The following is a 230,686-nucleotide window of genomic DNA, read 5'->3' on the forward strand; positions in this document are numbered from 1 at the left end:
TTTCTTTGTAACTAATAAGAAAATAGAAAAGCCAGAAGACCTCGAAGGATTAAAACTTAGAGTTTCTGAGACTTCGATATTACTAGATACTGTAAAAGCATTGGGAGCAAGCCCAACACCTCTATCATTTGGTGAACTTTATACTTCTCTTCAAACAGGAGTTGTAGATGGTGCAGAACAACCAGTAACAGGATATGTTTCAAACTCCTTCAATGAAGTTGCTCCTAATTTCATTTTGGATGCTCATACATATTCACCAGGAATGCTTGTAATAAGCGATAGAACATGGGAAAAATTATCTAAAGAAGATCAAGAATTATTGAAAGAATGCGGTAAAGAATTAGAATCATACAACAAATCTTTCACAGAAGAAGAAGAGCAAAGATTACTTCAAGAATTGAAAGATGGCGGAATAGATGTTGTTACTCCTGAAAATCCTGAAGAATGGAGACAAAGAGTTAAACCAGTTTATGAAAAGTATGGTGCTGATTACCAAGATATAATAGATAAGATTACTAAGATTAAGTAGGAGGAATTATGGATAATTTTAAGCAAAAATCAGAAAAGATACTCAGTCTAATTATTACAGTATTTTTAATATCTTTGGTTCTAGTAGTAAGCTACATTGCTCTTATGAGAAATCTATTCAGCAGTACACCAGCTTGGGGTGAAAGTTTGGCCTTACTAATAATGGTGTGGTTCTGCTTGCTATCAGGAGCCTTGGGTGTAAGTAATGATATACACATAAGAATGACAATATTAGAAAATTTTATAAGTGAAAAGAAAGTTAGATTACTTGATCGCTTTGCAAATATATTATGGATAATATTCGGATTTTGCGCTGTATTTAAAGGGATGAGTTTAGTAAGACTAGGCCACAACAACATAGTAACTGGTATTAATTTACCTTCTAGTGTTATATATATGGCAGTACCAATATTTGGAATTATTGTTCTAATATCAACAATTATAAGAGAGGTAAAACTATGCAAACAAATTTAGCTATTGCTATATTATTATTGACATTTTTCGTATTGATAATAATTAGGGTTCCAATTGCACTTGCCATTGGTGTATCATCAATTGTAACATGTATATATCTAGATATTCCTGTAGAAATGGTCTTCCAAAATATGATATCTGGAGTTAATTCATACTCATTGATGGCTATTCCGTTTTTCATACTTATGGGAGATATAATGAGCAGGGGTGGTATTGCGAGAAGACTTATCAACCTAGCTTATGCGACTGTAGGTTGGATGAGAGGAGGACTATCAATGGTAACAGTCCTAGCATCAATGCTTTTCGGAGCAGTATCTGGATCTTCTACAGCTTGTACTGCAACTCTCGGACCAATTATGATTCCAGAGATGGAGAAAAAAGGTTATGATAAAAAGTTTGCTACTGATATAACCATGGCAAGCTCTGTTACAGGACTTCTTATACCTCCTTCACATAATATGGTAATTTATTCAATGGTAGCAGGAGGGATTTCTGTTGGTGCCTTATTTATCGCAGGTATATTGCCAGGAGTAATACTTGGATTAGCATTAATGATCTACAGCTACATAGTTGCTAAGAAAAATAATTATGCTGTAGGAGAAAAATTTGATATCAAAGTATTCGGCAAGGCATTTGTAGATGCACTTTGGGGATTATTTTCAATAATTATAGTAGTTATAGGAGTAACAACAGGAATCATAACAGCTACTGAATCTGCGGCACTAGCTTGCGTTTGGTCATTTATTGTTTCTGTATTTATTTATAAAGAAATGACAATGAAGGACATATTTGAAGTAGCAACAAGCTCAGCTAGAACAGTAGCTATGATAATATTACTAATAGCTACATCAAATGCATTTGGTTGGCTCTTAGCTTACTTGAAGGTTCCTGCCTTAGTTTCATCTAGCATATATGGATTTTCAACTAATCCTTATGTAATATTAGTAATGATTAATATCTTGCTTTTAGTTCTAGGTACATTGATGGATATGTCACCTATAATATTAATAGCTACACCGATATTACTTCCAATTGCACAATCCATCGGAGTTGACCCTGTACAATTTGGTACTTTGCTTATACTAAACCTCGGTGTAGGTCTTCTAACACCTCCAGTAGGAGCTACCCTATTCTTGGGATCTGCTATATCAGATATTAAATTCGAGAAACTTGCCGTTAGTATGAAGTATATATATCTAATAATGTTTATAGTATTGATGTTAGTTACATTTGTACCACAAATATCTCTAGTTCTTCCTAGTTTGATTAGCTAGAATAGTAATAGACTGAATGAGTATAATAATGATGTAGGGTAAAGATAATTTATTCTGCATCATTATTTTATAATTAGAGATATATTATTTAAATTAATTTGGAAAGGAGCCAACATGCTTAAGAATTTTATAAAGAAAATACCAGCGGGAAATATGATGGTTCCTTTGATTCTTGCTGCTCTTATAAATACATTTGTTCCTAGTATCTTACACTTTGGTGTTTTTACTGAGGCGCTTTTTACAAGTCATGGGATGAAGACTTTGATGGGGATCAATTTGCTTGCGGCAGGTTCTCAGATCAGGATTTCCTCTGTGGGGGAGATTTTTAGGAGATTTTCTGTTATGGCTCTAGCTCGAATAGGAGCGGGTTTAATAATAATTTTTCTAGTTTCTACTATTTTTGGCAGGGAGGGAATATTTGGTATTTCTATCCTTGCCCTAGTTTGTGCTTGTCTTAATCACAATAACTCTGTCTTTATTACTTTAAACATCGACTACGGGGATGAGTTAGACCAGGCCTTAGCTGGATTTACTAGCCTTATTACGGGACCTATGCTTTCTATGCTGGTCCTTGGCATGTCTGGTATTGCAAATATTCCTATAAGAGCTATGATAGATGCTCTACTTCCTGTTTTTATTGGTATGGTTCTTGGTAATATCGATAGGAATATTTCAAGCTCTCTTAAGCTTGCTCAGAAGGCTATTATTCCCTTTTTAGGGTTTTCTATGGGTTCTGCTATTAATCTGACAGATATTTATAGGGCAGGATTTTCTGGAATAATTCTTGCTTTTATAGTGATTTTTGTAATAGGTTCTCTTACTGTTCTGGCGGATATTTATATTAACAAGAGACCAGGGCACGCGGCTCGGGCCCTTTCCTCTACTGGGGCCAATGCTGTTGCTTTGCCACAAATTATAGCAGAGATTGATCCTTCTTATCTTTCGCTTGTAGGAGTGGCTACAGCCCAGGTGGCATCATCTGCGGTTATAACTATAATCCTTACTCCTCTTATCACTTCCTGGTGGGCTAGGAGAAGAGTAAATAATAATTAACGAATATAGCTTTAATCGAGTATTCATATGTATTTTATAAATTATTTTAAATTTTTATTAGAAAAGATTTGACAAATTAAAGAGGTGGTCTTATAATATAGTCAACAGTAATTATTTAGAAAAATTATGAAAAAAAGAGTAGGCTTATGAAAGAGCACAGAGAGTTGGAGTTTGGTGAGATCCAATCTTGGAAGTAAGTTCGAAAATCATTTTTCTTTTGCACGTCTGAACTAAGTAAGATGTGTCGCCATGGTTGGCGTTATCAAAACCCGGCATTGTTTGATGCTTGAGCGCTTATATTTCTATATAAGAATAAAGGTGGTAACGCGGAATTTTCGTCCTTTGTCTAATGTTTAGGCAAGGGACTTTTTTAATGGATAAGTATTGTTAATATAATTTATGGAGGAAATAATGAAAAAATTATCAAGAAGTCAATTTTTACAAGTGAGCATAATGCTTTTCGGTCTGTTCTTTGGAGCAGGAAACTTAATCTTCCCACCTCTTTTGGGTAACATGGCAGGAAAGGCAACCTTTATTTCTCTATTAGCATTTAGCGTTACTGCTGTAGTATTTCCGGTTTTAGGATCCATAGTAGTAGGAAAGACTAATGGTCTATCTAACTTAGCTAATAGGGTAGGTCCGGTATTCGCCTTAGTTTTCACAACAGCAATATATCTATCAATAGGACCAGGACTCGGTATACCAAGAGCAGGATCTGTTCCTTTTGAGATGGCCATAGCACCATACATACCAGAATCTTTCAATATGAACCTAGCAAGATTAGTTTACACATTCGTCTTCTTCGCTCTAGCCCTAGCAATATGTCTAAGACCAAGCAAGCTTGTCGAAAGAGTAGGGAAATTCCTTACTCCAGCCCTTCTATTATTGATAACATTTATGTTCTTTAAGATAGTGACAATGGATAAAAGTGTTGCAGCTCCAACAGGAGAATATCTCACAGCTCCACTTACAAAAGGATTCTTGGCAGGTTATGATACAATGGATGCCGTAGCAGCCCTTAACTTCGGCTTCGTAATAGCCCAAGCTATAAGAAGATTTGGAATAGAAAATGAGAAAGAAGTTACAAGATATGAGGTAAAGGCAGGACTTCTAGCAGGAAGTGTATTGTTTGTAGTTTACCTAATGCTTGCTACAATAGGTATGATAGGAAGCGCTAAGTTTGTTGGTCTTGAAAATGGAGCCCAAGTTCTTACAGAATCTATAAAACTTGCCCTTGGAGATTTCGGTCTAGTTCTTCTAGCCTTCATATTCACCCTAGCTTGTCTTACAACTTGTGTTGGCCTAATAAGCTCTGGTGGAGAATATTTCGAGAAGCTATTTAACGATAGACTATCCTACAAGGCTTGGGTTTGTGTATGGACCCTATTCTCATTCATAATGGCAAACTTCGGCCTAAACAAACTCTTAGAGTTTTCTGTACCACTACTACAAATAATATATCCAGTTGCCCTAGTCCTAATAGTTATGGGAATAAGCCAAAGCTTCCTTAACTTTACTAGAGAATCCTACCTTGCAGCAGCAGCTGTATCAGTTGGACTTCCTTTAGTAGAAGTAATGGATAAGACCTTCCACCTAAGCCTTGGACCTGTAACAAGCCTAGTACAAGGCCTACCAATGTATGACACAGGACTATCTTGGCTCTTACCAACTGTAATAGTAGTTGCGTTGACTAGCCTTTTCGTTAAAGTATTTGTTAGAGATGTAGAAGTAGAAAAAGTTAGACAAAAATATTAAAGGAAAACTGGCTGTTGCAAAACTATGAATAAACATCGTACCATCGTTGAGAGGATTCTCTTAGGAAAATTTACCTTTCCTGGCCGGTAGGTCAATTGGCACATGCCGGCTGATGGAGGCTTGTAGCCTATCGGCTTATTGTGACTTTCCGTGAAAGTTCTTCTAACGATAATGGTACGATTTATTCATTCTGTAACAGACCCTTTTTTATACAATATAGAAAAATAAGGCTTTTATTTGAATGAACCTCGATATTTACCAGGTGTTATGTCATAATGTTTTTTGAAAAGTCTTTGAAAATGTTCTATATTATTGAATCCTGAAAGAATAGCAATTTCTTCAATGGAATGCGAGCTTTTTTTTAGCAAATTCTTTGCTTTATTAAATTTTATATCAAGAATGATATTTGTAAATGTTTTTCCTGTGTTTGATTTTATAATTCTTGAACAATGACTCTCTGAGTAATTAAATCTCTTTGCCAATTTAGATAATGTGATGGACTTAAATTGGTGTTCCATATAAGAAATCATTTCTGTAACTATTGGAGAGGGTGTTTTAGATTGGTCTGGAAAATATATATTATCATCGTATCGTTTTACAATTAGAGAGAATATTAATACAACTAATGAGTTAGTAACTAACTCAGAATTATTCTCGTTTTTTAGATTTTCATAATATAAATCAAGAATTAAATTTTTTATTTCAGTATCTTTTGTTGTATCTACAATCATGTAGTTGTTTTGATCATATAAAAATAAAGATTGGTTGAAAAAATCTGATATTTTATTTGACTTTCTTAGTAAATTGTAAAAAATATCTTCGAATGCGCCTCTCCAAATTATGATATTTATTATTAGTGAATCATCAAATACACCAATACTATGCGATGTATCGGGTGGAATTATGCAGAAATATCCTTCTTTTAAACTTATATCATAATTGTTAATGAACTGTTTGCATGAACCTTTTAGACAGTAAACTACCTCATAAAATGAGTGCTTGTGTGAAAACATAGGCGTATATCTATAGTGCTTGCTGAGAGTTATTTCTTTATTATTATTAAAATCATACATCATCTCATCAGTCATATTTATTGGATTCCAAGATCCCTTGATTTCTGGGACTATAAGTTTTCTTTCGTATAATTCATCCCTATCCAGGCTAGAAATAAATTCATTTAGAGATTTTCCATTTCCGCAAGCATTGAAATAGTTTTGGTAAAATATCTCATCTTCTTCCATTTTTTCAATTAATTTTAATATATTATCCCTATCCATATATTCCTCTCAAATATCATAAAAGATCAATTAAACTTGATTTATTACATCATACTATATTTTTGAGATTTATTCTATAATTAAATTAGTAAGAAAAGGATTTCAAAAATTCGAAATGATCTGCAGTATTGAAATTCTTGATTTAATAGTTTTGAAGGAGGATAATCAATGAATTTACCAAGAAGCTTTATTTGGAAGCAAAGAATAGGATATGGACTTGCTGATTATGCATGTAACTTAATATGGCAAATGATATCCTTATACTTGATGTTTTATTATACTGATGTAGTAAAAATGAATGGTTTACAGATAGCTAGTATGTTTTTAGTTACTAGGATTATTGATGGATTTACTGACTTATTGATAGGATATGCAATTGATAATACAAATACAAGGTGGGGGAAATCAAGACCATATTTTTTATGGGGAGCTATACCTTTTGCCATATTTGCTTATTTAACATTTTCGGTTCCTGAATCAATGAGTGTGAGTGGCAAGGTTATTTATATGTATGCAACCTATATAGGATTATCATTCATGTATACAGTAGTAAACATTCCTATGGCATCTATTTTGCCATCATTAACTACAGACCCACAAGAAAGAACTAATTTAGCAACTGTTAGACAATTTTTTGCATTTTTAGGATCAACAACTGTTTCCTATCTTGGATTGAAGCTTGTAGAGAGATTAGGTAATGGAAATGATGCTGTTGGATTTAAATATGTAATGTTAATATTTGGAATCATAAGTTCAATAATATTTTTCATAACTTTCTTTACAGTTAGAGAGGTAGGAAATCCTACTAAAGACAAAATAAGTTTAGGAGATTCAGTTAAATCTTTAAAAGAAAACGAACCTTGGAAGATATTTGCCCTAAATATTATATTTATGTGGACAGCTCTATTTATTCAAAGTGGATCATTGGTTTATTATTTCACATCTGTTCTAGGAAATAAGGACCTTTCTGTTACAGCTGCAACCTTAAATACATTATTACCAGTAGCATCTAACCTCATGGTTCCTTTTCTATCAAAGATGACAAGTAAGAAGAAACTATTTATATACTCATCAATAGTACAGCTAATGGGTATAGTAGTTGTTTTTCTAGCAGGTCTTAATGTCATGGGTTCATTAATTGGTGTAGGAATATCTGCAATTGGATTTGGAGTTAAGGTATCAATTTATTTCTCAATGCAAGCAGATCCAGTAGATTATGGAATCTGGAAGACAGGCGTGGATACATCAGGTAGTCTATCTGCGATAAATGGATTTATAGGAAAAATAGCTCAAGCAATAGCTGGAGGCCTATCAGGTTTATTAATAGCTTGGGGAGGATATCAAGGTTCTAGTACTGTACAAACTGCATCAGCTATTACATCCATAAAAGCTATGTACTTATTTATACCTATAATTTTAACCATAGGCTCAATAATAGTTATGATGAGATATAAGCTAGATGACCAGTTAGAGGCAATAAGAAATGATTTAGAAAAGAGGGAAGTAAGTAATGAATTATAAAGAAGAAATAAACTATAAACCATTAGTCTTAAGCTCTGGCTTAGGATCAGTATTAGGCTCAGGACTTATCGTAGGAATTGCATCAACAATTACAATTTGGCAAAATGTATTGAATTTAACAACTAGCCAAGTTGGGATTGTATCAAGTCTATTAACATTTTCTATAGCTATAGGATCATTCTTGGCTGGGAAAATTAGTAAAAAAATGGGACTAGTTAATGCCTTTAATAAAATTAATATTCTTTTTATCATAGGATCTATTTTAATCATATTAGCTAAAAATTTCCCTATGCTTTCAGTAGGAACAGTTTTAGCTGGATTTGCAACAGGAGTAGATCTTCCAGTTTCACTAACAGTGATTTCTCATGATGCACCTGATGAAAAAAAGAGTGCTGAAATGATATCCGAAACTCAAGTATACTGGACAATCGGTATTCTTGTTTCTGTGATAGTTGCTTTTATAACTTCAAAAATGAATGGAGCTTTGTCAGCACAAATCGTCATGGGGACAATGCTTTTAGTTTCAATTTTAACTATAGTATTTAGAAATACTAATTCCAATATTAAGAAAATTCACGATCTAGCTCCTAAAGAGGTAAAGAACGATAAAAAAGTATCGTTGATAGACTTGTTATTTAAAGGAGATAAAAAATATTTACAATTTTTTGTATGTATAATTGTATTTTATTGTGGATGGAATTTATTAGCAAATACATTTGGACAGTTTCAAACATTTATGCTAGTAAAGGCTAATGCAAGCCAAACTTTTGCTACAGGTGCAGGATTGGTTTTAACTGTTCTTATTTTGATTGTAGCTATGTTATTTTCAAAAATAGCTGGTGGGAAAAATAGGAATGTAGCATTTTCTATAGGAATAATAACAATTATTACAGCTTTAATTGGATTAGCAATGACAGCAAGTAATATTGTGTTAATAGTTGTTTGGTTAGCTCTACAAAATATTGGATCAACTCTAGCAGGGGAAGCAATGTATAAGGTGTGGACACAAGAGTCTTTTCCATCAGAATATAGATCAAGTGTACAAGGATTTATTAATGGATTTTCTAGGCTGCTTTGTGCAGGATTTGCAATAATTACACCTGTTTTAGTAATGCCTGAAAATATAAGAACAACTATGATTGCATTTGCAGGATTAATTGCTATAGCAGGTATATTCGGATTTTTACAAATAAGATTACAAAAAAAATATAATATAGGAAGAAATTAGGAGGAGATTTTGGCTTTTGAGTTTCAAATAAATAGAGATATAAAATTTAATAGGGATAAATATCTGCTTAATAAAGCAGAAGAATTTAAGCCTAATATATTACCCAGGACAGTATCTAGTTATAGGTTGGTTGAATTACTAGAGGATAAGTCTAAGTTTGAAGGTGTAGGTATAAATGAAATAGATGGAGATTTAAATGAGAAAGCACTTAACAAAGGTGATAGCTTAATTATTGATTTTAAAAATCACTATGTGGGTAAGTTTAGCATAAATATTGAATCTATTGGTTCACCGATGGATGCTCCCTTATGTATAAGGTTGAGATTTGCAGAGGTAGCTGCTGAACTTAGATATAAATCTGAAGATTATGATGGATGGTTATCAAGCTCTTGGATACAAGAAGAATTTATTCACTTGGATGAATTACCATGTTTGTTAGAATTGCCAAGAAGATATGCATTTAGGTTTGTTGAGATAAAAGTAATCGACACATCTCCTAAGTGGTCAGCAGTATTTAAGAATCCACAAGTAGTAACTGAAACTTCAGCAAACAGTGAATCAATCAAGATTCCTGAATTAAACGATCCTATTTTAGAGAAGATTTATGAAGTTTCCGTTAAAACCTTAGAAGATTGTATGACTGACGTTTTTGAGGATGGCCCTAAGAGAGATAGGAGGTTATGGTTGGGAGACCTTAGACTTCAAGCCTTAGCCAACTATAAAACTTTTAATAGATATGAACTTGTAAAAAGATGTCTATATTTATTTGCCGGTATGACTGTCGAAGATGGCAGAATTTCAGCTAATGTATTTACAAAGCCATTTCCTCAACCGGATGATACATTTTTGTTTGAATACTCTCTGTTCTTTGGCGTATGTCTGTATGACTATTTAAACGAAGACTATGATATAAAATTACTGGAAGACCTATATCCAATAGCGAAAAAACAAATGGATTATTCTATCAAGTATGTAAGTGAAGATGGTTTGCTATTAACTGATGATAAATACCCTATATTTGTGGATTGGTCTAATGAATTTGATAAAACAACTTCAGGTCAAGCTATAATGATATATTCATTGAAGAAATTTATCTCCCTTGCAAAACTAGCTGGGGATGATTATTCAAAATATCAAAACATTCTAGACAAGTTAATTAATTATTCAAAAGATAAACTCTTCAATTCAGACAAAAAATTGTTTGTAAGTGGAGAAAACGAATATAATATAGCTAGCCAAGTTTGGATGATATTAGCTGGAGTATTTGATAATGACAAGAATAAGGAAATAATGAAAGAAACAATCAATAGCCTATTTCCAGTCAAAAATATAGCTACTCCTTATATGTATCATCATATAGCTGAAGCTATGTTTGTTAGTGGCTTAGAAGAAGAAACAGTATCTTTTGTTAAGGGTTATTGGGGAAAAATGATTTATTTAGGTGCTGATACTTTTTGGGAAGCGTTTGATCCTAATAATCAAGATTATTCACCATACGGTAGTCCGATAATATCAAGTTTCTGCCACGCTTGGAGCTGTACACCGGTATATCTAATAGAAGAGTATTTGTTATAAGGAGAAACAATGACATTTAGAAAAGACTTTTTATGGGGTGGCGCAACAGCTGCCAACCAATGTGAAGGAGCTTATGATGTGGATGGAAGAGGGCTTGCTAATGTGGATCTTTGCCCAGTGGGGGAAGATAGACTTGCAGTTATAACTGGCAGACAAAAAATGCTTGAATTTGATGATGACCACTTCTACCCTGCCAAGCATTCTATTGACATGTATCATAACTACAAAGAAGATATCAAGCTTTTTGCAGAAATGGGCTTTGGAGTTTATAGATTTTCTATAGCCTGGACTAGAATCTTCCCTTTAGGTGATGAAGAGACTCCAAATGAAAAAGGCCTAAAATTTTATGAAGCTATCATAGATGAATGTTTGAAATACGATATTGAGCCACTAATTACATTAGTTCACTTTGACTTTCCAATGCATCTAGCAAATAAATACGGTGGATGGAGAAATAGAAAAACTATCGAATTCTATGCAAAATTTGTTAGAACTGTCATAGAAAGATTTAAAGGTAAGGTTAAATATTACCTAAACTTCAACGAAATGAATGTTTTAATGGCAGCTCCATTTATGGGCGCTGGTCTGTACTTTGAAGAAGACGAAAATATTAAGGAAATCCAATACCTAGCTGCTCACCATGAGCTGGTGGCATCAGCAAGAGCTAAACAAATCACTAAAGAAGTTGACCCAGAAATAATGATGGGATGTATGCTTGCTGCAGGTAAATACTATCCAGCAGCCTGCAAACCAGAAGACGTCCTAGCTGCCCAAGAAGCAGATAGAAACAACTACTTCTTTGTAGATGTTCAATCAAGAGGTTACTATCCATCTTACATGGTCAAAAAACTTGAAAGAGAAGGCATCATGCCAGAAATAACCGAGGAAGATGAAAAACTTCTAAGAGAAAATACCATTGACTTTATCTCCTTCTCTTACTATACAACAAGAACAATCAGCGGAGATAAAAATGCAGCACTTGATAAAGCTAACTTGCTTGATACTATAGAAAATCCATACCTAGATAAAACCGAATGGGGCTGGCAAATAGATCCGCTTGGATTTAGAATAACCATAAATGAAATTCATGACAGATACCAAAAACCACTTTTCGTTGTAGAAAATGGTCTTGGGGCAAAGGATATTCCTGATGAAAATGGATATGTTGAAGACGATTATAGGATAGATTATCTTAGAGCTCATATAAAAGCAATGAAAAATGCAGTTGAGCTTGATGGAGCAGATATTCTTGGCTATACAACTTGGGGTCCAATAGATCTTGTTTCTGCAGGAACGGGAGAGATGAGCAAGCGTTACGGATTTATCTATGTTGACCGTGATGATTATGGTGAAGGGACTCTTAAGAGAAGCAAGAAGAAGTCTTTTGATTGGTACAAGAAGGTAATCGCCTCTAATGGAGAAGATTTGGAGTAATTTATGTATCTTGTATTTGATGTAGGAGGAACTAACACAAAATATGCCTTGATGGATGATCATGCGAATATAAAGTTTAAGGATAGGTTTTCTACTATCAGGACAAGCAAGGAAGAGTTTATAAGATCACTTGAAAAAGTTGTGGAAATATATAGAAATGAGATTGATTCTATCGCTCTTTCAATGCCAGGATTTGTTAATTCCGATACAGGTTTTATGGTTAACGGAGGAAGTCTTGATTATATTAAAAATTGGAATATAGTCGATGACTTGTCTGAGAGATTTAACATGAAAGTATCTGTGGAAAATGACGCAAAATGTGCAGCGCTTGCAGAACATTGGAAGGGAAATATTAAAGATTATAAAAATTGTGTGGTTATAGTACTTGGCACTGGTGTAGGTGGGGCTATTATAATTAATGATGAAATCTACAAGGGCAGAGATTTGACTGCCGGGGAGTTTTCGTTTATCCTTTCTAATATGGATTCAAATAAAGAAATTTCCGATGCTATAGGTTGGAATATAAGCGTTCCTAATATGGTGAAGAATGTATCTGAAAAACTTAAACTTAATAAGGAAAATTCTAATGGAGAGTATATTTTTGAACTAGCTAATAATGGAAATGAAGTTGCTTTAGAAGAAATAAGGAAGTATATGTCAAAGCTTGCGTTTTTAATCTATAACCTCAATTTCATTATAAATCCTGATATTTTCGCCATTGGTGGAGGTATTAGTAGGCAAAGTTTAACATATAAAATATTACTAGAAGAAATAGATAAAATATATGATTCTATAGGCTTTGACCTTAAAAAGCCTGACGTGATAAATTGTAAGTTTTTTAATGATGCGAATTTGATTGGTGCATTGCACAATCACTTGAAAAAAATCTAGTATAGAAATAGACCTATCAATTGGTAGGTCCATTTCTATTTTAATTAAAATTATTTCCTAATAAATTTTCCATCACCTTTTCCGAGGTCTGACCTATCTTCAACGAATCTTTCTACGGTCATATGGAGATCGTATTTATCGCGGAGATTTTTTATTGTCTTCATCATGGGTGATGCATGGTGCTTGTCTAAGCTTTCTTGGTCTTTCCACCTATCTATCAGAAGAAGGCAGTTTGGATTTTCTAGGGAAATGTAATATTCATAGCTTATGTTACCTGACTCTTTTCTGATTTCATCAACTGTTCCACTTTCTATCATTTCTTTAGCAAATTTCTCTACCATCCTATTTTCGCCATTATATTTTATATTAATTATAAGAGACATGATTTATCCTCAGATTAAAGATCTATTTAGCAAAATCAGAAAGCTCAACAAAAACAGGCATGCCATTTTCGTATCTTTGCTCTACTTCTCCTTGGATAAGAGGGAGGGCGTAGGCTGTGATTTTTTCTCTTAGGATTTTTCTATCCTTAAGCCAGGCTTCTGGGATTTTCATTTCCTTGTTGGCTATTAGGTCTGGTTCTACCTCTGTGTAGAAGACTTCGTAGGATTTTCCTTCTTTTCTTCTAAGAACTGGGATTAGATTTGTCTTATCAAGACCTAGCTTTAAGGCCAAGTAGCCTAGCTTAAAGGCTTCGTCTGCATCTGTTTTTGAGATGTGATTGGAAGTTCTTTGGACTATGTTTAGCTCCACTGCCCTTGATTTAACGTCGAGTTTATCTCTCAGATAGTCTGCAAGTCTTTGGGCAACACCACTTACTATAGGGTGGTTGAAGCCATCGTCACTATTGGAAAACATAGGCTTATCAAGGTAGGAATCTGTGTCACGGAAGCCTTCTGCCATAGCTATGATGAGATTTTTTTCTGTCTTTAGCTTTTCCTTGACCTCTTCTTCAATTTCCTTTAGGGACTTGCTCTCTTCTGGGACGTAGACTAGATTGACAAGCTCTTTGTGATAGCCGTAGTCAGCTAGAAGGGATGAAGCAGCAAGCCAGCCTGCGTGGCGACCCATTATTTCTACTATAGTTACAGATTCGAGATCGTATATATCGACATCGGCCCTGATAGTCCTTAGGCTTTGGCATATGTATTTGGCAGCAGATCCAAAACCTGGGGAATGATCCATACCATTGAGGTCGTTGTCTATGGTCTTTGGACAGCCTATAACATTAATTCCTTCAATATTATTAGATAAAATATAGGTGTTTAGCTTCTTTACTGTATCCATTGAGTCATTTCCGCCTATGTAGACAAAAACATTTATTTCTTTTTCTAGTAAAATATCGAAAATCTTCTTGTAAATATCATCGTTGAGATCTTCGGCAAGCTTGAACCTGCAAGATCCTAGGATAGAAGAAGGACGAGCCATAAGCTTTTCCTTAACCCCCTCTCTAACAAACTTTTTCTTATCGACTTCTAGGATATCTTTTTTGATAATTCCCTCAATTCCATGAAGACTTAGGTAAATGTTGTCGAAATTATTATCAAGGGCTCCCTGGATGACTCCAGCAAGAGATGAGTTGATAACACTGGTAGGCCCACCTGATTGGGCTATGATACAATTCATAAATTACTCCTTTTACTTAAACTCACTACTAGTATACAGAATTTCTTCCTATTTTGAAAGTCTTCTTATAAAATAAACTCTTCTATATAGGAGGCTATCCCGTCTTCGTTGTTGGAAAGAGTTACATAATCGGCAATTTCCTTTATTCCCCCTACGGCATTTCCCATAGCAACACCGACTCCTGCAGCCTCAATCATAGAATAATCATTCATCTCATCTCCGAAGGCTATGGTGTTTGCTGGGTCGGTTTTGTAATAAGCGGCAATTTCTATAAGGCTCTTTCCCTTATTGATTCCCTTTGGCATAATCTCATAATACCAAGGAGTTGACTTAACTTGCGTACTTACATCGCCGAATTTCTCGTAGATTTTCTGTGATGGAGGATCAATCCTTGAAGGATCCTGGGAAAGAAGGATATTATTTGGCTCAAAGTCAATATCATCTATCAAATTCTCCCTTAGGACAATCTCCATATTATTCATACTAGCAGTCTCATGAAGCCAATATGTGTCCATACTATTGGTAAAAATCTTTCCCTCGTTGTAAATCATTATATCTATATCGAGATCCCTAATAAAATCGAGAAACTCCTTCATAAAATCAAGGCTTAGAGTGTGGTTAGTTATAATCTCTCCTGTATGATAATCGGTAATCCTTCCTCCATTAAAGTTTGACAGAAAGCCTCCATACCTATCAAAATCAAGTTCTTTGGCTATAAACTCAGTCCCAGAATAGTCCCTCCCAGAAGCGATAACAAGCTTATGGCCGGCCTCCCTAAGCCTAATCAGACTATCCTTAGTCCTTTGACTAATCTTCTTATCATCATTAAGAAGAGTCCCGTCAACATCGATTGCAATAATCTTTTCCATATCAATTCCTTTCTTTTCTATTATAATTATAAGATAAATAAAAAGAAAGTCCAAAGATGGCTATAAGAAAACTAATAGGGAGGAAAGGAGATCCCTCGACTGCGTTCCACTAGGCCCGAGATAAGAAGGTGAGAAACGAATCGAATAAAACTCATGAGAACCCTCACGAGAAATTGTAAAATTATAATTATTTTAAAATCCTAATAAAATAATATCGTACAATTACCGCCATCTCGAAGGAGGTACGACTGAGAGATCTACAGTCTATGATAACATGTAGATATAATAGTTCAAGTTATCTACGTAAATACATAACTAACAAAACCTCCAACCAAATGCGTCCCAAGGTTCTGTAGACCTCTCACGTAAAGTTCGAGGTGGCTTAATGGAGAATTTTAATAAAAAATACAGAATATTATTAGAGATATCTCGGCTACGCTCGATGGTAGGTATAATTAATAGATCTCTTGACAAGCTCGAGATGCCACCTTCGGTGTTAGTTTGCGGGCTCAGAGACAAGTCCTTCCGGCTCTTAGAGGATAGCAGAGCTTGCCCTTTATCTTATTAACTTTGAATAATATTCAAAGTTCTTTTATCCTTTGTTAATATGAACAAAGGATACTACACTATTTTGCTTTGCAAAACAGTGGTCCATGACGAGGGCTAGCTCGATTAAGTGCTGCCATCATCTCACTCGTTCGCTGTGGCCAGGCCCATTAGAGATAAGGGGGGTGTGATACGAATTAAGTAAAATCTAGAATCACCCCACCCTTGCTTCGACCGAAGTGGATAAACCTCTTGAGATCTTTCGACTTCACTCCACTAGGCCCGAGATAAGAAGGTGAGAGACGAATCGAATAAAACCCAGGATGACCCTACCCTTACTTCGACCGAAGTGGAGAAGTCTCTTAAGAGCTTTTGTAATTGCTTAAATATTAACTATCTTACATAATTGTAATTTGTAGCAAATAACAATATTAGAAATTTATTTTCTCTTTCTTTGCTATAAAATATAAGGGTGACAAACTCCTCACATAAGAAAACAAAAGTAGAGGGAAAATGTTTGTGTGGAGGTTTAAGCTGTAATTTCTTATAATAATGATGAAGGGTGATTAAATGATTGAAACAAGAACTAAAGATATATTCGATTATCTCACAAGTGATTATGGATTTCATAGTTCGGAGGAAATAGGAGAAGAATTGGAGTTAAGCTCCAAAACTGTTCAAAAAGAAATCGGAATACTAAACTCATTAATTAAAGATAAGGGGGCGATAGTAGAATCAGAATCTGGAAAAGGATATCAATTTAGAATTTTAGATGAAGATAAGTTCAAGAACTTCTTGAAGCATGATTGGTACAAATATGCATACTTCCATCAGGAAAATCCTAACAAGGATTTTAGGATAGAAAGCATAATGAAGCTCTTTCTTTTTTCAAACTCCTTCATCAAACAACAAGAGCTAGCTGATATGTTTTATGTATCCCTATCTCAGATTAACAAGGATATCAAAAAGGTAAGGAAGCTCCTTAAAGCTTATAATATCGAGCTAATAAGCAAGCCCTACTATGGGATGAAGATTAAGGGAAGTGAAAAAGACATAAGGCTTGCCATAAGAAATGAAATTGGAGAAGACCCTGCTATCTTTGCTAGGGATAGTGACAAGGAACTTTTCACGCGAATCCAAGCTATAATTGCAGATGTAGATTTCCCAGAATCTTTCTATATGCCTTATGCCAACTTCAAAAACTTAGTTGTTCATATCTATATATCTATTCTTCGCATCAAAGAAGGAAAATATATAGACTTATCTGATGAACTTTCCAAGAGAGTTATCTCCTATGATGAATTTAATATAGCAAATATGGTAGTCAAAGAATTAAGCAAAAAGCTAGACCTGACATTTCCTGAAGACGAAATTTTATATCTAACCATGCATCTCATAAGCAAGAATGCTGTTACAAATTATGAGAAGGTCTCTCCGGAGATATCAGAGCTTGCCCAGAAAATGATTGATGAAATCTATAAGGTTAGTAAATATGACTTTAGATCAAATATCGATCTCTTTTTTGCCTTAGCCCTCCACCTAGGACCTCTAATAGAACGACTTAGATATGGGCTAACCATGAAAAATCCTATACTAAATGATATCAAAGATAATCAAATAGCCTTTATGCTCGCGACCGTCGCTACAAAGCCAATAAACGAGACCTACAAGACAAGAGTCTGTGATGATGAAATAGGTTATCTTGCACTTCACATAGCAAGTGCTATGGAAAACAACACCTATCTTAAAAGAAATATACTAGTAGTATGCGGTTCAGGAAACTCATCAGCTCAAATAATGAAGACTCAAATAGAAAGAAAATATAAAGAGCAAATAGATAGCTTGACTCTTACAGACTTAAGCAAGGTCGACCTATACAATCTAGATAATTTCGACTTTATAGTATCATCAGTTCCAATCAAGCAAAAGACTGACACACCGATTGTCTATGTTGATGTAATATTTAAGCAGAAGGATTTTATGAAGATCAACGATGTCTTCAATGTAGATAATTTCACAGAAATTAATAGGATTTTCGATAATTCTATACTAATAAGAGATATGGACATAAAAGACATGGATGCTGCCTTGGACATCTTATCTGACATTGTATCAGCTAAGACTGGAATTGATAAAGCGAATATAAAAGAGCAGTATCTCAAAAGAGAAGAGATGGCCTTTACCTCATATGGAAATGTAGCTCTACCTCACATACTTGATCAAGTGGAAGGCGAAAGCTTCTCCATAGTTTTGATTCCAAAAAATAAAGTCAAATGGAGTGATGACCGTGTCAAAGTAATCTATTCTCTAATAATTGGAAATACAAGAGGAGATTTGAGCTTATATTATGACAAGCTAGGTGACTATCTTAACAGTGAAGATCTAATAGAAAAATCATCAGAAGCTAAAAATATAGGAGAATTTAAGAAAATATTTTGGGAAGGATAAGTAAATGGATAATGAAAAAATGTATGAAGTAGCCTTTCAAATAATAGTCCACGCAGGAGAATCCAGATCGCTATCAAGTGAAGCTATGGATGCCGCAGAAAACTATGATTTTGAAAAGGCTGAAGAATTGTTAGAGAAGGCAAATGAAGAATTTTTAGAATGCCATCAAATACAAACAGATCTTTTGACAGCAGAAGTAAACGGTGAGGAGAATGAAATAAATATAATATTCATCCACTCACAAGATCACCTAACAATGGCTACAATGGCTATGGAAAATGCTAGAAGAATGATAAAGATTTATAAAAAATTAGAAAAATTGGAGGAAAAGAAATGAAAAAAGTTATGTTATTATGTAATGCAGGAATGAGCTCTTCTATGATGGCTAAAAAGGCTAGTGAATATCTAGAAAAAAATGGATATGATATTCATGTTGATTCTACAACAACAGCTGATGCTGAGGATGTGTTTGCTAATCCTGAATATGACATGGTTTTAGTAAGTCCACAAGTTAGAATGTTCTTTAATGAATATAGCCAAAAAGCAGCTAAAAATGGAAAAGAGATCGCTCAAGTAGGATTTGACGCTTATTCTCCAACATCAACAGGTGTTTCAAAAATGGCTAAATTAATTACAGATAAATTGGCTTAGGTGATAAGATGAATAAGTTTTTGTGGGGCAATTCAACTTCTTCAATGCAAACCGAAGGAGCTTATGATGAAGGTGGCAAGGGTCCATCTGTTTATGATATAAGGGAAGCTACAGAAAATACAAGTGATTGGAAGGTAGCTATAGATGAATATCATAGATATGAAGAAGATATTAAACTTATGGCAGAAATGGGAATGAACTGCTATAGGTTTCAAGTATCTTGGTCGAGAATATTTCCAGAAGGTGAAGGAAAAGTAAATGAAGAGGGCTTAGAATTCTATGAAAAGTTGATAGATAAAATAATAGAATATAATATAGAGCCAATGATATGCCTATATCACTTTGATATGCCCCTAGCTTTATATGAGAAATATGATGGATTTTCTTCAAGGCATGTAAAGGATGAATTTGTAAAATATGGGAAAATTCTTGTTGATAGATTCCATGAAAAAGTAAAATATTGGATAACTTTCAATGAACATAATCTTTATGCCATGGATATGGGTTTTAAGATTGCTGGTAGTAAGAAAGAACATACATTAGAAAATATATATAATATACAACACTATACTCTTCTTGCTCATGCTGAAATTGCTAATTATATTCATGACAAATACGAAGACTTACAAATTGGAGGCATGCTTGCCTATAGCCCTTACTATCCAGCAAGTTCGAAGCCAGAAGATGTTCTTATTGCTAACCAATATGATAGATTTTTAAGTAAATTATATACTTCTGTATTTACAGGAAAAAACTATCCTAAGTTTTTCACCAATTATCTAGAAAAAAATATGATAAATATTGACTTTACTTCTGAAGATTCACAGATATTCAATAGATTAAAGTCTGACTTTATGTCATTTAGTTATTATCAATCAACAACTGTGAAGGCTAATGGCAGAGATTTCAATACTTTAGAGATGGATCAAGTAATAGATAATAAATTTGTTGATAGAAGCGAGTGGAATTGGGAAATTGATCCAATAGGATTAAGGATATCAATGGAAAATATATATGCAGATTCTAATATTCCAGTTTTCATTATAGAAAATGGTTTGGGAGTTAGAGAAAAGTTACCTGAAGATGAGTTTATTGAAGATGATTATAGGATAAAATATCATGATGATCATATAAGAGAGATGAAAAATGCCATGAAGAATGGTGTTGAATGTATAGGGTATCTTGGCTGGGGACTCATTGACATACCTTCCTCATCAGGTGATATGGAAAAAAGATATGGTGCTGTGTACGTGAATAGAGACAATCACGACTTGAAGGACTTGAGAAGAATAAAGAAAAAAAGTTTTGGATATTTTCAAAACATATTTAATCAAAAAATTTTAGAGGAGATAAAAAATGACTGAAACAAATAAAAGAAGCTTCATGGATAAGTTTACTGAAGCTGCTATGAAATTTGGTGCTCAAGTACACCTCCGTTCACTTAGGGATGCCTTCGCAATAATGATGCCCCTATTTATATTAGCAGGTCTTGCAGTATTAATAAACTCTGTAATATTTCCTAAAATATTAAGTGAAAGTACCTTGCAAACAGCAGGCTACTGGGCAACTTCTATAGCAAATGCAACCTTAAATGTTTCTGGATTAATCTTGTGTGGGATAATAGGTTATACTCTTTCTAAAAATAAGGGTTACAAAAGTCCATATACATGTGTAATGATTGCAATAGCAGCGCTAATAGTAATGATGCCACAAACATTAAAAATAGCAGCGACAGATGGAACAGAAGTTGAAGTTGGAGGTAGTCTAACTTATGGTAACTTAGGAACCTCTTCAATGTTTGCTGGTATTATTGTAGGTCTACTATCTACTGAAATATATTTGAGACTTTCTAAAATTGACAAGCTTAGGGTAAATATTGGTGGAGATGTACCACCACAAGTAAATGCATCATTTAACAATATGATTCCTGCTATGCTATCAGTTATTATCTTCTCTATAGTAAGTTTTATACTTTACTCAGTATTTAATACAGACTTAATAACTTTGATAACAACTATGATTCAAGAGCCATTGAGAAAAGTAAACACATCTCTAGTTGGTACAGTATTAATATATAGTTTCGGAAACTTATTATTCACATTCGGAATACATCAAACAGTAGTAAATGGAACAATACTTGAACCATTGCTTCTTGTTAATATGAATGAGAATATGGCGGCTGCAGCAGCAGGAAAAGAGATTCCTCACATAATTAACTCTACTTTTGTTCCAACTTTTGGAATGTTGGGAGGAACTGGTTCAACCATATGTCTACTAATTGCGGCATTCTTGTTCTTTAGGAAAAATCAACAATACAGTGAACTAGGGAAATTAGCGGTTGCTCCAGGATTATTCAATATAAACGAACCTGTTATATTTGGTTTTCCAATAGTATTCAACTTACCAATGATAATTCCTTTCGTATTGACTCCTGCTATAGGAATTATAATAGCTTATTTTGCAACAGCCATAGGTTTTATGAACAAATGTACAGTCCTTGTACCTTGGACAACACCTCCATTACTAAATGGATTCTTAGCGACTGGAGGAGACTTTAGAGCTATTATAGTTCAATTAGTGATAATCATAATTGGTGTATTATTATATCTACCATTCATGAAGATAAGTGAAAGAGTAAGTAGAAAACAAGCAGAAGCTTTAAATAACTAGATTTAACTGCCTAATAGATCCGTTAGAGATTTCTATTAGGCAGTTTTTATGAATAAGGAGAAACAATGACATTTAGAAAAGACTTGTAGTGGGTAAAATATATTAGCTATACAATAAAGATGTGGTTAAAGTCAATAGAACTTTGACTTTCCACATCTTTATGCATTAAATTATTGGGTGTTTTGTCCTAGCTTAGTTTTAGATATCGTTATAGGATAGAAATAGATAATCAAAAATAACAAAATAATTAGACTGGACTGGAAGTGTGTCTTTTTTTGTGATTGGTGCTGTATATATTGAAACGTCACTATTACGTTCTAGATAATTAAAGGATTTGTTTGTAAAAAGTATTACAGGAACCCTATTAATTTTAAGGATTTTGAAAATATGAGTCATATCCTTATTTTCTTCCTTATCGTAGTCGATAATAATTGCGCAGTCATTACTAGTAAGTTTTTTGCTATCTAGAATTTGTTGATTTATACTTGGTGTGTAGTTTCCTATAAGCTTTGTGTTTGATAAGTTTTGCGATAAGTAATTACAATAAATTGACGAAAGATCACTTCCGAAAATATTATATCTGTATGAATTATTTAAAATTGTACAAATCTTATCGATTTTTTCGCAGTCAAGAGTTCTAATTGTGCTATCCAAATAATTGATATTGGAATTAATTATTTTATCCAAAAGCGACTTACTTTCAGAGTTAGTTCTTGTAGTGCTGAAAATCATACTCTCTTCTGCGAAAGATAAATTCATGTCTGTCTTTAGTCTCTGGAAGTTTCTATAACCCATTTTTCTACTAAATCTCGATATTGTCGCTATTGATAGTTTTGTTTTTTCAGCTAATTCAGTTATATTATAGTTTATGACGTCATTTTTATTTTCTATAATATATTCAACAAGATCAGACTCGGATTTGGTTAAGTCATCACTTATTTCTTCTATTTTATCAAAAAAATTATTTTCCATATGTAAGTCTCCTATACTAATATGATATAAATTTTTCATCCTAGTGTCAATTAAATGTAAATAATTTTCTGAAAACGATTGACAAATGTAAAAAATTTACATATAATAGGATTATGAAAATCACGAGAGTATGTCTGGTGAAAAATATTTACAAGGATTTTTGTAACAAGAGGAGGAAAAGGTTATGATGGAAAAAATCCAAAAATTTGGTGGGGCTATGTATACACCAGTTATGCTATTTGCTGTAGCAGGTTTAATAATAGGTTTTGGTACCATATTTACTACACCTATTATTATTGGAGACATAGCTAAGGAAGGAACGAATTGGTACAACTTCTGGAATACTATTCTTGAAGGTGGATGGACAGTTTTTAGACAACTGCCTCTTTTATTTGTTGTGGGCTTACCTGCTGGTCTTGCTAAAAAACAACAAGGTAGAGCATGTATGGAAGCCTTAGCAATTTATTTAACTTTCAACTACTTCTTATCTGCTATTTTGGCTGGTTGGGGTCCTTTCTTCGGAATTGATTTTACTCAAGAAGTAGGGAGAGCAAGCGGACTTGCTAATATTGCTAATATAAAAACATTAGATATGGGTATGGTAGGAGCTTTATTAATTTCTGGAATATCAATATACATCCACAATAAATACTTCGATAAAAGTCTACCAGAAATCATTGGAATCTTCCAAGGAGCACCTTTAGTATATGCTATAGGATTTTTAGTTATGATACCAATGGCATTTCTTTCTGCGCTGATATGGCCTAAGGTTCAAAGTGCTATTCTCTTATTGCAAGGAGTAATGAGCTCATCTGGTATATTTGGTGTATTTACATTTATCTTTTTAGAAAGAATACTTATACCTTTTGGCTTACACCATCTGATTTATGCACCAGTTTATTATGACAATGTTTTAGTTAATGGTGGTATTAGACCTCTATGGAATCAAATGCTGCCAGAAATTGCAGGAAATCCTGCGCCAATTGTAGAACAAGCACCATGGGCGTCTTTTATGGCGACAGGTTGGTCAAAGATGTTTGGTACAATAGGAATTGCCTTGGCTATATATTATTGTGCTAAACCTGAAAATAGGAAAAAGGTAGCGGGACTAATGATACCTGTAGCTTTAACAGCATTTATTACTGGAGTTACAGAACCGATTGAATTTACTTTCCTATTTATCGCTCCAATGTTATTTTTAGTACATTCAATTTTAGCGGCTTGTTTATCAACAGCTATGGTTAAGTTCGGCATTGTAGGATCATTCGGTGGTGGTCTAATACAATCTGCTTCTGAAAACTGGATACCTTTAGCAAGCACTCATGGTAAAGAATATATCCCTATGATTATAATTGCAATTTGTGCTATACTGGTTTGGTTTTTAGTTTTTTCTTTCCTAATAAAGAAACTTAACGTTATGACACCTGGAAGAGCCGATGATAATTATAAGCTGTATAGCAAGAAAGAATACAAACAAAAAGATAAAAACAAGAAGATGGGTGCTGATAATAAGTACAGCGAATTATCAAAAGATATAATGTTTGGTCTAGGTGGAGCTGATAATATAAAAGACTTTACAAATTGTGTTACTAGATTGAGAGTTAATGTAAAAGATATCGACTTAGTAAAGGAAGATGGTTACTTCAGAGAAATAGGAACTTACGGCCTAGCTAAGAATGGAAATTCTGTTCATGTGATTGTAGGAACTAATGTTACTCATGTTGCAGATGTATTTTCTGAATTGTATAGGTCTGAAAAGGGAGAATTATATTCAGAATATAATAATACTAGCGAACAAGAACTTATTGATGAAAGCAACACATTCGCTAAAAATCTAGCAGATGAGATAGTAATAGGAGTTGGAGGAATAGACAATATTAATAAAATTGACTTAGATAATAATTTGGTATGCATAGAGACTTTAGATAAAACAAAAGGTCAAGATGAGAAATATTTTAAGGATTTAAAAATTTCTAATAAAATTGTCGATAAAAATTACACTTTTGATTTAAAGGAAGAATCAAAAGACGTATATGATGAGATTGTAAACAATATTTAAGACCAGCTATCAAATGTCAAGAGAAAATAAAAAATAATTAATCTTGTAATTTATGGCACGTCAAACAAGCCTAAAAATTAGGCTTAGAAAAACTAAATAACAATTGAGTAACAACTAAATATTAGGTATGTAAGCTTTGTTATCCCTTAAAACAGCAAAAATAATGTTAGTAAGTTTCCTAGCAACTGCACCAATAGCTGTACCATGAGCCTTACCCCTTTGTCTAAGTTTTTGATAATACACAGACAAAGCAGGATCTTTAAAGGCAGCAACACTAGCAGCAAGCCAAATAGCACGTCTAAGATAAGGAGAACCACGTTTAGAAATCTTAGTATCGGTAGCATTAAAATTGCCAGATTGCTTAACAGCAACATCTAAACCAGCATAAGCAACCAACTGATTAGCTCTCTCAAATCGTGAAATATCACCAATTTCTGAGAAAATAGCAGCACCTAAGACATCACCAATACCGGTGATAGAAGTAATAACAGGGCATAAAGAATTAATCATAGAAGAAATTTCATCTTCAATCTCAGCTATCTGATCTTCAAGAAAAGAAATTTGAGCAATAATCTGTTTGATTTGAAAAGAAAAAGACTTCAAAGCAAACTTAACACCAAAAGAATTAGAAGCCTTCTCTTGAATTTCTTTAGCCTTATCAATACCAAAGCGACCCTTACTACACTTAGACAAAAGCTTAGCAAGCTCATCAGCAGGAATAGAAATCATATCCTCAGGCAAAGGATACTTACTCAAAAGCTCCTTAGAAGNTAACACCATAAATATTAGAAAAAAGCGAAGAATACTCAGGGAAAACCTGATCTAAAATAGCAACAAGCTTTCTCTTCCAATCAGAAGCTTCATCAACAAGAGCAAACCTGAACCTAGAAAGATTTCTTAAAGCAAAAGTATCCTCATCAGAAAAATGAGAAACAGAAAACTCACCAAACCTAAGAATTTGAGCGATAACAAAAGAATCAACAGAATCATTCTTAGTCTGTCTAATATACATCTTTCTAAAAGCATCAGATTGAATAGGATTAATAACAACACAATAAAAACCTAAATCAATCAAGAAAGAATAAAGAGAAAGCCAATAATGACCTGTAGCTTCCATACCAATAATACAATTGTTAGAATCAATCGAAAAAGAGGAAATGCATTTCTGAAACTTCTCTAACCCCCTAATAGAATTAGAAAAAGAAAAAGACTCAGAAACAAGTTTCCCATCAGAATCAATTATTGAGGCTTCGTGGTTATTCTTTGCAATATCAACACCAATGTAAAACATAAAATCACCTAGCTTTAATATAAATTTAGATAGAGAAAGAACCCTCAAGAACTTTACGCCAATCAAACCTCGTTAGACATACAGCAACGAAATGTGCTATCCAGCTCATACTGATAAAGACGTAAAGAAGAGGCGTAACCCTTAATCGGGAAGACAAGCTTCAAGGAGGATCGCTACGACCTCTATCTATACAATTATTATCCCACAAGAAAGTGGGATTGAGAATAAAATGTAGTATCAATTACTACAACTATAATATACGAGGAGGATTATTGGTATGAAAAAACACAGTATTACTATAGCAGGTGGAGGATCAACTTATACACCAGGAATTCTATTGATGTTGTTGGATAATTTGGATAGATTTCCTATAAAAACAATCAAACTATATGATAATGATGAAAAAAGGCAGGAGAAGATAGGAAAAGCATACGAAATTTATGTTAAAGAACATCATCCTGAAATTGAGTTTATGTACTCTACAGACCCAGAAGAGTCTTTTAGCGATATAGATTTTGTTATGGCTCAAATTCGTGTTGGAAAATACGATATGAGGGAAAAAGATGAAAAAATACCCTTAAAATATGGTCTTGTAGGCCAAGAAACAACAGGTCCAGGGGGAATTGCCTATGGATTAAGATCTATTAGTGGTGTAATAGAGATTTTAGACTACATGGAAAAATATTCTCCAGATGCATGGATGCTTAATTATTCTAATCCTGCAGCTATTGTTGCGGAAGCTACAAATAGACTAAGACCTAATTCAAAGATTCTAAATATATGCGATATGCCTATAAGTTTGATGTATAAAATGGCTCATATGGCAGGTTTTGAAGACTGGAAAGATTTAGATGTAATGTATTATGGACTAAACCATTTTGGATGGTTTACAGATATTAGGGATAAAGAAGGTAACGACCTAATGCCCCTTATCAGAAAGAATGTTGGAGAAAGTGGTTTTGTTAAAGGTATAGATGGTCAACACTATGAACAATCATGGCTAGAGACCTTCAGAAAAGCAAAAGATGTTTATGAATTAGATCCTAACACTATTCCAAACACTTATCTAAAATACTATTTCTATCCAGATTATGTTGTAGAACATTCTGATATTAATCACACTAGAGTTGATGAAATAAGAGAAAATAGAGAAAAAAATGTGTTTGAGACATGTGATAGGATAATCGAAAGTGGTACTAGTAAAGGTGTAGAGTTAAAGCCTAATGCTCATTCATCATACATTGTAGATTTAGCAGTTGCGCTATCAAATAATACACAAGAACAATTCTTGTTGATAGTACCTAATGAAGGTTCTGTACCTAATTTTGACCCAACTGCAATGGTTGAGATACCTTGTATAGTAGGAAAATATGGTTATAAGAAAATATCTCAACAAGCTATTCCACAATTTCAAAAAGGTCTAATGGAACAACAAGTTTCAGTAGAGAAATTGGTTGTCTCAGCATGGGAAGAAGGATCATATAATAAATTATGGCAAGCTTTAACTTTATCAAGAATGGTTCCTTCTGCGAAAGTAGCTAAAGAAGTTCTTGATGACTTGATAGATGCTAATAGAGATTATTGGCCAGAATTAAAGTAATAAGTATATATTTTTAAGGGCAGCTTAGTCTGCTCTTAATTGCATTTATATAAAAAGGAGAAAAAATGGAATTAAATTCACAAAAATCTAGAGAAGTTGCACCTGAATTAGATCCCCTAAGATTAGGTATGGGATGGGAGATAGAGGATTTATCTAAGCCACAAATATATATAGGTTCGACATTTGGAGATTCTCATCCTGGATCAAAGCACCTGGATTCATTGGTTGAAATTGTCAGAAAAGAAATATTTGCTAATGGGGTCTTTGCTTCAAGATATTATTATACTGATATGTGTGATGGTCAAAGTCAAGGGACAGATGGAATAAACTACTCACTAGTCAGCAGAGAGATGATTGCAAATATGATTGAAATACAATCTAATGCTTTACAATTTGATTCTGCTGTATATATAGCTTCTTGTGACAAGGGAGCTCCAGGTTCTTTGATGGGGATGTTAAGATCAGACTTACCGTCAATATTCCTACCTGGAGGTGTTATGGCTGCAGGTCCTGAAATGCTAACCCTTGAACAAATTGGAATGTATAGCGCCCAATATGAAAGAGGAGAGATTACAAAAGATAAATTAACATGGGCTAAGCATAACGCTTGTCCTTCCTGTGGATCTTGCTCTTTTATTGGCACTGCTACAACAATGCAAATAATGGCAGAAGCCTTGGGGCTTGCTCTTCCTGGTAGCGCAGTTATGCCAGCTATAGGAAAAGAAATAAAAGAATATGCTAAAAAAGTAGCTAAGAGAGCTATCGAAATTGTAGGTGATGAGTCCATGAAACCATCCAGAATTCTAACTAAAAGAAGTTTCGAAAACGCAATATTGATCCACGCTGCTATATCAGGATCTACAAATGCCATGATGCATTTACCGGCTATTGCTCATGAGTTAAATATAGATATAGATGGAGATGACTTTGATAGAATTCATAGAAAAGCAAGATTCCTTCTAAATATAAGACCAGCTGGTAAATGGCCTGCTGAACTATTCTATTATGCGGGAGGCTTGCCAGCGATAATGGAAGAATATAAGGACTTATTATATCTTGATGAGATGACAATCACTGGTAAAACACTAAGAGAAAACTTAGAAGAATTGAAAGAAAACGGATATTATGACAAATGTCAAGCTCTTCTAGATAAATTTAATGAAAAATATAATAGTAAGGTACAGAAAGAAGATGTTATAAAACCATATGATAATCCTATAGGAGTTGAAGGATCAGTATCTGTACTAAAAGGGAATTTAGCACCTGAAGGAGCCGTTATAAAACATACCGCTTGTCCAAAAGAAATGTTTGTGGCTGAATTAATTGCCAGACCATTTGATAGTGAAGAAGAGTGCTTAAAAGCAGTCCTTAATCATGATATAAATAAGGGAGAAGCAGTATTTATAAGGTATGAAGGTCCAGTAGGCAGCGGAATGCCAGAAATGTTCTATACTTCTGAGGCAATTAGTTCTGACAAAGAATTAGGTGCATCCATAGCACTAATAACTGACGGAAGATTTTCGGGAGCATCAACTGGTCCTGTAATTGGTCATGTTAGCCCAGAAGCGGCAAAAGGTGGTCCTATCGCCCTAGTAGAAGAAGGGGATATTATAGAGATTAATATTCCTGAAAGAAAATTAAATATTATTGGTATAGACAGGAAAAAATGCGATAGGGAAGAGATTGATCAGATTCTGGAGCAAAGAAGAAAGAAATTAACTAAGAGAGAAAGTAAGTACAAGCGCGGTGCTATAAAGCTTTTGGCTGAGCATTCAGTAAGCCCAATGAAGGGTGCCTATCTCGAATTTGACGATTAAATCATTCATAATAGAAAAATTCATCTGACAGCAAGTGTTTTGCCAAGTACCCCATCTTAGAGTTTAATATCTATGATAATAATGATGAAAGTTTTATAGGATTTACAATCCTGATATTAGATTATGATTAAAGGAAGATGATGAGAAAAATTCAGACAAGGGACTGGGCGGTGCTTGGGCTTGCCCTCTTCCATACGACCCATATTGCTACAAATCAATTTGCCCCTAGTATTATAGAAGAGCTTGGTCTATCGATTAGTACGACCGAGATTATTCTAAGCCTTAATGCTATTAGTGCGACTATTTTCTTGCTTTTGGCGGGAGAGATTAATGAGAGAATTGGAATGAGGAAGTCTACTATCTTGGGGCTTTCTCTTGTAAGTCTGAGTGGACTTATCCCTCTTGTTTTTAGAAATGAACTTGCTATTATTCTAAATAGGTTGATCCTTGGAACTGGTGTGGGGATTTATGCGACCAATTCTTCGACTTATATAGGGATCTTCAATAAGGGAGCAAAGAAGGCTAAGCTTATGGGCTACAGAAACGCCTTCGAGATGATAGGCTTAATCATTGCTATTCTTCTTGCAGGTGTGATAGGCAAGGACGATTTGTATCTAAGCTTTGCAATTTATCCCTTCGCAATAATTCCACTCATATTTTTCTTAAGAAGTGTTCCAGACCTTCCCATATCCAAGAAGGAAGATTCGGGAAAGTTTAGGGCGAATAAGTTCGTGATTTTCTATATAGTCCTTTCCATGGTAGCTATAATGACCAATAATGCCATGAATTTGAGGTTTCCTACTGTCCTTGCAGCCAATGGTGTTTTGGGAGAATCGATTAGCCTATATACGATTTTCATAATGTTTGTGGGTATGGTTGGAGGATTCGCCTTTGGTAAGTTTTATGATGTATTTGAGAAGAAGTCATTAAATATTGCAATCCTCATGATGATTGGAGGAAGTCTTCTTATAGCTATAAGAGATGATTCTATTATTCTTCTAGTCCTAGGCCTTGCCCTTGCGACCTTCGCTCAGTCAATCTGCATATCCTATGCGGTAGGAGATTTGGGAAATCATATGGACCAAAGACATATAACTAAAGCCACAGGCATAATGTTTGCTGGAAACAACCTTGGGGCTATGGCTTCTCCCTTCGTTCTTGTTCTTTTCAAGAACTTGTTTAATACAGAAAATCTCACCAGGGTTTTTCTAGGCTTTGCAGTTCTTTTGGCCTTGTTTTTGATCTATGACTTAGCCTTCCTTAAGGAAAATAATTAATTGGACCCTGCGGGGTCTTTTTTGCTGTCGTATAATAATAGCAAGCGTTTTACTATAATATATAGAAGGAAGGTATAGGATGGATCTTAGAGAAATTCCAATTTTTAAGAATCTAACAGATGAAGAGCTAAGAGAAATAGATCTTTTGGGACAAACTTACGAGATGGTTTACCCAAAGGGCAGCCATATTTTCAATAAGGGTGAGGTCAAGGAGGACTTTTATTATCTAAAAAAGGGTAGCGTCAAGGTCTACAAGATCGATCCGGAAGGTAAGCGATATATCATTGCAAGCTTCAACAAACCGGCGATTTTTGGAGAGGTCTATGCTTATCTTAAAAAGCCCTTCGATTTTTGGGCCGAGGCCGATAAGGATAGCGAGATTTTCGTAATAAAGGACTTTAGAAAGCTTATTATGAGTACAAGTTCGAAGAATCTCCGCCTTAACTTCATAGATATCCTTGCTAAGAAAAGCCTCAAGTTATCCAAGAAAAACCAAATCAACTCCCAAGCCAATCTCAAACAGAAAATCGCAGCCTTCCTCCTTGATAATGAAGAAGAGGGAAAAGTTCATTTATCTATTTCTAGAGAAGAGCGGGCCGATTATCTTGCAACAACTCGCCCCTCACTTTCTAGGAGCTTATCTAAAATGGATAAAGATGGGCTAATTGAAGTTTCCGATAAGGAAATAAGCATCATAGATAGAAAATCATTGGAAGCCTTGATTTGACAAGTTAGAGGACTTACTTATTTATATATTGCTATGAATCCATAAGCTAGTGCCAGACTTATATCTATAAGAATCTGGCTTTTTTATTGAATAACTTCCTACTATATATAATATATAACTCTTAGTTCTTTTTGAATATCTTAGAATATAAAATTTTAAGAAAATGTGAAGATTAATCCTTGCAAAAAACTATGATATGTATTAAAATATAATTAGGATAATAGGCAATTTATGCTCTTGTGTATAAAGAGCTTACAATATATCGAAAATATATAACAAGGGGGATTTTATGAAAGATAGATTAAAAGAATTTGCTTTAAAGCTATTCGCATTGACTTTGGCTATAACAATTTCAGTTCCAAGCAATGTCTATGCTATTGGCTTGTCAAAAAACAAGAATAAGCAAATGCCGACATCCATCAGAATCGCTGATAATAGCGAATACGAAGATGAGTATGTTGAAGAAAGCGAAACGAATGATGACGCAAGTGACAGTATCGTTTTGTCTGAAACTGACAGGAGGGCTTATAAGATAAGCCATGAGGCAAGTCTAAACGATGATCAGGACGGAATAATCTATACTATAAAGCTAGAAAAGATCAAAGACACCGACCATGACCCAGAAAGAAAGATGACCCTTTCTCTTGCCACAAACAAGAACCAAAGCCTAAGGGACATTAATGTCAAGGAAGTAAAGGACCTATCAGAAGATGGGGCAAATATCGATTATAGTGAGGAGAAAAGCGACAAAGACGGTCTAAAGACTCTTGCTATCACAAGCCCAAGCGTTGAAAAGTCCATCGAATATGTCCTAGAAGCTCCAATCGACAAGAAGGCTATAGATACCAATAAGCTTTATTCATTTGACATGTCCATGGATATTGATGGCTATAATATCGACCTTCAAAGAATTTCTTATAAATTTATAGAATATGAAAATGAAGACGATCCTGATCTTAAGGAATTAAGACTAACTAGTGTCAAAGAAAAGGAAGACGACCTAAGACACATCGCCTACATCAAAGAAGATGAAGATGGAAAAGATGACAGGATTGTCTATACAGACTACATCTTATCCAAAGATAAGGCTGACGAAGAAAGCAAATCCTTAGAGAAAAACAAAATCGAATATAAAATATCCCTAGATAATATAAAGAAAGAAAATGCAGAAATCAAACTTGACTACTACAAGGCAGGTGAGAAAGGATTTGAGATTCAAAGAGAATTCTCAACTAATATTCCTTACCAAGAAAAGATTGACCTAGATGTCCCAGCAGGATATCTCCTAAAACTTAGCCTAGTAGGAAGGGTAGACAAGAAAAACACCAAGACCCAAAACTACGGGGTAAACGGAAGAGCTGTAAAGAGCCCACGATTCGTTAAGGAAGAAGAAAAGTCTAACGAAGAAGACGACGAAGACCGTGCGGAAAAGACTGAAAATAAATCTAAGGAAGAAACTGAGGAAAAAAAGGCTCAAGATAAGAAAGAGTCACAAGAAAAGCCTAAGGCAGAAGAAAATAAAAAGACTGAAGCCGAAAAGAAAGATGACTCAGATAAGAAGGCTGAGAAAGAAGAAAATAAATCAGCCAATAAAGAAGATAAAAACACTAAAGAAACTAAGGCAGAAGATAAATCTGAAGGAAAAGAAAAATCCTCAGAAGAAAATAAGACTCAAGAGTCAAAAGAAGAAAAATCAGAAGAAGCTAGCGAAGAAACAAGCGAAAATAAGTCGGAAGAAAAGCAAAAATCAGACTCTTCTATCAAAGAAGAAAATGCCGACAAACCAGCAGACAAAAACGAAGCTTCAAAGAAAGAAGAAAACAAAACTCCTGCCACAATAGAAGAAAAGAAAGAAAAGAAAAAAGAATTCGACCAACTAGTCGAAGACAGCAAAGAGGAAGCGAAGAAAGACTTTACAGCTAAGGACGAAAAGAAGGGCCTACTTGATGGAATAAAGAGCTTTTTCGGCCAAACTGACCTCCAAAAGGCAGATAAGGAACTAAAAAAGGCCCTAGCAGATGATAAAAACGGCCTAGAAGAAATCCAAAAGCTCCTAACAAGCTTTGGCGAAAAATACAATCTTTCTAGAGCAGACCAAGCCAAGCTTATGGATGACAATGCTCCTGCTATCAAAAAGCTAATAGAAAAGGACGCCGACAAGAACTTTAGACCACAAATGCTAGTGGCTGCTATGAGTGCGGGTAATCTTAATCTAGATGGTAAGAAATTTCATATAATGACTCGCTTTGATACATCAACAGTTCAAGGGCCAATCAAGAAGGGACAATATTTCAAGATCTACTTGGATAAAGCCCTTACTGTAAAAGAAGGAACAAGTATTGAACCAATAAAATACAATGGAGAAGTAATAGCAAATCCTAAATATAACCCAACAGACAATACCATTACTTACACTATAGCAAGAGATATCACAGAAAATATCCAAATTCCACTTGATATACCTGTAGACTACAATACAAATAATATAACTCTTGATGATAATGGAAACTTTACTGTTACAAACAAGGTATCAGGCCTTGGTGTAACAAATCCAAAAGACCTCTTGCCACAAAAAGTTGATATAAATGGAAATCCAGCAGGAACTATAATCGAACCTGGTAGAGACGATGTAACCCAAATCATCGAACCAGACGATTCGAACTACAAGGTAGACATGGATGCAGTAGCAAATCCTGTGATCAAAGATGGAAAACTTCAAGGTTACAATTGGACTGTAAGAATATCATCAGATACCGACCTAAGTAAATTAGGCTTTAAGGCAAACTTTACAACAGTCAAGGGTTCAGGTCTTGGAGAAATTAAAAGTAATGACCCAAGTGTAGAATTAACAGACCAATTAGAAAATGCCTTTGGTATCCACGACTCCAAACACCACGCACCAAAGGAAGGTGTAAGAGAAATTACCTACAATCTCTACACCCCAATCAAAGGTATGCAAGAAAATTACATGATGGATATTTCCGTTATTGCAAATGGAAAAGTTGGTGCGAAGAGAATCGTCATGGATGGTTGGCCACTTGAAAAGGTAAAAGAATCAACACCTATAAGAGCAGGCATCAACAATAGAACTACAATCCTAGGAGAATTCACTTCAGAATCTACTGCGAGGTGGACTGTTACAGATGCAGTATCAACTGGAGATGATAAGGCTGATGGTGAAAATGAAGCTGACACAAGTCTTCCATGGGAAAGTAGAAACCTTGGGGGAAACCAAACTCAGACAGGTGGACAAGTTGCTGTATACAAAGTAGATCCATCTACTGGAAAGATGGTTCAAGATGGTCCAAAGCAAACAAATGTTAAACCTATACCAACTAAAGGAAGTAATCCATCAGAAAATCAAGCTGTAGGAACAATAGCGGTTTATGAGTATACATCTGCTCTAAAAAGTCAAGAAGATAAAAAGCCTCTTACCCTTGGTGGAGTTGCTATTTCTAAATATGAAGATATAAATGTTGAACAAAACTGGAACCTAGACCAAGGCCTAAAAATGCCAGGTCAAACCTTAAAGGCTGTAGATTCAAATAATACTGATAAGGAATTAGGCTCTACAACAGTTGGTGAAGAAACACCAGGAGGACAAGCAACTAGAGATATAAGAATCCCAGATGTCAAAGTATGGAATATTGGAACAGATGGAAAGGCTACAAAAAACAATATTAAGATAGAGCAAACTTTCCCAACTGATGAAACATATAATGGAAAAGCTATATCCTATTACGAAAATCATAACTACTACGATCCAAACACAAAAGTATACAATATCCATAACAGGGGAACAGTTGAAGAAGTTCCAAAGATGGCAAGCTTTACTATAGTAAAAACGGACAAAAGTGACCCTAAGAAAAAACTTGCTGGAGCAAGATTCAAACTCTTAAATGGACCAGAAGTAGTTACAGATGCTAATGGTGAAGCTGTATTTAATAACATAGCACCAGGCACTTATACAATATTTGAAACAAAAGCACCAAATGGCTACAAGCTTAACCAAGAAAATCCAACAATCAATGTTGATAATAATGGTAATGTTAGCCTTACAGGTGGATCAGCTAGCATATCTGTAGGATCTAACCCAACTCAGACAGTTGAGCATGGTGGCTATCCTGATTACATGAATGCTATGCAATATGCTACTAAGGATGATAAAGGAAATGTTACAACCTATATCTTCCTTAAGGCCAACGAAGCACAAAGGGGTGGCTCTACAAACAAAGATACTAGGCTGAACCTTAGGATGGATAATGGCTCTATTTCAAATGTAGAAGTATTTGACGTAGACCCTAATAGCCAAAGGTCATCCCTTAAGACTGCCATGACCCAACAAAGTGCAGATAAAATGCTAAAAGACTTGGGAGGAAATGTTCTAAACTATCCACATACCTATCCGATTAATGGTAGTAAGGATGTATATGATCAATTCTTACAAAAAACTGGATATCAAGTAAGTCTACCAAAGGAAAGATTTGCAAGTGACTGGGGCTTCTTGGTAGAAGTGACTGGAACAGGTGACAGCCTATCCTATGACTGGTTGACAGATAATAATACAAAATATGAAGCAAGGCTTCAAGACCAAAAAATAGTTCCATCTACTTCAAATGATACAGATAAGGCGACAAGGATTACAATAACTAACGAAGCCTTTGAAACTCGTCCAGTTGAACTTACAAAACTAGACAAGGAAAACAATCCTGTAGCAGGTGCGACTTTTGAAATTAAAGATGCAAACGGTGATGTTATATCTACAGTGACATCAGATGATAAGGGTAAGGTATCTTTTGGCAATATGCCAGGAGGTAAATATATAATAGAAGAAACTGAAGCCCCAGAAGGATACGTAAAGTCAAATGTTATCTTTGAAGTAACAGTAGATGACTCTAAACAAGTAACTTATATACCTAAATTTAAAAATGGATCAGGTTATCCTGTAAATGGAGAAGACTACTTTATAAGAGATATAGAACAAAGCCAAGATAAGTTTAGGGCAGATGTTACAAGTGTAGAGCAAAAACTTTATGTAAATGATAAGGAAAGTGGAAGTATTGGTACAAGACCAGGTATCTGGGAAGCATATTTCCTTGAATCACTTTCATATACTGCAAAGATTCAGTTAAACAATTCAGCACCTGGATCTAGATTTTCAATACAATTTGATAAAAACCTAGATTTCACCCAATACTTTTCTGAATTTCCTAAGATAATGAAAGACGGAAAAGAAATAGCTGACCCTTACTTTGATTACACAACAAATAAACTAACCTATGTGTTTAATGAAAAATCAGAAGGTGGTCAAGCTACTGCAAATATTAAATTAGTTGGTATGATTCCATCAAAGTATTTTGCTCAAAACGATGGTACCTACGACTTCACAGTAACAGTAGCACCAGGACAAGATGGTTTAAATAACCAAACTATTACTCAGCCTATCACTGCTGACTACAACTTATACTATTATGACCCAGCTCGTGCTAAACCGTCTCAATCATACTACTTTAGAGATGTATATAAGGCGGATGATGGCGAATGGTATGTAACAGCTTTGGCATATTATAACCCTCACTACATTCAACCAGGAACAAATGATGTTCTTAACTTCAACTGGAAGTCTGTAAAACACTATACAGCAGGAAACTACGTCGAATGGTCAGGTGATGGAACAGAGGCTCCATATGACCTTACGGATGTCAAGATTTATAGAACAGCACCTAAGATGGGAACAATTAGGTTACCTGAACTTCAAACACAAAAGACGGTAAACTACAATATGCCCCTATCCTTTGGTGTAAGACCAGAACAAGATCCATCAACTTATCATTTAATTTATAGTAGGAATATAAATCCTAATCAAAAAATCACAAATGATAGGAATGGCGATGTCGTATTAAATTACGATCCTGGTAAATTAGATACATTTGGAAAACTTAAGGACAAGGGTCCTTTGGATATTAAGATGCCAAGTGTAAATAATAACAACAAAGATGGCTATATTATTGAACAGACTTTCAAGATTTCAGATATAGACAAGTTCAACAATACTTGGAGAGCCTTCAATATGGCAAACGGATCATTTAACTCAGCCTTTGTATCAAAGGCAAATGCCAATATAGCTATAGGAGACCAAACAGGTGGAGAAATTCCAAAATTCTACAGTCAAGAAGTTGGATTGTTCAATAAAAAATACACACCAGGTAATTTTAAGATTTTAAAATCAAACGAAACAAATAATGAAAAACTTTCTGGTGCGACCTTCTCCTTAACTGATGAAGATAATAATGTTATATATAGGTCATCAGGAGCAGATGGTATAGCAAGCTTTGAGAATTTAGAACCAGGTTCTTACACCCTAAAAGAAGAAAAATCTCCAACAGGCTTTATCAAGACTGATAGAAGATGGAATGTCGATGTAAGTATAGATGGCACTGTAACAATTACAGAAATTGGACTAAATGCTAGCGGTGGATCTTTTACTGGAAAGGATATAGAGATTCCAGTAACAAATAAGCCTACGGCAACTAAGTTTACAGTTTATAAGAAAGATGATCAAAATAAACCATTAGCTGGTGCAGAATTTAAGCTAACAAAACAAGGGGAGACAGCTGCCTTTGCTACAGGAACATCTAGAGATGATGGTGTTGTAACATTTAATAAAGAGCTAGCTCAAGGAACATATATCCTCGAAGAAACAAAATCACCAGCAGGCTACCAAAGGCTTGAGAAGAAGTGGGTAGTAGTAGTTGACGCTAATAACAATGTCAAAATCTATAACTATAATGAAAAGCAAGATTCTGACTCAAGTAACCAATATGAGAACTCAATATTATTCCAAGATAATGTTAATTGGGTTAATGTATCACAAAGACCTACTGATAAGTTTATACCAGGTGATAACAGACAAACAGGTTATCTAAACAATTCTTCTTACCCAAATAGGCTAGGTACTAGAATTGTCGGTATCAATAAAAATGATAACTACGCTATCCAAAGATATGTAATAAACCCAGAAGCAAATGACATAGATATCTACAATGCTTTAATTCATAGGGAAAAACTCTGGGATAATAATATGAGCTGGTATGCTGGAGATGAAGATGTCAAGATTTACACACTTGACAGACCAGTTACGACAAATGTAGAAGACATCAGACTATATTCTTATAATTCTACAGATATAACTGATAAGGTAGAAAAATCTTCCATAGCTTCTTCTTATAGCAAAAGGCTTCAATTAAACTTTAACTCAGAAAATTTACAAGACGAGAATGGAAATTCTTTAATCAAAGGCAAACCAATAATTGTCGATGTTAAGATTCCTTACAAATCTGAAGCTGGTGGAGTAGGTACAGGCATGGACCTAAACACATCACAAGGGCCATCATGGAAATCAGACTACTACGAACAAGTATCAGACATTGTAGTAGGAGATCCTATTAAGAAAGATAACATCACAGACGATATCAAAGGTTCTTATATAGCAGATGACTACCTAGATGTAACAAACGAAAAGAAAAGATATGAATTTTCTATTGACAAGGTAAATGAAAAACAAAATGCTACTGGTGGTTACGACGCAGTAACAGGAGCAACCTTCAAACTAGTAGGACCAAAGCCAAGCGAAGAAACAAAGTGGGCTTACTCAGATGATAAAGGAAAGGTAAGCTTTAAGGACCTAGTTCCAGGAGTCTATGATTTAATAGAAACAGGTCCAGCCCAAGGTTACGAAAAAGCCAATACTGATTGGACAGTGACAGTTCTTAAAGATGGTAGAATCTACATTAGGGAAAAAGATGCTTCTGCAGATACAGAAGAAAGAACTGCTAGCGAAGAAAAAAATTCCACATTAATTGTCGGAAATAAAGACATTAATAAAGTGGATTCAGTACTATTTAATAATAGGGCAACAAACAATAGACCTATAATAGAAGATGAAAACTCACTAGTAAATAGAAAGCTAAATTTCGGAAATGATAATTCAGCTATACCTCTATCAAATCCAATAAATCTATTTGCCTTAAGATCAGCGAATATATCTACCTTTGCTGATAATGGTTGGGAAGTTGTAGATAATACAAGCTCAACTCAACCTACAAAGAGAGAAGATGCTTCCGATTCAGCACTTGGACAATTAATAGATACTAAGATAATTGAGATAGACAAGTCTAATAATAGGTACAAACAGGTATTTATCTACAAAGAAGGTTATGCTAAGAAAAATCGTAACATCAAATTCCACAGAGCTTATGATAAATACAATATAAGTCCAAGTGATGTTACTACAAGAGTCTTCCAAGTGCCTGATGGTACTAGTCTAGCTAATATAAATCAAAGCTCGGATATAGATTCTATATCTGGTAAAAAAGATATTAGTTCAAATGTAAAATTTACAGCAGAAGGTACCAAGAAGATTCAAACTACAGATATTAACACTAGATACCCAGGCACTATCTTAATAGAAATTGAAACAAATTATAACGAAAACTATCCAATTGGTTTAGGTTCAAACTATAACTTTAACACTGCAGGAACATGGAAAAACAAATGTTGGTTAGAAAAATCATATGCTAATGAAGCTGGAGTACCAGTAGTAAAAGCCACTGTTAACCACACAATAACATTTGATGGAAATGGTGGACAATGGCAAATGAATCCAGTAACAGTTGAAGATGGTACTTTATACGAATTACCAGGATCTTCATTTATAGCACCAGATGGAAAAGAATTTGATGGATGGCTAGTGAATGGACAAAAGAAAAATCCTGGGGAAAGTATAACTGTAACAAGTGATTTAACAATTCAAGCTCAATGGAGAGATAAAGCTCCAGAACAAGCAACTGTTTCATTTAGCCCTGGAGAAGGTTCTGGCACAATGGCAGAGGAAAAAATAAATATTGGTTCTAACTATAAATTGCCAGCTAATGGATTTACTGCTCCAACTGGAAAAGAATTTAAAGCTTGGTTAGTAAATGGAGTTGAATATCAACCAGGAGATACAATTCCAGTTAATGCTGATACTACTATCACAGCTCTTTGGAAAGAAAAAGATTCAAAAACTTATAATGTAATAGTTCAAAACCCACAAGAAGGTGGAACAATTACTGCTGAAACAACTTCTGCAACAGCTGGTACACAAATCAACTTGACTGTTTCACCAGCTGAAGGTTATGAAATCGAAAGTGTAACGATGAATGGACAAGATTTAACAGCTGGTTCTGATGGTGAATACACATTCACAATGCCGGCGGGAGATGCTAATGTATCAGCAACATTCAATAAAAAAGATCCATTAGACAGCTTCAAGCCAGAGGAAGGCAAGGATATTTTAATAAGCGGTGGTGATAATACAGAAGAAGTAAAGATTACCAACAGAAAAGATGGTATTACTCCTAAGGTTATAAAGACTGATAGCTATGGAACAAAGCTTGAAGGTGCTACTTTTAACATCAAGAAAATGATTGATGATAAGTACGAAAAAGTAGACGATAAATTCCCAACCTTAAAAGGAACATCTGATAAGGATGGAAATGTAATATTCAAGGACGAAGATGGAAATGTAGTTAAGCTTGAAAAGGGCTATTATGTACTCACAGAAGAAAAGTCCCCAGATGGTTACAAGAGGATTGTAGCTCCATGGAAGATGGAAGTAAGAGATGATGGTGGACGTATGTATTCTGTTTACAAGGGTCCAACAGATACTCCATCAAGCTTTATAGATGATAATGAAAAGTCAAATGCAAAAGAATATAACAGCACTGGAGATATAAAAGTAAAATCTAGACTAACTTATATCAATCCAGAATCTAAGACTTACGTACAAAGAATTTATATTGATACTAGATCCTACACAGGTGGAGACTTCTTAAATGTTCAAATAACTCCAAAATACAAGAGAGAAGAAATTGATAGACCTGGACTACCTCCAGTAACTATTAAAGAAGGTGTAAAGACTGCCTATAGGACAACTTATCAATTAGTAAACCCAGAAGATAATGCAGATATTACTAATGGCGAATATGATAAGATTCTAAGAACTTACGACTTATCAGATCCAAACATGTCTATGGTTAATACTGCAAGGTGGAGACCTTTTGACTGGGGCTTTGATGAAGACCAATTAAATATTGGTAAGGGAGTCTATATAGTAGAAGTCGAAGGTTACTATGACGATGCTATTATAGATGGTACAGCTACTAACGAAGTGTATATAGACAAAAACTATAACTTCACTGACGCTCAAGGAAATCCAAGTAAGGATCCTATCAAGAAAGCTCCTTACAAGAAGGATGAGACAGAAATAAATCCTGATGATTATGGGAAAATTGACCTTCACGTTGACTTCTATCAAGGTAAGAGGGAATTTAAACAACTTTTATACCCTAGTGAAGATAATAAATTCTACTATGATACTGTCATCGGGGAAACTGGCAAAAACAGTGCTTCTTACCAAAAAGGTATGAAAGTATTGAGAGATGTCTATGAACAAGCTTTAATAAACGGCGGATGGACAAAAGAGGCTGCAAGTGATGAAGCAGAAAGATGGGCAAATGATAAGCCAGCTGGTCAAAAATACGCTAACTTTATCAGCAAAAAAGCTGAGTTAGACGAGATAATTTACGAATCAGGTAAGGTTGACCCATCTGTAAAAGTTGACCCTTACCTACACGCAGATACATCTGTAGACCTAAATCCTATTTATTCTTCAGATTCTGAAAATGAAGTTCCAAAAACAGGACTTGTAATCGAAAATGAAAAGGAAAAATACAACATCACCTTCTCAAAACACGGTCGTGACAATCCAGATGATAAACCTGACAGTCAAGTAGTAACTGAAAACAGACTCGAAGGAGCAGTATTTAAGGTTCAAAAACTTATTGGAGGAAATTACGAAGATGTCAAGGGTTCAACTGTAGCATCTGCCTTCAACGGTTACTTTGGTTTCAGAAACCTAGAGCCAGGTAGATATAGACTAATGGAAGTTCAAGCACCAAAGGGATATAGACCTATAAAAGAGCCCCTTCTAGAATTCACAATTGAAACAATAAGGACAGACTCTGGTAAGATTGTAGATCCTGGAACAGGAGACATTATAGATATTAAATCCATCAATGTTAAGTTCCCAGGAGATGATAAGGGTCAAGCTTTGACAAGCCTATATATGGCTGATCTAAAGGATGCTAACAAGAAAACTCTAATTGATAATGTTGATTCTAAAGAAATCAACATGGAAACAATCATCTATAAATCTGCTGAAGCAACTAGCGGTAAGCCGCTAAAAGAGTTAACTTTAGTTGTTTCAGATGGTAATGAATATGAGCTACTACAAACTAAGATAATTTCAGATTCATCTGGATTTGTTTCCCTAGAATATGAAGGAGCTACTGGAGTTTACCAATATGTTCCAGAAAAAACAACTTCTGTAAAAGATGGTAAGCTAGTTGATTTCGTAACAAGCGCTACTGCCAAAAACATGGGTAAGATAATAAACGAAAAACCTGGTAAGGGATCTATTACCATCAACAAAAAAGATGGTGAAGGAAATGCCCTTGCTGGTGCTCAATTTAAATTAAAAAGACTATCAAGAAAGAATACAGAAGGCGGAACTGGACAGGTTGAAGGAATTTATAACGCTAGTTCAGATTCTAATGGTAAGATAGAATTTAAAGACCTACCAATTGGTAACTATGAATTAGTAGAAACAAAACCAGCAGACGGTTACCAAAACAAGGGACAAATATGGAACTTCACAGTAGGTGGTAAAGACCTTGACCCATACAGTGGTCCAATCGCAAGGACAGGCTCTGATCTTACAGAAAAGATTAGCCTTAATAGTTCTGATATGGAAATCATTAGACCAGATAACGACCCTGACAAACAAACAGAAAATACAATCTGGCCTAACTCAGCTCAGTTATTCAGATTTAACAATGACTTTAGGCTAAATGATGGAATCACAATCAGACCTGGAGATTATTTCCAAGTTAAATTAAGTGACTACACTGACCTATACGGTATCTACAACAAAGATTTAATTTCTGGTCTGGATATATTCGCAGAAGGTGTGGGTACAATAGCCAAGGCAGAATATGATGATGCTAATGGCATAATAACCTACACATTTACAGAATATGCTAGAACCTATGAACTAACAGACTTTAACACAAGTATCGTAGGTCATATCAATAGGTTTAAATTTACAACATCAAAAGACAATGTTCCTGTAGGAATTAAGATGAATTCCACAAGTGCTAAAGATACCTTTAAGTATGTAAATGTAAGATTTGACCTAGGAACACACTACGCCGAAGCTTATGGAACTAGACCAAACCTATCTTCAAAGATAACCTACTTTGATAATAAGACAGGTGAATTTGAACACATCTTCTATCTAAATAGAGATCAAGAATTAATAAATGATGGTAGGTTCACTTATCTTCCAGCTAAGGGCGTTGAAAATCTAAATATGCAAGTATTTAGGGTAAATGATGCTTATTTGAGTGATACTAACCCAAATAAAGAAAACAATAAAAATGGTATATTACCACCATCTTATGCAGTAGATGTTAATAAACTTGTTAACAAGGGATATATTTACTTGCTCAACAACAACACTTATTATGGTGATGTATCTAAAAAGAATCCTGCGGTTTACTCCTTCCCACAAGGTTACCTGTTACCAGAAGACACTTATATAATAAGAGTTACAGGTAATATCAAAGATAAGACTGATACAGCAGACTATGAGGCACAAGGAAAGATCGACAGATACAATGCATACAATCAACCTTATATGGGTGCTGAAAGACACGATTATGTCTATGCCTTATTAAATAATAATAATGCTGAGGCTAAGCTTGAAGTAACAGCAACAAACCCTAAGAATGAAATTTCATTTAAAAAGACTGATGCAGAAGGCAAAGTCCTTGAAGGTGCAAAATTCGCCCTTGTAAAATACGACAAGACTTCAGCAAAATGGAATGAAGTTACTGGTACAGAAATGACTACAAAAGAAGATGGACTAGTTAAATACGAAAAACTTGCTCCAGGAAAATATGCCCTTATTGAAAAACAAGCCCCAACAGGCTACAACAAGATAGAAGGTCATATAGAAGAATTCACTGTAGATAAGGACGGTATAATAACTAGAGAAGTTGTTAAGCCATTAGAAGAAATATCAGCAGATAATCAAACTGTAAGGGAAAAAATCGCAAGCACAGTTCAAGGTCTAGCTGACAAGCTAACAGGAGATGAAACTCAAACTGTTACAGAACCTATAGGATCTGATCCAATAAAGGTAGTAAACTACAAGAATATTGAATTTGTAAAAGTTGACAGCGATGATAACACTAAGACGCTTCAAGGTGCAGAATTTGAAATTCACTACAAGGAAAATAAAGATGGCGACTATGCTGCCCTAACAGAAAAGAAAACTGTAAATGGAGAAGAAAAAGATGTAGCCATCACCGTAACATCTGGTAAATATGGTAAGTTCAAACTTCCAATCTTCAAAGATGGTTACTACGCCCTTGTAGAAACGAAGGCACCAGATGGATACTCTAAGATGCCAGGCTATATCAAAGAGTTCAAGCTTGAAAGTGGAAGCCTTTCAGTTCTTGAAAAGAACCCACTTAGGGCAAGCTTGACAAGAGGTAAGAAAGGACAAATTACTAGCCAAGTCCTATCAGTGGATAAGGATAAGAAGACATTCACACAGAGAATTGTAATAAATCCAAACCACGAAAGCTTGACTGGAATAAACTCTCAATCTTATCTAAGGATCTTAGAAAATGGCTGGAATATTACACCTAAATCTAATACACAAATAGGTGGTGGAGTAATTAAAGTTGCCCTTCTAAAGGCAGATCCAGGAGAAAATGAAAAGAAATCTCTTGGTGAATTAGAAGAATCTGACTTTAAGCCATACAATGCAGTTGAATACGGTATAACAGGCAATAACAATGGTTCAAGATATTCACTAAAAGAACTTCTTGGAAAAGGAGATGAAATTTCTGACGTATCAACAACTGACACTATAGTTGTAGAATACACTGGAACATTGGCTAAGGACACAACAAAAGTGGATCAAAAAGCAGAATTTATTATTAATAACACAATACTAGATACTGCTGACTACAGTCTTGATATAGATAGCTTATCAAGCACTGGTCCAATCTATGTTGATGTAGATAAGTCAAATATCACTCCAATACCAGTCGAAAACACCAAGGTAGAATACCCATTCACAGGTGGACCTGGTGTTTGGATTGGATTTGCGATAATTGGACTTATCGTAATGCTTGGAGGAGTTTTAATCTACACCAAGAAGAAAAAAGAGCCTTTAAGCTAATAGTCTAAAAAGACAAAGGAAAAACCCTAGATTTCCAAATATGGAAGCTAGGGCTTTCTTTTGCCTAAAATTAGGATTATTCTTTATGGTCTCTAGGAGCTAGGATTGAGATTAGAGCGAAGATGCCAAGGATAAATTGATACCAGAAGAAAGGAACAAGCTCGAAGGGAGCAAGGGCTCCTCCGGTAAAGCCTGCTGCTATGAGGACCTGGGCTGAATAGGGGATTATTCCCTGAAAGACACAGGAGAAGGTATCTAGGAGGGAGGCGCTACGCCTTGGATCAATTCCGAATTCTCTAGACATCTTCTTAGCTATAGGCCCTGAGATTATGATTGCTACGGTGTTGTTGGCAACGCAGATATCAGCTAGGGATACGAGGGTCCCTATGCCAAGCTCTCCAGTTTTAATATCTGTGGCGAAGATTTTAATCTTGGAGATTATCCAATTGATTCCTCCCTCATCTGCCACCATCTTGGACAGGCCTCCTATAAGCATAGAAAGAAGGAAAATCTCAAACATTCCTGTAAAGCCTTCCCAGATAATTTGGGATATATCTATAATGGAGGATCCTCTTAGGAGCAAAAGAGCTGAGGAAAGTCCAATTGCTCCAGTAAGCACGACAAATACATTGACTCCCATAAGGGAAACTATGAGGACAAATAGATAGGGAATAATTGATAAAAGATCGTAAGTAAGGTCTGTCGGACTTGTCGTAACTTCCGGCGCTCCGAATATTAGAAGAAGGATAATAGTTAGGATTGCAGAAGGTATGGCGATTTTGGCATTCATCTTAAACTTATCCTTCATATCACAGCCTTGACTCCTGGTAGCTGCTATGGTTGTATCGGAGATTATGGATAGATTGTCCCCAAACATTGCTCCGCCCACCAAGGCTCCCAGCATTAGGGCAAGGCTTATACCGCTAGTATTAGCAAGTCCTACTGCGATTGGGCCAAGGGCGGTGATAGTGCCTACAGATGATCCTGTAGCTATTGATATAAAGGAAGCTATTAGAAAGACTCCTGCTGTAAGAAAACCTGCTGGGATAAAGGAAAGCCCTAGGGCAACTACAGAGTCTACTCCACCAGAGGCCTTGGCAAGGGAAGAGAAGGCTCCAGCTAGTAGGTAGATCAAACACATAATTATAATATTAGAGTCCCCACAGCCAGTAACTAGGGTATCAAACTTTTCTTCTATACTTCCTTTAAAGATAAAAAAGGCTACGATAATTGCGATAAAGACTGCTATAGGGGCAGGTAATTGGTAAAAGGCCATCTCGACTCCACGAACTTGAAGGATAAGACCTGTGATTAGATAAAGGCCTATAAAGACTAAAAAGGGGATCAAAGCCTTGGCTGAAATTTTATTATTCTCTTTCATAATATTTCCTCTCAATTTATGGTTTTTAACTTTAAAGTGATTTATTCTCTAAACACTCTAACACAAGTAGGTGGGAATTTCAAAATTACTTGAGAAATAATTTTTGTAAGGCTGTGTTTTTTCTTAATTATATAAGTGTCGTTTAAGGCTTGAGATTTCTCGTGAGATATCTCGACTACGCTACGCTTCGCTCGACGGTAGTTTTCGGATTCAGGACAAGCTTAGCTTGACCTTTATCTTATTAACTTTGAACGATATTCATCGTTCTTTTATCCTTTGTTAGTACTAACAAAGGATACTACACTATTTTGCTTTGCAAAACAGTGGCCCATGACGAGGGCTTCCTCGATTAAGGTCTGCCATTAATTCACTTCGTTCGTTGTGACCAGAACTATTAGATATAAGGGGAAAGAAAACGAAGTTTTCTAGAAGTATTAGAACGACATTCGACGTTCTTTTGACTTTTGTTTCTAAGAAACAAAAGTCACTGCACTATTTGTCTTTCAGACAAACAGTGGCCCACCAGGAGGGCAACCTTGCTTCGACCTTGTGGAGAAGCCTCTTGAGATAAATGTAGTTTCTTAGATATACATTATCTTTAATTATACATGTCGTCTTAGACTGTAGACCTCTCGTCGCTTCGCTCTGTCGAGGTGGTAACTCAGTGAGATGTATCAACTACGCTCGACGGTAGGTAAAGTTAATAGATCTCTCGACAAGCTCGAGATGCCACCTTCGGTGTCAGTTTGCGGGCTCCGAAACAAGCCCGTCCAGCTAATAGAGGATCTGAGAAACCTCACGCCTCATATTAAAAGTGCAAGTGATTAAAAATTTTCAAAAATAGTAATTCACACAATTATCGCCATCTCTAATGGAATTGTCATAGTGAGTATAGCGAACTAATGAAATTCCTTAATCGAGGCTTTGCGTGGCGAAGTGCAACTAAGCCCGCAAACTACCGTCGAAGGAGGTACGACTGAGAGATCTACAGGCTATGATGACACGTAGTTATAAAAGTTCAAATTATCTACGCAAATAACTAAATAACAAAATCTTAAATCAAGCACGTCCCAATGTTCTGTAGACCTCTCACGTATCGTTCGAGGTGGCGGAATGAGGAATTATTAAAAAATATAGCATATGTCAAAAGATGTCTCGACTAAGCTCGACATAAGGGAAGCGTGGTCGATATAAATTTTGATTTGCTTAAGATAAGGGGAAGCTCTATATATTTATTTGCTAAGCAATATATTATCGTCCCAAAGCGGGTATAATTATCTATAATATAGGAATTTTCTTAGAAAGGGGTACATATGAATTTTGAATATTATTTAACCTATTTTTTCATCTATGCCTTTATAGGCTGGATACTTGAAGTTTCCTTCAAGGCTATGAGGAGGGGAGTTTTCGTCAATAGTGGTTTCCTTAATGGACCATATTGCCCTGTATATGGCTTTGGGGCTGTAGCAGTCTTGTACTTTTTAAGCTTGGTGGATTCTTCTAACAAGATAGTCTTGTTGATTGCCTCTATGTTTATAACAAGTTTGATCGAGCTTATCACAGGATTTGTTTTGGAGAAGCTATTTCATATGAAATGGTGGGATTATTCTGACAAGGTCCTAAATATAGGAGGCTACATATGCCTTGAGTTTTCTTTAATCTGGGCTGCACTTTGCTTTATCTTGTATGAAGCAATCCATCCTCTAATAGCTCAATTAGTAAGCCAGTTTTCTAGAAATTTTCTCTTAGGATTTGATTTAATCTTTGCCCTAGTCTTGTTTGTAGACCTACTTGCTACTGTCAATATGATTTTAGGTGTCAACAAAAAGTTCAGGGAGATCGAAAAGTCTTCTGCTAGGATCAAGCAAGTTTCAGATAAGATAGGAGAGAGGGTCGCAGAGAGAAGCCTAGAACTTAAGGAAAGAAAAGAAGAGTTTGAAAATAGCGAGCTGGGCGAAGACTTCGATAGAAGAAGTGAGAGGTTAAGGCTTGAGCTAAAGAGAATCTTTGATAAGAAATCTGAGAGAAGGATTATCAAGGCCTATCCAAATCTTAGGGCGAGAATTGAGGAGAAACTTAAAGACTTGTAATTAGTATTGGGTATGAATCAAGAAAGGGGGATGTTCATGAAATTAAACGAGAAAAGAGAAATGCACTTTACTGACTTTAAAAGAAAAGACCTTGCCAAAAGAGTGGGAAGACTTTCTAGGATTTGCCAGAATCTAGATATTCCAATTCTTATCATGGTTGATGGTTTCGAGTCATCTGGCAAGGGCTATGTGATAGCTGACATTAGTAGAGAGCTTAATCCTAAATATTTTGACGTAGAAGTCTTCGAGAAGGATGAGGCTTACGACGATAAGTTCCCAACCATGAAGAGGTTTTTTGAAAGCACACCCAGAAATGGTCATATCAAAATATTTGCCAAATCTTTCTATTATAAGCTCTTTGAGGATATAGATATAAAGGAAGATCTCCTAAATGAGAGAATCGAGTCTTTGAGAAAGCACGAGAAGATGCTCTACGATAGCAAGATGATAATTGTAAAATTTTTCCTAGATGTAGATCAAAAAGACCAGAAAGAGCGTATCGAAGAGCTTAAAAAGTCCAACAGGAAGAGCTTTTATATATCAAAAGAAGACAAGAAGGAAAATGAGAACTACGAAGCCTACAAGGCCCATTTCGAGAAGGTTCTAAATGCAACAAACTTCGAAACCAGTCCTTGGCATATCATAGATTCCAATGATAAGAAAAAAGCTAGCAAGGAGGCCTTGGGTATCCTTCTTGATGAGATTAGTATGGGGATTGAAAGGGTCGAAATTCAGAAAAAAGACGAGGAAAACCAAGAAAGAAGTTACAAAAAACATGTCAAAATCCTTGAAAAAATCGACCTAGAAAAGACTATAACAGATGAAGAATATGACAAGGAGAAGAAAGACCTCCAAAAACAAATAAGAGATATGGCCTTCGAATACTACCAAAGAGGCATATCGACTGTCCTAGTTTTTGAAGGAGTAGATGCCGCAGGAAAGGACGGGGCAATCGAAAGACTTGTCAAAAAGGTAGATCCAAGACTCTACAAGGTAAATGCAATTTCTGCTCCTACAAAAGATGAGCTAGCCCACCACTACTTGTGGAGGTTTTACAAAAATCTAGCAGAAGACGGATATATGGGAATATTTTCTAGGTCCTGGTACGGCAGAGTCATGGTAGAAAGAATAGAAGGCTTCGCCAATACGGTAGAATGGAACAGATCCTACGAGGAAATCCTCGATATGGAAAAGGAAATCTATGATCATGGAAGTCTTATCCTAAAATTCTTTGTAACCATAGACAAGGACGAACAGCTTAAGAGATTTATGGCAAGAGAAAATACTCCAGATAAGCTCTACAAGATAACGGATGAGGACTGGAGAAATAGAGAAAAATGGGACGGATATATCGAAGCAATGAATGAAATGCTAGATAGAACAAATGTAGACTACGCTCCTTGGATTATAGTAGAAGGTAAGCAAAAGAAATACGCTAGAATTAAGGTAATGAAAGAATACCTAAAGGCTGCTAAGGCCCACTTGGAGATGATCGATAAGAAAAATAAGAAATAAGCATTATATATATAGAAGACTATTTTCGGAGAGTTGAACTTGAAGTAAAAATTCATTTAATTAAAATTTAATATATACTAATGTTTACCCTTATCTCGACTAAATGAGTGAAACGAATGCACGGAGAGATCTCGTGAGATTTCTCCACTCACTGCGTTCGGTCGAAATAAGGGTGATCTTAGGTTTGTCGACAGTCTAAGGCCAATTTTGAAGTTTATAAGAGTTAATTCGATATGGAATCTAGGTAGTGTTTTCTATATAATATAATAGTATCTATGAGCATATTAAAAAAACTTAAGAAAAAATTTGTAATTTATAATAATCCTAGTATATTAAAAAACAGCTAGTTAGAAGCTATGAGATATGACTACCGATTTTTTGTAGGTCGTTATTTTTTTGGCTTAAAAAGTGAAGAAAATACTTGATTTATTAATGTTTTTGAGGTAGTATATATAAGTGCTGTGAAGTGAGATGTTGCTTATGTTTTAGGCCAAAGGCATGAGGAAACTTTCACCTAGCAAGTTTAGGAATGATCCTAAGCGATTTCCAAATAATAGTATCAAACGCCCGGACGGGCGTAAAGAAAGAGAGAGGAAAAATGGCTAATCAAAAGATAAGAATTAGACTAAGAGCATACGATCACGAAGTAATCGACAGCTCAGCAGAAAAAATCGTAGAAGCGGTTAAAAGATCAGGAGCCGAAGTAAGTGGACCAATTCCATTACCAACAGAGATAGAAAGAGTTACTATCCTAAGAGCGGTTCACAAATACAAGGACTCAAGAGAACAGTTTGAACAAAGAACACACAAGAGATTAATCGACATCATAGGACCTAATGCAAAGACCCTAGATGCACTTAAGAAACTAAACTTACCTGCAGGTGTCGACATCGAAATTAAATTATAACTGTAATTAGGATGATTGAAGATAATCGTATCAATAAGAATTGATAGGATCATCAATCCGCTGTAATTAAGGAGGTACTCAGTGAAGAGTATATTTACAACAAAAGTAGGCATGACTCAAGTCATCGACGAAGATGGAGTTATTACTCCTGTTACTGTCCTAAAAGCTGACGAAAACGTAGTTGTACAAGTTAAAACAGTAGAAACTGACGGTTACAACGCAATCCAAGTTGGTTATATGGACAAGAAAGAAAAGAATGTAACAAAACCAGTAAGAGAACACTTCAAAAAGGCTAACGCTAGTACAAAGAGATTCCTAAAGGAAATCAACTTTGGAGATGAAACTCCAGAATTAAATCTTGGAGATAAGGTAACAGTTGAACAATTTGAAGCTGGAGACATAGTTGATGTTGTTGCTACAAGCAAGGGTAAGGGAACTCAAGGTGCTATCAAAAGATGGAACTACGGAAGAGGTCCAGCAAGCCACGGTTCAAAATCACACAGAGTTGCAGGTGCAAGAGCTGCAGGTTCTGACCCAGCAAGAGTTTTCAAAGGTAGAAAAGGTTCAGGAAAGATGGGTAACGAAAGAGTTACTGTCCAAAACATTGAAGTTGTTAAAGTAAGTGTTGAAGATAACTACATCTTAGTTAAAGGTGGAGTTCCAGGACCTAAGGGCGGACTTGTTCAAATCAAACAAGCTATCAAAGCCTAATTAAGGAGGAATAAATGCCTAAAGTAGATATTTTAAACATTAAGGGAGAAAATGTTGGTTCTTTAGAGCTAAACGAAACTCTATTTAATACTGAAATAAGCGAACATTCAGTTTATGAAGTAGTTAAAAACCAACTAGCAAATAAAAGACAAGGTACACAATCTGCGAAAACTCGTTCAGAGGTTCGTGGTGGTGGACGTAAACCATTTAGACAAAAAGGAACAGGACGTGCTCGTCAAGGTTCAATCAGAGCTCCTCACTACACAGGCGGTGGAGTTGTATTTGCACCAAAGCCAAGAGATTATAGCTACAAAGTTCCTAAGAAGCTAAGAAGAAAAGCATTATATTCAGTTCTTACATCAAAAGTTGTTGATGGAGAGCTAATCGTACTAGATGATCTTAAGCTTGAAAACAACAAGACTAAAGAAGCAGCTAGCGTACTTAACGCAGTAAATGCTGGCAAGAAAGCTTACGTTGTTACAGCTGAAAATGACAATGACGTATATAGATCATTTAGAAATATCGAAGGCGTAGATGTATCATCAGCAAGCCTTATCAATGTTTACGACTTAGTAAGACACAACAAGTTAGTTATCACAAAAGATGCGATTGCTAAACTTGAGGAGGTATTTATCTAATGAGATCACCTTACGAAATAATCAAAAGACCAATAATCACAGAGAAAAGCATGGAAATGCTTGACGAGAACAAGTACACCTTTGAAGTAGACAAGGATGCAAACAAACCAGAAATTAAAGCAGCCGTAGAAGCTATTTTTGACGGAGTTAAAGTTAAAAATGTAAGAACTATGAACTATACTGGAAAATCTGTAAGAACAAGATACGGATATGGTAAAAGAGCTGACTGGAAAAAAGCTATCGTTACTCTAACAGAAGATAGTGCAGAAATTGAATACTTCGATGGACTATAAGGAGGGTTTAAATGGCTATTAGAAAATTAAAACCATCTTCAAACGGTCATAGAAATATGTCTGTTTCAACATTCGAAGAAATAACAACAAACAAATCAGAAAAAAGTCTTACAGTTGATCTTAAATCTAAAGGTGGTAGAAACAACACAGGTAGAACAACTGTAAGATTCCGTGGTGGCGGAGTTAAGAGAAGATATAGAATAATCGACTTCAAAAGAGATAAAGATAATATCCCAGCAAGAGTTAAAACTATAGAATACGATCCAAATAGATCTGCAAACATCGCCCTAGTTGCTTATGCTGATGGAGAAAAAAGATACATCCTTGCTCCAAAAGGACTTAAGGTTGGAGATGTAATCGAATCAGGATCTGAAGCAGATATCAAGGCAGGAAATGCTCTTGAACTTAAAGATATACCAGTAGGTACAACAATCCACAATATCGAGCTTAAAGCAGGTAGAGGCGGAATTCTTGTAAGAAGTGCAGGTGTTGGTGCTCAACTTATGGCTAAAGAAGGAAACTTCGCAACACTAAGACTTCCATCAGGTGAGATGAGAATGGTTCACCTAAACTGCAAGGCTACAATAGGAGTTGTAGGAAACTCAGAACACGAACTTATCAGAGTTGGTAAGGCTGGAAAGAGCAGATATATGGGAAGAAGACCTCACGTAAGAGGATCTGTAATGAACCCTGTTGACCATCCACACGGTGGTGGTGAAGGTAGAACACCAATAGGTAGACCAAGCCCAATGACACCATGGGGTAAGAAAGCTATGGGTGTTAAGACAAGAAACACTAAAAAACAATCTGAAGCTTACATCGTAAGAAGAAGAAACGAAAAATAGGGGGATATAATGGCAAGATCTATAAAAAAAGGACCATTTGTCGATGATCATTTAATGAAGAAAATTGACGAATTAAATGAAAAAAATGAGAAAAAAGTTATAAGAACATGGTCAAGACGTTCTACAATATTCCCTGAATTTGTAGAACACACTATCGCAGTTCACGACGGTAGAAAGCATGTTCCAATATATATTACAGAAGATATGGTAGGACACAAGCTAGGCGAGTTCGTACCAACAAGAACATTCAGAGGCCACGCTAAGAAGGCTACTGAAGCTAAAAGTAAAATGAGATAGGAGAGAGTAATGGAAGTTCAAGCAATAGCTAAATATCAAAGAATTTCTCCTCTTAAAGTACATTATATAGCTAGAGAAATTAGAGGCAAACAAGTTGATGAAGCACTTAATATCTTAAAATTTACTAACAAAAAAGGTGCTAAACTTCTTTCAGACGTACTAAAAAGTGCAATTGCCAATGCTGAAAACAATAACGGACTTGATAGAAGTAATCTTTATGTCAAAAAAGCTTACGCTAACGATGCACCAACTATGAAAAGATGGCATCCAAAGGCTAAAGGAGCTGCATATCCAATACTAAAAAGATCAAGTCATATCGGCGTAGTACTAGCAGATATAGAAGATACGGAGGAATAAGATGGGCCAAAAAGTAAACCCAAAAGGATTTAGAGTAGGTGTTATCAAGGACTGGGATTCAAAATGGTTCGCAGACAAGAAAGATTTCTCAGATCTATTAGTTGAAGATTATAACATCAGAAAAATAGTTAAAAAAGAAGTATATGATGCAGGCATTTCTGATATAGAAATAGAAAGAGCAGTAAACAACCTTAAGATTACAGTATTTGCTGGAAAACCAGGAATGGTAATCGGAAAAGGTGGAGCTGGAGTTGAAGAACTTAAGAAAAAACTTGAAAAAGTTGCTCCTGGTAAGAGAATCATCATCAATGTTGAAGAGATCAAATACCAAGACCTTTCTGCTCAACTTGTAGCTGAAAATATCGCAAGCCAACTTGAAAACAGAGTGGCATTTAGACGTGCTATGAAACAATCTATCCAAAGAACAATGAGAGCAGGAGCAAAGGGTATCAAGACAATGGTATCTGGTAGACTTGGTGGAGCTGATATGGCTAGAAGCGAAGGATATTCAGAAGGAACAATCCCACTTCAAACACTAAGAGCAAACATTGACTATGGATTTGCTGAAGCTGATACAGAATACGGTAAGATCGGTTGTAAAGTATGGATCTACAAGGGCGAAGTTCTTCCAGGAGAAAAAGCTCAAAGAGAACCAAAGATGAAACAACCAAGAAACAACAGAAGAAGAAATAATAGACGTCCAAATAATAAATAAGGATATCGCTATTTAAAGAATTAGGAGAGAATTATTATGTTAATGCCTAAAAGAGTTAAATATCGTAGACAACATAGAGGCAGAATGAAAGGTTACGCTCACAAGGGTAATGAACTTACTTATGGTGAATACGGTCTTCAAGCAGTAGAATCTACTTGGATGACAGCTAACCAAATCGAGGCTGCTCGTCGTGCGATGACAAGATATATAAAAAGAGGCGGAAATATTTGGATCAAAGTATTTCCAGACAAGCCAGTTTCTAAGAAACCAGCAGAAGTAAGAATGGGATCTGGTAAAGGTGCTCCAGAATATTGGGTTGCTGTAGTAAAACCAGGTAGAGTATTATTTGAGATGAGTGGTGTTAGTGAAGAAATTGCTAGAGAAGCTATGAGACTTGCTGCGCAAAAACTTCCAATCAAGACAAAATTCATCCAAAGACTTGAAGTTACAGGTACGGAGGAATAAGGATGAAAGTAGCAGAAATCAGAAATTTATCAGACCAAGATTTAGATAAACAATTATATGATTTACAAAGTGAGCTTTTCAATCTTCGTTTTAGACTTGCAACAGGACAACTTGAAAATCCATCAGCTATAGGTTCTGTTAAAAGAGATATAGCTAGAGTTAAGACAATCCAAACAGAAAGAAAGCTTAATTTAAATAGGGAGGCTTAAGTTTCATGGAAAGAAATAGAAGACACGTACTTAAAGGCGTTGTCGTATCTGATTCAATGGATAAAACTATATCAGTTTTAGTTGAAGAAAAGATCCAACACCCAGTGTACAAAAAAAGAATTAACAGAAGCAAGAAATACAAAGCTCATGATGAACTAAATGAGGCTAAAGTTGGCGATACAGTTGTAATAATGGAAACAAGACCACTATCTAAAACAAAAAGATGGAGACTCGTTCGCGTAAGCCAAGCAGCAGAAATTGTTTAATTAGATATAGGAGATTATTATGATACAACAAGAAACTCGCATGAGAGTTGCAGATAACTCCGGAGCAAGAGAACTTTCAGTAATCAAAGTTCTTGGAGGAACTGGAAGAAGATATTCTAATATCGGAGACGTTGTGGTTTGTTCAGTTAAAAGTGCAACACCCGGAGCAGCGGTAAAAAAAGGTGCTGTAGTTAAAGCCGTTATTGTTAGATCAAAAAGAGGTCTTAAGAGAAGAGACGGATCATCAATCAGATTTGATGAAAACGCAGCAGTAGTTATCAAAGACGACTTAAGCCCAGTTGGAACAAGAATTTTTGGACCAGTTACTAGAGAGCTAAGAAGTGAAGGATTCATGAGAATCATCTCACTTGCACCGGAAGTATTATAGGAGGATTATATGCACATTAAAAAAGGCGATAAAGTCCAAATAATATCAGGTGAATATAAAGGACATGTAGGCGAAGTAGTAAAGGCCCTACCAAAAGAAGGAAAAGTAATAGTCGAAGGTGCAAATATTAGAATTAAACACCAAAAGCCAACACAAATGGGGGCTGAAAGCGGAAGACTCGAGAAAGAATGTCCAATCGATGCTTCTAAAGTACTTCTATACTCAGAAGAACTTAAAAAAGGTGTTAGAACTAGAGTAGAGTTTGTAGATGGCAAAAAAGTTCGTGTATCTACTAAAACAGACGAAAAATTCGACTAGTTCAAAGGAGATATTATGACAAGTAGATTAAAAGAAAAATATCAAAACGAAGTTGTTGGCAAACTTACTGAACAATTCGGATATGAAAATGTTCACGAAGTACCAAAACTTACTAAGATTGTTATAAACGTAGGACTAGGTGAAGCAAAAGATAACCAAAATCTTCTAAATGCTGCAAAAGATGAAATTGCTCTAATCACAGGTCAAAGACCAATCGAACTTAAGGCAAAGAAATCTGTAGCTAACTTCAAACTTAGAGAAGGTCAAGCTATTGGTGCCAAGGTAACACTAAGAAGAGAAAAAATGTATGACTTCTTAGACAAACTTATCTCAATTTCTCTACCACGTGTAAGAGACTTTAGAGGAACCAATCCAAACAGCTTTGACGGACGTGGAAACTATTCATTAGGAATCAAGGAACAACTAATCTTCCCTGAAATCAAATATGATGATGTAGACTTCCTACACGGTATGGATATCAGCATAGTTACTACAGCTAAAACAGACGAAGAAGCAAAAGCATTCTTAGAATTAATGGGAATGCCATTTAGAAAATAATTAAGGAGCAAAAATGGCTAAAAAGTCACTAAGAGCTAAACAACAAAGAAAACAAAAATTCTCCACAAGAGAATATACAAGATGTAAACTTTGTGGAAGACCACACGGCTACTTAAGAAAGTATGGAATCTGCCGTATTTGCTTTAGAGAACTTGCAAATAATGGACAAATTCCAGGAGTAAGAAAAGCAAGCTGGTAATTAAGGGGGAATAATATTATGATGACAGATCCAATAGCGGATATGCTAACAAGAATCAGAAATGGTAACAAAGCAAACCATTCAAAAGTTTCATTACCATCTTCTAATGAGAAAAAAGCTATTGCCCAAATTCTGCTTGATGAAGGCTTTATTACAGGATTTAACGTAGAAGAAGACGGCAAACAAGGTATTCTTACAATTGATTTAAAATATACTGAAAATGGTGAGAAAGTAATCTCAGGTCTTAGAAGAATTTCAAAACCAGGACTTAGAGTTTATGTAAAAGCAAATGAAGTTCCAAAGGTACTTGACGGACTAGGAACAGCAATCATTTCAACATCAAAAGGACTATTAACTGATCGCGCTGCAAGAAGTGAAAATGTAGGTGGCGAAGTTATTTGTTACGTATGGTAAGGAGATATATATGTCAAGAATAGGAAAACTTCCAATTGAAATACCTTCTGGAGTAACAATAGAAATTAACGATCGCACAGTAAATGTTAAGGGACCTAAGGGCGAATCTAGCCTTGAAGTTTCAGAAAATGTAGGTCTAGAATTAAATGAAAATGAACTTTTAGTTACAATTCCAGAAAACTACACAAAAGCACAAAACGTCGATCACGGATTATACAGATCTCTAATTAACAATCTTGTGGTTGGAGTATCAGAAGGATATAGCAAAACACTTCAAATCGAAGGAACAGGATACAGAGCAAACAAACAAGGAAAGAACCTAGTAATGAACTTAGGTTTCTCTCACCAAGTAACAATGCCAGATCCTGAAGGAATCGAAGTAGAAGTGCCAAATGATAGAACAATTGTAGTTAAAGGAATTAACAAACAATTAGTAGGTCAACATGCTGCAAACATCAGAAACTGGAGAAAACCTGAACCATATAAGGGCAAGGGAATCAGATACGTTGATGAGCATGTAAGACGTAAAGTTGGTAAAACAGGTAAGTAGGAGATAAGTAATGGCTAAAAAAACAAAACAAGAAAAACTTTTAACTCGTAAAAAAAGAGTAAGAGCTAAAGTAAGCGGAACTCCTCAAAAACCAAGACTAAGCGTATATAAATCAAACACAAACATTTATGCTCAAGTTATTGACGATGTAAATGGCGTTACACTAGCAAGTGCAAACACCCTACAAGAATCAGTATCTGACGGAGCTAAGAATAACGCTAATATAGAAGCTGCTAAAAAAGTTGGCGCTGCTATTGCAAAAGCTTGTGCTGATAAGGGAATCGAAACTGTTGTATTTGACAGAAACGGCTACCTATATCACGGAAAAGTTGCTGCCCTAGCTGAAGCGGCAAGAGAAGCTGGTCTTAAATTTTAATTGAGGAGGTATTAGATGAATTATTTATTAAGAAGTGAAGTAGAAAAGCTAAACCTCGAAGACAGAGTAGTTGCTATAAACAGAGTTGCCAAAACTGTAAAGGGTGGACGTAACATTAGATTTTCAGCCCTAGTAGTTGTTGGAAATGGTAATGGTTATGTTGGAATCGGAACTGGTAAAGCTACAGAAGTACCTGAAGCTATTAGAAAAGCTAGTGAAGATGCTAAAAAGCACATGATCAATGTTCCAATAGTAGGAACTACAATTCCACACAGAATTCACGGAGCAAAAGCAAGCGGAAAGGTTCTACTAATGCCTGCTAAAGAAGGTACAGGAATCATCGCTGGTGGCCCTGTTCGTGCTATCTGTGAACTTGCTGGATATAAAGATATAAGAGCTAAAAACTTAGGTTCATCAAACCCAAGAAACATTATCAATGCTTGTATCGAAGGTTTCGCTAGCATGAAGACTGTTGAAGAAGTTGCAAGACTTCGTGGCAAATCGGTAGAAGAATTCGATTATTAAGGAGAGTAAAATGGCGAAACTTGAAATCACATTAAAAAGATCTTTTATCGGTAGAAAAGATGGACAGATCGCAACATGTAAAGCACTTGGCCTTAAGAAAATCGGTCAAACTGTTACAAAAGAAGATAATAGCGTAACAAGAGGAATGATCAACAAAGTGTCATTCATGCTTGACGTTAAAGAATTAGACTAAGGGGTGTAAGATGAAACTACATGAATTACAACCTAATGAGAAGTTAAAAAAAGGCAAAAGAAAAGGTAGAGGTCCAGGTAGTGGAAACGGAACCCGTGCAGGACGTGGACAAGACGGACAAAACTCAAGAAGCGGTGGTGGAGTAAGACCAGGCTTCGAGGGTGGTCAAATGCCTTTATATAGAAGACTTCCAAAGAGAGGTTTTAGAAACATCAACAGAAAGTATTACGAAACAATCAACGTTGAAACACTAAATGCTTTCGAAGATGGAACAGAAGTAACACCAGAATTATTATTTGCAAACAAATTCTTAAACAAAAACAAAGCTAAAGCTGGAATTAAGATTCTTGGAGATGGAGAACTTAACAAAAAGCTTACAGTAAAAGCTCACAAATTTACTAAGTCAGCAGTAGAGAAGATCGAAAATGCCGGAGGCACAATCGAAGAACTCGAAACTAAAAAATGGGATAACCCATCTAAAAAAGCTTAGTAGAAAGCATGGTGAGCAATGCTAGATATAATTAAAAAAGCAGCAAAGGAAGAAGAAATAAGAAAAAGATTTTATTTCACTCTTCTTATGCTAGTAGTATATAGACTAGGAAATAATATTCCAATACCATTTATTGATACAAAAGCGCTAGCAGATGCATATAACAATATTCAAGGAACACTCGTAGATTATCTAAACATGTTGACAGGTGGTGGACTATCCACACTTTCAATATTTGCTCTAGGAGTACAGCCTTACATCACTGCATCAATCGTAATGCAACTATTATCAGTTGTAATACCAAGACTTGAAGAGTTATCAAGAGAAGGTGAACAAGGTCGTAAGACAATCCAAAAATATACAAGATATGTTACAATTGCTCTTGCGATATTCCAAGCTATAGCCATTACAAATGGTCTATACGGAGCAGCACTTTCAAGCGCTACAGGTTTCCAAAAAGTTGTGATGAACATAGTCCTAATCGGTGGTACTATGTTTGTAACATGGATGGGTGAAACCATAACAGAAAAGGGACTTGGAAATGGTACAAGTCTTATCATCTTTATGGGTATTATAGCATCCTTCCCAAGAACAATAGCTAGATGGAAACAAGGACTACACTATGATACAACTAGCATAGTATCCATTATTATAATGGCTATTATCATTGTACTAATAGTTCTCGCTGTAGTTGAAATATCTGAGGGAGAAAGAAAAGTACCAATCCAATACGCCAAAAGAGTAGTAGGACGTAAGATGTATGGTGGCCAATCAACTCACATACCTGTAAAGGTTAATATGGGTGGAGTAATGCCAATCATCTTCGCATCAGCTGTACTTGCAATTCCATCAACCCTATCCTTACTATTTGGTGGAAATGGAGAAAGCTCAATTGCGAACTTCTTCCAAAACTCTACAGCTGGATTTGCGATATATCTTATAATCCAAACAATACTAATCCTAGTATTCGCATACTTCTACAATCAAATTCAATTCAACACTGTAGAATATGCAAAACAACTACAACAAAATGGTGGTTTCATACCTGGAATTAGACCTGGTAAGCCAACTAGTGACTTTTTATCAAATGTATCAACCAAGATTACATTTATAGGATCAATTGCACTAGCCTTACTAACAATAGTTCCAGCAATTGCATCAAGAGTTTTAGGTCTACAAATATCCTTCGGTGGTTCTTCAGTAATCATCGTAGTTGGTGTAATAATAGAAACTGTTAAACAAATCGAAGCAATGATGACAATGAAACAATACAAAGGCTTTTTAAACAGGTAAGAGATGAATATTATTTTATTAGGCCCTCCAGGAGCTGGTAAGGGCACATTAGCAAATAAGATCATAGAAAAAAAAGACGCAGTTCAGATAGCTACTGGAGATATATTTAGATATAATATCTCCAACAAAACTGAACTCGGAGTTAAAGCTAAATCCTATATGGATAGAGGAGATCTCGTACCAGATGAACTAACAATAGATCTAGTATGGGATGCCTTCGACAAGCATAGAGACGAAAGCAAAGAAGGAAAGATCATTCTTTTTGATGGATTTCCAAGAAATCTTGATCAAGCAAAGGCTCTAGATCAAGGAATGGAAGAAAGAGATCAAAAAATAGATCATGTCGTATACTTTGATGTAGCAGAAGAAATTCTAATAGAAAGAATCGCTGGCAGAAGAGTGTGCACTAATTGTGGAGCAACCTACCACGTAAAGAACAATCCTCCAACAAAAGAAGGGATCTGTGATAGATGTGGAGAAGAACTTATCCAAAGAGATGACGATAAGGAAGAAACAGTAAAAAATAGAATTGATGTCTACAAGGAGCACACAGCCGTACTAATTGATTACTTCAAGGAAAAAGGTATATTATTTAGTATTGATGGCACAAATTCTCCAGACGAAGTCTTTGAAGAATTTTTGAATAAATTAGGAGAATAATTCTAATTTATGCTAATAAGAAAAAACGAAGTGATAGGATCTTCGAGAAATTAGTTGTTAAATGTCTTATTGATATAAGACAATTTGAAATGGCGTTCAATAGACATGAGGACAAGAAAAGGAGGTTCTATCGATGTCAAAAAAAGATGCTATAGAAGTTACAGGAGTTGTTACAGAAGCACTACCAAATGCAATATTTAAAGTGGAGCTTGAAAACGGACACGAAATCCAAGCCCATATTTCTGGAAAGCTTCGTATGAACAGCATTAGAATACTAGAAGGAGATAGAGTAACAGTAGAACTATCTCCATATGATCTAAGCCAAGGTAGAATAACTTGGAGGAAGAAATAGTCCCATCATCCTGGGTGAAGGATTTGAAAAATCCTTCATTTTCGAGACCACTCCGTGGAGGGTCTTCCCAGAGCCAGACGGGCTAGCTTAAAACTAAGCGAGAAAGGCAGAAAGCCTTTCGAGAGGATATCATCGTGGGTGGAAAATCGCAAGATTTTTCATTAAGATACACTTCAAGAACTACCCATTCATTAAGAATAATCGGAAGATGAGGAGTCAAAATGAAAGTTAGAGCATCAGTTAAAAAAATGTGTGATAAATGCAAAATTATCAAAAGAAACGGTAAAGTTATGGTAATTTGCGAAAATCCAAAACATAAACAAAGACAAGGTTAGGAGGGGCTAATGCCAAGAATAGCTGGTATAGATTTACCTAGAGAAAAAAGAGCAGAAATTGGACTAACTTATATATATGGTATAGGTCGTTCAACTGCAAACGAAATACTAAAGAATGCAGGAATCAATCCTGATACAAAAATGAAAGATCTTACAGAAGAAGAATTAGGTAAAATCCGTGAAGAGTTAAACAACTACCAAATCGAAGGAGATCTAAGAAGAGAAGTTTCAATGAACATTAGATCACTTAGAGAAATCGGTAGCTACAGAGGATTAAGACACAAAAACAATCTTCCTGTAAGAGGACAAAATACAAAGAACAATGCAAGAACCAGAAAAGGTAGAAGGGGTTAATAAGAAATGGCTAAACAAAAGAAAACTACTTCTAGAAGAAGAAGAGTCAAAAAAAATGTTGAACGTGGCCAAGCTCACATTAACTCAACATTTAACAATACAATGGTGACCCTTACAGATATGCAAGGAAATGCACTATCATGGGCATCTGCTGGACAATTAGGATTTAGAGGTAGCAGAAAGTCTACTCCATTTGCAGCAAGCGAAGCAGCAGATGTTGCAGCTAAGAAAGCTATCGACCAAGGACTAAAAACTGTAGAAGTTTACGTTAAAGGGCCTGGTTCAGGAAGAGAATCAGCAATCAGAAGTCTACAAGCTGCAGGACTTGAAGTTACAATGATCAAAGACGTAACACCAATTCCTCACAATGGATGTAGACCTCCAAAAAGAAGAAGAGTTTAGTAAGGAGAGACTATGGCAGTATCAAAAGATCCAGTATACAAAAAAGCAAGAGCTTTAGGAATTTCTCCAGCATACCTAGGATATACAGGAGAAAGCAAGAGAGCTCTTCCAAATAGAAGAAGCAAACTTTCCGAATACGGAATGCAACAAAGAGAAAAGCAAAAAGCCAAATTCATCTACGGAGTAAGTGAGAAACAATTTAGAGGATACTACGAAGCCGCTTCTAAAATGAAGGGACAAACAGGTGAACAACTTATAATCCTTTGTGAAAGAAGACTAGATAACATCGCTTATAGATCAGGTCTTGCTAGAACAAGAAGAGAAGCTCGTCAAATCGTAACACACGGACACCTAACAGTTAATGGTAAACAAGTTGACATTCCTTCATACAAGGTTGAAGAAGGCGATGTAATCGAAGTTCGTGAAAAATCTAGATCAAACACACTATTTAAAACTATCAAAGAAACAAATGCAACATTTGGTGTAGTTGAATGGCTATCAAGTGATTTAGAAAACTTAAAAGTAACTGTAGACAGATTCCCTACAAGAGAAGATATCGACATCCCAGTTGAAGAACGTATGATCGTAGAGTTCTACTCTAAGTAGGCATAAATAAAGTTAGAACTAAGGAGTTACCATGATCGAAAAATTAGATACAAATATAAAGATATTGGATATAGACGAAGAAGAAAATTACGGTAAATTCGCCCTATATCCACTTGAGCGAGGATATGGTACAACCATTGGAAACAGTATGAGAAGGGTGCTTTTATCATCCTTACCTGGTTCTAGCGTCTCAAAAATACTTATAGAAGGAGTACTTCACGAATTCTCCACTATAGATGGAGTAGTAGAAGATGTTCCTGAAATAGTTCTAAACATTAAGGGTCTAGACGTTACAAAACATGTAGATGAAGATGTAACATTGTTTTTAGACATTGAAGGACCAAAGATTGTAACAGCAAAAGATATCAAAGCAGATAGTTCTGTTGATATAGCAAACCCTGACCACTACATTGCAACAGTTAACGAAAAATCAAGACTATTTATAGCCTTGGATGTTACAGATGGTAAGGGTTATAGAGTATCTGATGAAAACAAAAAAGAAAGCGACCCTATAGGTGCTATAGCAATTGACTCATCATTTACTCCAGTTGAGAAAGTAAACTTCACTGTAGAAAATACAAGAGTTGGCGAATCAACCGACTATGACAAACTCCTTATGGAAGTTTGGACAAATGGAACTATTACACCACAAGAAGCCTTGGCAGAAGGTTCATCAATTCTAATTGAAAACTTCTCCTTCTTCAATGAATTGCCTAACCAACAATTCCCACCAGAAGAGGAAGAAGAAGAAATAGAAGAAGTTGATGAAGAAGATAACTTATCTGACGAATTGGCAATGACAATAGAAGAATTAGACCTTAGTCTAAGATCATTTAATTGTCTAAAAAGAGCAGGCTTCGACAGAGTTGGCGATATAATTAAAGTTAGTGAATCTGAGCTAAAAACAATTAAGAACTTCGGTAAAAAGTCACTCACAGAAGTAATAGAAAAGCTAGACGAGTTAGGTCTAAGCTTAAAAGATGAATAGGAGGTAAGTATGGCCGATAAAAGAAAACTTGGCAGAAGAACTGACCACAGAAATGCTATGCTTAGAAACCTTGTGCAATCACTATTAGAAAACGGTAGAATCGAAACTACTGTAACTAGAGCTAAAGAAGCACAAAAAATGGCTGACAAAATGATTACACTAGGAAAGAAGAACACACTTCACACAAGAAGACAAGCAGCAGCTTATTTATACAAGGCAGAAACTGTTCAAAAATTATTTAACGAAATCGCACCAAACTATGAAGATAGAAACGGTGGATACACAAGAGTACTAAAATTAGGACCAAGAAGAGGCGACGGATCAGAACGTGCAATTCTTGAATTAGTATAAAATACTTAGAATTAAGTATAAAATAACTTCTAGCATCTTTGAGAGATTGAAGGTGCTTTTTTTTCGTCTATTTTTGGATAAGCTTAATTTAAGGAGAAGATATGAAATACAAACTAATAATTTTCGATATGGATGGATTAATGTTTGATACAGAGATTATGTATTACAATTCTTGGTTTGAAGTCTCTCACAAATACGACTTCAACTTTAACGAAGATTTGAGAAAGAGACTAACAGGCAAAAATGAAGAAAGTGTCAGAGATGAACTATTTAAAATCTTAAATTCTAAAGAAAAGGTTCTTAACCTAAGAGAAGACCTAGAAAGTTTAAGGGAAAATTATTTTAAAACTTACACGAACTCCCTCAAAAAAGAAGGACTAGAGGACTTATTATATTACGCAAGAGAAAACAATATAAAATGTGCCTTAGCTTCATCAAGCGATAGAGAAAAGATAGACTTTCTCTTAGAGAAAGAAAAGATAAGGGATTTCTTTAACTATATTATTTCAGGTGAAGACGTAGAAAAAAGTAAACCAGATCCAGAAATCTTCATCAAAGCTAAGGAAAACTTTGATCTTTTAGATAAAGAAGCCCTAATCTTAGAAGATTCCTACAACGGCTATCTGGCCTGTAAGAAATCTAATATGGATTATCTTATAATTCACGATTCAAGTTTCGATAAATATTTTGAAGCTGATAGGGAAGCTAAGAACTTAAGAGAAGTCATAGATTATTTGAAATAATTATTTTAGTTAGTGAATAATTGAAATTTTATCCAATCAGAAAATTATGTAGAATTGTAATGCTAAATCCTGGACTTTTTATTAACTGATTTTCTTTTGCATCAGAATATATTTAGCTTTGTCTATTTACAAACTATGTAAACGGAGCAAGTCTCGATAATTCTAATAAGTTTGAATTTAAATAAGAAGTTTATATAACCACGGAGGGCCTTCCTTGCCGTACTTTTTGCTGGATAAGTGTAGGATCTTCATATTGATAATTAACTATTAAAAGATATAGTTATTATAACAAGCTTAAGGTAGGAAGAGATGGCAAATACAAGTAACTTTACTGAAGATAAAAATTTTTTCATATTGAATTCTATGGATGATTGGGTTAGGATTGTCAATACAAACGGCAAGACTATCTTTATTAATGATGTCTTTAAAGAAGCTTGCGATATGTCGTCTGAGCTAAAAAACTATGTAGATGAGTCTACTTCTTTTCTTCTAGGAGATAGGAATAAAGCTGTTAGAAATACTACCATGATCGAAGAAAAGTTAATTGATGAGAGATACTTTTCTATCAAGTCCTCTCCAATCTACAATGGAGATGAGTTTTTGGGGATTGTGGAAGTATATAGAGACATCACCCGTGAAAGCCTTATGAAAATTGAGCTTTTTAATAACAATAGAAACATGCTTGATGATGTAAGATTTGTAAAGAAGATTCAATCGAACATCCTTCCTAAGGATAAGACTTATGGGAAGCTTATCTTAAAGAGTAAGTATATACCAAGTGATGAGCTTTCTGGAGATTTCTTCGACTTAATCAAGATCGAGGAAGGAAAGTATGCTCTATATATAGCAGATATTATGGGACATGGTGTCAAGGCTTCGATAATGACTATGTTTATCAAGGTAACCATGAATGCCATCTTAGACAAGCACCCTGACTATTCCCCATCAGAGATCTTATTTAAGCTTAGAGAAAAGTTTGCAAAGTTGGGCATGGAGTCAAGCCAGTATTTTACAGCTTGGCTTGGTATTTTTGAAAGGGACTGTCTAACATTTTCCAATGCCGGACACAATTGTCCTCCGCTTTGGTATTCAAAAAGGAATGAAGATGTAACTTATCTTTTGGCAAGTGGTAGGATGATATCAAATCTTATCGAGCCAGACAATTATGATGAAAAGACTGTAAAATTAGAAAATGGAGATAGGCTTCTCTTATTTTCCGATGGGGCCATAGAGACAAAAGATGAAAAACGACATGAGTATGGTCTGGAAAGGCTAAGGGGAAATTTTGAAAGCTTCCATGACCTAGAAGAAAGCTACAAGGATATCAAAAACTTTACCTGGGGCAAGCAAGAAGATGACCTAAGTCTTGTCCAAATCGAATATAAGGAGAAATAATGAAAAATTTAAATTCATATATAGACCACACTAATCTAAAGCCAGAGGCACAAATTGACGAGATAAAGACCCTTGTCGATGAAGCTGTCGCAAATGATTTCTACAGCGTATGTGTAAACTCTACTTACGTTAAGGATATCAAAGCCTACAATAAAGACGTACGAATCGCTGCAGTAGTCGGCTTTCCACTAGGAGCTATGGCTACAAGGGCCAAGGCCTATGAGGCAAAATGCGCCGTAGAAGATGGGGCAAGCGAGATCGACATGGTTATTCCAATTGGAAGACTTAAGGATAAGGATTACGACTATGTCCTAGAAGATATAAGAGCTTGTAAAGAAGCTATAGGGGGAAAGATACTTAAGGTAATCATTGAAACTTGCCTATTAACTGACGAAGAAAAGATCAAGGCCTGCGAGCTAGCTAAAGAAGCTGGGGCAGATTTTGTAAAGACTTCTACAGGTTTTTCTACTGGAGGAGCCTTAGCCTCTGATGTAAGTCTTATGAAAAAAACAGTTGGAGATAGTCTAGAAGTTAAGGCAAGCGGCGGCATCCATACTAGAAAAGAAGCCATGGAGATGATCGAAGCAGGTGCTAGTAGGATTGGTGCGAGCAAGTCAATAGATATTTGTAAGGAGTAAGTATGGCCAATGAAGTCATGATGCAGTCTTTCGAATGGGACACAGACGGATCGGGAGACTTTTATAAAAAACTAAAAAAAGATGCTAAAACATTGAAGGAAAATGGTATAGATGGCTTGTGGCTTCCACCAATGACTAAGGGTGGAAGTGATATGGACGTAGGCTACGGGGTCTACGACCTTTGGGATTTAGGTGAGTTTGACCAAAAGGGAACTGTTAGGACCAAATACGGAACAAAGGAAGAGCTCCTAGATGCTATTGATTCCTTAAAGAAAGCTGGAATCAAATGCTATGCCGATGTTGTCCTAAACCATAAGGGAAATGCTGACTTTAAAGAAGAGTTTAAGGCAGTCATGGTTGATCAAAACAATAGAGAACAAGACGTATCAGGAGAGATGGACATAGAAGCCTGGACCGGTTTTGACTTTAAGGGAAGGGACGGTAAGTATTCCGATATGGTTTGGCACTATTATCATTTTTCAGGTGTAGACTATGACGTAAAAAGTGATACTTCAGCTATATTTAGAGTTTTAGGAGATGGAAAATATTGGGACGAAGACGTATCTGGCGAGAAGGGTAACTTCGATTATTTGATGAATTGCGACATCGACCACGACCACCCAGAAGTTAGGGAAGAGATCTTCAAATGGGCTGATTGGTTTATTGACGAGACCAAGGTCGATGGCTTCAGATACGATGCCCTAAAGCACATCTCATCTAACTTCATCCACGACTTATCAGATCACATAATCAATGAAAAGGGCGAGGAAAACTTCTATCTTTTTGGAGAATTTTGGCAATATAACAAGGACGAAATCGCCAAATATCTTGAAACTACAGACCATAACATAGACCTATTTGATGTTCCCCTACATTTTCACATGCAAGAGGCAAGTAAGTCCATGGGTAACTACGACATGAGAAAGATTTTCGACAATACAATCGTAGCAGACTTCCCTGCCCAAGCTGTCACCTTTGTAGATAACCACGATAGCCAACCAGGCCAGTCTCTAGACTCCTGGGTTGAGGATTGGTTTAAGGAGATTGCCTATGCCATGATTTTATTTAGAAAAGACGGCTATCCATGTATCTTTGCAGGAGACTATTATGGACTGATAGGTGAGGTAAAGACCGAAGCCAAATATGACCTTATAAACAATATGCTTAAGGTTAGGAAGAATTACAACTACGGCGAGGAAGACAATTACTTCGACGACCCTTCAGTTATAGGTTGGGTCAGAAGAGGAGACGAAGACCATAAGCCACTAGCTGTTCTTATTTCTATCAAAGACATGGCTGAAAAGCAAATGTTTGTGGGAGAGAGCGAAGCAGGAGCGACTTATGTAGACCTTTCTGGCAAAAACGAGGACATTACGATTGATGAAAATGGAAATGGAGTATTCACTGTAGGTCCAGGGGCTGTAACCTACTGGGCAAACAAGGAAAGCTTATGAAATATTACGCAGTAAAAAGAGGAAGGAATCCTGGGATATATACATCCTGGGATTCTTGTCTTAAGGAAGTAAAGGGATTTTCCAACGCGAGCTACAAGTCCTTTAAGAAAAAGGAAGATGCTATAGCCTTTATGGAAGATAAACAAGAGACGATAGAAGTAGACGATGAAACAATAATAGCCTATGTGGATGGATCTTATAATCTTAAGGAGAAGATCTACGGGGCAGGGGTTGTCTACATAAGTAAGGACGGAGAAGAAGAGCTCTACGAATCCTACACAGATGACTTCTACAAGCACAGAAATGTGGCAGGAGAGGTAAGAGCAAGCGAACTTGCCATAAAAAAGGCCCTAGAAGAGAAAAGAGAAAAAATAATAATCTATCACGACTACCAGGGGATTTCCTCCTGGGCCAATGACGAATGGAAGGCCAACAATGAACTTACTATTTCCTACAAGAACTTCGTAAAAGAAGCGAGAAAGAGTCTAAAGATAGGCTTTGTCAAGGTCAAGGGTCACTCCAACGACAAGTACAACGACTGGGCAGATAGGCTCGCCAAAAAGGGTGCCCTAGTTGAATAAGGGTAAATAAAAAGTAAAATAAATTTAGGGAAATGAAGTTCTTCCCTGTAAAATAAACGCTATAAGCTGATGACTTCTACTTAAGAGTAGGGCCATCAGCTTTTTTTGGAGGAAAAAATGTTAACAAATGTCGGACTTATAATGATAGCAGGTCTAATTGGATCCAAGATTTTTTCAAAAATCAAACTTGCACCCATCTTGGGTATGCTTCTGGCAGGAATTATAATAAGCCCCAATCTCTTGGGACTAGTGAGGGGAGATATAGGGGATCTTTCGAAGGACTTAAGGCAAATCGCCCTGGTTGTAATCTTATCAAGAGCAGGTCTTAGCCTATCTTTTGATAGATTAAAGAAAGTCGGCCTTCCTGCAATCCTAATGACCTTCCTTCCAGCAAGTTTTGAGATGGTCGCTATAACATTTCTTGCAAATAAGATCTTTAACCTTCCCTATATCGACAGTGCAATCCTTGGAGCTGTCCTTGCGGCAGTATCTCCTGCCATAGTAGTGCCAAGGATGATAAGGCTTATAGAAGAAGGCTATGGAGAAGATAAGAAGATCCCAGAGATCATCCTTGCAGGCTCATCCATTGATGACGTCTACACCATAGTGTTTTTTACAGTTTTTCTTAATCTAAAACTGGGAGGTCAAGCTTCTATAAGAAGCTTCCTAAATATTCCTATATCAATTATTACAGGAATTCTTTTTGGAATATTAGTAGGATATATCCTATATATAATCTATTCAAAGATAAATTTTGGGAAAATTTACAAGGCAATCGCTCTTATGGGCCTATCATTTTTTATCTTGGAAATAGAGAACTTAAGCAAGGGCTATATAGCCTTCTCTGGTCTTGTGGCAATTATAGCCATGACTATGACTATCAAAAAGCTCGACCAAGACCTTGCAGATGAGCTTTTGGATGTTTATGGAAGCCTTTGGGAACTTTTCGAGATCTTCCTCTTTGTCCTAGTGGGAATTACAGTCGACCTTTCCATAATAGGATCTGAAATTCTTCCTGCTATTATTCTAATTACTGGAGGATTAATATTTAGGATGCTTGGAGTATATTTGGCCCTCCTTCCTTCAAATCTTGAAAAACGCGAGAAGATATTTTCAGGCTTCGCCTACCTACCAAAGGCCACAGTCCAAGCAGCCATAGGACCAGTCGCTCTAGGATATGGAATCGCAAGCGGTAAGCTAATCCTTGCCATATCAGTAATAGCAATCCTCTACACTGCACCTCTTGGAGTTATACTTACAGATAAGACTTACAAGAAGTTATTAGTTCAAAATAAAAAAGCCAAGCTTTAACATTAGCATTGGCTTATTATTTTTCTATAAAATTATAGAAATTTCTTAGCTTTATCTATTTCGGATTTTAAATCTTCTAAGATATTATATTCCTTTTCGATAACTAGTTTATTGAAATCATTTAGCTCGCCTGTACTAGCGTACTTATTAAGACTTTCATAATATCTAGGCCTATCATTAGCTTCGATTATTATAGCTTTGAATCCATTAGCCATTAAGACATAGTTTAATAGTAATCGTGCACATCTCCCGTTGCCGTCTTGGAAGGGGTGGATTTTTACAAATTGAGCATGGACGAAAGAGGCTAGTTCAATAGGATTTAGAACTTTAGTTTTAGTATTATAATCCATTATGAAAAACTTCATATCTTCCCTAACCATCGTCCAATCTGGTGGACTGAAGGATGCACCAGTAATTCTTACGTTATATCTCCTGTAAATACCACCATCAATAATATTTTCCATAACTATTTGATGAATATCCTTGATTAATTCCTCATCTAATTCTCGATTTTGCTTAAGCATTTGATGGATGTATCTATTAGCCTTTTGATTGTTAGTAACTTCGTAGATTTCCCTTAGTTCCTTGCCCCCTATAGAAAGCTTATCAATTAAAATAGTTTTTACTTCACTTATACTTAAGGTGTTTCCTTCTATTTTTGTAGATTCGTGAGTAAATCTAATATTAAAATCTTGCATCATACTTTTATAGGTTTCTTTTGGTAAATATTTTATATTATCATTGACATAATCATTTAATTGCTTGACTTGATCGAAAGTAATCATTGCTCTTCTCCCTTATTTCATATGAGCTTTCCTTAATATTATACTATTTAAAACAGACTTTATAATTAATAATTATAGCAAAGAAAAAACTAGCCCATAAACCATGAACTAGTTTTAATCTTAATTTTCTCCCAAAAATCTCTTTAGGAACTCCTTGGTCCTGTCATGATCTGGGTTTTTGAAGATTTTATCTGGAGATCCGTCTTCTAGGATGATTCCCTTGTTCATGAACAAAACCCTGCTAGATACATCTCTTGCAAAGTCCATCTCGTGGGTTACTACAATCATGGTCATCCCGCTTTTGGCAAGCTTGGTCATTACATCAAGGACTTCTCCAACTGTCTCTGGGTCGAGGGCGCTTGTTGGCTCATCGAAAAGGAGGAGGTCAGGGTTCATGCAAAGGGCACGGGCTATGGCTACCCTTTGCTGTTGGCCACCTGATATTTGGCTAGGTTTGGCGTTGACATAATTTTGCATATTTACGCTTTCTAGGTATTTTCTAGAAATATCTTCAGCTTCCTTGTGGTCTCTGCCTAGGACCTTTATTTGACCTAGCATACAGTTTTCGAGAACGGTCTTGTTGGCAAAGAGATTGAAGTTTTGAAATACCATGCCGACCCTGGACCTATATTTTCTTTGGTCGAACTTATGGTCTAGGATATTGTCGCCCCTGTAGAGGATCTCGCCGCTTGTAGGAGATTCCAAGAGGTTAAGGCAGCGAAGGAGGGTTGACTTACCAGACCCAGAAGATCCTATGATAGAGACTACTTCTCCTTCATTTACCGCCATATTAATATCCTTAAGGACTAGGTTGTCACCAAATTTTTTCTCTAAATTGTTTACTCTAATTATCTCAGACATTGTTTGCTCCTGTTGATGATTCCATGATAAAGTCAGTATCCCTAAATCTTCTTTCAAGGACAAGAAGGATTCTCGTAATAGTGAAGGTTAGGACGAAATAAATCACTGCTGTTATCAAGTAGGTTGGGAAGTATTGGTAGGTTGATCCTGCGACAGACTTACTCATGAAGAATAGCTCTGTTACAGAAATTACGTTAAGGACTGATGTATCCTTGATATTTATTACAAACTCGTTTCCAATAGAAGGAAGGATTGTAAGGATTGTTTGAGGGAGGATTACGTGAACCATAGTTTGGAAATGGGTCATTCCTATGGCCTTGCAGGCTTCAAATTGTCCCTTGTCAATCGAATTTATTCCACCACGGACTACCTCAGATAGGTAGGCTCCTGTATTGATTGAAACGATAAGGATTGCCGCAAACATAGTCGATAGGTCTATATCGAAATATTGCTTAAGTCCGTAGAAGATTATTACAGATTGAACCATCATTGGCGTTCCCCTAAATATTTCAACATAAGCCCCCAAGATCCAGTTGATTATTTTGTGGAGATAGTAGGTAAAGGCATTGTCAGTCTTTTTGACTTCCATTCCCCTAATAACTGCAACCAAAAGACCCAAGAGGAAACCTAGAATTGTAGAAACTATGGCTATGATTAGGGTATTTACCACACCCTTTAGGAAAAGGGTAGAGTAGGTCGCCCAAATCGATTTAACTTCATCGATAAAGCCTGAGCTTTCTTCCTCATCGGCAGTAAGCTGGGTCATTACTCCCATAATCTCAGCTTGTTCTTTTTCTATATCCATAGATGAAAGAACCTTGTTTACTTCTTCTGTAAGGGGAGAGTTTTTGGCAATTCCTACTCCTACTGTTGTATCTTCATCCTTAGTTTCAAAGCCATTAGCCTCGTCAAATGTTATATAAGTAAGCTTTGGGTTGGCAGCTATTGCAGATTCGGCACCAGCTTCTTCTGAGATATAGCCGTCAATAGTTCGAGCATTTGCTGCAGCAATCATAGTAGGGAAGGAGTCCATGGACTCTTGTTTGTCAACACCTGCCATTTGATCTATCATAGCTACGTGGAAGGTTCCAAGCTGGGCGGTAATCTTTGCTCCCTCGAAGTCGTTAATGGACTTAGCGTCCTTATACTTTGAGTCCTTTTGGGTAACTACTACCATCTTGGCATGGTAGTAGGGAATAGAAAAGTCGATTTGCTCGAGCCTTTCAGCAGTAGGGCTCATACCAGCTACAATAGAATCGATCTTGCCACTGGTTAGGGCAGGTATTAGTCCGTCCCATTCGATCTTGTAGATTTCAAGCTTCTTTCCTAGGCCATCGGCGATTTTCTTGGCAAATTGAACGTCATAACCGTTGGCATACTCGCCCGGAGAGTTGGCTACAGGATAGCCTCCATTTTCATCACTTACTTCAGAGAAGTTAAAGGGAGCGTAGTTTACTTCCATGCCTACTCTGAATGTGTCTTCTTCGCTTGCATTAACCTGGCCTAAGGGCGTAATGATTAGGATTAGTGCAAGGATAATCTTTACTAGCTTTTTCATAATAATTCCTTTCTTAATAAATTTGATTGTAAAATAAAAGTCCTTACTGCTCCAAACGGAAGCAATAAGGACGAAAATTCGCGTTACCACCTTTATTTTAGCTCATCTCACGATAAGCTACTCAATAAGTACAATCATACTCTCTTGCTGTAACGGGCAAGTCCCGCTGTCAGATCAAATATCCCCGACAAAACTCAAAGGCTTTTTTCACCAAAATTTAAAATCTCCATTCACACCAGCCAGGATTCTCTTTATTTTAAAATCTTTGGTTACTCCTCTTATCACTGTTGTTGCTTATATATTACACTCAAAAAAATTTAATGTCAAATTTATTTTTGGGGTAAAGTGTTATAGAGGTTAATATGAATATAAAAAACAGACAACTAGAAATTATAAGAATCTTACAAGATAGGACTAGCCCCATATCTGGCGGAAGCTTAGCGGAGAGATTCGGCCTAACTCGTCAGGTAATAGTCAAGGATATCTCTATCCTTAAGGCAAGTGGTTACGAGATAAAATCAAACAACAAGGGCTACTGGCTAAGCCAATCGTCGAAGATACAATTCATCATAAAATGCTCCCACAGCGACGAAGAAATAGGAGAGGAACTAAATACCATAGTAGATAGGGGAGGAGAGATCCTCGATGTCTTCATCAACCACAAGACCTACGGAATGATAAAAAAGGAATTAAATATCAAGTCAAGAAAGGGAGTAGATGTCTTCATCAAATCAATAGATGAGGCAACGCCCCTAAAAAATCTCACAGAAAATATCCACTATCATACCATAAGGGTGGATAATGACTTCGCCAAAGAGAGTATCGAGGATAAGCTTAGGGAAAAGGGGATTTTAATAGACAAAGACCTATAAGAAAATCTTATCATCAAACAGCCTATAATATTATTAGCTAAGTTAGTGTTTAAAATATATTTTGTATCTGAATCAACTACAAAAATTTTAGCTTAAGCGGTGTTTTCCTCAGAATTCCTTGCTCTATCTTTTTCTGTATGCTCTGGATACCTGTTACAGACTGACATATAGATGGACTTATGAAAGCTTTTAGCACTTTTAAGTAAGCCATTTATACCGTTTGTATAGTAGTAATTACTTACTATTTTTCTTTTTCTCGATTGTAGTAATCTTTTTTAATAAAAATTAGATATATAAAATCATAAAGTAAGCTATATAATTCATGTAGTCGCTTATCCTCTAGTGATTGTGGTATTGCTTTCTGTTGCATAAAAAATCGTCCTTCCTGCAAAAATCTGTCGGACGACCTTTAAATTTACTTACTTTTAAATTACTTTAATCTTTTAAAAACATATTTTTCACTTACTTTTTAAGGATAAAAGTTGTATATCATTGGTAGATAAAAAAAGGTTTATATCGAACAGCAGCACGTTTTGGCGAACGTGCTATTTTTTGCTTATTTTTATTTTCTTCTTTATCAGAAAAATATTCTACAATAATTTTTCTAACTAGATTAGTATAGGTTAAAAACTAGACGAAAGCTTAAAAGGTAAAGAGCTTGAAGCTAAGTCATTGCAAGGCGATATCAAGGTACTTGAGACAAAGTTAGATTCTTATAGTAAGACATCATCAAGCCTTGAAAGAGAGCTACAAGGCTTAAAAGAAGAAATAAAATCTTATAAGAAAGCTATATCTGAAAAAGATGAGTATATCAAGGAACTTAATCAAAAACTTTTAGAAAATAAAGAAATAAGAAATGTAAACAGCTGTAAACATTGAAATATCAATGTGTTTACGATGTTTACATGTATACACTATATAAAATATATGTAAACATTGAGATTCTAATGTTTACACAAGTAAACAGAGTGAAGACAAAAGGAGCAATAAATGCAAGATTTAAACAATAAGAACAACAAGAAGAGCTATTTTTAAAAAGTTTAGAAAAGGAACAAAAACAAGTAAAAAGTAAAACTATAAGTTTTAAATGCACGATAGAAGATTACACTATGTTAAGGGCTAAAGCAATATTAAAAAATGTTAGCCTTGCAGACTATATTATTAATTTATCCTAAAAAGATAAATTAAAAGAATTTGAAAAAAACTAAAGAAAATTTCAAATATCTATTTAGTTAAAAAAAGGAGAAAATATAGATATAGAAGATAAATTTTTATTGCTAAAAAAGGAAAATAATATAAACTTAGCAAAAGTAAAAAAGGTATTAGAATAATTTTAAATCATGTAACTATTAAGAAATTTAAATTTATTTTGTGTGATGTTATAATGTCTATATGAAAGGAGTAAATTAACTTATGAAAATAAATAAAAAAATATGTTTTATAATTATTCCTATTTTTATTTTTTTTGGTTTAAATATAAAAAATAAATATGATGAAAAAAATGTAAAGATTCCAAGAATAGATAATATTAGCAACATAACTCTTATTAATGTTGTTAATGATAAAGGAGTCGAAAAAATTACTATTTATAAAAAGAAGGATATAAATAGATTTCTAAAGTTATTAAAAAATTCAAAAAGAATAAATAAAGAAAGTACTTCTTCTTTTCCTAATAAAGATAAATTTACTGTAGTTGCTTTTAAAACGTCAGATGGAGGATATATTAAGCATGCAATTTATGAAGAAAATAATTATATTTATTATGAAGAGGCATTCTATGGCATTTTCGAATTAAATTCTAATAATAAAAATTTAATTACTTTATTAGACATGTTTATAGAAAATTACAATAAAAAAGATATATCAATAGATATGGAAAACATTGAACAAAATAATTTTTAAATATTTCAATTGTAAAAAACTATTCTAAGGTGTACAATGGTTGTGACTAAGAGAGTAAAGTTCGACATGTTGGACACAAAAAAAGACTGGAGTAGCCGCTCCAGTCTTTTTTTGGCTAGTTACTATCTTTATTGTCGTTTCCATCTAACCATTTGCAGATGTAGTGACTAAGTACACCTGCCATGATAGAAACTGTCAAAGAGTAAAGTAATTTCTCCATGTTAGACCCCCCCTTTCTGTTACCAGTTTGGGGATAGTAACAGCTTAACTATACTCTATAATCGATTATAAGAACTATAACTTTAAAACTTTAGCGATTATACTTCATATTTTGCGTTTTAAGCGATTTTAAATACATAGACATATAAATTCATATTAATGATATTACTATTTGAGCTAGGAACTCATATCAGAGTTTAAAAATAAGTCTATAAATTCCAACTTTATCACTTGCTTAAAATTTTACTAAACTAATCAAAAATTTTATATTCGTTTTTAAGAAAAATCAATGCTTAAAATTTCTAATGGTACTGTCAAATTTTTTGTGTAAACTCTAACTTAAAAATTTTTTGAGTATTTTGACATACTAAAAACCCCTCCATCCTTTTTTAGATTTTGGGGTTCAGCTCATTTTACATAAGCTGTCTTTCCTAGTTATTATTTAAGATAATTTTTCTTTCGGTTAATTAAAAGTGCATATATAGCTCCTAAAATAGCCATAATTAATCTAGAAGCCCCATAAGGTAAGTTTATGCGTGGTATGAATATTACTCCTAGAACAAACAACATATCATAGTATACAATATTAGATTTATGTTTTTTATATAAATCGTTATTATTTACTATTAAAAGTATTAATGATACTACAAATATGGTAATCCAAAAATAAAATAATGAATCATCTCTGCCAATATTACTATAATAGCCTACACTTGAAGCTATCATAAAAATATATGGTAATAAATTTGATTTTTTAATCATATTAATCCATAACCTCTAATAATATCCTCCTGATTAATGAAAAATCTTACTTTACCTTGTTACCCGAGTTAATATAGAATAAACAAAAACAACATGATTCAGCTTATTATACTTAGCTTATATTCTAATAATTAGCAATTAGCTAGATTCTAAAAATAATACAAGACCCCAAAAATATTTTCCACTGTATATACAATGGATTAAATTTGTGTTACAATATTATTTGAAAATATTTTGGAGGATATTATGGAATTTTTAAGAAAAAAGGGGATAAATTTATCCTGGAGAACTTATTTTATTGATGCCTTGGGAGCTATGGCTTTTGGTTTGTTTGCTTCCCTCTTAGTTGGAACTATCCTAAATAGCCTGGGCCAAAGCTTACATATAGCATATCTTACAGATAGGCTTTGGCCTTTGGCAAGCTCTGCTAGTGGAGCAGCCATTGCAGTTGCTATTGCCGCAAGTCTTAATGCGCCTAATCTCGTCCTTTTTGCTTCTACTATTGTAGGACTCGGGGCCTATGAGCTGGGAGGTCCTGTGGGAGTTTTCATTGCGACGATTTTTGGAGTTGAATTTGGTAAGCTTGTCTCAAAATCTACCAAGCTTGATATAATCATCACTCCCAGCATTACGATTATTGTGGGACTCTTGGTGGGTGATTTTATAGGGCCTTATGTAGCTAGCTTTATGAAGGCTATCGGCTTATTTATCATGAAGGCGACCGAGCTTAGGCCATTTTTTATGGGAATTGTTGTAGCTGTTACTATTGGTATGGCCCTTACCCTACCGATTTCATCTGCGGCGATTTGTATGATGCTTAGTCTAGAAGGCCTTGCAGGAGGTGCAGCTACAATCGGATGCAGTGCTCAAATGATAGGATTTGCTGTAATTTCCTACAAGGATAATGGCTTGGAAGGACTTCTCGCCCAAGGGCTTGGGACTAGTATGTTCCAAGTGCCAAATATAATCAAGAATCCTTGGATCTGGCTTCCGCCAACCCTTGCAAGTGCCATAATTGCTCCAATAGGGACTCTAGTTTTTAAGATGAAAAACACTCCCCTAGGCTCAGGAATGGGTACAAGTGGTCTGGTAGGACAAATCGGAACGATTAATGCCATGGGAATTAGTGCGATATTTAAGGTGATTCTCCTTCACATAATCCTTCCAGCCATCCTTTCTTATATAATTTATAGGCTAATGAAAAATAAGGGGTTGATCAAGGATGGAGATATGAAGATTGATTTTTAATTAATATTTTCCTTATGAGCTTTAGATCAAGTATGGCTTTGATTAATAATAGTGAATTTATTTAACTTAACATATGATAATTTAAAAGTATAATAATTCTACATCTGAGGAAATATCAGATGCTAAGAAAAGGAGATTATATGCAAAAGAAAAATATTAATTTAGATAAATTCAAAATCAAACTCCACGAAGGATCTTCTGTGGGCAAGGTCATAGCTGTAATGAGTGGTAAGGGAGGAGTTGGCAAGTCTTCAGTATCCTCCCTCCTTGCCTCAAGCCTTAACAAGAAAGGCTACAAGGTAGCAGTATTTGATGCTGATATCACAGGACCATCAATGGCAGAGGCTTTTGGCATAGATGAGCCAGTTAGGGGAACCAAGGAAGGACTCATGTATCCTGCTATCACCCGTGATGGAATCAAACTAATTTCAGTAAACATGATCTTACGCCAAAAGACTGACCCAGTTGTTTGGAGATCATCAATCGTAACCAACGTCCTAAAACAATTCTATACAGATGTAGATTGGGGCGAGATCGATTATATGATAGTGGACATGCCTCCAGGAACTGCTGACGTACCACTAACAGTCTTCCAATCCCTACCAATAGATGGCGTAGTTGCAGTAGCAACCCCTCAAGGCTTGGTAGAGATGGTCGTTGAAAAATCTATCAAAATGGCTAAAATGATGGGTAAGGAAGTCATAGGAATGGTTGAAAATATGTCTTATTTTGAATGTCCAGATTGTGGAAGTAAGCACGAGATATTTGGTAAGAGTAGGCTAGATGAGGTAGCAGCAAAATACGACATAGACACCCTAGCCAAGCTTCCAATCGACCCACAAATAGCAGAAAAAATCGACTCAGGTCTTGCAGAAGATATTGATATGAAAGAGCTAAGTCCAATTATAGAAAAGATTGAAAGCCTATAGGTAATAATATGTTTAAGAAAATTCTAGCAGGGATTATGTCCCTTATAATCCTTCTCCCAAATCTTGCTATGGCAAGTGACTTTTATCCAAACAAGGACGATGTAATCTATGGAGTAGCCCTTACAGAAGATGAGAAGGCCACAGTAAATAAGTCTATGGGAGTTAGGGAAGATTCTAATATTTCCTATGTAGATGGAAGTGATCTAGAAAAATATCTAGGCTACGGAACCGCAGATTCTAATATGATCTCTTCAGTCCTAGTCAAAAGATCTACCAAGGTTAAGGGAATCTCTGTAAAGATTACGACACCAGGAAACATTACGGAGATTACAGAAGGTCAATACACCAATGCAGCCATAACAGCAGGCATAAGTAATGCTGATATAGTAGTAGCAAGCCCAAGACCTGTTACTGGAGAGTCTGCCCTAGTCGGAGTCTACAAATCTGAAGAAATGCGAGGAGTAGACCTTGACACCGAAAGGACCCAAACAGCCCAAGAAGAGCTTGAGACAGTAAGCGAAGTTGCAAAAGAAAACCAAGGAAAAGAAAACTTCGATACAGACAAGCTCGATACAGTAGTAATTGAAGTAAAACAAAAACTCAGCGACTACAAGAAAGAAAATGGCGAGAATGCATCCGCAGATCAGATAGCAATCTATATCAAGGATGCCCTAAATAATGTAGATATGGACAATGTATTATCAAATAACAATATCCAAATCCTCGTGAACTACTTCGAAAATTACCAAGTAACTTCCGCTATAGATAGTGCCGAAGTTAGGGAAAATCTCACAAAACTTGCAGGAGATATCACAGATAAGGCAGGCAAGTTCTACGAAGACAACAAGGATAATATAGATAAGGTTGCCCGAGAGGCCAAAGACAGCGGCCTATGGGATTCCATAGTAGAATTCTTTAGATCTATCTTAGATTCCATAACAAATGCCTTCTCAAACAGTACAGAAGATACAAACTCAACAGAAGAACAATAATAAATAAAACCACAAGTAACACCCTCACGTGATTTGTAAGGGTATCTTGCTTGTGGTTTTTTACTTATAGTATTTAGCCTGGGACTTAAATAGTCTGGAGTAGGTGTTCTCGTTTTGCATTAGATTTTCGTGGGTGTCGTAGGCTGCTATTTTTCCTTCGTCTAGGAGAAGGATTTTGTCGGTAAATCTTGATGAACTCATCCTATGAGATATGAAAATTACAGTCTTACCCTTGGTCATCTCGTTAAATTCTTCGTAGATTTTAGCTTCTGCTAAGGGATCGAGGCTTGCTGTCGGCTCATCTAATATGATTAGGTCGGGATCTTGGTAAAGGCACCTGGCTATGGCAAGCTTTTGCTTTTGACCTAGGGATAGGTCGGTCGCTTTTTCGAAAATTTCCTTGTTCATATAGGTATCAAGGCCATATTCTAAATCAGCTATCTTTCTATCAAGACCTAATTGTTTTAGAATCTCATCTATTTTTTCTTTCTTATAATCCTTATTTCCTATTATATTTTCCTTGATTGTAAAAGGCATTATGGAAAAATCTTGAAAAACAGCGGAGACTTTACCGTAGAGAGATTTCTTATCGATATCTTTGATATTTTCTCCATTGTAGAGGATTTCTCCCTTATCTATTTCATAAAATCTTCCTATTAACTTTACAAGAGTAGTCTTTCCAGCGTTGTTTACTCCAACTATAGAGATTTTCTCGCCCTTTTCGATCTTAAAGGAAATGTCATCGAGGATTTGCCTGTCACTTCCTGGATAGGCAAAGCTTACATTTCTAAACTCAAGGCTTTCGAAGTCTCCTGCCTTTTTATCCTTTCTTTCACTAGAGCCTTCTAGATTTATGAAATCATAGAGGGGGATGAGATTGGCAAGGCTTAGGATGAAGTCGCCTGTTTCAGTAAACATGTCCTGGAAGGCCTTCATAAAGTTTTCGTTGGCAGAAATTATTAGGGAAAACTCGCCGAAGCTAATCTGTGGGCCATATGCCTGGGATAAGGTCCTCATTGCCACATAGGTGTAGGAGATAAATCTTAGAATAGTTTCTAAGAAAATTTTGATAGCTCCAATGTTGGCCTCATAGGCATACCTCTTGTTAAATTCATTGAGCATCTTTCTAAGGTAGCCGGTGACCTTTGAGTTTATCAAGTCTCCTAGGTCATAGGTTCTTATTTCCTTTTGAAAGCTAGGTCCACCCATAAGGGAGAAATAGTAGGAGAATCTCCTATTTACATCCACTATTTCCAAGTCAAATTTTCTAATATAGGCGGATTCTTTAATACTCGTTACAATTATTAGTAAAGAAATCCCTATAGAAATAGCTACTAGGTAAGGGGAGAATTGTATTATAATTATGGCTGTAGCAAGCATTGTTGATAGGCTCGTTATTATTTCTCTAAGGCACCACAAGAGATTATGTATTGATCCCATATTGATCGCAGCATTGGCCTTTTCTTTAAGGTCTAAGGTGTGGGGATTTTCTATATTTTCGTAGGATAAGTCCATGGCTTTTTTGGCAAGCTCGAAGGTTAGATAGTCATTTATCCCCTGACGCCTTACAAATTCTTCCCTGCTAGATATCCTAGCTATTATTTCTAGGAGGACTTTTCCTATAACTATAAAACTTACAAGTCTTATAAAATCTGGTATAGGTCTGGGATTTGTGATTTGATTGATAAAAATCATTGGTACAAAGATATTTACTACACTCTTAGCCGAATTGATTAGAGCATTGAGGAGGATAATTATTAGATAGAAGGGATCATTTCTTCCTATAATTTTGGCAAATAGCCACAAGGCTTTAAATTTATTTTTCATTATCTTCCTCCTTGTAGTATTTCCTTTGGGATTCATACATTTCTTTATAGAGGCCGTTTTTAGCTAGAAGGTCCTCGTGACTTCCCATCTCTCTTATCTTTCCGCCATCAAGAAGCATGATTTTATCGCAAAACCTGGTTGAAGCTAGCCTGTGGGAGATAAAAATTAGAGTCTTTCCTTGACTTATATTTTCCAGATCTTTATAGATTTTCTCCTCAGCCAAGGCGTCAAGGGCAGCTGTTGGCTCATCCATGATAAGGGCTTTGGCATCTGTCCTATAAATAGCACGAGCTATGGCAAGCTTTTGGTTTTCTCCTCCAGAAAAAAGAGTTCCATCCTCGTAGATATTTCTAGTCATTTGGGTATCTATCCCCTTAGGAAGCTGGTCGAGCTTATAGGAAAGGCCCGCCTTATTTATCGCTTCTATTACTTTTTTTCTATCTATATTCTTATCTGTCCCTGCCACATTTTCTGCTATAGATACAGAAAGAGGCTCTACATTTTGGAGAACTGTGGCAAAGGCCTTAAATCTTTCCTTAAGGTCAAGCTCATTGGTATTTATTCCATTTATTAAAATCTCCCCTTGAGTCGGCTTATATAGTCCTAGGATTAAGGAAACTATGGTAGACTTGCCAGCTCCATTTACCCCAACTATGGCGACTTTCTCTCTTTCTTTTATAGTAAAGGAGAGATCATCTAGGACCTTTTTACTAGAAAGAGGGTAAGAAAAGGATACATTTCTAAATTCTATTGCCATAGGGCCTGTAATCTTCTTATTTCCACAAGTTGATTCTAGGTCATCTCTTATCATATCAAAACCGTCTCCAACATACATGAGATTGGCCCTAGTTTGGGCAAGATTTGTAACAAGGGTAAGGGAGACCCTGCTTAAGATTGACACAGATGTAATCATTAGGGTAAGGTCCTTTAGACTTATCTCATTAGAGATGATTTTTCCTGTCAAGAAATAAAAACAAATAGCCTCTATCCCAACCAAGGCTATGGCAAGGATAGGAGATAAGAATATCTCAGGCTTGATGAAAACTCTAGAAATCCTTACTACATCAGCTACTAGGGGCTTAAAGCCTTCAATAAATCTTTCTTTGAAGGAGAAAATCCTAATGTCTTTGGCAAAACGAAAGTCGCTAGCCTCATTATAATAAGAAGATGTCTTTCTTCTTACCTTGTTAAGCTCTCCTGTATGCTCGTGCCTATATTTATCGGTATAATTTCTAACTACAAGTTGGATTAGGATAGAAATTAGGGCGAAAATACAGATTAGGGGATTAAGCTTTGCCATAATTACTGAAATTACCACAAAGGAAATTATACTTGAAAGGAGGGAATACATATCATGATAGATTCCCTCAAGCCCTTGGCTATTATTTGAAAAGGGCTCAAAGCCCCTGGTAAATTCTCCCATAAAGAGGGAATTTTCCCCAAGACCATAATCCATCTTCATAATAGTTCCTGCCGCCTTTACAAAGAAATTAAGCCTGGTATCCATATAGGTCGCATAAGTTCTACGTTCTATTTGATTAGAAATTAAAGAGAAGGCACAAATTACAAGACTATAGGCTGTGATTATAAGGATCATAGGCCTAAGGCCCGTTCCCTTACTTATAAGCCCTACCAAAAAGTACATGATAAAGGCTTGTAAGATAGGTATGAGTCCATTCACAAAGGGATAAATCAACAAGGAAAGTTTTATCTTTAAATTATCCCTAAAGGGGCTATATGAAATACGTAAAAGCTCGAAATTAGATAAGTTTTTTGCTCTCAAATAGGCTTTTATCTTCTCTTCTGAATCGAGATTTTGGGCGAGGTTTTCTCTTAGATTTTCATTCCTTACTGTCATGATTTTCCTCCCTTATATTTTTACAAAAATCATTAAGGTCATCTATAATTTTCTTAAATCCAGGCTTTCTCAAATAGTAATAAGTTCTCCTACCCTCAATATAAGCACCTACAAAGCCACAAACATGGAGCTGGCTTAGGTGGTAGGATAGGGTGGCAGGGGTGATGAAAAGCTTGTCGGAAAGCTCCTTGGAATAGTAGGACTTCTCCATAAGTAAATCGAGGATGTCAATCCTAGTAGGATCTCCCAAAACCTTAAGGTACTGGCTTAAGAGTTTTAACTTTCCAACATTCTTTTTCTCCTTATCTGCAAAGATACCAAATTTTATGAAGGCAAAGTCCATATCTTCTGACATATATTGAATCATCTTCATATTAGGAGCGATGATAAGAGTATAAACATTAAGGGGAGATTTCATTTTATTTAGAAGAGGATTTATACCTACTTGATCAGCGAGATCTCTTAAAAGCTTGAAGTTATTTTCTTCCAGATGGTCAAAATGCTTATTAAGGTCGTCCTCAATCAAGGGAATATTTTTCTTTATTATCTCGCAAAGCTTATCAAGCAAAGGAAAGACCCTATCGTAGATCGACCTAGTATTGGTAAAAGATCTCACAAGATCCATAGAAAGCTCATCCCTATAGGGAAGCTTAGACAAAAGATGAGGGAAATCTTTTTGGAGAATCTTCTTTTTGGAATCGATTAGACTTTTTAAATCCTTATGATTTTCATCACTTATCTCAATTCCCATATATTTAAGGAAGCAAAAGTCATAGACTTCCTTAAAACGCTCATAAGTCAAATATTCCAGGTCGAAGATATTGAGATTTTGGAAGATTCCTGCAAAAAAGGGCAGATAATTCTCGTCATTTTCGGTAAAAATATAAAAAAGATTTAATATATCGGAATTATCTTCGCTAAAGAACTCCTCTAGATAAGGAAAAGACTCAGCCTTAACCTTCTTTACAAAATCGACATAAGCCTTCTCGAAACCAAAGACATCTTCGATAGACATTAGAAGCCAATCTTTTGAGAAAGTAAAGCCTGGATAGGAAGCGTCAAAGCTGTATTGGCTTTTGTTTGAGGCGGCTAGCCAATTTGTATAATAGTAGATCACAAGCCCTGCTTCATTTACCAGGAGGGGCTTTTTCATTAGCTTAAATTTATTGAAATTTTCTTTCATACTGACTCCTTTATTAGATTTATATCTAAGTTTAATAAATAGATTAGAAATATATTTGATTGATTTAATTATAGATCAATTATTATCTAATATCAATAGACCTTTATTCGATATTAATCTAACTATAAATACAAAAAAAGAGCAGCCGAAGCTACTCGTATATTTCATCAAATGTCGATATAATTATGATTCTATTTTTTTGGAAAACTATTCTTCCAAACCATGATTTTTCTTATATTCCCAGAGATTTTCCAGGTCTTTTTCTGTAATTTCCCTGATTACTTTGCAAGGATTGCCAAAGGCTAGAGAGTTATCTGGGATGTCTTTATTTACAAGGCTTCCTGCTCCTATAACTACATTGGATCCAATCTTAACTCCAGGTAGGACTGTGACATTTGCCCCAAACCACACATCATCGCCTACTGTTATAGGATGGGCGTATTCAAGCCCTTTATTTCTTCTTTCCTTATCGATAGGATGACCTGCTGTAGAAAAGGTGCAGGAGGGAGCGATAAAGACATTGTCGCCAAATCTTACTCTGTTTCCGTCAAGTATAATGAGATTATGATTGGCATAGAAATTCTCTCCCACAGATATGTTATAACCATAGTCACAATAAAACCTGCTAACAAAAGTCAAGGAGAAAAGCAAATTAATTTTGTATTTCTCCTTGTTAATTAGAGTTTAAATTTGAGCATACCAAATAAACCGGTTACTATCGGCTTGTTTTTTTACTATTGCATTCTTAATTCTAGGCTACTTTTAACAACTTCTTTTCTTGTTTTGATGCCATAACTTTTGCATAGTATATTCTTAAGAATTTATTTAATCCTGCAAATTTACATACTTTTTTCGCTTTTCCATCGTTTTCTTTTTTTACCATATACAGATATATTTCATTTTCAGGATCTTTTGCACTCATCATACATTTCATAGCTTGGTAACCTACTTTTCTTAGTATTGCATTGCCTCTTTTTGTTATTTTTCTCTGGTCTGCTTTAAAATTCCCTGATTCATATGGTGGTGAATCTATTCCTACAAAAGATATTAAACTTTTTTTATTTTTGAATTTTGATAAGTCTCCAAACTCTGCTGTGATTTGTACTGCTAATTTATCTGATATTCCTGAGAATTTTTTTGCTTCTTGATATTCTTCTAGGGGCTCGGCAATTTCTATCATTTGTGATAAAATAGTATGTAGAATTTGATTTATATGTTTTATCAATTCTATTCCTTCTTGTATGCTAGTCTTTATATATGAGCTATTAGAAGGTTGAGTTGAGATACTTTCCTCTGCGAGCTTGTATATGGATTTAGCTTTATCAGCATTAGGATGGTATCTCTTTTCTTTTGCCCAGTTTTTAAAATCTTCTATGAATTTTTCTTCTGTTTTTTCTAATACTAGGTTTTTATGCCACCATCTTTCTAAGAAGTCTAATAGTTTATCTTTTGAAAAGTCTCCTGACGCGTGTGGAATTAATTTCTTTATTCCTGGAAATGTTTGACTTATTGTTTGGTCTATGAAGTTCATTTGATTTATTCTTAAGTCCATATAGTGCTGATAGGATCTGTTTAATTCTTTTAGGACTCTGAAATTTTCTGAATCTATTTTGTATTCTTGTAATTCTTTCCAGTACATCAAGCCATATTCTGCTATTTGTATGGCATCTATATTATCATTTTTTGCTTTTCTAAAGTTAAGTACTCGACAAAACTGTTTCATTTTCAAAGGGTTTACCACAGTTACAAAGTATCCTTTGTCTTTTAATTCATAGAGGATTGGAAGATGGTATTTACCTGTTGCTTCCATGATTATTTTTACTTCTTCGTTTAATGAATCTAGTTTCTTTAAAAATTCTTCTACTTTTGTTTTCTTAAGATGGACATCAAAAGGCTTCCAAATGATTTTGCTACCTTGTTCTAGTGCACAGACTGTAAACTTCTCTTTTGCTATATCTATTCCTATAGATATCATTTTATTACCCTCTTTCTTTTAATTTGTAGTTCCTACCTGCACCATTACACTCATTTTAGCTCGTGACACGGACTTTTTGCCCAACCTGCTTAACCGAATATGAATAATGAAGAGATAGATGACAGTTTTATTGGCGGATGTTTAAACCCTAAAAGACGGTCGTCATACTACATCTTCATTATACAAAAATAGTGCAAGATAGAAATTAATTTCTTTCTTACACTATTTATGGTACTAAAGGGAGGGGTAAGGAAGAAGTTTCCCTTAGTTTTAATCTTAAGTTCGCAGATGATTTTTCTTAAGCTTTCCTCATCTGAGGGAAGAGTCGTATTGTATTTAAAGCAAAGGTCCTTGGCCTTTAGCCTTTCACTTCCAAGCTCTTTGTCATAATTTGCATCATAGAGTAAGCCTTTTAGCATCTTTTCTTTTTCTGTCATTTTTATCCTTTATTTATTAAATATTTTATTTCTTATCTTACTAAAAAAGCAGACCCAAGGCCTGCTCAGACTGTAGACAAAATCGAAATTACCCTTATTTCGACCGAACGGAGTGAGTGGAGAAATCTAATGAGATCTCTTGTATCATATAACTATAGTCATTCTATGGAAAAAACAATGGAATACTATACATTAAACATAGTGTTGTGGAATGTGTGAGATCTCTATAGCTTTGACTATTTCGTGGAGACTACAACCACATAACTATGTTTTTTTGTTAATTAGTTAGATATCGCTAGACGATTTATTGTACAAGGATACGAGACATAACTTATGTGGAAGCACAACAATAATTTTAAAGGAGTTTTCTATGATCTATTTGGGTATTGATGTTTCTAAATTTAAGCATAACTGCTATCTTGCTGTTGAGGATAATTTTGATAAAGGGTGTCATTTTGAAATTAAGAATTCAAGAGATGGTTTTGATTTTTTACTAAAAAAACTTTCTGATTTTGATAAGGATAAAATTAGAATAGGATTAGAATCCACCGGTCACTATCATCTCAATCTTTCAAGATTTCTACTAGATTTGAATTTTAACATTCATTTCTTTAACCCTTATCAAACTAGTCTTTACAGAAAGGCTGATAGTTTTAGAAATACAAAAACCGATAAGGTTGATGCTTTCTTCATTGCAAAGCTTCTAAGAGCTACTGACTCTAATCCTACTCACAATGAATTGTATCATAATTACGAACTTAAGTCACTAACTAGATACAAATCTTCTTTAAAAAGTGATAGGGTTAAGTTAAAGAATGCTATTGTAAGCCACTTAGATTTAGTATTTCCTGAATTAAGTAGCATCTGCAATGATGTATTTTGTAAATACACTCTAGAGGTATTAAAAGAATATCCATCTGCAGATAAGATTGCTAAGGCAAACTTAACAAGGTTAAGCAACATAATTAAAAAAGCTTCTAAAGGAAGTCACTCTAAAGACAAGGCAATAGAAATCAGAGAATCTGCAAGAAAATCAATAGGAATTAATTCAGTTGCAGTATCTTTTAGATTAGTTCAAGATATCAAAGCATTAGAATTCCTAAAAGAACAAATTAATGAAGTTAATGAGCAAATCAAACCACTCTTAGATTATTTAGATAGCCCAATAATGACTATACCAGGGATAGGCATTGAGATAGGCCCTAGTATAATATCTGAGATTGGCAACATAGAAAGGTTTGATAATCCTAGTAAACTATTGGCTTATGCAGGTCTAGACCCATCAATCAGTCAATCAGGAACAATGTATTCAAACTATAGTAGTATGAGCAAAAGAGGTAGTTCATACTTAAGAGATGCTCTATTCATAGCCGCATTTTTAATATGCCAAAATGACGAAATATTTAGGATTTACTATGAGAAAAAGAAAAATGAAGGTAAACACCATTACGTAGCCTTGACACACGTAGCCAGGAAATTAACTAGAGTAATATTTCACCTTCTAAATACAAATCAGAAATTTGTAAGCCAAACGTCCTAAAAAGATATGAAATTTAAAGAAAATTTTAAGCTATCAAAAACGATAGCTTATTTGTCATGCCAATAATTCGTTATTTAACCTAACGGAAGTCAATTCTTGATGAATAAATTAAGTTTTTATTCAACTTTTTATGAATTTTAATTTGTTAATTTTTTAATTTTCGACTTGACTTCCGATAGTTAGTCTCCATGCGTTCGTTTCACTCACACTAAAACATATCAGAAAATACTAGTGTATATGTCTAGCTTTTTGTTTTAGGGTTAAATGTGCCAGTTAAGGCACATTTAACTAGTCGAGATAAGGGTAACTTAACTATAAAATAAATTTAAATTAAAGCTACTTTGTCTACTCTCTGAGCAGACCCAAGACCTGCTCTTATCTAGACAAGTTCAACTTTGTGGAAGTTTTTCTTACCTTTTTTGATTATTATTCTTCCATCTTCGAAGAGGTCTTCTGTAACTTCTATACTTGGATCGGCTACTTTCTCATCATTGATAGAAACTCCACCTTGCTTGATGATTCTTCTTGCTTCACCATTTGATTTGGTGAGACCTGTTTCAGTCATGAGGATTAGAAGTCCCTTTGGTAGGTCTGATTTTGCAATTTGTGTTGTTGGCATTGCGCTTTCGTCGCCTTTTCCGGTAAAGAGGGCCTTAGCTGCTGCTATTGCTTCATCTGCCTTTTCCTCGCCATGAACTAGTTTTACTACTTCGTAGGCTAGGATTTCTTTGGCCTTGTTGATTTCAGCTGCGTCTTTCGCAGAGCCTAGCTTCCTGCATTCATCTGTTGGAAGGAAGGTAAGCTGTAGGAGGAATTTCTCTACGTCCCTATCGTCCACATTTCTCATGTATTGATACATTTCGTAAGGGCTGGTCTTCTTTTCATCAAGCCATACAGCTCCCTTTTGGGATTTACCCATTTTCACTCCATCTGCAGTTGTAAGGAGGGAGAAGGTCATGCCGTAAGCTTGGCCGTCTTCGTGCTTTTTGATTAGGTCAACCCCGCCTATGATGTTGGACCATTGGTCAGATCCACCCATTTCAAGTCTTACCCCATCTTCTCTGTACATCTTAAGGAAGTCGTAGGATTGGAGTAGCATGTAGGAGAATTCGAAAAATGTAAGACCACCTGCAGCCATTCTATTTTTGTAAGCGTCTTTTTTGATCATTTCATTAACCAAAAACTCGCTTCCCACATCTCTTAGAAACTCAACGAAGTTTAGGTCAAGGAGCCAGTCTTTGTTGTTTAGCATAGTAGCTCCGCCTTCGGAGAAGTCTAAGAATCTTTGGAATTGATTGTAGAAACACTCCGCATTGTGATCAATCATCTCTTCTGTCATGACCTTTCTCATATCGCTCCTACCTGAAGGGTCTCCTATTAGGGTAGTTCCTCCACCTAGAAGGGCAACAGGTTTGTGGCCGTAGTTTTGCATACGCATCATTACCATAATTTGGATAAGATGGCCCACGGTTAGAGAATCTGCTGTAGCATCGAAGCCGCAGTAGAATTTAACTGATTCTTCCTTGAGTAATTTCTTAAGTTCCTCTTCGTTAGTTGCTTGTTCGTAGTAGCCACGATCTATAAGCTCATCGAAGACATTGTCGTATTCTTTTTCGTAAGTAAATTTCATCTAACATCCTTTCTATATCTTAAAATTAGGTACAAAAAAAGAGCATAAAAGCGCAACGAATGCGGTACCAGCTTTTTTTATACTCAGCGCCCAGGATAGACTCTAGGCAGGTCTTAAACAAAATGAAGTGTAATTCGCTATCCCTAAGGACAACTACTGGGTTTCATTGTAAGTTTTATTCTTTATACAGTATACACGGTCTAAAACTTAAAAGCAAGCCCCAAATATATGGGGCCTGCCTTAGCTTATAGATGGTATTCTTTATCTCTTTTCCAAACTGGATTTTCTTTTCCTTCTTTAAGTTGATTTTGGTAGTCATCTAAGATTCCTTTTACATCCTTAAATAGGAAGAATAAGCTTATAACGTTGATAAAGACTACTATTCCTACAAAGACATCTATAAAGCCCCATACGAGCTCAAGATCCATTTGAGTTGCCACCAAAAACATGATGAAGGCAATAATCCTATAGATCCAAAGAGGGATTTTGTATTTGTCTTTAAAGATTAGCCTTACATTACTCTCACCATAGAATAGGTCTGCTATAAGGGTTGTAAAGCCAAACATTAGCATGGCGAAAAACACTAGCCATCTTCCAGGAACTCCCAATATACTTTGGAAGGCATCTTGGACGAGATTGATTCCTACACCACTATCAGGATTGCCTACAACTCCTGTTAGAAGTAGGGCGAAGGCTGATAGGGAGCAGATTATGATTGTAGTAACAAAGGTACCAAACATTCCAAGAAATCCTTGTTCTGCTGGGTGGTCTACGTCTGCTGCTGCATGCATGATTCCTGCGATACCATTTCCTGCATCATTTGAGAAAAGACCTCTCGCTACACCCTGTCTAAAGGCATCCATAACAGTGTGGCCTACCATTCCTCCGAGGGCTGCCTGAGGCTTAAAGGCACTTTTAAAAATCATTCCTAAAACAGCTGGGAACTTACTTATGTTAGTAAAGATAATAACCAAAACTACTATTATATAAGCAAGAGCCATTACCGGAACGACCTTTGAAGAAAAGTCAGTAAGTCTTTTAACTCCACCGATTGTGATGATAAAGGCTGCTATTGTAACGACAATTCCTGGGATAATTGGGTTTAGATCAACAACTCCTGTAAAGGCTTGGCTTATTGAGTTTGATTGCATAAAGGCTATACAAAGACCCACTCCCAAGATGTAAAAAAAAGCTGTGATTATTCCCATAAACCTAGACTTAAGACCGAATTGTACATAATAGCTTGGTCCTCCTCTGTAAGACCCATCTTCGATCTTTACCCTGTAGATTTGTCCCAGGACAGTTTCTGCAAATGTGATTACCATACCCAAAAGTGCTGTAATCCACATCCAAAATACTGCTCCAGGTCCACCTAGACTTATGGCTGTAGCAACTCCTACAAGAGAACCTGTTCCAACTTGTCCTCCTACCGCTGTGGCAAGGGCTGCGAATCCGCTTACTCCGTCGCTTGCCTTAAGATTCTTTTTGATTACTTTTTTGATTAAGCGTGCATGTCTAAATTGTGGGAAGCCTAGCCTTATGGAATAGTAGAGTCCTACTGCCAAAAGCACATAGCCTATAACGTTTGCCCACATAAAGTCAGCCACTTTTAATATAAAATCCATTCTTCCTCCTTTTTTTATGTAAATGTAAACATATTTTCTAATGAATACGATATTTTCGTATTATACCCGAAAATTACGAATTTGATAAGTATTTGATAATAATAATCCTCAAAAATGATTTTTGGCATGATTTGAAGTATCATAAAGCTAGTATAATCGAAAGATTAAGAAAGGACTATTATGACAGAGAAGAAAGCTTATTACATTACAACACCGATATATTATCCAAATTCTAACTTGCATATCGGAAATACTTACACATCAGTCATAGCAGATGTGCTTAAAAGATATAAAAACTTAAAGGGCTTTGATGCCTACTTAACTACAGGAACAGACGAACACGGACAAAAGATCATGAGAACAGCCCTAGATGCTGGTACTAGTCCTCAAAAGTTTGTCGATATCATAGCGGAAGAGACAAAAGAGCTTTGGGAAAAGCTTGAAATCGACTATGATAGCTTTATAAGATCTACCGAGGCCCAACACGAAAAGGATGTCGCTGAAATCTTTACCAAACTTTACGAGAAGGGAGATATCTACAAGGGAGAGTACAAGGGATATTATTGTACACCTTGCGAGACCTTTTGGACTGAGTCCCAATTAGTTGATGGTAAATGTCCTGATTGCGGAAGAGATGTTGAATATCAAGAAGAAGAAACCTACTTTTTTAGACTTTCAAAATACGAAGATAAATTAAAAGAATTATTCAAAGACCACCCGGAATTTCTAGAACCTCAATTTAGACAAAAAGAAATGTTTAACAATTTTATCGGAAAAGGCCTTACAGATTTATCTGTAACTCGTAATTCCTTTGATTGGGGAGTAGACGTGCCATTTGACAACAAGCACGTAGTTTATGTTTGGATTGATGCTCTTTCTTGCTATCTTTCTGCCATTGGCTATGGAACTGATAAGGCTAAATTTGAAAGATACTGGCCTGCTGGAGTTCACCTAATCGGAAAGGATATTGTAAGATTTCATACAATAATCTGGCCAGCCCTACTAATGGCCTTAGATCTTCCACTTCCAGAGAAGGTATTTGCCCATGGTTGGATTCTTTTCGACAATGATAAGATGAGTAAGTCTAAGGGAAATATCATGTATCCAGAACCACTCGTAGACCTTTATGGGGTAGATGCCCTCAAATTCTACATGCTACGTGAGTTTAACTTCGGCTCTGACGGCAACTTCTCAGCTAGAAAATACATGGAAAGATATAATTCTGACCTAGTAAATGACCTAGGTAACCTAGTATCAAGAACTACATCAATGATTGATAAATATAATGGTGGAGAAGTAAGAAAGGGAACAGTATCAGATAGCTTTGATGATGAGCTTATTGGTCTTGCTAAAGAAACTTACACTAAGTTTAACAAGCTAATGGATGAGTTTAACTTTAACGCTGCTCTTGAAGCTGTTTGGACCCTAATTCGTCGTGCCAACAAATACGTAGACGAAACTGAGCCATGGATCTTAGGCCGTGACGAAGCCAATAAAGAAAGACTCGACAGAGTCTTATATAATCTCGCTGAAACTATCAGAATAGTAGCCCAACTAATCGAGCCAGTTATGAAAAACACAACTGCTACAATCCTAGAAAAAATCGGTACAGATAATAAGGGCTTTGAATCAGCAGGAGAGTTTGGCCTTCTTGAAGAAGGAGCTAGGGTAAGTAAGGGAGCAAATCTTTTTGATAGACTTGATATAGACAAGGAACTTGTTAAGCTTCACGAGGCGAATGGTGCCCTTATTGAGAAAAGACTGAATAAGAATAAGAAGGAAGATGAAGAAAAATCTAAGGAATCTAAGGAAGAATATATAGACTTCGAAGACTTTACCAAAGTCGACCTAGTTGTAGGTAAGATCCTAGAAGCGAAAGACCATCCGAATGCAGATAAGCTCTTAGTCTTTAAGGTAGACATAGGAGAAGATGAGCCAAGAACAATAATTTCTGGTATCAAGAAATGGTATGCTCCAGAAGATTTAGTAGGTAAAAACGTAATCGTCGTAAGAAATCTTGCTCCAAGAAAGATGCGTGGCATCGAATCTCAAGGCATGCTTCTTGCAGCAGACTTTGACGATGACTTATCCCTCCTATCAACCCTAGAAGACTTAAAGCCAGGAGCAAGGGTAAGCTAATGGCTCTAATAGATACTCACGCCCATCTTACAGATGAGGCCTTTGATGATGACAGGCTCTTTATACTAAGAGACCTGTCAAATTTTAATGTAAAGGCAGTAATAAATCCAGGATGCAATGTCAAAGATTCCAAATTGGCAGTAGAGCTTGCAGGAGAATTTGACAATTTCTACGCCCAAGTAGGAATCCATCCCGAAGAAGTTTCAAGATTGGGAGATAATGACCTAGAGATAATAGAAAATCTTGCCCGAAATCCAAAAGTTGTAGCCATAGGCGAAATAGGCCTTGATTATTACTGGCGAGATGACAATAAGGACGAGCAAAAGGAAGTCTTCATTAAACAATTAGAAATGGCAAGAAGACTCAATCTTCCTGTAGTTGTTCACACAAGAGATGTGGGAGAAGATGCCTACGAGATTCTAAAGGACTTTAGGGACCTTAAGGTCCAAATCCATTGTTTTTCAGAAGGCTTAGAGCTTTTGGATAAGTATATGGACCTTGGATTTTTTATTTCAATCGGAGGGGTTGTGACCTTTTCCAACGGAGAAAATGAAAAGCTTGCCGCAAGTCATGTCGATATCAATAGACTAATGCTTGAAACAGATAGTCCCTACCTTACTCCAGAGCCTTACAGGGGGCTTAGAAATGATCCTAGAAAGATTATAGAAGTCGCAAGGGAGATAGCTAAGCTTAGGGGAATGAAGCTTAAGAAACTTGAAAAGAGAACTAGCAAAAATGCAGAGGAATTTTTCGGCTTATGATAAAAGAAACTATAGTAGTAGAAGGAAAAGATGATATAGCAAATGTCAAAAGAGCGGTTGACTGCGAGATGATTGCAACCAATGGCCTTGCTTTTGGAAAAGATTTAATCGAAAGACTTAAGGAAGTTGATAAAAGATGTGGGATAATCATCCTAACAGATCCAGACTATGCAGGAAAAAAGATTAGATCAAGGATTGCAAAGCACATACCAAATGCCAAGCATGCCTATATCGACAGGAAAAAGGCTATCAAAAAAAACGACCTCGGCGTAGAAAATGCAGAGCCTGATGTTATAATCGAAGCCCTAAGAAGGGCCAAGGCAGAGACCAAAGAGAGGGTAGAGACTTTCACCATGACAGACTTGATAGAAAACGACCTCTCTTTTGGAAAAGGCTCCAAAGAGAGAAGAGAAAAGCTGGGCGATATTTTAGGCATTGGCTATTATAATTCCAAGCAACTTCTCTCCAAGCTCAACTCCTTTGGCATAAGTCGTGAAGAATTTGAAAGGGCGGTAGACAATTTATGAAAAAATTATACTCACCCAAAGTTGTAAAAGACATAATAGACCTATATAACTTTAGATTTTCCAAATCTCTGGGCCAAAACTTCTTGATAGATAAAAATTTCGTAGAAAAAATCGTAGATGCAGCAGATGTTTCAGGCACCAACGTCCTAGAAATCGGACCGGGAATTGGAACAATCACCTACGAGATGGCAAAGACTGCAAAGAAGGTATTAGCAATCGAGATTGATAGTTCTCTTATTCCAATTATAGAAGAGAATATGGAAGAGTTTGATAACTTTAAACTAATTCACGAAGATATCCTAAAGGCCGACCTTGGAAGAATCATAGAAGAAGAGTTAGCTGGAGAAGACTTCAAAGTAGTAAGTAATCTCCCTTATTATATAACGACTCCTATCATAGAAAAACTTATAGAAGCTGACCTCCCTTGTAGGGACATGACCATTATGGTCCAAAAGGAAGTGGCAGATAGGATGCTTGCTGATGAGAAAAGTAAGGACTACTCTTCTCTTTCTGTCTTTATCAAATATTACTCAGATGCAGAAAAGATAACTAATGTTCCTAAGTCAGTATTTATGCCTCAACCTAAGATTGACTCGACTGTCCTTAAGCTAAATCTTAGAAAATACAGAGACGATGTAGATGAAAAGAAACTTTTTGCCCTAGTCCATGCGGGCTTTAACAAGAGAAGAAAGACTATTCTAAATTCCCTCTCAGATGTTGTCGAAAAAGAAAAATTAAGATTAGCCTTCGATAAATTGGGTATAAAAAATAACCTGAGGGCAGAGAACTTGTCCTTGGACGATTTTATAAATTTGACAAAAACTATTGAGACCCTATAATTAATGGGTATATATAGGGAGAGAACGGAGGAGAATATGGCAGATATTAAAATTTATACATCAAATACATGTGTTTTCTGTAAGGCAGCAAAACAATATTTCAACGAAAAAGGAATCGAATTTACTGAATACAATGTCGACAAGGATAAGGACGCTGTAGATTACCTTGTAAGCAAGGGCTACAGGGGAGTACCAGTTATTAATATCGACGGAGAAGATATAGTTGGCTTTGATAAGGAAGCTATTGAAGCAAAACTAAATATTTAATTTAAAAGGAGTAAGCGTGGATTTGGCTTGCTCCTTTTATGTTAATCGATTTTACTAATCTCTATGGATTGGATCACTCCTTTGAGGGAAGTTAGGGTAATTTTGTAGGAATCTTTTGTCTCTAGATAGTATTTCTTGCTAGGATTTTCTTTATTTCCTGGATCTTCTTTTATTTTATCTTTGAAATTCTTCACTACATCATCTATGGAATCTTCAAGCTTGATACCCATGACCTCAAAGTCCCTGTTGTTATTGATAACAGAAGCCTTTAAGTGAGTAATTGGAGTCTCTTCACTAATATCAGACTCTTCAAAAAAGGCTTCTAAGAGATAAAATTCCTTGAAAGCATCTTTGACTTCTCCATCAGTAAACCAGGTCGGTTTTTTCTTAGTACTTTCTCCAAGTCTTCTGATATTGGCGCTTTTGCCTCCTTCTTCATCTTCTTTTATTTTGTAGGAAAATCCCCTGTCTGTGAAGTCTTTTAGCTTAACTGGCATAGAATAGATTTCACCTTCTATGATAAAGCTAGCATCATCTCTTCTGCTGGTGCTATGGCCCTTATCGGGAGACTTATCTTCGTAGGGATTTGTAGGATGGGTGATGAAAGTCTCTGCTCCAAGGAGGATTGGGTAGGTGAAGACCATCACAACATTAAGAATAAGGAGGAGGATTATGGGATGGGCGAAGTCCTTGTTTACCCCATCAATCAAGGCGCTTATGCTTCCTATTAGTCCCAAGGCCATAAGGATAAAACTTGCAAGCTTAAGCGGCCTATCAAAGCCTAGGATATCTATGTAGGAATATCTAAAGGCGAAGGATATTACAAAAATCACAAGTCCTATGATAAGACTTGCCTTATAAATTATCGACTTATCTTTTTTCATTCTAACCTCTTTTCTATAGGAATATTTTATCAGATTATTGATAAAAAGGAAATTAAATTTCTCAAATTCCTTCTTGATGAAACTTTGCCCCTACAAAGGTAAAATACTTACTTAGAACAAGTATTGAAAGGACAAATTATTTTGATAAGTTTTGAAGATATTATTTCACATATGTCTTATATAGATTATAAAAAAGCAAATGATAAGGCTATTAAACAAGTTACAAATGATTCGAGAAAGGTCGATGAAGGAACTATATTTGTAGCTATCAAGGGCTCACTTAGCGATGGGCACGATTATATAACTTCTGCCATAGAAAAGGGCGCAAGCCTTATAATTCATACAGCAGATATTAAAAGAGAAGAAGGGATCTCCTATATCAAAGTAGCTGATCCAAGAAAGGCACTTGCCCAAATCTCCAATTTAATCTACGATTTTCCATCAAGGAAAATGGACCTTTTAGCTGTTACTGGATCAAATGGCAAGACAACTACATCAAGGCTTATTTCCTTCCTTATGGGAGAGATCTTTGGAGATAGTGCAAGTATCGGGACAAACAACGCTGTGGTAGGAGATGAGCTTATCCCTACATCAAATACAACTCCAGATATCACAGAGGTAAATAGGATCCTTGCTAAGTGTCTTGATAAAAACATCCACCACTTATCCCTCGAGGCCTCAAGCCATGGCCTTGACCAGAAAAGACTATACGGACTAGATATTTCCTACGGTATATTTACCAATCTATCCGAAGAGCACCTAGACTATCACAAGACTATGGACAATTACTTCAAGGCCAAGATGATTTTGTTTGAAAATGCCAAGACAACCATAGCCAATATCGACGATCCTTATGGGAAAAAAGCTAAGGAACTTTTCCCAAATACTGTAACCTTTGCCATAGACGAGGAAAATGCTGACTACAGGGCGGAAGATATTAGAAAAGAAGATGGGAAGATTTCCTTTAGGATTAAAGGCTGTGAATTTGTAATAAGAAAAATCGCAAATTATGAAATATACAATACCCTCGCAGCTTGTGCCTGCCTTAATCAGATGGGGGCAAGCATGGAAGAAATCGCTGCTGCCTTCAAGAAATTTAAGGGAGTTAAGTCGAGATTTGAATATATAGAAAATGATTTGGGCATAAATATAATCCTAGACTTTGCCCATACTCCTCGTGCCTACGAAGCTCTTTTCGAATCAGTTCCAAAAGAGGCCAAGAAAATTGCGGTCTTTGGCATAAATGGAGATAGGAACGCTAATTTTAGAAGACTTATAGGAAATGCTTGTGGGAAGTTCGATACCTTCGCAGTCCTTACTACAGATGACCCGAAGTTTGATGATATAGACCATATCAACGAGGAGATAATAGTAGGCCTTGATGATTATAAGCAAGCCTACGTCATAAGAAAAGATAGGACAGATGCAATGGAATACGCCTTTAGGAAGGCTGAGCCTTCTGATTATGTCTTTCTACTAGGAAAGGGTGAGGAGAATTTTATGAAATATCATGGAAATGAGAAGACTCCTTACAGCGAGAGAGAAACCATAAAGAAGGCCTTGGCTAGGATATGAAGGTATTTGTAATAGGGGCAGGAGTAGCAGGTCTTGCCTTTGCAAGTTTCGCCGAAGGTCTTGATGTTACAGTAATCGACTCCAATGAAGAGGCAGGCAGGAAGCTCCTTGCGACAGGAAATGGTAGATGTAATTTTACCAATCTCAATTATTCCAAGGACTTTTACCAAGGAGAAAACCCATACTTCCCTGCTTATGCCTTAGACTATTTCAGAAATTCTGACCTGATAGAATACTTTAAAAAGCTCGGCATAGATTCTAAGACTCTTCCAAGCGGGAGGACCTATCCAGCTACCATGTCCGCAAGGTCTGTTAGGGATATCTTGTATCTTTCGGCAAAGGATAAGGCCAAATTCATCTTTAATGAGAAAATTACTGGCATTGACCTAGAAAAGAAGTTAATTGAAAGTGATAAGAATAAGTACAAATATGATATCCTAGTCCTTGCAAGTGGAGGAATCACCCTCAAAAACTCAGGCTCTGATGGATCTGTCTTTGAAATTATTAGGGATAAGCAAAAGATTACGGACTTAACTTACGGGATTACAAATTACAAAACAAGGGAGAAGCTCTCCAAAAAGGCCAAGGGGACTAGGGTTACCGCAAAGGCTAGCCTCTTCCTAGGAGATAAGCTCATCAAGGAATCCACAGACGATGTGATCTTTCAATCTTATGGCCTAACTGGTACGGCTATTTTGGATTTATCTAACGAGATAAGTATAGGTCTTAAGAAAAATCAAAAGCCTATGATAAGCCTAGATCTCTTTCCATCCTATGGGAGAGAGGGATTGAGAAAAAGGATAAAGGACCTTGCCGAAACTTTTCCTGAAAGAAGGATAGGAGAGATCCTCCTAGGTCTAATTAATGATAGACTTATAGAAGATATAGTCAAAAAGGCAAGGATTTCGATAGACATGCTCGGTAAAGACCTAAGCGATAAGGATATGGATATGCTAATTAAAATCCTAAAAGGGATGAGATTTACTGTAAAAGATATCCATGATAAGACAAACGCCCAGGTGACAATCGGGGGAGTCGATACAAGATTTGTCGATGATAGAACTATGAGATCAAAAATCTACCAAGATTTGTACTTTTGTGGTGAAATCCTAGATGTATCTGGTTCTTGTGGAGGGTACAATATACAGTGGGCTTTTTCCTCAGCGAAGTTAGCCTGTGACAAGATAAGGAGTATAAATGTTTAAAATAAATAGAAAACTGAAAGAAATGAAAGATAACGGAGAAAGCATCAAGCTTGCCATAATTGGTTGTGGCAAGATGGGGGCTTCCTTAATCAGCCAACTATCAAAGATGGATGCTATGGAAGTTAAACTTGTAGTAGATAGAACTCCACAAAAAGCTATCAAGGCCCTAGTAAATGCAGGAATCTCTGAAGATAAAATAATATTTACAGATGACTATAATGAAGGATACGAAGTTTTAGAAAAAGGCTTCGTTTGTGTATCAACAAACTACAGACTATCCTATAAACTTATGCAAATAAATGCTGTAGTTGACTGTACAGGTAACCCTCCATTTGGAGCGGTTATAGCAAGAAAAACTATCCAGTATCACAAACACATGATCACCTTCAATGTAGAATGTGATGCTGTAGTTGGACCTGTCCTTAACGATATGGCCAAGAAGGCAGGAGTAGTTTATACAGGAATCCTTGGCGATGAGCCAGGAGCTATAATCGACCTTGTAGAATACGCTTACGGAATGGGACTTGAAGTCTTGGTCGCTGCCAAGGGAAAGAACAACCCACTAGACCATGACGCGACACCAGAAAGTTTGGCAGAAAAAGCCAAAGAAAAGGGTCTATCAGCAAAGATGCTTACAAGCTTTGTAGATGGAACAAATACCATGCTAGAGCTTAACTCTGTATCAAACGCCCTAGGCTTCTTGCCAGATGTCTTTGGCTGCCACGGCATCGATACAAGCCCAGAGACTGCTGTAGAAGATTTTAAATTAAAGGCAGACGGCGGCAAGCTATCAAGATATGGAGTAGTAGAATTCTCCCGCGGCATGGCTCCAGGAGTATTTATCATAGTAACAAGTGATCAAGAAGACGTAAGAGACTTAATGAAGTTCCTAGGCTTTGGAGATGGTCCAAACTACTTGATGTACAGACCATACCACCTAACAAGTCTTGAAACACCAATTACAATCTACAAGGCTGTAGTAGAAAACGAAGCGACAATAGTTCCTCTTCACGGCCAAGTAGCTGATACTGTAACTATTGCCAAAAGGGACATCAAGGCTGGAGAAAGACTCGAAGGAGTTGGATCAAAGACAGTTTATGGTAAGCTTACTAGCCACGATAGAAGCCTTGCCGAAGATCTCTTGCCAATAGCCCTAATTACAGATAAGACAAAGGCAGTAAAAGATATAGAAAAGGGCACAGTAATAGATATGTCTATGGTAGAACTTGACGAAAAGGCAACTATCACAAGACTAAGAAGAAGACAAAATTCCATGAAATTGTAAAAGAAAGACCGATCGTCCTAGGATAATCGGTCTTTTTGAGTGCTTATTCTATATGATTTGGCTTAATACAAAAATTTTAAAAATAATTATCCAAATAAAAAGACAGGAGTGTGTTGGTTTCTCCTGTCTTTTTTGCGTCCAAAATGAAAGAACTTTCTTTCTAGTCACGTATATTATACAGAATATTGGTTGAAAGTGCAATAGAATTATTTTTACAATACCGATGTCAAGTAAATCAAATTCTTAATTAAACAATTTTAGATACTCGCCATAGCCTTCTTCTTCCATTTTCTCCTTGGGTATAAATCTAAGGCTTGCCCCGTTTATACAGAATCTAAGCCCTCCCTTATCCTTAGGACCGTCAGGGAAGACATGGCCTAGGTGGCTGTCGGCGGACTTGCTCCTTACCTCTTTTCTCACCATTCCGTGGCTTAGGTCGACTTCTTCCTTTATTTCGGTTTCGTCAATCGCCTTAGTAAAGGAAGGCCAACCGCATCCAGCATCGTACTTATCAAGTGATGAGAAAAGGGCCTTGCCGCTTACAATATCTACATAGATTCCCTCTTCATAGAAGTCATCATAGATACTTGAGAAGGGTCTTTCTGTGGCATTTTCCTGGGTTACCCTATAGGAAATATCGGTCAGTTTATTTTTTAAATCTTTCTTATCGTAATTCATAGTCGCTCCTTTTTATCACTATACGATTCTTTTATATGATAGTATAATGAAGATTATTAGGAGGAAATTATGCCAATGACAATTAAAAGGGCGACCCGGAACAATGGACCTGACCTCGCCTTTGATATAAACAACAAGGCAAACGCCGCTATAGAAAAATACGGAAGAGAGGCTGTGATTAACGCAGCTCTGGGAACTCTTCTAGACGATAAGGGAAAGATAATAGCCCTTCCTTCAGTTTATGATAGGCTTGATGAGATGGATAGGAGTCATATCGCTTCCTACGCCCCAATCGAGGGAGAGAAGGACTATAGGAAAATCGTAATCGATACTCTCTTCGGTCCTTACAAACCAGAAGGCTATATTTCAGCAATAGCAACTCCTGGAGGAACTGGAGCCATTAGGTCTGCCATATTTTCCTATCTAGACGAGGGAGACCCTTTGATCTGCCACGATTATTATTGGGCTCCTTATAGGAAGATTTGCGAGGAATTTGGTAGAGACTTTAAGACCTTTGAGTTTTTCACAGACGATTTTGCCTTTAATATAGATGCTTACAAAAAAGCTTTTGATAAAGGGCTTAGGGATTCTGATAGGATTGCTTCTCTTATTAACTCTCCAGGCAATAACCCGACAGGTTACTCTCTATCAGATGAGGAGTGGGATGAGGTCATCACTTTCCTTAAGGAGAAGGCAGAGGATAAGGATAAGAAAATCACCGTTATAGTTGATGTGGCCTATCTTGAATTTGCAGGCGATGGGGATAGTCAGAGGAAGTTTTTTGAGAAGTTTTCAAATCTTCCTCGTAATCTCTTCGTAATAGTAGCATTTTCTATGAGTAAGTCCCACACAGCCTACGGCCTAAGAAGTGGAGCCGCTGTCGGTATATCTTCTAGTAAAGAGATCATAAAAGAGTTTGAGGCAAGTCTTGCCCACTCTGCAAGATGTAACTGGTCAAATGGGACCCATGCTGCTCAGAATATCCTAATCGAGCTTGAAAGAGACGAAAATAAGAAAATTTATGAGAAGGAACTTGTAGACTTAAGGGCTATGCTAAAGAGACGAGCAGATGTATTTGTAGAAGCTGCCAAGGAGAATAAACTTACAATGATTCCTTATTTTGGAGGATTTTTCACCTTTATCCCAACTGATAGGGCCTTCGATATAGTAAAAGATTTAGAAAAAGAAAATATCTTCACCATTCCTTCAGCCAAGGGAATAAGAGTTGCCATATGCGGAGTAGGAGAAGAGAAAATTCCAAAACTAGTCCAAAGACTTGCCTTTTACACAAATAAAAAATAAAACTTGCAAAAATTTTAGCTCTTAGTATATTAATATTGTGAGTTAGCACTTAAGACGTGTGAGTGCTAAATGTAAAAACAAAGGAGATTAAAATGATGCTAAAACCAATCGGTGATAGAGTAGTTATACAAAAAGCAGAAGCTGAGAAGACAACAGCATCTGGAATTGTTCTTCCAGAAAGCGCTCAAGAAAAACCACAATATGCAGAAATCGTAGCAATTTCAGCAGATATTGAAAACGACGAGAAGAAAAAGGACTCTCTCAAAGTTGGAGATAAGGTAATCTATTCCCAATACGCAGGAACAGATGTAAAGCTTGATGATGAAGAGTTCATCGTAGTTAAATATAACGATATACTAGCAGTTGTACAATAATATATACTAGAAAGAGAAAGGATATACTATGGCTAAAGATATTAAATTTTCATCTGACGCAAGAAAAGGACTTGAAGCAGGAATTGATAAATTAGCAAATGCTGTAAAAGTAACTCTTGGACCAAAGGGACGTAACGTAGTTCTTGATAAGGCCTATGGAGCACCAACCATCACAAACGACGGTGTAACCATAGCCCAAGACATAGAACTTGAAGATAGATTTGAAAACATGGGAGCTCAACTTGTAAAAGAAGTTGCTACAAAGACAAATGACGTAGCAGGGGACGGAACTACAACAGCAACAGTTTTAGCTCACGCTATCATCAAAGAAGGACTCAAAAACCTAGCAGCAGGAGCAAACCCAGTAGTACTTCAAAAGGGTCTAAAGAAAGCAACTGACGAAGTAGTTGACTATATCAAAGAAAACTCTAGAGAAGTAGAAGACAAACAAGCTATAGAAAACGTAGGAACAATCTCCTCAGCTGACCCAGAAATCGGTAAATTCATAGCAGATGCTATGGAAAAGGTTGGAAATGATGGAGTAATCACAGTAGAAGAATCCAAAACAACAGATACCTACCTAGACGTTGTAGAAGGAATGCAATTTGACAAGGGCTACCTATCCCCATACATGGCAACAGACAATGAAAAAATGATAGCTGACCTTGACGATCCATACATCCTTCTAACAGACAAGAAGATTTCAAACATCCAAGAAATCCTCCCACTCCTAGAAGAAGTTGTTCAAGCTTCCAAACCACTTCTAATCATAGCAGATGACGTAGACGGTGAAGCTCTTACAACACTTATCCTAAACAAACTAAGAGGAACCTTTAACGTAGTTGCAGTAAAGGCACCAGGCTATGGTGATAGAAGAAAAGCTATGCTTGAAGATATAGCAATACTCACAGGAGCTACAGTAGTTAGCGAAGAACTTGGCATGGACCTTAAAGATACAGCTATGGATATGCTAGGATCTGCTAAGAAAGTTAAAGTAGACAAAGACAACACAACCATAGTAGAAGGAAAAGGCGACAAGGCTAACCTTGAAGAAAGAGTAGAAACAATCCGCAAGCAAATCGATAAAGAAGATAGCGAATACGAAAAAGAAAAACTTCAAGAAAGAGTTGCCAAACTTGCAGGTGGAGTTGCAGTAATCAACGTTGGAGCTGCGACAGAAACTGAAATGCAAGAGAAAAAATACAGAATCGAGGACGCCCTATCAGCAACAAGAGCCGCAGTAGAAGAAGGTATAGTTGCAGGTGGTGGAGTTGTCCTAATCGGCGCAATCGAAAAGGTAGCTAAATTAGAAGAAAGCTTAAAGGCAGATGAGAAGACAGGTGCTCTAATCATCAAAAAAGCCCTAGAAGCTCCACTAAGACAAATCGTAGAAAACGCAGGCATGGACGGATCTGTAATAGTAGAAAAAGTTAAAAATTCTGCTAAGGATGAAGGATACGATGCCTATAATGACGAGTTCGTAAACATGTTCGAAAAAGGAATCGTAGAACCAACCAAGGTAACAAGATCAGCCCTACAAAATGCAGTTTCAGTTGCAGGAATGATTCTAACAACAGAAGCAGCAGTAGCAGACATCCCAGAAGAAAACCCAGCTCCACAAATGCCAGCTGGCATGCCAGGAATGTATTAAAATAAAAACCAGGACAGAAGAGCCTAAGAGCTCTTCTGTTTTTTTAACTATAATACCTAAGTTAAATTTTATCTAACAATGCTTATTATCCCTGCTATTATAAAATCCTCACTAAAAAATTATTTTATTGACAATATGGTATATATAACATAAAATAAAGTTAAGGAGAGGTGATGGATAATTTCGAAGTTCTATTTTATGAGACTGAAAATGGAAGAATACCAGTAGAAGAATTTTTAAATAGTTTACCAAAGAAGTCTAGGGCAAAGCTCGTGGGTATAATTTCTTTACTCCAAGATTATGGAAATGAACTTAGATCGCCCTATAGCAAACATATAGATGATGGGATTTTCGAGTTAAGAGCAAAAGTAGGAAGTGATATAACAAGAGTTCTATATTTTTTCTATTATGATAAGAAGATAATCTTAACTAATGGATTTGTAAAAAAGACCCAAAAAACCCCGAAAAACCAAATAGAAAAAGCAAAGAAGTATAGAAGAAGATTTATTGAGAGGGAACAATATGAAAACATTTGATAAATACTTGGAAGAACAATTAAAAGATGAGGAATTCAAAGAAGAATATAAAAAGATGAGCCCAGAACTTGATATAATTAAGGCTATGCTAGATGCTAGAAAATTACAGAATTTGACTCAGGAAGAATTAGCGGAAAAAACAGGAATAGATCAAGCTGATATTAGTAAGTTAGAAAATGGAACTAGAAACCCTACTATTAATTTACTAAAAAGATTAGCCGAAGGCCTAGGGATGGATTTAAAAATAGAATTCGTTCCGAAAATATAATAAAGATTACTATTAAGAATTAGGTTTTTCTATTATATAAGTATTAGAAATTTCAATATATCAATTATATATTAAGCTATTGGTTACATTTAGTAAAATACTTTAAGATAAATTCTGCATTTGATTGTACTTAGAGTAGAGAAGCTTATTAATCTAAGCTATAAAGCTATTTATTAAGGTGTGTGCAATGAGAAAAAATAAATTTATTTTGATAGATCTTATTATGCTTTTATCGATATTTGGCATAACTGAGTTTTACAAAGAATATATATTTAACACTTTGAAAAATAATGGGAATTCAATTTACTTAGTTTTTGCTTTTTCTATTATACTTCTGATTGCTTATATTGTGAGGTTTTTTGCTAGACCTCCTTATGAACTTGTGAAAAAGCTATATAGAAGTTCTTGGAAGATTTCAGGTTATTATTCAAGAATAGCTCTTAAAAGTGAAAAGAATTATGTAAATTCTTATGATTTTTGGGTGAAGATTAACTTAATTCTAATAGGGATTTTTATTTTGATTAACTTATTAATCGCTTTTTCAAACGATTTTATCTTCACAACCCCTATGTTTTTTGCTGAATTAATAGCAGGTTTTGCTTTGTCTGTAGGAGGATGGCTAGCTACTTGGATAAGAGAGTACAAATATTATATATAATTTAGTTTTGATTTATCATTTTTTCAATTTTCAAATTAAACTAGACAGAATACACTAAATTCATAAATTCTTCTAACGGTGTTTTGCAGTTCAAAGACTTTCTTGGGATATTGTTTCTGTAGCTAGCTACAGAAACAATATCCGCCTCACTTTTTAGCCTAAAGCCAGTTTGTTTTGGTAATTCATCTTTTCTTAATAACCAATTCGAATTTTCATTTAACCCCTTTGACTTGGGCAGCCTGGATCTGCGAACAATATTGATATATCATGCTTATTGCATACACTTTTCTAGTTTGAAAATTCTTTTCTGCAATCAAATATTATTGATTTTACAAGATGTTTAGGAATTTGATCTAACCGTCTATTTAGCCTATTTTCTATTGCTTTTGCTGTTCTGTTTTCCGGGTTTAGAGTTATTATTGCTTTGGATATTCTTTCTACTAAAGTTATTACGCAACTTTTATGATTCTTGCCCACTTTGGTATCTCCTACAAAATGCCCAAATTCATTTTTAAAATTAGGATATGATTTATTCCTACTATGAATACTTCTTTTAAAGACTTGCTTCCCTCTTTTTTTAACGCTTCCATTCCTTTTTTGTTTACCTTTCATTGGTAATAGTTTTTTATCTAAACTACCGTCTTTAAAACGCCTGTATAGTGTTCTAGAGCTCATTGAAAGCTTAATTTCTCCTCTTCCAATTATGACATCTGGTATCCATCCTTTGGCGACCTTATTAAGTACATATCCTTGTTCTTTCCCTCCAGTATCTTAACTTTTGGCCCACATTTAGATTTTTTTCTTGTAGTTGTCGTAGTATTCTTGTATAGTTAAGCCTTTTTTAGCCAATTTATTACGTTGTATATAGTTTGTCTTGCTCTTGACAAATATTTTGCTATATTTGCAATTTTTTCTCCATATTTATAGTATTGCTCTATCCAAGTTAATTCTTTTATAACAAGATGATTGTAAGCCATTTTGATAATCCTTAATGTTTTTCTTTCTAAATTAAGTTTATCATAAATGGCTTTTTATTTCATTTAAAAGTGTCTAGCCTAATTTTACTATCCAAGTGGTATAATATTACCAAGAGAATCGAAAATAATCGTGAGTTAATCGTGTGAAATCAAACTTCTCAATTAATACAAATGGCTTAAAATAGGCAAAATAAATAATAATAATCGTGAGTTAATCGTGTGAATCTAAAAATGGAGGATCAATATGGACTTAAATAAACTCCTTGAAATAAAAGAAGGAAGTAATATAGAAATTAAAAAAGCTAAAAATCAAGTGCCTAAATCTTTTTGGGAAACTTATTCTGCTTTTGCTAATACAGATGGTGGTATTGTCATATTTGGAATTGATGAAAAGAGTAAGGAAGTTACAGGTGTAACAGATGCTTATAAGTTGAGAGATGATTTATTTAATAATTTTAACAATCCCAATAAAGTGAGCGAAAATATTATATCAAATAAAGATATCAAAATAGTTGAACTCGAGAATAAATTGAAAATATTGATTATTACCATTCCAGAAGCTCCTTATAATCTTAAACCGATTTATCTAAATGGGAATCCTAAAGATGCATACGAACGCTTGGGAGAAGGTGATAGAAAGTTATCCAGTGAAAAATATAAAGCCTTAATTGTAGGCGCTAAGAAAGAAACAGATAATGAGCTATTAAAGAATTATGATTTGGATGATTTAGATAAAGATACCTTAGAGACGTATAGAAAAGAGCTATATGAGCAGACTAGTAATGAAAAATATAAAGATATTGATTTTAAAGATATGCTCATTGAATTAGGTGCAATAAGAAAGGATAGACAAGGAACAAATGAGTATCTTTTAACAACAGGAGGACTATTATTTTTTGGAAAATATACATCTATAACGGATAGATTTCCAGGATTCCAATTAGATTACTTTGAAAAAAACTCTTCATTAGACACGGATTGGATTGATAGAGTTTCAACTGGTGATATGGAATATCCAGAACTCAATGTATATAAATTTTTTAGAATCGTATTAGAAAAACTCAATCTTACAATTAAAGATACTTTTATCCTTGAAGAAGACAGTAAAACAAGGCTTCCTTATAAATCAGATTTATTTACATCAGTGAGAGAAGCCTTAGTGAACGCATTAATGCATTCGTATTATGATTCTGATAAAGCTATCAAGATAACAGCCTATCCCGATTATTATGAGTTTATAAATCCTGGTAAGATGAGAGTAACAGTTGAAGAATTTATCCATGGAGGAACTTCAGATATTAGAAATCATACAATGTCCTCAATTATGAGAAGAATAGGAATTTCAGAAAAAGCCGGAAGTGGAGGTCCAAGAATATTTGATGTTGCTGCAAAATATAAATTAAAACTTCCGGAAGTAATTAGAGATCAATACAGCACGAGTTTAAGGATATGGAAAGTCGACTTAGAAAAAATCATGGATAAATATCCTAGTCCTCAAAAAGAGATTTTATTGTATTTAATTAAGCACCAATCAATCAGTAGAGGAGAAGCAGGAGAAAATCTTTCTATAGAAAACTACCAGTTTAGAGTAGCAATTAATACTTTGTTAGAAGAAGGGATGATAGATGTCGTGGGCAGAGGTAGATCAACTAGATATATACTAAAACCAAGTTCATCTGAATATTCTTATAGCATGAAAAGATTATTAAGACTAATAGAAGATGATTTAATTGGTAGTAATTAGCATAACTATATTTACACATACGAGGCTTTAGAAAATATCAAAATTTATCCATACTTATTATTCAAGCCACGTCGAAGCAGTTACTCATCTTAGAAAATAAAATAATTATATTAGAAGTTAATATTTTAAACATATGTAAATGAAGAAAAAATGGAAATTAGTATATGGATAATTTGAGTGGAAAATATAAAAATAATGATCTGGTAATTTTATCAGATTTTATCCTAGATGAAGATGGATATGAATTTGATACAGGCTTAAAAAAAGCGATGGAGCTTGCAGAATATGAGTTGGATGATATTACTTCAAAAATTAGTGAAAACGAGAAAACAATTGAAATGCTTACATCAGATTGTGATAAGACAGATTATATACTGGCTGCATCTAGTGGAGCCTTATGTGGAATAATAGATATTTTTCTTGTAGGCAAAGCTGGTGATTCGCAGATCGGAAATTTGTCGGATAAGTGGTTTAAAAATCGTACTATGGATTTCGCGAAACTTTGTGGATGGAAAGCAAAGAATGGTGATTCTCCTGCCTCAGCAGTTAATTTTTTAGAGAAAAAGTTTAAAATTCCATATGACCAGACAGGTGCTGGTGATGCGGCAAGTCGTGTTTTTGACTTAAATCCAAGCAATCATCATTTCAAATCTCTGGCCCACAATCCAAGCATATTAGGTTTATTTTTTTCAATTTTAGATCAATTTGAAAATACATCACATTTTATCTCCAAAGGAGAATTGATTTCTCTGCAGGAAGCTGATAATAAATTTGAACTTAGAGGGAACAATTTTACTGCTAAACTTTTCTGTGGATTTGTAAATTGGTTTGGTCATTTAGTTTCAGATATATCAGGATCTTCATCAAGTAAGGGCCGAGGCATGGGGATACCATCGCCATTTTGGACTTGGACTAACGATATTATAGTTATAAAAAGAAAGCTAAATATTCATTCTTTAGATTTTGATAAGTCAGTAAATGAATTGGCTCTTCAAATCTATAGGCAAGGCTATGACATAAGATTTGAAGCAGCCTGTGCTATACCTGTTTTTGTGAATGAGTTAATAGTAAGGATAATTTATTCTGTTAGACGTTTGTTTAGATATTTTATTAAAACTCAAAAGCATGACAGATCATTCAAACAACTTTGGGAGTATTGTAAACCTTATTCTAATGCAAGTGTAAAAAGAATGCTTACTGTAGCGCACGGAACATATTGTCTTGTTGATGGAGGAGAGGCTTTGGCACATGGATTTATTTCTGGTGGCGGAAGTTTTAATGTAGCAGATTGCCTTTTGCGACTAAATATTGTAGGCTTGGGTAGGTTTAGTATTTCCTTGTATGGTGAGCTTGATAGAGGAATAAAACGAAAAGAACTTAGAAAAGAAGAAGTATTTTTAAGGCAAGAAAAATTAACACTCATTGACTATGTTGAAGGCTTGAAATTACTCTCAGAGCTTTACGAGGATAAAGACCTTATTATATTTACAGATGAACTGATGGAAAGTGAAATGTATATCAAAGCTTTTGAAAAATCCGCGCTTTTAGCTGAGAAAAGAAATGTTTCAGATGAAAAGATATTGCGAAATAAAGCTGACATTGATTCTTACTTCAGAGGAGGGAAAAAATGGTGAATTTTAATAAAAAAAGCAAACTTAAGCAAGCTCAGGATATGGTACAGGCTGCAATAAATATTACCAATATAAAGATTGAAGATCTTGGTAAACATACTGCAAAGTTATATGAGTCACTGATAACAATCGGTGATCTATTTGATAAAATCAGCAATGTTCCTAGTGAACAGATGATTCAATACGAAAACTTGAAGGAGATAAGATCTGACTGGAAAGGTCAAGCTGAAAAAATAGAAAAAGACTATAATAAGTTAGCTAAAAAGAATTTAGGTGCAGGTGCAGCAGGAGCTGGTTTTGGAATAGCTGTTTTTACAATGGGTCCAACAGCATCTATGGGAGTTGCAACTACATTTGGCCTTGCATCAACAGGTACAGCTATCTCTGCCTTAAGTGGAGCAGCAGCTACAAATGCAGCACTCGCTTGGCTTGGAGGTGGTGCTCTAGTTGCCGGTGGAGGAGGAATGGCTGCAGGTCAAGCTTTTCTTACTATGGCTGGTCCTGTGGGATGGGCTATTGGAGCAATTTCTCTTGTGGCTAGTAGCTTACTTTTATGGAAAAATAGCGGAGATAAAAAGCGTTTGGGAAATTTGTATATGGCCATAAGTCATAGAGACGTAAAATCATATGAGCTTGCCATTATAGAAATTATCGAAAGAATTAATCGCATTATAGATGAAAGTCATATGTTAGATGAGGCAATTGAGCTTATCAAAACTTTTGGATTAGACTATGATATGATGACAGAAAAACAGCAATACACACTTGGTTCATATGTGAATTTGATGAATTCATCTACTCGACTTTTGACAAATCCTATAAAAGGATTGGAAGCGAAATTTTCTGAAGGAGATTTTGATTCCTTCATAAATATGAAAAATATAGATAAAAATAATAGCATATATAATGACAACAAGGGCCTAATTATATTACTTGCAAATTTGCTTTATAAAATTGAAATAGATGATGAAACCAAAATGATCTTGCGGAAGTCGCTTAGAGGAAATAAGGACTTGCTAGAATCAATGAAAATTTCGAAGAAGGAATTTGAATTTGAGCTTATGGATATGGTCGATGAAGCCTTAGAATTTAAGTATCAGAATGAAGAATAATTGTTAAAGATAAATTAAATATAGGGTTTACATGAGCTATGCCTTTAGATTCTTATAATATGTTTGTTAGAAAATAGTATTATTTAAAATTTCTAAATAATTGGGTTTCTGACATTAATTTCTCTAAGCAGTATTGCTAAGGACCTTAATGTCCAGAAATCCTCTTTTTTAAAAAATGGCAACCTAGAGTTAAATAGAAAAAGACAAATCAGCATACTCAAGCGCTAAGTCTGCCTGCATTGGACTTGGAGAAGAATTATTGGATGAAAATCAATAACAGGAAATTAAAACGATTATATTATATATCATGACAGTGTAAATGTATTTACTTAGAAAAGTAAAAATAATGAGATGTTACTAAATTAGGATAAATTAACCATAAGATATTTTAGTCAAGTCCATAATATTGTGTAAATTAAACCAGTACAATATTTACTATTTCATTCTAATATATATTTTAGAAGATGTGAGGAGGTCCACATTGATATCAATGAGGATTGATTTCCAAAAGTCTGCGGGCTATATATTAATGGTATAGCTGAATATTCATTGGGAAATATTCTGATTACTTCTTCACGTCTTCTAATTTCCTCATTTAGTCTTTATAAGCAATTAGTTGATTTTAATCTGCTGTGAATTATATCATTAGCTAAATATGCAAAAGTATCTTCGAATCCTTCATCTAAGGTATTTAAAGAATTTTGAAATTTCTTTTCGTTTTCGTATTTTAAGGATACCTCATCTTTCATTTTTCTTGCCAAGTTGATATCTTGGAATTTAAATAGTGTTTTAATGTCTATTCTAAATTCTTTAGTATTTTCCTTTGGTGCTTTTGATAAGGTATTTATTAAGAAATATACCTGACATTTTTGCCATATTACATTTACGAATGTTTCTTTTATTGCTTTTACTAGGACTTAGTGGGCATCTAATATTAGCATTTCGACTCCAGATAGACCTCTAGCTTTTAAATATTCAATAAGTATTCACTTTCACTAGAACTTAGGTCTAAGCCTATGATTTTTCTATTTCCCTTTTCATTTCTTTGATATCTTTCAAAAACCTTTTTCATGAATTTACCATCTCTTGTTCTAGGTACTCTTAGGGTTAAGGTTCCTATCTTTGTTGTGAAGTCACGTTCATAGTAGCCATTACTATAAGTAGTTCTATTAGAATCTCTTTGATAGGCTTTATTTTTAAGTATTCATCTCTTTCTTCTTCCATAAACTCGTTAAATACTTTGGTTAAAATAGTTTTTGCCAGATCGTTATTAACTTCAGCGTTGATTATATTTTGAATATCTTCCGTGTTTAATGTAAAATGTAATTGGTTCATTTGTTACTCGTGGTTTGGGTTTTGTGGTTAAAAACATCGTTCTAGTTTAGGTTTCAGATGACCTTTTTCTTTTTACATAATTATACGGATTCTATCAGTAAGTTTTAGTATTTTTTTTGATAATAAATTTTCCAAAAGTTCCAACACTTGCAGAGAATGCAATCATATAGGAGTTTGCAGAGGGAAGATATATTGCAATAATGATTTATGCAAAATTAATAATGATTACGATTATACTGAATTCGTAAAAGAATACATAAAACATAGCAAGAAAGGAAATGGCCATCTCTTTGTAGATATGTAAATTAGTAGTAAATATATTTTAGAGGAGAGAAAAAGTATAGAAAATGAAAAAATATATAAAAAACAACCAAAAAAATATTATAATATATGTATTTATGTGTTTCATTTCAGCTAGTTTAACTGCTGGTACTGCGTTTTTATATCAAAGAATTACTAGTTCTGCTATAAATAATGACTTTAGGGCTTTGATTTTATTTTCAATATTTGCCATACCCTACCTTATACTTGAAGCGAGTTTTGATTATATTCCCAAAAAATATAGAGCTATAATCACCAACAGTATATCCTTAGATTTAAAAAATGACTTAATAAAGAGTATAAATGAAACAGAATTGTCAAAAATGGACTATAATTTTACTAATACAATAAAAAACAAAATTGTAAATGATTTGAGCATAATAGAGAAATCGTATATAAAAAATTTACTATCTATAATATTATATTCTTTTATGTTTGTTATCTCCTTAATTTCTGCTATATATATACAAGGATATCTAACTATAATTATGATTGTTCTGTCAGCTATTCCATTACTCACACCTATAATAAGTAAAAAAATTCTTGCTAATAAAAAGGAATTACAAAAAAATGCTAAAGACAAGTATCTTAATAGTTATAATGAATATGCAGATAATATTCTTTTTGTTAATATTTCAAATTTAAAAATATTTTTCTATGATAAATTGAAACTATTAGGAGAGAAACTTAAACATGAAAGTATATTTTTTGAATCATCACTATTAAAAACCTATTCTATATCCTACGGACTTGGGAATGTCTTATATTCGGGAACTTGGGTAATTGGTGGAATATTTGTGTATAAGAATTTATTAACCTTGCCATCTTTAATAGCAATGACAACATTAATGTTTACAATAGCTGGTCCTATTCAAACAATATCAAATATTTATAGTGAGTTTTTGTCCTCAAGAAAAATTTTCTTTGATTATTTAGATTTTATTGATAAATGTAAAACAACTGATAAAAAACCCAAAAGCAAGATAAGTGAGATAGAAAAAATTGATATAAAGAATTTGAATTTATCTTTTTCTAATAAAATTATCTTAAAAAACATATCTTTTAACTTTATTAATGGAAATAAATACGTACTTTTGGGAGAAAGTGGTTCTGGAAAAAGTACATTTCTTAACTCTTTGTTTGGAATATATGAGTATGCTAATGATTATATTGCTATCAACGAAAAGAAATTATCAGAAATAGATAAATCATCTTATTACGATAATATTTTTTATATACCACAAGAAACTATAATTTTTAATACAAGTATACTAAATAACATAACTTTATTTTCAGAAAATGTAGATTTAGTAAGAGTACAAGAGTGTATAAAAAAAGTGGGCCTTTCTGACTGGTTTAATTCAAAAGATAATGAGTTTGATTGTGTTTTAAGTAAAGATAGTATATCAGGTGGCGAGAAAAAAAGGTTAGATTTAGCCAGAGCATTATATTTAGATAAGTCTGTTATTATCATGGATGAGCCAACATCTGCATTAGATTTTGAAAATGAGATTCTGATTTCTAAAATAATAAAGGGAATCCAAGATAAATTAATTATCTGTGTTAGTCACTCCACAAATGACGAATTTCTTAATGTATTTGATAATAAAATAAAAATTATAAATAAGGAGTTCGTAACTGAGAATCATTAAAAATACTTCTAAAATATTTGTTAAAATTGACCTATCATAATAGCAAAAGGCAGGGAACTTAATCTCTGCCTTTTAGTTTGTTGAATTTTCCTAAATCTATTTTCCAAAAATCTCTGTCCCTAGTTTAGTTTCTTCGATGCTTGCTCCCTTAAATACTATGTTTTTAACATCATTTTGGTATTTGATATCTCCCCAGAGGATGCCGCCTACGTAGGCATCTTCTTTTTTGAAGAGTTTGTAGATTTTGCCGTCTATTTCTTTCTTTTCTTCTTCGATTCCTTCACCTGAGTTCATGCCTGCTGAAAATAGCTTGATATCTCCAAGCATTAGGGTTGAGAATGGTTTTGGTTGCTTGTAAGATTCGCTATCTCCTGTCATGTTATTGCCTGCGATTTTACCCATTTCTTGGCTTGATGTCCAAAGTCCTATGGTGAATTGGCCTATTTGTGCGCAGTCTCCTGCAGCAAAGATTCCTTCGTGACCTGTTTCTAGGTGGTCGTTTACCATAATTCCTCTGTCAGTTTCAAGTCCTGATTCTTGGGCCATCTTGATATTTGATCTGATGCCTGCTTGAACCATTATAGCATCTGCAGGAATTTCAGTTCCATCAGCAAGCTTTACTCCGCAAACTGCTCCGTCTTTTGTGAGGATCTCTTCGGTGTTTTTGCCTGTGTAGGTCGTAATTCCCATATTATTTAAGTTTTCTTCAAGTTTTTCTGAAAGCTCGCGGTCGAGTTGTCTTGCTAGTAGATAGTCGAAGCTTTCTATTACTGTGATGTTTAGGCCGAGTTTTTGGGCAGAGAAGGCTGCTTCTAGTCCTAGGATTCCTCCTCCTATAACTACAACTTCCTTCTTACCAGCTACATATTCCTTGAAGCTTCTAAGGTCATCTACAGTTCTTATGGCAAATACTCCCTTGGAGTCTATGTTTGTGATTGGTGGAACGAAGGCTCTAGCTCCTGTTGCGATTAGAGCTTTGCCAAATTCAATCTCTTCTCCGTCTTCTAGATATGCAATTCTTTTTTCTGGGTCTATCTTTTCTACTTTTGTAGAAAGTCTTTCTTCTATGTGTCTTTCGCTATACCAAGGTTCTTTTTTAACGAAAATTTCTTCTTCTTCGAAGTCCTTACAGATTAACTCGGATAGTCTAGTTCTCCAGTAGGTAGATGGTTTTTCTTCTGAAACAATTAGAATTGAAGCGTCTGAATCCTTTTTTCTTATTTCTTCGGTCGCTGATAGGCCAGCAATTCCGTTTCCTATAATTAGATAATCGTACATAATATTCCTTTCCTGTCTTTATTGTTTATATCTATATTATACAGTTTGTTAAATTATCTTACAAACTAAACAAAGCCCTAAAGGAGTAGGGTATAGTAGTAGGAAAAAGGGGGACTTATGATATTTAGAAAAGCAAGCTTAGAAGATATAGAATCAATTGGGAAAATTATAGAAATGGCTAGGAAGTCTCTTAGGGATGATGGGATAGATCAATGGCAGAAGACCAATCCCAACGAGGATATTATAAGAGAGCAAATAGTAAAAGATGATGCCTATGTATTTGATAATGAGGGCAAGGTCCTAGCCTATGCCTATGTTTTTGATGGAGTCGATCCTTCATACAATGTCCATGAGGATAAGTTTAAGTCTGATAGCTATTTTGTAATCCATACTCTGATGGTTGATAATAGCGGAAGTGTTCCAAGACTTGGTAGTAAGTTTATGGAAGCTTTAATAGATTTTACCAAAAAATCTGGCAAAGAAGCTATTAGAATCGACACCCACGAGGATAATTTCAGGATGAGAGGGCTCCTCCATAAGTTTTCCTTTGAGGAAATTGGCATAGTACAAATTGATGAGGACGGCATTCCTAAAGATAGGATCTGCTATGAGAGAGTCCTATGAGAAACCTTGGCCAAGAAGAAATAATCAAAAATGCCAAGCTTCCAGCTGTGGTAATAGCAGGTCCAGGTACAGGTAAGACCCACACTATTGTAGGATTTGTGGCAGAAGCCATAAAAGATGGAGAAGTCTTGCCAAACAAAATCCTAATCACTACTTTCACCAAAAAGGCGGCCCGTGAGCTTAATACGAGAATTATTACAAGGCTTAGAAAAGATGGCCTAGATACAGACCTTGAGGATATGAAGATAGGAAACTTCCACTCCCTTGCCATATCCTTTATCACAAAATACAGAAGGCTTGACGATAATTTCTTTAATCTTACTATAATCGACTCCAATATGGAGGAATTTATAGTAGAAGAAAATCTAGAGATTTTTACGAGCCTCCCTCACTTTGAAGACTTTATAGGAAAAGATTATGCTATAGCGACCATTCTTGATATATTCCAAACCCTGATTAATCAAATGATAGATCCAATATCCCTTAGGGATTCAGCTTCTCCTCAAGACAAGCTAGCCTACGAGATATTTAAGACCTACGAAAGGCTCCTAGATTCCTTGGGCCTAATTAATTTCCAGCTTATCCTAAAACGTTTCTTGGACTTGCTTAAAGACCCTGTAATAGGAGAAAAAATAAGAGAAGAGATCGACCTTGTTGTTATAGATGAATACCAGGATACCAACCTAATCCAGGAAGAAATCGCCATCAATCTTACGAAAAATGGCAATATCATAGTCTTCGGAGATGACGACCAGGCCCTTTATTCCTTTAGGGGAGCCGATGCGAGAAACCTAACCCATTTTGACGAGAAATTCTACGATAGGACTGGAATTAGGGCGAGTAAATACTTTCTAAATATTAATTATAGGTCAAATCAAGTTATAATCGATAAGGCCAGGGCCTTTATGGATGAGGCAAAAGGATCTAGCAAGAAGGAACTTAAGTCGAACAAGGCAGAGGAAAATCCCAATACTATCGTAAGGGCTAGGGCAAGCGAGATGGACAATCTCGTAATGATAGTAAAACTCTTATCAAAGAAAATAAAACTCGGACAAATTGCCTTTCTTTTCCCAAGCTTTAACAATTCCTATCCTTCAATCCTCCAGAAGAAATTCGAAAATGCTGGGATTAAAGTAATCAACAGGAAAAGCGATGGCTACTTTAGAAGGGAAGAAATTCGCTTAATAATCTTTATTTTATTAAAACTTGCGAGGACTGGCCCTATCAATACCGATTTTAGGGGAGGGAAGATGACCTATGGGCAAAGGCAGAAGCTTGACTATAGGAACTTCCTTAAGGAAATCTATGAAGATGATTACTTTAATAAAAATAGAGGAATTAGGGCTTTCATAGAAAGTTCATCTGAATCTTCTCCTATATCAGACCTTATTTATAAGCTTATGGGCCTTGAGACCTTCAAGGATATCCTCAAGGATAAGAATCAAGCTAGGAAAGATCTAATCTTTAAAAACATCAGCAAATTCATAAATCTCGCTGTAGACTATGATGAGATTTTTGAAGGGACTAAGAACTATTATCAGAAGTTCATCTTTTCCTATATTTTTATTTATTTTAAGAAAAACGCCATAGGAGAGTTCGATGAGGATGATGTCTATGACGATGCCATAAACTTCATGACCATCCACCAATCCAAGGGCTTGGAGTTTGAGGCGGTATTTGTATCAAGTCTCGGAGATTATCCAAGAAGAGATTACGATAAGTTTACCGATAGGTTCGTAGAAAAAGATAGCTTAGAGAAAAAGGAATTGGACTTTTACAGGAAATATTACACGGCCTTTACTAGGGCTAAAAACCTCTTGGTCCTTTTGGATAATTCGGCAGATCGAAGGATTAAAAACTTCGCATATACCCTCGATTCCTCATCCAAGTTAAGCTCTATTGATTTTAAGATGGAAGAGAGAAAAGATGATAAGAAAATCCTAGCCTTTACCACAGATATAGATGTCTATATGACCTGCCCCCTAAAGTATAAATTTATAAGAAAACTTTCCTTTAGGACTAAGAAGACCGAAAGCCTAATCTTTGGATCTAAGGTCCACAATCTAGCCCAATATATCTACTCTCCTTCCTTTGACAAGAAGGATATGACAAAATTTTTGTGGGAGAATAAGGGCTACATTGAGCCAGTTTCAAACCTACTAAACAGGGGCTTTGATGTGAAGCTAAGCGAGGCTAACTACAAGGCGGATAGAGATTTCTATATACTTCAAGGAAATATCGACCTTATTTTAGAAGATTCTTCCATAATGGATTTAAAGACAGGATCTTTTGATGAGAAAAGTCTCGCCAGATACAAAAATCAACTTCTAACCTATAGACAGCTCCTCCTAGCTAATGGCAAGGAAGTAGGGAAAATCTACCTATATTTTATAGAAAAAGACGGCCTAATCGAAATAAAGGATGAGGGATTTGACATGTCTACTATAGATGATGTGGCAAGGGAGATTGTAAGAGAAAACTTCGATCATAAGACCGAAGATTGGAAAGCTTGTAAGTTCTGTCCTATGAAGCACTTCTGTGAGCGAGCTTGAAATCCACCTACTATGTTATACAATATAGATAGGTGATAAAATGATTGAATCTCAAATGCTAAAGGGAGTTATAGAAGGCGTTATACTCCATATTATAAAAAACAACGAAACTTATGGCTATGAAATCGTAGAAGAACTAAAGAACTCTGGCTTTTATGCCATGACTGAAGGAACAGTCTATCCAATCCTACAGAGACTTTCCAAGAAGGGATTTATCTTTGGGGCCTACAAGAAATCTACGATTGGGCCAAAGAGAAAATATTACTATATAAGCCCAAAGGGCAGGGACTATCTCGATAGCTTTTACAAGTCCTTTGACGAGTTAAGTTATGCTACGGGAAATGTATTAAGTAAGGGGATAAAATGAGATTAGATAAGATGATAGGAAACTCTGGTCTAGATACCAGAAAAAATATCAAGAAAAATGCCAAGAAGGGAGCTGTCCTTGTAAATGGAGAAGTAGTAAAGGATACAGCAACCCAGGTTGACCCAGAACTCGATGAAGTATACTATATGGGCCATTTCGTAGACTATTTTGAAAATATCTACGTGATGATGAATAAACCTGCTGGCTTTCTTTCAGCTACAGAAGATAAAGACCCAACTGTAATAGATCTTTTGGATGATTTCTACAAGGTAATCGACCTATCTATAGCAGGAAGGCTCGATAAGGATACTACAGGCCTTCTTCTTCTTTCGACAGATGGTAAGTTCATCCACAGGGTAACAAGCCCAAATTCTAATATAGAAAAGACCTATCTTGTAGAATGTAGAGATAAGATAGATGACAGCCTAATAGACTTATTTGAAGAAGGAGTCTATATCAAAGAAGATGACTATACAGCAAGAAGTGCTAAGCTTACTATCTTAGAAGATAAAAAGGGGGTAGTAAAGGTTACGGAAGGCAAGTTTCACTTAGTAAAAAGACTATTTTCAAATTGCGGCAACAAGGTAGAAAAGCTTAAAAGAATTGCCATAGGAGACTTATCCCTAGACGAACATTTGCCAGAAGGCGAGTATAGGGAGCTAAGTGATGATGAAATATCCCTACTTATGGAGTAAAATAAGGATGATATAAGTAAGGATAAGACGGAGAAAAGTATGTATGAAAATTACGTAAAGAATATATTGGACAGGATTTTGGCCCTATTGGGTCTTATAATCCTTTCTCCAATATTTTTGCTTACAGCTCTCGCCATTAAAATAGAAGAGCCTAGGGGAAAAGTCTTCTTCATCCAGGATAGGTCTGGTAAGGAAGGTAAGGCTTTCTCCTGTATCAAATTTAGGTCGATGTCGACAGAGGCTCCAAACAACGCCGCAACTTGGGAGCTTGATAATGCGGATAGCTACATAACAAAAGTGGGGCGTTTCATCAGAAAGACATCCATAGACGAGCTTCCCCAGCTTATAAATATAATAAAGGGTGATATGAGCATAGTAGGACCAAGGCCGGTTATTCTTAAGGAAGAAGAGCTTATAAACTTAAGAAGACAATACGGGGCCTTGAGCGTAAGACCAGGAATTACAGGACTTAGCCAAATTTCAGGCAGGGACAATCTACCTCCTAGTAAAAAGGCCGAGACAGATGGCGAGTATGCAGCAAATGTAACTTTCTTAAATGACTTAAAAATAATACTAAAAACAATCCCCCAAGTCCTATCTGGAGAAGGGGTCAGCGAAGGAAAGAAGGAAGATTTTAGGTAAAACTAAACATTTTCCTTATTTTTCTTAAAAATATTTATCTAGAATTATTTAAACTACGGACTTTTGCCGGCTTCTATAAAAATATTTATGAAAATGATTGCAAGAATAAAATATTTATGGTAAACTACTAATAAGAGAATATATTAGAGAAGACGAGCTGTATTAATTTTACACGCTCGTTTTCTGTGTTCATGGAGGTTGTATGACACACGAAGAGATTTTCGATATAATTTATGAAAATCCAATAATCATGGCTATCAAAAATAACAAAGATTTAAGAGACTCTTTGGATAGTGAAAACAAAATAGTGTTCGTGCTTTTTGGTACTGTAGAAAGCATCCCACACATAGTCAAAAAACTTAAAAAACATGGCAAGATAGTTATGGTTCACGAGGATTTGATTGAAGGCTTATCAAGCTCTCAACTGTCTTCAGCTTTCATAAAAAATTATACTGACGCTGATGGAATTATTACTACGAGGCCGCAAAATGCCGCTTATGCTAGGCAGATTGGCTTATTTTCTATTTTGAGATTCTTTGTCCTAGATTCTCTATCATATGAAAATGTGAAAGAGACTGTAAAGAAGGCAAATTGCGACCTTATAGAGATACTTCCAGGGATTATGCCAAAGATATTGGATGATATATCAAAAAGGACTAAGATTCCTTTAGTGGCAGGCGGGCTAATCAACGAGAAATCGGATGTAATCGATGCCCTAAATGCTAATGCTATTGCGATATCGTCATCTAATACCGATGTATGGAAAATGTAAAAGGAGATATTATGGGAAAATATATCATGGCACTTGATGCTGGAACAACAAGTAACAGAGCAATTATCTTTAACAAAAAGGGCGAGATTATGTCAGTGGCTCAAAAAGAGTTCACTCAATTCTTCCCACATCCAGGCTGGGTTGAACATGATGCAACAGAAATCTGGTCAACTCAATTAGGTGTTTGTACAGAAGCTATAGCAAAACTTGGCGTAAGTGCTGATGACATCGAGGCAATCGGTATTACCAACCAAAGAGAGACAACCATAGTTTGGGAAAAAGATACAGGAAAGCCTGTCTACAATGCAATCGTTTGGCAATGTCGTCGTACAGCAGATATGGCTGACAAACTAGTAGAAGATGGCTACAAGAAGACAATCCAAGATAAGACTGGTCTTGTAGTAGACCCATACTTCTCAGGAACCAAAATCCGTTGGATCCTAGATCATATCGAAAATGGTCAAGAGAGAGCAGAAAACGGCGAACTCCTATTTGGTACAGTAGATACTTGGTTAATCTACAACCTAACTCGTGGTAAAGTTCATGTAACTGACTACTCAAATGCATCAAGAACAATGATCTTTAACATCCACACCCTAGAATGGGATGATGAATTATGTGAAATACTAAATATTCCAAAATGTATGCTTCCAGAAGTTAAACCATCTTCATACATCTACGGAAATACATTCCCAGGATATTTTGATGGTGAAATTCCAATAGCAGGTATAGCAGGTGACCAACAAGCTGCTCTATTCGGACAAACATGCTTCGATGAAGGAGATGCCAAGAATACTTATGGTACAGGTGCCTTCCTACTAATGAATACAGGTGAGAATGCAGTTAAGTCTGACAATGGTCTAGTAACAACTATAGCTTGGGGACTTGGAGACGGCAAGGTTAACTATGCACTTGAGGGTTCAATCTTCGTTGCAGGATCTGCTATCCAATGGCTAAGAGACCAACTAAGAATCGTAGATGCTGCTGATGATACAGAATATATGGCAACCAAAGTCGATGATACAAACGGATGCTATGTGGTTCCAGCCTTTACTGGTCTTGGTGCTCCATATTGGGATGCTTACGCAAGAGGATCAATAGTTGGTATAACAAGAGGAACAAGCAAATACCATATAGTTAGAGCAACACTTGAATCTCTAGCTTACCTAACAAATGACGTACTTCAAGCTATGAGTAAGGATAGTGGAAGAGAACTTCACGAACTTAAGGTAGATGGTGGAGCTAGTGCAAACAACTTCCTAATGCAATTCCAAGCTGATATGATTCAAACAAAGGTAGAAAGACCTAAGACACTAGAAACAACAGCTCTAGGTGCTTCTTACTTAGCAGGACTTGCTGTAGGTTACTACAAAGACCTAGAAGAAATCAAAGCATATCGTCTAGTTGACCGTGAATTTACCCCAGAAATCTCCAAAGAAGAAAGAGATAAGAAGGACAGAAACTGGCAAAGAGCAGTTGACAGATCATTCTCTTGGGCAAAAACTTACGAAGAATAATTAGCAAATTAGAAAAAATGTGATATAATATAAACAGAATATAAATTAGAGATGGCGAGCTAAAGTATTACCCTACTTTAGCTCGCCATTTTTCCGTTAGAAAAAGGGAGGAATATATGTATGATGCTATAATTATAGGCGGTGGAGTTACAGGAACATCAATAGCCTACCAATTGTCAAAGAAAAAAGGAAAATTCCTATTATTAGAAAAAAACGAAGATGTATGTACAGAAACATCTAAGGCAAACTCAGGAATCTGCCACGGTGGATACGACGCAATTCCTGGAACAATGAAAGCTAAGATGAATGTCAAAGGAAATCATATGATGGCTGATGAGGCAAAGAAGTTATCTTTTCCTTACAAACAAATCGGAACTTTGGTTTTATGCCACGACGAAAAAGATTATCCTAAATTAAAAGAGCTTTATGATCAAGGTATAGCAAATGGCGTAGGCGGTATGGAAATCCTTGATGGCAACCAAGTTCGTGAAATCGAACCAAATGTCTCAGATGATGTATGCTACGCTCTATATTGTAAAGAAGCCGGAATAGTAGATCCATTTTTAATGAATATTGCTTTTGCTGAAGTATCTAACATAAATGGAGTTGATTATAAATTTAATGAAAAAGTAACAGAAACAAATCCAAAAGACGGATATTGGGAAGTTGTTACAGAAAATGCTACATATGAAACTAAGGCAGTTATTAATGCAGCAGGACTTTACTCAGACGAGATCCACAACAGAGTTAGCGATGAGAAGTTTGAAATAAGAGCTAGACGTGGTGAATATCTCTTACTAGATAAGGATACCAAAGGCTTTGTAAATCACGTTATGTTCAACCTACCTACAGAAAAAGGTAAGGGAATCTTAGTTTCACCAACAATTGATGAAAATACTCTAGTAGGTCCAACATCAGACTTTGTAGATGACAAGGGAGACTTAAGATCAACTAGAGAACACCTAGAAGAAGTTATCGAAAAATCAAATGATACAGTTAAAAATGTACCTGTAAGAATGGTAATCACATCATTTTCAGGAAACAGAGCTCACGAGAAGGGCGGAGACTTTATCCTTAAGGAAAGCCTTGATGGATTCTTTGATTGTATAGGGATAGAATCTCCAGGACTAACATCAGCTCCAGCTATAGGTGAATATATGGCAAATCTCGTAAGCGAAAAATTAAACTTAGAAGATAACAAAGATTTTGTCTATGATAGAAAGCCTACACCAAAGACAAGTGAACTAAGCCTAGAAGAACACGATAAATTAATCAAAGAAGATCCAAGATACGGCAAGATCATCTGTAGATGCGAAAAAGTAACTGAAGGTGAAATAGTAGATGCCATCAACAGACCACTAGGAGCTAGAACAGTTGACGGAGTCAAAAGAAGAGTAAGAGCTACAGCAGGAAGATGCCAAGGAGGCTTCTGCCTACCAAGAGTTATGGAAATACTTGCCAGAGAGCTCGGCGAAAATTACGATGATATAGTTAAAAACCACAAGGATTCTTACTATATCAAAGGTCATGTAAAGTAAGGAGGGCACAATGAAAAATTATGATTTAGTAGTAGTAGGTGGAGGTCCTGCAGGTCTTGCTGCAGCTTCTAAGGCCTATGATTTGGGTGTAAAAAACATCCTTGTAGTAGAAAGAGACGAAATGCTCGGAGGAATCCTTAACCAATGTATCCACAATGGATTTGGCCTACACAGATTCAAAGAAGAGCTAACAGGACCAGAATACGCCCAAAGATTTGCAGATCTAGTAGAAGAAAGAGACATAGATGTCCTCCTAAACACAATAGTAATGGACTTTGCGAACGACAAGACCCTTACACTAATGAACGAAGAAAACGGAATGTTTACCCTAAAACCAAAGGCAGTAATCCTTGCCATGGGTTGTAGAGAAAGACCAAGAGGTGCCCTAAACATCCCAGGAAGCAGACCTGCCGGAGTATATTCTGCAGGAACTGCCCAAAGGATGATCAACCTCGAAGGCTATATGCCAGGAAAGAAAGTGGTAATCCTAGGATCTGGCGATATCGGACTTATCATGGCAAGAAGAATGACCCTAGAAGGTGCCGAAGTCCAATGTGTTGCAGAAATCATGCCATATTCTGGTGGACTAAAAAGAAATATAGTCCAATGTCTAGACGACTTTGACATACCACTTTACTTTAATACAACAATCTCAGGCATCGAAGGAAAAGACAGAGTAGAAGGCTGTACCCTTTCCCAGGTTGATGAGAATATGAAAGTAATACCAGGCACAGAAAAACACTATGATTGCGATACCATCCTACTTTCAGTAGGACTCCTACCAGAAAACGAACTAACCAAGGAAGCAGGAATCGAAATAGATCCAAAGACTAAGGGAGCTATCGTATCAGATAGATTAATGACAAACATCCCAGGAGTATTCGCTTGCGGTAACGTCCTACACGTTCACGACCTAGTAGATTACGTAACAGACGAAAGTGAGCTAGCAGCAGAAAACTCAGCCCACTATATCGAAGGTAAATTCGAAGAGTCTAAGGCGGACCCTATATATCTAACAGCTGGTGATGGCATATCCTACACCTTGCCACAATACATCAACCCAGACACAATGGCTGATACTGCAATCGTTAGATTTAGAGTAAATAACGTATACCAAAACAGAATCCTAAAAATGTACGTTGATGGCAAAGAAGTAGCAAAGAAAAGAAAATTAGTCTATGCTCCAGGAGAAATGGAAGATCTAATCCTAAAGAAAGAAGACCTTCCAGAAGGAGCTAAGGAAATAGAAATCAAATTGGAGGAAATATGAAAAAAGAACTAACATGTATCAATTGTCCTCTAGGCTGCACTGTAACAGTAACCATGGAGGATGACGGAGAAATAACAGACATCACTGGAAACACCTGCAAAAGAGGTGAAGTTTACGCAAGAAACGAAGTGAAAAACCCAGTAAGAACTGTAACATCAACTGTTAAAGTTGAGGGAGGATCTGCTTACTCTGTCCCAGTGAAGACTAGTGATGCAATACCAAAGGGAAAAATGAAAGAGGCAATGGTTGAAATTAACGAAGCTGTTGCCAAGGCACCTATCAAAGTAGGAGATGTGATAATTGATTCAATAGCAGGCACAGGAATAAAGCTTGTAGCTACTGCCAATAGATAAAATATAAATAAAATCTTCTCTAAAAAATATATTTTTACTAAAACGCGGGGTAAACTCGCGTTTTTACTTTAATAAGCAAATATTATCTTTAAAATATATGGTGTTATTTAGCAAACTATGTTATAATAATAGTAAAAAGAAAGCTTTTGTTAGAAATATTTAGGATTGTAATATATTATTATAAAATCTTACATAAAATCTATAAGCTTTAGAGGAAAGACATAAAAAAATTCTAGGAGGAGATATGAAAAGGGAGAGAAAATTTAGGCTATTAGCATTTATCCTGCCAGTTCTAATGCTGATCCAAGCCTTTTTCCTTGCGCCTGCGGGTTTGGCTAAGGAAGAAACGAAAGAAAATTTAAGTATCGAATATGATATCAGTGCTTGGTCTGCCAATAAGGCTATCGAAGAGAACGAAGATAAAGATTTTTTTAAAAATTTTGATTTCAAATCGTCTCAAAGACAGGTTAGATATTGGAAATTAGATGAAAACTTATTAAAAGATAAAGACTTGCTTAAATTAAGAGATGATTATAATAAGAAATCTGAGAAAGAACTTATGGCAGATGAGAATCTCGGAGAAGGAAAGTTAAGCGAGTTAGCTAAAATAAAATATAATGGAAAATTCTACGATGAGATTGATTTTTCATCAGAAGAATTCAAGGATTTTACTAAAGAGGATTTATCTAAACTAAATACTGAAAGGATACTTATTAAAGATCTTGAACCAGGATACTATCTAATAAAAGAAACAGACGACTCTAAGGAAAGAGTTGCCGCTATGGACAAAGAATATGGTCTAAAAAGCGGAGAACTTGTAACAGCTATAATTAAAATTCCTGATGATATAAAAGAAAGAGCAGAAGATAAATCTCTCCTATATCATATGAAGAAGACAGAAGATGTACCTACCAAAGATATCACATTAATAAAAGTCGATGAAGATGATAAAGATATCAAGCTTGACAAGGTTGGTTTCAAATTATTGAGAAAAGAGACTAGCACAATAACAGGTGATGATAGTAAATCAGAAGTTTCAAAATCTTATTTGGTTCCTGTAAAAGATTTAAAGAATGGTAATTATGAATATGATCCTTCAATTGATAAGCCTGAAAACATTCCTATGTTAAAAACTAATACAGACGGAAAAATAGTTGTTAAGGGTCTTCCAGAAGGGGACTATTATTTCGAAGAAGTTGAGACTATTGAAGGTTACGATCCAGATATAAATATAGGAAAAAACAACGAAGATAAACCAGTAAAACCGGGTGGAACAGTAACTATTGAGAATAAAAGAATCCCATCTTTAATCAAGGTAAAAAAGGGAACAACAGAGACTCTCGATGGAGTAAAGTTTGCTGTTTATAAGAAAGATGGCGAGGATAAACTTAAGTTTAGACAAGGAAAAACTCCTGGCGAATATATCTATGACGAAGCGGGAGATCTTACAGATATCGAAACCAAATCTGGAGGTAAAATCTATCTTCGTGAAATGCCAGAAGGAGATTATTATTTCAAAGAGATAAGCACCATAGAAGGATATATAAAATCCGAAGATTCTTATGAATTTAACGTTGATGAAAACCACAATATAAAAGTTAATGGTAAAGCTGAATCCCTAAAGGTTGAAAACGTGCCTGAAAACGAAGATAATCCAACACCACCTGGAGAAAATTCAAAGGGTAGCCATAAGTTTATCAAGGTCGATAAAGATGACCACGGCAAAAAGCTAGCTGGAGCTAAGTTTAAGGTTCAAAAGCTTGTTGACGATAAGTATATGACAGTAGTTAGAGATGGCTCAGAATATATCGTAGAGTCAGATTCTAATGGAGCCTTAGAGGTAACAGACTTAGAATATGGTCACTACAGACTTAAAGAAGTAGGATTTCCTGAAAACTACAATCCAGTTGCTGAGTTTACAGAATTTGATATAAGTGCAACATCATCATTAAACACAGCTGTGCTTATAGAAAATGAACACAAACCACCAAAAGAGGAAACACCTCCTCCAACACCACCAGAAACTCCTGACAATCCAACAACTATCACACCATCTACTCCAACAAAGACACTTACTTCAAGGAGTCGTGGTCCACTAGTTAAGACTGGGGATATTAGGATTTGGATTTATTTTGCCATAGGTTTACTATTGGTTGTGGCAGGATTTGTCATTATTAGAAATCAAGATAAAAAACAAGAACTTGCATAGCTTAAGATAGATGCGGTAGCGATATCGTATCTATTTTGCTTATAAAGGATTTTAGATGGCGATTTTACGTAAAAATAAAGAAAATAAAAATATTAAGAAACAACCTTCCAAAAAGGCCAAGTGGACCTTTAGGATTGTTTTCTTCTTGGGTTTCTTGGTAGCTCTCTACCCCTTAGTCAACAGACTCTACTATAGGATTGACTCCAACAACCAAGTATCAGTCTTTAACGAAGGGACCGACAAGCTAGCTACAGAGGAGATCGAAAGAAGGATGGGTCTTGCTCGTGCTTACAACGATTCCTTGAACAATGCTGTCTCTGAGGACCCTTATGCCAAGGACAGGCAGGAAAAAGGTAGAGCAGAGTATGCGAGGATGCTTGAAGTCCACGAGATGATAGGCCACGTTGAGATACCAAAGATCAACCAGGACCTTCCAATCTATGCAGGAACTGCAGAGGAAGTTCTCCAAAAGGGAGTAGGTCACTTGGAAGGAACATCTCTTCCAATCGGGGGTAACTCTACCCACTCGGTTCTTACTGCCCACTCGGGTCTACCTGAGGCGACTTTATTTACCCACCTCAGCGAACTTGAGATAGGAGATAAGTTCTACGTCCACAATATTTCAGAAACCCTAGCCTACCAGGTCGATCAAATCAAGGTCGTTGAGCCTACCAACTTTTCTGACCTATTAATCGACCCAGGTCATGACTATGTAACCCTTCTTACTTGTACTCCAATAATGATTAACTCTCACAGACTCCTTGTTAGGGGCCACAGGGTGCCTTATGTTCCAGCTGTAGATGAGGAGCTAATCAGGACTACTAAGACAAATTGGATATTTAGATTGTTATTCTTCATAGCCTTATTCTTGATTATTATCTTGATAATATATCTATGGAAACTAAGGAAAGATAACAAGAAATATTACACAAGGATTGAAGATATTAGACAAAGACAAGATAAATTGATGAATAAGTCCAAAAAGGTGAAAGAAGATGAAGACTAATCTAAAAGATAAGCTTAAGTTTGGTCTAATCTTCCTAGTTGGACTTCTAATATTTTCCTACCCGATGATTTCCCAGAAGTTTTATGAAATCAAAGCGGATGAGGAGATAATAGAGTTTGTCAAACAGAGTAAGGAAATTAACGAAGAAGAGATAAACAAGAGAATGGATCTTGCAAGAGCCTATAACGAGACCCTAGATCCTTCAAGGCTCTCTGACCCTTACAGTAAGAAGGAAGAAGAAGCAAGAGCCTACTACGCTCATATGCTTGAAGTAAATGAGATGATAGGCCACGTAGAAATACCTAGAATCAACCAAGACCTTCCTATCTATGCCGGAACGAGCGAGACAGTCCTACAGAAGGGCTGCGGCCACCTGGAGGGAACTTCCCTTCCTGTAGGGGGTAAGTCTACCCACACGGTAATTACAGCCCACAGGGGCCTTCCTGAAGCCGTTTTGTTTAGGTATTTGGACCAACTAGTAGAAGGAGATATTTTCTACATCCACAATATCCAGGGAACTCTAGCCTACAAGGTCGATCAAATTATGGTAGTCGAGCCAACTAACTTCGAGCCAGTCTTAGTCCAAGAAGGCAAGGACTATGCGACTCTTTTGACCTGTACACCATATATGATCAACTCACACAGACTTTTGGTTAGAGGTTATAGGATTCCTTACCAAGAGGCTATAGATGATGGTATTGCCAATACGCCAAGATTTAAGCCAGACTTTTTCCAACTATTGCTAATACTAATGCCTATCCTGGTATTTTTGATAATTGTATCAACTAGAGAGAAAAGAAAATCACTAAACTTAAGAAAAGAGGTAGAAGATATTGAAAAAACAATTAAAACTAACAAAAATTAGCTTCATAGGATATCTTCTTATCCTTATTGGTCTACTTTTTGTAACAGTGCCCTTGATAAATAGGACCGCAAACGAGATGTCCTATAACAAGAGACTAGAAGAATTTGAACAAGAGCAAGCAAATAGACCAAAAGAAGAAATCGAAGAAGAAAACAAGGCTGCCGAAAAATACAACGAGCTAGTTAAAAACTCGGATACCAGCATCCTAGACCCCTTCACAACAGAAGATAACCAGAACCGTTACAATTACTTCAAAAACTCAAATGAAGTCTTCGCCTACCTAGAAATCCCAAAACTCGGCAAGAATCTTCCAATCTATCTTGATGCGACACTCGATCACATATCAAGAGGAGTTGCCCAAGTAGAAGGAACAAGCATTCCTGTAGGAGGAAAGGGAACAAGATCTGTAATAGCAGGCCACAGGGACTGGTGGGGAGATACCATGTTTCTCTATGTAGACGAACTAGTCGAAGGAGATGATATCTACATCAAAAGAGCAACAGAGACCCTCCACTACAAGGTAAGCGACAAGGAAGTAATAGGACCATATGATTGGGATAGACTCGACAAAAGAGGAGACGAGGACGTAATAACCCTCCTAACCTGCTCACCCTTCTACCCACCACGTCCAGACAGACTCCTAGTAAACGCCGTAAGATACGAAGAGCCAAAAGAAGCAGAGGGGGAAGAAAATAAAGAAGATAAAAAAGAAGACCAAGCTACAGTAAAAAGAGTACAAAGAGCAAGCCTTCTAACAAAATTAGGAGCAGGACTTGGAATAATTCTAATAATTCTCCTCCTAGTAAGACTAATTAAAAGAATAAAATACACAAGAAAAAACAAATAAAACAAAATCCCTTGGAAAATAAAAATCCGAGGGATTTTTAATAGAAAAGTTTAAAAAACAAGTCATCCTAGGAGAAAAATATCACCTTATATCGACCACCCCTTATATCGAGCGGAGCGAAGCGTAGTCGAGATATCTCAGAATAACTTCAATTCCCCTTATGTGAACAATTCCCTTATGTCGACCGAAGTGGAGACATCTCTAACAAAAATCCAGCTCTAATGAAATTGTAAAATGAATAAAGCAAAGTGTAGATCATATCCCACCTCGACAGAGCGGAGCGACGAGAGGTCTACAGTCTAAGATGACATGTAAATCATAAGAAAAATTTTATCTAAGCAGAATTCCCAGGAGGCTTCTCCACTTCGGTCGAAGCAAGGGAACTTTTTTGAAATAGTTAATATTAATCTAACATAACATCCTTTATGCCGACAACCCCTTATATCGAGCGAAGCGAAGTCGAGCTATCTCATAAGAGTTTAAATCTCCTTATGTGGACAATTCCCTTATGTCGACCGCAGTGGAGACATCTCTCCAACATTTTAAGCTCTAATGAATATTAGCTAAACACATCACACCACCTCGAACGAAAGTGAGAGGTCTACAGTCTAAGAGGACATATAAATCATAAGAAAAATTTTATCTAAGCAGAATTCCCAGAAGGCTTCTCCGCTATGGTCGAAGCAAGGGAACTTTTTTGAAATAGTTAATATTAATCTAACATAACATCCTTTATGCCGATAACCCCTTATATCGAGCGAAGCGAAGCGTAGTCGAGATATCTCAATTTTTGGTAATAGAAGATATTTAGATGTAAAGCAATCATTAATAAAAAAATTAGTTTGGGAACATACTATAATTATGATTTTATACAATACACCTAGATAAATAATTTACCACCTCGAACGAATGTGAGAGGTCTACAGAACCTTGGGACGTGTTTGATTTAAGATTTCGTTATTTATTTACGTAAATAACTCGAATTTTTATATTTACAAGTCATTCTAGACTGTAGATCTCTCGTCGCTCCGCTCTGTCGAGATGGCCTAACTTCTGTTTGAATTTATCTCAAAGTATATATCTTGTTGTTTTGATATCTTTAACTGTGAGAGGCTTCTCCACAAGGTCGAAGCAAGGGTAAATAGGTCCTTAATATAAGGGCAATAGAAATAGTCTTTTGTGTTTAATTGCTCTAGCCACAATGGACAAACCTCCCAGTACCCATATCTGAACAATTTCCCTTATGTCGACCGGAGCGGAGCGAAGTGGAGACATCTCACCACCATTCAAAAAGTATCTGCATATTTCCACCTCTAATGGAATTGTCACAGTGAGCGTAGCGAACTGATGAAATTCCTTAATCGAGGCTTTGCGAGGTGAAGCGAAGCTGAGCCCGCAAACTACCGTCGAACGAATGTGAGAGGTCTACAGTCTACGATGACTTGTAAATAAAAAATAAAAATTAATCTAAGATATTATATCAATCTCAAGAGGCTTCTCCACAAGGTCGAAGCAAGGGAACTTTTTTGAAATAGTTAATATTAATCTAACACAACACCCCTTATGTCGACCGCAGTGGAGACATCTCTTTCCAAATGTTAATTTACTATTAAAGGTTTCTAACCATCGAGCCTCACCTTCTCAAAGCCTCAAACATCAATAATTATTATAATTACTAATATAGGGAATCTTTAAAAATAAATAAAAAAAAACTAGGTTTTACAACCTAGCTTAAATTCTGGTCGGGGTGAGAGGATTCGGAATTTAGAGCCTCACCTTCTCAAAGCCGCAAGCATCAATTAGTATTACAATTAAAAATAAATACTTCTAATAAAAGTAAGCACAAAAAAACCTGCTAACAAAAGTCAAGTATAAAAGCAAATTAATTTTACTTTTATACTTGTTATTTAGAGTTTAAATTTGAGCACAGCAAATAAGCCGGTTACAATCGGCTTGTTTTAACTATAGCAATGTTAATTCTAGGCTACTTTTAACAACATCTTTTCTTGTTTTGATGCCATGACTTTTGCATAGTATATTCTTAAGAATTTATTTAATCCTGCAAATTTACATACTTTTTTAGCTTTTCCATCGTTTTCTTTTTTTACCATATACAGATATATTTCATTTTCAGGATCTTTTGCACTCATCATACATTTCATAGCTTGATAACCTACTTTTCTTAGTATTGCATTGCCTCTTTTTGTTATTTTTCTCTGATCTGCTTTAAAATTACCTGACTCATATGGCGGTGAATCTATTCCTACAAAGGATATTAAACTTTTTTTGTTTTTAAATTTTGATAAATCTCCAAATTCTGCTGTGATTTGCACTGCTAATTTATCTGATATTCCTGAGAATTTTTTTGCTTCTTGGTATTCTTCTAAGGGCTCGGCAATTTCTATCATTTGTGATAAAATAGTATGTAGAATTTGATTTATATGTTTGATCAATTCTATTCCTTCTTGTATGCTAGTCTTTATATATGAGCTACTGGAAGGTTGAGTTGAGATACTCTCCTCTGCAAGCTTGTGTATGGATTTAGCTTTATCAGCATTAGGATGGTATCTCTTTTCTTTTGCCCAGTTTTTAAAATCTTCTATGAATTTTTCTTCTGGTTTTTCTAATACTAAGTTTTTATGCCACCATATTTCTAAGAAGTCTAATAGCTTGTCTTTTGAAAAGTCTCCTGAAGCGTGTGGAATTAATTTTTTTATTCCTGGAAATGTTTGGCTTATTGTTTGGTCTATGAAGTTCATTTGATTGATTCTTAGGTCCATATAGTGCTGATAGGATCTGTTTAATTCTTTTAGGACTCTGAAATTTTCTGAATCTATTTTGTGTTCTTGTAATTCTTTCCAGTACATTAAGCCATATTCTGCTATTTGTATGGCATCTATATTATCATTTTTTGCTTTTCTAAAGTTGAGTACTCGGCAAAACTGTTTCATTTTTAAGGGATTTACCACAGTTACAAAGTATCCTTTGTCTTTTAATTCATAGAGGATTGGAAGATGGTATTTACCTGTTGCTTCCATGATTATCTTGACTTCTTCATTTAACGTATCTAGTTTCTTTAAAAATTCTTCTACTTTTGTTTTCTTAAGATGGACATCAAAAGGCTTCCAAATGATTTTGCTACCTTGTTCTAGTGCACAGACTGTAAACTTTTCTTTTGCTATATCTATTCCTATAGATATCATTTTATTACCCTCTTTCTTTTAATTTGTAGTTCCTACCTGCACCATTACACTCATTTTAGCTCGTGACACGGACGTTTTGCCCAACCTGCTTAACCGAATATGAATAATGAAGAGGTAGTTGACAGTTTTTGTTTCGGATGTTTTAACCCTAAGAATACATCGTCATACTACATCTTCATTATACAAAAAATAGTGCAAGATAGAAATTACTTTCTTTCTTACACTATTTATGGTACTAAAACCGGCTATCAAAGCCGGTTATCTGTTGGTCGGGGTGAAAGGATTCGGATCTTCGAGCCTCACCTTCTCAAAGCCGTAAGTATTAATTATATTTTAATTAAAATAGAAAATAAAAATAAATACAAAAAAAAAACTAGGTTTCACAACCTAGTTTAATTCTGGTCGGGGTGAAAGGATTCGAACCTTCGACCTCATGTTCCCAAAACACGCGCGCTACCAAGCTGCGCCACACCCCGTTATCAACTGACTATTATAGTATACGACATATATTTCTTTTTGTCAAATCTTTTTTGAGGAATTTTAATAATTTTCTAAAATTCCTTCCTCTCCTCCAAGAGAATCTGTTATAATGATACCATAAGGAGATAAAAAATGAAAGTCAAAAAGTATTTTTCTTATCTTTTAATTATCCTGGCCTTGATTTTTACATCTTGTAGGCTTACGAATGATAAGGATATTAAGGTAAGTGATGAGTTAATAGAAGAAAATAATGGAGAGGAAGGAAAGATTCTAGATGAGGATGGATCTTACTATAGCTTAGAGGATGTTTCCTCATACCTTGTCGAATTTAACCATCTTCCCCCAAACTATATCACCAAGAAGGAGGCAATGAATTTAGGTTGGTCTCCTAAGGATGGTAATTTGTGGGAAGTTACAGACAAGGCTGTGATTGGTGGGGATTATTTTGGAAACTTCGAAGGAAATCTCCCAGAAGGAAATTACAAGGAAGCTGACGTCAACTATAATGGCGGAAGGCGAGGAGCCGAGAGGATAGTTTTCGATGAGGATATAAATATCTACTACACCAAGGACCATTACGAGACTTTTGAAAGGATAAATCCATGATTAATATTGATGCGAACTTGTTTACTGACAAGGAAAGATTCTACGAGATTTTAAATGAGAATTTCGATTTTGATTATAAGGTAGAAAACCTAGACGCCCTTTTCGACCAGCTTATTTACGTCGACGCCTCTTTTAGGATAATCAATTATAAGATGATTTATAAAAATCTGGGTGACTACGGGGAAAAGCTAATGCGTGTTTTCCTCGATGGGGTTAAGATGTACGATTTGGATATAGATTTTATTAGTTGAGGGCTTATGACTTATAGGACAAAACAAGAAGAAATCAGAGATTTTGTTGCTTTGGAGATTATTTCAGGAAAACTTAAGGATGGTGATAAGCTCTATGCCAAGACCTTTTTTACCAACAAGTTTAAGGTAAATCCATCCTACGTGGACCTTGCAATCGCGAGCATGATTAAGGCAGGCTTCGTCTTTGAGGCTGTTGATTATTATTATCTTATTGTAAATGATGATATTATAAGAAGGCTAAAGGATGAGTTTTCCAATAGATTTATAAATGAATTTTTGGATAATATGAAATCCCTTGGCCTTGATTATGAAAAGGCCCTAAGGCTATTAGAAATGAGGGGAATGGCCAATGGATAAGATTATTACAATTGATAATTTAACAAAAAAATATAAGGAGACCCTTGCTATTGATGATTTAAGTCTAGAAATTGAAAAGGGCAAGGTCGTGGGCCTCCTGGGTCCTAATGGATCAGGCAAGTCGACTCTCCTTAAGCTTATAGTGGGTCTTTTGAGGAAGGATTCTGGAAAGATTTTAATCGATGGGAAAAGTCCTGGTGTCGAGACTAAGTCTATGATCTCCTACTTGCCAGATTCATATTATCTTTATGAGAAGCTTACTGTAAGGGAGACAATAGATATGTATGGAGACTTCTATAAGGATTTTGACAAAAAGCAAAGCGACAAGCTCCTTGATTATTTGAGTATTCCTCGTGATAAGATGACCAAGGATCTGTCCAAGGGTCTTAGGGAAAGACTTCTTATTAGCCTTAATTTATCGAGGGATGCTGATATTTTTATAATGGATGAGCCTGTAGATGGGGTCGATCCAGTTGCCAAACAGGCAGTAATCGATATGGTTATAGAAAAGATGGGGAGGGATACGACTTTTATTATAACGACCCACCAGATAGGCGATTTGGAAAATCTCTTCGAGGATATCATCTTTCTAGATAAGGGCAAGGTCCTTATGCACAAGGATGCGATTGCGATTAGAGAAGAAAACAAGATGGAAATTTCTGATTATTACAAGGAAGTGTATGGCTTATTATGAGAAACTTTATCAAATACGATTTGAAAACTAACAAGACCTATATCTTTACTATCTTGTTGATCCAACTTATAATCATGCTTTCTATAATCCTTGTCAAATCCTTTGTGGGCCTAAGCTTTTTTCTTAGAAATAGGCTTATAACAGATATATTATTTATATCAAGTATAATATTTTTTGTAGGAGTGAATTTGATTTTTGTAATCAACTTCCTTTACAAGGATTATTTCACGCAAAGAGCGAGGCTTACCTTTAGTCTGCCAATTACTAGGAGCACCTTCCTTTTGGCGAAAATTTTAGGCCTTGTAGCCTTCTATCTAATAAGCGGCCTTATTTTTACTATAAGCCTCTATCTTTTAGGCTACAGTATAGGAGGAGATTTTATCTACTACATGGTCTTTGGACTACTCGTAGATGTATTGCTAGGTCAAGTTTTGAATTTGAATATGGCAAGGACTCGCTTTACTGGAAGAGTGTCTTGGCTTTTCATGATTATCAACTTAACTTTAATAATCATACCTGCCATAATCATAACCCAGTTTTCGGCTCTTGTGCTCGTAAATGGAAGGCTTGTAAGATATCCTGGCATGGGGCTTGCTTTTATCTTTCCCTTTGCTATTGGAGAGGGAGGCCTTTATAAGATAATCACTCCCCTAGTTTATTATGTCCTAGTGAATGTAGTATTGTTTTTGGTAAACAGAAGATACATCGATGAGAAGCTAGATTTATCATAGGAGGATCTTATGGAAGAAATTAATAAAGTTAAAGAATTAATCAAAGATTCTAATAATATAGTGTTTTTTGGAGGAGCTGGAGTATCGACAGCATCTGGAGTGCCTGACTTTAGATCAGCTACAGGCCTTTACAATAGGGAAAATGACTCCAAGTACTCACCTGAATATATGCTAAGCCATGAGTTTTTCGTAGACCATCCAGATGAGTTTATGACTTATTGTAAAAACAATCTCATGCTTGAAGGCATAAAGCCAAACAAGGCCCACCTTGCTCTTGCGAAACTTGAAAAGATGGGTAAGCTTAAGGGAGTTATCACCCAAAATATAGACAGCCTCCACCAGGAAGCAGGAAGTAAAAATGTAATCGAACTTCACGGCAATCTCCGTGATTATTATTGCACCAAGTGCGGCAAAAGCTTCGACCTTTCCTATGTAAAAGGCTTTGCTGATGTGGCAACTTGTGATGCTTGCGGTGGGATTGTTCGCCCTGACATTGTCCTTTACGGCGAGGGCCTTGACCAAAACAATATTAGCTATGCAGTAAATCTTATAGCAAATGCTGATATCCTAATAGTAGGAGGGACTTCTCTAGTAGTCTATCCTGCGGCAGGACTATTGGATTTCTACAAGGGTGGTAAGCTTGTTTTGATCAACAAGGACCCAACCAGCAGGGATGCTAGGGCAGATTATGTGATAAAAGGAGATATATCCAAGATTATGGATGAGTTAGTTGAGGATTTAGATGAACAATAGAGCAGGAATTGATGAATACGGCATATTTTTGATTTGGGCAGGGATTATCCTAAGCGTGATATCCTATTTTGCCAAGTCTTCTGTCCTAAGTGGACTTTCTATGCTTTTAGTAGCCTATGCTATTTTTAGGGCTTTATCTACTAACAAGTATAAGAGAGTAGCGGAGAATAGGAAGTTTAAGGAGAAATTCATTGACCCAATCAAAAGCGAAGTAAAGACACAGAAGAAAAACAAGAAGGACAAGGACTTTAAGTATATCAAGTGCCCATCTTGCAAGCAGGAGCTTAGGATTCCCAAGCACAAGGGTAAGATTAAGGTCAAATGTCCGAAATGTAAACAAAAATTTGATGCTAGAAGTTAATTTTAGCATCTTTTTTTAGACTTTATAGATAAATTTGATATCGTTTTACAAAAAATAGAGAAATACTAGTAAAAATGACAAATTATTGAAGAACTTTCGTTTGTCTAAAAAATATAAAAAACTTTATTTACTATTTTCCTTTACTAGAAAAACCTTGAAAGTAAGGCGAAATTCTTTATTATGCTGTATTGTAATGGATATTTAATTATTGTATAATTCAAACGAAAGGGGAATAAATATGGAAAGAATAATTGGAACAGTATCAATGGGACTTAGAGCCCCAATAATCAAAGAAGGCGACGATCTAGTTACTACAGTTTTCAATGTAGTAAAAAAGGCAAGCGATAAGGGAGACATCACTCTTCGTGATAAGGATGTAGTCTGCATCACAGAATCTCTCGTAGCTCGTGCCCAAGGAAACTACGTAACAATAGAGCAAATCGCAGAAGATGTCAACAAGAAGTTCGACGGAGATGAGCTAGCAATCCTATTTCCAATCCTAAGCAGAAATAGATTCTCAATTCTCTTGAAGGCCTTTGCCCTAACAGGTAAGAAACTTCACATCTGCCTATCCTACCCACAAGATGAAGTAGGAAACTGGCTAATAGATGAGATGGACCTATTTAACTCAGACGTAAACCCTTACCAAGACGTGCTCGATATGGATGAGTACAAGAAGCTTGCAGGAGATTACAAACATGAGTTTACTGGTATATCTTACCCAGACTTCTACAAGGAAATTGCACCAAACTCAGAAATTCATTTTCTAAACAATCCTGTAGACGCCCTCAAATTCACAGATCAAGTCCTAGTATCTTCAATCCACACAAGAAATCTTGTCAAAAGACAACTTGAAGAAAATGGAGCGAAAAAAGTACTAAAACTTGACGAAATCATGACTGAATCAATAGATGGATCTGGCTTTAACGAAGAATATGGACTTTTAGGATCTAACCTATCTACAGATAATAAGGTAAAACTTTTCCCAAGAGGTGGACAAAACTTCGTAGATAGCCTACAAAAAAGACTAGTAGATGAATTTGGTAAGCAAATCGAAGTTATGATCTACGGTGACGGAGCCTTCAAAGACCCAGTAGGAAAAATCTGGGAGCTTGCTGATCCAGTTGTTTCCCCAGCATTCACAGATGGCCTAGTAGGCACACCTAATGAAATTAAGATCAAATATATAGCCGACACAGAGCTAGAAGAACTTTCTGGAGAAGAAAGAGATGAGGCTATTAGAGAAAAAATCACCCACAAGGCTGATAAGTTGATCGGAAAAAACGAAACACTCGGTACAACTCCAAGACAAATCACAGATCTTCTAGGATCTCTCTGCGACCTAACAAGTGGTTCTGGAGATAAGGGAACACCAATCATCCTAATCCAGGGATATTTCGACAACTATTCAGATAATTAAAGGAGATAAAATTGCAAGAAGGTCCTCACCCACAAGAAAAAAAACGCAAGTATTCCATAAACTCCTATCTAGAAGATAGGAATAAGAGAATATACAACCACGATCCTATGAGCAAGCAAAAGAGGATATTTTTGATGAGTTTCGCAGCGATCTTTATGGCCTGCGGAACCCACTTTTTCAAATATCCCAACAGCTTCGTAATAGGAGGAGTCGAGGGAATGAGTATCATAGCGAGTATGTTTGTGCCTTTCACTAGGCCCCAACTTACCTTGTTTATCAACTTAACCCTCCTTGCAATTGCCTTTTTTGTTCTGGGAAAGAAATTCACCCTAAGGACCGGCTATGTTGCAATCCTTAACTCTCTGGCAGCTCTTGCCTTAGATAAGCTTATCCCAATAAATGGGACCCTTACGGATAATACCATGCTCGAGCTGTTTTTTACCCTTATAATGAGCTCGGTTGGATCTGCTATCTTGTTTAACATAGCAGCAAGCTCCGGTGGAACTGATATCATTGCAATGATAGTCAAAAAATACACCCACCTTGAAGTAGGTAAGGCTCTTCTTTTCGTAGATTCGCTCTTCACCCTTGCTTCAATTTGGGTATTTGGCATTGAGATAGGTCTATTTTCTATCTTCGGTCTCCTTGTCAAGGGTCTTTGCGTAGATATAATAATTTCATCTATGAACCAGGCCAAGATGTTTATAATCATAACATCAAAGACTAAGGAAGTAGGATCTTTCATTAAAGAAGACCTCAATAGGTCAGCGACTGTGATAAATGCCAAAGGTCTTTACATGGGAAGGGACTTTACAGTTTACCTATGCACGACAAGCAAGATGGAAGCACCTAAGTTTAGGATATTTATCAAAAGTATCGACCCAAAAGCCTTTATAACAGTCCTTAACACATCGACAGTTATGGGCAAGGGCTGGTATCAAACTGATGAAATATCTGACAATAACTAAGAGCCTCTGGCTCTTTTTTTCTTCTAGAAAGCTTGTTAAAATATGTGAGAAATTTGAGTATTGTTCTTTAAGAGTGTAAAATATAAGTAAGATTGTGGGGGAAATATGAGAAGATACAAAAGAATCCTCCTTGGTCTAGCCCTTAGCCTATCGCTTATTTTTTTATCTGAACCGATTTCTCTAGCCGATGAAGAAAGCTCAGAAAATCTTACAAAAACGGAAACTAGCGAATCCCAGGGTGGGACTGGGGAAGAAAAAGATAAATTAATAATTACAGAAGAACCGGCGCAAAGGGCTGTAGCTCCTGAAAAATCAGAAGAAGAATCTCAGGCCGAAACAAATGAGGCATCTAATGATAGAGGCCAGGAAAAAGAAAAAAGTCCAGAAGAAAATAAAGCACAGGTAAATAATAAAGAAGAAAACAAAGAGGAAAAAGCAAAAAATCTTACTCCTGCTAAGGAAGTGAGCCCTCCTTCAAAGGAAAGTGCCGACAAGGCTAATGATAAAGAAAAGCCTGAGAAAAAAGATACAAAAAAACTTGAGACAAAGCCAGAGACAAGCGAAAAATCAAAGGTAGAAGTAAGGACAGACAAAGCCCAAAACACAAAATCTGAAGGTAAAGATTCTGATACAAAAACAGATGATAAGCCAAGGACTAAAACAGATCAAGACGAGTCTTACATAGAAAATTCAAACCAAGGAACAGAGACTAATACCTATCTAGAAAATCAAAAAAATGAAACTCTAGTTCTCGAAGTCGGTTCAAATGATAATAAGAACAAGAATAAAGAGATGAATCTTAAGACTAGGGCCGAACTAAAGGAGGAGGAAGCAGGTGCAGATAGGATTTATATCCATCTTGTAGGTGTCTTTGCCTTAAGCTTTATGGCTGTGATTTTGATAAAAGTTATAAAAACCAAAATGAAAGAAGCATAGAATAACTCCAAGATAAAAAGACTTGGAGTTATTTTATGCCTATAATTAAATTTTTACAAAAAAGAGGGCTAGGCCCTCCTTAAATAATCTTATTCTTGAGCTTCGAACATATCTTTTGTAGCGCCACAAACTGGGCAAACCCAATCTTCTGGAAGTTGGTCGAATTCTGTTCCTGCTTCAACTCCGTTGTCTACATCTCCTTCAGCTGGATCATAGATATATCCACATGCTGTACAAACATATTTCATATTAGAATGTCTCCTTTCATTCATATTACATTTTTATTATACCATATTTTAAGGAAAATAACATCGTTTTCTTAACAAAGATTTTCCTAAACTTTAAGTTATATGTTTATTAATAAACTTACTTAAAAATGGAAATAAGAAAAGGGAAACACTAGGCTTCCCTTAATTAATATTTTTATTCTTGAGCTTCGAACATGTCTTTGCCAACACCACAAACTGGGCAAACCCAATCTTCTGGTAGTTGATCAAATTCTGTACCTGCTTCGATACCGTTGTCTACATCTCCTTCAGCTGGATCATAAATGTATCCACATGCTGTACATACGTATTTCATATTAGAATGTCTCCTTTCATTCGTTTTATGTTTATATTATACCACTAATTGGAAATTTTAAACATTGTTTCTTAATCCTTTTACTAGAAGAATACTTTTGATATTTTTGGGTATTAAAAATATAGGGAGAGCAAAATGGATATCATACGACGACAGATGAATACAGACATCGATTCTATAAAACAATTTAACAAAGATGCAATGAATCTTGCTAGAAAAACTTTCGATGATAAGGATCTTATCTTCAATATTAGACTTATCCTAGATGAACTTATCATAAATTCCTATAAACATGGAAACAAAAAGGTCTATGACAGAAAGATTAACTGCCTAGTCCTAGTAGATGAAAAGTATTGCCTAGTCAAGGTAAGGGATGAGGGTTGCGGCATACCTCTGGAAAACGAAACGGATTTTTTCTCAGATCATGGCAGGGGACTTATGTTAGTTAGGGCAATCTCTGATAGCCTAGTCATAAAAGAAAACGTAATAGCTGCACTAATTCTTAATAAAAAGATATAAATTAACAAAAAATTTGCAAATATATGTATTTAACATCCGAAAAAGGATGTTTTTTTGTCGTTTAATATTGATAAGATATTAACATGGGATATAATATATTGATAGAATTTGTTAGAAGGAAAGAAGGTTTTATGAAAAGAGAAGATATTAGAAATGTAGCCATTATAGCCCACGTTGACCATGGTAAGACAACCCTCGTAGATGGTCTTTTGAGGACTAGTGGTTTATTTAGAGATAACCAAGAAGTAAATGAGAGAGTAATGGATTCAAACACCATCGAAAAAGAACGTGGAATCACTATTCTTTCTAAAAATACTGCAGTTTTTTATAAAGATAAGAAGATTAATATCATAGACACTCCAGGCCACGCCGACTTTGGTGGAGAGGTAGAGAGAGTTTTAAATATGGCAGAGTCTGTTGTCCTTGTAGTCGACAGCCACGAAGGCCCTATGCCACAAACAAAGTTCGTCCTAAAGAAGGCAATTGAGCTAGGTCTTCCTGCAATTATCTGTATCAACAAGGTAGATAGGCCAGATCAAAGAATCGACGAGGTAGAAGATGAAATCCTAGATCTTTTCATAAGTCTTGATGCAGATGAGTCTTACTTAGAAAGTCCTTTTGTCTACGCATCAGCCAAAAACGGTTGGGCATCAAATGAGAAAGGAACTGTCAAGGAAGATATGACAGACCTTCTAGATACCATCATAGACTACACCCCAGCCTTTGAGGCAGAAGAAGATGCTCCTTTCAAGGTCCTTGTTTCTACAACAGATTACAACGATTATCTTGGAAGAATTGCAATTGGAAAAGTAGAAAGTGGTGTGATTAGGAAAAATGACAACGCAGTAATCACTAACTACAACGACAAAGATAGACATCTTAAGTCAAAGATCGTTACAATCTACGAATTTGATGGTTTAGAGAGAAAGGAAGTTGAAGAGTCTAAGTTTGGTTCAATCGTTGCCCTTTCTGGTATGGAAGATATCAACATCGGAGATACTGTAGCAACTGAAGAAGATTTTGAACCAATAGAGTTTACCAAGATTTCTGAGCCAACCCTATCTATGACTTTTTCTGTAAACGACTCGCCATTTGCAGGTCGTGACGGAAAATATGTAACAAGTAGACACCTTAGAGACAGACTCCTTAAGGAAAGAGAAACAGATGTTTCCCTAAGAGTAGAAGCGACAGATACTACAGAGGCTTTCAAGGTATCAGGTCGTGGCGAGCTCCACCTTTCAGTTCTTATCGAAAACCTAAGACGTGAAGGTTATGAATTCCAAGTTTCAAAGCCAGAAGTTATGTTTAAGGAAGACGAAAACGGAAAGAGAACCGAGCCAATCGAGATTGCGACAATTGACGTAGACCAAGAATATTCTGGCTCCATTATAGAAAAACTCGGCCGTAGAAAGGGCGAGATGATCGATATGAAACCATCAAGCTCAGGCTACAACAGACTAGTCTTCAGGATCCCTGCCAGAGGCCTTATAGGCTACAGGACAGAGTTTATGACAGATACAAAGGGTACAGGTATCCTTAACTCCGAATTCGAAGGATATGACCGTTACAAGGGCGATATGGAGACAAGAAGCGTAGGCAGTCTAATAGCAAGTGAGACAGGAATTGCTACAGCCTACGGACTAAACTCTGCCCAAACTAGGGGCCAACTTTTCGTAGAACCAAGCGATGAGGTCTACGAAGGACTCGTAGTCGGAATGAACGCCAAGGGACTCGACATAGACGTAAATGTCTGCAAGAAGAAAAAGCTCACCAACACTCGTGCTAGCGGAAGCGATGATGCTATAATGCTAACACCTGCCAAAAAAATGTCGGTAGAAGAGATGATGGAATTTGTAGAAAAAGACGAGCTAATTGAAATCACACCAAACCACCTAAGAATTAGAAAAAGAATTCTAGATTCAAACCTAAGGTACAAATCAAAGAAGAATAATTAGAGGTTCTTATGCTAAAAACGACCGAGAGGAATCTAAGTTTGCTAATCGCTCTGGCAACAATTTTGGTATTTGCCCTAACTCTTGCCGGAGTTTTTGTAAACAATGCCCTAGTAGGGCTTCTGTGGAATGGGCTATTTCTACTAAGCTGGCTAATGATGCTAGCTTTCGGTCTTATCGTCCTATTCGATAAGAAAGCCATGGGCTTTTCCATACTTACTGGAATAGTTACAGGCCTTGCCTTTTTTGCCCTAAGCGCCCATGCCCTTGTAATTCTAGCAAGATTCATCCCACAGCTTTCAGAAAATATAATCTTGCCTAATATAGCTTTACTAAAGCACAGTCAGATGATTTTCTATACGTCTTTGATACTTGTTTATTTTATTCATATTATAAATTACATAAGGCTTAATCCCCAAAGAAATTTTGAAACTGGCCTTGATGTTAAAGACGAATCTATAGAAGAAGATAAGATAGAAGAAATAAAAGAGCTCGAAGATTCAAGAAATACTGAAGGAAAAATTCCAGATAATAGGGACAGAGACCTAAGTGAAGAAGACTTAAAGATTCTAAACTCCCACAAAGATCCCCTAGATTTTCTAGAAGATGAAGAAGATAAGAATGAAAGCACAAATAATGAAGGAATGGAGGAATAAATGGCTAAGCAAAATATTTCATTATCAGTAATCAAGAGGCTGCCAAAGTACTACAGATACCTTGAAAGCATCAATGAAAAAGGAATAATTAGAGTTTCATCTAAGGAACTATCAGAGATCACTGGTCTTACAGCCAGCCAAATCAGACAAGACCTAAACCATTTCGGTTGTTTCGGCCAACAAGGCTATGGTTACAATGTAAGTGAGCTAATCGATGAACTATCCAAGATCATTGGAGTTGACAAGAAATATTCCATGGTCCTAATAGGTTTTGGTAATATAGGCCATGCTCTTTATAAGTATAGATCATTTAGAGACCTAGGCTATGAATTTAAGGCTGTGTTTGATAAAAACCCTGAGATTGTAGAAGATACTACAAGTGATGAAGTAGAGTTTTATAATGTAGACAAACTAGAAGATTACCTAAAGGATAATCAAGTAGACATAGGAATTATCGCAACACCAAAAGAAGCTGCCCAGGATATAACAGACATACTTTGTGAGGGTGGAGTCAAGGGTATTTGGAACTTCTCTCCAGTAGATCTTAAGGTTACAAACAACGTCGTGATTGAATCAGTTCATCTAGACGAGTCCCTCTTTACTCTAACCTACTTTATGAACTCTCCAGAGGACTTTATATTTTAGATGAATGTCCTAACAGCATCTAACCTAGCCAAATCCTATCCCTTAAAGGATATCTTCTCATCTGTTAGCTTTAGGATTGAAAAGGGCGATAAGGCAGGTCTTATTGGGGCGAATGGAGCAGGAAAAACTACCCTATTTAATATCCTAACTGGAGAGATAAGCCCGGATTCTGGAGAGATCTATATAGCGGGTGACACAAAGGTGGGTTACTTAAAACAAATCTTAAGTCTCGATACAGATATGACCATCTACGAATTTGTCCTGGGAGCCTTCAAGAATCTCCTTGCTATTGAAAGAGAGATGAGAGAGCTTGAAAGACAAATGGCAGTAGAAGAAAATCCAGATAGGCTTGATACTATTATGAAAGCCTACACGGAAAAAAGCGAGAAGTTTGCCGATAACAATGGCTACGCCATCAAAAGTGAAATCGAAGGCACCCTTACTGCCATGGGCTTTGCTAGGGATGAATTTGATAAAAATATCTCTGAGCTTTCAGGTGGACAAAAGGCAAGAGTCGAGCTTTCTCATTTGATCTTGGAAAAGCCAGATCTTATCCTACTTGATGAGCCGACCAACCACTTAGACATTGGAGCTATCCGTTTTCTAGAAAACTTCGTCAAAAACTACAAGGGATCTGTCATAGTTATAAGCCACGATAGGTATTTCCTTGATAATACGGTAAACAAGATATTTATGATGGAAAATGGTCGCCTAGAATCTTATGATGGAAACTATACGACCTTTATGGCCAAGAGGAAAAAGGATCTTGAGGTAAGAATTCACCAATACAAGTCCCAACAAAAAGAAATCGAAAGACAAGAAGAAATTATAGATAGATTAAAAAACTTGGGAGGATCCAAGAGAAAGAGGGGAATCTCCCAATCTCGTTCTAGACAAAAACTCTTAGATAAGATGGAGAGAATCGAAAAGCCGGTAGAGCTAAGAGATACCATGCATCTAAAGTTTACCCCACGTATCCAATCAGGAGTGGATGTCCTAAGGGTAAAGGACCTCGAAAAATCCTACGGAGCGGATGAGATTTTCTCAAATATCACTTTCGACCTCTATAGGAAGGAAAGATGCGCCATTATTGGGGAAAATGGTGTAGGAAAGACCACGCTTTTTAGGATTATCATGGGAGAAGAGAATAAAAATGGGGGAGATTTAAGGATTGGTCAATCTGTAAACATAGGCTACTTCGACCAAGAACAAAAGTCTCTTGACCTTGATAATACCATTTTTGAAGAAATATCTAAGACCTATCCTATGCTTACCAACTACGAGATAAGATCTTACCTTGCCAAGTTTATGTTCTATGAAGATGACATAGATAGAACTATAGGAGAGCTTTCCGGTGGGGAGAGGGCGAGGATTTCCCTCCTTAAGCTTATGATATCAGATACCAACTTTATCTTAATGGATGAGCCAACCAACCACCTTGACATTGATTCAAAGGAAATCCTTGAAGATGCCATCCTGGACTATGAGGGAACAGTCCTAATCATAAGCCACGACAGATACTTCCTAAACAAAATAGCCGTGAAGATTCTCGATATGAAAAGCGACGGTATGGTTGAATATCTCGGAAACTACTCTTATTATGAGAAAAAACTTCGCGAGATGAGCCTAGAAGATGAAAAGAAGGAAACTCTAACTAAGACTGAAATCAAAAAACAAAGGCAAAAAGAAAACATCAAAAAAAGCGAGCTTAGAAAGATTAAAAACGATATAAGAGATATCGAAAATCGCTTAGGAGAAATAGACGATGAGATCAAGTCCTTGACGGAGTTAACCATGTCGGAAGGCTTCTATGACGATAATGAAAAGGTAGGAGAAACTTTTGCCAAGATCAAAGAACTTGAAGAGGAAAAAGAAAATCTCGACCACACTTGGTTAGAATTAAGCTTAAAAATAGAATAAAAAAGATTAAAGCACCTTTTAGGGGGTATGTATATACTAAGGAGGGCTTATGGGAACATTTAAAAGAGTAATATTTTCCGTAATGACTGTAGTATTGATCCTCTTGGGTGCTATTTTTCTATCTGTAGGACTCATGAAGCTTGATATGCTATTTGACATCCTCTACTATTTACAAAATCCTAACGTAAGAATTGGAGTTATGGTTGTGGGCGGACTACTTTTGTTATTTGCAATAATAGTTATAGTTGACCTAATCATATCTTCTAACAGCGACTACGAATATCTCAAAGAAGACGAGAAAGGCTCTGTCCTAATCAAGAGAAACTCCCTCGAGCATACTGTAAAGACAGCCGTAGAATCAAAAGGCTTAGAGGCTTTGCAGACGGGAGTAGAGATATTAGCGAAGGATGAGAAAATCAATGCAAAAACTAAGGTTCAAGTTGACGCGAGTAGGGACTTAAGTCTCTTATCAGAAGAGCTAAAATCTGAAATAAGAAAATCTTTAACAGATCTTACAGGAATTTCTGACGTCAATGTAGACGTACTCTTTGACAAGAGGGAACCTAGTTTGGAAGGAAATAAGAGGTAGTAGATGGACAATTTAAGAAATGAAAATCAAAAAGGATTCACTGTCTATGACCTGGAAATGAGGAGAATGGATAGGGAAGATGAAGAAAAGGCCAAAAGACAGGCTTTTTATAGGAGAAACAAGGCGAAGATAATAGCTTGTATCTTGGGCATCCTTACCATCTTTTGTCTATTTAACTTCGGGTTTTTTAGAACTTTAGGAATTTACATTGTAATGTTTATAGCTTATACTATAGGTGCCTACTTTGATAGGGACGTAAGGTATATTAGTTTTTTGAAAAGATTTTTTAGATAATAATAGGAGGAAATTATGACAGAAAAAAAAGACAGAATTGAAGAAATTAACGACGGTAGAGAACTAGAATATGAAGAAAGCAAACTTATCATTGAAGATAAGGTAGTTGCCAAGATTGCAAGAATTGCTATCAATGGTGTTGATGGTATCCTTGAAATGAAAGGAAACATTGCAGATTCTATTGGATCTTTCTTCTCAGGACGTGAAGAACAATCAACAGCAGGCGTAAGCGTTGAAGTTGGCGAAAAAGAAGCTAAAATCGACCTTGATGTAATCATTGAATATGGTAAAAACGCTACAAGAATCTTCCAAGATATCAAAAGAGCCGTAACCAACAACATCAAAGAAATGACAGGACTTGATGTAGTAACTATCAATGTTGACGTTGTAGATGTTATGACAAGACAAGAATACGAAAAGAAAAATAAAGAAAGCAACAAAGAAAGAGAAGAACAAAATAGATACTAATCGATAGTCTCTTCTGGACTTATGCAAATAACCTTGCTAACTTCGCTTTAAAAGCTTGATTAAAAATTAAAGGCCTAGATTTTAAGGCGAAAGAATTAGTAAGGGCTTTATGCTTTGCATAAGTCCTTTTTGCTTTAGGAGCATATATGAAAGAAAAGAAATTTTTAGATGAAAAAACTAGACCGATTTTTAAGTTGGGATTTTTGCTAATATTAATATTTTTCGGCTTTTGGTATATAGATAGGGTACAGGGAGTATTACAATCTACATATTCTGTGTTTAGACCTATAATCTATGGCTTGGTCATAGCCTTTATCATAAACTTACCCATGAACTTCTTCCAAGAGAAGCTATTTCATAGATTTATAGACAAGGATAAGCACAAGAAGCTTGGATCAGTCCTTTCTCTGGTACTGGCTTGGATAATATTTTTTGCTATAGTTACTTTGATTCTTACAGTTTTGATCCCAGAACTTGCTAATGCTATAACTTCACTTATAGACAATATCCCTGTATTTTTCGATAGGCTAATCGAATATCTCAATGATCAAAGGCTCTTTAAGGAAGTAAGTGCAGAGATTAGTGCAAAGATTAACAGCCTAAATGTAGAAAACTTCACTAGCGAATTGAGAAGGTTCTTAGATGGGAAGAATTGGGGCTTTGTAACGAAGACCTCATCAATCCTAAACTCAGTTTCCCAAACCATAATAACAATAGTTATGGGTTTTATTTTTTCATTTTATGTATCACTTAACAAGAAAACCCTCCAAACTAATACAAATAAGATTCTTCTTGCAAACTTTGAGGAAGAAAAGGTAAAACAAATCAACTATATAGCCAAACTTTCCTACAATTCCTTTGCAAGATTCCTAGAAACAAAGCTACTTTCTTGCTTAAGCCTCGGATTAATTTGCTCTATAGGGATGCTTATCTTAAGGCTACCAATGCCAGCTATGATATCTATACTTGTCGGAGCCTTTGACATAATTCCATACTTTGGGCCAATAATCGCAACAGGAATTGGAATGATTTTAATCTTCATCCAATCACCAGCCCAGTCCCTAGTATTTTTAATCTTTGTCCTTGCCATCCAACAAGTCCAAGAATCCATCCTATATCCCCTAGTTATAGGCAAACACCAGGGACTACCAGCGATTTGGATCTTTCTTTCAGTATTTCTTGGAGGAGGCTTATTTGGCATATTTGGTATGATTGTTTCCATGCCAATAGCTACAGTAATCTACACCCTAGTTGAAGATTCTACCAAAAGAAAGCTCAAGACAAAGGAGATTACAGAAGAAGATGTAAAAAGTTTAAATGAAAAGTCCTATGAGAGCATGCGAGAAGAAAAGATGGACTTTAAATTCTAGGAGGAAGATATGAACAGGAAAAAAGAACTAAGAGAAGCTATTGAAGCAGCCCGACAAGTCCTGAAAGCAACAGATTATGCAATTAATATCCTTAATAAGGCAAACAAATGGTCTTTTCTCGATATCCTTGGCGGAGAAGGCCTATCAAGCTTTATGAAGAGAAATCATATAAGATCTGCCAACAGGGCGATTAATGAGCTAAAATATGACATAGAAAGATTAAGGAAGGAGTTAGGTGATATTAATATCGACCTACCAGGAGAAATCTCCGACAGCCTTTCTGATAATATGTTCGACATATTCTTTGACAATATCTTCACCGACCTAAGGGTAAGGTCAGAAATCAAAGGAAAAATTAATGAACTAATAGAATTTAGAGATATGGTACAATCTCTTATCCAAAGACTTGAAAGAGAAATATAAGAGAAAGGGTCTGTTGCAAAACTATGAATAATCATCGTACCATCATTAGAAGGTTCTCTTAGGAAATTTTCAGTGGTGCCTGCCGGCTGATGGAGGCAAAATTTCCGTGGAGGTTCTTCTAATGATATTGGTACGATTTATTCATTCTGCAACAGCCCCTTTTAAATTCACCAATTAGTAGGAGAATCTTTTTTTATGATATAATATTAAATAGAAAAATAAAAGGAGACAGCATGGAATTTTCACCAATACCAATATCAGACCAGAAATTCTTAAACTTTATATTTATAGGAATCCTAGCTGGCAAAAAGCCAGTAACAGCTATGTTTGCCACTAAAGGCAACACCCTAATTCCAGAGAGCCTAGCACAAGAAATCGACCTTGACTATATAGACAAAGATCCAATTGACACAAGGACAGGCTTTAGAAGAGCAAAACTTTCTTCAATGACTATCGGAGGACTTAAACTTATAGATGTGCCAGTTGTAGTATGCAAAGACGAGATAGCAGATCTAGGAAAAGATCCTTCAGGAAACAAATTCCCAGCAGATATGATCCTAGGTTGGAATATCATAAGCCAACTTGTCTTTAGGGGTGACTTAAGAAAGGGCAGAATGGAAGTCCAAAGCTCAGAGCTTAAAAAGAAAAGCTCAAAAACTAGGGAAAACTTCCTAGTATTTAAGCTAATCTTTAACAAAAGAACCTACAAGGCAGGCCTAGATACATCCCTTCCATTTACAAGAATCTCAGAAAATATAGCGAAGGGTACCAAAATCGAAAACGAAGACATAAAACAAACCATCCAAATGCTAGAAATTGACGAAAAAGAAATAAACTACGAAAGCAAATTCTCATTCAAGATAGACGATAATGAAATCACAGTCCCATCAACAAAAATAGACCCAGCCCTAAACAACGAAGACATCCAAATAATCTTCGGAGCAGACCTACTAAGAACCACATCCTGGGCCCTATACAACCCAATGGGTTACGTGAGAGTAAACAAATAAGGACAAATAAAGACAGAAAAGGAGAAGCAAAAACTTCTCCTTTTTAAATAAAAAAATTAAAAGAGACTTCTCCACAAGGTCGAAGTAAGGGGAAACTGGATCTTCAATTTCCCTTATGTCGACCGAAGTGGAGACATCTCATCATCATTTCCAACCATATTTCTACATCGCCACCTCGAACGCATGTGAGAGGTCTACAGTCTAAGATGACATGTAAATATCACAGAACAACTTATCTAAGCAAACATCCCAATCAAGGAGACTTCTCCACAAGGTCGAAGTAAGGGAACATTAGTGCTTCAAATAATAGTAAGAGAATAGTTCCCTTATGTCGACCGAAGTGGAGACATCTCACCAATAATTCTAGACCTAATGAATCTTATCTGAACACATCGCCACCTCTAATGGAATTGTCACAGTGAGCGTAGCGAACTGATAAAATGTGCCGGACTGTCGGGCTTCGATTTTTGTAAAAAATCGAATAAGTGGGACTTATTTGAAAAATAAGTTCCAAGAACTCGAAGAGTTCAAAATCGAGGGAGCCCTCGTCATGGGCCACTATTTTGCAAAGCAAAATAGTGAAGTATCCTTTGTTAATATTAACAAAGGATGAAAGAACGATGAATATCGTTCTATCAAAAAAGGTGAAGCGAAGCTGAGCCCGCAATCCACCTCGACAGAGCTTCCACGGGGAAGCGACGAGAGGTCTACAGTCTAAGACGACATGTAAATATCATAGAATAACTTATCTAAGCAAATCTCCAAATAACCGAGACTTCTCCACAAGGTCGAAGCAAGGTGGTAATCCCTTGTTTTACATATCAGCAATCTACTCACTTCCCTTATGTCGACCGAAGTGGAGACATCTCACCAACAATTCTAGACCTAATGAATCGTAGCTGAACACATCACCACCTCTAATGGAATTGTCACAGTGAACTGATGAAATATACCGGACAGATGGGCTTTCCCTAAACCTACAATCCACCTCGAACGCATGTGAGAGGTCTCCAGTCTAAGACGACATATAAATATCACAGAACAACTTATCTAAGCAAACATCCCAATAAAGGAGACTTCTCCACAAGGTCGAAGTAAGGGAAAACTTGTGCTTCAAATAACAGCAAGAGAAATAGTTCCCTTATGTCAAGCGAAGTCGAGACATCTCAATGCTGTTTCTATGATATAAAGAGAAGTGGACCGAAGTCGAGATATCTCATAAAACCTTCAATCCCCCTTATGTCGACCGCAGTGGAGACATCTCACGAAAGTTCTCTATTCTAAGCCGACATATAAATAAAAAGAAAAATCCATCTAAGTAAATCCCTCCTAAGAGGCTTCTCCACTGCGGTCGAAGCAAGGGATCTATTTAATCTATATGTAACATTAAGCAAAACGCACCCCTTATGTCTACCTCAGCGGAGACATCTCTCAACCCATCCAATCTCTAAGAAAATTTCTCCCAAAATCATAGCAAAATACCCCCTCAAACCATATAATGTAAAGACTAAGATTTTGAAAATAAAAATTATTTTCTTTTGATATTGATTATTAATTCACTTTGTGATATATTATATCTAGAAAGAAGCACAGACTTTTTTAGATATATTATAATATAACTAAAATTGACTTGATTATAAATCTGTGCGAGGAGATTTAGTATGAATACTTTAGATAAAATAAAAATAGGATCTACTGCAAGAGTAGACAAAATTATAGGTGACTCTCCAACCAAGAGGAGAATTATGGATATGGGAATTACGAAAAACACCGAAGTTTTCGTAAGAAAGGTCGCACCTCTGGGAGATCCGATACAGATTTCCCTTAGAGGTTACGAGCTAACCATTAGAAAAGAAGATGCGAGAAACATTAGAGTGGAGGAGATATGACTTTAAGAGTTGCCCTAGCAGGAAACCCCAACTCAGGTAAGACCACTCTCTTCAATGCCCTAACAGGTTCCAAGCAAAGAGTCGGCAACTGGCCAGGAGTTACAGTTGACAAGAAACAAGGAAATCTAAAGGGAGATGACGATATCATAATCGAAGATCTCCCTGGTATATATTCCCTTTCTCCCTATACCATGGAGGAAGTGGTAAGTAGGAAGTATTTGGTAAATGATAGACCAGATCTTATTATCAACTTAGTAGATGCTTCAAATCTAGTGAGAAATCTCTACCTTACTAGCCAGCTTTTAGAGCTAAATATCCCTGTGGTAATCGCCCTAAATATGATGGACATAGTCGAAAGTAAGGGAGATAGGATAGATATAGACAAGCTTTCTAAGATGATTAATTGTCCTATAGTAGAGACCACAGCCTCAAAGAATATCGGAGTTGATGAGCTTATAAGCGAGGTCAAAAGAGCAAGCAAGGAAAATATAAAGCCAAAGACCTTGGTCTATGATCAAGACCTAGAAGATGTTTTAGACAAAATCGAAAGCACTTATACAGGAGACCTTGACCCCGATCTTAGAAGATATTATGCAATTAAGCTTTTCGAAAACGATAAGGAAAGTCTAAAACATATTTCTCTATCAGAAGCTGAACTTGATGAGATTTCTAATATTAGAAAAGATTTTGAAGAGAAAAGAGATGACAATGCAGAAGGCATCATCACAAGCGCAAGATACGATAGCCTGGAAGAGAAAAGCTATGAAATCCTAGAAAAGTCCAAGCCTAAACTATCTGCAACGGATAAGATCGATAGGATTGTAACTAGCAGGGTTTGGGGCCTTCCAATCTTTGCCCTAGCAATGTTTATGGTATTTTTCTTGTCTGTATATGAGAAATCTCCAGGAACGCTAGGTACAGATGCAGTAAATGGCTTCTTTGAAGATAGCCTAATACCATTTGTAGGAGACTTCCTCACAAGGATCGAAATTCACCCAGCCCTAGTATCTCTAGTAACAGACGGAATACTCTCTGGAGTGGGAGCAGTTCTTGGATTCTTGCCACAAATGATGGTACTATTTGCTCTCTTGAGCATCCTAGAAGACATCGGATATATGGCAAGAGTTGCCTTTATCATGGATAGGATCTTTAGAAGATTCGGCCTATCAGGCAAGTCCTTTATCCCAGCCATGGTTGCTACAGGATGTGCCGTACCAGGCATCCAAGCATCCAGGACGATCGAGTCAGATAGGGATAGGAAAATTACAATAATGACCGTATCCTTTATGCCTTGTTCGGCTAAACTTCCGGTAATCGCCCTAATAGTTGGAGCATTTTTCCCAGAACACCAAGCCCTAGTATCCTTCTCCTTCTACATGATAGGAATACTAAGCATCATAGTTTCTGGAATTATCCTAAAGAAGTTTAAGGAATTACAAGACGATCCTTCACCATTTATCATGGAACTACCTCCATATCATGCCCCAAGGATCAAATCAGTTGCGACAGATGTCTTCAACAAATCCAAATCCTACGCCAAAAAGGCAGGAACAATCATCTTCCTATCTACAATAGTAATATGGCTCTTGTCAAACTTCGACTTCAGCCTAAACCTAGTAGGAGAAGATACATCAGCATCAATCCTTGCAAGAATTGGCTCACTAATTGCGGTAATATTTAAACCAATAGGTTTCGGTACATGGCAAGCAACAGTTGCTACAATCACAGGCTTTGTGGCCAAAGAAAACATAGTAGCAACAATGGGAGTTGTCCTAGGACTCGGTTCAGAAGTAACAGAAGAATCAACAGCTCTTCTAACAGCCTTTAACCAAGCTCTAGCAAGCCCTGTCGCAGGATACTCCTTCTTACTCTTTAACATGCTCTGTATGCCATGCTTTGCTGCAGTAGGAGCTATCAAGACAGAAATGGCAGATAACAAATGGACAGCCCTAACCATAGCCTACCAAATGGGCTTTGCCTACCTAGTGAGCCTAATATTCTATAACATTGCAAACCTAATAGTTTATGGAATATTTAACATAGGAACAATAATAGGCTTTGTAGGACTAATCTTCCTAATCTACCTAGTAGTAAGAAAGCCTTACGCAGAAAAGAAAAACATAAACTACGAAAAATCCGTAGCCAGATAAAACCGCCCTTTTGTAAAAAACAAAAGAGAAATCCAAAGCTTCCCTTATATAATAAGAAGCAAATGCCCCCCCTTATGTCAACTGGAGCAAAGCCCCTTATGTCTAATGGTACTGGCCATAAAGAATAAACCTACCATTCCCCTTATGTCGACCGAAGTGGAGACATCTAGTAAAAAATTCACCACCTCGAACGAACGTGAGAGGTCTCCAGTCTAAGACGACACGTAGATAAAAAAGAAAAAACTAATCTAAGCAACATAGCTAATAATGGAGACTTCTCCACAAAGTCGAAGAAAGAGAAATATTTAGCATAATATAATAATAAGCAATACCATTACCCCTTATGTCGAGCGTAGTCGAGACATCTCATGAGAAATCTACAGCCTAATACGGCATATATATAATAAAGAAAAAATTATCTAGGCAAATTACCCCAATACCCGAGACTTCTCCGCAAGGTCGAAGTAATGGAAAAACTTGTCCTTACAATAAAGGAAAGAAAAAGCCCCCCTATGCCTACCGCAGTGGAGACATCTCACTCAAAACCCAAACACAAATGAAAGGAGAAATTATGAATACCCAATCAATAATATTGCTAGTAGCAATCCTCGCGATAGCAAGCTTTGTAGTATACAAAAGATATATAAAATCAAACGCCAAGGCAGGCTGTGCAGACTGTCCAACAGGCCAAGGAAATAACAATCACAAAAACACCCCATCATGTGGATGCGGGTGTTAGGAAGGAGGGATATTTTTTTACAAAATTAATGATAAAAATTATCGATATCAAAGACAAATGAATTTATGAGAAAGCATAATTAATGATTATATGTGATTTACAAGAAGGAAAAATCTAATAGATTTTCACAAGAAAACAAGACCTCTCCATAAGGACGAAATAAGGGATATCCTTTATATAAGAGAAAACAAAACACTTCCCTTATTTCTCTGAATAGGAGATAGGTAATAGCTAGAAAATTATCACACAAATATAAAACGTTAACAAAATTTAAAAAGGAGAAAATTATGGCAAAAGTAGCAGTAGTATATTGGTCAGGAACAGGTAATACAGAAAAAATGGCAGAAGAATTCGTAGAAGCTGTAAAGGCAAACGGCGGCGAGGCAGAACTATTCTTCGCAGGAGAGTTTAGTTCAGATAATATTTCTGACTTCGATGCCTTCGCTTTTGGATGTCCTGCAATGGGAAATGAACAACTAGAAGACGGAGAGTTTGAGCCAATGTTTGAAGAAGTTGAAGGCAAGCTTGACAACAAGCCAACAGTTTTCTTCGGATCATACGAATGGAACGACGGCCAATGGATGTATGACTGGCAAGAAAGAGCAAAGGATGACGGAATCAACCTAGCAGCAGACGGCTTAATCGCCTACGATGACCCAGACGAGGAGGCACTCGAATCAGTTAGGAATCTCGCCAAAACTCTTCTAGAGAAAATCTGATGCAGGAAGAATTCCTTGTTTTCCATGCATCTCCAGTTCTGTGCGGGATAAAGGCAGCGAACCTCTTCCAGATAAGATCAACTGACCTAAGTTACGTAAGAAGCGTAATCAAATCCTGGGAAGAGGCCATCAAGACTTGCAAATCTTGCGATCTTAAGTTTAAGCTTATAGCCAAGAAGGAAAAAGGCTTCCTTGTACTAGCATACAGAAATATGAAACTTGAGACCATCCTAGAAGATGAAGAAACAGAAGTTTTTATAAGAAATTTTGGATATGATACCGAAAACCTAGCCAAATGCCTAAATAGGCTAGCAATTAGACTAAAAGTCGACGACTTCCCTCACGAGATAGGTCTTTTTCTAGGCTACCCCCTAGACGATGTGAAGGCCTTTATCAAGAACAAGGGCAAAAACTTCGTCCTAAATGGAACATGGAAAGTCTACTATGACGATGAAAGCAAAAGACAAATATTCAAGTCCTACAAAGAAAGCAAAGAGAGATGCTCAATGATAATAAAAAACGGAGGTAACATTCATGAACTAGTTGGATAAGAAAAACACAAACATACTATAATATTAGAATAACAGACTGCCCAACTCCTAGGGCAGTTTTCCTTTATCTAAAATTAAAAAATTCTAGGAATTAAAGTATAGATATCCTAAACAGCCACCATACAGCACGAGACTTCTCCACAAGGTCGAAGTAAGGGAGATTTTAATCTTTACAAAACAGTAGATAAACAAGCCCTTATCCCTAATGGTGCTGGCCACAATGAACAACCCTACCATTCCCCTTATGTCGAGCGGAGCGAAGCGTAGTCGAGACATCTCAAAGTTAAAAATCACGCTTCTATAACTTCAAGCATCTTAAATAAAAGAATGAGAATTACTTAAGACAATAATATTAAGAAAATAATCCAATAATTCTGTAGAAAAGTAAAAACTATATAAAATGAAGTATAATATATATGTTATCATCACTTCCATTAGCATGGAAGGAGGTGATTCTATGCGAGAAGTGTTCAGTTTCATACTTGATGTCATAGTACAAGTACTTGGTAACTACTTGTACAAATTGCTAGACAACAAGTTAAATAGCAAAGATGATAACTAGCATACAAAAAGACGAGCATGCAGGCTCGTCTTTTTTGATTCCATGCTAGTGTTCAGCTTCATGGTTACTACTATAATACTTCAAACCATAAGAAATTCAATATTCTAAAAATATATCTATATAACTCCACTATAAAAACCTTTATCTATTGCAAGTACTCGAGACTTCTCCGCAAGGTCGAAGTAAGGGAAAGCTAGTGCTTCAAATGACAGCAAGGGAAATAGTCCCCTTATGTCTAATGGTCCTGGCCACAAAGAACAAACCTATCATTACCCTTATTTCGAGCTTGTCGAGACACCTTGATGCTGTTTCTATTATATAAAAAGAAGCGAACCGAAGTGGAGACATTTCGTAAAAAATCTCCACCTCGAACGCATGTGAGAGGTCTACAGTCTACGACGACATGTAAATATCATAGAATAACTTATCTAAGCAAATCTCCAAATAACCGAGACTTCTCTCAGCTAAAAATCACACTTCTATAACTACAAGTATCCAGAAGAAAAGAATGAGAATTACTTAATATAATAATATTAAGAGAATAATCCAATAATCCTGTAGAAAAGTAAAAACTATATAAAATGAAGTATAGTATATACGTTATCATCACTTCCATTAGCATGGAAGGAGGTGAGATTGTGCGAGAAATTCTAGAATTCATATTAGCTGTCGCAGCAAGTATTGTTGGTTACTTTATTTGCAAGTGGCTAGACAGTAGTATAAACAAAGATGATAACTAGCACGTAAAAAGACGAGCAGGCAGGCTCGTCTTTTTTGGTTAAGACCATGCAGTTTTTCTAGAATTCATGGTTACTGTTATAGTACTTCAAACTATAAGAATTTCAATATTCTAAAAATATATCTACATAACTCAACTATTCAAAACTTTATCTATTGTCAAAACTTATAGCTCTATGGAATAAATTGATATAATTAGTCGTAAAGTACTCATATTAGATCCTTTTACTTCAACAAAGCGTAGCGACGAAAGGTCTCCAGTCTACGACGACATGTAAATAACAAAAAACAACTTATCTAAACAAATATCCTAAATCCGAGACTTCTCCACAAGGTCGAAGTAAAGGAATTGTGGTATTCACATAAAAACAATCTATGGTATTACCCTTGTATCTAATGGTCCTGACCACAATGAACAAATCTACCAGAACCCTTATGTCGAGCGTAGTCGAGACATCTCACAGTTAAAAATCACGCTTCTATAACTACAAGCATCCGGAATAAAAGAATGAGGATTACTTAATATAATAATATTAAGAGAATAATCCAATAATCCTGTAGAAAAGTAAAAACTATATAAAATGAAGTATAATATATATGTTATCATCACTTCCATTAGCATGGAAGGAGGTGAGTTCATGCGAGATTTGATTAACTTCATTGTTGCTGTTTCAGCACAAATAGCTGGTAACTTATTGTGCAAGTGGCTATTCAGCAAGAAAAAAGATGATAACTAGCACAAAAAAAAGACGAGCCCCACGCTCGTCTTTTTTGGTAACTCCATGCATATTGATTAACTTCATGGTTATTATTATAGTACTTCAAACTATAAGAATTTCAATATTCTAAAAATATATCTATATAACTCAACTATTAAAATAACTCAACTATAAGACCTTTATCTATTCTCAAACTTATAGCTCTATGGAATAAATTGATTTAATTAGTCATAAATTACTAATATTAGATCCTTCCACCTCTAATGGAATTGTCACAGTGAGCATAGAGAACTGATGGAAATCCTTAATCGAGGAAGCCCTCGTCATGGGCCACTATTTTGCAAAGCAAAATAGTGCAGTATCCTTTGTTAAGAAATAACAAAGGATAAAAGAACGATGACTATCGTTCATAATAATAAAGGTCAAGCTACGTTATCCTCCATGAGCCGGATTGGCTTGTCCTATCAAAGCCGGACGGGCTAGTATATGAATCCGCAAACTGACACCGAAGGTGGCATCTCGAGCTTGTCGAGAGATCTATTAATTTTATCTACCGTCGAGCGGAGCGAAGCGAAGTCGAGATATCTCACTTAGATCATAATTCCCCTTATCCCGACCGAAGTGGATACATCTCAAATCTCACCAGTCTACCCTCCCACACTACCAATCTCCAACTCTTAACAGAAAACTCACCAATAACCCCATACCTTTATCACAAAAACACAAACATAACGAAACATTTTTTAGTTATATTGGGTTTTTAAAAAATATATATAAAATTCTTCAAAAACTCTTGTTTTTATTTTGTTTTTAAGTTAGAATATAGATAAGAAGGATACTAAGATTTTAAATGCAATTAATGTATCCGAACGAGAATTTATTTATTTTATGTATACTTTGAAAGAAAGGTGAAGCTCATCACTTTATCAAATTATTGCAAAAAGGAGATATCATGAACAAGAGAGCCAGAGAATTTATCGTAAAGCTATTTTCATTAATAATAGCTATAACCATGTCGATACCTACCAATGTATTCGCCTCATCCGGCACGAAAAGGCCAAAAGAAATGCCTACTATGATTAGACTTGCCGATAGCGGAGAAGGGGAAGATACATATGTAGAAGATTCGACCGAAGACACCTACATAGAAGATGAAGGAGAAGCCTACAGCGAAGATATAGAACAAACCCAGCCAGCTGAGACTACAGAAGTCATAGAAGAAGCTCCGCAAGAAGAAGCTTCTACCATAGCTGAGGAAGATGCTAGTAACTATGTACTTAGCCAAAAGGCAAGGCTTAATGATAATCATGACGGAATAATCTATGATATCAAGTTAAAAAAGAAGGAAAAATCTTACCATGATCCTAATAACAAGCTAAGCCTAAGCCTAATGCTAAACCCAAACCAAGCTCTAAAAGACATCAAGCTTACTAAAGTAGCAATCGATGGTAAGGAAGAGAAAAGAGAAGATAAGTCAAATAAGGTTGACGATCTTCAAACACTCAATCTTTCAACTCCAACCTTTGAAAAGGAGATTACCTACACTGTAGAAGCTTCAATCGACAAGAAAGCAATCGATACAAACAAGCTCTACTCAATGGATTTATCACTAGACATAGGACAATTTAACCTAGTTCTTCAAAGAATTTCCTGCAAATTTGTAGAATATGAAAAAGAAGATAAGAGCAAAGAGCTAAAGCTTACCCACATCAAGGAAGCAGAAGATGCCATAAGATCTATCTCCTACAAGAAGGACGATGGCGACGTGGATAAGGTAATCTATACTGATTACATCATCTCCAAGGACAAGGGCGATGAAGAGTCCAGAGCAAATGAGAAAAATAAAATCAACTATGCAATCAATCTAGAAAATCTCAAAAAAGAAGACACAGAGATCTCTCTTGACTACTACAAGGCAGATGATAAGGGCTTTAATATGAAGAAAGAATTCTCCACAAAAGTTCCTTACCAAGAAAAACTTGACCTTGATATCCCTGCTTCATATATCCTAAAACTTACCGTTACAAGCAAGACTGATAAGAAAAACACCAAAATCGAAAGCCACAAGATAAATGGTAGAGAAGTTAAAAGTCCACGCTTTGTAAAGGAAGAAGAAAAATCCTCAGACGATGACGAAGAAGCTGCGAAGAAAGCAGAAGAAAAGAAAGCAGCTGAGGAAAAGGCCAAAGCAGAAGAGAAAAGAGAAGCCGAGGAAGCTAAGAAGGCAGAAGCAGAAAAACAAGCCGAAGAAGCCAAAAAGGAAGAAGAAGCAAAATCTGCTGATGAGAAAAAAGAAGACGAAGAAAAGTCTCAAAGTGAAAAGGAAGCCAAGGAATCTAAAAAAGAAACTAACGATAAGCTTAAGGCAGAAAAGGAAGCTGATAAGAAAGAAGCTAATAAGAAAGATGATCTTCTAAATAGCTTAAAAGAAGAAGCTCCTACTAAAGAAGAAGAAAACAAAGCCAAAACAGAGGTCAAAGAAGACTCCAACCTATCCAAGGCAGACGCCGAACTAAAGGCTGCCCTTGCTGATAAAACTAAGGGAATAGAAGATATCCAAAATCTTCTAACAAGCCTAGGAGAAAAATACAAACTCACAAGAGAAGACCAAGCAAAGCTAATGACAGCTAACGATCCTGCCATCAAGGCTCTTGTAGAAAAAGATAGGAAAGAAAACTTTAGACCTAATGTCCTTGCGACGGTAGAATCTAAATCCTTTGCTGATAAAAAGTTCAACTTGAAAGCAAAGATTAGTGTTAAGGCAAGTAACACCCAACCTATACCACAAGGTCACTACGTTGATGTTAAGGTTGGTCCATATCTAACAAAAGATGCTAATGAACCTATCAAGGACCTTACTTACAATGGCAAGACAGTAGCTACAGGTGAGTATATAGCAGATGGCGACAACCACTACATTAGATATACCTATGTAGACAAAGTTACAGAAGACATGGATCTAAACATAGATCAAATCCTTGCCTTCTATACACCTAATATAGGCTATGTTAGCTATGTTGACATAGATATCAAGGTTGCACCAAAAGGTAACCCTGTCCAATCTATGCCAAGGATAACTGTAAGAAGAGAAGATCCTTCACCAGTTGATTCAAGCTATACAATAATAGACCAAGGTGAAATCAAATCAGGTACCTATCCTTACCAACTAAACTGGAGAACAACCTCCCAAAAGCTTAAGGATAATAAGGGGAATGTAATAGACAAGAATCTCTATTTAGACAAGGATAAGCTTCAAGGTGCTTATGTTGAATGGGACATAGAGGTAGATACAGATAAGTTAATTGACCCAGAAAACCCACTTACTTTTGAGAATTTAAACCTAACAGTATTTGGATCAGCCAAACAAGGCCTACAAGACTTTAGATTTAGAGCATCAAAGAATAAAGATGACTTAAATGAAACTACTGGCTATACTGTTTCAGATAATATGGGCGAACTTCTAAGCCAAAGCACACAAATAGCTAAGTCTCAACTTGGAGATAAATTATATATCAAGGTTAAGGCCCTAATAGACCCTAACCAAGTTCACGAAACTTACAATATTGGTTTCAGAATCAACCCTGACAAAAACTATATAGACAATCTCTTAACAGAGTACAAAGACAAATTTGACAGACTTCCTACTCCTATCAAATGGCTAAAGGGAGTTGAGGATGCAGAAAGATTTGCAAAAGTTCCATTTAACCTTGTGGAAACAAATATCCCTGCAACCTTCTTAGGTCTAAATGACAAATTTACAAATGAAAGATTCTACTATGACAACACCAGAACTATAGTAGCAGATAGAAAATCTGACTCAAGAGCTGACTGGTACGCCCTAGATCTCCTAAGACGTGGCGAAGGCCAAGACCCAGCCTTGGACAATCCTACATTTGATATAAACAATGGTCAAAAAGATCAAACTATCAAACCAACCAAAGTTTACTTCATACCACTAAAAGATGGTGGCTATAGGAGAACTACCCAAGCCCAAGATGCTATACTACCTAACGGTCAGTACTACCCAGGCACTCTAATTTCCTACGAATATCTAAATGAAAAGGGTGTAAGAAACGACACATATAACTTTAGGGCAAGCCTAAAAGAGAAGAAAAAATATAACATAGACGAGTCCTATGATACAGAAGGTGGTAGAGTAAATCTATTCACAGAAAAAGTATCAGACCAAGCCTTGCTAAACGGCTACCTAGCCTACATTGAAAGTCCATATCCAGTAATGCGTATTAACAAAAACTTCGATATGGTATCATGTTTTAACGACCGTATCAACGCTCCAGTATATGACGGATCCAAAGGAGTATTCCTAGATATCCACGAAGACGTATCAGGTGACTACCTCCTAAATAGACTAAATGAGTCTATAGGTAACCAATCTGGTACTTATAGCTTAAAAAATCTTCTACAACCAAACGTTCAATACGAAGATGGAGTTTACCTAAATAACGGTAACAAGACCCAAGGTCAAGCCATGGAAGAGCTAATGAAGAAAATCTACTTCTATGGTGAAGAAGTGAAGAAAGAATACTCTAAAGAAAGAAACAATGAAGAGATGCACAGGATGATAGAAGCATCCATGTACCAAAGAGTAATCCACCACTTCACAGATGGTAAGGCTTTATCACAAGACTATTTCGATGCTCCATCAGACTACAACGTAGATGAATGGAAGGTAGACCACACCCTCCAAGGTAACAGACAGCCATATCCTCAAACAGGCTGGGATGATTCCTTTGAAGGATCAGATGAAGATAGAAAAACAAGTCAAGGCCTAAGAAAATTAAAAGACAACGAAACTAGGATTAGAAACTACCCACCAGTTCAAAAAACCCAATATGAGATGGCAAGAAGACTTTATCAAAAAGTCATAGACTCTTATAAAAACGGCAATGACTGGAACGATGACAAGGCTGATTCAGTTAAGCTTGTGTTCTACTCTCACACCGATGAAGGTAAATACCAAGAGCTAATCGCAGGTCGTGTTATGGCTCCAATCGAGATTGATAAATATAAGAGATCTGGCGATAATATTTTTGCTGAGAAACTTCCAGGTGCTGAGTTTAAATTTACAAACGTCGCTACAGGTGAGAGTAAAACTTGGAAATCACCAGAAGATAATAATAAAGTAAACAAACTTTACCTAAGACCTGGTACCTACAAAGTCCAAGAGATAAATACTCCACAAGGATACGAGAAAATCAAAGACTTTGAAATTACAGTCAAAAGCACTGAAATAAATCCAGATGATGGTCCATACAATGCTAAGAAACTACCTAAAATCCACGTTAATGATGGATTTAAGACAGAAGTAGTTCTAGCTAATAACCTACCACAAACACCAGATGGCAAAGCTTTGGTAAAAATTGACGATAAAAACAAAATCAAAGTCAATGTAGCAAATATCGAAGATAACCTCGGTAAGCTTGAATTTGTCAAGAGAAATAAGTTTATCAAACTAAATGGAGCAGAATTTAGACTTAGAAAAATAAACGCAACAGACCTAAATGATGCCAAAACTAAATTCCAAACTCCAGAAAGCCTAACTTATGACGCAAAATACGACAAGACATCTAAAGGTTCATATGGTGAGTTCAAATTTGAACAAATCCCAGCTGGTTTCTATGTATTAGAAGAAACAAAAGTACCAGAAGGCTACGAAAAAGCCCCACTCTACCTATTAGAAGCAAAAGAGACAACTGATGCTAATAACAAGAAGAAGGTAGAAGTAAGCTTTGTAGACACTAACCTTGAAACAGAAAAAGCCAGAAGAGATGGCAAAGAAATCGACCTTCCTATAATTAGGAACAAAACCAAAGAGACAGAAATCAAATTTAGAAAAGTAAGAACCGAAAACTTAGGAACAGATAAAGAACACCTAGGTCTAGGCGATGCCAAATTTAGACTAATGTCTCTAGGCCTAGTAGATGGCGACTTCTACCTCAAAGAAGGCTTTACCGATCACTCTAAACCAACCGAAGAAGGAGAAACTAGAGTAGACGGCCAACAAGCTAGAGGCGGTGGATACATCACCTTTGACGGTCTAAAGGCAGGAGAATACTTGCTAGAAGAGCTCCAAGCTCCAAAAGGCTACAACAAAACAACCATCTACGGTTGGAAACTTGTAGTAAGCGAACTAAAAGCAGATGACGAGGCTACAGGCAAGAAAAAGGGCGATTTATCCTACAAACTTTACGAAGTTCCAAAAGGTAAGGACCTAAATAGAACAGACCTAAAAGAAGTAAAATTAGACGAAGTAATAAATGATAAGGATAAAATTAAAGCCTTCCAAATAGGAAACGATGCAAGAAAAATAAGCGTACCTTTCAAAAAATACAAGGGTAAAATCGTAGAAAAAGAAGACGGCACAACAGATATTGAAGCAACTGAAGACACAACCCAATTAAAAGGTAAAAACGGCAAACCAGTAAGTTTTGACCTCTACAAGTCAGATTTCTACGGTGCAATCATTGGTGAAAAGGACGAAAGTGGAAACATCATTCCATACAAAAAGAACATCACCCAAGATGCAAATGGTAACTTTAACCTAGAAGGCCTAGAATTTGGTGGCTACTACATCCTAAGAGAAACAAACCCACCAGCAGGCTACGACAAGGCTGCCGACATCACCCTAAAGGTAGAAGCAGAGGCTATAGCTGACGAAGGCAAGATGAAGGTAATCGTAAGAGACCCTAACACCAACGCCAAAACAGACCTCCACTCAGTATTCCAAGGGGTAATCGACTTTGAAGAAGGAGAAAAACTAGGTAAATTCTCAATCAAAAAAGTCGGTAATGCAATAGGTGCAAAAGATGAAAATGGCAACCCAATCAAAGTAGGTCTAAGACGTGCTTACTTTAGGCTCTATACAGCAAATGATAAGTACGAAATAGAATACAAAGACCCAGAAAAGAAATATCCAAAGGAATATATCCAAAAGGTAACACCTGGTGTACCAATCACCAAACCAGATGGCAATGGTGGTCAAACTGGTAAAACACCAGAGGAGATAGAACAAGAAGCTCCTAACCAAGGTATAGTAACCTTCGATAACCTAAAACCAGGCAAATACGTCCTAGAAGAATACAGAGGTCCAGCAGGTTACGAAAGAGATCCAAACTACTGGTACATCCTAGTAGAAAAAGACGGAACAGTTCATAAATACAGAGACAACCCAGAAAACACAACAAACCCAAGAACAGCTGGCTACTCAACCCAAAGCGTCAGATACCAAACCTTCGGCCTAGATAAAATCGAACCAATAGGCCTAGGCACACTAATGGAAGCAGTAAGCGGCCTAGAAATATCTGATGAAAACACACCACAAAGTGTTGGAGCTAGTGGCTGGCAAGATGTAGATCCTGCTAGGTCAGATACTGAAAAAGTATATAAAAACGAAACTAATGGCAGAGTGGAATCTAGGATACTAGCTATAAATAAAGATGATGGTAGCAAGGCATATAAACAACAAATTCTTGTCACACCAAACAAGAAAATAAAACAATTTATCGACCTCGCAAGAGTCAATGGCACAAATACAGATGATGTAACAATTTTAAGTGTCAAAGAAGTGGGACAAGGCTCAACACTAGATAAAATAGTGGGCACTCCTACAGATATAAAATACACAAGGGGTAGAATTCAAGAGGGAAGCTCCAATATATATAAGCCTAGAATAACAACAGTTGCTACAGATAAACCTATCTTAATAGAAGTAGAGGTACCTTATAGTACAGGTGAAAGAATTGGTCTAAGAGTTGAGTACTTCCTAGATGGTATAGGAGTAGGAAAGAGACCTAGTCCTTACGAAAAAGGTTACGATAACGAAGACTCAATCAACAAAGAGTCTCAAACCTACAAGGTAAGTATAGATCCTAACATGGTAAATGGTAGCGTAACTGCTGACAAGACTGAAAACCTAAAAGAAGGTGACACAGTCAATCTAACAGTTACACCAGCTACGGGATACAAACTAAAGACCCTGCTAGTAAACGGTGATGACAAGACAGCTGATGTTAATAATGGCAATTACCAAATTACAATGCCAGCATCAGATGTAACAGTAAGTGCAGTCTTTGAAGAAGATAAGCAACCAACACCAGAAACTTACAACATAAACCTAATCCAAAACGCTGGTGGTAGACTAACTATTAGTCCACAAGGCCCATACAAGGCTGGGGATAATGTAACAGTTACTATCACTCCAGATTCTGGCAAGAAACTTGATAAGTTATCAGTTGATGGAAACGAATTATCTGTAACAGGTAATACTTATACTTTCAAAATGCCAGCCAAGGACATTGATGTAAGTGCTACATTTACAGACGAAGGAACTGTTACACCACAACCAACAGGAGATATGACAGTTAGGGCAAACTTCACCTATACCAACCAAACAAATGGTATAGATGATAGTAAAACCCCTCCACAAGGTTCTCCTGGTACTATTAGACTTGAAGTAAACCAAAAACAAGGTCTAGTAGACAACTGGGTAGTAGTAAGAAGTGAAAATGCTCCATACAAAGGAACTATCGACTTTACTAACCTTGATCCAGATATGGACTACAGACTTGTCTATGAAAGAAAAGACGAGATAGCAAATGGATGGGGAACTGACTACGAAACTATTATCCCAATCGACTCAACCAAGGCTGATAAAGATAATATCGTTACAGTAGATATCTCTAACGGTAACCTAATAGAAATCTTCAACAAGGATGAGTCAGGATTTAGGATTCCACTAAGAATCTCTAAGGTAAACGAAAACAAAGCAGCCCTAACAGGTTCACAATTTAAGGCTCGTAAGCTTATAAATGGTGAGAAAGTTAGACTTTATGAGAAAAATGACGACGGTTCTTATACAGATACTGGAAAAGATGGTTATCCAAAATACTACAACGAGAAATTCGACGGAGTATCAGAGGCTACTGGTAAACCAGGAGACAACTACTTCAGAGAATTGACCCCAGGTATCTACGAGCTAACAGAAATCAAAACACCAAACGACTCATACAGATTGCCAAAAGATAAAGATGGCAAGGATATGAAATGGTACTTCAAGGTTGTAATAAACAAAGATAAAGTACCATCAGATGCCAACTACATGGACATCAAGTTTGATTTCGAACACACCTTCAAAGAAACTGACGACTTTAACAGCGCCATAAGTGAAGAAGAAAAGAAAGATCTCATAGGTAAAACTATCAAAGGTTTCACAAGAGGAGACCCAGACTTTGCTAGATACATCGAGGAAGTAAGAGATGATGGTCGTTCCGACCCAGCAAGGCCAGACGCCCCATACAAGTGGATCCACGATGCTAGAGTAACCAACTACAAGAACAAGACAAGCCTAGGCTTCATGAAGAAGGACAGCGAGACTCACAGAAACATCTCAGGTGCAGTCTTCTCCCTAAGAAAGGCTAAGCTTGATACAGATGGCAACCTAGTATTTGAAAATAATAAACCTGCCTATGCACCGGAAAAAACAACCGGCGAAGACGGCAAGCCACTAACAGAGGCTGAGCTTAACCTACAAAGAGTTCAACCTTACGATAAGGACAAGAAATTCGCTAAGGCTGTTTCAAATGAAAAACTAGGGGTAGAGTTCACCAACATAGATGAAGGAACCTATATCCTAGAAGAAATAAAACCAGCAGATGGCTACAGACCAACAGACTCCTTCCTAGCTATTAAATTCACAGAAGGAGATGACGGTGCTTGGAAACAAGAAGTAAAAGCCTACGCAAAAGATAAAGATGGCGTATACAAAGAAATGCCAGAACCTAACGATTTTGTAGGAAGAAATGACGATGGTGAGTTCGTAAGTGTTAAAAACGACAAGGCCTACACCAAGCTCAAATTCCAAAAGATCGAAGGAAACAAGGATAGCGAAGGTAATGAAGTACCAGTAGAATCTGCCGACTTTAGACTAACCCAAGTTGACAAAGATGGCAACAAGATTCCAGGTGGCTACGAGAAGAATATATACTCCTACGGTGGTAACTCAGTATTTGAGTTTACAAACATACCAGTAGGTAGATACAAACTTCAAGAAACCAGAGCTATTACAAAATTTGAAAAACCAGACCCATGGTTCTTCAATGTAGTCCAAGACCCTGAAACTCACAAGCTTAAGATTGTCTTTGAAAATGACCCAGACGGTAAGCTAGACGAATCAATTGGATTTAAAACAAAGGCAGATGGTAGTCCAGATTATGATGCCGATGGCAATCTCCAAGACATCAAAATCAGAAACTACTCTAAGACAAGCTTCTCCTTTATGAAATACAAAAATGAGACTGATGAAGAAGGCAACAAACTTCCACTAAAGGATGCCTACTTTAGACTCAAAAGAGTAAGATATTCAATGGATGAAGGTTCTAAAACCTATGAATACTACGGAGAAGACAAAGACGCAGTTCTTAAAAAATACACCAATGGTAAGAAGGTTACAGAATACGACGAAGATGGAAATGTAACAAACTACACCTATAATGGAGATGTAATAAGTAAGGATGATACGGATAACTACAAACCAGACTTCATCACAAACGCCACAGGTAAGTACAGCTCCTTACGTCGTTCCCAATCAGATGGTAGCGTAGACTTCCAAGACTTGGGCGAAGGAATCTACCAACTAGAAGAAGTAGGAATCCCAGATGGTTACCAATCTGGCAAGGATCAAACAAAATGGATATTTGAAGTCAAAAAGACTGACAATGGTCTAAAGGTAGAACATAATGTAGCTACAGAAAAGACCTACTTCGAAAACTATGACAAAGCCTACTACAATGACTTCTACAATGACTACTACAACAAAGTCTACTCAGCAAATCCTGAAGGAAAACCAAATATCGAAGGTGATGAGAAGAACGGATATAACATTACCAACACCAAAGCCACAACCAACCTCAAATGGAAGAAGATTGGCTCAAGGAATAAGGATAATGTAATCAAGAAATACACCAAGTTCGTCCTCCTAAAAACATCAGACAACCCAGATGATATTGACTCTACTGATGAAGAAACAGTTAAGAATGTCATATCTGGTCAATCAAGCTACCCACCATACTTGGTAGAAAGTACGGAAGGTATATTTGAAATCAAAGACCTATCCAAGGGTATCTACAACCTAATAGAAACTGATGCTCCAGAAGGATATAAGGAGGCAACTAGAAAGATAGCCATCAAGGTCTATGAAGATGAAAATGGCGCTATCCAAAAACAATTCTACGAAGTAGAGAATGGTAAGTTGATAAAAGAGGCAAAAGACTTTAACACCTTGTTAAATAGAAATCCACAAAATCCAGAAGTAGATACTGATACTGATGAGGAAGGAAATAAAGTTTTCTACTTTAATAACGAGTCCAAACCATACCACTTCGACCTATCCAAAGGATATATGGAAAATGGCAAGTTTACAGATATCACCAAGGGCAAGCTAAAAGTTAAAATCTACGCTGACCCAGATGATAAGACAAACACTGATACAAATGTCTACGAACAAACCATAGACCTATCAGATGCCAAATCTTACAAGATAAACTTAAATAGCGATATCAAGCTTGGCAAAGACTACATCCTAGAAGAAGTAGAATCCCCAGATGGATATGCTAAGACAAACTACAGGTACAGACTAAGATTTGCTTATAACACTTCTTGGGACACACCATTTGTAGCAACCCTAGTTGCAGTTCTAAAGGAAGTCGAAAATAAAGATGGTACTAAGACTTGGACTCCACTTAAAAATTCTAGTGGTCAAAACATCACAGACTCTGGTCAATTACTAGCTGGCGGTCAATCCATCAACTCTGGATTCCCATTCAGAATCGTCAACAACAAAACCGAAGTTGAATTCACTAAAGTAGGTAAAGACGAGGTAAAAGGTACTGACGGTAAATTAGAATACAAATATCCACCTCTAAAAGGTGTAGAATTCTACCTAGAAAAACAAGATCCAGACGATATCCACAAGGATAACCAAGGTTACTATCCATTAACCAAAAACATGGAAATGATCAAACCTGAGACAGACGATAAAGGAAATACAACCTACTACTATATAGATAGGGATACAGGAGAAAAAGTAACAAAAGTAAACTTACTCCAAGCCGTAACCCCAGAAAATTCTAGAGGAACTTACACTTCTAACGACCAAGGTAAATTCAAAATAACCGACCTAACTGATGGTTACTACAGAATCAAAGAACCTCAAGCACCAAAAGACTACATGCAAGTCATAGGTGCAGTCAAGAAATTCAAAGTTGACCAAGGTAGGGTATATGTCTTCGAACAAGACAATGCAACTGGTCAAGAAGTAGCCAAAGAATTAACCGATAAAAACATCGAAAGCCTAGGAAAAATCATCAACGAAAAACCAGGCAAGGGTAAGTTCGAACTAAATAAAACTAATGAAAAAGGCGATGCCCTAGACGAAGTAAAATTTGAGCTATATAACTCTGAGGGTACAAAGATTAAAGACTATACTACAGATGCTAATGGTAAAATCACTTTCGAAGGTCTCCCTTACGGAACCTACTGGCTAAGAGAGACAAAAACCAAAGACGGCTATATTGTAGATAGAAGAATTAGACAAGTTAGATTAGGTAAAGATTGGAACGTACCATCAAAACCAAGCAAACCTAAAGACGTTACAAATAGTATCAAGTTTGATGGAAGTCAACGACAACTTAAATCAATAGGTAGTCAAACATCAAGCTTTGATGTAGTATATCCTAACCAACAAGAGGCAATACTTGCTTACTTCAAGTTCAAGATAGACGAAGGTGCTGATGTAAAAGCAGGTGATACCTTCACCTTGACCTTCTCAGACAATGTCGACCTCTACGGTATTTTTGTAGATAATAAGGGCAAGGGTAATACTGACGATGCCAACTTTAATATCTACTCAGAGGCAGGTCTAGTAGCAAAGGCTAAGGTAAATGATGACAAGAGATCAATAACCTACACCTTCACTGAATACCTAGACAACTACAATGTAAGTAACATGAGACTAAGCTTGCAGCTATACGCTGATAGATACAAGGTTCCTTTCTCACAAAATATAAATGTAACAGCAAAAGTTGGAAATACCTATACAGATGGCATTTATGTAGACTACAGAGGATATACTCCAGGTCAAAACCATAGAGGATACCAAGACCCTAGAGTAGACGTATCTTCCTACATGCTAAGACTAAATCCAGATACTGGAGAGTTTACAACAGTTGTATATTACAACCCATGGAACGATACAACTTCTAACAGTAGATACTTTGAGTTTAGTACAAGCGAACCTGTAGATATCAATAGTGTAAAACTATTTGAAAAGACAGGATACGGAAGTCATGCTAACGGTCCAGTTAATGGAGACCTACCAGACTCCTACGGTATAGACTTTGAAGATCCTAACTCTTATAGGGCTCAAGGATTGACAGCAAAATCTGGAAGATTTAGTTCTATAAATGACTCAAAACAAAATTACTACATGTATATAGATCCAAATGGAGGAACTAAAAACTCAACCTATGTAATGGTAATCCAAGGTAAGTTAAGAGATATAAGTACAACTAAATCTCTAGAAACAACTGCCTACTACAATTTCCCTTATTGGAACTATAACTATTGGGAGAACGAGAATTACGGTTACTTCCACACCTGGTCACAATTCTACCAACCAGAAGGAACAAGTGAGGGAGACCTTAAAGAACTTTCCTTAAACCTTGTAAACTTCAAAAATAAGATAGAATTTATGAAAGTAGACGGTGGTGTCAAGGCAAATGTAGTAGACACAGCCCAAACAGATGGAACTAGCCTAAAAGATACTACTCCAGGTAGTGCCCTAGCAGGTGCTAAGTTCAAGCTCCAATTCAAAAAAGATAAAAACGGAAAATGGACTGAAACAAACTACGGAGAAAAAACATCTGACGACAAAGGATTCTTCTCTTGGGAGGCTTTAGCCCCTGGTAAGTATCAAGTTATAGAAACTGAAACACCAGATAATAGCAAATACGACCTACCAACTGAACCAGTTGCAACATTCACAGTAGATGAGCACGGTAACATAGTAGATGTAGTACCTGATGACCTAATCCTTGAAAACTACAGAAAAGCAGAGATAAAAATAAGAAAAACTGACTATGAAGGAAATAACCTAGCTGGTGCAGACTTCACATTAACACCAAAAGATGGACTAAAAGACCCATCTACAGGTGAAAATATCCCTGCCAAAACAGAAACAACAGGAACTGACGGTCTAGCAACATTTACTAAACTTGTTGCAGGTAAATACACCTTAACAGAAGAAAAAGCCCCAGAAGGCTACAAGAAAACGGATAGGGAATATTACCTAGAAGTAACCAAAGACGGTAAGGTCCTATGGACAAATTCTTTCTACGATTCATACAACAATATGAAAACAGTAAAAGTAAAAACTTACACTGGACAAGATCAAGAAAATCTAAGGTCAGAAATTGTTGGAATAGATAGAGCAAACAAAAGGTTTAGGCAAATAGTAACTATTACAGCCAAATCTAGTGAGCTTGAAAAAGCAAGATTAATACTTGAATCAAAAGCTAAAGGAATAAAACTATCCCAAGCAAATACTGAAGTTAGAGTAGTTCAATATGAAGGTAATGAAATAAAAGATAAGGATGATTCAACTTACACTGTAGATATCAATAATGGAGCTAATCCAAACTTGACCATCAGAATTAACCCTCCTTATAGAAATAAGGAAGAAAATAAATCAGTGGGATCAGATGAAAGCACAAGTCCAAAAGAAAATGATGGAGACATCGTAAGGACTTACAAAGTCATTGTTGACATGCCTTATGGTGAGGATGAAATAGCGGGTGCAAAAATAAGCTATGATATTGGAAAAATAAGCGAAACAACTGGTAAAGTTGAATTTACAGAAAATGACGAAGTTAAAGAAGTCGATAAATACGCTGAAAAGGGTAATTACTCTGTTTCTCTTAATGATAGTAGTCCACTTAACTACAGAGCCCAATATCTACCACGTGACATCAACCTACTAACAACCGACATAGCAAATATCAAACAACCTGATATTTACCTAAAGAAGGTGGATGCTGATGATAAAACAGCACTTGCTGGAGCTGAATTTGAGCTTCAAAAGAAAGTTGGAGATGTTTATAAATCAATAGACAAAAAAGGAAATGTTATTGCAAGTCCAACAGATAATACTCCTAAATGGACAGCTACCTCAGATGGACAAGGTAACTTCGAATTCAAATCCATCCCAGATGGCGAATACAGGATATTTGAAACCAAAGCCCCAACAGGCTACGTCCTTAGCGATAAGACAGTCTACAAATTCAAGGTAAACAAGGGTAAAATCTACAAAGTTGATAAAGAAACTGGCGTGGCTGAGAGAAATGAACTTATAGTTGGAACTGATAAAAATTCTGAAACAAACAGAATAGAAATCACCAACAAAAAAGCCCAATACCCATACACAGGAGGGCCAGGAGTCTGGATAGGATTTACAATTCTAGGAGTCCTAACCATGACCGCCGCAGGAATCTATCTAGCCCAAAAGAAAAAATACCAGACTAAATAGATAAAAGCTTCGCTTAAAAAAAGCGAAGCCCCTGCCCCTCTTATGTCGATTAAACTTTTCCCTTATCTCGAGCGGAGCGAAGACATCTCATAAAAAAATCTCCACCTCTAATGGAATTGTCACAGTGAGCGTAGCGAACTGATGAAATTCCTTAATCGAGGCTTTGCGAGCATGAGACGAAGTCGAATCCGCAAACTACCGTCGACAGAGCTTCCACAGGGAAGCGACGAGAGGTCTACAGTCTAAGATGACATGTAAATAAAAAGATAAAACCGATCTAAGAAAATACATCAATCTCATGAGACTTCTCCACAAGGTCGAAGTAAGGGAAAGTTGTAGCTTTACAAACCAGTAAGTAAAACATATCCCTTATATCGAGCGGAGCTAAGCGAAGTCGAGATATCTCAAATCAGCTTCCCTTATGTATAATGGTACTGGCCACAAAATATAAACGACCCAGTACCCCTTATGTCGACCGAAGCGAAGCGGAGTGGAGACATCTCTTCACTGCCACCCTTATGTAGATTGAAGTCGAGACATCTCAAACAAAGAAAAACCAAAAATTTCAAAAAGAAAACAAAAAAAAGTAAAAAACCTTTAATAAAACTAAAAAGAACCAATTTTACTAAAAAATAAAGTAAAAAAGACTAACAAAATTTCTACAAATCTGTTATAATAGTAGTAACAGATAGTAGGCTATTGATGGTCTATGGCAGAAGACCTGCCACTCGATAAAAATCGAGATATCTAATCTTTGCCTTGCCCACAAAGCAAGATAAAAGAAAAGACAATTACATGAAAAACAAAACCAAAGAGACTTCTCCACAAGGTCGAAGTAAGGGAAAGCTTAAGCTTCATATAGCACTAAGCAAAATAGCTCCTTATACAAAATGTAAATAGAGGAACTTGCAAACCCTTATGTCGACCGGAGCGAAGCGAAGTGGAGACATCTCAAACAAAAAGGGAAAATCATGTAAAAGTCAAACAACCATGTATGTAAACTCCACCAGGTGGAGATTATATAAACACAACTGGGTAAGTTAGTGAAATCAGCGGAAGAAGCCCCTGTCATATACAGGAAGGCAAACTCCAAAGAGGACACATGCAAGCCCATTGCCTGATTGGTTGATAGTCAGGCAAAAGGGGGAGCCTATTACGTAGGCTATATCAACAAAATTGAAAAATAAGAAAAGGAGAAGAATATGAAAAAGAAATTATTTTCAATTTTCACAGCACTAGCAATGGTCCTAGGAATTCTAGTATCACCATTCACAAGTGCTCATGCGGCTGAAGCTACAGAAACCAAATCTGTAACCATCCACAAAATCTTGTTAACAAAAGAAGCATTAGATGCTCACGACAAAGACAAGAAATATGATGGTAATGCAATTGGAAACATCCAAGATTTCTTTGGCGATACAAATGCAAAAGAAATTGATGGAGTTTATTTCAAACTTCAAAAATTAAATGATGGTGTAGCTGACGCAGACATCGATGTAACAGATGATACTCAATGGACAGATGTAGCAGGAAAAGACGGTAAAACAGCAGGTGGAGCTGGTCTTACACTTGATACAACTGGACTAGGAAAAGGAACTTACAGAATAGTTGAAGATTTAACAAAATCATCTTACAAAGGTGATGACGGAGAACTTCTAGCTGCATCTAAAGCAGTTCCAACACTTCTTACACTTCCAATCACAAACAATGAAGGAATTGTAGAAAATGCTCACGTTTATCCAAAGAACACTCAAGAAAAACCAGAAATCGACAAGAACTTTGCTGCTGACAATGATTTAACAAAAGTTGAAGATAAAAACAACAACCAAAAATCTGGTGCAGCTTACGAAAACTACCAAAAAGAAAAAGCTACAGTAACAGCTGATCTTGGTAAATCAGTACCATACGAAGTAAAAACAAAAATCAAAAAAGATTCTCACTACAAAAAATTAGTATGGAACGATAACATGACAAAGGGTCTAACATACCAAAAAGACCTTAAAATAACTTCTGACCAACTAACAGGTGGAAATGCTCTAACAGCAGATGATTACTTTGTAACAGAAACAGACAGAGGATTTACATTAGTATTAAAAGAATCTGGACTTACAAAAGTAGAAAACGCAGCTAAAGCAGGCGATGTTGAAATCAAATTAACATACTCTGCAAAAATCAACGGTGAAGCAGTAGTTGATAAACCAGAACTAAACGACATCGCACTAGACTATTCAAACAAACCTGGTAAAGATAACGAACCAGAAGAATTCACACCTGGTAAAACAGAAATCACAATGAAAAAATCTTGGGATAAAACAGGTGACCAAACTATAACAGAAGCAGACAAAAATGTAGTTGCATACTTTACACTTCAAAAGAAAAACGCTGAAGGTAAATGGGAAGATGTAAAAACTGTTGAAAAAACATCAAAAGAACAATTTACAGTAACTTTTGATAACCTTGATCCAGATGGAACATACAGAATCGTTGAGTCTGTAAAAGGATATGAAGCTGAATACAAAACATACAACCCAGCAACAGGCGAAATTGAAATCGTAGACCACAAAGACACAGATAACCCAGAAAAACTTAACCCAACAGAACCAAAAGTTCAACTAGGCGGAAGAAAATTCGTTAAAACAAATAACGAAGATAAAGGAAGTGCTAAACTAGAAAGACTTGCAGGAGCAGAATTCTACGTTAAAAACGCAGATGGAAAATATCTAGTAGCAGCTAAAAAAGATGCAGCAGCAGTAACTGCAGCTAAAGAAGCTCTTGATGCAGCAGTAGAAGCTTACAATAACCTTTCAGCTGAAGAACAAAAAGGCGAAAAAGGAACAGCTGCTAAGAATACAATCAACGAAAAACAAAAAGCTTACAATGATGCATTCGTAGCAAACGCAACAGAATATACATGGGGCGAAAAAACTGACCCTAACGTTGTTGTATTAACATCTGATGCTGAAGGTAGATTTGAAATCAAAGGACTTGAATACAAAGAGGGATATACATTAGAAGAAAAAACAGCTCCAAAAGGATATGCTAAACTTCAATCTAGCCCTAAATTCGAAGTAAAAGATGGTTCTTACGCAAGTACAGCTGATGAACTTCAATACAACAAAGATAACGCTGATAACGGATACGGACTACAAATCAAGAACAAAAACGTATCAATCCCACAAACAGGTGGTATCGGATCACTAATCTTTGTAGTAGCAGGTCTTGCAATTATGGCAGGCGCATACGTAGCATACAGAAAGAACCAAGCTAGAGCTTAATTAGATCAAAAACTTATTAGCTTAAGACAATAAGCAAATAAAATCAGGTTTGGCACTAAGTAATCTTCGTAGTAGCAGGTCTTGGTCTCCCAAAGCCGACGGGACCTCCATAAGCCGGTGGGCTAAATGATCAATGGCAGGCGCATACGCAGCATACAGAAAGAGCCAAGCTAGAGCTTAAGAATTAAGATAATAGCTTATTAATTCAAATAAGATAAACCCACAAAGCAAAAGGGCCTCGGCCCTTTTCTTTGTACTTATTTACTTTATCAAAGTAACCTGGAAAACTAGGAGGAATTTTAATGAAGAAAATCAGAGGGATGGTGATACTTTTTGTTGTCTTAAGTATTTTTTCTATTATTTTAATATTTTTATTAGAGCTTGCAAATATTGAGGAGCTAGTTTTGGGTGCTTTGTTTGGTTCTTTAATATCAATTGCTATTTCACTTTTTGTTGAATATTCAAATTATAGCAGTGAAAAAAGAAGAGCTATGGACGAATATTTTTGGAATGTTGTAAACCCGTACAGAGAATCATTAGGTGAATTATTTTTATATGCAAGAGACTTATATTATATTGATTTTATGTTTGAAGGAATTTCTAAAGAAGAGGGAAATTGGACTGCTTATGAGGCTTTATATAAAAATAATGCGTTGAAGATAGATAAAATAATAGTTCCATATTCTCGTTTAGTTAGTGAAACAGTCAGAAAGAATTTAAATATTATATCTAATTCAAGCATCGCTCTTTCTAAAATTGATAGAGAAGATTTATTTGGAAGAGAGAGTCAGGATTATCAAAAAGCCTATAAAATATACCACATTATTGAAAATATTAATTTGAGTTTGGAAGAAGCATATAAACGTTTTGAATTTATAGAAAATATAAAAGATGAAAGCGAAAAAAGATGCAGTCAAATAATAGTATGCAGATGGTTATCCGATTTATTATGCAATAATTATGATAGAGGTATAAGAGATTTGACTGATGAAGAAGTCGAAAAGAGCTTCAACGAAAATGAATATAATGATTTGGTTGCAAAAAAAGATTTGGATTTAGCTATTGTGAATGATAAACTAAAAGTGGTCCAATAATCGATTGATTCTAGTCGAAAAATGGTCCACTTGTTTTAGTTTATCCTCCGTATGTAAAATATAGGTACGGAGGTATGTGAGGTAATTAATTTAATGGATAAGCATGCAATAATAAGACTTAAAAAACAAGGATATTCAAATAGAGAGGCTGCGAAGATTCTTAAGATTAATAGAAAAACAATAGCTAAATATTGGAATGAATACAAGGACAATGTTAAGAATTTAGATAATCCTGACTTAGATAGGTCCTTAATTCAAGAAAAAATAGCAAAGGATACTTCCTATGATTCATCTAACAGAAAAAAATAAGTATACAAAAGAAGTAGATGACTATCTTGATGAAATCTTAGCTATAGAAAAAAAGGATGAAGTTTTAAAAAACCATAAGCAACAATTAAGTGTAGTACAAATTCATAAGATGGTTAAAGATAGAGGCTTTGACATTTCTTACTCTTCCATTGCAGTCTATGTTAGAAAGAACAATGAAATATCAAGAAAGATTAGGAATGCTAAATTTATCAATAAAAAGTTTTTAGAGGACTTTGATAAGAGTAAATATAGCCCTGAATTAAACAAGAAGTTTGAATACTTAGAAACTTTAAAATTTGTAGATAACAAAGAAAATATTATCTTAATAGGAACACCTGGCTGTGGTAAGACTCATTATGCAACTGCCCTAGTTATTAAGGCATGTATTGTGGGAAAGAATGTACTATTTACCTCAGTTCCTAATTTAGTAATTGAACTACAGGAGGCTATGAGTAAAAATCAAATTACTAACTACAAGAAGAAATTTGAAAAATATGATTTAGTAATATTAGATGAGTTAGGTTATGTTTCATTTGATAAGATAGGATGTGAGATTCTTTTTAACCTCTTATCATCTAGAAATGATAAGGGTTCAATAATTTTGACAACTAACTTAAACTTTGAAAGATGGGAGGAAGTTTTTAAAGATCCTATGCTTACTGGAGCCATAGTAGATAGACTAGCTCATAGGGCTCATATTATGGATATGTCTAGGGAGAAAAGTTATAGGATGGAAGATACAATAGAGTGGGCAAAGAATATATGAAATATATATAAATTCCCTTTCCCCTAGGGGAAAGGCATAAGTGGTTAATTTTTTACTATATGTGGACCACTTTTCGATAATAACTGTGGACCATTTTTCGGTTGACATTTACACTAGTCCTAGATTGACTTTCAAATGGACTTTTCTTCCGCGAAATTATACCGTCTCTATCAATCCTCATTAAAACTTATTTACCAAATACCAAGTCCTTATAGCTTATAATATTGACCTGAACACTCCTAAGTACATCCATACTACTAGCTTGAGCCTTATCACTAGTTGCCTTGCATAAATCTTCTATTACTGTAATTTCTGTTTCGAGAAGGGCGTTTTTTATCATTATAGCATTAGAAATTACGCAAATATCTGTGCAAATCCCAACCATATAAATATTCTCGATTCCTTCCTTTTTATCTAAATCGCAAAGATAATCAACCAAATCATAAGAACCAAAAGATGGCTTGTCGATGACCTTATACCCTCTAGTATCTATCCTAATCTCCCAACCAAAACTTCCCTTAATACAATGCTCAACCTGCAAGTGCTTCCCCTCGAGACTTTCTAGGTAATCTTCGTCATGGGTATCCCTTGTAAAAATAACCTCACCATCAAAGTCTTCCACCAATCTATCAATAGGCTCAACTATTTCATAATTACAATCGTTCCCCAAAGCTCCATCTACAAAATCATTCTGTAAATCAACAACTATAAGTACATCCATAATTCCTCCTATATACTTCTTCTTTTTCATTTTACCAATTCATATAAAAAAATCACTAGATATGATAATAAATACATATTCCAATCAAAGCAGTCAAGTCCTTAATATTGTGTAAATTAAACCAGTACAATATTTACTATTTCATTCTAATATACAATTTAGAAGATGTTAGGAGGTCCTCATTGATATAAATGAGGATTGGTCTCCAAAAGTCTGCGGGCTAGATATTAATCTTATAGCTGAATCTTCATTAGGAAATATTCTGATTACTTTTTCTCGTCTTCTAACTTCTTCATTTGGTCTTTCTATGCAATTAGTTAATCTAAATCTGCTACTTCTGTGAGAATTTCCTATCTCTTGTTCTAGGGACTCTTAAGGTTAAGGTTCCTATCTTTGTTGTGTAGTCACGTTCGTAGTATCCATTACGATAAGAATTTCTGTTAGGATCCCTTTGATAGGCTTTGTTATTTAAATATTCATCTCTCTATTTTTCCATAAGTTCATTAAAAACTTTTGTTAAGATTGACTTGGCAATTTTATTATCTACAGATTCATTAATTAAATTTTGTATTTCTTCTTGATTAATTGTAAAGTGTAATTGCGTCATTTGATTCCTCTTAGTTGGTTTTTGTTGGTTAAAAACATTGTACTAGTTTAGGTTTCAAATGACCTTTTCTTTTTACACAATTATACGGACTCTATCAATTTTTAAGTTTCTCTTTGGAATATAATTCTTGTATTACATTTAAGATTAATTTCATTATTTTAATAAAAAATATCCCCTAAATCATAACTTTTGATTTAGGGAATATTGTATGTGTTACTTAATTTCTTTTCAAAATCATCCTTAGATAAAACTATTACATCTTTAAAATAAAACTCTTCTAAATTGGATTTCAGCCCAAATTTATCAACCCTTTCTTTAGCCAAAGATTTTATTTTACTTTGAATTTTATCATATTCCTTATATTGCCCAAGACCACTTTTATCATTTGTATCCTTATTGGAATTATAGACTAAAATATAACCTAAATTTTCTCTAGCATAAGATAAATTTTCATCAAATATATCCATATAGATCAACAAGGAATCTTTAATCTTTCCATATATTTTACTCATTTTAGGTTTATCTTGATTTTTAAACTCTATAAAATAATCCATGCCATTAAAAACTTTGACTGCATCATTAGAAGAATACTCTCTCATGTAAATATATTTACTACCATGATTTTTTCTTTCATGGATTATCTGATGTTTAGTATTATGTTTTTTGAAATAATATTCCTTTACTTTATCAAAGTCTATACACCTATCATTAGAATCTATAAAAATTTCTTTATTATTATCATCGTAGGATGTTTTAGAAAAATCACTAAATAGATTAGAAATATCCATATCTTGACAAAATTCATCCTCAAAAAAATCATACAAAAGATCTTTTAAATATTTTCTCATAATAGACTCTCTTGTTCTAAAATATCAAAAGCGGATGATAAGGTAGAATAAATTTCACTAACTGAATCACTTACATCTTTAACTTCTGCTAATCCTGAATTCTTATTATCATAAGCTAAATAATATTTACACTTATTGGCTACCTCATGTTTTGAAGAATAAACCTCAATAGCCCTAACAAAATAAGGACTGTGGCTATTGATAAGAATGTGCATACCCAAATATTTATTTAATAAAACAATTAACTCAGCAAATATTATTTGCCAATCAGGGTGCAAATGTGTTTCTGGCTCATCTAAAACTATTGTTCCATTTTTTTGTAATGACCCATTTTCTAATAGCATCTTTATAATAATGAAAGTTTTAAGACCTGTAGACGCATTTTTAATATCAATTTTTTCATCTTTATTAGAAGATATATAATAGTATCTACCATTGCTATTATAAACATCTATATTACTAGCCTTTGATATATGTTTACTAATTTTGGATAAACTTTCATCAATTAATATACTTTCTGGGCTTTTTTCTTCTTTTATCAAGTCAAACAAATCTTCTCTATGGTCAAGAAACTCTATTGTTCTAATATCATTAAATCTATAATTATCTATTTTATCAATTATATAAGGATCATCTATATAAACAACTTTTTTAGAAATTAAAATTGGGTTCTCTATCTTTAATTTACCATTTTTATCAAACTTGGATAGTAAAATTAAGCTAGACACTTTTAAATGAAATAAAAAGCCATTTATGATACACTTAAATTACACAAAAAACATTAAGGAGTATCAAAATGGCTTACAATCATCTTACCATAAAAGAGTTAATTTGGATAGAGCAATATTATAAATCTGGAGAAAAAGTTGCAAATATAGCAAAATATTTGTCAAGAGCAAGACAAACCATATACAATGTAATAAATTGGCTAAAAAAAGGCTCAACCATACAAGAATACTACGACAGCTACAAGAAAAATAAATCAAAATGTGGAGCAAAGATTAAACAATTAAGTGATGAAGAATATGACTATGTTCTTGATAAAGTAAATAAAGGATGGACCCCAGATGTCATAATTGGAAGAGGAGAAATTAAGCTTTCAATGAGCTCTAGAACACTATACAGGCGTTTTAAAGACGGTAGTTTAGATAAAAAACTATTACCAATGAAAGGTAAACGAAAAAAGAATGGAAGTGTTGAAAAAAGAGGAAAGCAAGCCTTTAAAAGGGCTCTTTGTCAAATCGTGTTGGTAAATAATAATCAACCAAATTCTTAATCAGGGATAGATTTTCTATCCCTGAATTTTTAACTAGCTAATAAATTCCTTGTGATAAATATTCTTGTTCTAAAATTAGCAAAATTTCTGTATCCAAAAGCTATCCTTTTTAATACCTTAATAAAATTGTTAATGCCTTCAATTGGTCCATTAGAATAATCATAGGTAAATGAGTTCTTAATATATTCTAGATAATAAAAACAAGTATCTATTGATGTTTTCATTCTATCGCTAACTTTATCTTTAAAATAACTCAAATGAAATGTAAACAATTCAAAATCTTTCTTCTCAATATCCTCTCTTAAGCATTGATAACAGTCATAAGTATTCTTTAAAGTCTTATCAACTTCAAGACTGATATCGACAATATCTTCATCAGAAACATACCTACCAGGAAAATGAACACGCTTAAAAAAATGAATAGGATCAAGGAGTTTGTATGGTTTTAAAAAATGTTTCCAATATTTCTTAAGTCTTTTGTATTTAATATTGCTTGTAGAATACTCCTTCATCGTGTCAATTCTAGTATGGTTAAAAGAGTTAGTAAATAGTTTTACGATATGAAACCTATCAATAATAATTTCTGCATTAACAAACAGTTCTTTAATTAGTGATATATATGGACTGTACATATCAATGCATACGGTCTTAACCTTATCTCTAACATACCTAGGAAAGCATAAGAAATATTTCTTTAGGGAATATAGCTGTCTATTCTCTACAATATCAATTACCTTGTGATTATCTGAATTTAGATATATGAAGCTCATAGCTCCTTTGGCATCTTTAGTTGATTTAAATTCATCGAATGATAAATGTTCAGGCAAATAAGTAAAGTCCACATTGAATTCATTATCATACTTAGCCATAAATCTAGAAACTGTAGTGGTAGATATGTAATTATCAGCAGATATATCTTTCATAGATAGCTTTTTTGTTAAACTAGAAAGAACATGTCTTTTAACCTGATTAGAAATATTACAGTATTTATCAACTATTTTAGATTCAAGTAAGAAATACTTATTACAAGATTTACAGAACATCTTCTGCTTCTTTAAGTCAATTAAAACAGGATGATCACCTGATCTGGAACATCTTACAGTAGATGATTTAAAGCCGTATTTAATTAGGTTATGGTTAGAACCACAATGAGGGCAAACTTGGTCAGAATATTCTAATTCAGCTGTTAGAATTGTATATGTTACACCTTTAATGACTTTGTGGTGTATTCCATCTGAAAAATTTAGGTTTTTATCTTTGATATTCAGTAAATTTGTAATAAAATAATTGTTAGACATATTTAATCTCCTTTTAAGTTGTGGTTAATTTAATTATAGGGTAAATGATTAAATATGTCTTCTTTTTTACGAAAAAATCGTGCTGACAGAAGTATCATTTACTTCTACCAACACGATTTATTATAGACCCTTTAAAAGAAGTATTCATAGTAGGAATAAATCATATCCTAATTTCAAAAATGAATTTGGGCATTTTGAAGGGGACACCATAGTAGGAAAGAATCATAAAAGTTGTGTAATAACTTTAGTAGAACGAGTATCAAAAGCAATAATAACTTTAAAACCAGAAAATAGGACAGCAAAAGCAATAGAAAATAGGCTAAATAGTTGGTTAGATCAAATTCCTAAACACCTTGTAAAATCAATAACATTTGACTGCGGAAAAGAATTTTCAAACTGGAAAAGTGTATGCAATAAGCATGATATATCAATATTCTTCGCAGATCCAGGCTGCCCAAGTCAAAGGGGGTTAAATGAAAATTCGAATGGTTTATTAAGAAAAGATGGATTACCAAAACAAACTGACTTTAGGCTAAAAAGTGAGACGGATATTGTTTCTGTAGCTAGCTACAGAAACAATATCCCAAGAAAGTCTTTGAACTACAAAACACCGTTAGAAGAATTTATGAATTTAGTGTATTCTGTCTAGGTTAATTTGACAATTGAAAAAATGTAATATTTAAATAATCATCTTTAATTTTAAGATTAACCTTACCAACATTATCAAAATTGGATAAATTTTTCACTTGATTGTTGAACTCATTATTAAAAGTTTGACTTACAATATAATTAAGCATAGTTTCATCATCAGTAAACAAAGTATCCATTATATTTTCGATTATATCTGTGTTTATATCATTATTAGGCACCGAACTATAACTAAAACCAAGTTTTTCCAATTCTAAATTCATTTGATTCATAAAATTAAAAATATCTATTTTCAATTTATCCTTATCATATTTATAAATATCTCTATTTTTATATAAATTCATAAGAAATATCTCTAATTTTTCTTCATTAATACTTCTAAGAAAATAAACACTTGATTGTTTGCTAAGCTCTTTTAATAATAAATAATTTCTTAATTGATTAATATTATCTTTATAAGCGTAAAAACTAGAAAAAACACTATACAAAGCTTTTCCAATAGTAGACTTACCAGTACCATTTTTTCCAGCTATAACTGTAATACCGTCAATATCGATATTAGTATTAGCAAGCTTACCTATATTCTCCATATATAATTTCATAATTACACCTCAATAGGATTATACTATTTAGCTGATGAAACTCACAATTTGAGAGGAACATAATATCAATTCAATTAAAAATCACATTTATTTTAGTGAATTCTTCTCCTAATTGGTTATGGTTTTCAAAATGTTTTGTTGATTAATTCTTTAAATATCTCTTCTATTAAAATTATTTTTTACCTTTATACTTTTTTACTAAATCCCGATAGACTTTTTACATTGTATAGCTTTTTAAATAGTTTTCTTTACTATCTAAACTTCCTCTCAATTTTCTATCTATTTCTTTCTCATAAATTTCTCTACTAAAATCTGATATAAATATTTCTCCTGGTATTTTTTCAACTATCACACTCTTATACATGTTTTCTGTTATTATTAAAGAATTGGATAGTAAAATTAAGCTAGACACTTTTAAATGAAATAAAAAGCCATTTATGATACATTTAAATTACACAAAAAACATTAAGGAGTATCAAAATGGCTTACAATCATCTTACCATAAAAGAGTTAATTTGGATAGAGCAATACTAAAATTTTGAGAAAAAGTTACAAATATAGCAAAATACTTATCAAGAGCAAGACAAACCATATATAATGTCGTAAATTGGCTAAAAAAAGGTTTAACTATACAAGACTACCATGAAAACTACAAGAAAAATAAGTCTAAATGTGGAGCCAAAACTAAACAATTAAGTGGTAAAGAATATGATTATGTTCTTGATAAAGTAAGTAAAGGATGGACTCCTGATGTAATAGTAGGCAGAGGTGAAATGAAACTATCAATGAGTTCAAGAACACTCTACAGAAGGTTAAAAGATGGAACTTTGGAAGCAAAACTTCTACCAATGAAGGGTAAAAAAAAAGAATGGTAGTGTTGAAAAAAGAGGAAAACAAGCATTTAAGAGAAGTATTCATAGTAGGAATAAATCATATCCTAATTTCAAAAATGAATTTGGGCATTTTGAAGGGGATACCATAGTAGGCAAGGATCATAAAAGTTGTGTAATAACTTTAGTAGAAAGAGTATCCAAAGCAATAATAACTCTAAAACCAGAAAACAGAACAGCGAAAGCAATAGAAAATAGGCTAAATAGTTGGTTAGATCAAATTCCTAAACACCTTGTAAAATCAATAACATTTGACTGCGGAAAAGAATTTTCAAACTGGAAAAGTGTATGCAATAAGCATGATATATCAATATTCTTCGCAGATCCAGGCTGCCCAAGTCAAAGGGGGTTAAATGAAAATTCGAATGGGTTATTAAGAAAAGATGGATTACCAAAACAAACTGACTTTAGGCTAAAAAGTGAGGTGGATATTGTTTCTGTAGCTAGTTACAGAAACAATATCCCAAGAAAGTCCTTGAACTACAAAACACCGTTAGAAGAATTTATGAATTTAGTGTATTCTGTCTAGGTTAATTTGACAATTGAAATTATATTAAACAAGATACAAGAACAAAATGGAATTCAAATGTAAACATGATTTTCCTATATTGCTTGTTGAATCTATTTTTTGATAAACTTATTTAATTTCAGTTCTAACTTTTTTTACAGTAATTTCTGTTAGTTCTTTGGATAGACCAATATAGTTTTCTGGTTTCAGCCAATTTTCAACTTCTTCGCGTGCATGGGTTTTAGCTATTAGCTCATTTTCCATTAACAGATCAAGGTAGTTGAAGTTTTTACTATTTTGATATTTTATAGCAAGGTCGTGTATTATTGAGTGGGCATTGTATTTTCCAATGGATTCGCTTAGTTTCATCATTACAAATTCAGAGTTATCAAGGCCTCCATTATTTAAAATATCTTTCATGGCTTTGCCTTTATCGAATATTATATTTTCTGATAGAGAAACTGACCTTATCATTACTTCGTAGAAATATAAGATTGCATCATTAACGTTTGCATCTAAAATCATATATGAAGATGAATTTGATTCATATGGTTTTGTGTTAGCAAATAGTGAGCTATATATTAAATCATATAATTTAGCTGAATTGCCTATAATTCCTTTTGATAATTTAGGATTGATCTTATGAGGCATTGTTGATGATCCGACCTGCGATGGGTCAGAGTATTCTTTAAATTCTGATAGTTCTTCAGTAGAGTTATTATATACTGATTCGGCGATCTTATGGAGAACATTAGTTACTGTTATCATACCCATTAGATAGGATATTCTAGGTGACTGGATATTCCTACTTGGTATAGGCATAGGCCTGATATCTAATCTTTTTCCTATATTTTCTTGGAGCATGTATCCTTTTTCTCCGAGAGAATTAAATGCTCCAATAGCACCACCAAACATTATTTCTTCAAACAATTCTGAACCTTGCTTAAACATTTTTCTTGCAGATAGCAATTCTTCTATCCAGCTTGCCACTATATAACCAAAAGTTGTTGGCATGGCGTGTTTTGAGTGAGTTCTTGCTGGAATAATATCGTTTTCATGTTTTTCTGCTAGGTCCGCTAAGTTTAATACAATCTTATCTAACCTAGCTTCAAATACTTGATTTATATCTCTTATTATTAAAATTTGTGAAGATTGTTGGATATTTTGGGTTGTTATTCCGTAATGGAAATATTTTTTTGCTTCATCAGAGGTCCCTTCAAGAACTGTTTCTACAAATGAATAGAATCCGTGACCTATTTCTCTTAAATGGTCTTCGTATTTTTCCATGCTGAAATTATCAAAACTTACTTCTTTTTGGATAGCATCAGAATTTGCCTTTGGAATAATTCCTAGTTTGGCTTCTTCCTCTGCTAAAACTTTTTCTAATTTTATCCACCATTTAAATTTAACCTCATCTTCTAAAAGATTTAAAAATTCATTGTCTCTTAAGGTTAAAGATTTAGAATCTGTTAGACCGGACATTACTACCTCCTAATACATATTTTCTGTGTGAAATTTATATTATTATTGTATATCAAATTTGAAAAGACTTTGGTCTTATTTGGTGACCAATTAAAGCTATTCGTACTTCTATCATAAATATCTACTTATATTGATTATAGTAAATTAGTATGATACTATACAAATATAATTATAATTAATTTAGTCAAGGAGGATACTATGAGCAAAAAGAATAATATAAGCGCACAAGTTCAAAGATTTGGAAGATCCTTATTGCTCCCTATAGCTGTAATGGCGCCTATGGGAATGATTCTAGGAATTTCAAATGCATTTGTTCAGTCTTATATGATAGAAAAGTTACCTTTTTTGGGAAATGAAGTAGTACAAACTATTCTAAATAGTTTAAAATCGATTTCCAACATAATTTTTTCTAATATTCCTCTTCTATTTGCTATGGGTGTAGCCTATGGAATGAGCAAAAAAGAGAAAGGAATTGCTGTTTTTTCATCAGTAATATCGTATTTGATACTTCATGTTACTATTAATGTGTATTTAACTATTACGGGTAAGTTAGCTGATCCAGAGGAGATGAATCTAGTTGGTCAGGGGATGGTCCTAGGCATTCAATCTTTAAAAATTGATGCACTTGGAGGTATTATATCAGGTTTAATAGCATCGTTTTGTACTGATAGGTTTTCCAGGACTGAATTACCTTTGGCATTTGCATTTTTCTCAGGGGTGAAATTTGTACCTATTGTAAGTATTTTATTTAGTATAGTTGCCGGATTTATAGTACCAGTAATATGGCATTTTTTAACCGTAATCCTAGTTGCTATATCTGGAGTTATTCTATCAAGCGTATTAGGCCCTGCTATATCGATTGCTATTAATAGACTATTAATACCATTTGGTTTACACCACGTTTGGACATCATTTATTAGATTTACACCTGCAGGGGGAACTTATACTATTGATGGCAAGGAGTATGTGGGTGTATTAAATGCCTTAAATGAAGTTTTATTTAACCAAGGGCCAGGAACTGAAGCGTGGTCTTTGATGCCTGATTTAACTAAATTTATGGCTCAAAATCAAATGCTTCTTACATTATTTATGATTCCTGCAGTCGGTCTTGCGATGTACCATACTTCTAAACAAGATAATAAGAAGTTTGTAAAGGGTATTATCTGGACATTGGTCCTAACACCATTTTTGGGCAATATTACTGAACCAATTGAATTTTCATTTTTATTTATAGCTCCTAAGTTATATGGAGTCTATATAATATTAGTTGCAATAGGGGCTACTTTCCTAGCTTTGCTTGGTACTTCAGTTGGATATATAAGGGGTACAATTTTTGACTTTATAATTTTTGGCTTATTATATGAAGATACTAGATGGTATAACCTTTTCATAGTCGGAATCCCACTAGCCATAGCCACATACTTTATTTTTAAATACTTGATTGTAAAATGGGATGTTCAAACACCAGGTAGGGAAGATGATAGTGTAGCGCACAATGAACTTTTAGCCAATAAACAGTATGATGTTATCGCTAAGATAGTTGTAGAAAGTTTAGGTGGAAAAGACAATATTTTATCTGTTGAAAACTGTGTTACTAGATTAAGGGTAGACTTAAAGGATATGAAAGAAGTTAACAAAGATCTACTAATGACATCTGGGACATCAGGAGTATTCTTCCCAGCTAAAAACCATATACACATAGTATTTGGTCCAAGTGTAGAATTTGTTAGATATGCAGTGGAAGACGAGCTAGCATCCTAAACTTTTAATTTTTAAAGGATGTATATGAGTTTAGATATTTTAATCAAAAATTACAGCAATTTAACTAAAAGTGAGAAAGAGATAGCACACTATATATCTATAAACCAAGAAGATGTTATAAATACAACTTCCTCTGAATTGGCTGAAAAACTATATATTTCAAAAACTACTTTGATTAACTTTTGTAAAAAAATAGGCTTTGAAGGTTTTACTGAAATGAAATATTACTTGAAATCTAATCAAGAAGATAAAATTGAAAAGCATAATAGGGATAACTCAACTAAGGATGAGATTTTAAATGAAGTTAAAAAAACACTTGAAATATTAGATGATGAAAAAGTTTTGGAATTTTGTGAAAATATAATTGCATCTCAAAACCTTTACATTGCAAGCAGGGGAGCATCAAAGCAAATAGCAATATCATTTTGCAACAATTTAAATATGCTTGGAATACCTGCTATATTCATAGACAACTTTAATTTGATAAATGTCATGAAAAATCACTTAAACCATAAGGATACTGTAATTGTAATTAGCTTATCAGGCAAGACCAAGATATTAAATGAGCTTTCCAAAATAACTAAGATTAATGGTTCTAAACTTTTAACCATAACTGCATTTCATTCTAATCCGATACAAAATGTAAGTGACAATTCACTAAATTTTTATTCCAATACTATGGATACAAGCTATAGAGATATCCATTCGAGAATTGGTATGAACATTGTTTGCTCATATATAATTTCAAGATTAGATGAAATGATGATAGGAGATAATAATGATAATAAAATCAAATAACATTTATTTACCCAATAGAACAATTGATGGATACATTGAAGTTAGTGAGGGGAAAATAGCGAGTATTTTCACTAGTTACGATGGAGATGATTATACAGACTATGGGGATAGTTATCTAATTCCAGGTTTTATAGACCTACACGCTCATGGCTATGGAATGGGATCATTCACCCATGAAGGTACTTTAGATTCTTTAGATAGGATGTCACAATCCCTATTAACTCAGGGGGTTACAAGTTTTCTACCAACCACAGGGACTGAATCTCTTGATTCAATTATTAGCTCATCAAATGTTGTTAATGAGTTTCTAGATAAAGATTATAAAAATGGGGCTAATGTTTTAGGTATTCATTATGAAGGTCCTTTTATAAATAAGTCTAGAAAGGGTATGCAAAAAGAAGAGTATTGTATCAATCCTTCTATTGAATTTTTTGAAAAGATGATGGGTGATTTGAGCATAGACAAAGTAAAGTTGATTACAATTGCTCCAGAATTAGATGGTGCAAAAACTTTCTGTCAATATGCTATGAAAAACAATATTCAATTGTCTATTGGACATTCTGATGCTGATTTTGAGACAATTAGGGAAATGAAACAATATGGACTTAATGGAGTAACTCACACTTTTTCAGGTATGAAGGGATTTCATCATAGAGAACTAGGTGTAGCAGGCGCAGCCTTATACTTCGATGACCTGTATTGTGAGTTTGCCAAGCAAACAGGCCTTACAGTTTTACCAGAAGCATTAGATTTAGCAATTAGACTTAAGGGTTTAGATAAGATCACGCTATGTAGTGATTCTGTTGGATTGGCACATGTAAAAAAACCATTCTATCACTATATAAGACAAACTGAATTTATTCCTGATGGAGACTATATTATATTAAAGCATGATGATGGTTCTGTAAAAAGAATAAATAGATTTACAATGGACGATATGGATGATATTGAGATAGGATACCTAACTTCAGTTAAAAATCTTATAAAAAACAATAATCTATCTTTGAGGAATATAACAAAAATTGCTAGTGAAAATACAGCAAAATATATAAATGTCTTTGATAGGAAAGGATCCATTGAAGTAAATAAGGATGCTGACTTGGTGGTAATGGATAGTTGCTATGATGTAATATCTACTTATGTTAATGGGGAATTAAGATATAAGAATTAAATTGTGTGTAAACTCGATTTAATTTAAACTAGTTCATTAATAAAAATTAAATAAGAACAAAAAGATATTGGAGTGAACATATAGCCTCTTTTAGTGGGTAAGTGTTTACTCCATTATTTATTACAAGTTGTTAATATGAAATAATTGAGTGAATTTTGATTATTTAGAGTCAGCTTAAACTCAATATACTAATTGATATATATTATAAATTACTCTAATCTGAAAACTTAAATTTCATGTAATGATTGCGAAATATTCTAATTTCGCAATTCTCTAATTTTAGAAATTCTTGTACTTCGTATATATCATAAAATTTTCCAACAAATTATATTTTCAAATTTTAAAGTCTTTCAAAGTTAACATCTATTAATCTTCAAAAATTGAACCTGGCTTAAAATTGGGACATTTGTAAGATAATAAACTAAATAATAGTTCCAAGTGCTTTACAGTTGGACAAAAATTAGACCGAAGTGTAAAGCTGCGGTCTTTACTATATCCAACATGAATATATTTCGAAATTCATATTTTTTACAGAAATCTTTAAATTATATGAGTAAAGATTATTATCGTCTGAATAATACATTATATCCTAATCTGTTATGTTAAAGAATTCTTAGACCTAGAATAAGATTTAATGATACAATATAAAGAGATTCAGAATTATTTTGTGTAGGCTTTATTAAAAAATAGAGTTTCTGGAGGTTATATGTCAACAACAATAGAAATAAATAAGAAAAGTGTAAAAGAATTTTTAGATGCTGGTAAAAAACAAAAATTTGTAATTCCTGAATATCAGAGACCTTATGCATGGAGAGAAGAAGAGGTTCAAACTTTATTTGATGATTTAGTTGAATATACTCAAGAAAGAATTGATTCTCCGTATTTTCTTGGGACAATTGTATCTTATACCAATGGGGACAAAGAACAAGAAATAATTGACGGTCAACAAAGAATTACAACTTTATGCTTGTTGTTAAGAGCTTTATATACAAAAATTGAAAAAATGGATCATACCAAAGAGAGAAGTAATTTCATTAGCCAGATTGAACCGGCTTTATGGGAAACGGATGAATTAAGTGGTGAAGCAGATAAAAGTAAGACTTTATTAGAGTCTAGAGTCTTTGAATCAGAGTATAACAATATATTAAATCACATACTAAGTACTGGTATTGCAGATGAAGGTGCTAAGGATAATTACACTAGGAATTATTTATTATTACAAAACCTCATAGATGATTATGCTAAAGATGAGCCTTTAACTTTCTATCATATGATAAATAATGTTTTGAATAAAGCAATTGTTCTTCCTATCAAGGCAGATAGCCAGGATACTGCACTTACGATTTTTTCAACACTTAATGATAGAGGCTTGCCTTTATCTGATGCAGATATTTTTAAGGCAAAAATCTATAACAACATTAAAGATACTAAAGCTAGAAATATTTTTATACAAAAGTGGCAAGAAGTTAGTTCAGGTGCAGAATATGCTGAAGAAAGTATTCAAAGATTATTTTATTATTACATGTTTTATCTTCGCGCAAAAGCTAACGATAGAAAGACAACAACCCCGGGTCTAAGAAAATATTATTCAAATAATAATTTTATTAGGCTATATGATCCAGATTTAATGGATGATTTGAGCGCAATATTAAATTTTTGGTCAGTAGTTAATAATAAAGAAGAAATAGATGGTGAAACTTGGTCAAGCAACTTTGAAATTTTAAAAGTATTAGATATTCTGACTTCTTATCCAAATGAATTTTGGAAATATCCTGTAATTACTTATTACTTATGCTATAAAGATTCAGATAACTTTGAGGATAAATTTCTTTTCTTTTTAAGAAAATTATTTGTTAATCTATGTAGTAGATATATTGTGACTCCAACAATTAACGCAGTTAAGCAGAATATTCTAAACTTAAATTCGGAGATTATTAATAGCGACGAACCTAAATTTGAATTTAAGGCTGTTGATCCAAATATTATAAAAGTTGAATTAAAAAATCCTCATAGAAATGTGATTAGGATGTTACTAAAGTTACTAGCTTATGACGAAGTTTTACAAGATGAACTATTACCGGAAAAATGGGAAATCGAACACATTCTGCCTAGAAAATGGCAGGACTCTTATTTCCCAAATTCATCAGAAGAAGAGGTAAATGAGATTATTGAACATCTTGGAAATAAAATACCTTTTGAAAAAAGGCTAAATATAGTGGCTAGTAATGGATATTTTGAAAAGAAAAAAGCTCTGTATAAAAAATCAAAAATAGCTATGGTTAAAGAATTTTCACAATTTCATTCAAAAGACTGGAAACTAGAACAAATAAGGGAAAGAGATATCAGGGTTTCTGATAGAATTTTAGAAATATTTGATTTGTGGACTGCTGACATAAATAATACTAATAAAACAGAACTTACAGAAGAGGATAGAGAGGCGATTGAACTAATAAAGTCAAGAGGTTTGGAAGGATATATAAAGTAATTTGTAGAACTGGGACTGAGATAGAAGAAAATTTTATAATGTTCTATAATTAGGTGGATTTAGTGATGTTAGAAAAATATAATTTAATATTTTGAATGATTCATAATATAATGAACACTTAGAGAAGATGCAATCTTCATGCACTTCCTACCATCATTCCACGACTTAAACACGACAATTGGTGAAGAAACCAATGACAAATTTAGTGACAAATACGAACTAAATGGTCAAGAAGTTTCTGAAGAAGTATTCCTATCTCACCAATCAAAAGTATTTGATGAAGCAGAAAACAGAATGCATACAATCAAAGCAATCATGTATGCAACACTTAAATAATTAAGTTAACCATCATATAAATAAGACTTCTAAGGCAAAAGCTTTAGGGGTCTTTTTCTATGTAAATTTAGGTATATATAAAAACACCGTCAAATCCGGTTTTACAAAACCATTTGACAAATATAAGCTAACGAACTATAATATAGAAAAGTGGTTTTGAGAAACTGGAAATTAAGGAGCGTATTTTGTCAGAATTTAATAAAAAAATAAATGAAAAGTTTTGGAAATTTATTGAAAGTAATAGATCTTATTTAGACAGATATATAAGGGAAAACCTATACTTTGTAATTGCCTGTTCCTACTTTGATGATGATATTATTAAAAAATATGAGAAAGTTAGAGAAAATGAATCTATAAATCTTATATTTTCTAAAATAAGAGAAGACCATAGTAGTTTCATAGATGAGCTGAGGTCAGAGTTTTCTAAAGAAGAACTGGAGATCCTATTAACTAATAATAAGTTAAATCATTACTTGGATCCTAGGTACAACTTATCCATAGGTGAAAACATATTAAATATACTTATTTCCTTACTAGATGTTAAAGATAATGATATTATATTAAATCCTTTCTCTTCTGATGGAGAAATAATAAGCTCTATTTTAAAACAGGATAAAGATGTGATTATAGAAGGAATGGAAATAGATTCATATAAGCGTAATATAGCTATAATCAAAAATTCTATATTATCAGATAAATTTCAATTAATGCCATTTAATCCTGAAAATTCTAACATCGTTAATAAAAATACAAATAAGTTAATAGCTTTTCCTCCAGCTGGTAATAGATGGATGCATAAAAATATTGTTGATAAATCTAAAGATGTAAAAACTTATTTAGAAGAAAATTCTATTAATAGATTTGGGGACTTGGTTTATATTATAAAAAATTTACAGGAGTTAGAAAAATTAGAAAGAGCCATTTATATTTATCCCACAGGCAGACTTTTTAATCACATCGAAAAAGATATTCTGCAATTCCTAGTAAATAATGGTCTTATAGAAGGAATAGTCCAACTACCAGAAGGAATAATAGAAGGAACAGGCATTAGTTTTTCAATTCTTATTATATCCCAAGATAATGAATATATTAGTTTTGTAGATGCTAGAAATGAGTATAAGAAAGAACGATTTAAGAAAACTTTAACTGATATAAATGTAACAAAAATACTTGAGGAATATAAAAATCCTAATCAAATAGCAAAACAAATATCTTTAAAAGATATAATTACAAATGATTATGTATTACTACCATCCAGATTGATTGTTCCTGCGGATCAAAAATTAAGTGAATATTACCTTTTAAAGGATATTTCTAATATGCAAAGAGGCATAGGTTCTATCAAGAAGAGCGATCTTGAAAAAAGAATGACTTCTAAAAAGACAAAAATAAAATATATGCAGGCAACTGACTTTTCTGATACCATAGATTACACAGATTTAAAAACCTTAGATGAAATCAAGGAAAATGAGACTAGGTATCTGGCTAAAGATAGAGACATAGTTATATCCAAGGTTCAAAACTTTAAATCAATGATTTTTGAAGATACTAAAGATTATAAGATAATTATAAGCGGAAACCTATATAAAATAGAGATAAAAGCTGATAGTGATGTTAATCCTTATTATGTTCAAGCATATCTTGCAACAGATCATGCAAAAGAGCAGATATCAAGATTAGTAAGTGGAACAAGCACCCTGATAATCCCTATTACTACCTTAGGAGAACTTAAGATTCCTAAGCTAGATAAAGATGCAGAAGAAAACATAGCAAATAACTATAAGGCTATATTAAGAAGGATGAGAATAGTCAAAGAACAGATTAAAAAGCTTGAAGAAGATAAGAACGTAATATTTGACGGGGTGATTTAATTGAAATATATAGATCGATTGATAATTGACGCTCATACAAGATTCTTAGAGGAGCTTACACAAGCAGAAAGCCTTAGTGAATTTAATGCCATCATTCATAGGGTAGGGTATGAATACTTACTGGTAGAAAGTGACTACTGGTTAGATACCCTTCCTTATGGAAAGGTACTAGTAATGGGTGATCTATCAATGAAGATTGATAAATTATATGGGTGCTTTAAATCTTATGGAATAGATAAAAAAAGAGTAGTGCACATATCTTTTGAAGAAGTAAAAAATTATGATATAAGTAGGCTAGAGTATAGCGACGTATATAGGCTCATATTAGTTGGACCAGTACCACATAGTGCCAAAGGTATGGGTGATGAATCAAGCGTTATCACTAGTCTCGAAAACAACCCAAATATAACAAAAGTTAAAAGATTAATGTCAGGAGATGAATTAAAAATATGCAATGAATCTTTGAAAAAAGTTTTAGATGAAGAAACACAATCAGGATATTTGTTAAAAGATAAATAGATTGATCTTTTAATTGGGATATACGCATATGGTATATATTAAATATTTAAGAGGATATCATGGTTAACTTATTTAATAAAGAAGTGAATGAACAGATAGCAATAGATTATTTAAAAGAATACGATTCAAGATATAAAAATTTAATAAAGTTAGAAAGTCCTGATTTTATATCTTATAAAGACAGTATAGGTGTTGAGGTTACAGTTGTAGAATTTGATGATTTTATTAAAAGCTTTATATATAAAGATAAAACTTTAAATGAGTATATAAAGATGAAAGGTGTTAAGCCGGCACAAAAGAAAGATTTTGAGGCTATTAACAAAGTAATAAATGGTAATTATACATCTGATGTCGAGGATGATTTAAATAAGTTTATTGATAGTTACTATTATAAAAAAGGGAATGAAATACTAGAACTACAATCTATTAATCAATATAAGAAGCTAGATCCAAACACAAACCTATATCCAAAATCATCATTTCCAAATAAAATGATTATTGATGGTCAGAGAATTATTGGATTTTTACCATCTGCTTTTTGGATAGGGACAATAGTAGATAAGTATATTGAAGCTGTAAAAGATAAAAATCAAAAATTAAAGATTTATAGAGAATTTGATGAAAATTCATTACTTATAATAAATTATACAGCAGGATTAGATGAGTCTTTAGAATTTGAAAAAAGAATAAGAGAAATTTATGGAATAAATTTTGATAAAATATTTGTATTAAATGCTCTATTTGATAATCAAATATATGAGATTAATTTAAATAAATAATCTATAAAAACTTTGTTTGAATAAATACAATTGGGAGAATATTAAGAAATATAGAGGTAGAAAATAATGACGGTAAATAAAACATACTTATAATTAGCTTTAGTAGAATCAGCTAATAAATTAATAGTTGAAATCGAACTATCTATGTATAAAAATTATGTATCAATATTGTTATTTTTAAATTTCTTCAAGATAAATATAAATGTGATAAGTAAGGAGAGTTTTTGTTAAAAAATGCATATTTTTGTTATAATAGTAACTAAGAATATATCTATAGTATAAAGATTTAATATGTAAATATATAAAGGAGTAGTGAATGGCAGAAAATATAAGTGGGGCCAATCTTGGCTTTGAAAAGGAAATATTTGCAGCAGCTGATAAGCTACGTGGCAATATAGATGCGGCTGAGTACAAAAACGTTGTACTAGGTCTCATCTTTTTAAAATATATATCAGATTCTTTTGAGCAAAAATACAAAGCTTTGATAGAAGAAGGAGACGGCTTTGAGGAAGACCGTGATGAGTATATGGCAGAAAATATATTCTTTGTACCCAAAGAAGCTCGCTGGGACTATGTGGCAAGTCAGGCTATGACCCCAGAAATTGGCCAAGTCATAGACAAGGCCATGGTAGCCATAGAAGAAGAAAACGACAGGCTAAAAGGTATCCTACCAAAAAACTATGCCAGACCAGAACTGGACAAAAGACGTTTGGGAGAAGTAGTAGACTTATTTAATAATCTAAAGCTAAAAGAGCATGGAGGGTCAAAAGACATCCTAGGCCGTACCTACGAATACGCCCTAGCTCAATTTGCTTCTTTAGAGGGAAAAAATGCTGGGGAATTCTATACTCCATCATCCATAGTAAGGACCCTGGTAGAAGTCCTAGAACCCTACCAAGGCAGGGTCTATGACCCGTGTTGTGGGGCTGGAGGTATGTTTGTCCAATCAGCAGGCTTTGTCAAACGCCACCAAGGTAGGGTCAATCAGCTTTCTATCTATGGCCAAGAATCCAACGCCAATACTTGGAAGCTGGCTCAAATGAACCTTGCTATCCATGGATTAGAAGGAGACCTAGGACAAGGGGCTGCAGATACATTTTTTGAAGACCAACACCAAAGTATGCGTGCAGACTATATATTAGCTAACCCTCCATTTAATGATAAAGACTGGGGAGGGGACAAGCTAGTAGATGATGTGAGATGGAAATATGGACTCCCTCCAGCAGGAAATGCCAACTTTGCCTGGATGCAACATATGATCTACCACCTATCACCAAAGGGCAAAATGGGCCTAGTCCTTGCAAATGGTGCCTTATCAACATCTGGTAAAGAAGGAGAAATCCGAGCAAATATTATAAAAGATGACTTGGTAGAAGCCATAATAGCTATGCCAGATAAGCTATTCTATTCTACAGGTATATCAGTAACATTATGGATTATCAATAAGGATAAAAAACAAAAAGATAAGACCCTGTTTTTAGATTGCAGAAATATGGGCCACATGGTAGACAGGGCTCACAGAGACCTATCAGTAGAAGATATAGCAAAGATATCTGATACTTACAAGGACTTTGTAGAAGGAAAAGATATAGAAGAGGCAGGCTTCGCCCATGTAGCTGATATAGGAGAAATTGAAGAAAATAGCTTTGTACTAACTCCGGGCCGCTATGTAGGTCTAGAGGAAGTAGAGGATGATGGTGAGCCTTTTGAAGAAAAAATGGAAAGACTCACAAACGAACTGGGACTACTCTTTGAAGAATCAAGCAGGCTAGAAGAAGAGGTAAGAACACAGCTTGGGGAGCTTGGTTATGGAATTTGAGGTTGTTAAATTAGGGAATTTATGTACATCTCATAATAAAAAAAGGATACCGGTCTCTAAAATAGAAAGACAAAAGTTAAATAAGATTTATCCTTATTATGGTGCACAAGGGATTATAGACCATATAGATGATTATATATTTGATGGGATATATTTGCTGGTAGCTGAAGATGGAGCAAATTTAATTGATAGAAAAGAAAATATAGCTAATATAGCAAAAGGAAAATTCTGGGTTAATAATCATGCCCACATATTAGGATTCGATAATTTAGAAGATTTATACTATATATATTATTATCTTAATTTTATAGATGTAAGTGCGTATATAACAGGATCAGCTCAGCCAAAATTGAATAGTAGAAATATTATGGAAATAAAAATAAAGTGGCCTGTGGATAATGTTAGATGTAAAATAGTCAAAATTTTAAAATCATTAGATTATAAAATAAGCATAAATAATAAAATCATAAGAAACCTAGAAATCCAAGCCCAAGCTGTTTACAAATCATGGTTTGTAGACTTTGAACCATTTAAAGATAGAAATTTTGTAGAAAGTGAACTAGGATTAATTCCTGAAGGTTGGGAAGTAGTAAAATTTGGGGATTTATTTAAGTTTCAAAAAGGTAAAAAACCTAAAAGTTTGCTAGATTATGGGAAAGAGGGAAGTGTTCCCTATATAGTAAAAGGAGTAATTGATGGTTCTGAAAGTCCCTCATATACTCTAGACGAAAAAATAATTAAAATTGAAAATATGGATATCTTTATGTTAATGGATGGAGCAAATGCAGGGAATATATATTATGGATATAATGGTGCCCTTGGTTCAACGTTTAGTTTTCTTAATATCGAAGATTTAGAATATCGAGAATTTATCTATTGGTTTTTAAAAAGTAATGAAAACTATATTAGAAATCAAAATACAGGATCTGCGATACCCCATGCTAATAAGGATTTTATAAATAATATAAGATTTGCTTTACCAAAAAATATTTCAAAGCTTAACATATTAAATTATTTCAAAGTTATTAGAACAAAAGTAATAACTTTAAAACTAGAAAACCAAACCTTAGCCCAAACCAGAGACACCCTCCTCCCAAAACTAATGAGTGGGGAGATTGATGTTTCTAATATAAAAATTGATGATGAGGATACAGATTATGAGTGAGATATACCTAGAAGATGGATTTGAAAATTTATTTATAGAATATATCGAGGACTTAGGCTACACATATATTCCCCACCAAGAGCTTGTAAGGGATAGCATGAAGGCAGTTATAGCTAGTGAAATCCTAGTAGATTCCCTAGCTACTATTAACCCAGGCATAGATATGGAGATTATAGACCAGGCCATCCATCAGATAAAAAATATAGATGCAGGATTTTTGGTCAACCGTAACGAGGTATTTTTTGACTACCTTCAAAATGGTATAGAGATATCCCACTATGAAGATGGAGAACAAAAGACTACTAGGTTATACTTAGTAGACTATAAGAATATAGACAATAACTCCTTTGTAGTCACCAACCAACTAACTATAATAGGTAAGGATACTAAAAGACCAGATATTATCCTATATATCAACGGCCTGCCTTTAGTGGTCATAGAGCTAAAGTCTATGACTTCTATCGTTTCAGATGTGGATAGTGCCTATAGGCAAATTAAAAACTACCAGTATGACATAGAAAACCTATTTGTCTACAATGCCTTTAATATCATATCTGACTTTACTACTACCAAACTTGGGACTATCACTGCTGGCATGGCCTGGTATAAGGAGTGGAAATCTATTGATGGCTCCTATGAGTCAACCCAGTATGCTGATTACAAAACTTTGCTTTCTGGTGTGCTTAGCAAGGATAGATTTTTGGATATTATAAAAAACTTCATATTTTTTGAACATAAGGATGATGGGACAAACAAAATCCTATCCCAATACCACCAATACTTTGCAGTCCACAAAGCAGTGGCCTCTACAAAAGATGCCATAAGCTTAGGTCATGGTAGGGCTGGGGTCTTTTGGCATACCCAGGGTTCTGGTAAGTCCTTGTCCATGGTTTTTTATACAGCTTATATGATTCGTATCTTAGAGAAGGCAAGCTTTGTTGTCTTAACAGACAGAAATGACCTAGATGACCAGCTTTATGGTCAGTTTGCAAGGGCTAGCCAATTTTTAAGACAGAATCCAATCCAAGCAAAGTCCCGTAACCACCTCCATGACTTGTTAGATAATAGGAAGAGCAATGGCATATTTTTCTCAACTATGCAAAAGTTTGCGGAATCTGAGGAGCCATTAACAGACCGCAATGATGTAATAGTCATAGCAGATGAGGCCCACAGGTCTCAGTATGGTCTACGAGAAAAGATGACCAAGGATGGAAAGATTGTTTCAGGCATGGCTAGGTTAGTTAGAAAGTCCTTGCCAAAAGCTGCCTATATTGGATTTACAGGGACACCTCTTAGCCAAAGTGACAAGGATACCCAAGAAATATTTGGCCAATATATAGATGTCTACGATATGGCTCAAGCAGTAGAAGATGGTGCAACTAAGCCTGTTTATTATGAAAATAGGGTTATAAATCTGGGTTTAAGAGAAGATATCTTAAAACAGATTGATAGTAAGTACGAAGAGCTTAGTGCCAAGGCCAATGAGATGGATATAGAGGCTAGCAAAAAAGACCTATCCCGCCTTGAACAAATAATAGGATCTGATGAGGCTATAGATACATTAGTAAATGATGTTATTAGCCATTATGAAGAAAGTAGAGAAAATTTATTGACCGGCAAGGCTATGCTGGTTGCCTATAATAGGGAAATTGCAGTAAAGATCTATAAGAAAATCTTAGCAAAAAGACCTAGCTGGGATAAGAAAGTAAATGTTGTTGTAACAGCTAGCAACAATGACCCTATAGAGTGGAAAGAAATCATAGGCAACAAATCAGATAAGGAGGAACTTGCCAAAAGATTTAAGGATGACAATGATCCTTTCAAAATAGCAATAGTTGTAGATATGTGGCTAACAGGTTTTGACGTGCCTTCCTTATCTACCCTCTATGTATATAAGCCTATGAAAGGGCACAATCTTATGCAGGCCATTGCAAGGGTCAACAGGGTCTTTAAGGACAAGGAGGGTGGCCTAGTTGTAGACTATATTGGTATAGCATCTGCCTTAAAAGAAGCTATGAGTAACTATACCCAAAATGATAAGAAGCAATTAGCAAATGCTGATATTAGGGACTCAGCCTATCCTATGTTTAAAGAGAAGCTTGAAGTTTGTAGAGATGTGTTTTTCTATAGCTTTAACTATGCTAGGATATTTTCAGAAAATGTGACAAGTGCCCAGTTAGCTGACCTTATAAGAGAGGGGCTAAACCATATTCTAACATTTTCAGAGCAAAAGCAAAATAACTTTAAAAAAGAATCCTATGCCCTAAAACAAGCCCATAGCCTATGCTCATCTATAACTAGTGAAAAGGAGCAAAGAGAGGCATCTTACTTTGAGGCTATTCGTACTAGTCTAAATAGGATTACATCTAAGGGAAAATTTAATAAGGAAGAGATAAACCAACAAATTAGCCGACTTTTAGAACAATCCATCCACAGCGAGGGTGTTATAAATCTTTTCCAGGATTTTGACAAAGGCTTTAGCCTATTTGATCCATTGTTTTTAGAAAAAGTAACAGAGATGGAGCAAAAAAATCTAAGTATAGAGCTTTTAAATAAGCTTATAGGAGATGAGATAAGGCTGCTATCTAGGTCTGATATAGTAAAGGGAGATGAGTTTTCCCAAAGGCTAATACGTATTATGAAAAACTATAGGGAAAGTTTGCTTGATAATGCCGAAAGCCTAGATAAATTTGCAGGTTTAGTAAAAGAAGACAAGAACGATTACAATTTAGGCATGGTTAGAGAGGCCCTAATCGACCTAGCTAAAGAGATTATAAGACTAGAAGAAGAAAACCAATCCCTAGGTTTAAGCAAAGAAGAGCTTGCATTCTACCATGCCATATCAAAACCAGAAAATATCAATAATTTTTACACTGACCAAGAGCTTATATCCTTTACCCAAGAACTGACAGAAGCTATAGCAAAAGAAATGACACCAGACCGGATGATGAGAAAATCCGGCAGAGCCAGCATGAGAAGGGCAGTAAAAAGACTATTAGCTAGATATGAGTATTCAAAAGATAGTAGAAATAAGATAATAGATCTAATAGTAGAACAGGCAGAGTACTTTGATGGTATAGTTATGTAAATGTAGGAGAATATTTAAGTGAAGTGGTATGAAGATGAGAAAATGATAAAGCAGAGTATTAATCATGATGAGGCTATGGATAATGAAGATGTTCAGGGTATATACTCAGCGATAGATGAAAGCATTAGACTATCAGAAAATGAAGAGTTACATCCCTTATTAAGAGCAAAATATTTTTATATGATTGGTACCTCATACTCTAGTTTAGTTTATCTAGAGGGTGGGGCAGAGAACATGGAAGGGAGTATTTCAAAAAGCTTATATTTTCATACCGAATCAATTAATATTCAAAATAAGTATTTATTAAATCATAAAATAATAAGTGACGAAGAGAGAAGTTATAATAAAATGCTATTAAATCAGAGTATAGTGAATTACTCAAATATATTATCTGGTCTGGGTAGAATCCCGTCTGCAATAGAATCAATTTTTAAAACAGTTAACGATGGGTTTGGCATGGGTATAGCAAATTTGGGAGACTATTTAGTTCATTATGCTGAGTTGGATTATGATTATGGACATAAATTAATGCTATATTTGGAATCTTTTAATCTTTATAGAAGTGCGCTAAATAGTAAAGATAATTCTATATATGAGGATGCGAGAAAACATTATGAATCAAGAATGGATAGCGTAAAAAGTATATTGGAGTCCGTTTCAAGTGAGTATCCGGACACTATAGAATCATTTATAGAGCAGAAATCACTGGACTGGAACGATCATAGTATACCTGAAGAAGATAGATACATAGATTGGAAAGTGAAAAATTCACTGGTATTAAATACTTTAAATGACTATAATAAAAGCTTGGAAGTATCCAATGATATACTTCACTTACCGAATATGAAAGAACCACTAAGATTTGTAACTCCTAGATTTCATGGATTATTTAATCTTATAAAACAGGAATATTGTTCAGCCAGATACAATATATTTGATGGGATATATAATAAAAAACCACATTTTTCAGATAAAGATGTGTATATCGCAAATACATTTGATTACTCAATAAATAATATTAATATAGAGAAAGTTAAAAGTGCATATAAATCTGTATATTCCATTTTTGATAAGATAGCGTATTTTATAAATGAATATTATGAATTGGGGATACCAAGAAAAATCGTTAACTTTAACAATATATGGAGAGAGCAGGTAACTAAAAATAAGAAAAAGATTGACAATCCTATAAGAAAATATATGAGTTCAAATTATATTTTAAGAGGGTTATATTGGATAAAAAAGGATTTATATAATGATGATACTCATGGATATAGAGGATTGGTTAATACAAAATTAAATACAGCTTATAATATTAGGAATAATATGGAGCACCAGTACTTAAAAATCTTAGACGGGGAATTTGAACCTATTTATAATCCTGAAAATGAGATATCATCTATGATAGTTTCTAGAATTGAATTTGAAGAATTATCAATTGTTCTTTTAAAAACCGTTAGAGAAGCAATAATCATGTTAGTTCAATCCATATATATTAATGAGAAAAACAATAATGATATAGAGTCAGTACCTATCATTCTTCAATCCATAGAAGATGATTGGTAAATTTAAATATAGTTTTATAATTTGATACCTAATATAGGTGGTAATCTATAAATATTAAATCTTAAGCAGATTCGAAATACAATAATGACTTTAAGTAAAACTAAAAGTGATAAGAGTAATCTTTAAAAAGGCAAGGCTTAGTAAATTCTCTTTAAAAAATTTATCATAACAAAACATTTTTAAGATTTTAAAAATATAATACAAAGAAGGTAGCTGGTTTTTCTATTAGGAAATATTTTTAAGGTTAGTAATTTTATTTGATCATATAAATAAAATCTTCATTAACATTAAAAAAAACCTTGACACCCCCAAATCCACCAGTAAAATAACATATAGAAAGATTTCTATATGAGGTGGATTATGAGTGTTGATTATGAAAATTTATCTAAAAAGCTAAGGGTGATTTCTGATCCTAAGAGGCTTAAGATTATTGATATGTTATCTTGTGATGAGCTTTGTGCTTGTGAGATACTTGAGAAATTTGATATTACTCAGCCTACCTTATCTTATGATATGAGAAAGCTTGAAGAAGCGGGTCTTATATCTAGCAGAAGAGAGGGGAAGAATACTTTCTACTCTTTAGATAAGGATAGTTTGGATGAGATTGAAGATAGCTTAAATTCTATATTTCATATCCAAGATGATTGTATTTGCAAGGAGTAAATCCAAAGCAAATATTTTTTACTCAAATATATAGAAGTATTTAAATATATCTATATGTATTTTCACATACAGGACGATTTTAAATTAAGGAGGATTTTATGAAGAAGATGTATATATATGAAGGCGCTATGTGTTGTTCAACAGGTGTATGTGGACCAAGTCCAGATGAGGAACTTATGAGAGTGTCTAGCCTAGTTGATAAGCTTAATAAAAGTGGGGCTAGCATTGAAAGATATAACTTAACTAACAATACTAAGGAGTTTGTGGAAAACAAAACTGTTAATAGTCTCCTAGAAGAAAAGGGTGAAGATGTCCTACCTCTTGTAATAGTGGATGATGAAGTTGTTATGACAGGTAAATACCCTAGCAACGAAGAGTTCTATGAAATGTTATTTTTATCTGATGATGCCAAAGAAGAGACAAGTAATGATAGTGGATCTTGCTGTTCAGGCGGAGGATGCTGCTGCTAATAATAAGAAGAAAAAGAAAGTGAGTCTAAATGAAACAATTTGATATCAAGGAAATTGACTTAACTAAATACTTATTTTTCACAGGAAAGGGAGGAGTCGGTAAGACTTCTACTGCCTGTGCTAGCGCAATAAGCCTAGCTGATGAGGGTAATGAAGTCCTATTAATTAGTACCGACCCTGCCTCAAACCTTCAAGATGTCTTTGAAACTGAGCTTGATAATAAGGGTGTGAGGATAGAAGGAGTGCCAGGTCTTACCGTTATAAACCTAGATCCTATAGAAGCTGCTAATGAATATAAGGAAAGCGTAGTAGGCCCTTATAGAGGGAAGTTACCTAAGAGTGTAATAGAAAATATGGAAGAGCAATTATCTGGATCTTGTACTGTTGAGATAGCTGCCTTTAATGAATTTTCTAAGTTTATAACTGATGCTGACCTAAAGGACAAATATGATTATATAATATTTGATACTGCACCAACAGGACATACCCTAAGGATGCTCCAACTACCTTCTGCTTGGACGAGCTTTATCAGCGAATCCACCCACGGAGCTTCATGTCTAGGTCAATTATCAGGTCTAGAAGATGAGAAAGAAACTTACAAACTCGCTGTGGATACCCTAGCTGATGGGAGTCTAACAAGCCTAGTATTAGTTACAAGAGCTGAGGAGACTCCTCTTCTTGAAGCAAATAGGGCCTCAGCTGAACTAGCAGAATTAGATATTAACAATCAAATCCTTATTATAAATGGCCTATTAGGTTCCTACGATGATGAAGTGTCAGAAGCTTTTTATAAAAAGCAAAAAGAAGCTCTAGATAAGATGCCAGAAGCTATCAAGGATCTTGAAAGGTACTTTATCCCACTTAGGGGATACAACTTAAATAGTATAGAAAATTTAAGGTCTCTTCTAATTGAGGATAAGGAAAACACTAGTGATGTAGATCTTGATATAAATGAAAGCACAAGTCTAAAAGATATTATAGATGACTTATACAAGAATGAGAAAAAAGTTATCTTTACCATGGGAAAGGGTGGTGTAGGAAAGACTACAATGGCATCTGCTATAGCCAAGGGACTTACAGCTAAGGGAGAGAAGGTCCATCTAACTACAACAGACCCAGCCAACCATTTGACTGGTATGATTCGCGAAGATGACTTGTTAACTATAAGCCATATAGATGAAGAAGAGGAGCTTAGAAAATACCAAGAAGAAGTTCTAGAAAATGCTAGAAAAACCATGTCTGATGAAGACTTAGAGTATATAAAAGAAGACTTAAGATCACCATGTACCCAAGAGATTGCTGTATTTAGAGCCTTTGCGGATGTGGTTGATAGGGCGGATGATGAGATTGTTGTAATTGATACAGCTCCAACAGGCCATACACTTCTGCTCCTAGATTCTACAGAATCCTATAATACAGAGATAGAAAAAAACCAAGGTAATGTTCCAGAATCAGCAAAGAAACTTCTCCCTAGACTAAAAAATAGTGATGAAACAGAAGTCCTAATTGTAACCCTTGCTGAGCCTACTCCCTTCTATGAGTCTGTAAGACTTGAAGAAGACCTAAAAAGAGCGGGGATTTATAGTAAGTGGTGGATTATAAATTCATCTATAGCTAAGACTGGCTCAACTAACAAGACCCTACAAGCTAAAGCTAATAGTGAGATAGAATGGATAAATAAGGTTGATGATCGTACAGATGGAAAGTTCATAATAATCCCATGGTCAAGTGATGAGATCAAGGGATCTAAGCTAGATAAATTAATTAAGTAGGTAGATATGACAGAAAAAACAAAAGTTGCCTTTATATGCGTTCACAATTCTTGCAGGTCTCAGATAGCTGAGGCCCTTGGCAAGAAATTTGCTGGAGATAAGATAGATTTTTACTCTGCAGGAACTGAGCTAGTACCTCAGATAAACCAAGATGCAGTAAGACTTATTAAAGAAATACATGGGATAGATATGGAAGAAAGCCACTATTCCAAGCTTATAGATGACCTACCAGTGGTCGATTATGTAATCTCTATGGGTTGCAATGTAGTATGCCCATTCCTTCCTTTCAAGCACAAAAAGTATGACTGGGGGATAGGAGATCCTACTGGCAAGTCTGATGAAGAGTTTGTCAAGGTAATAGAAGAAATCGAAGGGAAGTTAAAGGACTTAATCCGAGAGATAGATGAGGAGCTAGATAGATGAAAAAACAAGAAGATATAAGCTTTTTTGAAAAAAATCTTACACTTTGGGTTTTAATATGCATGGCTATAGGTGTTTTAATTGGACGCTTTATACCTGCTATTCCAGAGACTCTGGGAGAGTTTGAGTTTTATAATGTATCTATTCCAACAACCATACTTTTATGGATCATGATATATCCAATGATGCTAAAGATTGATTTTAATAGTATAAAAAATATCAGAAACAATCCTAAGGGTTTATTTATAACATGGATTGCCAACTGGGTTATCAAACCCTTTACTATGTACCTAATAGCTAGATTATTTTTCTTTGGGATTTACAAAAATATCATTAGTGGAGATCTAGCATCAGAGTACCTAGCAGGAGCAGTTTTGTTAGGGGCAGCTCCATGTACAGCCATGGTTTTTGTATGGAGTAAGCTAACAAGAGGGGATAGTGCCTATACCCTAGTTCAAGTGGCGAGCAATGACCTTATTATACTAATTGCCTATATACCAATAGTAAGCTTTTTACTAAAGAGGGGCAATATCAATATACCTTGGGGGACCCTACTTTTATCAATCATACTATTTATAGTAGTTCCTCTTATATTTAGTATCTTAACAAGAAGGCGTGTGATAAAAAATAAGGGTGAAGATTACTTAAATAATGAATTTATCCCATCATTTGATAAATACACTACGGTTGGGTTATTGCTAACTTTGATAATTATATTCTCATTCCAAGGAATGAAAATTATCGACCAACCTCTAAATATTGCTCTTATAGCTCTACCACTTATACTTCAAACCTTCTTTATATTTGCTATAACCTTTGGAATGGCATACCTTGCAAAATTGCCATATTCTATAGCTGCTCCATGCGGAATGATAGGAGCATCTAACTTCTTCGAACTAGCTGTAGCTGTTGCTATCTCGCTATTTGGCCTATCATCTGGTGCAACCCTTGCAACAGTAGTAGGAGTTTTGGTAGAAGTACCGGTAATGCTGCTCTTAGTAAGAATAGCAAACTCAATGGAAGATAAGTTTCACAGATAAGTATATAAATGTTTTTTAAGTTTTTTATAAGAATCAGTCTTAGTTGTACTAGGGCTGATTTTTATAATTGGCTATTATTTACTTATTTACGTAGATATAGCAATGCGAGAGGCTTCTCCACTGCGGTCGAAGCAAGGGAGAGGGAGAGAAAACTTTGTTTTCTTACCCCTTATGTCGAGCGTAGTCGAGACATCTCTTATCATATACTTTAATTTTATTAAAAATCACATCATCTCGCCACCTCGAAGAAAGCCCGTCCGGCTCTGAGAGGACTACGTGAGAGGTCTACAGAACTTTGGGGCGTGTATGATTTGAGATTTCGTTATTTAGTTATTTAGGTAGATAACTTGGACTTTTATATACACATGTCATCAAATACTGTAGATCTCTCGTCGCTTCGCTCTGTCGACGGTAGTTTGCGGGCTCAGAGGTAAGCCCGTCCGGCTCTAGGAGGACTTCGCCTCGCAAAGCCTCGATTAAGGAATTTCATTAGTTCGCTATGCTCACTGTGACAATTCCATTAGAGATGGCGGTAATTATGTGAATTACTATAATTCGAAGTTTTTAATTTCTTACACTTTTACTATAAGGCGTGAGGTTTCTCCACTTCGGTCGAAACAAGGGAAGGAGAGAGAAAACTTCGTTTTCTTACCCCTTATGTCGAGCGTAGTCGAGACATCTCTTCTCACATACTATGTTTTTATTAAAAATTCCTCATTCCGCCAACTCGAAAAAAGCCCGTCCGGCTTTGAGAGGACTAAGTGAGAGGTCTACAGCGTAAAAAGCCTTTTTTAATTTGTGATTTGTTTTTATTTTCCTTTATTTTCCAAGGAAGTATTAGCTAATATTTTAGTTTTCTTTGTTTTGATTTTGAGCAGAATAAACAAGGACATTTTCTAAATTATTCTAGAATAATCAAAATTTTTCCTATCTCCTCTTATATTTCTCTTAATTTTATGTTAGAATATATGTAAGTGTAAACGTTAACTTATGATGGGTTGGCTATAAATGTGATATGTTACATGTTATAACTTTAGGAGTTAGGATGAGTATTTTACTTAAAAATGCAAATATTATAGAAGAAGGAAACTTTATCCTTCGTGATATTTATATAGATGATGAGAAGATAAGTGAGATTAGTGATGAGATTAATCGAAGTGCCGATAGGGTGATTGATTGTAAGAAGCTTCTTACTTTGCCAGGTGGGGTGGATGTCCATACGCATTTGTCCCTGGATTTGGGCAAGTTTATTTCGATTGATGATTTCTATACGGGAACTAGGGCGGCAAGCTTTGGCGGGACTACTTCTATTGTAGATCATATAGCCTTTGGTCCGAGAGATTCTCTCGTGGGAGAGATGATTAAGAAGTATCACAAGATGGCTGATGGAGCTGCTGTGATTGATTATTCTTTCCATGGGGCTATACAGAAGGCAAGTGATGCCATTCTTGATGAGATGGAAGAGCTTTTTGGTCAAGGGATTGTTTCTACTAAGATCTATACGACTTATGGAGGCAAGCTCGATGATGGAAAGATGCTTAAGGTTCTTAGAAAGGCTAAGGAGACTGGAACGGTAGTTTGTGTTCATTGTGAAAACGATGGCATGATAGCTGAGCTTAGGAAAGAGGCGGAAGAGGCTAAGAATTTCGCTCCGATTTTTCACGCCAAGACTAGACCTAGCGAAGCAGAAGCAGAAGCTATTAATAGGCTTATTTATTTGAGCGAGCTTGCAGGTTTCCCTAAGCTTTATATAGTCCACACTTCTTCAAAGTTAGGTCTTGAAGAGATTAGAAATGCGAGAAAACGTGGAGTGAAGAACCTCTACTGTGAGACTTGTACCCAGTATTTGACCTATACGGACAAGAAGTATGAGGAAGGCGGCCCAAGCGAAGGAGTCAAGTACATTTGTGCTCCTCCTCTTAGGAAAGATACGGATGTAGAAGCCTTGTGGGAGGGAGTAGCTGATGGGACTGTTGATGTTATAGCAACTGATCACTGCCCTTTCTATTACGAAAGCGAGAAGCTTCCTTACAAGGATGATTTTCTAAATGCTCCAGGAGGGATTCCAGGAATCGAGGAGAGGATGGAAGTTGTACTTACAGAGGGAATCCGTAGGGGAATTAGTCCTGGAAGGCTAGTCGACTTACTTTGTACAAATCCTAGCAAGATTTTCGGTCTTTCTTATAAGAAAGGAAGTATCGAAGTAGGTAAGGATGCAGATCTTGTTGTATTTGATGAGAAGACTTACACGATTAGCCAGGAAAATAGGCATTCTGCTTGCGATTATACGACCTATGAGGGCTTTGAGTCTGACTATAAGGTAAAGCTTGTTATAGCAAGGGGTCAAGTGATTTTGGAAGATGATAAGAACTACGGCGAGAAGGGCCGAGGGAAATTTATAGATAGAAAGTTTATTTAGGTGAATTATGACAAATATATTGGTAGGAGATAGGATTAAGGATACTGATCCTATAATTGTTAAGATAAATGGCAAAAGATACGAGACCTATGAGGATAAGACTCTTCTTAGGTTCTTGCGTGATGACTTACATATTACATCAGTGAAGGACGGTTGTTCCCAAGGTGCTTGCGGAACTTGTACTGTCCTTGTTGGAGATAGCAAGAAACCTTCTTGTACCCAGAAGCTTTCTAAGCTTAAGGATGAGGAAATCCTTACCATAGAGGGTCTCACAGAACTTGAGAAGAAGGCCTTTGTCCATGCTTTCTCTAAGGCTGGAGCGGTCCAATGTGGTTTTTGTACACCAGGAATGGTGATGAGCGGGGCTGCTATCATTAGAAAGAATCCAAATCCTAGCGAGGATGAGATTAAGGCAGGCATCAAGCAAAATATCTGTAGATGTACAGGTTATGTCAAAATCATCGAAGGAATCAAGTTTGCTTCTGAAATCATAAATGGAAATATTGAAATTACTAGTGACGAAAAGGACAGGGTCAAGGTTGGAGATGAATTTATAAGAATCGATGCCCACGATAAGGTCCTAGGTATAGGCGAATATGTCGATGATATGATCTTTGATGATATGAAGGTAGGATCTGCTATTAGAAGCAAGTTCCCAAGAGCCAAGGTCTTAAAGATCGATACGACTAAGGCGGAGGCCCTTCCTGGAGTAATAGGAGTCCTAACTGCCAAAGATGTGCCAAACAACAAGGTAGGCCATATCTTCCAAGATTGGGATGTCTTTATTGAAGAGGGGGATATCACAAGATATGAAGGAGATGCACTTTGTCTTGTGGTTGCAGAAAATGATAAGGTCCTTGCTGAGGCTAAAAAATTAGTTGAAATCGAATACGAAGAGCTAGAGCCAATTTCTTCAATCGAAGAAGCGGAAGATCCAGAAGCTCCTTTCATCCACCCAACTGGCAATCTCTGCCAAGAAAGACACGTGAGCCGTGGCAATGCGGAAGAAGCTTTCAAGAAATGTAAATATATAGTAGAAGAAACTTACACGACTCCTTTTACCGAGCATGCTTTTCTTGAGCCAGAATGTGCTATCGCGGAGCCAATGGGTGATGGGGTAAAGATTTATACCACAGACCAATCTGTCTATGATACTAGAAAAGAGACCCTTATTATGTTTGGCTGGGAAGATCAGCCAGAAAGAGTTGTGGTAGAAAATAAGCTAATTGGAGGAGCTTTTGGGGGCAAGGAAGATGTATCTTGCCAGCACATTGCAGCTCTTGCAGCTTACAAGTTCCAAGAAAGGGTCAAGATTAAGTTTAGCCGTGACGAATCCTTGAAGTTCCATCCGAAAAGACACCCAATGGTTGGGACTTTCAAGCTAGGCTGTGACGAAGAGGGCAATTTCCTAGCTATGAAGGCTACGATCAAGATGGACACAGGAGCCTACGCTTCTCTCTGTGGACCAGTTTTAGAGCGAGCTTGTACCCACTCTGTAGGACCTTACCATTACGAGAATACCGAAATCGACGGCTATGGATATTATACGAACAATCCTCCAGCAGGAGCCTTCAGAGGCTTTGGAGTTTGCCAATCGAACTTTGCCTTCGAGAGCAATATCAATCTCTTGGCAGAAAAGGTGGGCATTTCTCCTTGGGAAATAAGATACAAAAATGCCATTAGACCTGGCGAGGTCCTTCCTAATGGGCAGATCGCAGACTCCTCTACTGCCCTTGTCGAAACTCTAGAGGCGGCTAAGGAAATCTTTGAAGAAAACGAAGACAGGGCAGGGATTGCCTGCGCTATGAAAAACGCCGGAGTCGGTGTAGGCCTTCCTGATAAGGGTAGGGCAAAGATTGTCGTTGAAGATGGATTGGCGAGAGTATATTGTGCGGCAAGTGATTTGGGCCAAGGAGCGCAAACTGTCTTTAAGCAAATGGTCCTAGATATATTAGAACTTCGTCCAGATCAAGTTAGGATAATCCATCCAAACTCAGCCAACTCACCAGATTCCGGTACATCATCAGGATCTCGTCAGACATTGATCTCTGGTGAAGCCATAAAGAAAGTTTCTGAAAAGCTTAAGAAGGACTTAGATGAGGCCTCTGATATAAGTGACCTTAATGGCAAGGAATATTTCCACGAATATTTCGATCCTACAGATCCACTGGGATCTGAAAAGGAAAATCCAGTAAGCCACGTCGCTTACGGTTTTTCTACGAATGTGGTAATATTAAATGATGACGGGACTGTTAGAAAAGTCTTTGCTGCAACCGATGCCGGCAAGGTCATAAATCCTAAGGCTATCGAAGGTCAGCTTGAGGGAGGAATAGTAATGGGTCTAGGCTACGCCCTTACAGAAAACTTCAAGCTAGATAAATCCAAGGTCAAGGCCAAATATGGAACACTTGGCCTTTGGAGAGCGCCAATGATTCCAGAAATAGAGACTGTCTTTGTAAGTAAGCCAGACGATCGCTTGCTAGATAGGGCCTTTGGTGCCAAGGGAGTAGGAGAGATTGCGACAATTCCGATTGCTCCAGCAGCCCAAGGAGCCTACTACAAGCTTGACGGAATCCTAAGACGTGATTTTCCAATGGCTGATACGGCTTATAGCAAACCAAGGAAGAAATTTGATGACTAAAATAGAAGAAATATTTGATATTCAAAAAAATGATATAATTTCAATAACAGGATCTGGGGGCAAGACGAGTCTTATGACTTATCTTGCCCTTAGCTTGTCAAGAAAGGGCAGGGTCCTTATGACGACTTCTACCAAAATCGCCCTGCCTAAAGATCCAAACTACACGACCTATACTTCTTTTGATTCTTATGTAAATGATAGGTCAGAGAGGATAGTATCTTTGGGAGAGGAAGTTTCTGGCAAGGGGAAGCTAAAGAGTGTGGGATATGATAATCTTAAGGAAGTTCTTGATGATTTTGATTATGTCTTGATAGAAGCAGATGGTTGTAGGAATCTTCCCCTTAAGTTTTGGTATGATTACGAGCCTGTAATTTATGATTTTACGACAAAAGCTATAGGGGTTTTGCCTATTAAAATTATAGGACGTGAGCTTAAGGAAGATTTTACTTATAATTATAAGGGCTTTTCAAAAAATATAGGGACTGGTATCATAGATTCTAAGATGATAAGAAGATTAATCGCTTATGATAAGGGTTTCTATAAGGGATTTGATGGAGGGAAATATCTTTTCCTAAACCAGGTAGAAAGCGAGAGAGACTTTGCAAATGTCCGTAAGATCAGGGAGGATTTTGATTTTCCTGATATTAAATTATCCTATGGATCGATTAAGGAGGAAAAGTTTTATGAAAATTAATGCCATATTAATGGCCTCAGGCCTATCTAAAAGGATGGGAGAGAACAAACTGATGTTAAAATTTAAGGGAAAGAAAATCTACGAGCATACTCTAGATCTCTTGGAGGAAGTAGGATTTGATGAGGTTATAGTCGCCACTTCCTACGAAGAAATCCTAGAAGATGCAAGGTCTAGGGACTTTGTGGCTATTTGTAATACTGATAATGAGATCGGCAAATCTTCATCAATCAAGCTTGGTGTAAGGGAGACCGATGAAGACGCCAACATGATGTTTTTTGTTGCAGACCAGCCCCTTCTTAGGAAAGAAACTTGCGAGAAACTAATCGAATCCTTTAAGAAAAAGAATCTTATGACCTATCCTGTAGTAGGGATGAGAAGGGGAGCGCCGGTGATTTTTCCTGCTAGCTACAGGGATAAGCTTTTAAGCCTTGAAGATGATCAAGGAGGAATGATCTTTGCCAAAGACGGCAAGACTAACAAGGTCCCAATAGAAAACGAAGACGAGCTATTGGATATTGATACCATAGAAGCCTACGAGAATTTAAGGCGTGACCATGAATAAGAATCTCGTAATAGTAAGGGGCGGAGGAGATGTCGCAACAGGGACTATCCAGAAGCTTAAGAGAGTTGGCTTTGACGTCTTGGTCCTAGAAATCGAAAGACCAACCTGTATCAGAAGAAATGTCGCAGTAGCTCAGGCGATCTTTGAGGGAGAAATAAAGATCGAAGATATAAGGGCAGTTTACTCTAAAGATAGGTCTCAAATGGAAAAAGCCTTTGCAGAAGATAAGATTGCTGTAACAATTGACCCTAAGGGAAGATTCATAGAAGAGATGGAGCCTATCTGTGTGATAGATGGGATCTTAGCTAAGAAAAACCTCGGGACTAACAAGGACATGGCTCCTATAACCATAGGACTTGGACCTGGTTTTTCCGCTGGTGAAGACGTGGACTTGGTCATAGAAACCAATAGGGGCCACGATTTGGGCAGACTAATATTTGAAGGACCTGCCGCCCTAAACACCGGTAATCCTGGCAATATCAACGGATTTACGACAGAAAGAATCCTAAGATCTACAGGAGATGGTAGGCTTCATATCCTAAAAGATTTAGGCTCAGTTGTAAAGAAGGGAGAAGCGGTTGCGATAGTCTCCGGTAAGGAAATCTACGCGGGCCTTGACGGAATGGTTCGTGGTATGATCAATGAAGGGATTGAAGTGACTAAGGGGATGAAGGTCGGAGATGTCGACCCTAGAGTGATTCCTCGTAATGTGGCTACTATTTCTGATAAGGCTAGGCTAATCGGCGGAGGGAGTCTTGAGGGACTTCTCATAATGAAAAGAAGGAAGGGTCTATGAAGGCAGATATTTTAGAGAAAATTTATGAAGAAAACAGAAAGGGGAAGGATGCAGCCCTGGTATTTTTGATAGAAAACAAGGGCTCTACTCCAGGAGAAGATAACTCCCTAATGGCTGTCACATCAGATGGAAAGTCCTTCGGTACAATTGGCGGAGGCAAAATTGAGGCTGATGTCATAAGAAGGTGTATGGAAGGCTTTGCTAAGGGAGAATCCTTCGAGTTTGACTACAACCTATCCAAAAATGGAGAGCTTAAGATGAGCTGCGGGGGAAATTCGAGAGGATTTGTAAAATACTTCAAGGCAGCTAATCGCCTTATGATTTTTGGCGCAGGCCACATTTCCCAGAAGCTAGCGAGGGTTGCTACAAAGACTAACTTTGAAGTTACAGTAATAGATGATAGAAGTGAATTTAGGCAAAATCCTGACTTTAGTGAAATCAAAGACTATATCGATGATCCAATAGAAGATGCAGTAGAAAAAATCGGCTTTGATAAGGATAAGACCTATATAGTCCTATGTAACAGAGGTCACGCCTACGATTCTAAGACCCTTAGGAAAATAATAGATAAAGACTTCCACTACCTGGGTATGATTGCCTCAAAGGCCAAGGTTATAAGAGTATTCAATGAACTTGAAGAAGAGGGCTTTAAGAGAGAAGACTTGGATAAAATCTACACTCCTATAGGACTTGACCTAGACAATGGTTCTGTAGAGGAGATTGCAATTTCAATTATGGCAGAGATTTTGATGGTTAAAAATAAAAAGACTGGTGAAATCCAGAAACTCCATTAAAACGCTAAAGATAATAATGCTAATAGCCTTCCTTATAGGAAGTTTTTATAATTTTAGGATGGGCTATTCAAATGAAATTAGAATTAAATAAAGGCGACTTTTCTAATAATTATAGGAGCCTATTCTATTTTGATCCTTATAATGGCTGGAAAAAAGGATGGAAGTTTATTTGGATTCATCCTAGCCCTATCGACAATCATGCTTCTCGTAAGTATCATCCTAAGTCGAGGAGTAAGAAAAGATGGCTTTGTCGTAATGAGTGGAGCCAGTCCCCTTCTTATCCTCTTAAAGCTAAGCGATATCAAGGATATAAGCTTAGTTGAAAATAAGGCAGGAATTAAGCTTACTATCAAGCAAGGGGCAGCTATTTTGTAGAATATTTTAAGAGGAAAGACATGAAAAAGCTAGAAGAATTTATTGCGGGCTTACAGAAAAAGTAAGGCTAAAAAGCTAAGTGAATAATAATTTCGCTTTTGGTTATAAATAGACTAGGAGGATATATGAAATTTTTACACACAATGATTAGAGTTAAGGACCTTGATAAGTCCTATAAGTTTTATACAGAAGAGTTGGGTTTTGTTGAAAGTAGGAGAAAGGAATTTCCAGACAAGAAATTCGACCTTGTTTACCTAAAGCTACCTGCTTCACCTGATTATGAATTGGAACTAACTTACAATTACGACCAAGAAGAAGCCTACGATTTAGGAAATGGCTACGGCCACATTGCAATCTCTAACCCTGATATCAAGTCTTTTAGAAAAGAGTTAAGCGATAAGGGCTATGAGGTTACAGAACTTAGAGGCCTAAGCGACAATTCAGATAAGTACTTTTTCGTAACAGATCCAGATGGATACAAGATTGAAATTATTGAGAAAAAATAATAAAAAAATTAAAAGGGCTGGCGGATTAAATCTGCTGGCCCTATTTATATATTTGGGATATCTCTCTTAGGGCAAGGATTGCCCTATCGACTTCCTCATTCGTGTTAAAGTATGAGAAGGAAAATCTCACTATGCCCTGTCTTTCTGTAGCAAAATGCCTATGGATTAGGGGAGCGCAATGGGAGCCGGGTCTTGTTTGGATATTGTAGTCCTCATCGAGGATGAGGGAGATTTCATCTGAGGGAATATTTCCAATATTAAAGGAAACCAGGCTTGTTTTAAGACAGGCTGGGCCCTTGGAGTAGAACTTAAGGTCAGGGATTTCTTCGATCCCTAGGTAGAATCTTTTCGCAAGCTCTCTTACTTTTTTATTTATCTTATCAATGCCCTCATTTAGGATGTAGTCGACTCCTGCCCTTAGGGCTATTTGACCTAGGAAGTTGGCCGTTCCTGCTTCAAATATTTGGGGAAAGGAAGGGGGCATGGTCTCCCTGAAAGAATCTATCCCGCTACCTCCGGCAAATACTTGATCAAAGGGAAAGTTTCCATTTTTGATAAGTCCACCCGTCCCGCTAGGCCCGTAAAGTGACTTGTGCCCTGTAAAGGCGAAGAGGGAGTTTTCATATTTTCCCATATCGATATCGATAAGGCCCAGGCTTTGGGAAGAGTCTACTATCATTATTAGCTCGTTTTCTCTGGCAAAGTCATAGACCCTATCCAGGTCCTTGACATCTCCTAAAAGATTTGATGCGGAATTTATTATTAGATATTTGGTATTTTTCCTTAAAAGCTTGGGAAGATCTTGGTATTTAAGATTGAAATTCTCATCAAAATCCACGAAGGAAATATCAGCGCCTGTTTGATAGAGGGGGCGGAGGATAGAGTTGTGTTCTGTAGTCGAGGTGATGATGTGATCATCCTTGTTTACCAAGGACTTGATGGCAAAGTTTAGGGCGAAGGTGGCATTTTCTGTAAGGAGGATATCTGAGGGATTTTCAATATGGCAAAGACTTGCCAAGGACTTTTTCGTATCAAAGATTGCCATCATGGAGTTTTGAGATAGCATGTGGCCGGACCTTGATGGATTGCCGTAATTTCCAGACGAAATCACTTCAACTAGCTTATCTGTCACAGCCTTGGGCTTGTGGATAGTCGTAGCAGCATTATCAAAATACATATCTGGATATTACCCTCCTCCCATTTTTATCTCGCTCCATAAGAAAAATCCCATCATAATCACTTTCCTCTAGGATGGCTAAGGCCTTAGTTAAATCTTTTTCTCTTATTCTTAAAGCATAGCCACAGCCAGCATCGATTTCTGGAGGCAAGGGGATTAGCCTTGCCTTATCGAAATCTTTTATTTTATCGAGGGCGGCTGCAGGATCTTCGAACTTCTCGAAGGAGAAAAGTACGAAATCTTCTCCTAGCATGGACTAACTGTGTGGTAGCTTCTTAGGATTTCGACAATCTTATACATATTTGTAATCTCTCCTACAGCAAGTTTCTCTTTTAGCTTGTAATTTCCCAGACAAAGGCCACAAGATAAGATTTCTACGCCTTTTTCTTCGAGGCTCTTGAGGTCTTCTATTGTCTTTTCATTTGCTGCTGTAAGAAAAACTCCTCTGTTGTAGAAAATTACCTTTTCTGGAAGCTTATCTTGTTCTGTAAGGGCATAGATGAAACCTTCAAGTAGGCTCTTTGAGAAGTCCTCATCGCCCTTACCCATTCTATCATCAGAGATTGCTACAACATAGGAAGATGTATCAATTTTATTTCCTTCTTCTGATACTTCTTCTTTGCTTTGGGCGTTTTTCTTAAGACTTACCCTGTAGATTCCGTCTTCGATTTTCTCAGAAGATGAGTCTATTTTAAGTTCCTTGGCCATCTTGGCTAGATTTTGGGTTGCTACTTCGTTATCTACTAGGATTTCGAATTCTACTTCTTCTGGATTTTCCTTGATTAACTTCTTTGTTTCAATTACTGGTATTGGGCAAACTTTGCCTAAACAATCAATTTTTTTCATAATAGCTCCTTTATTTTACGATTATCTTGTAAGATCTTTTCCTTTTAACCTGACCTATTTGATAGATTTCCAAATTATTTTCCCTAAAGTCTGTGATTATCTTATCAGCTTCTTCTGGACTTACCGAAATGCACAAGCCACCTGATGTCTGTGGGTCAAAGAGGACTTCCTCCATGGCAAAATCATCTATCATAAATTCTACATCGCCTTCGAGGTAGTTTCTGTTATTTTGTCCACCAGAAGTATAGAGAAACTCAGCGGCAAGCTTTTTAGCAGGGGATAGGACTGGGACCTTGTCGCTTTCAAGGATGATAGTAAAGTCATCTCCTGCCATTTCTGAAAGATGACCCAAAAGACCGAATCCTGTGATATCGGTCGCTGCGTGGATTTGATATTTGACGAAGATATCTCTGGCGTATTTGTTAAGAGTTGCCATCTGCCTTGTGCAAGCTTCAAAGTCCTCTTCATTTACGAGCCCCTGTGCAAAGTTTGCAGTAACGAGCCCTGTGCCGATTTTTTTCGTAAGAAGGATCACGTCCCCATCTTTTGGCGTATTATTTTCCCAAATTTCCTTTTTTTTGACCTTGCCTGTGACAGAAAGGCCGTACTTGATGGTCTTATCATGAATCGAATGGCCACCGGTTAGGCTTGCCTTGGCCTCACTGACCTTATCATTACCTCCACGGAGGATTTCTTTGAGGATAGCGAAGTCCTCTTCTAGGGGAAATGTCACGATATTAAGGGCAGAGATGACCTCTCCTCCCATAGCGTAGACATCGCTTAGGGCGTTGGCGGCAGCGATTTGACCAAAAAGATAGGGATCTTCGACCATAGTAGGGAAGAAATCCAGGGTCTGGATCACGCAAGTTTCGCCATCGACGTCTATAATTGCAGCATCGTCCTTCTTGTCAAATCCTACTAGGACATCGTGCCTCTTGTAGGGGGTAATATCCTTTAATAATTTATCCAAATTACCTGCGGCAATCTTGGCATTGCAACCGCCGCATACTTCTAAGTTCTTCATAGGACCTCCTTCTAATATTCTACCGAATATTTTTCAAAAATACATCAAGAAAGGTTTTCGCGAATTTTAATATGCCTTTACAGGTTGATTTTGGAAGCTAGTATTATTGTTAAAGAAGTTATTTAGTCCTATACCTTCTCTCAAATCATTAAGAAGCTTAGAAGTATGAAAAAGTTTTGACAAGGAAAGTAATATATTAGATAATAGGGGCGAGGTCGATATATTTTTAAAAGAGGTTCGCTATGATTTACTTAGACAATGCCGCAACGACTTTGGTCAAGCCTGACCTGGTCAAGGAAAGACTGATAGAAAAATTTGATAAGATAGGAAATCCTTCGAGAGGCTCCAATGAAATCTCCCTAGATACAGGAAGGATGGTCCTTGCTACTAGAATTAAGCTTGCCAGGCTTTTTAATATCAAAGATCCAAGAAGACTTGCCTTTTGCTCAAATGCCACGGAGGCTTTAAACATCGCTATTTCTTCATTTATAGGAAGAGATGATCATGTAATAACGTCTCTTATAGAGCACAATTCCGTCCTCCGTCCTCTCTATCTTAAGGAAAAGGAAGGAGCTGAGCTTTCCTTTGTAGGGCTTAAGGATGAGAAGGAAGGGGTACTCAATTATGAAATGATGGAAGGGCTTGTAAGAGAAAACACTAAGGCTTTAGTTATAAGCCATGCTTCAAATGTTACTGGAAATATTACCGATCTTTCGAAAGTTTCTGACTTTTGCAAAAAGCATGAACTCTTACTTATAGTAGATGCTGCTCAAAGTGCTGGACTTATCGATATAGATGTTGAAAAATACGGGATAGACGTCCTTTGCTTTACAGGCCACAAGGGCCTATATGGCTTAACGGGTACTGGTGGAATTTACATAAGAGATGGACTAAATCCGCATGCCCTAAAGGTCGGAGGAAGTGGGATCAATTCATTTGACAAAGACCATCCTCTTACCATGCCAGAAGTCCTAGAGGCAGGTACTATCAATGCCTACGGCATTCTTTCCTTAAATGCAAGCCTTGATTTTATAAATCAAATTGGCCTAGCCAATATTAGAAAAAAGGAAAAAGACCTACTTATATATTTTGAGGATAGGATAAAGCAAATACCGACTCTTACAATTTATGGAGCCAAGGATTTGGATGAGAGAGTTGGAATACTTGCGATTAATTCCACCAAAATCCCCTCTAAGGACCTAGCCCAAATCCTTGCCGAAAAATACGACATAGCCACTAGGGCTGGAGCCCATTGCGCCCCTCTGTGCCACAAGGCTTTAAGGACAGAAGAAGATGGACTCGTACGCTTCTCCCTTTCCTACTTCACAAAAAAGGAAGAGATCGATAAGACAATTCGTGCCCTCAAGGAAATACTAGGAGATGATTATGATAGTAATAACATTTGATACGACTACAGATGCCATGATGATGGAGGCATTCGCTAAGGAAAATAAACTTGCTGGAAAGATTATCCCCCTACCAAATGAAATATCCGCAGGCTGTGGCCTTGCCTTTAAGCTAGAGGAGAAAGATTTAGAAAAAATTACAAAGACACTAGAGGAAAATTCAATCTCCTATGAGAAAATCCATAAGCTTGGAGTAGACAAATGAACTATGTAGGAATCGATATAGGATCAACTGCGAGCAAGGTATCTGTAATAGGAGATAGGAAGATGAACTTCGTAACCCCTACTGGCTGGTCATCTAAAGAAGTCGCAAATGATATCAAAAACAGGCTTCTCGAAAAAGGAGTCGACGTAGATAGCGATAAGACCAGGGTGACAGCGACAGGATATGGTAGGATAAGCGTCGATTTCGCTGACTTTGTAATAACAGAAATCACCTGCCACGCAAGAGGAGCGAGGGCCCTATCTGGCCTTGATGATCTTTCAGTCATAGATGTAGGAGGCCAGGATACCAAGGCTATCCTCATAGAAGATAAACTAGTATCTGAATTTCAAATGAATGATAAGTGCTCAGCGGGTACGGGCAAATTTATCGAAGTCATGGCCAATAAGCTCGGCCTAACAATTAATGAACTCTTTGACCTAGCCCAGAAAGGAGAGGCCATCTCCATATCGTCAATGTGTACGGTCTTTGCAGAAACAGAAATCACCTCCTATGTGGGAGAAGGAAGAAAGAAAGAGGACATAGCGGCAGGAATCGTAAACTCAGTCGCTCAGAAAGTAAGCCAGATGTATAACAAGATTGGAGATAGTGACAAAGTAATCCTTACAGGCGGCTTAAGCAATGTATCTTACTTTGCCGAAATCTTATCCAAAACAATCGGATGCCAAGTTATAAATCTAAAGAACGGACAATTTGCAGGCTCAATCGGAGGAGCCTATCTATCGAAGGAGAAGAAAAAAAGATGACAGATCTAATTAAAGACTTACCAGAAATATTTGAAGAGTTCGCCGATGCAAGGAAAAATGCCTTCCTAAGTGTAAAGGACCTAAAGGATAAAAACATTCCCCTAGTAGGAGCCTATTGTACATATTTTCCTGAAGAAGTAGCCTGGGCTGCGGGAGCAAGCACGGTTGGCCTATGCTCAACAAGCGATGAAACCATGGCGGAAGCAGAAAAGGACCTCCCAGCCAATCTCTGTCCCCTTATCAAATCATCCTACGGCTTTGCCAAAACCGACAAATGCCCATTTTTCTATTTCTCAGATGTCATAGTAGGAGAGACAACCTGCGATGGGAAGAAGAAAATGTACGAATTGATGGATGAAATAAAGCCTGTCTACATGATGAACCTACCAAATAGGCAAGACGAAAAGGCCAAAAGATACTGGGCGGGAGAAGTAGAAGAATTCAAAGAATATATGGAAGAAAAATTTGAAACAGAAATTACAGAAGAAAAGTTAAGAAAAGCAGTAAAGCTTGGAAATGACATAAGAGATGCCCAAAAAAACATAGCCCAAACTATGAAACTTGACCCAACACCAATGTCAGGCCTTGACCTCTTTCATGTAACTTATGGTAGCCAATTTAATATGGACAAGGAGAAGATTCCAGGAGAGATCAACGCCCTTGCCAAAAGAATAATCGACGAATACGATCCAGATGAGAGAGAGAAAAAGCCAAGGATAGTAGTAACAGGCTGCCCTATGGGAGGAGCTACAGAAAAGGTAATTAAGGCTATAGAAGATAACGGCGGCGTTATAGTAAGTTTTGAAAACTGCTCCGGTGAGAAAAACTTCGATAGAAATGTAGATCTCGACCAAGAGGACATAGTAAAGGCCCTAGCAGATAGATATATAGACATAGGTTGCTCTGTAATGAGCCCAGATACCAATAGATTTGAGCTTCTAGGAAGACTAATCGACGAATACCAGGCAGACGGAGTAGTAGAAATGGATCTTGTAGCCTGCCATACCTACAATGTAGAAAGAGAAAAAATCAAAAG

192 protein-coding genes, 1 tRNA gene, 10 pseudogenes, 1 riboswitch and 2 other annotated features (2 of these 206 running past the window's edge) are annotated in these 230,686 nt (G+C 35.6%); of the genes and pseudogenes, 161 read left to right on the top strand and 42 right to left on the bottom strand.

Annotated elements, in window-relative coordinates:
- From C7D97_RS08265 to brnQ, 5 genes are all read left to right on the top strand, one after another.
- On the top strand, positions 1 to 529 hold the 3' portion of the coding sequence (locus C7D97_RS08265; RefSeq protein ID WP_105301582.1) for a TRAP transporter substrate-binding protein. 506 nt of this gene lie to the left of the window's left edge; only the last 529 of its 1,035 coding nucleotides appear in the window; the start codon falls outside the window, past its left edge; its stop codon occupies positions 527 to 529.
- An 8-nt stretch (positions 530 to 537) separates the two neighbouring features.
- Positions 538 to 1,002 (top strand): TRAP transporter small permease, encoded by a 465-nt coding sequence (locus C7D97_RS08270; protein WP_105301583.1) that lies wholly within the window; start codon positions 538 to 540, stop codon positions 1,000 to 1,002.
- On the top strand, positions 987 to 2,276 hold the full coding sequence (locus C7D97_RS08275) for a TRAP transporter large permease (protein ID WP_105301584.1): 1,290 nt from the start codon (positions 987 to 989) through the stop codon (positions 2,274 to 2,276). Before C7D97_RS08270 ends, C7D97_RS08275 begins: the two co-directional genes overlap by 16 nt.
- A gap of 114 nt (positions 2,277 to 2,390) precedes the next feature.
- The gene (locus C7D97_RS08280) at positions 2,391 to 3,329 is read left to right on the top strand and encodes a 2-keto-3-deoxygluconate permease (RefSeq protein ID WP_105301585.1); all 939 of its coding nucleotides are present in this window, start codon (positions 2,391 to 2,393) and stop codon (positions 3,327 to 3,329) included.
- A 117-nt stretch (positions 3,330 to 3,446) separates the two neighbouring features.
- Positions 3,447 to 3,675 (top strand) — a binding site (T-box leader).
- A gap of 65 nt (positions 3,676 to 3,740) precedes the next feature.
- Positions 3,741 to 5,084, top strand: coding sequence for a branched-chain amino acid transport system II carrier protein (gene brnQ / locus C7D97_RS08285; RefSeq protein WP_105301586.1), 1,344 nt, complete (start codon positions 3,741 to 3,743; stop codon positions 5,082 to 5,084).
- A gap of 233 nt (positions 5,085 to 5,317) precedes the next feature.
- On the opposite strand, the gene C7D97_RS08290 is transcribed toward brnQ, so the two are convergent.
- Positions 5,318 to 6,361 (bottom strand): AraC family transcriptional regulator, encoded by a 1,044-nt coding sequence (locus C7D97_RS08290; protein ID WP_105301587.1) that lies wholly within the window; start codon positions 6,359 to 6,361, stop codon positions 5,318 to 5,320.
- Positions 6,362 to 6,529: 168 nt separating this feature from the next.
- Here C7D97_RS08290 and C7D97_RS08295 point away from each other — a divergent pair, with 168 nt between their 5' ends.
- The 5 genes from C7D97_RS08295 to C7D97_RS08315 are packed head-to-tail and all read left to right on the top strand — an operon-like array spanning position 6,530 to position 13,010.
- Complete coding sequence (locus tag C7D97_RS08295) at positions 6,530 to 7,882, top strand: MFS transporter (protein WP_105301588.1); 1,353 nt, start codon at positions 6,530 to 6,532, stop codon at positions 7,880 to 7,882.
- Positions 7,872 to 9,110 (top strand): MFS transporter, encoded by a 1,239-nt coding sequence (locus tag C7D97_RS08300; RefSeq protein ID WP_105301589.1) that lies wholly within the window; start codon positions 7,872 to 7,874, stop codon positions 9,108 to 9,110. The genes C7D97_RS08295 and C7D97_RS08300 overlap by 11 nt, the downstream gene beginning before the upstream one ends.
- Positions 9,111 to 9,119: 9 nt before the next feature.
- Positions 9,120 to 10,685 (top strand): alpha-L-rhamnosidase-related protein, encoded by a 1,566-nt coding sequence (locus C7D97_RS08305; RefSeq protein ID WP_105301590.1) that lies wholly within the window; start codon positions 9,120 to 9,122, stop codon positions 10,683 to 10,685.
- Between the two features lie 9 nt (positions 10,686 to 10,694).
- Positions 10,695 to 12,119 carry a 6-phospho-beta-glucosidase gene (locus tag C7D97_RS08310; RefSeq protein ID WP_105301591.1) on the top strand — a complete coding sequence of 475 codons (1,425 nt, stop codon included), beginning with the start codon at positions 10,695 to 10,697 and terminating at the stop codon, positions 12,117 to 12,119.
- A gap of 3 nt (positions 12,120 to 12,122) precedes the next feature.
- Positions 12,123 to 13,010 (top strand): ROK family protein, encoded by an 888-nt coding sequence (locus tag C7D97_RS08315; protein WP_105301592.1) that lies wholly within the window; start codon positions 12,123 to 12,125, stop codon positions 13,008 to 13,010.
- A gap of 50 nt (positions 13,011 to 13,060) precedes the next feature.
- Here C7D97_RS08315 and C7D97_RS08320 read toward each other — a convergent pair whose 3' ends face one another.
- From C7D97_RS08320 to C7D97_RS08330, 3 genes are all read right to left on the bottom strand, one after another.
- Complete coding sequence (locus C7D97_RS08320) at positions 13,061 to 13,393, bottom strand: putative quinol monooxygenase (RefSeq protein WP_105301593.1); 333 nt, start codon at positions 13,391 to 13,393, stop codon at positions 13,061 to 13,063.
- Between the two features lie 22 nt (positions 13,394 to 13,415).
- Positions 13,416 to 14,636, bottom strand: coding sequence for a diphosphate--fructose-6-phosphate 1-phosphotransferase (locus tag C7D97_RS08325; protein WP_105301594.1), 1,221 nt, complete (start codon positions 14,634 to 14,636; stop codon positions 13,416 to 13,418).
- Positions 14,637 to 14,701: 65 nt separating this feature from the next.
- Entirely contained in the window at positions 14,702 to 15,505 is an 804-nt protein-coding gene (locus C7D97_RS08330) for a Cof-type HAD-IIB family hydrolase (protein WP_105301595.1), read from the bottom strand.
- 1,116 nt (positions 15,506 to 16,621) lie between these two features.
- On the opposite strand from C7D97_RS08330, the gene C7D97_RS08335 reads away from it, so the two are divergent.
- Genes C7D97_RS08335 through C7D97_RS08355 form a run of 5 tightly spaced genes read left to right on the top strand, consistent with a single transcriptional unit; the run spans position 16,622 to position 21,820 of the window.
- Entirely contained in the window at positions 16,622 to 18,499 is a 1,878-nt protein-coding gene (locus C7D97_RS08335; protein ID WP_105301596.1) for a BglG family transcription antiterminator, read from the top strand.
- A 4-nt stretch (positions 18,500 to 18,503) separates the two neighbouring features.
- Positions 18,504 to 18,836, top strand: a complete 333-nt coding sequence (locus tag C7D97_RS08340; RefSeq protein WP_105301597.1) for a PTS lactose/cellobiose transporter subunit IIA — start codon at positions 18,504 to 18,506, stop codon at positions 18,834 to 18,836.
- On the top strand, positions 18,833 to 19,150 hold the full coding sequence (locus tag C7D97_RS08345) for a PTS cellobiose transporter subunit IIB (RefSeq protein ID WP_105301598.1): 318 nt from the start codon (positions 18,833 to 18,835) through the stop codon (positions 19,148 to 19,150). The genes C7D97_RS08340 and C7D97_RS08345 overlap by 4 nt, the downstream gene beginning before the upstream one ends.
- Before the next feature lie 8 nt (positions 19,151 to 19,158).
- Positions 19,159 to 20,514, top strand: a complete 1,356-nt coding sequence (locus C7D97_RS08350; protein ID WP_105301599.1) for a glycoside hydrolase family 1 protein — start codon at positions 19,159 to 19,161, stop codon at positions 20,512 to 20,514.
- A complete protein-coding gene (locus tag C7D97_RS08355) occupies positions 20,507 to 21,820 on the top strand; it encodes a PTS sugar transporter subunit IIC (protein ID WP_105301600.1) in 1,314 nt (437 codons plus the stop codon). Before C7D97_RS08350 ends, C7D97_RS08355 begins: the two co-directional genes overlap by 8 nt.
- 198 nt (positions 21,821 to 22,018) lie before the next feature.
- On the opposite strand, the gene C7D97_RS08360 is transcribed toward C7D97_RS08355, so the two are convergent.
- The gene (locus tag C7D97_RS08360) at positions 22,019 to 22,792 is read right to left on the bottom strand and encodes a MurR/RpiR family transcriptional regulator (RefSeq protein WP_158679127.1); all 774 of its coding nucleotides are present in this window, start codon (positions 22,790 to 22,792) and stop codon (positions 22,019 to 22,021) included.
- Positions 22,793 to 22,976: 184 nt separating this feature from the next.
- Between C7D97_RS08360 and C7D97_RS08365 the strand changes: the two genes are divergently transcribed.
- Positions 22,977 to 24,851 (top strand): alpha-glucoside-specific PTS transporter subunit IIBC, encoded by a 1,875-nt coding sequence (locus tag C7D97_RS08365; RefSeq protein WP_105301602.1) that lies wholly within the window; start codon positions 22,977 to 22,979, stop codon positions 24,849 to 24,851.
- 114 nt (positions 24,852 to 24,965) lie between these two features.
- On the opposite strand, the pseudogene C7D97_RS10845 reads toward C7D97_RS08365, so the two are convergent.
- Positions 24,966 to 26,142 (bottom strand): annotated as a pseudogene (locus tag C7D97_RS10845) (IS110 family RNA-guided transposase).
- Positions 26,143 to 26,419: 277 nt separating this feature from the next.
- On the opposite strand from C7D97_RS10845, the gene C7D97_RS08375 reads away from it, so the two are divergent.
- From C7D97_RS08375 to C7D97_RS08395, 5 genes are all read left to right on the top strand, one after another.
- Positions 26,420 to 27,742: a 6-phospho-alpha-glucosidase gene (locus tag C7D97_RS08375; RefSeq protein ID WP_105301603.1), complete on the top strand. Its 1,323-nt coding sequence runs from the start codon at positions 26,420 to 26,422 to the stop codon at positions 27,740 to 27,742.
- 65 nt (positions 27,743 to 27,807) lie between these two features.
- Positions 27,808 to 29,559 carry a dihydroxy-acid dehydratase gene (gene ilvD / locus C7D97_RS08380; RefSeq protein ID WP_105301604.1) on the top strand — a complete coding sequence of 584 codons (1,752 nt, stop codon included), beginning with the start codon at positions 27,808 to 27,810 and terminating at the stop codon, positions 29,557 to 29,559.
- A gap of 137 nt (positions 29,560 to 29,696) precedes the next feature.
- Complete coding sequence (locus tag C7D97_RS08385; RefSeq protein WP_240308901.1) at positions 29,697 to 30,836, top strand: MFS transporter; 1,140 nt, start codon at positions 29,697 to 29,699, stop codon at positions 30,834 to 30,836.
- Positions 30,837 to 30,915: 79 nt separating this feature from the next.
- The gene (locus tag C7D97_RS08390; protein WP_105301606.1) at positions 30,916 to 31,563 is read left to right on the top strand and encodes a Crp/Fnr family transcriptional regulator; all 648 of its coding nucleotides are present in this window, start codon (positions 30,916 to 30,918) and stop codon (positions 31,561 to 31,563) included.
- Between the two features lie 289 nt (positions 31,564 to 31,852).
- Positions 31,853 to 45,919: a SpaA isopeptide-forming pilin-related protein gene (locus C7D97_RS08395; protein WP_105301607.1), complete on the top strand. Its 14,067-nt coding sequence runs from the start codon at positions 31,853 to 31,855 to the stop codon at positions 45,917 to 45,919.
- Between the two features lie 76 nt (positions 45,920 to 45,995).
- On the opposite strand, the gene C7D97_RS08400 is transcribed toward C7D97_RS08395, so the two are convergent.
- A complete protein-coding gene (locus C7D97_RS08400) occupies positions 45,996 to 47,300 on the bottom strand; it encodes a Na+/H+ antiporter NhaC family protein (protein ID WP_105301608.1) in 1,305 nt (434 codons plus the stop codon).
- Between the two features lie 1,313 nt (positions 47,301 to 48,613).
- Between C7D97_RS08400 and C7D97_RS08405 the strand changes: the two genes are divergently transcribed.
- The 38 genes from C7D97_RS08405 (at position 48,614) to C7D97_RS08590 (ending at position 72,082) form a co-directional block, all read left to right on the top strand.
- Entirely contained in the window at positions 48,614 to 49,390 is a 777-nt protein-coding gene (locus C7D97_RS08405) for a putative ABC transporter permease (RefSeq protein ID WP_105301609.1), read from the top strand.
- Between the two features lie 36 nt (positions 49,391 to 49,426).
- Positions 49,427 to 50,905 (top strand): hypothetical protein, encoded by a 1,479-nt coding sequence (locus tag C7D97_RS08410; RefSeq protein ID WP_105301610.1) that lies wholly within the window; start codon positions 49,427 to 49,429, stop codon positions 50,903 to 50,905.
- 598 nt (positions 50,906 to 51,503) lie between these two features.
- Positions 51,504 to 51,812, top strand: a complete 309-nt coding sequence (rpsJ, locus tag C7D97_RS08415) for a 30S ribosomal protein S10 (protein ID WP_004834653.1) — start codon at positions 51,504 to 51,506, stop codon at positions 51,810 to 51,812.
- An 81-nt stretch (positions 51,813 to 51,893) separates the two neighbouring features.
- Complete coding sequence (gene rplC / locus C7D97_RS08420) at positions 51,894 to 52,523, top strand: 50S ribosomal protein L3 (RefSeq protein WP_105301611.1); 630 nt, start codon at positions 51,894 to 51,896, stop codon at positions 52,521 to 52,523.
- Positions 52,524 to 52,537: 14 nt separating this feature from the next.
- Positions 52,538 to 53,161 carry a 50S ribosomal protein L4 gene (gene rplD, locus C7D97_RS08425; protein ID WP_105301612.1) on the top strand — a complete coding sequence of 208 codons (624 nt, stop codon included), beginning with the start codon at positions 52,538 to 52,540 and terminating at the stop codon, positions 53,159 to 53,161.
- Entirely contained in the window at positions 53,161 to 53,454 is a 294-nt protein-coding gene (gene rplW / locus C7D97_RS08430) for a 50S ribosomal protein L23 (protein ID WP_015778489.1), read from the top strand. Before rplD ends, rplW begins: the two co-directional genes overlap by 1 nt.
- A gap of 11 nt (positions 53,455 to 53,465) precedes the next feature.
- Positions 53,466 to 54,299: a 50S ribosomal protein L2 gene (gene rplB / locus C7D97_RS08435; protein ID WP_105301613.1), complete on the top strand. Its 834-nt coding sequence runs from the start codon at positions 53,466 to 53,468 to the stop codon at positions 54,297 to 54,299.
- Between the two features lie 9 nt (positions 54,300 to 54,308).
- The gene (gene rpsS / locus C7D97_RS08440) at positions 54,309 to 54,596 is read left to right on the top strand and encodes a 30S ribosomal protein S19 (RefSeq protein ID WP_105301614.1); all 288 of its coding nucleotides are present in this window, start codon (positions 54,309 to 54,311) and stop codon (positions 54,594 to 54,596) included.
- Between the two features lie 9 nt (positions 54,597 to 54,605).
- The gene (gene rplV / locus C7D97_RS08445; RefSeq protein ID WP_105301615.1) at positions 54,606 to 54,953 is read left to right on the top strand and encodes a 50S ribosomal protein L22; all 348 of its coding nucleotides are present in this window, start codon (positions 54,606 to 54,608) and stop codon (positions 54,951 to 54,953) included.
- Between the two features lies 1 nt (position 54,954).
- Positions 54,955 to 55,668, top strand: coding sequence for a 30S ribosomal protein S3 (gene rpsC / locus C7D97_RS08450; protein ID WP_105301616.1), 714 nt, complete (start codon positions 54,955 to 54,957; stop codon positions 55,666 to 55,668).
- Between the two features lie 36 nt (positions 55,669 to 55,704).
- Positions 55,705 to 56,133, top strand: coding sequence for a 50S ribosomal protein L16 (rplP, locus tag C7D97_RS08455; RefSeq protein ID WP_105301617.1), 429 nt, complete (start codon positions 55,705 to 55,707; stop codon positions 56,131 to 56,133).
- Positions 56,134 to 56,135: 2 nt separating this feature from the next.
- The gene (gene rpmC, locus C7D97_RS08460) at positions 56,136 to 56,342 is read left to right on the top strand and encodes a 50S ribosomal protein L29 (protein WP_015778483.1); all 207 of its coding nucleotides are present in this window, start codon (positions 56,136 to 56,138) and stop codon (positions 56,340 to 56,342) included.
- 5 nt (positions 56,343 to 56,347) lie between these two features.
- Positions 56,348 to 56,608 carry a 30S ribosomal protein S17 gene (gene rpsQ, locus C7D97_RS08465; protein WP_015778482.1) on the top strand — a complete coding sequence of 87 codons (261 nt, stop codon included), beginning with the start codon at positions 56,348 to 56,350 and terminating at the stop codon, positions 56,606 to 56,608.
- Positions 56,609 to 56,627: 19 nt separating this feature from the next.
- A complete protein-coding gene (rplN, locus tag C7D97_RS08470; RefSeq protein WP_105301618.1) occupies positions 56,628 to 56,996 on the top strand; it encodes a 50S ribosomal protein L14 in 369 nt (122 codons plus the stop codon).
- A 9-nt stretch (positions 56,997 to 57,005) separates the two neighbouring features.
- On the top strand, positions 57,006 to 57,314 hold the full coding sequence (gene rplX, locus C7D97_RS08475) for a 50S ribosomal protein L24 (RefSeq protein ID WP_105301619.1): 309 nt from the start codon (positions 57,006 to 57,008) through the stop codon (positions 57,312 to 57,314).
- Positions 57,315 to 57,329: 15 nt separating this feature from the next.
- Positions 57,330 to 57,872: a 50S ribosomal protein L5 gene (gene rplE / locus C7D97_RS08480; protein ID WP_105301620.1), complete on the top strand. Its 543-nt coding sequence runs from the start codon at positions 57,330 to 57,332 to the stop codon at positions 57,870 to 57,872.
- A 13-nt stretch (positions 57,873 to 57,885) separates the two neighbouring features.
- Complete coding sequence (locus C7D97_RS08485; protein WP_004836723.1) at positions 57,886 to 58,071, top strand: type Z 30S ribosomal protein S14; 186 nt, start codon at positions 57,886 to 57,888, stop codon at positions 58,069 to 58,071.
- A gap of 18 nt (positions 58,072 to 58,089) precedes the next feature.
- On the top strand, positions 58,090 to 58,485 hold the full coding sequence (gene rpsH, locus C7D97_RS08490) for a 30S ribosomal protein S8 (RefSeq protein ID WP_015778478.1): 396 nt from the start codon (positions 58,090 to 58,092) through the stop codon (positions 58,483 to 58,485).
- A gap of 10 nt (positions 58,486 to 58,495) precedes the next feature.
- Entirely contained in the window at positions 58,496 to 59,035 is a 540-nt protein-coding gene (gene rplF, locus C7D97_RS08495; protein WP_105301621.1) for a 50S ribosomal protein L6, read from the top strand.
- A gap of 10 nt (positions 59,036 to 59,045) precedes the next feature.
- On the top strand, positions 59,046 to 59,411 hold the full coding sequence (rplR, locus tag C7D97_RS08500) for a 50S ribosomal protein L18 (protein ID WP_105301622.1): 366 nt from the start codon (positions 59,046 to 59,048) through the stop codon (positions 59,409 to 59,411).
- A gap of 15 nt (positions 59,412 to 59,426) precedes the next feature.
- Entirely contained in the window at positions 59,427 to 59,936 is a 510-nt protein-coding gene (gene rpsE, locus C7D97_RS08505; protein ID WP_015778475.1) for a 30S ribosomal protein S5, read from the top strand.
- A gap of 10 nt (positions 59,937 to 59,946) precedes the next feature.
- Positions 59,947 to 60,129 (top strand): 50S ribosomal protein L30, encoded by a 183-nt coding sequence (gene rpmD / locus C7D97_RS08510; protein ID WP_105301623.1) that lies wholly within the window; start codon positions 59,947 to 59,949, stop codon positions 60,127 to 60,129.
- Positions 60,130 to 60,139: 10 nt separating this feature from the next.
- Positions 60,140 to 60,619, top strand: a complete 480-nt coding sequence (gene rplO / locus C7D97_RS08515) for a 50S ribosomal protein L15 (protein WP_105301624.1) — start codon at positions 60,140 to 60,142, stop codon at positions 60,617 to 60,619.
- An 18-nt stretch (positions 60,620 to 60,637) separates the two neighbouring features.
- Positions 60,638 to 61,912: a preprotein translocase subunit SecY gene (gene secY / locus C7D97_RS08520; RefSeq protein WP_105301625.1), complete on the top strand. Its 1,275-nt coding sequence runs from the start codon at positions 60,638 to 60,640 to the stop codon at positions 61,910 to 61,912.
- Positions 61,913 to 61,915: 3 nt separating this feature from the next.
- On the top strand, positions 61,916 to 62,572 hold the full coding sequence (locus C7D97_RS08525) for an adenylate kinase (RefSeq protein WP_105301626.1): 657 nt from the start codon (positions 61,916 to 61,918) through the stop codon (positions 62,570 to 62,572).
- Between the two features lie 133 nt (positions 62,573 to 62,705).
- On the top strand, positions 62,706 to 62,924 hold the full coding sequence (gene infA, locus C7D97_RS08530) for a translation initiation factor IF-1 (protein ID WP_015778470.1): 219 nt from the start codon (positions 62,706 to 62,708) through the stop codon (positions 62,922 to 62,924).
- A 221-nt stretch (positions 62,925 to 63,145) separates the two neighbouring features.
- On the top strand, positions 63,146 to 63,259 hold the full coding sequence (gene rpmJ, locus C7D97_RS08535; protein WP_004818043.1) for a 50S ribosomal protein L36: 114 nt from the start codon (positions 63,146 to 63,148) through the stop codon (positions 63,257 to 63,259).
- 9 nt (positions 63,260 to 63,268) lie between these two features.
- On the top strand, positions 63,269 to 63,613 hold the full coding sequence (rpsM, locus tag C7D97_RS08540; protein WP_105301627.1) for a 30S ribosomal protein S13: 345 nt from the start codon (positions 63,269 to 63,271) through the stop codon (positions 63,611 to 63,613).
- A 6-nt stretch (positions 63,614 to 63,619) separates the two neighbouring features.
- Positions 63,620 to 64,015: a 30S ribosomal protein S11 gene (rpsK, locus tag C7D97_RS08545; RefSeq protein ID WP_015778468.1), complete on the top strand. Its 396-nt coding sequence runs from the start codon at positions 63,620 to 63,622 to the stop codon at positions 64,013 to 64,015.
- Positions 64,016 to 64,027: 12 nt separating this feature from the next.
- The gene (rpsD, locus tag C7D97_RS08550) at positions 64,028 to 64,621 is read left to right on the top strand and encodes a 30S ribosomal protein S4 (protein ID WP_105301628.1); all 594 of its coding nucleotides are present in this window, start codon (positions 64,028 to 64,030) and stop codon (positions 64,619 to 64,621) included.
- Between the two features lie 31 nt (positions 64,622 to 64,652).
- A complete protein-coding gene (locus tag C7D97_RS08555) occupies positions 64,653 to 65,609 on the top strand; it encodes a DNA-directed RNA polymerase subunit alpha (protein ID WP_105301629.1) in 957 nt (318 codons plus the stop codon).
- Positions 65,610 to 65,618: 9 nt separating this feature from the next.
- Positions 65,619 to 65,960 (top strand): 50S ribosomal protein L17, encoded by a 342-nt coding sequence (gene rplQ / locus C7D97_RS08560; protein ID WP_015778465.1) that lies wholly within the window; start codon positions 65,619 to 65,621, stop codon positions 65,958 to 65,960.
- 101 nt (positions 65,961 to 66,061) lie between these two features.
- Positions 66,062 to 66,703: an HAD family hydrolase gene (locus C7D97_RS08565; RefSeq protein WP_105301630.1), complete on the top strand. Its 642-nt coding sequence runs from the start codon at positions 66,062 to 66,064 to the stop codon at positions 66,701 to 66,703.
- A gap of 309 nt (positions 66,704 to 67,012) precedes the next feature.
- Entirely contained in the window at positions 67,013 to 68,098 is a 1,086-nt protein-coding gene (locus C7D97_RS08570; RefSeq protein WP_105301631.1) for a PP2C family protein-serine/threonine phosphatase, read from the top strand.
- A complete protein-coding gene (gene deoC / locus C7D97_RS08575) occupies positions 68,098 to 68,736 on the top strand; it encodes a deoxyribose-phosphate aldolase (protein WP_105301632.1) in 639 nt (212 codons plus the stop codon). The genes C7D97_RS08570 and deoC overlap by 1 nt, the downstream gene beginning before the upstream one ends.
- A gap of 2 nt (positions 68,737 to 68,738) precedes the next feature.
- A complete protein-coding gene (locus C7D97_RS08580; RefSeq protein ID WP_105301633.1) occupies positions 68,739 to 70,190 on the top strand; it encodes an alpha-amylase in 1,452 nt (483 codons plus the stop codon).
- The gene (locus C7D97_RS08585; protein WP_105301634.1) at positions 70,187 to 70,771 is read left to right on the top strand and encodes a ribonuclease H1 domain-containing protein; all 585 of its coding nucleotides are present in this window, start codon (positions 70,187 to 70,189) and stop codon (positions 70,769 to 70,771) included. Before C7D97_RS08580 ends, C7D97_RS08585 begins: the two co-directional genes overlap by 4 nt.
- 19 nt (positions 70,772 to 70,790) lie before the next feature.
- A riboswitch (Fluoride riboswitch) is annotated at positions 70,791 to 70,857 on the top strand.
- Between the two features lie 31 nt (positions 70,858 to 70,888).
- Positions 70,889 to 72,082 (top strand): cation:proton antiporter, encoded by a 1,194-nt coding sequence (locus tag C7D97_RS08590; RefSeq protein ID WP_105301635.1) that lies wholly within the window; start codon positions 70,889 to 70,891, stop codon positions 72,080 to 72,082.
- Between the two features lie 32 nt (positions 72,083 to 72,114).
- On the opposite strand, the gene C7D97_RS08595 is transcribed toward C7D97_RS08590, so the two are convergent.
- The 3 genes from C7D97_RS08595 to C7D97_RS08605 form a co-directional block, all read right to left on the bottom strand.
- A complete protein-coding gene (locus C7D97_RS08595) occupies positions 72,115 to 72,867 on the bottom strand; it encodes a Fic family protein (protein WP_105301636.1) in 753 nt (250 codons plus the stop codon).
- Between the two features lie 120 nt (positions 72,868 to 72,987).
- A complete protein-coding gene (locus tag C7D97_RS08600) occupies positions 72,988 to 73,728 on the bottom strand; it encodes an amino acid ABC transporter ATP-binding protein (RefSeq protein WP_105301637.1) in 741 nt (246 codons plus the stop codon).
- Positions 73,721 to 75,286, bottom strand: coding sequence for an ABC transporter substrate-binding protein/permease (locus C7D97_RS08605; RefSeq protein ID WP_105301638.1), 1,566 nt, complete (start codon positions 75,284 to 75,286; stop codon positions 73,721 to 73,723). The genes C7D97_RS08600 and C7D97_RS08605 overlap by 8 nt, the downstream gene beginning before the upstream one ends.
- A 63-nt stretch (positions 75,287 to 75,349) precedes the next feature.
- Positions 75,350 to 75,580, bottom strand: a binding site (T-box leader).
- Between the two features lie 68 nt (positions 75,581 to 75,648).
- Here C7D97_RS08605 and C7D97_RS08610 point away from each other — a divergent pair.
- From C7D97_RS08610 to C7D97_RS08620, 3 genes are all read left to right on the top strand, one after another.
- Complete coding sequence (locus tag C7D97_RS08610; protein WP_105301639.1) at positions 75,649 to 76,158, top strand: transcription repressor NadR; 510 nt, start codon at positions 75,649 to 75,651, stop codon at positions 76,156 to 76,158.
- A gap of 672 nt (positions 76,159 to 76,830) precedes the next feature.
- Positions 76,831 to 77,037: a hypothetical protein gene (locus C7D97_RS08615; protein WP_105301640.1), complete on the top strand. Its 207-nt coding sequence runs from the start codon at positions 76,831 to 76,833 to the stop codon at positions 77,035 to 77,037.
- A gap of 534 nt (positions 77,038 to 77,571) precedes the next feature.
- Positions 77,572 to 78,060, top strand: a complete 489-nt coding sequence (locus tag C7D97_RS08620) for a DUF5301 domain-containing protein (protein WP_105301641.1) — start codon at positions 77,572 to 77,574, stop codon at positions 78,058 to 78,060.
- 657 nt (positions 78,061 to 78,717) lie between these two features.
- Here the strand turns inward: C7D97_RS08620 and C7D97_RS08625 are convergent.
- Positions 78,718 to 79,041: a hypothetical protein gene (locus C7D97_RS08625; RefSeq protein ID WP_105301642.1), complete on the bottom strand. Its 324-nt coding sequence runs from the start codon at positions 79,039 to 79,041 to the stop codon at positions 78,718 to 78,720.
- Between the two features lie 246 nt (positions 79,042 to 79,287).
- Here C7D97_RS08625 and C7D97_RS08630 point away from each other — a divergent pair, with 246 nt between their 5' ends.
- The 3 genes from C7D97_RS08630 (at position 79,288) to C7D97_RS08640 (ending at position 82,210) form a co-directional block, all read left to right on the top strand.
- The gene (locus C7D97_RS08630) at positions 79,288 to 80,289 is read left to right on the top strand and encodes a PTS sugar transporter subunit IIC (RefSeq protein ID WP_205408060.1); all 1,002 of its coding nucleotides are present in this window, start codon (positions 79,288 to 79,290) and stop codon (positions 80,287 to 80,289) included.
- Positions 80,290 to 80,429: 140 nt separating this feature from the next.
- Positions 80,430 to 81,218 (top strand): P-loop NTPase, encoded by a 789-nt coding sequence (locus C7D97_RS08635; protein WP_275886693.1) that lies wholly within the window; start codon positions 80,430 to 80,432, stop codon positions 81,216 to 81,218.
- Positions 81,219 to 81,226: 8 nt separating this feature from the next.
- Positions 81,227 to 82,210: a DUF1002 domain-containing protein gene (locus tag C7D97_RS08640; RefSeq protein WP_105301644.1), complete on the top strand. Its 984-nt coding sequence runs from the start codon at positions 81,227 to 81,229 to the stop codon at positions 82,208 to 82,210.
- Between the two features lie 60 nt (positions 82,211 to 82,270).
- Here C7D97_RS08640 and C7D97_RS08645 read toward each other — a convergent pair whose 3' ends face one another.
- The 6 genes from C7D97_RS08645 to C7D97_RS08670 form a co-directional block, all read right to left on the bottom strand.
- On the bottom strand, positions 82,271 to 84,037 hold the full coding sequence (locus tag C7D97_RS08645) for an ABC transporter ATP-binding protein (RefSeq protein WP_105301645.1): 1,767 nt from the start codon (positions 84,035 to 84,037) through the stop codon (positions 82,271 to 82,273).
- On the bottom strand, positions 84,027 to 85,895 hold the full coding sequence (locus tag C7D97_RS08650) for an ABC transporter ATP-binding protein (protein ID WP_105301646.1): 1,869 nt from the start codon (positions 85,893 to 85,895) through the stop codon (positions 84,027 to 84,029). Before C7D97_RS08650 ends, C7D97_RS08645 begins: the two co-directional genes overlap by 11 nt.
- Complete coding sequence (locus C7D97_RS08655; protein ID WP_105301647.1) at positions 85,879 to 87,078, bottom strand: ArsR/SmtB family transcription factor; 1,200 nt, start codon at positions 87,076 to 87,078, stop codon at positions 85,879 to 85,881. Before C7D97_RS08655 ends, C7D97_RS08650 begins: the two co-directional genes overlap by 17 nt.
- Positions 87,079 to 87,285: 207 nt before the next feature.
- Entirely contained in the window at positions 87,286 to 87,717 is a 432-nt protein-coding gene (locus tag C7D97_RS08660; RefSeq protein WP_240308902.1) for a sugar O-acetyltransferase, read from the bottom strand.
- A 112-nt stretch (positions 87,718 to 87,829) separates the two neighbouring features.
- Positions 87,830 to 89,053: an IS110 family RNA-guided transposase gene (locus C7D97_RS08665; protein WP_105300322.1), complete on the bottom strand. Its 1,224-nt coding sequence runs from the start codon at positions 89,051 to 89,053 to the stop codon at positions 87,830 to 87,832.
- Positions 89,054 to 89,220: 167 nt separating this feature from the next.
- Positions 89,221 to 89,490 (bottom strand): maltose acetyltransferase domain-containing protein, encoded by a 270-nt coding sequence (locus tag C7D97_RS08670; protein ID WP_240308903.1) that lies wholly within the window; start codon positions 89,488 to 89,490, stop codon positions 89,221 to 89,223.
- Between the two features lie 370 nt (positions 89,491 to 89,860).
- Here C7D97_RS08670 and C7D97_RS08675 point away from each other — a divergent pair, with 370 nt between their 5' ends.
- Positions 89,861 to 91,030 carry an IS110 family RNA-guided transposase gene (locus C7D97_RS08675; RefSeq protein WP_105301648.1) on the top strand — a complete coding sequence of 390 codons (1,170 nt, stop codon included), beginning with the start codon at positions 89,861 to 89,863 and terminating at the stop codon, positions 91,028 to 91,030.
- Positions 91,031 to 91,409: 379 nt separating this feature from the next.
- Here C7D97_RS08675 and tyrS read toward each other — a convergent pair whose 3' ends face one another.
- Together tyrS and C7D97_RS08685 are read right to left on the bottom strand one after the other, a co-directional pair.
- On the bottom strand, positions 91,410 to 92,660 hold the full coding sequence (tyrS, locus tag C7D97_RS08680) for a tyrosine--tRNA ligase (protein ID WP_105301649.1): 1,251 nt from the start codon (positions 92,658 to 92,660) through the stop codon (positions 91,410 to 91,412).
- A 245-nt stretch (positions 92,661 to 92,905) separates the two neighbouring features.
- The gene (locus C7D97_RS08685) at positions 92,906 to 94,285 is read right to left on the bottom strand and encodes an alanine/glycine:cation symporter family protein (RefSeq protein WP_105301650.1); all 1,380 of its coding nucleotides are present in this window, start codon (positions 94,283 to 94,285) and stop codon (positions 92,906 to 92,908) included.
- Positions 94,286 to 94,465: 180 nt separating this feature from the next.
- On the opposite strand from C7D97_RS08685, the gene metG reads away from it, so the two are divergent.
- From metG to C7D97_RS08710, 5 genes are read left to right on the top strand one after another with little or no spacing between them, the layout of a single operon-like run.
- The gene (gene metG, locus C7D97_RS08690; protein WP_105301651.1) at positions 94,466 to 96,424 is read left to right on the top strand and encodes a methionine--tRNA ligase; all 1,959 of its coding nucleotides are present in this window, start codon (positions 94,466 to 94,468) and stop codon (positions 96,422 to 96,424) included.
- A complete protein-coding gene (locus C7D97_RS08695; protein ID WP_105301652.1) occupies positions 96,424 to 97,185 on the top strand; it encodes a TatD family hydrolase in 762 nt (253 codons plus the stop codon). The genes metG and C7D97_RS08695 overlap by 1 nt, the downstream gene beginning before the upstream one ends.
- Positions 97,182 to 97,712, top strand: coding sequence for a ribonuclease M5 (gene rnmV / locus C7D97_RS08700; RefSeq protein WP_105301653.1), 531 nt, complete (start codon positions 97,182 to 97,184; stop codon positions 97,710 to 97,712). The genes C7D97_RS08695 and rnmV overlap by 4 nt, the downstream gene beginning before the upstream one ends.
- On the top strand, positions 97,709 to 98,551 hold the full coding sequence (gene rsmA / locus C7D97_RS08705) for a 16S rRNA (adenine(1518)-N(6)/adenine(1519)-N(6))-dimethyltransferase RsmA (RefSeq protein WP_105301654.1): 843 nt from the start codon (positions 97,709 to 97,711) through the stop codon (positions 98,549 to 98,551). Before rnmV ends, rsmA begins: the two co-directional genes overlap by 4 nt.
- A gap of 36 nt (positions 98,552 to 98,587) precedes the next feature.
- Positions 98,588 to 98,818 (top strand): glutaredoxin family protein, encoded by a 231-nt coding sequence (locus C7D97_RS08710; protein WP_105301655.1) that lies wholly within the window; start codon positions 98,588 to 98,590, stop codon positions 98,816 to 98,818.
- Between the two features lie 41 nt (positions 98,819 to 98,859).
- Here C7D97_RS08710 and C7D97_RS08715 read toward each other — a convergent pair whose 3' ends face one another.
- Complete coding sequence (locus C7D97_RS08715) at positions 98,860 to 99,702, bottom strand: hypothetical protein (RefSeq protein ID WP_105301656.1); 843 nt, start codon at positions 99,700 to 99,702, stop codon at positions 98,860 to 98,862.
- A 141-nt stretch (positions 99,703 to 99,843) separates the two neighbouring features.
- On the opposite strand from C7D97_RS08715, the gene C7D97_RS08720 reads away from it, so the two are divergent.
- The 3 genes from C7D97_RS08720 to C7D97_RS08730 are packed head-to-tail and all read left to right on the top strand — an operon-like array spanning position 99,844 to position 103,767.
- Complete coding sequence (locus C7D97_RS08720) at positions 99,844 to 101,277, top strand: UDP-N-acetylmuramoyl-L-alanyl-D-glutamate--2,6-diaminopimelate ligase (protein ID WP_105301657.1); 1,434 nt, start codon at positions 99,844 to 99,846, stop codon at positions 101,275 to 101,277.
- A complete protein-coding gene (locus C7D97_RS08725) occupies positions 101,274 to 102,482 on the top strand; it encodes an aminoacetone oxidase family FAD-binding enzyme (RefSeq protein ID WP_105301658.1) in 1,209 nt (402 codons plus the stop codon). Before C7D97_RS08720 ends, C7D97_RS08725 begins: the two co-directional genes overlap by 4 nt.
- Positions 102,475 to 103,767, top strand: coding sequence for an NAD(P)H-dependent oxidoreductase (locus C7D97_RS08730; protein WP_105301659.1), 1,293 nt, complete (start codon positions 102,475 to 102,477; stop codon positions 103,765 to 103,767). Before C7D97_RS08725 ends, C7D97_RS08730 begins: the two co-directional genes overlap by 8 nt.
- A gap of 243 nt (positions 103,768 to 104,010) precedes the next feature.
- Here C7D97_RS08730 and msrB read toward each other — a convergent pair whose 3' ends face one another.
- Positions 104,011 to 104,445 (bottom strand): peptide-methionine (R)-S-oxide reductase MsrB, encoded by a 435-nt coding sequence (gene msrB / locus C7D97_RS08735; protein ID WP_105301660.1) that lies wholly within the window; start codon positions 104,443 to 104,445, stop codon positions 104,011 to 104,013.
- A 69-nt stretch (positions 104,446 to 104,514) separates the two neighbouring features.
- On the opposite strand from msrB, the gene C7D97_RS08740 reads away from it, so the two are divergent.
- From C7D97_RS08740 to C7D97_RS08765, 6 genes are all read left to right on the top strand, one after another.
- Positions 104,515 to 105,747: a pyridoxal phosphate-dependent aminotransferase gene (locus C7D97_RS08740; protein ID WP_105301661.1), complete on the top strand. Its 1,233-nt coding sequence runs from the start codon at positions 104,515 to 104,517 to the stop codon at positions 105,745 to 105,747.
- Positions 105,748 to 105,839: 92 nt separating this feature from the next.
- Positions 105,840 to 106,121 carry a co-chaperone GroES gene (locus tag C7D97_RS08745; protein ID WP_015778420.1) on the top strand — a complete coding sequence of 94 codons (282 nt, stop codon included), beginning with the start codon at positions 105,840 to 105,842 and terminating at the stop codon, positions 106,119 to 106,121.
- A 28-nt stretch (positions 106,122 to 106,149) separates the two neighbouring features.
- A complete protein-coding gene (gene groL / locus C7D97_RS08750) occupies positions 106,150 to 107,772 on the top strand; it encodes a chaperonin GroEL (protein ID WP_105301662.1) in 1,623 nt (540 codons plus the stop codon).
- Between the two features lie 173 nt (positions 107,773 to 107,945).
- Complete coding sequence (locus C7D97_RS08755; RefSeq protein ID WP_105301663.1) at positions 107,946 to 108,308, top strand: type II toxin-antitoxin system RelE/ParE family toxin; 363 nt, start codon at positions 107,946 to 107,948, stop codon at positions 108,306 to 108,308.
- Positions 108,295 to 108,576 (top strand): helix-turn-helix domain-containing protein, encoded by a 282-nt coding sequence (locus C7D97_RS08760; RefSeq protein WP_105301664.1) that lies wholly within the window; start codon positions 108,295 to 108,297, stop codon positions 108,574 to 108,576. Before C7D97_RS08755 ends, C7D97_RS08760 begins: the two co-directional genes overlap by 14 nt.
- 187 nt (positions 108,577 to 108,763) lie before the next feature.
- A complete protein-coding gene (locus C7D97_RS08765) occupies positions 108,764 to 109,234 on the top strand; it encodes a hypothetical protein (protein ID WP_105301665.1) in 471 nt (156 codons plus the stop codon).
- Positions 109,235 to 109,274: 40 nt separating this feature from the next.
- Here C7D97_RS08765 and C7D97_RS08770 read toward each other — a convergent pair.
- Positions 109,275 to 110,211: pseudogene (locus C7D97_RS08770) on the bottom strand (IS30 family transposase).
- A 244-nt stretch (positions 110,212 to 110,455) separates the two neighbouring features.
- Here C7D97_RS08770 and C7D97_RS08775 point away from each other — a divergent pair.
- The 3 genes from C7D97_RS08775 to C7D97_RS08785 all read left to right on the top strand — a co-directional run bounded on the left by C7D97_RS08775 (position 110,456) and on the right by C7D97_RS08785 (position 114,698).
- Entirely contained in the window at positions 110,456 to 111,955 is a 1,500-nt protein-coding gene (locus C7D97_RS08775) for an RNA-binding domain-containing protein (RefSeq protein ID WP_105301666.1), read from the top strand.
- 164 nt (positions 111,956 to 112,119) lie between these two features.
- A complete protein-coding gene (locus C7D97_RS08780) occupies positions 112,120 to 113,589 on the top strand; it encodes a hypothetical protein (RefSeq protein ID WP_105301667.1) in 1,470 nt (489 codons plus the stop codon).
- Positions 113,583 to 114,698, top strand: a complete 1,116-nt coding sequence (locus C7D97_RS08785) for a hypothetical protein (RefSeq protein ID WP_205408061.1) — start codon at positions 113,583 to 113,585, stop codon at positions 114,696 to 114,698. The genes C7D97_RS08780 and C7D97_RS08785 overlap by 7 nt, the downstream gene beginning before the upstream one ends.
- A gap of 440 nt (positions 114,699 to 115,138) precedes the next feature.
- Here the strand turns inward: C7D97_RS08785 and C7D97_RS10850 are convergent.
- Positions 115,139 to 115,600 (bottom strand): annotated as a pseudogene (locus C7D97_RS10850) (transposase).
- Between the two features lie 131 nt (positions 115,601 to 115,731).
- Positions 115,732 to 116,033: pseudogene (locus C7D97_RS10855) on the bottom strand (transposase); the annotation flags it as partial.
- A gap of 347 nt (positions 116,034 to 116,380) precedes the next feature.
- Here C7D97_RS10855 and C7D97_RS08795 point away from each other — a divergent pair.
- Positions 116,381 to 118,006, top strand: a complete 1,626-nt coding sequence (locus C7D97_RS08795; protein WP_105301668.1) for an ATP-binding cassette domain-containing protein — start codon at positions 116,381 to 116,383, stop codon at positions 118,004 to 118,006.
- A 96-nt stretch (positions 118,007 to 118,102) separates the two neighbouring features.
- On the opposite strand, the gene C7D97_RS08800 is transcribed toward C7D97_RS08795, so the two are convergent.
- On the bottom strand, positions 118,103 to 119,284 hold the full coding sequence (locus tag C7D97_RS08800; RefSeq protein WP_105301669.1) for an NAD(P)/FAD-dependent oxidoreductase: 1,182 nt from the start codon (positions 119,282 to 119,284) through the stop codon (positions 118,103 to 118,105).
- Between the two features lie 117 nt (positions 119,285 to 119,401).
- On the opposite strand from C7D97_RS08800, the gene C7D97_RS08805 reads away from it, so the two are divergent.
- The 14 genes from C7D97_RS08805 to C7D97_RS08870 all read left to right on the top strand — a co-directional run bounded on the left by C7D97_RS08805 (position 119,402) and on the right by C7D97_RS08870 (position 134,541).
- Positions 119,402 to 119,908 (top strand): GNAT family N-acetyltransferase, encoded by a 507-nt coding sequence (locus C7D97_RS08805; protein WP_105301670.1) that lies wholly within the window; start codon positions 119,402 to 119,404, stop codon positions 119,906 to 119,908.
- Positions 119,905 to 122,460 (top strand): ATP-dependent DNA helicase, encoded by a 2,556-nt coding sequence (locus C7D97_RS08810; RefSeq protein ID WP_105301671.1) that lies wholly within the window; start codon positions 119,905 to 119,907, stop codon positions 122,458 to 122,460. The genes C7D97_RS08805 and C7D97_RS08810 overlap by 4 nt, the downstream gene beginning before the upstream one ends.
- A gap of 40 nt (positions 122,461 to 122,500) precedes the next feature.
- A complete protein-coding gene (locus tag C7D97_RS08815) occupies positions 122,501 to 122,827 on the top strand; it encodes a PadR family transcriptional regulator (RefSeq protein WP_205408062.1) in 327 nt (108 codons plus the stop codon).
- Entirely contained in the window at positions 122,824 to 123,522 is a 699-nt protein-coding gene (locus C7D97_RS08820; RefSeq protein WP_105301672.1) for a pseudouridine synthase, read from the top strand. Before C7D97_RS08815 ends, C7D97_RS08820 begins: the two co-directional genes overlap by 4 nt.
- 39 nt (positions 123,523 to 123,561) lie before the next feature.
- A complete protein-coding gene (locus C7D97_RS08825) occupies positions 123,562 to 124,164 on the top strand; it encodes a sugar transferase (RefSeq protein ID WP_105301673.1) in 603 nt (200 codons plus the stop codon).
- A 202-nt stretch (positions 124,165 to 124,366) separates the two neighbouring features.
- Positions 124,367 to 124,936, top strand: coding sequence for a glycerol-3-phosphate responsive antiterminator (locus tag C7D97_RS08830; RefSeq protein ID WP_105301674.1), 570 nt, complete (start codon positions 124,367 to 124,369; stop codon positions 124,934 to 124,936).
- Between the two features lie 11 nt (positions 124,937 to 124,947).
- Complete coding sequence (glpK, locus tag C7D97_RS08835; protein ID WP_105301675.1) at positions 124,948 to 126,453, top strand: glycerol kinase GlpK; 1,506 nt, start codon at positions 124,948 to 124,950, stop codon at positions 126,451 to 126,453.
- Between the two features lie 116 nt (positions 126,454 to 126,569).
- The gene (locus C7D97_RS08840; protein ID WP_105301676.1) at positions 126,570 to 127,991 is read left to right on the top strand and encodes an NAD(P)/FAD-dependent oxidoreductase; all 1,422 of its coding nucleotides are present in this window, start codon (positions 126,570 to 126,572) and stop codon (positions 127,989 to 127,991) included.
- A 10-nt stretch (positions 127,992 to 128,001) separates the two neighbouring features.
- Positions 128,002 to 129,261 carry an NAD(P)/FAD-dependent oxidoreductase gene (locus tag C7D97_RS08845; protein WP_105301677.1) on the top strand — a complete coding sequence of 420 codons (1,260 nt, stop codon included), beginning with the start codon at positions 128,002 to 128,004 and terminating at the stop codon, positions 129,259 to 129,261.
- Positions 129,258 to 129,614, top strand: a complete 357-nt coding sequence (locus C7D97_RS08850; RefSeq protein ID WP_105301678.1) for a DUF1667 domain-containing protein — start codon at positions 129,258 to 129,260, stop codon at positions 129,612 to 129,614. Before C7D97_RS08845 ends, C7D97_RS08850 begins: the two co-directional genes overlap by 4 nt.
- A 244-nt stretch (positions 129,615 to 129,858) precedes the next feature.
- Positions 129,859 to 131,823: an MSCRAMM family protein gene (locus C7D97_RS08855; RefSeq protein WP_105301679.1), complete on the top strand. Its 1,965-nt coding sequence runs from the start codon at positions 129,859 to 129,861 to the stop codon at positions 131,821 to 131,823.
- A 55-nt stretch (positions 131,824 to 131,878) separates the two neighbouring features.
- A complete protein-coding gene (locus tag C7D97_RS08860) occupies positions 131,879 to 132,829 on the top strand; it encodes a class C sortase (protein ID WP_105301680.1) in 951 nt (316 codons plus the stop codon).
- Positions 132,819 to 133,694 (top strand): class C sortase, encoded by an 876-nt coding sequence (locus C7D97_RS08865; protein WP_105301681.1) that lies wholly within the window; start codon positions 132,819 to 132,821, stop codon positions 133,692 to 133,694. The genes C7D97_RS08860 and C7D97_RS08865 overlap by 11 nt, the downstream gene beginning before the upstream one ends.
- On the top strand, positions 133,663 to 134,541 hold the full coding sequence (locus tag C7D97_RS08870) for a class C sortase (RefSeq protein ID WP_105301682.1): 879 nt from the start codon (positions 133,663 to 133,665) through the stop codon (positions 134,539 to 134,541). The genes C7D97_RS08865 and C7D97_RS08870 overlap by 32 nt, the downstream gene beginning before the upstream one ends.
- A gap of 1,979 nt (positions 134,542 to 136,520) precedes the next feature.
- On the opposite strand, the gene C7D97_RS08875 is transcribed toward C7D97_RS08870, so the two are convergent.
- Both C7D97_RS08875 and C7D97_RS08880 read right to left on the bottom strand, forming a co-directional pair.
- Positions 136,521 to 137,744 carry an IS110 family RNA-guided transposase gene (locus tag C7D97_RS08875; protein ID WP_105301683.1) on the bottom strand — a complete coding sequence of 408 codons (1,224 nt, stop codon included), beginning with the start codon at positions 137,742 to 137,744 and terminating at the stop codon, positions 136,521 to 136,523.
- Between the two features lie 399 nt (positions 137,745 to 138,143).
- Positions 138,144 to 138,220 (bottom strand) — tRNA-Pro (locus tag C7D97_RS08880).
- A gap of 136 nt (positions 138,221 to 138,356) precedes the next feature.
- On the opposite strand from C7D97_RS08880, the gene C7D97_RS08885 reads away from it, so the two are divergent.
- The 10 genes from C7D97_RS08885 to C7D97_RS08930 all read left to right on the top strand — a co-directional run bounded on the left by C7D97_RS08885 (position 138,357) and on the right by C7D97_RS08930 (position 145,301).
- Complete coding sequence (locus tag C7D97_RS08885) at positions 138,357 to 138,830, top strand: ribonuclease domain-containing protein (protein WP_105301684.1); 474 nt, start codon at positions 138,357 to 138,359, stop codon at positions 138,828 to 138,830.
- The gene (locus C7D97_RS08890) at positions 138,827 to 139,081 is read left to right on the top strand and encodes a barstar family protein (RefSeq protein WP_105301685.1); all 255 of its coding nucleotides are present in this window, start codon (positions 138,827 to 138,829) and stop codon (positions 139,079 to 139,081) included. The genes C7D97_RS08885 and C7D97_RS08890 overlap by 4 nt, the downstream gene beginning before the upstream one ends.
- A gap of 6 nt (positions 139,082 to 139,087) precedes the next feature.
- The gene (locus C7D97_RS08895; protein ID WP_105301686.1) at positions 139,088 to 139,438 is read left to right on the top strand and encodes a GntR family transcriptional regulator; all 351 of its coding nucleotides are present in this window, start codon (positions 139,088 to 139,090) and stop codon (positions 139,436 to 139,438) included.
- Complete coding sequence (locus C7D97_RS08900; RefSeq protein WP_105301687.1) at positions 139,431 to 140,132, top strand: ABC transporter ATP-binding protein; 702 nt, start codon at positions 139,431 to 139,433, stop codon at positions 140,130 to 140,132. The genes C7D97_RS08895 and C7D97_RS08900 overlap by 8 nt, the downstream gene beginning before the upstream one ends.
- Positions 140,129 to 140,863 carry a hypothetical protein gene (locus C7D97_RS08905; RefSeq protein ID WP_105301688.1) on the top strand — a complete coding sequence of 245 codons (735 nt, stop codon included), beginning with the start codon at positions 140,129 to 140,131 and terminating at the stop codon, positions 140,861 to 140,863. Before C7D97_RS08900 ends, C7D97_RS08905 begins: the two co-directional genes overlap by 4 nt.
- Positions 140,864 to 140,872: 9 nt before the next feature.
- Entirely contained in the window at positions 140,873 to 141,616 is a 744-nt protein-coding gene (locus C7D97_RS08910; protein ID WP_105301689.1) for an NAD-dependent protein deacylase, read from the top strand.
- Positions 141,606 to 141,977 (top strand): zinc ribbon domain-containing protein, encoded by a 372-nt coding sequence (locus C7D97_RS08915; protein ID WP_105301690.1) that lies wholly within the window; start codon positions 141,606 to 141,608, stop codon positions 141,975 to 141,977. The genes C7D97_RS08910 and C7D97_RS08915 overlap by 11 nt, the downstream gene beginning before the upstream one ends.
- 238 nt (positions 141,978 to 142,215) lie before the next feature.
- The gene (locus tag C7D97_RS08920; RefSeq protein WP_105301691.1) at positions 142,216 to 143,397 is read left to right on the top strand and encodes a coenzyme F420-0:L-glutamate ligase; all 1,182 of its coding nucleotides are present in this window, start codon (positions 142,216 to 142,218) and stop codon (positions 143,395 to 143,397) included.
- A 107-nt stretch (positions 143,398 to 143,504) separates the two neighbouring features.
- A complete protein-coding gene (locus C7D97_RS08925; RefSeq protein ID WP_105301879.1) occupies positions 143,505 to 144,365 on the top strand; it encodes a YitT family protein in 861 nt (286 codons plus the stop codon).
- A gap of 105 nt (positions 144,366 to 144,470) precedes the next feature.
- Positions 144,471 to 145,301 carry a hypothetical protein gene (locus C7D97_RS08930; RefSeq protein WP_105301692.1) on the top strand — a complete coding sequence of 277 codons (831 nt, stop codon included), beginning with the start codon at positions 144,471 to 144,473 and terminating at the stop codon, positions 145,299 to 145,301.
- 89 nt (positions 145,302 to 145,390) lie between these two features.
- Here the strand turns inward: C7D97_RS08930 and rd (C7D97_RS08935) are convergent, their stop codons facing one another.
- Complete coding sequence (rd, locus tag C7D97_RS08935) at positions 145,391 to 145,549, bottom strand: rubredoxin (protein WP_015778392.1); 159 nt, start codon at positions 145,547 to 145,549, stop codon at positions 145,391 to 145,393.
- Between the two features lie 175 nt (positions 145,550 to 145,724).
- Positions 145,725 to 145,883 (bottom strand): rubredoxin, encoded by a 159-nt coding sequence (gene rd, locus C7D97_RS08940; RefSeq protein WP_004833839.1) that lies wholly within the window; start codon positions 145,881 to 145,883, stop codon positions 145,725 to 145,727.
- A gap of 135 nt (positions 145,884 to 146,018) precedes the next feature.
- On the opposite strand from rd (C7D97_RS08940), the gene C7D97_RS08945 reads away from it, so the two are divergent.
- The 21 genes from C7D97_RS08945 to istB all read left to right on the top strand — a co-directional run bounded on the left by C7D97_RS08945 (position 146,019) and on the right by istB (position 184,838).
- A complete protein-coding gene (locus tag C7D97_RS08945; RefSeq protein ID WP_105301693.1) occupies positions 146,019 to 146,402 on the top strand; it encodes an ATP-binding protein in 384 nt (127 codons plus the stop codon).
- Positions 146,403 to 146,533: 131 nt separating this feature from the next.
- A complete protein-coding gene (gene typA, locus C7D97_RS08950; protein WP_105301880.1) occupies positions 146,534 to 148,357 on the top strand; it encodes a translational GTPase TypA in 1,824 nt (607 codons plus the stop codon).
- Between the two features lie 8 nt (positions 148,358 to 148,365).
- Complete coding sequence (locus C7D97_RS08955) at positions 148,366 to 149,010, top strand: hypothetical protein (protein WP_105301694.1); 645 nt, start codon at positions 148,366 to 148,368, stop codon at positions 149,008 to 149,010.
- Entirely contained in the window at positions 149,011 to 149,655 is a 645-nt protein-coding gene (locus tag C7D97_RS08960; protein WP_105301695.1) for a redox-sensing transcriptional repressor Rex, read from the top strand.
- Positions 149,656 to 151,575, top strand: coding sequence for a ribosomal protection-like ABC-F family protein (gene abc-f, locus C7D97_RS08965; protein WP_105301696.1), 1,920 nt, complete (start codon positions 149,656 to 149,658; stop codon positions 151,573 to 151,575).
- Between the two features lie 49 nt (positions 151,576 to 151,624).
- Positions 151,625 to 152,164 (top strand): alkaline shock response membrane anchor protein AmaP, encoded by a 540-nt coding sequence (gene amaP / locus C7D97_RS08970; RefSeq protein WP_105301697.1) that lies wholly within the window; start codon positions 151,625 to 151,627, stop codon positions 152,162 to 152,164.
- Between the two features lie 3 nt (positions 152,165 to 152,167).
- The gene (locus C7D97_RS08975; RefSeq protein ID WP_105301698.1) at positions 152,168 to 152,458 is read left to right on the top strand and encodes a DUF2273 domain-containing protein; all 291 of its coding nucleotides are present in this window, start codon (positions 152,168 to 152,170) and stop codon (positions 152,456 to 152,458) included.
- A gap of 15 nt (positions 152,459 to 152,473) precedes the next feature.
- Positions 152,474 to 152,926 (top strand): Asp23/Gls24 family envelope stress response protein, encoded by a 453-nt coding sequence (locus C7D97_RS08980; RefSeq protein ID WP_105301699.1) that lies wholly within the window; start codon positions 152,474 to 152,476, stop codon positions 152,924 to 152,926.
- 146 nt (positions 152,927 to 153,072) lie between these two features.
- Positions 153,073 to 154,296, top strand: coding sequence for an AI-2E family transporter (locus C7D97_RS08985; RefSeq protein ID WP_105301700.1), 1,224 nt, complete (start codon positions 153,073 to 153,075; stop codon positions 154,294 to 154,296).
- A gap of 9 nt (positions 154,297 to 154,305) precedes the next feature.
- Positions 154,306 to 154,719, top strand: coding sequence for a hypothetical protein (locus tag C7D97_RS08990; RefSeq protein WP_105301701.1), 414 nt, complete (start codon positions 154,306 to 154,308; stop codon positions 154,717 to 154,719).
- Positions 154,720 to 154,952: 233 nt separating this feature from the next.
- A complete protein-coding gene (locus tag C7D97_RS08995) occupies positions 154,953 to 155,729 on the top strand; it encodes a pepsin/retropepsin-like aspartic protease family protein (protein WP_105301702.1) in 777 nt (258 codons plus the stop codon).
- 1,661 nt (positions 155,730 to 157,390) lie between these two features.
- Positions 157,391 to 157,618, top strand: coding sequence for a FeoA family protein (locus tag C7D97_RS09000; RefSeq protein ID WP_105301703.1), 228 nt, complete (start codon positions 157,391 to 157,393; stop codon positions 157,616 to 157,618).
- Positions 157,615 to 159,768, top strand: coding sequence for a ferrous iron transport protein B (feoB, locus tag C7D97_RS09005; RefSeq protein WP_105301704.1), 2,154 nt, complete (start codon positions 157,615 to 157,617; stop codon positions 159,766 to 159,768). The genes C7D97_RS09000 and feoB overlap by 4 nt, the downstream gene beginning before the upstream one ends.
- A gap of 571 nt (positions 159,769 to 160,339) precedes the next feature.
- A complete protein-coding gene (locus tag C7D97_RS09010) occupies positions 160,340 to 160,507 on the top strand; it encodes a FeoB-associated Cys-rich membrane protein (protein WP_105301705.1) in 168 nt (55 codons plus the stop codon).
- Between the two features lie 287 nt (positions 160,508 to 160,794).
- Positions 160,795 to 161,226 carry a flavodoxin gene (locus tag C7D97_RS09015; RefSeq protein ID WP_105301706.1) on the top strand — a complete coding sequence of 144 codons (432 nt, stop codon included), beginning with the start codon at positions 160,795 to 160,797 and terminating at the stop codon, positions 161,224 to 161,226.
- Positions 161,226 to 161,777 (top strand): DUF3793 family protein, encoded by a 552-nt coding sequence (locus tag C7D97_RS09020; RefSeq protein ID WP_105301707.1) that lies wholly within the window; start codon positions 161,226 to 161,228, stop codon positions 161,775 to 161,777. The genes C7D97_RS09015 and C7D97_RS09020 overlap by 1 nt, the downstream gene beginning before the upstream one ends.
- Before the next feature lie 2,971 nt (positions 161,778 to 164,748).
- On the top strand, positions 164,749 to 179,394 hold the full coding sequence (locus C7D97_RS09025) for a SpaA isopeptide-forming pilin-related protein (protein WP_105301708.1): 14,646 nt from the start codon (positions 164,749 to 164,751) through the stop codon (positions 179,392 to 179,394).
- A gap of 1,202 nt (positions 179,395 to 180,596) precedes the next feature.
- Positions 180,597 to 182,669, top strand: coding sequence for a pilin N-terminal domain-containing protein (locus C7D97_RS09030; protein WP_105301709.1), 2,073 nt, complete (start codon positions 180,597 to 180,599; stop codon positions 182,667 to 182,669).
- A 302-nt stretch (positions 182,670 to 182,971) separates the two neighbouring features.
- Positions 182,972 to 183,763, top strand: coding sequence for a hypothetical protein (locus tag C7D97_RS09035; RefSeq protein WP_105301710.1), 792 nt, complete (start codon positions 182,972 to 182,974; stop codon positions 183,761 to 183,763).
- 93 nt (positions 183,764 to 183,856) lie between these two features.
- Complete coding sequence (locus tag C7D97_RS09040) at positions 183,857 to 184,072, top strand: helix-turn-helix domain-containing protein (protein ID WP_105301711.1); 216 nt, start codon at positions 183,857 to 183,859, stop codon at positions 184,070 to 184,072.
- Positions 184,047 to 184,838, top strand: a complete 792-nt coding sequence (gene istB / locus C7D97_RS09045; protein ID WP_205408063.1) for an IS21-like element helper ATPase IstB — start codon at positions 184,047 to 184,049, stop codon at positions 184,836 to 184,838. Before C7D97_RS09040 ends, istB begins: the two co-directional genes overlap by 26 nt.
- A gap of 187 nt (positions 184,839 to 185,025) precedes the next feature.
- Here istB and C7D97_RS09050 read toward each other — a convergent pair whose 3' ends face one another.
- The 5 genes and pseudogenes from C7D97_RS09050 to C7D97_RS09070 all read right to left on the bottom strand — a co-directional run bounded on the left by C7D97_RS09050 (position 185,026) and on the right by C7D97_RS09070 (position 187,742).
- A complete protein-coding gene (locus C7D97_RS09050) occupies positions 185,026 to 185,559 on the bottom strand; it encodes a cysteine hydrolase family protein (RefSeq protein WP_105301712.1) in 534 nt (177 codons plus the stop codon).
- A gap of 219 nt (positions 185,560 to 185,778) precedes the next feature.
- Positions 185,779 to 185,877, bottom strand: a pseudogene (locus C7D97_RS10825) (transposase); the annotation flags it as partial.
- Positions 185,878 to 185,899: 22 nt separating this feature from the next.
- Positions 185,900 to 186,166: pseudogene (locus tag C7D97_RS10830) on the bottom strand (transposase); the annotation flags it as partial.
- A 194-nt stretch (positions 186,167 to 186,360) separates the two neighbouring features.
- Positions 186,361 to 187,014, bottom strand: coding sequence for a hypothetical protein (locus C7D97_RS09065; protein WP_105301713.1), 654 nt, complete (start codon positions 187,012 to 187,014; stop codon positions 186,361 to 186,363).
- Positions 187,011 to 187,742 carry an AAA family ATPase gene (locus tag C7D97_RS09070; protein ID WP_158679130.1) on the bottom strand — a complete coding sequence of 244 codons (732 nt, stop codon included), beginning with the start codon at positions 187,740 to 187,742 and terminating at the stop codon, positions 187,011 to 187,013. Before C7D97_RS09070 ends, C7D97_RS09065 begins: the two co-directional genes overlap by 4 nt.
- A 68-nt stretch (positions 187,743 to 187,810) precedes the next feature.
- Here C7D97_RS09070 and C7D97_RS09075 point away from each other — a divergent pair.
- Positions 187,811 to 188,248 (top strand): annotated as a pseudogene (locus tag C7D97_RS09075) (transposase); the annotation flags it as partial.
- A gap of 71 nt (positions 188,249 to 188,319) precedes the next feature.
- Here the strand turns inward: C7D97_RS09075 and C7D97_RS09080 are convergent.
- Positions 188,320 to 189,588: an ISL3 family transposase gene (locus C7D97_RS09080; RefSeq protein WP_105301715.1), complete on the bottom strand. Its 1,269-nt coding sequence runs from the start codon at positions 189,586 to 189,588 to the stop codon at positions 188,320 to 188,322.
- A gap of 130 nt (positions 189,589 to 189,718) precedes the next feature.
- Here C7D97_RS09080 and C7D97_RS09085 point away from each other — a divergent pair.
- Positions 189,719 to 190,237, top strand: a pseudogene (locus C7D97_RS09085) (IS30 family transposase); the annotation flags it as partial.
- Position 190,238: 1 nt separating this feature from the next.
- Here the strand turns inward: C7D97_RS09085 and C7D97_RS09090 are convergent.
- Both C7D97_RS09090 and C7D97_RS10755 read right to left on the bottom strand, forming a co-directional pair.
- Positions 190,239 to 190,838 carry an AAA family ATPase gene (locus C7D97_RS09090; protein WP_105301716.1) on the bottom strand — a complete coding sequence of 200 codons (600 nt, stop codon included), beginning with the start codon at positions 190,836 to 190,838 and terminating at the stop codon, positions 190,239 to 190,241.
- 217 nt (positions 190,839 to 191,055) lie between these two features.
- Complete coding sequence (locus C7D97_RS10755; protein ID WP_275886694.1) at positions 191,056 to 191,190, bottom strand: hypothetical protein; 135 nt, start codon at positions 191,188 to 191,190, stop codon at positions 191,056 to 191,058.
- A 128-nt stretch (positions 191,191 to 191,318) separates the two neighbouring features.
- On the opposite strand from C7D97_RS10755, the pseudogene C7D97_RS09095 reads away from it, so the two are divergent.
- Positions 191,319 to 192,257, top strand: a pseudogene (locus tag C7D97_RS09095) (IS30 family transposase).
- 108 nt (positions 192,258 to 192,365) lie between these two features.
- Here C7D97_RS09095 and C7D97_RS09100 read toward each other — a convergent pair.
- On the bottom strand, positions 192,366 to 193,718 hold the full coding sequence (locus C7D97_RS09100) for a lyase family protein (protein WP_105301717.1): 1,353 nt from the start codon (positions 193,716 to 193,718) through the stop codon (positions 192,366 to 192,368).
- 198 nt (positions 193,719 to 193,916) lie between these two features.
- Here C7D97_RS09100 and C7D97_RS09105 point away from each other — a divergent pair, with 198 nt between their 5' ends.
- The 25 genes and pseudogenes from C7D97_RS09105 to gloA all read left to right on the top strand — a co-directional run bounded on the left by C7D97_RS09105 (position 193,917) and on the right by gloA (position 224,228).
- A complete protein-coding gene (locus tag C7D97_RS09105) occupies positions 193,917 to 195,479 on the top strand; it encodes a PTS transporter subunit EIIC (RefSeq protein ID WP_105301718.1) in 1,563 nt (520 codons plus the stop codon).
- A gap of 24 nt (positions 195,480 to 195,503) precedes the next feature.
- A complete protein-coding gene (locus C7D97_RS09110; protein ID WP_158679131.1) occupies positions 195,504 to 196,277 on the top strand; it encodes a MurR/RpiR family transcriptional regulator in 774 nt (257 codons plus the stop codon).
- Positions 196,258 to 197,448: an N-acetylglucosamine-6-phosphate deacetylase gene (nagA, locus tag C7D97_RS09115; protein WP_105301720.1), complete on the top strand. Its 1,191-nt coding sequence runs from the start codon at positions 196,258 to 196,260 to the stop codon at positions 197,446 to 197,448. The genes C7D97_RS09110 and nagA overlap by 20 nt, the downstream gene beginning before the upstream one ends.
- 706 nt (positions 197,449 to 198,154) lie before the next feature.
- Positions 198,155 to 199,933, top strand: a complete 1,779-nt coding sequence (locus tag C7D97_RS09120; protein WP_105301721.1) for a DUF262 domain-containing protein — start codon at positions 198,155 to 198,157, stop codon at positions 199,931 to 199,933.
- Between the two features lie 123 nt (positions 199,934 to 200,056).
- A pseudogene (locus tag C7D97_RS09125) lies at positions 200,057 to 200,269 on the top strand (ornithine carbamoyltransferase); the annotation flags it as partial.
- 185 nt (positions 200,270 to 200,454) lie between these two features.
- Complete coding sequence (locus C7D97_RS09130) at positions 200,455 to 202,140, top strand: N-6 DNA methylase (protein ID WP_158679132.1); 1,686 nt, start codon at positions 200,455 to 200,457, stop codon at positions 202,138 to 202,140.
- Positions 202,141 to 202,659 (top strand): hypothetical protein, encoded by a 519-nt coding sequence (locus C7D97_RS09135; protein WP_105301723.1) that lies wholly within the window; start codon positions 202,141 to 202,143, stop codon positions 202,657 to 202,659. It abuts the gene before it with no gap.
- 59 nt (positions 202,660 to 202,718) lie between these two features.
- Positions 202,719 to 203,438 carry a hypothetical protein gene (locus tag C7D97_RS09140; RefSeq protein WP_105301724.1) on the top strand — a complete coding sequence of 240 codons (720 nt, stop codon included), beginning with the start codon at positions 202,719 to 202,721 and terminating at the stop codon, positions 203,436 to 203,438.
- Positions 203,439 to 203,754: 316 nt separating this feature from the next.
- Positions 203,755 to 205,257: a type I restriction-modification system subunit M gene (locus C7D97_RS09145; protein WP_105301725.1), complete on the top strand. Its 1,503-nt coding sequence runs from the start codon at positions 203,755 to 203,757 to the stop codon at positions 205,255 to 205,257.
- Positions 205,247 to 206,422, top strand: coding sequence for a restriction endonuclease subunit S (locus C7D97_RS10540; RefSeq protein WP_158679133.1), 1,176 nt, complete (start codon positions 205,247 to 205,249; stop codon positions 206,420 to 206,422). The genes C7D97_RS09145 and C7D97_RS10540 overlap by 11 nt, the downstream gene beginning before the upstream one ends.
- Positions 206,415 to 209,510, top strand: a complete 3,096-nt coding sequence (locus tag C7D97_RS09155; protein ID WP_105301726.1) for a type I restriction endonuclease subunit R — start codon at positions 206,415 to 206,417, stop codon at positions 209,508 to 209,510. Before C7D97_RS10540 ends, C7D97_RS09155 begins: the two co-directional genes overlap by 8 nt.
- 18 nt (positions 209,511 to 209,528) lie before the next feature.
- Positions 209,529 to 211,076, top strand: coding sequence for an LA2681 family HEPN domain-containing protein (locus C7D97_RS09160; RefSeq protein WP_105301727.1), 1,548 nt, complete (start codon positions 209,529 to 209,531; stop codon positions 211,074 to 211,076).
- Between the two features lie 360 nt (positions 211,077 to 211,436).
- Positions 211,437 to 211,739: an ArsR/SmtB family transcription factor gene (locus C7D97_RS09165; protein WP_105301728.1), complete on the top strand. Its 303-nt coding sequence runs from the start codon at positions 211,437 to 211,439 to the stop codon at positions 211,737 to 211,739.
- Positions 211,740 to 211,837: 98 nt separating this feature from the next.
- The gene (gene arsD / locus C7D97_RS09170; RefSeq protein ID WP_105301729.1) at positions 211,838 to 212,209 is read left to right on the top strand and encodes an arsenite efflux transporter metallochaperone ArsD; all 372 of its coding nucleotides are present in this window, start codon (positions 211,838 to 211,840) and stop codon (positions 212,207 to 212,209) included.
- A 29-nt stretch (positions 212,210 to 212,238) separates the two neighbouring features.
- Entirely contained in the window at positions 212,239 to 213,981 is a 1,743-nt protein-coding gene (gene arsA, locus C7D97_RS09175) for an arsenical pump-driving ATPase (RefSeq protein ID WP_105301730.1), read from the top strand.
- A gap of 6 nt (positions 213,982 to 213,987) precedes the next feature.
- Positions 213,988 to 214,404 carry an arsenate reductase ArsC gene (locus tag C7D97_RS09180; RefSeq protein ID WP_105301731.1) on the top strand — a complete coding sequence of 139 codons (417 nt, stop codon included), beginning with the start codon at positions 213,988 to 213,990 and terminating at the stop codon, positions 214,402 to 214,404.
- A complete protein-coding gene (arsB, locus tag C7D97_RS09185; RefSeq protein ID WP_105301732.1) occupies positions 214,401 to 215,441 on the top strand; it encodes an ACR3 family arsenite efflux transporter in 1,041 nt (346 codons plus the stop codon). Before C7D97_RS09180 ends, arsB begins: the two co-directional genes overlap by 4 nt.
- 1,045 nt (positions 215,442 to 216,486) lie before the next feature.
- Positions 216,487 to 217,860, top strand: coding sequence for a dihydropyrimidinase (gene hydA, locus C7D97_RS09190; RefSeq protein WP_105301733.1), 1,374 nt, complete (start codon positions 216,487 to 216,489; stop codon positions 217,858 to 217,860).
- 7 nt (positions 217,861 to 217,867) lie between these two features.
- Complete coding sequence (xdh, locus tag C7D97_RS09195; RefSeq protein WP_105301734.1) at positions 217,868 to 220,501, top strand: selenium-dependent xanthine dehydrogenase; 2,634 nt, start codon at positions 217,868 to 217,870, stop codon at positions 220,499 to 220,501.
- Entirely contained in the window at positions 220,494 to 221,195 is a 702-nt protein-coding gene (gene yqeC, locus C7D97_RS09200) for a selenium cofactor biosynthesis protein YqeC (protein ID WP_105301735.1), read from the top strand. Before xdh ends, yqeC begins: the two co-directional genes overlap by 8 nt.
- Positions 221,185 to 221,757: a nucleotidyltransferase family protein gene (locus C7D97_RS09205; protein WP_105301736.1), complete on the top strand. Its 573-nt coding sequence runs from the start codon at positions 221,185 to 221,187 to the stop codon at positions 221,755 to 221,757. Before yqeC ends, C7D97_RS09205 begins: the two co-directional genes overlap by 11 nt.
- Positions 221,750 to 222,553, top strand: a complete 804-nt coding sequence (yqeB, locus tag C7D97_RS09210) for a selenium-dependent molybdenum cofactor biosynthesis protein YqeB (protein ID WP_205408064.1) — start codon at positions 221,750 to 221,752, stop codon at positions 222,551 to 222,553. Before C7D97_RS09205 ends, yqeB begins: the two co-directional genes overlap by 8 nt.
- Complete coding sequence (locus C7D97_RS09215) at positions 222,550 to 223,347, top strand: XdhC family protein (RefSeq protein WP_105301738.1); 798 nt, start codon at positions 222,550 to 222,552, stop codon at positions 223,345 to 223,347. Before yqeB ends, C7D97_RS09215 begins: the two co-directional genes overlap by 4 nt.
- A gap of 129 nt (positions 223,348 to 223,476) precedes the next feature.
- Positions 223,477 to 223,722: a hypothetical protein gene (locus tag C7D97_RS09220; RefSeq protein ID WP_105301739.1), complete on the top strand. Its 246-nt coding sequence runs from the start codon at positions 223,477 to 223,479 to the stop codon at positions 223,720 to 223,722.
- 125 nt (positions 223,723 to 223,847) lie between these two features.
- Positions 223,848 to 224,228, top strand: a complete 381-nt coding sequence (gloA, locus tag C7D97_RS09225) for a lactoylglutathione lyase (RefSeq protein WP_105301740.1) — start codon at positions 223,848 to 223,850, stop codon at positions 224,226 to 224,228.
- Between the two features lie 40 nt (positions 224,229 to 224,268).
- On the opposite strand, the gene C7D97_RS09230 is transcribed toward gloA, so the two are convergent.
- From C7D97_RS09230 to selD, 4 genes are read right to left on the bottom strand one after another with little or no spacing between them, the layout of a single operon-like run.
- Complete coding sequence (locus tag C7D97_RS09230) at positions 224,269 to 225,405, bottom strand: aminotransferase class V-fold PLP-dependent enzyme (RefSeq protein ID WP_105301741.1); 1,137 nt, start codon at positions 225,403 to 225,405, stop codon at positions 224,269 to 224,271.
- Entirely contained in the window at positions 225,395 to 225,658 is a 264-nt protein-coding gene (locus C7D97_RS09235; protein WP_105301742.1) for a putative Se/S carrier protein, read from the bottom strand. Before C7D97_RS09235 ends, C7D97_RS09230 begins: the two co-directional genes overlap by 11 nt.
- Positions 225,652 to 226,251, bottom strand: a complete 600-nt coding sequence (yedF, locus tag C7D97_RS09240) for a sulfurtransferase-like selenium metabolism protein YedF (RefSeq protein WP_105301743.1) — start codon at positions 226,249 to 226,251, stop codon at positions 225,652 to 225,654. The genes C7D97_RS09235 and yedF overlap by 7 nt, the downstream gene beginning before the upstream one ends.
- 10 nt (positions 226,252 to 226,261) lie before the next feature.
- A complete protein-coding gene (selD, locus tag C7D97_RS09245; RefSeq protein WP_105301744.1) occupies positions 226,262 to 227,275 on the bottom strand; it encodes a selenide, water dikinase SelD in 1,014 nt (337 codons plus the stop codon).
- A 242-nt stretch (positions 227,276 to 227,517) separates the two neighbouring features.
- On the opposite strand from selD, the gene C7D97_RS09250 reads away from it, so the two are divergent.
- The 4 genes in view from C7D97_RS09250 to C7D97_RS09265 are tightly spaced (each overlapping or abutting the next) and all read left to right on the top strand, a layout consistent with a single transcriptional unit that may run on beyond the window.
- Positions 227,518 to 228,681, top strand: coding sequence for an aminotransferase class V-fold PLP-dependent enzyme (locus C7D97_RS09250; protein WP_105301745.1), 1,164 nt, complete (start codon positions 227,518 to 227,520; stop codon positions 228,679 to 228,681).
- Positions 228,662 to 228,886, top strand: a complete 225-nt coding sequence (locus tag C7D97_RS09255) for a putative Se/S carrier protein (protein ID WP_240308907.1) — start codon at positions 228,662 to 228,664, stop codon at positions 228,884 to 228,886. Before C7D97_RS09250 ends, C7D97_RS09255 begins: the two co-directional genes overlap by 20 nt.
- Positions 228,883 to 229,650 (top strand): acyl-CoA dehydratase activase, encoded by a 768-nt coding sequence (locus C7D97_RS09260; RefSeq protein ID WP_105301746.1) that lies wholly within the window; start codon positions 228,883 to 228,885, stop codon positions 229,648 to 229,650. Before C7D97_RS09255 ends, C7D97_RS09260 begins: the two co-directional genes overlap by 4 nt.
- Positions 229,647 to 230,686: the 5' portion of a double-cubane-cluster-containing anaerobic reductase gene (locus C7D97_RS09265; RefSeq protein ID WP_105301747.1), read on the top strand. It continues 112 nt past the right edge of the window; the window shows 1,040 of its 1,152 coding nt (coding positions 1-1,040); its start codon is at positions 229,647 to 229,649; its stop codon lies off the right edge, out of view. The genes C7D97_RS09260 and C7D97_RS09265 overlap by 4 nt, the downstream gene beginning before the upstream one ends.

Source organism: Anaerococcus marasmi (genome assembly GCF_900290195.1).
Classification (GTDB): Bacteria; Bacillota; Clostridia; order Tissierellales; family Peptoniphilaceae; genus Anaerococcus; species Anaerococcus marasmi.

Excerpts from the sequence above, each read along its gene's own strand:
- secY (WP_105301625.1), top strand. The coding sequence starts at position 60,638 with ATGCTAGATATAATTAAAAAAGCAGCAAAGGAAGAAGAAATAAGAAAA.
- C7D97_RS08555 (WP_105301629.1), top strand. The coding sequence starts at position 64,653 with ATGATCGAAAAATTAGATACAAATATAAAGATATTGGATATAGACGAA.
- C7D97_RS08875 (WP_105301683.1), bottom strand. The coding sequence starts at position 137,744 with ATGATATCTATAGGAATAGATATAGCAAAAGAAAAGTTTACAGTCTGT.
- tyrS (WP_105301649.1), bottom strand. The coding sequence starts at position 92,660 with ATGAAATTTACTTACGAAAAAGAATACGACAATGTCTTCGATGAGCTT.
- C7D97_RS08740 (WP_105301661.1), top strand. The coding sequence starts at position 104,515 with ATGCCAATGACAATTAAAAGGGCGACCCGGAACAATGGACCTGACCTC.
- rplV (WP_105301615.1), top strand. The coding sequence starts at position 54,606 with ATGGAAGTTCAAGCAATAGCTAAATATCAAAGAATTTCTCCTCTTAAA.
- C7D97_RS08410 (WP_105301610.1), top strand. The coding sequence starts at position 49,427 with ATGAAATTAAACGAGAAAAGAGAAATGCACTTTACTGACTTTAAAAGA.
- C7D97_RS09100 (WP_105301717.1), bottom strand. The coding sequence starts at position 193,718 with ATGTCCGGTCTAACAGATTCTAAATCTTTAACCTTAAGAGACAATGAA.
- C7D97_RS09105 (WP_105301718.1), top strand. The coding sequence starts at position 193,917 with ATGAGCAAAAAGAATAATATAAGCGCACAAGTTCAAAGATTTGGAAGA.
- C7D97_RS08290 (WP_105301587.1), bottom strand. The coding sequence starts at position 6,361 with ATGGATAGGGATAATATATTAAAATTAATTGAAAAAATGGAAGAAGAT.
- yqeC (WP_105301735.1), top strand. The coding sequence starts at position 220,494 with ATGACTAAAATAGAAGAAATATTTGATATTCAAAAAAATGATATAATT.
- amaP (WP_105301697.1), top strand. The coding sequence starts at position 151,625 with ATGGGAACATTTAAAAGAGTAATATTTTCCGTAATGACTGTAGTATTG.
- metG (WP_105301651.1), top strand. The coding sequence starts at position 94,466 with ATGACAGAGAAGAAAGCTTATTACATTACAACACCGATATATTATCCA.
- C7D97_RS08695 (WP_105301652.1), top strand. The coding sequence starts at position 96,424 with ATGGCTCTAATAGATACTCACGCCCATCTTACAGATGAGGCCTTTGAT.
- C7D97_RS08485 (WP_004836723.1), top strand. The coding sequence starts at position 57,886 with ATGGCTAAAAAGTCACTAAGAGCTAAACAACAAAGAAAACAAAAATTC.
- C7D97_RS08335 (WP_105301596.1), top strand. The coding sequence starts at position 16,622 with ATGATTGAAACAAGAACTAAAGATATATTCGATTATCTCACAAGTGAT.
- C7D97_RS08580 (WP_105301633.1), top strand. The coding sequence starts at position 68,739 with ATGGCCAATGAAGTCATGATGCAGTCTTTCGAATGGGACACAGACGGA.
- C7D97_RS08925 (WP_105301879.1), top strand. The coding sequence starts at position 143,505 with ATGAGCAAGCAAAAGAGGATATTTTTGATGAGTTTCGCAGCGATCTTT.
- rplF (WP_105301621.1), top strand. The coding sequence starts at position 58,496 with ATGTCAAGAATAGGAAAACTTCCAATTGAAATACCTTCTGGAGTAACA.
- rpsE (WP_015778475.1), top strand. The coding sequence starts at position 59,427 with ATGAATTATTTATTAAGAAGTGAAGTAGAAAAGCTAAACCTCGAAGAC.
- C7D97_RS08345 (WP_105301598.1), top strand. The coding sequence starts at position 18,833 with ATGAAAAAAGTTATGTTATTATGTAATGCAGGAATGAGCTCTTCTATG.
- C7D97_RS08760 (WP_105301664.1), top strand. The coding sequence starts at position 108,295 with ATGAAAACATTTGATAAATACTTGGAAGAACAATTAAAAGATGAGGAA.
- C7D97_RS08795 (WP_105301668.1), top strand. The coding sequence starts at position 116,381 with ATGAAAAAATATATAAAAAACAACCAAAAAAATATTATAATATATGTA.
- C7D97_RS08400 (WP_105301608.1), bottom strand. The coding sequence starts at position 47,300 with ATGAAAGAGAATAATAAAATTTCAGCCAAGGCTTTGATCCCCTTTTTA.
- C7D97_RS09025 (WP_105301708.1), top strand. The coding sequence starts at position 164,749 with ATGAACAAGAGAGCCAGAGAATTTATCGTAAAGCTATTTTCATTAATA.
- C7D97_RS09145 (WP_105301725.1), top strand. The coding sequence starts at position 203,755 with ATGGCAGAAAATATAAGTGGGGCCAATCTTGGCTTTGAAAAGGAAATA.
- C7D97_RS08565 (WP_105301630.1), top strand. The coding sequence starts at position 66,062 with ATGAAATACAAACTAATAATTTTCGATATGGATGGATTAATGTTTGAT.
- C7D97_RS08780 (WP_105301667.1), top strand. The coding sequence starts at position 112,120 with ATGGATAATTTGAGTGGAAAATATAAAAATAATGATCTGGTAATTTTA.
- C7D97_RS08355 (WP_105301600.1), top strand. The coding sequence starts at position 20,507 with ATGACTGAAACAAATAAAAGAAGCTTCATGGATAAGTTTACTGAAGCT.
- C7D97_RS08800 (WP_105301669.1), bottom strand. The coding sequence starts at position 119,284 with ATGTACGATTATCTAATTATAGGAAACGGAATTGCTGGCCTATCAGCG.
- C7D97_RS08775 (WP_105301666.1), top strand. The coding sequence starts at position 110,456 with ATGGACTTAAATAAACTCCTTGAAATAAAAGAAGGAAGTAATATAGAA.
- C7D97_RS08730 (WP_105301659.1), top strand. The coding sequence starts at position 102,475 with ATGTTTAAAATAAATAGAAAACTGAAAGAAATGAAAGATAACGGAGAA.
- C7D97_RS08905 (WP_105301688.1), top strand. The coding sequence starts at position 140,129 with ATGAGAAACTTTATCAAATACGATTTGAAAACTAACAAGACCTATATC.
- C7D97_RS09030 (WP_105301709.1), top strand. The coding sequence starts at position 180,597 with ATGAAAAAGAAATTATTTTCAATTTTCACAGCACTAGCAATGGTCCTA.
- C7D97_RS08810 (WP_105301671.1), top strand. The coding sequence starts at position 119,905 with ATGAGAAACCTTGGCCAAGAAGAAATAATCAAAAATGCCAAGCTTCCA.
- rpsH (WP_015778478.1), top strand. The coding sequence starts at position 58,090 with ATGATGACAGATCCAATAGCGGATATGCTAACAAGAATCAGAAATGGT.
- arsA (WP_105301730.1), top strand. The coding sequence starts at position 212,239 with ATGAAACAATTTGATATCAAGGAAATTGACTTAACTAAATACTTATTT.
- C7D97_RS09205 (WP_105301736.1), top strand. The coding sequence starts at position 221,185 with ATGAAAATTAATGCCATATTAATGGCCTCAGGCCTATCTAAAAGGATG.
- C7D97_RS08350 (WP_105301599.1), top strand. The coding sequence starts at position 19,159 with ATGAATAAGTTTTTGTGGGGCAATTCAACTTCTTCAATGCAAACCGAA.
- arsD (WP_105301729.1), top strand. The coding sequence starts at position 211,838 with ATGAAGAAGATGTATATATATGAAGGCGCTATGTGTTGTTCAACAGGT.
- C7D97_RS09215 (WP_105301738.1), top strand. The coding sequence starts at position 222,550 with ATGAAGGCAGATATTTTAGAGAAAATTTATGAAGAAAACAGAAAGGGG.
- C7D97_RS09020 (WP_105301707.1), top strand. The coding sequence starts at position 161,226 with ATGCAGGAAGAATTCCTTGTTTTCCATGCATCTCCAGTTCTGTGCGGG.
- C7D97_RS08675 (WP_105301648.1), top strand. The coding sequence starts at position 89,861 with ATGATCTATTTGGGTATTGATGTTTCTAAATTTAAGCATAACTGCTAT.
- C7D97_RS08635 (WP_275886693.1), top strand. The coding sequence starts at position 80,430 with ATGCAAAAGAAAAATATTAATTTAGATAAATTCAAAATCAAACTCCAC.
- rd (WP_004833839.1), bottom strand. The coding sequence starts at position 145,883 with ATGAAATACGTATGTACAGCATGTGGATACATTTATGATCCAGCTGAA.
- C7D97_RS08710 (WP_105301655.1), top strand. The coding sequence starts at position 98,588 with ATGGCAGATATTAAAATTTATACATCAAATACATGTGTTTTCTGTAAG.
- C7D97_RS09250 (WP_105301745.1), top strand. The coding sequence starts at position 227,518 with ATGATTTACTTAGACAATGCCGCAACGACTTTGGTCAAGCCTGACCTG.
- rpsM (WP_105301627.1), top strand. The coding sequence starts at position 63,269 with ATGCCAAGAATAGCTGGTATAGATTTACCTAGAGAAAAAAGAGCAGAA.
- C7D97_RS08300 (WP_105301589.1), top strand. The coding sequence starts at position 7,872 with ATGAATTATAAAGAAGAAATAAACTATAAACCATTAGTCTTAAGCTCT.
- yedF (WP_105301743.1), bottom strand. The coding sequence starts at position 226,251 with ATGAAAAAAATTGATTGTTTAGGCAAAGTTTGCCCAATACCAGTAATT.
- rplQ (WP_015778465.1), top strand. The coding sequence starts at position 65,619 with ATGGCCGATAAAAGAAAACTTGGCAGAAGAACTGACCACAGAAATGCT.
- C7D97_RS09260 (WP_105301746.1), top strand. The coding sequence starts at position 228,883 with ATGAACTATGTAGGAATCGATATAGGATCAACTGCGAGCAAGGTATCT.
- rd (WP_015778392.1), bottom strand. The coding sequence starts at position 145,549 with ATGAAATATGTTTGTACAGCATGTGGATATATCTATGATCCAGCTGAA.
- C7D97_RS08325 (WP_105301594.1), bottom strand. The coding sequence starts at position 14,636 with ATGAATTGTATCATAGCCCAATCAGGTGGGCCTACCAGTGTTATCAAC.
- C7D97_RS08995 (WP_105301702.1), top strand. The coding sequence starts at position 154,953 with ATGGAATTTTCACCAATACCAATATCAGACCAGAAATTCTTAAACTTT.
- C7D97_RS09090 (WP_105301716.1), bottom strand. The coding sequence starts at position 190,838 with ATGAAATTATATATGGAGAATATAGGTAAGCTTGCTAATACTAATATC.
- C7D97_RS08725 (WP_105301658.1), top strand. The coding sequence starts at position 101,274 with ATGAAGGTATTTGTAATAGGGGCAGGAGTAGCAGGTCTTGCCTTTGCA.
- ilvD (WP_105301604.1), top strand. The coding sequence starts at position 27,808 with ATGGAATTAAATTCACAAAAATCTAGAGAAGTTGCACCTGAATTAGAT.
- gloA (WP_105301740.1), top strand. The coding sequence starts at position 223,848 with ATGAAATTTTTACACACAATGATTAGAGTTAAGGACCTTGATAAGTCC.
- abc-f (WP_105301696.1), top strand. The coding sequence starts at position 149,656 with ATGAATGTCCTAACAGCATCTAACCTAGCCAAATCCTATCCCTTAAAG.
- C7D97_RS08630 (WP_205408060.1), top strand. The coding sequence starts at position 79,288 with ATGGAATTTTTAAGAAAAAAGGGGATAAATTTATCCTGGAGAACTTAT.
- C7D97_RS08975 (WP_105301698.1), top strand. The coding sequence starts at position 152,168 with ATGGACAATTTAAGAAATGAAAATCAAAAAGGATTCACTGTCTATGAC.
- C7D97_RS08785 (WP_205408061.1), top strand. The coding sequence starts at position 113,583 with ATGGTGAATTTTAATAAAAAAAGCAAACTTAAGCAAGCTCAGGATATG.
- C7D97_RS08685 (WP_105301650.1), bottom strand. The coding sequence starts at position 94,285 with ATGGATTTTATATTAAAAGTGGCTGACTTTATGTGGGCAAACGTTATA.
- nagA (WP_105301720.1), top strand. The coding sequence starts at position 196,258 with ATGATAATAAAATCAAATAACATTTATTTACCCAATAGAACAATTGAT.
- glpK (WP_105301675.1), top strand. The coding sequence starts at position 124,948 with ATGGGAAAATATATCATGGCACTTGATGCTGGAACAACAAGTAACAGA.
- C7D97_RS08330 (WP_105301595.1), bottom strand. The coding sequence starts at position 15,505 with ATGGAAAAGATTATTGCAATCGATGTTGACGGGACTCTTCTTAATGAT.
- C7D97_RS08825 (WP_105301673.1), top strand. The coding sequence starts at position 123,562 with ATGTATGAAAATTACGTAAAGAATATATTGGACAGGATTTTGGCCCTA.
- C7D97_RS09165 (WP_105301728.1), top strand. The coding sequence starts at position 211,437 with ATGAGTGTTGATTATGAAAATTTATCTAAAAAGCTAAGGGTGATTTCT.
- C7D97_RS08625 (WP_105301642.1), bottom strand. The coding sequence starts at position 79,041 with ATGATTAAAAAATCAAATTTATTACCATATATTTTTATGATAGCTTCA.
- xdh (WP_105301734.1), top strand. The coding sequence starts at position 217,868 with ATGACAAATATATTGGTAGGAGATAGGATTAAGGATACTGATCCTATA.
- C7D97_RS08525 (WP_105301626.1), top strand. The coding sequence starts at position 61,916 with ATGAATATTATTTTATTAGGCCCTCCAGGAGCTGGTAAGGGCACATTA.
- rpsS (WP_105301614.1), top strand. The coding sequence starts at position 54,309 with ATGGCAAGATCTATAAAAAAAGGACCATTTGTCGATGATCATTTAATG.
- C7D97_RS08820 (WP_105301672.1), top strand. The coding sequence starts at position 122,824 with ATGAGATTAGATAAGATGATAGGAAACTCTGGTCTAGATACCAGAAAA.
- C7D97_RS08665 (WP_105300322.1), bottom strand. The coding sequence starts at position 89,053 with ATGATATCTATAGGAATAGATATAGCAAAAGAGAAGTTTACAGTCTGT.
- C7D97_RS09235 (WP_105301742.1), bottom strand. The coding sequence starts at position 225,658 with ATGCTAGGAGAAGATTTCGTACTTTTCTCCTTCGAGAAGTTCGAAGAT.
- rpmJ (WP_004818043.1), top strand. The coding sequence starts at position 63,146 with ATGAAAGTTAGAGCATCAGTTAAAAAAATGTGTGATAAATGCAAAATT.
- C7D97_RS08640 (WP_105301644.1), top strand. The coding sequence starts at position 81,227 with ATGTTTAAGAAAATTCTAGCAGGGATTATGTCCCTTATAATCCTTCTC.
- C7D97_RS09140 (WP_105301724.1), top strand. The coding sequence starts at position 202,719 with ATGGTTAACTTATTTAATAAAGAAGTGAATGAACAGATAGCAATAGAT.
- selD (WP_105301744.1), bottom strand. The coding sequence starts at position 227,275 with ATGAAGAACTTAGAAGTATGCGGCGGTTGCAATGCCAAGATTGCCGCA.
- C7D97_RS09230 (WP_105301741.1), bottom strand. The coding sequence starts at position 225,405 with ATGTATTTTGATAATGCTGCTACGACTATCCACAAGCCCAAGGCTGTG.
- arsB (WP_105301732.1), top strand. The coding sequence starts at position 214,401 with ATGAAAAAACAAGAAGATATAAGCTTTTTTGAAAAAAATCTTACACTT.
- C7D97_RS09050 (WP_105301712.1), bottom strand. The coding sequence starts at position 185,559 with ATGGATGTACTTATAGTTGTTGATTTACAGAATGATTTTGTAGATGGA.
- rpsD (WP_105301628.1), top strand. The coding sequence starts at position 64,028 with ATGGCAGTATCAAAAGATCCAGTATACAAAAAAGCAAGAGCTTTAGGA.
- rplB (WP_105301613.1), top strand. The coding sequence starts at position 53,466 with ATGGCTATTAGAAAATTAAAACCATCTTCAAACGGTCATAGAAATATG.
- C7D97_RS08885 (WP_105301684.1), top strand. The coding sequence starts at position 138,357 with ATGAAAGTCAAAAAGTATTTTTCTTATCTTTTAATTATCCTGGCCTTG.
- C7D97_RS08930 (WP_105301692.1), top strand. The coding sequence starts at position 144,471 with ATGAGAAGATACAAAAGAATCCTCCTTGGTCTAGCCCTTAGCCTATCG.
- C7D97_RS08590 (WP_105301635.1), top strand. The coding sequence starts at position 70,889 with ATGTTAACAAATGTCGGACTTATAATGATAGCAGGTCTAATTGGATCC.
- C7D97_RS08390 (WP_105301606.1), top strand. The coding sequence starts at position 30,916 with ATGGATCTTAGAGAAATTCCAATTTTTAAGAATCTAACAGATGAAGAG.
- C7D97_RS08765 (WP_105301665.1), top strand. The coding sequence starts at position 108,764 with ATGAGAAAAAATAAATTTATTTTGATAGATCTTATTATGCTTTTATCG.
- C7D97_RS08955 (WP_105301694.1), top strand. The coding sequence starts at position 148,366 with ATGCTAAAAACGACCGAGAGGAATCTAAGTTTGCTAATCGCTCTGGCA.
- yqeB (WP_205408064.1), top strand. The coding sequence starts at position 221,750 with ATGAATAAGAATCTCGTAATAGTAAGGGGCGGAGGAGATGTCGCAACA.
- C7D97_RS08605 (WP_105301638.1), bottom strand. The coding sequence starts at position 75,286 with ATGAAAAAGCTAGTAAAGATTATCCTTGCACTAATCCTAATCATTACG.
- C7D97_RS08855 (WP_105301679.1), top strand. The coding sequence starts at position 129,859 with ATGAAAAGGGAGAGAAAATTTAGGCTATTAGCATTTATCCTGCCAGTT.
- C7D97_RS08650 (WP_105301646.1), bottom strand. The coding sequence starts at position 85,895 with ATGACAGTAAGGAATGAAAATCTAAGAGAAAACCTCGCCCAAAATCTC.
- C7D97_RS08340 (WP_105301597.1), top strand. The coding sequence starts at position 18,504 with ATGGATAATGAAAAAATGTATGAAGTAGCCTTTCAAATAATAGTCCAC.
- C7D97_RS08895 (WP_105301686.1), top strand. The coding sequence starts at position 139,088 with ATGACTTATAGGACAAAACAAGAAGAAATCAGAGATTTTGTTGCTTTG.
- C7D97_RS08960 (WP_105301695.1), top strand. The coding sequence starts at position 149,011 with ATGGCTAAGCAAAATATTTCATTATCAGTAATCAAGAGGCTGCCAAAG.
- C7D97_RS09180 (WP_105301731.1), top strand. The coding sequence starts at position 213,988 with ATGACAGAAAAAACAAAAGTTGCCTTTATATGCGTTCACAATTCTTGC.
- C7D97_RS08645 (WP_105301645.1), bottom strand. The coding sequence starts at position 84,037 with ATGAAAAATAAATTTAAAGCCTTGTGGCTATTTGCCAAAATTATAGGA.
- C7D97_RS08320 (WP_105301593.1), bottom strand. The coding sequence starts at position 13,393 with ATGTCTCTTATAATTAATATAAAATATAATGGCGAAAATAGGATGGTA.
- rpsC (WP_105301616.1), top strand. The coding sequence starts at position 54,955 with ATGGGCCAAAAAGTAAACCCAAAAGGATTTAGAGTAGGTGTTATCAAG.
- C7D97_RS08805 (WP_105301670.1), top strand. The coding sequence starts at position 119,402 with ATGATATTTAGAAAAGCAAGCTTAGAAGATATAGAATCAATTGGGAAA.
- rplO (WP_105301624.1), top strand. The coding sequence starts at position 60,140 with ATGAAACTACATGAATTACAACCTAATGAGAAGTTAAAAAAAGGCAAA.
- C7D97_RS08280 (WP_105301585.1), top strand. The coding sequence starts at position 2,391 with ATGCTTAAGAATTTTATAAAGAAAATACCAGCGGGAAATATGATGGTT.
- C7D97_RS09010 (WP_105301705.1), top strand. The coding sequence starts at position 160,340 with ATGAATACCCAATCAATAATATTGCTAGTAGCAATCCTCGCGATAGCA.
- C7D97_RS08845 (WP_105301677.1), top strand. The coding sequence starts at position 128,002 with ATGAAAAATTATGATTTAGTAGTAGTAGGTGGAGGTCCTGCAGGTCTT.
- C7D97_RS09015 (WP_105301706.1), top strand. The coding sequence starts at position 160,795 with ATGGCAAAAGTAGCAGTAGTATATTGGTCAGGAACAGGTAATACAGAA.
- rpmD (WP_105301623.1), top strand. The coding sequence starts at position 59,947 with ATGGCGAAACTTGAAATCACATTAAAAAGATCTTTTATCGGTAGAAAA.
- C7D97_RS09120 (WP_105301721.1), top strand. The coding sequence starts at position 198,155 with ATGTCAACAACAATAGAAATAAATAAGAAAAGTGTAAAAGAATTTTTA.
- C7D97_RS08295 (WP_105301588.1), top strand. The coding sequence starts at position 6,530 with ATGAATTTACCAAGAAGCTTTATTTGGAAGCAAAGAATAGGATATGGA.
- C7D97_RS08610 (WP_105301639.1), top strand. The coding sequence starts at position 75,649 with ATGAATATAAAAAACAGACAACTAGAAATTATAAGAATCTTACAAGAT.
- C7D97_RS08865 (WP_105301681.1), top strand. The coding sequence starts at position 132,819 with ATGAAGACTAATCTAAAAGATAAGCTTAAGTTTGGTCTAATCTTCCTA.
- typA (WP_105301880.1), top strand. The coding sequence starts at position 146,534 with ATGAAAAGAGAAGATATTAGAAATGTAGCCATTATAGCCCACGTTGAC.
- C7D97_RS08715 (WP_105301656.1), bottom strand. The coding sequence starts at position 99,702 with ATGAAAAAAGATAAGTCGATAATTTATAAGGCAAGTCTTATCATAGGA.
- C7D97_RS08745 (WP_015778420.1), top strand. The coding sequence starts at position 105,840 with ATGATGCTAAAACCAATCGGTGATAGAGTAGTTATACAAAAAGCAGAA.
- msrB (WP_105301660.1), bottom strand. The coding sequence starts at position 104,445 with ATGAATTACGATAAGAAAGATTTAAAAAATAAACTGACCGATATTTCC.
- C7D97_RS08990 (WP_105301701.1), top strand. The coding sequence starts at position 154,306 with ATGAACAGGAAAAAAGAACTAAGAGAAGCTATTGAAGCAGCCCGACAA.
- C7D97_RS09155 (WP_105301726.1), top strand. The coding sequence starts at position 206,415 with ATGAGTGAGATATACCTAGAAGATGGATTTGAAAATTTATTTATAGAA.
- rplW (WP_015778489.1), top strand. The coding sequence starts at position 53,161 with ATGAGATCACCTTACGAAATAATCAAAAGACCAATAATCACAGAGAAA.
- C7D97_RS09000 (WP_105301703.1), top strand. The coding sequence starts at position 157,391 with ATGAATACTTTAGATAAAATAAAAATAGGATCTACTGCAAGAGTAGAC.
- rplN (WP_105301618.1), top strand. The coding sequence starts at position 56,628 with ATGATACAACAAGAAACTCGCATGAGAGTTGCAGATAACTCCGGAGCA.
- C7D97_RS09065 (WP_105301713.1), bottom strand. The coding sequence starts at position 187,014 with ATGAGAAAATATTTAAAAGATCTTTTGTATGATTTTTTTGAGGATGAA.
- istB (WP_205408063.1), top strand. The coding sequence starts at position 184,047 with ATGATTCATCTAACAGAAAAAAATAAGTATACAAAAGAAGTAGATGAC.
- rplD (WP_105301612.1), top strand. The coding sequence starts at position 52,538 with ATGCCTAAAGTAGATATTTTAAACATTAAGGGAGAAAATGTTGGTTCT.
- C7D97_RS08945 (WP_105301693.1), top strand. The coding sequence starts at position 146,019 with ATGGATATCATACGACGACAGATGAATACAGACATCGATTCTATAAAA.
- C7D97_RS08980 (WP_105301699.1), top strand. The coding sequence starts at position 152,474 with ATGACAGAAAAAAAAGACAGAATTGAAGAAATTAACGACGGTAGAGAA.
- C7D97_RS08915 (WP_105301690.1), top strand. The coding sequence starts at position 141,606 with ATGAACAATAGAGCAGGAATTGATGAATACGGCATATTTTTGATTTGG.
- feoB (WP_105301704.1), top strand. The coding sequence starts at position 157,615 with ATGACTTTAAGAGTTGCCCTAGCAGGAAACCCCAACTCAGGTAAGACC.
- C7D97_RS08920 (WP_105301691.1), top strand. The coding sequence starts at position 142,216 with ATGGAAAGAATAATTGGAACAGTATCAATGGGACTTAGAGCCCCAATA.
- C7D97_RS09035 (WP_105301710.1), top strand. The coding sequence starts at position 182,972 with ATGAAGAAAATCAGAGGGATGGTGATACTTTTTGTTGTCTTAAGTATT.
- rsmA (WP_105301654.1), top strand. The coding sequence starts at position 97,709 with ATGAAAAAATTATACTCACCCAAAGTTGTAAAAGACATAATAGACCTA.
- C7D97_RS08375 (WP_105301603.1), top strand. The coding sequence starts at position 26,420 with ATGAAAAAACACAGTATTACTATAGCAGGTGGAGGATCAACTTATACA.
- brnQ (WP_105301586.1), top strand. The coding sequence starts at position 3,741 with ATGAAAAAATTATCAAGAAGTCAATTTTTACAAGTGAGCATAATGCTT.
- C7D97_RS08365 (WP_105301602.1), top strand. The coding sequence starts at position 22,977 with ATGATGGAAAAAATCCAAAAATTTGGTGGGGCTATGTATACACCAGTT.
- rpsQ (WP_015778482.1), top strand. The coding sequence starts at position 56,348 with ATGGAAAGAAATAGAAGACACGTACTTAAAGGCGTTGTCGTATCTGAT.
- infA (WP_015778470.1), top strand. The coding sequence starts at position 62,706 with ATGTCAAAAAAAGATGCTATAGAAGTTACAGGAGTTGTTACAGAAGCA.
- C7D97_RS08275 (WP_105301584.1), top strand. The coding sequence starts at position 987 with ATGCAAACAAATTTAGCTATTGCTATATTATTATTGACATTTTTCGTA.
- rplX (WP_105301619.1), top strand. The coding sequence starts at position 57,006 with ATGCACATTAAAAAAGGCGATAAAGTCCAAATAATATCAGGTGAATAT.
- C7D97_RS08815 (WP_205408062.1), top strand. The coding sequence starts at position 122,501 with ATGATTGAATCTCAAATGCTAAAGGGAGTTATAGAAGGCGTTATACTC.
- C7D97_RS08310 (WP_105301591.1), top strand. The coding sequence starts at position 10,695 with ATGACATTTAGAAAAGACTTTTTATGGGGTGGCGCAACAGCTGCCAAC.
- C7D97_RS08395 (WP_105301607.1), top strand. The coding sequence starts at position 31,853 with ATGAAAGATAGATTAAAAGAATTTGCTTTAAAGCTATTCGCATTGACT.
- C7D97_RS08620 (WP_105301641.1), top strand. The coding sequence starts at position 77,572 with ATGAAAATAAATAAAAAAATATGTTTTATAATTATTCCTATTTTTATT.
- C7D97_RS08315 (WP_105301592.1), top strand. The coding sequence starts at position 12,123 with ATGTATCTTGTATTTGATGTAGGAGGAACTAACACAAAATATGCCTTG.
- C7D97_RS08270 (WP_105301583.1), top strand. The coding sequence starts at position 538 with ATGGATAATTTTAAGCAAAAATCAGAAAAGATACTCAGTCTAATTATT.
- C7D97_RS08900 (WP_105301687.1), top strand. The coding sequence starts at position 139,431 with ATGGATAAGATTATTACAATTGATAATTTAACAAAAAAATATAAGGAG.
- C7D97_RS08360 (WP_158679127.1), bottom strand. The coding sequence starts at position 22,792 with ATGGAAAATAATTTTTTTGATAAAATAGAAGAAATAAGTGATGACTTA.
- hydA (WP_105301733.1), top strand. The coding sequence starts at position 216,487 with ATGAGTATTTTACTTAAAAATGCAAATATTATAGAAGAAGGAAACTTT.
- C7D97_RS08840 (WP_105301676.1), top strand. The coding sequence starts at position 126,570 with ATGTATGATGCTATAATTATAGGCGGTGGAGTTACAGGAACATCAATA.
- C7D97_RS08595 (WP_105301636.1), bottom strand. The coding sequence starts at position 72,867 with ATGATTACTTTCGATCAAGTCAAGCAATTAAATGATTATGTCAATGAT.
- C7D97_RS08830 (WP_105301674.1), top strand. The coding sequence starts at position 124,367 with ATGACACACGAAGAGATTTTCGATATAATTTATGAAAATCCAATAATC.
- rpmC (WP_015778483.1), top strand. The coding sequence starts at position 56,136 with ATGAAAGTAGCAGAAATCAGAAATTTATCAGACCAAGATTTAGATAAA.
- C7D97_RS09040 (WP_105301711.1), top strand. The coding sequence starts at position 183,857 with ATGGATAAGCATGCAATAATAAGACTTAAAAAACAAGGATATTCAAAT.
- C7D97_RS08585 (WP_105301634.1), top strand. The coding sequence starts at position 70,187 with ATGAAATATTACGCAGTAAAAAGAGGAAGGAATCCTGGGATATATACA.
- groL (WP_105301662.1), top strand. The coding sequence starts at position 106,150 with ATGGCTAAAGATATTAAATTTTCATCTGACGCAAGAAAAGGACTTGAA.
- rplE (WP_105301620.1), top strand. The coding sequence starts at position 57,330 with ATGACAAGTAGATTAAAAGAAAAATATCAAAACGAAGTTGTTGGCAAA.
- C7D97_RS08655 (WP_105301647.1), bottom strand. The coding sequence starts at position 87,078 with ATGAAAGAAAATTTCAATAAATTTAAGCTAATGAAAAAGCCCCTCCTG.
- C7D97_RS08860 (WP_105301680.1), top strand. The coding sequence starts at position 131,879 with ATGGCGATTTTACGTAAAAATAAAGAAAATAAAAATATTAAGAAACAA.
- rpsJ (WP_004834653.1), top strand. The coding sequence starts at position 51,504 with ATGGCTAATCAAAAGATAAGAATTAGACTAAGAGCATACGATCACGAA.
- rplR (WP_105301622.1), top strand. The coding sequence starts at position 59,046 with ATGGCTAAAAAAACAAAACAAGAAAAACTTTTAACTCGTAAAAAAAGA.
- deoC (WP_105301632.1), top strand. The coding sequence starts at position 68,098 with ATGAAAAATTTAAATTCATATATAGACCACACTAATCTAAAGCCAGAG.
- C7D97_RS10540 (WP_158679133.1), top strand. The coding sequence starts at position 205,247 with ATGGAATTTGAGGTTGTTAAATTAGGGAATTTATGTACATCTCATAAT.
- C7D97_RS08600 (WP_105301637.1), bottom strand. The coding sequence starts at position 73,728 with ATGTCTGAGATAATTAGAGTAAACAATTTAGAGAAAAAATTTGGTGAC.
- C7D97_RS09080 (WP_105301715.1), bottom strand. The coding sequence starts at position 189,588 with ATGTCTAACAATTATTTTATTACAAATTTACTGAATATCAAAGATAAA.
- C7D97_RS08755 (WP_105301663.1), top strand. The coding sequence starts at position 107,946 with ATGGATAATTTCGAAGTTCTATTTTATGAGACTGAAAATGGAAGAATA.
- C7D97_RS08850 (WP_105301678.1), top strand. The coding sequence starts at position 129,258 with ATGAAAAAAGAACTAACATGTATCAATTGTCCTCTAGGCTGCACTGTA.
- rpsK (WP_015778468.1), top strand. The coding sequence starts at position 63,620 with ATGGCTAAACAAAAGAAAACTACTTCTAGAAGAAGAAGAGTCAAAAAA.
- C7D97_RS09255 (WP_240308907.1), top strand. The coding sequence starts at position 228,662 with ATGATAGTAATAACATTTGATACGACTACAGATGCCATGATGATGGAG.
- C7D97_RS08385 (WP_240308901.1), top strand. The coding sequence starts at position 29,697 with ATGATGAGAAAAATTCAGACAAGGGACTGGGCGGTGCTTGGGCTTGCC.
- C7D97_RS08890 (WP_105301685.1), top strand. The coding sequence starts at position 138,827 with ATGATTAATATTGATGCGAACTTGTTTACTGACAAGGAAAGATTCTAC.
- C7D97_RS08985 (WP_105301700.1), top strand. The coding sequence starts at position 153,073 with ATGAAAGAAAAGAAATTTTTAGATGAAAAAACTAGACCGATTTTTAAG.
- C7D97_RS08910 (WP_105301689.1), top strand. The coding sequence starts at position 140,873 with ATGGAAGAAATTAATAAAGTTAAAGAATTAATCAAAGATTCTAATAAT.
- rnmV (WP_105301653.1), top strand. The coding sequence starts at position 97,182 with ATGATAAAAGAAACTATAGTAGTAGAAGGAAAAGATGATATAGCAAAT.
- C7D97_RS08570 (WP_105301631.1), top strand. The coding sequence starts at position 67,013 with ATGGCAAATACAAGTAACTTTACTGAAGATAAAAATTTTTTCATATTG.
- C7D97_RS09110 (WP_158679131.1), top strand. The coding sequence starts at position 195,504 with ATGAGTTTAGATATTTTAATCAAAAATTACAGCAATTTAACTAAAAGT.
- C7D97_RS08670 (WP_240308903.1), bottom strand. The coding sequence starts at position 89,490 with ATGACAGAAAAAGAAAAGATGCTAAAAGGCTTACTCTATGATGCAAAT.
- C7D97_RS08405 (WP_105301609.1), top strand. The coding sequence starts at position 48,614 with ATGAATTTTGAATATTATTTAACCTATTTTTTCATCTATGCCTTTATA.
- rplP (WP_105301617.1), top strand. The coding sequence starts at position 55,705 with ATGTTAATGCCTAAAAGAGTTAAATATCGTAGACAACATAGAGGCAGA.